Annotated in this window: 204 protein-coding genes, 3 tRNA genes and 2 pseudogenes (1 of these 209 cut by a window edge); 115 read left to right on the forward strand and 94 right to left on the reverse strand. The window is 56.0% G+C overall.

What is annotated here, in order from left to right:
* Nucleotides 1–474 precede the first annotated feature (474 nt).
* Together ABLN94_RS13440 and ABLN94_RS13445 are read right to left on the reverse strand one after the other, a co-directional pair.
* On the reverse strand, nt 475–1,362 hold the full coding sequence (locus ABLN94_RS13440) for a hypothetical protein (RefSeq protein ID WP_352993089.1): 888 nt from the start codon (nt 1,360–1,362) through the stop codon (nt 475–477).
* 450 nt (nt 1,363–1,812) lie between these two features.
* Nucleotides 1,813–2,844: a LacI family DNA-binding transcriptional regulator gene (locus ABLN94_RS13445; RefSeq protein ID WP_352993091.1), complete on the reverse strand. Its 1,032-nt coding sequence runs from the start codon at nt 2,842–2,844 to the stop codon at nt 1,813–1,815.
* Between the two features lie 113 nt (nt 2,845–2,957).
* Here ABLN94_RS13445 and ABLN94_RS13450 point away from each other — a divergent pair, with 113 nt between their 5' ends.
* From ABLN94_RS13450 to ABLN94_RS13475, 6 genes are all read left to right on the forward strand, one after another.
* Nucleotides 2,958–4,469, forward strand: coding sequence for a tripartite tricarboxylate transporter permease (locus ABLN94_RS13450; RefSeq protein ID WP_352993093.1), 1,512 nt, complete (start codon nt 2,958–2,960; stop codon nt 4,467–4,469).
* Nucleotides 4,466–4,921: a tripartite tricarboxylate transporter TctB family protein gene (locus ABLN94_RS13455; RefSeq protein ID WP_352993095.1), complete on the forward strand. Its 456-nt coding sequence runs from the start codon at nt 4,466–4,468 to the stop codon at nt 4,919–4,921. Before ABLN94_RS13450 ends, ABLN94_RS13455 begins: the two co-directional genes overlap by 4 nt.
* Before the next feature lie 42 nt (nt 4,922–4,963).
* The gene (locus ABLN94_RS13460; protein ID WP_352993097.1) at nt 4,964–5,923 is read left to right on the forward strand and encodes a Bug family tripartite tricarboxylate transporter substrate binding protein; all 960 of its coding nucleotides are present in this window, start codon (nt 4,964–4,966) and stop codon (nt 5,921–5,923) included.
* A 59-nt stretch (nt 5,924–5,982) separates the two neighbouring features.
* The gene (sauS, locus tag ABLN94_RS13465; protein WP_352993099.1) at nt 5,983–7,404 is read left to right on the forward strand and encodes an acylating sulfoacetaldehyde dehydrogenase; all 1,422 of its coding nucleotides are present in this window, start codon (nt 5,983–5,985) and stop codon (nt 7,402–7,404) included.
* Nucleotides 7,401–8,912, forward strand: a complete 1,512-nt coding sequence (locus ABLN94_RS13470; RefSeq protein WP_352993101.1) for a class I adenylate-forming enzyme family protein — start codon at nt 7,401–7,403, stop codon at nt 8,910–8,912. Before sauS ends, ABLN94_RS13470 begins: the two co-directional genes overlap by 4 nt.
* A gap of 188 nt (nt 8,913–9,100) precedes the next feature.
* A complete protein-coding gene (locus ABLN94_RS13475) occupies nt 9,101–9,919 on the forward strand; it encodes a DUF2189 domain-containing protein (RefSeq protein WP_352993102.1) in 819 nt (272 codons plus the stop codon).
* Nucleotides 9,920–10,134: 215 nt separating this feature from the next.
* Here the strand turns inward: ABLN94_RS13475 and ABLN94_RS13480 are convergent, their stop codons facing one another.
* The 5 genes from ABLN94_RS13480 to ABLN94_RS13500 form a co-directional block, all read right to left on the reverse strand.
* Nucleotides 10,135–11,280 (reverse strand): ABC transporter permease, encoded by a 1,146-nt coding sequence (locus tag ABLN94_RS13480; RefSeq protein ID WP_352993103.1) that lies wholly within the window; start codon nt 11,278–11,280, stop codon nt 10,135–10,137.
* Nucleotides 11,277–12,203, reverse strand: coding sequence for an ABC transporter ATP-binding protein (locus tag ABLN94_RS13485; protein WP_352993104.1), 927 nt, complete (start codon nt 12,201–12,203; stop codon nt 11,277–11,279). Before ABLN94_RS13485 ends, ABLN94_RS13480 begins: the two co-directional genes overlap by 4 nt.
* Entirely contained in the window at nt 12,200–13,153 is a 954-nt protein-coding gene (locus tag ABLN94_RS13490; protein ID WP_352993483.1) for an HlyD family secretion protein, read from the reverse strand. The genes ABLN94_RS13485 and ABLN94_RS13490 overlap by 4 nt, the downstream gene beginning before the upstream one ends.
* Nucleotides 13,154–13,275: 122 nt before the next feature.
* Nucleotides 13,276–14,166 carry a haloalkane dehalogenase gene (locus tag ABLN94_RS13495; RefSeq protein ID WP_352993106.1) on the reverse strand — a complete coding sequence of 297 codons (891 nt, stop codon included), beginning with the start codon at nt 14,164–14,166 and terminating at the stop codon, nt 13,276–13,278.
* 56 nt (nt 14,167–14,222) lie between these two features.
* Complete coding sequence (locus ABLN94_RS13500) at nt 14,223–14,600, reverse strand: hypothetical protein (protein WP_352993107.1); 378 nt, start codon at nt 14,598–14,600, stop codon at nt 14,223–14,225.
* Between the two features lie 126 nt (nt 14,601–14,726).
* Here ABLN94_RS13500 and ABLN94_RS13505 point away from each other — a divergent pair, with 126 nt between their 5' ends.
* The gene (locus ABLN94_RS13505; protein WP_352993108.1) at nt 14,727–15,338 is read left to right on the forward strand and encodes a TetR/AcrR family transcriptional regulator; all 612 of its coding nucleotides are present in this window, start codon (nt 14,727–14,729) and stop codon (nt 15,336–15,338) included.
* Between the two features lie 128 nt (nt 15,339–15,466).
* Here ABLN94_RS13505 and ABLN94_RS13510 read toward each other — a convergent pair whose 3' ends face one another.
* Nucleotides 15,467–16,540, reverse strand: coding sequence for an AbrB family transcriptional regulator (locus ABLN94_RS13510; protein ID WP_352993109.1), 1,074 nt, complete (start codon nt 16,538–16,540; stop codon nt 15,467–15,469).
* A gap of 78 nt (nt 16,541–16,618) precedes the next feature.
* Here ABLN94_RS13510 and ABLN94_RS13515 point away from each other — a divergent pair, with 78 nt between their 5' ends.
* Genes ABLN94_RS13515 through ABLN94_RS13530 form a run of 4 tightly spaced genes read left to right on the forward strand, consistent with a single transcriptional unit; the run spans nt 16,619 to nt 20,269 of the window.
* Nucleotides 16,619–17,299, forward strand: coding sequence for a GntR family transcriptional regulator (locus ABLN94_RS13515; RefSeq protein WP_352993110.1), 681 nt, complete (start codon nt 16,619–16,621; stop codon nt 17,297–17,299).
* Between the two features lie 11 nt (nt 17,300–17,310).
* The gene (tcuA, locus tag ABLN94_RS13520) at nt 17,311–18,705 is read left to right on the forward strand and encodes an FAD-dependent tricarballylate dehydrogenase TcuA (protein WP_352993112.1); all 1,395 of its coding nucleotides are present in this window, start codon (nt 17,311–17,313) and stop codon (nt 18,703–18,705) included.
* Nucleotides 18,695–19,762 (forward strand): tricarballylate utilization 4Fe-4S protein TcuB, encoded by a 1,068-nt coding sequence (gene tcuB, locus ABLN94_RS13525; protein WP_352993114.1) that lies wholly within the window; start codon nt 18,695–18,697, stop codon nt 19,760–19,762. Before tcuA ends, tcuB begins: the two co-directional genes overlap by 11 nt.
* Before the next feature lie 60 nt (nt 19,763–19,822).
* The gene (locus tag ABLN94_RS13530; protein WP_352993116.1) at nt 19,823–20,269 is read left to right on the forward strand and encodes a TSUP family transporter; all 447 of its coding nucleotides are present in this window, start codon (nt 19,823–19,825) and stop codon (nt 20,267–20,269) included.
* 309 nt (nt 20,270–20,578) lie between these two features.
* Here the strand turns inward: ABLN94_RS13530 and ABLN94_RS13535 are convergent, their stop codons facing one another.
* The 6 genes from ABLN94_RS13535 to dctP all read right to left on the reverse strand — a co-directional run bounded on the left by ABLN94_RS13535 (nt 20,579) and on the right by dctP (nt 26,831).
* On the reverse strand, nt 20,579–20,986 hold the full coding sequence (locus ABLN94_RS13535; RefSeq protein WP_352993118.1) for a universal stress protein: 408 nt from the start codon (nt 20,984–20,986) through the stop codon (nt 20,579–20,581).
* A gap of 124 nt (nt 20,987–21,110) precedes the next feature.
* A complete protein-coding gene (locus ABLN94_RS13540; protein WP_352993119.1) occupies nt 21,111–22,625 on the reverse strand; it encodes a malonate--CoA ligase in 1,515 nt (504 codons plus the stop codon).
* A gap of 5 nt (nt 22,626–22,630) precedes the next feature.
* Nucleotides 22,631–23,890 (reverse strand): malonyl-CoA decarboxylase, encoded by a 1,260-nt coding sequence (locus ABLN94_RS13545; protein WP_352993121.1) that lies wholly within the window; start codon nt 23,888–23,890, stop codon nt 22,631–22,633.
* Nucleotides 23,887–25,203, reverse strand: coding sequence for a TRAP transporter large permease (locus ABLN94_RS13550; protein WP_352993123.1), 1,317 nt, complete (start codon nt 25,201–25,203; stop codon nt 23,887–23,889). The genes ABLN94_RS13545 and ABLN94_RS13550 overlap by 4 nt, the downstream gene beginning before the upstream one ends.
* Before the next feature lie 5 nt (nt 25,204–25,208).
* A complete protein-coding gene (locus tag ABLN94_RS13555; RefSeq protein WP_352993125.1) occupies nt 25,209–25,751 on the reverse strand; it encodes a TRAP transporter small permease in 543 nt (180 codons plus the stop codon).
* A gap of 93 nt (nt 25,752–25,844) precedes the next feature.
* Nucleotides 25,845–26,831: a TRAP transporter substrate-binding protein DctP gene (gene dctP, locus ABLN94_RS13560; protein WP_352993127.1), complete on the reverse strand. Its 987-nt coding sequence runs from the start codon at nt 26,829–26,831 to the stop codon at nt 25,845–25,847.
* Nucleotides 26,832–26,969: 138 nt separating this feature from the next.
* Here dctP and ABLN94_RS13565 point away from each other — a divergent pair, with 138 nt between their 5' ends.
* Entirely contained in the window at nt 26,970–27,626 is a 657-nt protein-coding gene (locus ABLN94_RS13565) for a GntR family transcriptional regulator (RefSeq protein WP_352993129.1), read from the forward strand.
* A gap of 146 nt (nt 27,627–27,772) precedes the next feature.
* Here ABLN94_RS13565 and ABLN94_RS13570 read toward each other — a convergent pair whose 3' ends face one another.
* Genes ABLN94_RS13570 through ABLN94_RS13580 form a run of 3 tightly spaced genes read right to left on the reverse strand, consistent with a single transcriptional unit; the run spans nt 27,773 to nt 29,482 of the window.
* Nucleotides 27,773–28,384: a transmembrane anchor protein gene (locus ABLN94_RS13570; protein WP_352993131.1), complete on the reverse strand. Its 612-nt coding sequence runs from the start codon at nt 28,382–28,384 to the stop codon at nt 27,773–27,775.
* Nucleotides 28,385–28,396: 12 nt separating this feature from the next.
* On the reverse strand, nt 28,397–29,113 hold the full coding sequence (locus ABLN94_RS13575) for a HupE/UreJ family protein (RefSeq protein ID WP_352993133.1): 717 nt from the start codon (nt 29,111–29,113) through the stop codon (nt 28,397–28,399).
* A gap of 48 nt (nt 29,114–29,161) precedes the next feature.
* Entirely contained in the window at nt 29,162–29,482 is a 321-nt protein-coding gene (locus tag ABLN94_RS13580) for a hypothetical protein (protein WP_352993135.1), read from the reverse strand.
* Between the two features lie 91 nt (nt 29,483–29,573).
* On the opposite strand from ABLN94_RS13580, the gene ABLN94_RS13585 reads away from it, so the two are divergent.
* Nucleotides 29,574–29,831 carry a metal-sensing transcriptional repressor gene (locus ABLN94_RS13585; protein WP_352993485.1) on the forward strand — a complete coding sequence of 86 codons (258 nt, stop codon included), beginning with the start codon at nt 29,574–29,576 and terminating at the stop codon, nt 29,829–29,831.
* A gap of 1 nt (nt 29,832) precedes the next feature.
* Complete coding sequence (locus ABLN94_RS13590) at nt 29,833–31,152, forward strand: MFS transporter (protein WP_352993137.1); 1,320 nt, start codon at nt 29,833–29,835, stop codon at nt 31,150–31,152.
* Nucleotides 31,153–31,446: 294 nt separating this feature from the next.
* On the opposite strand, the gene ABLN94_RS13595 is transcribed toward ABLN94_RS13590, so the two are convergent.
* On the reverse strand, nt 31,447–33,372 hold the full coding sequence (locus tag ABLN94_RS13595; RefSeq protein ID WP_352993139.1) for a DUF3604 domain-containing protein: 1,926 nt from the start codon (nt 33,370–33,372) through the stop codon (nt 31,447–31,449).
* A 130-nt stretch (nt 33,373–33,502) separates the two neighbouring features.
* Nucleotides 33,503–34,939 (reverse strand): PLP-dependent aminotransferase family protein, encoded by a 1,437-nt coding sequence (locus ABLN94_RS13600; protein ID WP_352993141.1) that lies wholly within the window; start codon nt 34,937–34,939, stop codon nt 33,503–33,505.
* Nucleotides 34,940–34,999: 60 nt separating this feature from the next.
* Between ABLN94_RS13600 and ABLN94_RS13605 the strand changes: the two genes are divergently transcribed.
* The 4 genes from ABLN94_RS13605 to ABLN94_RS13620 all read left to right on the forward strand — a co-directional run bounded on the left by ABLN94_RS13605 (nt 35,000) and on the right by ABLN94_RS13620 (nt 38,971).
* The gene (locus tag ABLN94_RS13605; RefSeq protein ID WP_352993143.1) at nt 35,000–35,650 is read left to right on the forward strand and encodes a pyridoxamine 5'-phosphate oxidase family protein; all 651 of its coding nucleotides are present in this window, start codon (nt 35,000–35,002) and stop codon (nt 35,648–35,650) included.
* A gap of 9 nt (nt 35,651–35,659) precedes the next feature.
* Nucleotides 35,660–36,406: a pyridoxine 5'-phosphate synthase gene (locus ABLN94_RS13610; protein ID WP_352993145.1), complete on the forward strand. Its 747-nt coding sequence runs from the start codon at nt 35,660–35,662 to the stop codon at nt 36,404–36,406.
* A gap of 261 nt (nt 36,407–36,667) precedes the next feature.
* A complete protein-coding gene (locus ABLN94_RS13615) occupies nt 36,668–37,522 on the forward strand; it encodes an ATP-binding protein (protein ID WP_352993147.1) in 855 nt (284 codons plus the stop codon).
* A gap of 54 nt (nt 37,523–37,576) precedes the next feature.
* Nucleotides 37,577–38,971, forward strand: a complete 1,395-nt coding sequence (locus ABLN94_RS13620; protein WP_352993148.1) for a hypothetical protein — start codon at nt 37,577–37,579, stop codon at nt 38,969–38,971.
* Nucleotides 38,972–39,005: 34 nt separating this feature from the next.
* On the opposite strand, the gene ABLN94_RS13625 is transcribed toward ABLN94_RS13620, so the two are convergent.
* Together ABLN94_RS13625 and ABLN94_RS13630 are read right to left on the reverse strand one after the other, a co-directional pair.
* The gene (locus ABLN94_RS13625) at nt 39,006–41,240 is read right to left on the reverse strand and encodes a CHASE2 domain-containing protein (RefSeq protein ID WP_352993149.1); all 2,235 of its coding nucleotides are present in this window, start codon (nt 41,238–41,240) and stop codon (nt 39,006–39,008) included.
* A gap of 106 nt (nt 41,241–41,346) precedes the next feature.
* Complete coding sequence (locus ABLN94_RS13630; protein WP_352993150.1) at nt 41,347–42,342, reverse strand: FecR family protein; 996 nt, start codon at nt 42,340–42,342, stop codon at nt 41,347–41,349.
* A 1,038-nt stretch (nt 42,343–43,380) separates the two neighbouring features.
* Between ABLN94_RS13630 and xrtT the strand changes: the two genes are divergently transcribed.
* The 4 genes from xrtT to ABLN94_RS13650 all read left to right on the forward strand — a co-directional run bounded on the left by xrtT (nt 43,381) and on the right by ABLN94_RS13650 (nt 49,303).
* Nucleotides 43,381–44,835 carry an exosortase T gene (xrtT, locus tag ABLN94_RS13635; RefSeq protein ID WP_352993152.1) on the forward strand — a complete coding sequence of 485 codons (1,455 nt, stop codon included), beginning with the start codon at nt 43,381–43,383 and terminating at the stop codon, nt 44,833–44,835.
* Complete coding sequence (locus ABLN94_RS13640) at nt 44,832–46,916, forward strand: VIT and vWA domain-containing protein (protein WP_352993154.1); 2,085 nt, start codon at nt 44,832–44,834, stop codon at nt 46,914–46,916. Before xrtT ends, ABLN94_RS13640 begins: the two co-directional genes overlap by 4 nt.
* Before the next feature lie 153 nt (nt 46,917–47,069).
* Complete coding sequence (locus ABLN94_RS13645) at nt 47,070–47,753, forward strand: response regulator transcription factor (RefSeq protein ID WP_352993156.1); 684 nt, start codon at nt 47,070–47,072, stop codon at nt 47,751–47,753.
* Nucleotides 47,747–49,303 (forward strand): ATP-binding protein, encoded by a 1,557-nt coding sequence (locus ABLN94_RS13650; protein WP_352993158.1) that lies wholly within the window; start codon nt 47,747–47,749, stop codon nt 49,301–49,303. Before ABLN94_RS13645 ends, ABLN94_RS13650 begins: the two co-directional genes overlap by 7 nt.
* A gap of 51 nt (nt 49,304–49,354) precedes the next feature.
* Here the strand turns inward: ABLN94_RS13650 and sigZ are convergent, their stop codons facing one another.
* Nucleotides 49,355–49,912, reverse strand: coding sequence for an RNA polymerase sigma factor SigZ (gene sigZ / locus ABLN94_RS13655; RefSeq protein ID WP_352993160.1), 558 nt, complete (start codon nt 49,910–49,912; stop codon nt 49,355–49,357).
* 139 nt (nt 49,913–50,051) lie between these two features.
* On the opposite strand from sigZ, the gene ABLN94_RS13660 reads away from it, so the two are divergent.
* Both ABLN94_RS13660 and ABLN94_RS13665 read left to right on the forward strand, forming a co-directional pair.
* Nucleotides 50,052–50,762: a glutathione S-transferase family protein gene (locus tag ABLN94_RS13660; protein ID WP_352993162.1), complete on the forward strand. Its 711-nt coding sequence runs from the start codon at nt 50,052–50,054 to the stop codon at nt 50,760–50,762.
* Between the two features lie 86 nt (nt 50,763–50,848).
* Nucleotides 50,849–51,892 carry a PLP-dependent cysteine synthase family protein gene (locus ABLN94_RS13665; protein WP_352993164.1) on the forward strand — a complete coding sequence of 348 codons (1,044 nt, stop codon included), beginning with the start codon at nt 50,849–50,851 and terminating at the stop codon, nt 51,890–51,892.
* 85 nt (nt 51,893–51,977) lie between these two features.
* Here ABLN94_RS13665 and ABLN94_RS13670 read toward each other — a convergent pair whose 3' ends face one another.
* The 3 genes from ABLN94_RS13670 to ABLN94_RS13680 form a co-directional block, all read right to left on the reverse strand.
* Nucleotides 51,978–52,625: a glutathione S-transferase N-terminal domain-containing protein gene (locus ABLN94_RS13670; RefSeq protein ID WP_352993166.1), complete on the reverse strand. Its 648-nt coding sequence runs from the start codon at nt 52,623–52,625 to the stop codon at nt 51,978–51,980.
* A gap of 18 nt (nt 52,626–52,643) precedes the next feature.
* On the reverse strand, nt 52,644–53,105 hold the full coding sequence (locus ABLN94_RS13675; protein ID WP_352993168.1) for a cupin domain-containing protein: 462 nt from the start codon (nt 53,103–53,105) through the stop codon (nt 52,644–52,646).
* A 68-nt stretch (nt 53,106–53,173) separates the two neighbouring features.
* Complete coding sequence (locus ABLN94_RS13680; RefSeq protein ID WP_352993170.1) at nt 53,174–54,031, reverse strand: MBL fold metallo-hydrolase; 858 nt, start codon at nt 54,029–54,031, stop codon at nt 53,174–53,176.
* Between the two features lie 96 nt (nt 54,032–54,127).
* On the opposite strand from ABLN94_RS13680, the gene ABLN94_RS13685 reads away from it, so the two are divergent.
* Complete coding sequence (locus ABLN94_RS13685; RefSeq protein ID WP_352993172.1) at nt 54,128–55,021, forward strand: LysR family transcriptional regulator; 894 nt, start codon at nt 54,128–54,130, stop codon at nt 55,019–55,021.
* Nucleotides 55,022–55,096: 75 nt separating this feature from the next.
* Here ABLN94_RS13685 and ABLN94_RS13690 read toward each other — a convergent pair whose 3' ends face one another.
* The gene (locus ABLN94_RS13690; protein WP_352993174.1) at nt 55,097–56,011 is read right to left on the reverse strand and encodes a LysR family transcriptional regulator; all 915 of its coding nucleotides are present in this window, start codon (nt 56,009–56,011) and stop codon (nt 55,097–55,099) included.
* Nucleotides 56,012–56,129: 118 nt separating this feature from the next.
* Here ABLN94_RS13690 and ABLN94_RS13695 point away from each other — a divergent pair, with 118 nt between their 5' ends.
* The 9 genes from ABLN94_RS13695 (at nt 56,130) to ABLN94_RS13735 (ending at nt 64,379) form a co-directional block, all read left to right on the forward strand.
* Nucleotides 56,130–56,924: a transporter substrate-binding domain-containing protein gene (locus ABLN94_RS13695; RefSeq protein ID WP_352993176.1), complete on the forward strand. Its 795-nt coding sequence runs from the start codon at nt 56,130–56,132 to the stop codon at nt 56,922–56,924.
* Nucleotides 56,925–56,976: 52 nt separating this feature from the next.
* Nucleotides 56,977–57,693, forward strand: a complete 717-nt coding sequence (locus ABLN94_RS13700; protein ID WP_352993177.1) for an ABC transporter permease — start codon at nt 56,977–56,979, stop codon at nt 57,691–57,693.
* A gap of 1 nt (nt 57,694) precedes the next feature.
* Nucleotides 57,695–58,378, forward strand: a complete 684-nt coding sequence (locus tag ABLN94_RS13705; RefSeq protein WP_352993179.1) for an ABC transporter permease — start codon at nt 57,695–57,697, stop codon at nt 58,376–58,378.
* A 5-nt stretch (nt 58,379–58,383) separates the two neighbouring features.
* The gene (speB, locus tag ABLN94_RS13710) at nt 58,384–59,352 is read left to right on the forward strand and encodes an agmatinase (RefSeq protein ID WP_352993181.1); all 969 of its coding nucleotides are present in this window, start codon (nt 58,384–58,386) and stop codon (nt 59,350–59,352) included.
* Nucleotides 59,349–60,845: a M81 family metallopeptidase gene (locus ABLN94_RS13715; RefSeq protein WP_352993183.1), complete on the forward strand. Its 1,497-nt coding sequence runs from the start codon at nt 59,349–59,351 to the stop codon at nt 60,843–60,845. Before speB ends, ABLN94_RS13715 begins: the two co-directional genes overlap by 4 nt.
* Complete coding sequence (locus ABLN94_RS13720) at nt 60,838–61,977, forward strand: NAD(P)/FAD-dependent oxidoreductase (protein ID WP_352993185.1); 1,140 nt, start codon at nt 60,838–60,840, stop codon at nt 61,975–61,977. The genes ABLN94_RS13715 and ABLN94_RS13720 overlap by 8 nt, the downstream gene beginning before the upstream one ends.
* Nucleotides 61,978–61,980: 3 nt before the next feature.
* Nucleotides 61,981–62,925, forward strand: coding sequence for an ornithine cyclodeaminase family protein (locus ABLN94_RS13725; protein WP_352993187.1), 945 nt, complete (start codon nt 61,981–61,983; stop codon nt 62,923–62,925).
* Nucleotides 62,918–63,709 (forward strand): amino acid ABC transporter ATP-binding protein, encoded by a 792-nt coding sequence (locus tag ABLN94_RS13730; protein WP_352993189.1) that lies wholly within the window; start codon nt 62,918–62,920, stop codon nt 63,707–63,709. Before ABLN94_RS13725 ends, ABLN94_RS13730 begins: the two co-directional genes overlap by 8 nt.
* A gap of 580 nt (nt 63,710–64,289) precedes the next feature.
* Nucleotides 64,290–64,379 (forward strand) — tRNA-Ser (locus ABLN94_RS13735).
* Nucleotides 64,380–64,498: 119 nt separating this feature from the next.
* Here the strand turns inward: ABLN94_RS13735 and ABLN94_RS13740 are convergent.
* From ABLN94_RS13740 to ABLN94_RS13780, 9 genes are all read right to left on the reverse strand, one after another.
* Nucleotides 64,499–65,662, reverse strand: a complete 1,164-nt coding sequence (locus ABLN94_RS13740; RefSeq protein WP_352993191.1) for a phage portal protein — start codon at nt 65,660–65,662, stop codon at nt 64,499–64,501.
* Between the two features lie 11 nt (nt 65,663–65,673).
* A complete protein-coding gene (locus ABLN94_RS13745) occupies nt 65,674–66,186 on the reverse strand; it encodes an HK97 family phage prohead protease (RefSeq protein ID WP_352993193.1) in 513 nt (170 codons plus the stop codon).
* 52 nt (nt 66,187–66,238) lie between these two features.
* Nucleotides 66,239–67,492, reverse strand: a complete 1,254-nt coding sequence (locus ABLN94_RS13750; RefSeq protein ID WP_352993195.1) for a phage major capsid protein — start codon at nt 67,490–67,492, stop codon at nt 66,239–66,241.
* 187 nt (nt 67,493–67,679) lie between these two features.
* A complete protein-coding gene (locus ABLN94_RS13755) occupies nt 67,680–68,165 on the reverse strand; it encodes a hypothetical protein (RefSeq protein WP_352993196.1) in 486 nt (161 codons plus the stop codon).
* 468 nt (nt 68,166–68,633) lie between these two features.
* Nucleotides 68,634–68,873, reverse strand: a complete 240-nt coding sequence (locus tag ABLN94_RS13760) for a hypothetical protein (protein ID WP_352993198.1) — start codon at nt 68,871–68,873, stop codon at nt 68,634–68,636.
* Between the two features lie 114 nt (nt 68,874–68,987).
* A complete protein-coding gene (locus ABLN94_RS13765; RefSeq protein WP_352993199.1) occupies nt 68,988–69,272 on the reverse strand; it encodes a hypothetical protein in 285 nt (94 codons plus the stop codon).
* A 275-nt stretch (nt 69,273–69,547) separates the two neighbouring features.
* Entirely contained in the window at nt 69,548–70,240 is a 693-nt protein-coding gene (locus tag ABLN94_RS13770) for a hypothetical protein (protein WP_352993201.1), read from the reverse strand.
* 512 nt (nt 70,241–70,752) lie between these two features.
* Nucleotides 70,753–72,918, reverse strand: coding sequence for an AAA family ATPase (locus ABLN94_RS13775; protein WP_352993203.1), 2,166 nt, complete (start codon nt 72,916–72,918; stop codon nt 70,753–70,755).
* 254 nt (nt 72,919–73,172) lie between these two features.
* Nucleotides 73,173–74,348: a tyrosine-type recombinase/integrase gene (locus ABLN94_RS13780; protein WP_352993205.1), complete on the reverse strand. Its 1,176-nt coding sequence runs from the start codon at nt 74,346–74,348 to the stop codon at nt 73,173–73,175.
* 355 nt (nt 74,349–74,703) lie between these two features.
* Between ABLN94_RS13780 and ABLN94_RS13785 the strand changes: the two genes are divergently transcribed.
* Nucleotides 74,704–76,707: a phage integrase central domain-containing protein gene (locus tag ABLN94_RS13785; RefSeq protein ID WP_352993487.1), complete on the forward strand. Its 2,004-nt coding sequence runs from the start codon at nt 74,704–74,706 to the stop codon at nt 76,705–76,707.
* On the opposite strand, the gene ABLN94_RS13790 is transcribed toward ABLN94_RS13785, so the two are convergent.
* The 20 genes from ABLN94_RS13790 to ABLN94_RS13885 all read right to left on the reverse strand — a co-directional run bounded on the left by ABLN94_RS13790 (nt 76,690) and on the right by ABLN94_RS13885 (nt 97,154).
* On the reverse strand, nt 76,690–77,592 hold the full coding sequence (locus ABLN94_RS13790; protein WP_352993207.1) for an FAD:protein FMN transferase: 903 nt from the start codon (nt 77,590–77,592) through the stop codon (nt 76,690–76,692). The two genes, ABLN94_RS13785 and ABLN94_RS13790, sit on opposite strands and share 18 nt — an antisense overlap.
* Nucleotides 77,589–78,104 (reverse strand): nitrous oxide reductase accessory protein NosL, encoded by a 516-nt coding sequence (locus tag ABLN94_RS13795; RefSeq protein ID WP_352993209.1) that lies wholly within the window; start codon nt 78,102–78,104, stop codon nt 77,589–77,591. The genes ABLN94_RS13790 and ABLN94_RS13795 overlap by 4 nt, the downstream gene beginning before the upstream one ends.
* Entirely contained in the window at nt 78,101–78,922 is an 822-nt protein-coding gene (locus ABLN94_RS13800; protein ID WP_352993211.1) for an ABC transporter permease, read from the reverse strand. Before ABLN94_RS13800 ends, ABLN94_RS13795 begins: the two co-directional genes overlap by 4 nt.
* Complete coding sequence (locus ABLN94_RS13805; RefSeq protein WP_352993213.1) at nt 78,919–79,812, reverse strand: ABC transporter ATP-binding protein; 894 nt, start codon at nt 79,810–79,812, stop codon at nt 78,919–78,921. Before ABLN94_RS13805 ends, ABLN94_RS13800 begins: the two co-directional genes overlap by 4 nt.
* Nucleotides 79,802–81,058: a nitrous oxide reductase family maturation protein NosD gene (locus tag ABLN94_RS13810; protein ID WP_352993214.1), complete on the reverse strand. Its 1,257-nt coding sequence runs from the start codon at nt 81,056–81,058 to the stop codon at nt 79,802–79,804. The genes ABLN94_RS13805 and ABLN94_RS13810 overlap by 11 nt, the downstream gene beginning before the upstream one ends.
* Nucleotides 81,059–81,061: 3 nt before the next feature.
* A complete protein-coding gene (gene nosZ / locus ABLN94_RS13815) occupies nt 81,062–82,969 on the reverse strand; it encodes a TAT-dependent nitrous-oxide reductase (protein WP_352993215.1) in 1,908 nt (635 codons plus the stop codon).
* Between the two features lie 16 nt (nt 82,970–82,985).
* Entirely contained in the window at nt 82,986–85,109 is a 2,124-nt protein-coding gene (locus ABLN94_RS13820) for a 4Fe-4S binding protein (RefSeq protein WP_352993489.1), read from the reverse strand.
* A 44-nt stretch (nt 85,110–85,153) separates the two neighbouring features.
* Nucleotides 85,154–85,618 (reverse strand): DUF2946 family protein, encoded by a 465-nt coding sequence (locus ABLN94_RS13825; protein WP_352993216.1) that lies wholly within the window; start codon nt 85,616–85,618, stop codon nt 85,154–85,156.
* Between the two features lie 142 nt (nt 85,619–85,760).
* Nucleotides 85,761–86,024: a hypothetical protein gene (locus ABLN94_RS13830; protein ID WP_352993218.1), complete on the reverse strand. Its 264-nt coding sequence runs from the start codon at nt 86,022–86,024 to the stop codon at nt 85,761–85,763.
* Nucleotides 85,981–87,534, reverse strand: a complete 1,554-nt coding sequence (locus ABLN94_RS13835; protein WP_352993220.1) for a cytochrome D1 domain-containing protein — start codon at nt 87,532–87,534, stop codon at nt 85,981–85,983. The genes ABLN94_RS13830 and ABLN94_RS13835 overlap by 44 nt, the downstream gene beginning before the upstream one ends.
* Entirely contained in the window at nt 87,509–88,723 is a 1,215-nt protein-coding gene (nirJ, locus tag ABLN94_RS13840; RefSeq protein ID WP_352993222.1) for a heme d1 biosynthesis radical SAM protein NirJ, read from the reverse strand. Before nirJ ends, ABLN94_RS13835 begins: the two co-directional genes overlap by 26 nt.
* 3 nt (nt 88,724–88,726) lie before the next feature.
* Entirely contained in the window at nt 88,727–89,209 is a 483-nt protein-coding gene (locus ABLN94_RS13845) for an Lrp/AsnC family transcriptional regulator (protein ID WP_352993224.1), read from the reverse strand.
* Complete coding sequence (locus ABLN94_RS13850; protein WP_352993226.1) at nt 89,206–89,655, reverse strand: Lrp/AsnC family transcriptional regulator; 450 nt, start codon at nt 89,653–89,655, stop codon at nt 89,206–89,208. Before ABLN94_RS13850 ends, ABLN94_RS13845 begins: the two co-directional genes overlap by 4 nt.
* Nucleotides 89,652–90,641, reverse strand: coding sequence for an AsnC family transcriptional regulator (locus ABLN94_RS13855; RefSeq protein WP_352993228.1), 990 nt, complete (start codon nt 90,639–90,641; stop codon nt 89,652–89,654). The genes ABLN94_RS13850 and ABLN94_RS13855 overlap by 4 nt, the downstream gene beginning before the upstream one ends.
* 3 nt (nt 90,642–90,644) lie before the next feature.
* Nucleotides 90,645–91,790 (reverse strand): cytochrome D1 domain-containing protein, encoded by a 1,146-nt coding sequence (locus ABLN94_RS13860; protein ID WP_352993230.1) that lies wholly within the window; start codon nt 91,788–91,790, stop codon nt 90,645–90,647.
* A complete protein-coding gene (locus ABLN94_RS13865; protein ID WP_352993232.1) occupies nt 91,787–92,167 on the reverse strand; it encodes a c-type cytochrome in 381 nt (126 codons plus the stop codon). The genes ABLN94_RS13860 and ABLN94_RS13865 overlap by 4 nt, the downstream gene beginning before the upstream one ends.
* Nucleotides 92,160–92,921, reverse strand: coding sequence for a uroporphyrinogen-III C-methyltransferase (gene cobA, locus ABLN94_RS13870; RefSeq protein ID WP_170495322.1), 762 nt, complete (start codon nt 92,919–92,921; stop codon nt 92,160–92,162). Before cobA ends, ABLN94_RS13865 begins: the two co-directional genes overlap by 8 nt.
* 189 nt (nt 92,922–93,110) lie before the next feature.
* Nucleotides 93,111–93,512, reverse strand: a complete 402-nt coding sequence (locus tag ABLN94_RS13875; protein ID WP_352993234.1) for a cupredoxin domain-containing protein — start codon at nt 93,510–93,512, stop codon at nt 93,111–93,113.
* A 53-nt stretch (nt 93,513–93,565) separates the two neighbouring features.
* Nucleotides 93,566–95,353 carry a NapC/NirT family cytochrome c gene (locus ABLN94_RS13880; protein ID WP_352993236.1) on the reverse strand — a complete coding sequence of 596 codons (1,788 nt, stop codon included), beginning with the start codon at nt 95,351–95,353 and terminating at the stop codon, nt 93,566–93,568.
* A gap of 124 nt (nt 95,354–95,477) precedes the next feature.
* Nucleotides 95,478–97,154: a cytochrome D1 domain-containing protein gene (locus tag ABLN94_RS13885; RefSeq protein WP_170495317.1), complete on the reverse strand. Its 1,677-nt coding sequence runs from the start codon at nt 97,152–97,154 to the stop codon at nt 95,478–95,480.
* A 234-nt stretch (nt 97,155–97,388) separates the two neighbouring features.
* Here ABLN94_RS13885 and ABLN94_RS13890 point away from each other — a divergent pair, with 234 nt between their 5' ends.
* The 7 genes from ABLN94_RS13890 to ABLN94_RS13920 all read left to right on the forward strand — a co-directional run bounded on the left by ABLN94_RS13890 (nt 97,389) and on the right by ABLN94_RS13920 (nt 104,088).
* A complete protein-coding gene (locus ABLN94_RS13890; RefSeq protein ID WP_352993237.1) occupies nt 97,389–98,570 on the forward strand; it encodes an NnrS family protein in 1,182 nt (393 codons plus the stop codon).
* A gap of 99 nt (nt 98,571–98,669) precedes the next feature.
* Nucleotides 98,670–99,119, forward strand: coding sequence for a c-type cytochrome (locus tag ABLN94_RS13895; protein ID WP_170332381.1), 450 nt, complete (start codon nt 98,670–98,672; stop codon nt 99,117–99,119).
* Nucleotides 99,120–99,135: 16 nt separating this feature from the next.
* Nucleotides 99,136–100,536: a cbb3-type cytochrome c oxidase subunit I gene (locus ABLN94_RS13900; RefSeq protein WP_170381889.1), complete on the forward strand. Its 1,401-nt coding sequence runs from the start codon at nt 99,136–99,138 to the stop codon at nt 100,534–100,536.
* Nucleotides 100,537–100,538: 2 nt separating this feature from the next.
* Nucleotides 100,539–101,348, forward strand: coding sequence for a CbbQ/NirQ/NorQ/GpvN family protein (locus ABLN94_RS13905; protein WP_170495313.1), 810 nt, complete (start codon nt 100,539–100,541; stop codon nt 101,346–101,348).
* A gap of 9 nt (nt 101,349–101,357) precedes the next feature.
* On the forward strand, nt 101,358–103,280 hold the full coding sequence (locus ABLN94_RS13910) for a nitric oxide reductase activation protein NorD (RefSeq protein WP_352993239.1): 1,923 nt from the start codon (nt 101,358–101,360) through the stop codon (nt 103,278–103,280).
* Between the two features lie 5 nt (nt 103,281–103,285).
* Complete coding sequence (locus tag ABLN94_RS13915; protein WP_352993241.1) at nt 103,286–103,834, forward strand: cytochrome c oxidase subunit 3; 549 nt, start codon at nt 103,286–103,288, stop codon at nt 103,832–103,834.
* Nucleotides 103,835–103,839: 5 nt separating this feature from the next.
* Nucleotides 103,840–104,088: a cytochrome C oxidase subunit IV family protein gene (locus tag ABLN94_RS13920; protein WP_352993242.1), complete on the forward strand. Its 249-nt coding sequence runs from the start codon at nt 103,840–103,842 to the stop codon at nt 104,086–104,088.
* Nucleotides 104,089–104,145: 57 nt separating this feature from the next.
* Here ABLN94_RS13920 and hemA read toward each other — a convergent pair whose 3' ends face one another.
* Nucleotides 104,146–105,369, reverse strand: coding sequence for a 5-aminolevulinate synthase (gene hemA / locus ABLN94_RS13925; RefSeq protein WP_352993244.1), 1,224 nt, complete (start codon nt 105,367–105,369; stop codon nt 104,146–104,148).
* 179 nt (nt 105,370–105,548) lie between these two features.
* On the opposite strand from hemA, the gene ABLN94_RS13930 reads away from it, so the two are divergent.
* On the forward strand, nt 105,549–106,241 hold the full coding sequence (locus tag ABLN94_RS13930; RefSeq protein ID WP_170495303.1) for a Crp/Fnr family transcriptional regulator: 693 nt from the start codon (nt 105,549–105,551) through the stop codon (nt 106,239–106,241).
* A gap of 276 nt (nt 106,242–106,517) precedes the next feature.
* The gene (locus ABLN94_RS13935) at nt 106,518–106,964 is read left to right on the forward strand and encodes a hypothetical protein (RefSeq protein ID WP_352993246.1); all 447 of its coding nucleotides are present in this window, start codon (nt 106,518–106,520) and stop codon (nt 106,962–106,964) included.
* A 588-nt stretch (nt 106,965–107,552) separates the two neighbouring features.
* Here ABLN94_RS13935 and ABLN94_RS13940 read toward each other — a convergent pair.
* A tRNA-Thr gene (locus ABLN94_RS13940) sits at nt 107,553–107,627 on the reverse strand.
* Nucleotides 107,628–107,710: 83 nt separating this feature from the next.
* Between ABLN94_RS13940 and ABLN94_RS13945 the strand changes: the two genes are divergently transcribed.
* From ABLN94_RS13945 to ABLN94_RS14020, 16 genes are all read left to right on the forward strand, one after another.
* Nucleotides 107,711–107,866, forward strand: a complete 156-nt coding sequence (locus tag ABLN94_RS13945; RefSeq protein ID WP_170495299.1) for a hypothetical protein — start codon at nt 107,711–107,713, stop codon at nt 107,864–107,866.
* A gap of 6 nt (nt 107,867–107,872) precedes the next feature.
* Nucleotides 107,873–109,141 carry a UDP-N-acetylglucosamine 1-carboxyvinyltransferase gene (gene murA, locus ABLN94_RS13950; protein ID WP_352993248.1) on the forward strand — a complete coding sequence of 423 codons (1,269 nt, stop codon included), beginning with the start codon at nt 107,873–107,875 and terminating at the stop codon, nt 109,139–109,141.
* Nucleotides 109,138–109,614: a DUF2948 family protein gene (locus ABLN94_RS13955; RefSeq protein ID WP_352993250.1), complete on the forward strand. Its 477-nt coding sequence runs from the start codon at nt 109,138–109,140 to the stop codon at nt 109,612–109,614. Before murA ends, ABLN94_RS13955 begins: the two co-directional genes overlap by 4 nt.
* Nucleotides 109,615–110,133, forward strand: coding sequence for a GNAT family N-acetyltransferase (locus ABLN94_RS13960; protein WP_352993252.1), 519 nt, complete (start codon nt 109,615–109,617; stop codon nt 110,131–110,133). It begins immediately after the preceding gene.
* Nucleotides 110,134–110,193: 60 nt separating this feature from the next.
* Entirely contained in the window at nt 110,194–111,495 is a 1,302-nt protein-coding gene (hisD, locus tag ABLN94_RS13965) for a histidinol dehydrogenase (protein ID WP_352993253.1), read from the forward strand.
* A gap of 263 nt (nt 111,496–111,758) precedes the next feature.
* Complete coding sequence (locus ABLN94_RS13970) at nt 111,759–112,238, forward strand: UPF0262 family protein (RefSeq protein ID WP_352993255.1); 480 nt, start codon at nt 111,759–111,761, stop codon at nt 112,236–112,238.
* Between the two features lie 3 nt (nt 112,239–112,241).
* Nucleotides 112,242–112,694 carry a low molecular weight phosphatase family protein gene (locus tag ABLN94_RS13975; RefSeq protein ID WP_170495288.1) on the forward strand — a complete coding sequence of 151 codons (453 nt, stop codon included), beginning with the start codon at nt 112,242–112,244 and terminating at the stop codon, nt 112,692–112,694.
* A 2-nt stretch (nt 112,695–112,696) separates the two neighbouring features.
* On the forward strand, nt 112,697–113,095 hold the full coding sequence (locus ABLN94_RS13980; RefSeq protein WP_352993258.1) for a ketosteroid isomerase-related protein: 399 nt from the start codon (nt 112,697–112,699) through the stop codon (nt 113,093–113,095).
* Entirely contained in the window at nt 113,088–113,681 is a 594-nt protein-coding gene (locus ABLN94_RS13985; protein WP_352993260.1) for a GNAT family N-acetyltransferase, read from the forward strand. Before ABLN94_RS13980 ends, ABLN94_RS13985 begins: the two co-directional genes overlap by 8 nt.
* 81 nt (nt 113,682–113,762) lie before the next feature.
* A complete protein-coding gene (locus tag ABLN94_RS13990; RefSeq protein ID WP_352993262.1) occupies nt 113,763–114,077 on the forward strand; it encodes a YciI family protein in 315 nt (104 codons plus the stop codon).
* Nucleotides 114,078–114,188: 111 nt separating this feature from the next.
* Entirely contained in the window at nt 114,189–115,064 is an 876-nt protein-coding gene (locus tag ABLN94_RS13995) for a carbon-nitrogen hydrolase family protein (RefSeq protein ID WP_352993263.1), read from the forward strand.
* Between the two features lie 91 nt (nt 115,065–115,155).
* On the forward strand, nt 115,156–115,374 hold the full coding sequence (gene infA / locus ABLN94_RS14000; protein WP_005978431.1) for a translation initiation factor IF-1: 219 nt from the start codon (nt 115,156–115,158) through the stop codon (nt 115,372–115,374).
* Nucleotides 115,375–115,385: 11 nt separating this feature from the next.
* The gene (locus tag ABLN94_RS14005) at nt 115,386–115,964 is read left to right on the forward strand and encodes a Maf family protein (protein ID WP_352993271.1); all 579 of its coding nucleotides are present in this window, start codon (nt 115,386–115,388) and stop codon (nt 115,962–115,964) included.
* A complete protein-coding gene (locus ABLN94_RS14010) occupies nt 115,961–116,983 on the forward strand; it encodes a ribonuclease E/G (RefSeq protein ID WP_352993273.1) in 1,023 nt (340 codons plus the stop codon). The genes ABLN94_RS14005 and ABLN94_RS14010 overlap by 4 nt, the downstream gene beginning before the upstream one ends.
* Entirely contained in the window at nt 116,980–117,162 is a 183-nt protein-coding gene (locus ABLN94_RS14015) for a DNA gyrase inhibitor YacG (protein ID WP_352993275.1), read from the forward strand. The genes ABLN94_RS14010 and ABLN94_RS14015 overlap by 4 nt, the downstream gene beginning before the upstream one ends.
* Before the next feature lie 79 nt (nt 117,163–117,241).
* A tRNA-Phe gene (locus tag ABLN94_RS14020) sits at nt 117,242–117,316 on the forward strand.
* Nucleotides 117,317–117,357: 41 nt separating this feature from the next.
* Here the strand turns inward: ABLN94_RS14020 and ABLN94_RS14025 are convergent.
* The 6 genes and pseudogenes from ABLN94_RS14025 to ABLN94_RS14050 form a co-directional block, all read right to left on the reverse strand.
* Nucleotides 117,358–118,449 (reverse strand): tyrosine-type recombinase/integrase, encoded by a 1,092-nt coding sequence (locus ABLN94_RS14025; RefSeq protein WP_352993277.1) that lies wholly within the window; start codon nt 118,447–118,449, stop codon nt 117,358–117,360.
* On the reverse strand, nt 118,449–118,643 hold the full coding sequence (locus ABLN94_RS14030) for a hypothetical protein (RefSeq protein WP_237216012.1): 195 nt from the start codon (nt 118,641–118,643) through the stop codon (nt 118,449–118,451). The genes ABLN94_RS14025 and ABLN94_RS14030 overlap by 1 nt, the downstream gene beginning before the upstream one ends.
* Before the next feature lie 168 nt (nt 118,644–118,811).
* Nucleotides 118,812–119,432 carry a hypothetical protein gene (locus ABLN94_RS14035; protein ID WP_352993279.1) on the reverse strand — a complete coding sequence of 207 codons (621 nt, stop codon included), beginning with the start codon at nt 119,430–119,432 and terminating at the stop codon, nt 118,812–118,814.
* 152 nt (nt 119,433–119,584) lie between these two features.
* Nucleotides 119,585–119,778, reverse strand: a pseudogene (locus ABLN94_RS14040) (IS3 family transposase); the annotation flags it as partial.
* Nucleotides 119,779–120,082: 304 nt separating this feature from the next.
* Complete coding sequence (locus tag ABLN94_RS14045; RefSeq protein WP_352993491.1) at nt 120,083–120,217, reverse strand: AraC family transcriptional regulator; 135 nt, start codon at nt 120,215–120,217, stop codon at nt 120,083–120,085.
* Between the two features lie 9 nt (nt 120,218–120,226).
* Nucleotides 120,227–121,231 (reverse strand): helix-turn-helix transcriptional regulator, encoded by a 1,005-nt coding sequence (locus ABLN94_RS14050; protein ID WP_352993281.1) that lies wholly within the window; start codon nt 121,229–121,231, stop codon nt 120,227–120,229.
* A 233-nt stretch (nt 121,232–121,464) separates the two neighbouring features.
* Here ABLN94_RS14050 and ABLN94_RS14055 point away from each other — a divergent pair, with 233 nt between their 5' ends.
* The 4 genes from ABLN94_RS14055 (at nt 121,465) to ABLN94_RS14070 (ending at nt 125,113) form a co-directional block, all read left to right on the forward strand.
* Nucleotides 121,465–122,031, forward strand: coding sequence for a hypothetical protein (locus tag ABLN94_RS14055; protein WP_352993283.1), 567 nt, complete (start codon nt 121,465–121,467; stop codon nt 122,029–122,031).
* A 100-nt stretch (nt 122,032–122,131) separates the two neighbouring features.
* Nucleotides 122,132–122,851, forward strand: coding sequence for a hypothetical protein (locus tag ABLN94_RS14060; RefSeq protein ID WP_352993284.1), 720 nt, complete (start codon nt 122,132–122,134; stop codon nt 122,849–122,851).
* 235 nt (nt 122,852–123,086) lie between these two features.
* Entirely contained in the window at nt 123,087–123,809 is a 723-nt protein-coding gene (locus tag ABLN94_RS14065) for a hypothetical protein (protein WP_352993286.1), read from the forward strand.
* Nucleotides 123,806–125,113: a carbohydrate porin gene (locus tag ABLN94_RS14070; RefSeq protein ID WP_352993288.1), complete on the forward strand. Its 1,308-nt coding sequence runs from the start codon at nt 123,806–123,808 to the stop codon at nt 125,111–125,113. The genes ABLN94_RS14065 and ABLN94_RS14070 overlap by 4 nt, the downstream gene beginning before the upstream one ends.
* A gap of 352 nt (nt 125,114–125,465) precedes the next feature.
* Here the strand turns inward: ABLN94_RS14070 and ABLN94_RS14075 are convergent, their stop codons facing one another.
* The gene (locus ABLN94_RS14075; protein WP_352993290.1) at nt 125,466–125,756 is read right to left on the reverse strand and encodes a winged helix-turn-helix transcriptional regulator; all 291 of its coding nucleotides are present in this window, start codon (nt 125,754–125,756) and stop codon (nt 125,466–125,468) included.
* Here ABLN94_RS14075 and ABLN94_RS14080 point away from each other — a divergent pair.
* Entirely contained in the window at nt 125,749–126,789 is a 1,041-nt protein-coding gene (locus ABLN94_RS14080) for a nuclear transport factor 2 family protein (protein ID WP_352993292.1), read from the forward strand. The two genes, ABLN94_RS14075 and ABLN94_RS14080, sit on opposite strands and share 8 nt — an antisense overlap.
* Nucleotides 126,790–126,938: 149 nt before the next feature.
* Here the strand turns inward: ABLN94_RS14080 and ABLN94_RS14085 are convergent, their stop codons facing one another.
* Nucleotides 126,939–128,393, reverse strand: a complete 1,455-nt coding sequence (locus ABLN94_RS14085; protein WP_352993294.1) for a sodium:solute symporter family protein — start codon at nt 128,391–128,393, stop codon at nt 126,939–126,941.
* Entirely contained in the window at nt 128,368–129,336 is a 969-nt protein-coding gene (locus tag ABLN94_RS14090; protein WP_352993295.1) for an AraC family transcriptional regulator, read from the reverse strand. The genes ABLN94_RS14085 and ABLN94_RS14090 overlap by 26 nt, the downstream gene beginning before the upstream one ends.
* A gap of 428 nt (nt 129,337–129,764) precedes the next feature.
* Here ABLN94_RS14090 and ABLN94_RS14095 point away from each other — a divergent pair, with 428 nt between their 5' ends.
* The gene (locus ABLN94_RS14095; protein ID WP_352993297.1) at nt 129,765–130,943 is read left to right on the forward strand and encodes a DUF3179 domain-containing (seleno)protein; all 1,179 of its coding nucleotides are present in this window, start codon (nt 129,765–129,767) and stop codon (nt 130,941–130,943) included.
* A 429-nt stretch (nt 130,944–131,372) separates the two neighbouring features.
* On the opposite strand, the gene ABLN94_RS14100 is transcribed toward ABLN94_RS14095, so the two are convergent.
* Together ABLN94_RS14100 and ABLN94_RS14105 are read right to left on the reverse strand one after the other, a co-directional pair.
* Nucleotides 131,373–131,771: a hypothetical protein gene (locus ABLN94_RS14100; protein WP_352993299.1), complete on the reverse strand. Its 399-nt coding sequence runs from the start codon at nt 131,769–131,771 to the stop codon at nt 131,373–131,375.
* 58 nt (nt 131,772–131,829) lie between these two features.
* Nucleotides 131,830–132,261 (reverse strand): MarR family winged helix-turn-helix transcriptional regulator, encoded by a 432-nt coding sequence (locus ABLN94_RS14105; RefSeq protein WP_352993301.1) that lies wholly within the window; start codon nt 132,259–132,261, stop codon nt 131,830–131,832.
* Nucleotides 132,262–132,421: 160 nt separating this feature from the next.
* Here ABLN94_RS14105 and ABLN94_RS14110 point away from each other — a divergent pair, with 160 nt between their 5' ends.
* On the forward strand, nt 132,422–133,414 hold the full coding sequence (locus ABLN94_RS14110) for a bifunctional GNAT family N-acetyltransferase/class I SAM-dependent methyltransferase (RefSeq protein ID WP_352993303.1): 993 nt from the start codon (nt 132,422–132,424) through the stop codon (nt 133,412–133,414).
* 258 nt (nt 133,415–133,672) lie between these two features.
* Here the strand turns inward: ABLN94_RS14110 and ABLN94_RS14115 are convergent, their stop codons facing one another.
* Nucleotides 133,673–134,431 (reverse strand): nuclear transport factor 2 family protein, encoded by a 759-nt coding sequence (locus ABLN94_RS14115; protein ID WP_352993305.1) that lies wholly within the window; start codon nt 134,429–134,431, stop codon nt 133,673–133,675.
* A 474-nt stretch (nt 134,432–134,905) separates the two neighbouring features.
* On the opposite strand from ABLN94_RS14115, the gene ABLN94_RS14120 reads away from it, so the two are divergent.
* From ABLN94_RS14120 to ABLN94_RS14140, 5 genes are all read left to right on the forward strand, one after another.
* Nucleotides 134,906–136,504 carry a hypothetical protein gene (locus tag ABLN94_RS14120; RefSeq protein ID WP_352993307.1) on the forward strand — a complete coding sequence of 533 codons (1,599 nt, stop codon included), beginning with the start codon at nt 134,906–134,908 and terminating at the stop codon, nt 136,502–136,504.
* A 101-nt stretch (nt 136,505–136,605) separates the two neighbouring features.
* Nucleotides 136,606–137,616, forward strand: a complete 1,011-nt coding sequence (locus tag ABLN94_RS14125; protein WP_352993309.1) for a helix-turn-helix transcriptional regulator — start codon at nt 136,606–136,608, stop codon at nt 137,614–137,616.
* Between the two features lie 232 nt (nt 137,617–137,848).
* Nucleotides 137,849–138,415 (forward strand): hypothetical protein, encoded by a 567-nt coding sequence (locus ABLN94_RS14130; protein WP_352993311.1) that lies wholly within the window; start codon nt 137,849–137,851, stop codon nt 138,413–138,415.
* A 114-nt stretch (nt 138,416–138,529) separates the two neighbouring features.
* Nucleotides 138,530–139,216, forward strand: coding sequence for a hypothetical protein (locus tag ABLN94_RS14135; protein WP_352993313.1), 687 nt, complete (start codon nt 138,530–138,532; stop codon nt 139,214–139,216).
* 53 nt (nt 139,217–139,269) lie between these two features.
* Nucleotides 139,270–140,517: a carbohydrate porin gene (locus ABLN94_RS14140; RefSeq protein WP_352993315.1), complete on the forward strand. Its 1,248-nt coding sequence runs from the start codon at nt 139,270–139,272 to the stop codon at nt 140,515–140,517.
* Between the two features lie 474 nt (nt 140,518–140,991).
* Here ABLN94_RS14140 and ABLN94_RS14145 read toward each other — a convergent pair whose 3' ends face one another.
* Nucleotides 140,992–142,353 (reverse strand): PLP-dependent aminotransferase family protein, encoded by a 1,362-nt coding sequence (locus ABLN94_RS14145; RefSeq protein WP_352993317.1) that lies wholly within the window; start codon nt 142,351–142,353, stop codon nt 140,992–140,994.
* Nucleotides 142,354–142,528: 175 nt separating this feature from the next.
* Between ABLN94_RS14145 and ABLN94_RS14150 the strand changes: the two genes are divergently transcribed.
* The 3 genes from ABLN94_RS14150 to ABLN94_RS14160 are packed head-to-tail and all read left to right on the forward strand — an operon-like array spanning nt 142,529 to nt 144,899.
* Nucleotides 142,529–143,677 (forward strand): aminotransferase class V-fold PLP-dependent enzyme, encoded by a 1,149-nt coding sequence (locus ABLN94_RS14150; RefSeq protein WP_352993319.1) that lies wholly within the window; start codon nt 142,529–142,531, stop codon nt 143,675–143,677.
* A gap of 24 nt (nt 143,678–143,701) precedes the next feature.
* Complete coding sequence (locus tag ABLN94_RS14155; protein WP_352993321.1) at nt 143,702–144,175, forward strand: RidA family protein; 474 nt, start codon at nt 143,702–143,704, stop codon at nt 144,173–144,175.
* 34 nt (nt 144,176–144,209) lie between these two features.
* On the forward strand, nt 144,210–144,899 hold the full coding sequence (locus tag ABLN94_RS14160; protein WP_352993323.1) for an aspartate/glutamate racemase family protein: 690 nt from the start codon (nt 144,210–144,212) through the stop codon (nt 144,897–144,899).
* A 524-nt stretch (nt 144,900–145,423) separates the two neighbouring features.
* On the opposite strand, the gene ABLN94_RS14165 is transcribed toward ABLN94_RS14160, so the two are convergent.
* Nucleotides 145,424–146,236, reverse strand: coding sequence for a TetR family transcriptional regulator C-terminal domain-containing protein (locus ABLN94_RS14165; protein ID WP_352993325.1), 813 nt, complete (start codon nt 146,234–146,236; stop codon nt 145,424–145,426).
* On the opposite strand from ABLN94_RS14165, the gene ABLN94_RS14170 reads away from it, so the two are divergent.
* Genes ABLN94_RS14170 through ABLN94_RS14190 form a run of 5 tightly spaced genes read left to right on the forward strand, consistent with a single transcriptional unit; the run spans nt 146,235 to nt 152,522 of the window.
* Nucleotides 146,235–147,872, forward strand: coding sequence for a phytoene desaturase family protein (locus tag ABLN94_RS14170; RefSeq protein ID WP_352993327.1), 1,638 nt, complete (start codon nt 146,235–146,237; stop codon nt 147,870–147,872). The two genes, ABLN94_RS14165 and ABLN94_RS14170, sit on opposite strands and share 2 nt — an antisense overlap.
* A 10-nt stretch (nt 147,873–147,882) precedes the next feature.
* Nucleotides 147,883–149,454: a phytoene desaturase family protein gene (locus tag ABLN94_RS14175; RefSeq protein ID WP_352993329.1), complete on the forward strand. Its 1,572-nt coding sequence runs from the start codon at nt 147,883–147,885 to the stop codon at nt 149,452–149,454.
* Nucleotides 149,454–150,632 carry an aminomethyltransferase family protein gene (locus tag ABLN94_RS14180; RefSeq protein WP_352993331.1) on the forward strand — a complete coding sequence of 393 codons (1,179 nt, stop codon included), beginning with the start codon at nt 149,454–149,456 and terminating at the stop codon, nt 150,630–150,632. The genes ABLN94_RS14175 and ABLN94_RS14180 overlap by 1 nt, the downstream gene beginning before the upstream one ends.
* A 28-nt stretch (nt 150,633–150,660) precedes the next feature.
* Nucleotides 150,661–152,061, forward strand: a complete 1,401-nt coding sequence (locus ABLN94_RS14185; RefSeq protein ID WP_417750522.1) for an aminotransferase — start codon at nt 150,661–150,663, stop codon at nt 152,059–152,061.
* A complete protein-coding gene (locus ABLN94_RS14190) occupies nt 152,058–152,522 on the forward strand; it encodes a GNAT family N-acetyltransferase (protein WP_352993335.1) in 465 nt (154 codons plus the stop codon). Before ABLN94_RS14185 ends, ABLN94_RS14190 begins: the two co-directional genes overlap by 4 nt.
* A 47-nt stretch (nt 152,523–152,569) precedes the next feature.
* Here the strand turns inward: ABLN94_RS14190 and ABLN94_RS14195 are convergent, their stop codons facing one another.
* Entirely contained in the window at nt 152,570–154,609 is a 2,040-nt protein-coding gene (locus tag ABLN94_RS14195) for an NAD(P)-binding protein (RefSeq protein ID WP_352993336.1), read from the reverse strand.
* 168 nt (nt 154,610–154,777) lie between these two features.
* On the opposite strand from ABLN94_RS14195, the gene ABLN94_RS14200 reads away from it, so the two are divergent.
* Entirely contained in the window at nt 154,778–155,839 is a 1,062-nt protein-coding gene (locus ABLN94_RS14200) for an extracellular solute-binding protein (protein WP_352993338.1), read from the forward strand.
* A gap of 107 nt (nt 155,840–155,946) precedes the next feature.
* Here ABLN94_RS14200 and ABLN94_RS14205 read toward each other — a convergent pair whose 3' ends face one another.
* From ABLN94_RS14205 to ABLN94_RS14220, 4 genes are read right to left on the reverse strand one after another with little or no spacing between them, the layout of a single operon-like run.
* A complete protein-coding gene (locus ABLN94_RS14205) occupies nt 155,947–157,050 on the reverse strand; it encodes an ABC transporter ATP-binding protein (RefSeq protein ID WP_352993340.1) in 1,104 nt (367 codons plus the stop codon).
* A 1-nt stretch (nt 157,051) separates the two neighbouring features.
* Complete coding sequence (locus tag ABLN94_RS14210) at nt 157,052–157,885, reverse strand: ABC transporter permease (protein ID WP_170591680.1); 834 nt, start codon at nt 157,883–157,885, stop codon at nt 157,052–157,054.
* The gene (locus ABLN94_RS14215) at nt 157,882–158,739 is read right to left on the reverse strand and encodes an ABC transporter permease (protein WP_352993342.1); all 858 of its coding nucleotides are present in this window, start codon (nt 158,737–158,739) and stop codon (nt 157,882–157,884) included. The genes ABLN94_RS14210 and ABLN94_RS14215 overlap by 4 nt, the downstream gene beginning before the upstream one ends.
* Nucleotides 158,740–158,797: 58 nt before the next feature.
* The gene (locus tag ABLN94_RS14220; RefSeq protein WP_352993344.1) at nt 158,798–160,003 is read right to left on the reverse strand and encodes an aromatic ring-hydroxylating oxygenase subunit alpha; all 1,206 of its coding nucleotides are present in this window, start codon (nt 160,001–160,003) and stop codon (nt 158,798–158,800) included.
* A gap of 150 nt (nt 160,004–160,153) precedes the next feature.
* Here ABLN94_RS14220 and ABLN94_RS14225 point away from each other — a divergent pair, with 150 nt between their 5' ends.
* Complete coding sequence (locus ABLN94_RS14225; protein ID WP_352993346.1) at nt 160,154–161,656, forward strand: trimethylamine methyltransferase family protein; 1,503 nt, start codon at nt 160,154–160,156, stop codon at nt 161,654–161,656.
* 270 nt (nt 161,657–161,926) lie between these two features.
* Here the strand turns inward: ABLN94_RS14225 and ABLN94_RS14230 are convergent, their stop codons facing one another.
* Nucleotides 161,927–163,264: an adenylate/guanylate cyclase domain-containing protein gene (locus tag ABLN94_RS14230; RefSeq protein ID WP_352993347.1), complete on the reverse strand. Its 1,338-nt coding sequence runs from the start codon at nt 163,262–163,264 to the stop codon at nt 161,927–161,929.
* Nucleotides 163,265–163,801: 537 nt separating this feature from the next.
* On the opposite strand from ABLN94_RS14230, the gene ABLN94_RS14235 reads away from it, so the two are divergent.
* Entirely contained in the window at nt 163,802–164,809 is a 1,008-nt protein-coding gene (locus tag ABLN94_RS14235; protein ID WP_352993348.1) for an alpha/beta hydrolase, read from the forward strand.
* A gap of 282 nt (nt 164,810–165,091) precedes the next feature.
* On the opposite strand, the gene ABLN94_RS14240 is transcribed toward ABLN94_RS14235, so the two are convergent.
* The 5 genes from ABLN94_RS14240 to ABLN94_RS14260 form a co-directional block, all read right to left on the reverse strand.
* Nucleotides 165,092–167,119, reverse strand: coding sequence for an NADH:flavin oxidoreductase (locus ABLN94_RS14240; protein WP_352993349.1), 2,028 nt, complete (start codon nt 167,117–167,119; stop codon nt 165,092–165,094).
* Nucleotides 167,120–167,384: 265 nt separating this feature from the next.
* Nucleotides 167,385–168,332: a DMT family transporter gene (locus tag ABLN94_RS14245; RefSeq protein WP_352993351.1), complete on the reverse strand. Its 948-nt coding sequence runs from the start codon at nt 168,330–168,332 to the stop codon at nt 167,385–167,387.
* Nucleotides 168,333–168,697: 365 nt separating this feature from the next.
* The gene (locus tag ABLN94_RS14250; RefSeq protein WP_352993353.1) at nt 168,698–169,150 is read right to left on the reverse strand and encodes a cupin domain-containing protein; all 453 of its coding nucleotides are present in this window, start codon (nt 169,148–169,150) and stop codon (nt 168,698–168,700) included.
* Nucleotides 169,151–169,184: 34 nt separating this feature from the next.
* Entirely contained in the window at nt 169,185–169,523 is a 339-nt protein-coding gene (locus ABLN94_RS14255; protein WP_352993354.1) for a DUF1330 domain-containing protein, read from the reverse strand.
* Nucleotides 169,524–169,588: 65 nt separating this feature from the next.
* The gene (locus ABLN94_RS14260) at nt 169,589–170,455 is read right to left on the reverse strand and encodes an MBL fold metallo-hydrolase (RefSeq protein WP_352993356.1); all 867 of its coding nucleotides are present in this window, start codon (nt 170,453–170,455) and stop codon (nt 169,589–169,591) included.
* A 95-nt stretch (nt 170,456–170,550) separates the two neighbouring features.
* On the opposite strand from ABLN94_RS14260, the gene ABLN94_RS14265 reads away from it, so the two are divergent.
* Nucleotides 170,551–171,174: a TetR/AcrR family transcriptional regulator gene (locus ABLN94_RS14265; protein ID WP_352993358.1), complete on the forward strand. Its 624-nt coding sequence runs from the start codon at nt 170,551–170,553 to the stop codon at nt 171,172–171,174.
* 402 nt (nt 171,175–171,576) lie between these two features.
* Nucleotides 171,577–172,068 carry a cytochrome c gene (locus ABLN94_RS14270; protein WP_352993360.1) on the forward strand — a complete coding sequence of 164 codons (492 nt, stop codon included), beginning with the start codon at nt 171,577–171,579 and terminating at the stop codon, nt 172,066–172,068.
* A 307-nt stretch (nt 172,069–172,375) separates the two neighbouring features.
* Here the strand turns inward: ABLN94_RS14270 and ABLN94_RS14275 are convergent, their stop codons facing one another.
* The gene (locus ABLN94_RS14275; RefSeq protein ID WP_352993362.1) at nt 172,376–173,344 is read right to left on the reverse strand and encodes an EamA family transporter; all 969 of its coding nucleotides are present in this window, start codon (nt 173,342–173,344) and stop codon (nt 172,376–172,378) included.
* A 38-nt stretch (nt 173,345–173,382) separates the two neighbouring features.
* On the opposite strand from ABLN94_RS14275, the gene ABLN94_RS14280 reads away from it, so the two are divergent.
* Nucleotides 173,383–173,880: an Lrp/AsnC family transcriptional regulator gene (locus tag ABLN94_RS14280; RefSeq protein WP_352993364.1), complete on the forward strand. Its 498-nt coding sequence runs from the start codon at nt 173,383–173,385 to the stop codon at nt 173,878–173,880.
* Nucleotides 173,881–174,025: 145 nt separating this feature from the next.
* Here the strand turns inward: ABLN94_RS14280 and ABLN94_RS14285 are convergent, their stop codons facing one another.
* Nucleotides 174,026–174,958, reverse strand: a complete 933-nt coding sequence (locus tag ABLN94_RS14285; RefSeq protein WP_352993366.1) for a LysR family transcriptional regulator — start codon at nt 174,956–174,958, stop codon at nt 174,026–174,028.
* A 95-nt stretch (nt 174,959–175,053) separates the two neighbouring features.
* Between ABLN94_RS14285 and ABLN94_RS14290 the strand changes: the two genes are divergently transcribed.
* The gene (locus ABLN94_RS14290) at nt 175,054–176,706 is read left to right on the forward strand and encodes an ABC transporter substrate-binding protein (protein ID WP_352993368.1); all 1,653 of its coding nucleotides are present in this window, start codon (nt 175,054–175,056) and stop codon (nt 176,704–176,706) included.
* Nucleotides 176,707–176,859: 153 nt separating this feature from the next.
* A complete protein-coding gene (locus ABLN94_RS14295; protein WP_352993369.1) occupies nt 176,860–178,539 on the forward strand; it encodes a BCCT family transporter in 1,680 nt (559 codons plus the stop codon).
* Nucleotides 178,540–179,317: 778 nt separating this feature from the next.
* Here ABLN94_RS14295 and ABLN94_RS14300 read toward each other — a convergent pair.
* From ABLN94_RS14300 to ABLN94_RS14315, 4 genes and pseudogenes are all read right to left on the reverse strand, one after another.
* Nucleotides 179,318–179,506 (reverse strand): annotated as a pseudogene (locus ABLN94_RS14300) (transposase); the annotation flags it as partial.
* Between the two features lie 35 nt (nt 179,507–179,541).
* Nucleotides 179,542–180,186: an HGGxSTG domain-containing protein gene (locus ABLN94_RS14305; RefSeq protein ID WP_352993370.1), complete on the reverse strand. Its 645-nt coding sequence runs from the start codon at nt 180,184–180,186 to the stop codon at nt 179,542–179,544.
* The gene (locus tag ABLN94_RS14310) at nt 180,171–181,349 is read right to left on the reverse strand and encodes an AAA family ATPase (RefSeq protein WP_352993372.1); all 1,179 of its coding nucleotides are present in this window, start codon (nt 181,347–181,349) and stop codon (nt 180,171–180,173) included. Before ABLN94_RS14310 ends, ABLN94_RS14305 begins: the two co-directional genes overlap by 16 nt.
* Nucleotides 181,349–181,738 (reverse strand): hypothetical protein, encoded by a 390-nt coding sequence (locus ABLN94_RS14315; RefSeq protein ID WP_352993374.1) that lies wholly within the window; start codon nt 181,736–181,738, stop codon nt 181,349–181,351. The genes ABLN94_RS14310 and ABLN94_RS14315 overlap by 1 nt, the downstream gene beginning before the upstream one ends.
* Nucleotides 181,739–182,165: 427 nt before the next feature.
* Between ABLN94_RS14315 and ABLN94_RS14320 the strand changes: the two genes are divergently transcribed.
* The 15 genes from ABLN94_RS14320 to ABLN94_RS14390 all read left to right on the forward strand — a co-directional run bounded on the left by ABLN94_RS14320 (nt 182,166) and on the right by ABLN94_RS14390 (nt 209,009).
* Entirely contained in the window at nt 182,166–183,368 is a 1,203-nt protein-coding gene (locus ABLN94_RS14320; RefSeq protein ID WP_352993375.1) for a tyrosine-type recombinase/integrase, read from the forward strand.
* Complete coding sequence (locus ABLN94_RS14325; RefSeq protein ID WP_352993377.1) at nt 183,361–184,116, forward strand: hypothetical protein; 756 nt, start codon at nt 183,361–183,363, stop codon at nt 184,114–184,116. The genes ABLN94_RS14320 and ABLN94_RS14325 overlap by 8 nt, the downstream gene beginning before the upstream one ends.
* A 111-nt stretch (nt 184,117–184,227) precedes the next feature.
* Complete coding sequence (locus tag ABLN94_RS14330) at nt 184,228–184,473, forward strand: helix-turn-helix transcriptional regulator (RefSeq protein ID WP_352993378.1); 246 nt, start codon at nt 184,228–184,230, stop codon at nt 184,471–184,473.
* Nucleotides 184,474–184,497: 24 nt separating this feature from the next.
* Nucleotides 184,498–184,824: a hypothetical protein gene (locus tag ABLN94_RS14335; protein ID WP_352993380.1), complete on the forward strand. Its 327-nt coding sequence runs from the start codon at nt 184,498–184,500 to the stop codon at nt 184,822–184,824.
* A gap of 204 nt (nt 184,825–185,028) precedes the next feature.
* Nucleotides 185,029–187,839: a virulence-associated E family protein gene (locus ABLN94_RS14340; protein WP_352993382.1), complete on the forward strand. Its 2,811-nt coding sequence runs from the start codon at nt 185,029–185,031 to the stop codon at nt 187,837–187,839.
* 978 nt (nt 187,840–188,817) lie between these two features.
* Complete coding sequence (locus tag ABLN94_RS14345; protein ID WP_352993384.1) at nt 188,818–191,859, forward strand: hypothetical protein; 3,042 nt, start codon at nt 188,818–188,820, stop codon at nt 191,857–191,859.
* Entirely contained in the window at nt 191,852–197,269 is a 5,418-nt protein-coding gene (locus ABLN94_RS14350) for a DEAD/DEAH box helicase (RefSeq protein WP_352993386.1), read from the forward strand. The genes ABLN94_RS14345 and ABLN94_RS14350 overlap by 8 nt, the downstream gene beginning before the upstream one ends.
* A complete protein-coding gene (locus tag ABLN94_RS14355) occupies nt 197,266–199,233 on the forward strand; it encodes a hypothetical protein (protein WP_352993388.1) in 1,968 nt (655 codons plus the stop codon). Before ABLN94_RS14350 ends, ABLN94_RS14355 begins: the two co-directional genes overlap by 4 nt.
* Nucleotides 199,234–199,434: 201 nt before the next feature.
* Complete coding sequence (locus tag ABLN94_RS14360; RefSeq protein ID WP_352993389.1) at nt 199,435–200,784, forward strand: DNA cytosine methyltransferase; 1,350 nt, start codon at nt 199,435–199,437, stop codon at nt 200,782–200,784.
* Nucleotides 200,785–200,911: 127 nt separating this feature from the next.
* A complete protein-coding gene (locus ABLN94_RS14365) occupies nt 200,912–201,613 on the forward strand; it encodes a hypothetical protein (protein ID WP_352993391.1) in 702 nt (233 codons plus the stop codon).
* A gap of 2 nt (nt 201,614–201,615) precedes the next feature.
* The gene (locus ABLN94_RS14370) at nt 201,616–202,479 is read left to right on the forward strand and encodes a hypothetical protein (RefSeq protein WP_352993392.1); all 864 of its coding nucleotides are present in this window, start codon (nt 201,616–201,618) and stop codon (nt 202,477–202,479) included.
* 640 nt (nt 202,480–203,119) lie between these two features.
* Nucleotides 203,120–203,911: a helix-turn-helix domain-containing protein gene (locus tag ABLN94_RS14375; protein ID WP_352993394.1), complete on the forward strand. Its 792-nt coding sequence runs from the start codon at nt 203,120–203,122 to the stop codon at nt 203,909–203,911.
* Nucleotides 203,886–205,430: a hypothetical protein gene (locus tag ABLN94_RS14380; RefSeq protein WP_352993396.1), complete on the forward strand. Its 1,545-nt coding sequence runs from the start codon at nt 203,886–203,888 to the stop codon at nt 205,428–205,430. Before ABLN94_RS14375 ends, ABLN94_RS14380 begins: the two co-directional genes overlap by 26 nt.
* The gene (locus tag ABLN94_RS14385) at nt 205,430–206,113 is read left to right on the forward strand and encodes an ATP-binding protein (RefSeq protein ID WP_352993398.1); all 684 of its coding nucleotides are present in this window, start codon (nt 205,430–205,432) and stop codon (nt 206,111–206,113) included. The genes ABLN94_RS14380 and ABLN94_RS14385 overlap by 1 nt, the downstream gene beginning before the upstream one ends.
* Nucleotides 206,114–206,777: 664 nt before the next feature.
* On the forward strand, nt 206,778–209,009 hold the full coding sequence (locus ABLN94_RS14390; protein WP_352993400.1) for a CHAT domain-containing protein: 2,232 nt from the start codon (nt 206,778–206,780) through the stop codon (nt 209,007–209,009).
* A gap of 528 nt (nt 209,010–209,537) precedes the next feature.
* Here ABLN94_RS14390 and ABLN94_RS14395 read toward each other — a convergent pair.
* On the reverse strand, nt 209,538–210,377 hold the full coding sequence (locus ABLN94_RS14395; protein WP_352993402.1) for a hypothetical protein: 840 nt from the start codon (nt 210,375–210,377) through the stop codon (nt 209,538–209,540).
* A 527-nt stretch (nt 210,378–210,904) separates the two neighbouring features.
* Nucleotides 210,905–211,807, reverse strand: a complete 903-nt coding sequence (locus tag ABLN94_RS14400; protein WP_352993492.1) for a DUF6615 family protein — start codon at nt 211,805–211,807, stop codon at nt 210,905–210,907.
* A 1,093-nt stretch (nt 211,808–212,900) separates the two neighbouring features.
* Here ABLN94_RS14400 and ABLN94_RS14405 point away from each other — a divergent pair.
* The 6 genes from ABLN94_RS14405 to ABLN94_RS14430 all read left to right on the forward strand — a co-directional run bounded on the left by ABLN94_RS14405 (nt 212,901) and on the right by ABLN94_RS14430 (nt 221,790).
* Entirely contained in the window at nt 212,901–214,022 is a 1,122-nt protein-coding gene (locus ABLN94_RS14405; RefSeq protein WP_352993404.1) for an efflux RND transporter periplasmic adaptor subunit, read from the forward strand.
* Between the two features lie 35 nt (nt 214,023–214,057).
* A complete protein-coding gene (locus ABLN94_RS14410; protein WP_352993406.1) occupies nt 214,058–217,180 on the forward strand; it encodes an efflux RND transporter permease subunit in 3,123 nt (1,040 codons plus the stop codon).
* Between the two features lie 292 nt (nt 217,181–217,472).
* On the forward strand, nt 217,473–217,901 hold the full coding sequence (locus tag ABLN94_RS14415; protein WP_352993408.1) for a GFA family protein: 429 nt from the start codon (nt 217,473–217,475) through the stop codon (nt 217,899–217,901).
* A gap of 256 nt (nt 217,902–218,157) precedes the next feature.
* A complete protein-coding gene (locus ABLN94_RS14420) occupies nt 218,158–220,074 on the forward strand; it encodes a DUF3604 domain-containing protein (protein ID WP_352993410.1) in 1,917 nt (638 codons plus the stop codon).
* 301 nt (nt 220,075–220,375) lie between these two features.
* Nucleotides 220,376–221,047, forward strand: a complete 672-nt coding sequence (locus ABLN94_RS14425; RefSeq protein ID WP_352993411.1) for a hypothetical protein — start codon at nt 220,376–220,378, stop codon at nt 221,045–221,047.
* Nucleotides 221,044–221,790, forward strand: a complete 747-nt coding sequence (locus ABLN94_RS14430) for a hypothetical protein (RefSeq protein WP_352993413.1) — start codon at nt 221,044–221,046, stop codon at nt 221,788–221,790. Before ABLN94_RS14425 ends, ABLN94_RS14430 begins: the two co-directional genes overlap by 4 nt.
* Before the next feature lie 76 nt (nt 221,791–221,866).
* Here ABLN94_RS14430 and ABLN94_RS14435 read toward each other — a convergent pair whose 3' ends face one another.
* Nucleotides 221,867–222,862, reverse strand: coding sequence for a quinone oxidoreductase family protein (locus ABLN94_RS14435; RefSeq protein WP_352993415.1), 996 nt, complete (start codon nt 222,860–222,862; stop codon nt 221,867–221,869).
* A gap of 92 nt (nt 222,863–222,954) precedes the next feature.
* Here ABLN94_RS14435 and ABLN94_RS14440 point away from each other — a divergent pair, with 92 nt between their 5' ends.
* Nucleotides 222,955–223,791, forward strand: a complete 837-nt coding sequence (locus ABLN94_RS14440) for a LysR family transcriptional regulator (protein WP_352993416.1) — start codon at nt 222,955–222,957, stop codon at nt 223,789–223,791.
* Nucleotides 223,792–223,854: 63 nt separating this feature from the next.
* Here ABLN94_RS14440 and ABLN94_RS14445 read toward each other — a convergent pair whose 3' ends face one another.
* Together ABLN94_RS14445 and ABLN94_RS14450 are read right to left on the reverse strand one after the other, a co-directional pair.
* Nucleotides 223,855–224,574, reverse strand: coding sequence for a glutathione S-transferase family protein (locus ABLN94_RS14445; protein ID WP_352993418.1), 720 nt, complete (start codon nt 224,572–224,574; stop codon nt 223,855–223,857).
* On the reverse strand, nt 224,561–225,169 hold the full coding sequence (locus tag ABLN94_RS14450; RefSeq protein ID WP_352993420.1) for an NAD(P)H-dependent oxidoreductase: 609 nt from the start codon (nt 225,167–225,169) through the stop codon (nt 224,561–224,563). The genes ABLN94_RS14445 and ABLN94_RS14450 overlap by 14 nt, the downstream gene beginning before the upstream one ends.
* 125 nt (nt 225,170–225,294) lie before the next feature.
* Here ABLN94_RS14450 and ABLN94_RS14455 point away from each other — a divergent pair, with 125 nt between their 5' ends.
* The 5 genes from ABLN94_RS14455 (at nt 225,295) to ABLN94_RS14475 (ending at nt 230,587) form a co-directional block, all read left to right on the forward strand.
* Entirely contained in the window at nt 225,295–225,675 is a 381-nt protein-coding gene (locus ABLN94_RS14455) for a winged helix-turn-helix transcriptional regulator (RefSeq protein ID WP_352993422.1), read from the forward strand.
* Nucleotides 225,676–225,904: 229 nt separating this feature from the next.
* Entirely contained in the window at nt 225,905–226,855 is a 951-nt protein-coding gene (locus tag ABLN94_RS14460; RefSeq protein WP_170495628.1) for a glycine betaine ABC transporter substrate-binding protein, read from the forward strand.
* Nucleotides 226,856–226,932: 77 nt separating this feature from the next.
* On the forward strand, nt 226,933–227,970 hold the full coding sequence (locus ABLN94_RS14465; RefSeq protein WP_352993424.1) for a quaternary amine ABC transporter ATP-binding protein: 1,038 nt from the start codon (nt 226,933–226,935) through the stop codon (nt 227,968–227,970).
* Nucleotides 227,963–229,552 (forward strand): ABC transporter permease, encoded by a 1,590-nt coding sequence (locus ABLN94_RS14470; protein ID WP_352993426.1) that lies wholly within the window; start codon nt 227,963–227,965, stop codon nt 229,550–229,552. Before ABLN94_RS14465 ends, ABLN94_RS14470 begins: the two co-directional genes overlap by 8 nt.
* A gap of 54 nt (nt 229,553–229,606) precedes the next feature.
* Nucleotides 229,607–230,587, forward strand: coding sequence for an arginase family protein (locus ABLN94_RS14475; protein ID WP_352993428.1), 981 nt, complete (start codon nt 229,607–229,609; stop codon nt 230,585–230,587).
* Here ABLN94_RS14475 and ABLN94_RS14480 read toward each other — a convergent pair.
* Nucleotides 230,584–230,686, reverse strand: the 3' end of a protein-coding gene (locus ABLN94_RS14480; protein WP_352993430.1) for an agmatinase. 869 nt of this gene lie beyond the right edge of the window; only the last 103 of its 972 coding nucleotides appear in the window; its start codon lies off the right edge, out of view; it ends in the stop codon at nt 230,584–230,586. The genes ABLN94_RS14475 and ABLN94_RS14480 overlap by 4 nt on opposite strands.

The raw sequence follows: 230,686 nt of genomic DNA on the forward strand, positions 1-230,686 counted from the left end.
CTTTGCTCTGAGCTTCCCAACTGTGCAGCGCACGAGTGGGCGGGCGCAGGACATTATGGGTTTGTGGATCGCGAATGGTGGATCGAATTTGTCGGCGCGGTTGCCAGTCTGTCTTAGCAAGTCAACGGTAGCGATGTTCGCAGAATAAGTGTGGGTTCCGGTCGAAATGCGCGGCTTCTTGCAACGTCCGCTTTTGGAGAGTTGCAGCGCATCGTTCTTGCCTTCAATAGAAGTCCGCTTAGGGCCGTCGTTGCAGTTCAAATGCCAGCTTTCTACGTTCCCCCGCGGTCTAGGTGAGGCGCAGCATCGGACGTGCTGGGCTTGGGTCAGAATTAAATGACGTGATTTCCTTTTTCCTGAAGTTTTGGCTGCCAAAAGAGTCAAAAGTTCCTGACGTTCCACACACCGCACAAAAGGAGTGGCAATGTTGGTAGGAAATAAAAAGATCAGCAGCTTAAATTAAGAATTCCCTGCCTAATTCCTGGGCAGTCGGGCAACATTGAAAATCCCACAACACTGCTTCATTCCTTTCGGCGAATGATTATCTGGACGCTCCCGATGGCCGTTGCGTTTTGGCGAGTTGGTCTTTGTTGCCTTCAAATCATCCAAATGCGCACGTTTTGCTGCGGCAACTTCCTCATCAGTCATACCTGATCGGTTCAACTCAAGGAAATATTCGGCACTTCCGTTTGGCTGAACGTTCTGATCTTCTATGGCAACTAAGTCATCAGACCTCACGTTTAAAATAGAAAGTGCTCGGGTGAGCGGCAACAAGCGGTCGTCAATATCCGAAACATTTATAGATAAAACGTCGGCGCGTGATGAAACTGTTTCTTGAACTCGCTGCACGACCGCATCGAGATTCGCGCCATGTTGAAGGGCTTTGCTATATTCTGGAAGGTCTTCCAGGATTCTGTTTGAACGAAGGTTTTGCCAATAAGTGCTTCTTATCCATTCAGCAGCGTCCCTGGTGGTGAACAGGAGGGTGGTTTGAACTTGCTCACCTGCAAGTTGGCAAATTTGATCCAATATGGCCTGAGCGAGGACATGGGTTTGAGAATACGACCACATCCCTTTGCGCCCCGGAATCAGGCCGGAAAACTCTTCATTGCTAATTAACAATGGTTTGTCGGTGCACCCCTCAAAAGGCTTGAGAGCACTTCGAAGCTTTTTGCCAAAATTTTGAAGGGTGCGATCTTTGGGTGCTACGGCGTAGCGCCGCGCTGAGAAGCCGGCATCCTTTAGGTCTCGCGGCAAAAGCACATTCACCCGATCCTTCAAGACATTCTGGTTTCTGGAAAGCGTCCTCTGCAGCGTTGTTGTCCCGGTTTTGTGAAAACCCTGATGGATCACGACTTTCAAAACGCCACTTCCAACTCTTCTTCGGCTCAACTTGGAATGTCTCGGAAAAACCACTGACCGACCGAATGTAATTCGTGTCTGTAACAAACAGCGCGATGCTTGGACCAATACAGGCAGACAGCCATCTTCAACCTACAATTCCGCTACTTGGTTGTGCTGGAAAACGTGAAGAAATCTAGCACAACCTTTTTTCAGATCCGTAAGAAGCCGTGATTTTCCGCGAAATTCAATATAGAAACGGTGTCACACGCATGGCCGGTTTCGCCGTTGCAGCTGGTATCTTCCTGCAGGACGAGTGAGTTGTCACTGGTGTCCTGGCGTATCCCTGCATTTTCGCTCCTATTGATCTGCGTTATCTGCGCATCACTCAGCAATAAAGATCAGACATGTAATCGCTCGGTTCTCGAACGATGAAACACACTGTCAGGTGGGTATTGATGGGTCCTGGCCCTAATAATCCGACGCCGGAGCTGTTGTTCCTCTAACGATTTGCTCCAATTCGCAGCAGATTCTAAAGGGTTCCGGATCGTCTGAGACAATGTAGTCAGTGAACTTTTCGCCAGCGAGGTTTCCGATGGTTTCTGCGGGGATGCGAATGGTGGTGAGTCCCGGTTCAACATCCGCGGATCCTTTGAAATCCCCAATGCCGATAATTGACAGGTCATCGGGAACTTTCAAACCGAGGCTCTGGGCGGCAAACAACGCACCCTGAGCAATGACGTCATTTCCGCACAGCAGCGCCGTTGGACGAGATCGTTCAGTCAAAAGGGATATGGCCGCTTGCTTAGCTTGAGAGACGCTATATGGAGCTTCCGACTCATGCTCACTCGGAACCGAAATACCAATTTCTGTGAATGCATCACGCACAGCAGAAAGCCGATTTTGTGCGCGGTCATTGCCAGTGGTTTTGGGGAAGATCAGCCCAATGTCACGGTGATCCAAGGCCAGCAGGTGCTCTGCTGCAAGACGCCCGGCCATGCGATTGTCAGCTCCGACACACGGTAGAAGGGAATCCTCCGAGTAATTCCATATGGCAAGCGCAGGTATTTTCTGCTGTTCGATCAGACGGGCGGTAGCGTCAGAATGCTCTAGTCCAACCAGCGCCACTCCGTCCACACGATGCTCGAGAAACTTGCGAACCATCGCGTATTCCCGATCGAGATCGTAACCATGTGAAGCGAGCAACAGGCTGAACCCCGCTTTATCGATTGAATCTGAAAAGGCCTGAATGACCTCGGCAAAAATTGCGTGGTTGATCGTCGGGACCACGAGACCGATGGTGCCTGATCGCTTACCATGCATCGTCTGCGCAGCACGGTTTCGGATATAGCCCAACCTTTGCACCGCTCGATTAATCTTTTTCCGAGTCGCGGGGCTGACCAAATTCGGGTGATTGAAGGTGCGGGAAACTGTGGATGGCGACACTTTTGCGGCCTTTGCAACCGCCACGATATCTACCTTACCCTTTTGAAAATTAGCCATAATATTCTCCCACGTGGTCGAATTTATGAAAACATTTGCAATACTATTTTCATTGCCTACCCTGATTTGTCAACAAAAGTAAAAGTGTGAACCAGCGGGTTGGGAGGCCCTGAATGGACTTCATTTATTACTTCGGAGACGTATTCACGCCGTTGTCGTTTCTGCTGCTGTTGGGTGGCACGATTGGGGGGCTGATCCTGGGCGCGACACCGGGTTTGTCGCCCACCATGGCCGTCGCCCTTCTGATACCGTTCACCTTCCAACTTGAAGCGGCGCAGGGGCTGATCCTGCTGGGTGCCGCATACACTTCAACAGTGGCGGGCGGTGCGGTTAGCGCCATTTTGCTCAAGATCCCTGGCGCTCCAGCCAATATCGCGACGACGTTGGACGGGCACACCATGGCCAAGCAGGGTCAGGGCGCCAGGGCGCTGCAATTGTCGTTTTTGGCCTCGGCCGTGGGTGGCATCTTTGGCGTGCTCCTGCTGATCTTTCTGACGCCAGTTCTGGCCCAATGGGCGTTGGCATTCGGTCCTTCGCACTTGTTCTGGCTGGCCATTCTAGGGGTGACGGTGATCGGGACGCTCGATTCCGCCTCAGTGGTTAAAGGTCTGCTTTCGGGTTGTATCGGATTGTGGCTGGCGACCATTGGATTTGACGACATCATGGGGGCGCAACGCTTCATCTTTCATCCCGCATTGGGCGGAGGCATCAACATCATTGCCGCACTGATAGGCCTGTTCGCGATCCCTCAGGTTCTGACGATGTTCGCAAAAGGTCGCCATAACACAGGCGCTGAAGTCATCGAAGTGCAACGTCATTCGATCCTGGCTGCGTTCCGCGAACTGTTCTCACGAACCCGCGCACTTAGTATCGGTACGCTAACCGGTTCGATTATCGGCCTGATCCCAGGCGTTGGCGGACAGATCGCCGGGCTGGTTGCCTATGACCAGACCAAAAAGTTCTCAGCCGAGAAAGACAAGTTTGGCACGGGACACTCCGAAGGCGTAATCGCCGCGGAATCCGCCAATAACGCGATGGTCGGCCCGTCCTTGGTGCCATTGCTGACCTTGTCGATCCCGGGTAGCCCAACCGCCGCCGTTCTGCTGGGCGGGTTGCTGATCCACGGAATTTTCCCGGGATCAGACCTGTTTGACAACCATCCCGACGTGGCCTGGACCTTCATCAACTCGATGCTGATCGGACAAGTCCTGATGTGCATCTTTGGCCTCTATGTAGCCGGTCTGGCTGCCCGAGTCGCACAGGTTCCTCAGTCGGTTATGGCTGCCATCGTTCTGGCGCTGTCGGTCTTCGGGGCCTATTCGGTGCAAGGTTCGATGGGCGATGTCTATGTCATGGCATGCCTTGGTATCGGTATGTTCTTCCTTGAGCGTTTTGGGTTCTCGGCAGCACCACTTGTGTTGGGGTTGATCCTTGGACCCATCGCTGAAGCCAACTTCATTCAAGGCGGGATGATTGCGGACGCGACCGTAGGCAAAGCCTCGTATTTCCTGACCGGAGGATTGAACCTGCTGCTGATCGCGGTGGTGCTGGCCTCAATCGCATACTCGGTTTGGATGGAACTGCGCCACCGTCGCTACACCACCAAAGAGGAGGCGCAGGCATGAACCGCTCGCAGCACATATTCGGGTCCGGTCTGGTCTTTGCTGTCGGCCTTTGGGTGACCTGGGTCAGCTATACCCAGCAACCGGTCGAAGCGTTCCTGTTCCCGCGCCTGATCGCAACGGTTTTTGTGGTTCTGGCAGGCTGGACCTTTGGCAAGGCGGTTATGGGAATGTCCAAGGTCGGGAACGGTGTGACACGCACGATGTTCATAAACATGCTGCCGGGGCTGATCATAACGTTGATCTACGTTTTTTGGGCGGCCAAGTCACTGGGCTTCTACACCGCAACAACCATCGCCTTTTTCATCTTGCTGTCGAGCTATGATCCAGCCCCACATTCCGAAGCCAAAACCTGGGTCAAGCGCGGTGTCATCACGGCGCTCTTTGTGGCGGTGATGTACGGACTCTTTGCCATGCTTCTGAACGTATACACACCAAGGGAAATTCTGTTCTGACCGCACGAGATGCAGATTGAAAAAAATAAGGAGGAAAAGAAAATGAAACGAATAATTGCTGGCTGGGCATTAGCCCTTATGAGCCTGACAGGCGCGGCGATGGCCGATGAATATCCAGAACGACCAATCATGATGATGGTCAGCTATGGCGCAGGTGGTGCGACCGACTTTCAGGCACGGATTGTCACCATGACGTCAGGTAACGAGGATGCGCTGGGAATGCCCATCGCTATCATCAATAAGCCGGGGGCAGGCGGACGCGTGGGCTGGAATTGGTTTGCCACTCAGGCCGACCCGGATGGCTACACACTGGCAGCCTATAACGTGCCGCATTTCATCGCCCAATCGATCAAGGGCGGAGTGGAATATTCGACCGACAGCTTTGAACCCATCGCAAACTGGGGCGCTGACCCGGCGGTCTTCGTTGTCGGTGCCGACAGCGAGTTCAATTCGATGGAAGATGTGGTTGCTTATGCCAAGGAAAATCCCGGCAAGCTGACGGTATCTGGAGCGGGCCTGTTTGTGGGCCACCACATTGCAGCCCTGCAGATCGACAAGGCAGCGGGAACCAAGATGGCCTACATCCCGACCAAGGGCGGCGGAGCCGCGGCCATGAAAGCCGTTATCGCTGGTGAAGTCATGGGCGGTATCAACAACCTGTCGGATGCGTTCCGTGCACAAGAGGCGGGCAACGTCAAAATCCTTGGTGTCGCAGATCTGGAGCGTAACGCGTTCTTGCCGGACGTGCCGACGATGATGGAGCAGGGGCTGGACGTCGATAATTCATCGGTCAATTTCCGGGGCGTGATGGTGCCCAAAGGCACGCCGCCTGAGGTGATCGAGAAGCTGGCTGCAGCGGTTCCAGAGATGTTTGCCAACGACCGTGTTGCCAAAAAGATGGAGGCCGGAGGTTCCCCTATGCACATCATGACACGTGACGAAGTGATCGAGATGTGGGGACAGCGTCAGCAGACACTGAACGAGTTGCTGGCCGGTCTCTGATCCAGCCGATCCATGCGGGGCGGAGCAAGCCCGCCCCGAACAAACAATCGAGGACCAAGATGAACGCTCAGGACGGGATTTCCCCCGAAATCGCTGAAGTAGATCGTATCGTGGCAAGAGCGCGTACGGCCCAGACAGCATATGAAAATCGAGGCAGTCAGGCGCTTTATGACAAAGCGGCGCTGGCGGTGGGCTGGGCCATCATGGAGCCAACACGCAATCGGGCACTGGCTGAGACCGCCGTTGAAACAACCGGGCTGGGCAATGTGCCCGACAAGATCATAAAAAACCACCGCAAGACCCTGGGCCTTTTGCGAGATATCGCTGAAGCAAAAACCCATGGCATCATCAGTGACGACCCGACGACCGGTATTACCGAAATTGCCCGACCTATCGGCGTGATCGGCGCAGTTGTGCCGTCGACCAACCCTGCTGCAACGCCCGCAAACAACATCATCAATGCGCTCAAAAGCGGCAACTCCATCGTGGTGGCACCGTCACCCAAAGGTGTGGCATCCTGCGAGATGCTGATCGGTTACATCCACTCGGAATTCGACAAGCTGGGGCTGGATCGCGATCTGGTCCAGATGATCCCCGCGCCGGGTTCCAAGGCCAAGACACAACGGTTGATGGAAACTGTGGATCGGGTGATCTGCACCGGCAGTCAAAACAACGTTCAGCGTGCGCAGTCCTGCGGTACGTCAGCTGTGGCGGTTGGTGCTGGCAATGTCACAGTGATTGTGGACGAAACCGCCGATCTGCATGCCGCCGCCGCCAAGATCGCAGCCTCGAAATGTTTTGACAACGCGACGTCTTGCTCTTCTGAAAATGCGTTAGTTGTGGTGGAAGCGGTTTACAACGCGTTCGTCGCCGCAATGGCTGTCGAGGGCGGTGCACTGGTGCCATCGTCCGAGGCAAATGATATCGTCGCGCGGCTTTGGCCCGATGGTCATCTCAACCGTTCGGCCATAGCACAGGACGCCGACAAAATGCTCGGAGCCTTGGGGATGGCGGGTAAAGTACCCGAAGAGACCAAGTTTCTGGCGGTGGAAACCAAAGGCATAGGCCCGGATCATCCGTTATCCGGCGAAAAACTCAGCCGGGTTTTGGCGCTATATCGCGCAGCAGATTTTGAAGACGCCAAGGCAATTGCCACTCGCATTCTGGAACATCAGGGGGCCGGGCATTCGGTTGGCATCCATACTGATGACGATGCACGGGCGATCGGGTTGGGACGTGACCTGCCCACTTGCCGGGTCATCGTAAACCAGGCGCATACCTTTGCGACTGGAGGCAGCTTCACGAATGGCATGCCCTTTTCTCTTTCGATGGGCTGCGGCAGCTGGGGTGGAAATTCCATCGACACCAACCTGCATTGGCGGCATTTCGTTCAGACAACCAAGATCGTACGTGAAACACCTCCGCGAGAGCCCGGGTTGGAAGAGATTTTCGGCGACTATTGGTCGGAGTTCGGCCAATGATGGAGCCGCCCAAAGGAACCGTCCGCGATTGGTTGGACTACAGAGCAAGCCAGGGAGGAACCGGTTTTGTCTTCCCGGATGGGGCACCGGATTTAAGCTGGAGTGAATTGCGCGAAACAGCCCGCCATATTGCGGTCATGCTAACTGGATTGGGTGTCGCCAAAGGCGAAAGCATTGCGATCCTCTACCCCAATTGCCGTGAAGCGCTTGAGGTCCTCTTCGGCGTTCTCTACGGCGGTTTTCGGGCGACGATGATTAACCTTGTCGCCGGTGACAACGCCGTCGCCTATGCGCTGGACCACAGCGGCGCACGCTATGGCTTTGTGCATCCTGGGCAGACGGAGCTGTTCGAACGAACATCAGATTCCTCCGGGATTACGCAGTTGCAAGTTGCCGATGCCTTCGATGCAGGTGGTAACCTGCACAGCATCTCGTCCGACAGTCATGCTCTGTTGATGTATACATCCGGAACGACCGGGCGCCCCAAGGGTGTGGTTCACACACATTCCAGCCTGCTGGCAGGCGGTTGGACCACTGCCGTTGCTCATGAGTTGTCCGAAGTTGATCGCGGGTTTTGCGTATTGCCGATCTACCACATCAACGGGCTGTGTGTGACAGTTATGGGAACGCTTGTGTCAGGCGGATCTTTGGCCATGTGCGAACGGTTTTCGGCCAGCCGGTTCTGGGGCAATTTGGGAGGAGTCGAGGCTACGTGGTTTTCCGTCGTGCCTACCATCATTTCGCACTTGCTGCACTCGAACACAGAGCCGGACGCGCAAGTTCGCCAGCGTGTGCGTTTCGGTCGTTCTGCGTCTTCAGCGTTGGCACCAGACGTACAACGGGCCTTTGAAGACCGCTTCGAAATCCCGATCGTGGAAACCATGGGGCTGACCGAAACCGCCGCGCAAATTCTGTCCAATCCTCTGCCGCCCGGCGTTCGCAAGATTGGCTCTCCGGGCATCGCATACGGGAACGAAGCGGCAGTCTTCGACGCGAACCTTCAACCTGTGCCGCACGGGACGGAAGGTGAATTGGTCATTCGCGGACCAAATGTGATGCTGGAGTACCTCAAAGACCCCGATGCAACTGAAGGCACTTTCAGTTCTGATGGGTGGCTGCGAACCGGTGACCTCGCCCGGATGGATAAGGACGGGTACGTTTTTGTAACGGGTCGGCTGAAGGAGCTAATCATTAAGGGAGGTGAAAACATTGCCCCGCGCGAGATAGACGAGGCACTTTATTCTCATCCCGATGTTGTTGAAGCCGCAGCTTTCGCACGCCCCTGCGACAGCTACGGTGAAACTGTCGAGGCGGCTGTTAAAATTCGAGAAGGTTCTGAGTTGACGCCGCTTGGCTTGTCGAAGCTTTGCGAAGCGCAACTGGGCCGTTTCAAGTCCCCCGATGAAGTTCATATTTTGCCGGATCTTCCAAAGGGGCCATCCGGAAAAATTCAACGAAACAGAATACTTGAGATCGTCAACGAAAAGACGGGTAACTCAAAGACGTAGCCAACCGCGACTTTGTTTCTAACAAAACGCTACTACCGCTGTACCGATTGTTAGGGTCAGTCAGATTCATAACGCGGGCGCTGAATTTCCTTGCCTCTATTGGCAGAAATGCTGGTCTGGCTGCCGCCATACTCTCCACTTGCTCTTGTACATCCACTGATGCAAACTTGTAGGTGGAGGAGGGTGCCATGACATCCAAAACCGCAGGTTCTACGCCACCGGACAAACTGACGCCGCAGCAGCAGGCTGTGCCCAAGGTCAATAAAGTGACTGCGGGCGATATTAAGGCTTCGCTGCAGGCCGGGTTTTCCGATTTTCTGGCGCGCCCCTTCATGAGCGGCTTCTTCGGCCTGTTCTACGCCGTTTTCGGAATTCTTTTGGTTTGGGTTTTGGTCTGGCTCGGCAAGATCTGGATGATCATTCCCGCCATTGTGGGCTTTCCGCTGGTCGCTCCTTTTGCCGCCGCCGGGCTTTATGAGATGTCTCGCCGGTTGCAGAAGGGAGAACCCTTCGGCTGGTCGGAAATCCTCACTGTCATGGCCAATCAACGCAAGCGTGAAATGGGCTGGATGGCCTTTGTCACCCTGTTCATTTTCTGGGTGTGGGTTTACCAGGTTCGGCTTTGGTTGGCGATTATCCTGCAGAATGCTTCCTTCTCGAATTTCGATGGATTTTTGCACACGGTCTTCTTTACGCCGCAGGGCTGGACCTTCCTTGCTGTTGGCACCTGTGTCGGCGCATTTCTGTCGGCTGTCCTGTTCTCGGTGACCGTCATCGCCATGCCCATGCTGCTTGACCGGGAAACCAATTTCGTTTCTGCAATGCTCACCTCCCTTCGCGTCGTCTCGGAAAACCCGGTGGTCATGCTCACCTGGGCGGCGATCATTTCGGTGACTATGCTGTTGTCTCTGGTTCCGGCATTTCTGGGCCTGATCTTCACCCTGCCGATCCTTGGCCACGCCACTTGGCATCTTTATCAGCGGGCGGTGTCACCCGCGGATGAATAATACTTCCAGCTATTACCTTGTGTACATGCACGCTTTTTAGCCGCAGAGAAGTAAGGCTCAATTTTCAGATATCTGCCTCCATTTCGGCAATGCGAATGACAGTAGCGCGCCCGGTTTCCTTTGGGAGAAAAGCGGACATTCTCTGAGGCGCAAGTTGGAGGATGTTTCCATTGCTGAGCGCTCGTTTGCTTTCAAAGCAGATTTGTATGCTGGTCCTAACCCAGCCGCTTCTTGAATCTCAGCGTAGCTGCCAGCAGCCCGAAAACCGCAAAGCCAATCATCCAGAGGATTTCCCAGCGCAGTTCATAGAGTGACGCATCGCGCAAAACGACGCCGCGTATCATGTCCATGAAGTGGGTTGCCGGTAGGATCTGCGCGATGATCTGGACGGGTTGTGGCATGCCATCAAAGGGGAACATGAACCCTGACATCAAGATCGATGGCAGCAGGACGAAAATGGTCATTTGCATCGACTGCAGCTGGTTCTGAGCGAGGGTTGAGATAACTAATCCGAGCGACAGGCTGGCGATGATGAACAGCAGCGTCACCACCAGTAGTGTTCCCAAACCTCCGTTTATCGGGACATCAAACAGGACGTGCCCAAGGCCTAGAATGATCGCGACCTGAACAAGCCCAAGAAAGATGTAAGGAATGATCTTCCCAACCATCAATTCAATCGACCTGATCGGGGTGTTGATCAGCATCTCCATATTGCCCCGCTCGCGTTCCCGCACAATGGCGGCCGAAGTAAACAGGATCATCGTCATGGTCAGGATGACCCCAACGAGACCCGGAACAATATTGACCGCAGATCGCTGTTCGGGATTGAAGTAGAGCGTCACCTCGAATGTGGGCACCTGCCGGTTCGGCGGCAGTTTCAGAAGTTCGGTCAGAGGCATCGTCCGCAGGGACTTGATCGCGCTTGCGACCATCGTGTCCGAGCCATCGACGATCCAATGTGCGACAGGCCGACTGCTTGTCTGATCTGTCGCGTCGGGCAAACCCAGCCCGACGGAAGGGCTGCGCGCAAGTCGGTAGGCCACATCGGGCGGTATGATCAGAGCGGCGCGTACGCGGGATTCCGTGATCGCGCGTTCCGCCTGCTGCGGGGTCGCAAGCTCTTCGGTTATTGTCACGACCTGCGTGGCCTGAACCAGTTGCGCCAGTGTGCGGGACAGTTCCGTTTGAGACTCATCCACAAGCGCGACAGGTACATGGCGCAGGTTGGTGTTGATCGCATAGCCAAACAACAGCAACTGGATCAGAGGAATCATGATGACCATGGCGAAGGTCATCTTGTCCCGCCGCAGCTGGAGCAGTTCTTTTTTGAGGACGGCAGCGATGCGGCGTGGAGAGATCATTGTTCCGGCCCCCGTGTCGCGCTGACAAACACGTCTTCGAGGTTTGGCCGTTGAGGCGTTAGCGACAGGTCTTGGAACGCACCAAGCTGGGCGCGCAGCATTTCCTCGGGCTGAGGTTCAGATTTGTCCACCAGCACGCGCAGCCGTGAGCCGACTTGAGCGGTCGACAGGATCTTGGGTTTGCCATCCAGTTCATGTTTGACTTTCCGCAGGTCCGGGCCTTCAACCTCGACGACGTCGGCCTGCAGATCATCCATCAACTGACGCGGAGACCCGTCCGCCTTTTTCACACCGTGCTGAAGAATGGCCAGTCGGTGACACCGCTCCGCCTCGTCCATGAAATGGGTGGACACGATCATGGTCGCGCCCTGATCGACCAGATCAAACAATTGCTCCCAGAATGTCCGGCGGGTTTCCGGGTCCACAGCGGATGTCGGTTCGTCCAGGAACAGAAGTTTCGGGCGGTGCATGACGGTGGCTGCGAGGGCCAGCTTTTGCCTCTGACCTCCGCTCATGCTACCGCTGAGTTGATGGACATTTGTTGTCAGGTCATAGGTGTGCAGCAACTCGTCGATCCGACCCTTGGCCGTTTTTACGGGTATGCCGTAGATTTCAGCCGCGAATCTGAGGTTCTCCAAAACTGTCAGGTCGCGATAGTACGAAAAGATCTGGGTCATATACCCGATCTCATTCTTCAACGGCTCTGCCGCCTCGGGCATGGACTGCCCCAGCACCGAAATTGACCCGCTGCTGGGGGTCAGCAGCCCGGTCAACATACGCATTGTCGTGGTCTTGCCGCAGCCGTTAGGTCCGAGAAAGCCGTAAATCTGGCCCGTTCTGATCTCGAGGTCCAGATTGTTGACCGCAACATTATCCCCGAACTGCCGGGTTAGCCCCTGCGTCGAGACAACGACATCATTCATGGCATGGGGACCTGCACAGGAACGCCAGCGGGCAAGTCGGAGGATGCGGCTGGCAGATTGATCTCGGCCAGATAGACAAGACGGGTCCGATCATCCTTGTTCAACCCATAATAGGGAGTGAATGACGCGTCGTCGCTGATCCATCGGACGACCCCATCCAGAGGGTCTTCTAGCCCGTCGATGCGTACTTCGAGCTTGTCTCCAGGCTTTAGTTTGACGCGATGCGGTTCCGGAACATAGACGCGGGCATAGGGGGTCTGCCCGGTGACCATCACTGCTACAGGGCTTCCCGAAGTAACGCGTTCCCCAAGGTTCCAAGGCAGCGAATCCAACACACCGTCACGGGTGGCAACAACGGTTAGATTATCCAGAACGGTTTGCTCTGCTTCGACGGCAGCCTCTGCGGCTTTCACATTGGCCTCGGCGACGGCCAAATCTTCGGGTCTGGTGCCGTTTTCCAGTTCCTTAAGGGATTCCCTTGCGCTGGCCAATTCAGCCCGCGCGGAATCCCGCAAAGCCAGATCGTTTGCAACCTGCGCCTCGGTCACAACGGAGTTTTCAACCAGTCTGGCGTTTCGGTCATAAGTGGCCTCGGCATCGGCCAACCGCGCGACGGCGCCGGCAACCTTTGCCTCGGCAATCGCGATCTCTTCTTCTCGCGGCCCGACCTGCAGCTTAAGGAGCGTGGCTTGCGCTTTCTCAAGTTCCGCCTGGGCCAGATTCAGCTTTGCGGTCTGCAATGTGGCGTCGAGTTGAACCAGCGTGTCACCTGCCTTGACGACGGTTCCTTCAGCGACCGGCAAATCCACGACGATTTCGTTGGCCGTTGCTGTCAAAGCCACGCGATCGCGCGCCAGTACACCCAGAGCCACACTCGTATCAGAACCGGAACACCGATCTAGAACAGCGGGCAGAGCCGCCACGAGTATCAATGGTATTGGGATCGTCATATTCAGCAAGGCTTACCTCCCGTGACTGGCCTCCGAATGTGTTGGGTCATTTCTCGAAGCATACAATCAGAAAATCCAATTTGTATATACGGTCCTACCGATACTCGAGTGGCTACCCTTGGTCACTTGAAGACCCGCCCCAACCATTCCTCCAGTTGCTTCCCGATCAGATGCGGATCGTCTTCTTGAAGGAAATGAATGCCTGCTCCGATGTCCACAACCTCTAAGTTCTGAATGGTTTGGCGACACCAAGCGACCTCGCTAGGGCCAATGGTGCCACCGGGTGTGGCGTGGAACATCAACATTGGAGTCTGGGTCTCACCCAGCCAATTGCTGTAGGCGCTGACGATGTCATGAACGTCTGTCGGAGTGCCGTCGATTGGAATTTCGCAAGGCCAGACCCGCACCGGTTTGCGGCTGCGTGCAGAGGGGAACGGAGCGCGGTAATGCGCCATCTCTTGTGGTGTCAGGTCGCGCACAATGGCGCTTGGCAGGATTTTCTCGACGAACATGTTGAGGCCTGAAATCATTACCCACCCCAGGCCGGGTGTCCGCATCATGCGGAATCCGGCGCGGAAGTCGGGTGGGAAACCGGCCCAAGTCATCGGACGTATTACGCCTTCCATGAAGGCAATGCCGCGTACGTTTTCAGGATACCTGTGGGCATAGTGGAACCCCAGCGCCGAGCCCCAGTCATGGATGACAAGCGTAACGTTCTTCAACCCCAATGCCTTGATGAACCCGTCCACGAAGGGTACGTGGTCAACAAATCGGTAAGCAATGTCCGGCTTATCCGACTTGCCCATGCCGATCAGGTCCATCGCAATCGCACGCCCCTGACGAGCGGCATAAGGAATAATGTTGCGCCATAGATAGGACGAGGTGGGGTTGCCGTGCAGAAACAGAACCGGGTCGCCTTCGCCTTCGTCGACATAGTGGATTTGTTGCCCGTCAACCTCGACATAATTTGAATCGAATGGAAAATCGGGTGAAATTAACTGTGCGGTGTTCATTAAACTGCCCTTTCTGAAATGCGTGCGTCAGCAATCAAACCCAAAGCTGCGTTTCTTCAGGTGCGATGCGCGAAGAACGCGCGAACGGATGCGGTAAAGGTCAAGCCCATGCTGATGATTGCGATGACAAAGCCAATTACTGCAGTGGCCGGGATCGAGGCCGGAAAATCAATGGCAATCGCGGCACGGATTCCGGTGATGCTTCGCTTGAGGATCGAAGCGACGATGCAGGCGAAGGTCAGCATGTAAGCTAGCATCGTATAGAGCATCAGGTTGGCAGCTTGCGGGCCTGCCGGTTCTCCAACCTGCAGCCCATAAAACTGGAATGCGGCGAAAAAACCAAAGGCCAGCAGGATTTTGAGCGCGTTCAGAATGAAAATCACGCGTAAGGTTGCAGGCTTTGATGCCCCGGTTGTTGGGTCGATGGCGGTCATTTTTTTCTCCCCGTCAGGTTGAAGCGGCTCGGACACGCAGTATTTGCCGCTGCGCATTCGCAATGCTATCCATGCGGATAGGAATCAATTACTATCCGCATGGATAGAAAAGGCAAGGGGAAATCTGTGGCGCGAAAACGTAAGACGGATCACGACAGCGCTGTGGCGGGTGCGCTCGACCTGTTTTGGCGGCGGGGCTACCAGGGCGCCAGCACGCGGGAACTGGAGCAGGAGACGGGGCTGACACGCTTTACACTGCAAACCACTTATGGCGGGAAAGAGAAGTTTTTCCTCAAGACCTTAGATGCCTATCTGGATAACGCGGAAGCTCGTCACTTTCCTGACTCTGAAACCTTTTCTTTGGACGATCTGGCCGACTGGTTCAGAGAGATAGCCTCCGCCGAACGTATGCCAAAGATAGAGGATGCAGGTTGCCTTGCTTTCAACGCGATCAGTTCGTTCGATCGCTCCGATTCCGAAGTCAACGACCGAATTGAGAGATATCTCACCGCACTGGAAGGGCGGTTTGTTGCAATTTTGAGCCGTGCAAAAACCGAGAAGGCAATCCAGAGCGAAGTTGAGCCGGAGGAGGCCGCCAAACTACTGATTTGTCTCTTGTTGGGGCTCCACACGATTATGAAGGCGCGGACATCGGATCAGTTTCCTCAAAGTTACGCCGAGGCCGCGGTAGGGCTTGTTGAAGGGTGGAAAACACCGTTGGCTACACCAGAATCGTAGTGACGTTGGGATGTCAAAAACGATGGCCTGAATAGCAGCTTTAAACGTGTGGCCTCTGGAGCCAATGTGCTAGCAGTCACTTGAGATAGGGACGGTTCGCGCATCTGTTTGGGCTGGTGGCGTTTTGATCAGCCAGATCTATTCCGCGAGTTTTTCCAACGCAGAATAAGGTTGGCGGCGATAGGCGCCCCGATGATGACAAGCACGATACGCGTCAGATGGTGGGTGATTACAAAGCCCAGATCCGCACCAGAGACAATGGCGAGAACCGTCATCTCAGCCTGACCGCCGGGGGCGAAGGCCAGGAAGGCCTCGACCGGCTGGCCAAGGCCCAGCGTGGTTACAACAGCGGTGAAGAGCGCGGCCAACAGGGCTAGAACGACCACATAGGCAAAGCCCGCCGCGACAACCTTGCGCAGTTCAACCCAGGTGACCCCGACAAACTTAACGCCAATCCCACAGCCAATGAAGAATTGCGCGACGAGGATGGCTTCGCGAGGGGGGCGGGTATGAATGAAATCCCCCAGTGACAGCGCAGCCGTCAGGATCATTGGCCCAAGGATGGAGGCCCCGAACAGGCCGATCCGCTCACCACCTTTCCAGCCGATAATGGCAGCCAGAACCATTAGTGCCAACTCATGCACCGGCAGATCGCGTGCGGGCTCGCCAATCGGGTTGTTCAGTTGGGCGTCGTAGAACACGGACAGGAATAAGGGTGCCAGAGTTACGATGATCAGAACGCGCGTTCCGTGGATCAGGGAAAGGGTGCGCGGATTTGCACCGGCTTCGGTGCCGAAGATGATCATGTCCTGTAGCCCGCCGGGCATCGCAGCATAAAACGCGGTCGTTTGATCAAAGCCCCAGAACTTTCGAAAAAATGGCACGCCGACCAACGCGATCAAAAGGATGAACAGCGGGACCAGTGCTATCGACGCTGCCATCTTTGGTAATTCACCAAACAAGTCCGGCGTGATCGACGCCCCTACCGCCACGCCCAGGATTGTGCGGGCCGCGACCGAGACCTGACCGAACCCCTCCAGAGGCGCATGGGCCAAAGCCGCAATCAGGCAGGCGGTCATTGGTCCGAATAGAAACGGCAGTGGCAAGTCCAGTGCCCAGAAAACTCCGGCGCCCAGCACAGACAGACCGAGTGTATTGGCCCTCTTCGTCAGAAGGGAAGTTGAGATTTTCTGGGTGGGCACAATGCAGGTCCCGACGTTGTTGACTCGATATGTATCCAAATGTATACAACTGGACTCAAGATCGCAAGAGAGCCCGTTATGACTATTCAAGACGACCCGTTACAGCCTGGCCCGCAAGGCAATTCCGCGTATCAACGCCTGTTGGACGAGATTCGCGAAGGCTCCCTTCTGCCGGGTGAACGCCTGCGCGAGATCGAGCTGTCCGAACGGCTGGGTGTCAGCCGCACTCCGGTGCGCGAGGCGATCCGGCAGTTGGAGGCTGACGGGCTTGTCACCCATGTTCCACGGCAGGGTGCAACGGTGCGCAGTTTGGATTACGCCGAGGTTATGGAGCTTTATGAGATGCGCGCCGTATTGGAGGGCACGGCAGCTCGTCTAGCAGCGCGGGCGGCGTCGGATGTCGAACTGGATGAGTTGGACGTGCTGAATGACCGCTTGGCCGAGGCGGGTACCGGCCCGGATGCAGCGCGGATTAACCGAATATTCCACGCCACGCTTTTGGATGCGGCAAAGAACCGGTTTCTCGCGAAATCCATGTTGTCCTTGCAAAAAGCGCTGTTGATCCTTGGACCATCGCAATTGCTGGACAGCGAGCGGTCTGAGGCGGCAGTGGCGGAACATCGGCGCGTCATGGCTGCGCTGAAGGCACGTGATGGTGCTGCGGCCGAGACAGAGATGCGCGCACATATTCAGGCGGCACAACGCATGCGTATCCGCGCCTTGCAAGAGCGCGATCGAACAACCGACGACAATCAGTAGGTAGACAGGATATGGCCACCCAAAAGGAAGCTTACGATATCGCTGTGATTGGGGGCGGCAATGCTGCACTCTGCGCGGCGATGACCGCCGCCGAGGCCGGCGCTCGCGTTCTGATCCTCGAAACGGCACCGAAACCCTATCGCGGCGGTAACTCGCGCCACACGCGCAACTTTCGCTGTATGCACAAATATCCTCTGGGTCCGCTGGTCGAGGAATACGGTGAAGACGAATATCTCTCCGATCTTCTGAAGGTCACTGGGGGTAAGACCGATGAGCACTTGGCCCGCCTGGCGATCCGTACCTCAGAGGAATGCCTGCCGTGGATGGAGGAGCGCGGAGTCCGGTTCCAGCCGTCTTTATCCGGGACTTTGTCTCTGGCGCGAACCAATGCCTTTTTCATGGGGGGAGGCAAGTCGCTGGTGAATGCATACTACAGAACAGCAGCGGGCCTAGGCGTTGACGTGCTATATGAAGCCGCAGTGACGCATTTGGAACTGAATGGCGATCGGATCGAATGGGTCGATTACACCTACGAGGGCCAGTCTCATCGCATCACGCCAAACGCGGTCATCGTTGCCTCGGGCGGGTTTCAGGCTGATACGGATTGGCTTACTCGCGCGTGGGGCGAACCTGCAAAGAACTTCCTGATCCGGGGGACTCCGTATAACCGAGGTGTAGTGTTGGCGGACCTTCTGGACCAAGGCGTTGAGAGTGTCGGCGATCCAACCCAATGTCACGCCGTTGCGATCGATGGACGCGCACCGAAATTCGACGGCGGTATCGTCACCCGTCTGGATTGCGTGCCGTTTTCTATCGTCGTGAACAAAGACGCAGAGCGGTTCTATGACGAAGGCGAAGATGTCTGGCCCAAGCGCTATGCAATCTGGGGGCGTCTGGTGGCGGCCCAGCCGGATCAGGTGGGCTATGTCATCATCGACGCCAAGTCGCTGAACCTGTTCATGCCGTCCGTGTTCCCTCCGTTAAAGGCGGACACGCTGGAAGGATTGGCCGCGATGATGGGCCTGCCCGCCGACAAGCTGACTGCGACGGTAACCGAATTCAATGCGGCCTGCGGCGACACCAGTGGATTTCACCCGACCGAGCTGGACGGAGTGGCGACCTCTGGCCTGACCCCGCCCAAAACCAACTGGGCCCGCCCAATCACCGAGCCGCCTTTCTACGGCTACTCGCTGCGAACTGGCGTCACCTTCACCTATCTCGGATTCAAGGTCGACGACACGGCCCAGTGTTCGACCCCCACAGGCAAGATCAAAAACCTTTGGGCGGCTGGCGAAACCATGGCCGGGTCGATCCTTGGGCAAGGCTACCTAGCCGGATTCGGCATGACAATCGGAACCGTTTTTGGACGCATCGCAGGACGTGAGGCTGCCGCTTATGCAAACTGAACTGATCCAAGAAGCCCGCCGTCAGGCAGAGATTTGTAACGCCTGTCGGTATTGTGAAGGTTATTGCTCGGTCTTCCCGTCACTGCATGCCGAGCGCGCATTTTCGGACGGTGACATCACGCAACTGGCCAACCTCTGTCACAACTGCCGGGGGTGCTACTACGCCTGTCAGTACACGGCTCCGCACGAGTTCGATCTGAACCTGCCCAAAGTGCTGGCCGAGGTGCGTCGGGACAGTTGGGAAAGCTTCGCCTGGCCGCAACCCCTCGCGCGCCGGTTCCATACGCATGGCGGGGCCATAGCCTTGGCACTTGTGATTGGCTTTGCCCTGTTGTTCTGGGCAATTCGCGCCATTGGATCGAGCGGAGGGGAGGGGTTCTACACTGTCCTGTCGCACAATGCGATGGTCGCGATCTTCGCGCCCGCGTTTCTTCTGCCGCTGTTCAGCATAGCCATCAGCTTCCGGCGCTATTGGGCTGAGGTTGGCGGTAAACCGATCCAAATGGCTGACGTGGCGGCTGCCTTCAAACGCGCGGGCAAGATGCAGGACTTAGCTGCCGGGCATGGAGAGGGCTGTAACTTCGAGGACGAAGACCGATTTAGTCAGGGTCGCCGACACATTCATCACGCTATCATGTATGGGTTTCTTCTTTGCTTTGCGTCGACCTCAGTGGCGACGGTGATGCATTATGGCTTCGGTATGCATGCGCCTTACGGGTTCTGGTCTTTGCCCAAACTTTTCGGGGTTTCCGGGGGTATACTGCTGACAGTGGGTTGCGGCGCCATGGCGTTTCTTAAGCAAAAGTCGGATCGGGATCTCGGTGACCCATCGGCGTGGGGTGGTGATATCGGCTTCATCTTGCTGCTTGGGTTTGTTGGGTTGAGCGGGCTTGTTCTCTACGCGCTCGGCTCAACCGCTCTGATGCCCGCGCTGCTTGCCATTCATCTGGGGGCGGTGCTGACGTTCTTTTTGCTGATGCCTTATACCAAGATGGCCCATGGTTTCTATCGGCTCGCGGCTCTTATCAGGGATTCGCAAAGGAAACGGGGCGCCTAGTTTTCTGAGAACGCGTCAGCGCAAGTTACAATCGACGCTAGAAATAGCGTCGATTGTTTGATGCGTTCTGACCGCAGCGAGGGGATCCTCGTTCTTTCCGCCCGGCGATACTTGAGGAGAACGTCATTTCAGCCGGGGCTGAAAACCATACTTGACCTTGGGTTCTCGTTCGGTTTCCTGAGCGGGACAGCCGCTGGTTCCGGAATGCTATTAATCGCTTTCTTCAACAGTATCGGCCTAAATGGGCCGTTATTGTTGGGCACCGATGCTGTGATTGGTCTGGTCAACGTGTTGACGCGGTCGGGGACGTTCTACGGGTTCGGGCTATTGGACAAGAACCTGATGTTGCTGGGCTTGTTCATGGGGGTGATTACGGTCCCCGGAACATGGCTGGCGAGTCGTCTGGTCCATCGGATGGGAACACGTATTCACAACCATCTGATTGAGGCGCTTATTGCGATTTCTGGGGCGCTGTTCATTTTGCGAGCAGTCACTTTCACCGGGTAACAACCCCAAGAGTCCGAACAAACGGCTATTCTGAGGGCTCGGCGTTGTCGTAAATAACGTGACTCTGCATGACGTGACAGCCAACCAATTGAACTCGGAAATTCGGTTGGTTTTAGAAGAACGATCAATTTTGATTTTCGCGGGGCGTGGCCCGAGATATTCCCCACAAGACGGACATTGGCCGTGTGTCGGCATGCAGTAGCGCAGCATGCCTGGCTGTCTTCCGGGTTAAATCGAGCGGTGTCTATGACGATTGGTCGATCCTGCATGCGAATGCGAAGTCAAAGAACAAGGGCAGTACGAATGACGTCATCTGGTCACGTGCACGGCACAGTGTGCATGCCGAACAACGCGTGCCGCGGTTGATCCAAGCAGATAATCCTGCAAGCCGGGTTGGTGACTTGCGACCACGATGCAATCGACATCATGTGACGCTGCATAGTCGAGAATACCCCGGCCAGCGTGTCCTTCGACGATCTCGATGCAAGCGTTTGCGAAGCCATCCAACAAAGGCCTCAGCCGTTCTGAAGCGACAGCTTTGACGCGTTCCAGATGACCTTCAGGCAGCAAGTCGTTCGTATACTGAGGCAGATGTTCAATGACATGCAAAAACGTGATGCGGCCATCGTTGGAATTGAGCGCATGTGCAACTTGAACGGAGCTCGCCGTGTCGCGGTCTCCATCCAATGAAATCGGGACGAGAATGTTCTGATACATTGCCTGTAAACTCCTGATCAGGAAAAGGTCAACGGCTTGGAGACACTGTTTTCGCACCTTCAGGCCGTTGAAGTTTGCCCTGCAGCATCGTCGAGAAAAGCGCTGCAGGGCGGGGAGCGTACACCTACGCAGCCACGAACAGATCCTTGTACTGGTCGCGAAGGATGTTCTTTTGGACTTTGCCCATGGTGTTCCGGGGCAGTTCATCCAACAGGATCAACTGACGGGGATGCTTGAAACGCGCGAGGCTTTTGCAAACTGCAGCTTTCATCTCTTCAAGGTCCGGGGTCTCGCCCGGCTCGGCAACGATCACGCCAAGAACCGTCTCGCCGAAGTCGGGGTGGGGTACGCCCACTACCGCGCTTTCCAGCACACCGGGCTGGTCATCCAGCACAAGCTCGATTTCCTTGGGATAAATGTTGTAGCCGCCCGAGATGATCAGGTCTTTATTGCGGCCAACAATATGGACATAACCATCCTCGTCTATGCGGCCCAGATCGCCGGTGATGAAGAACCCGTTCTCGCGCAGTTCGGCGGCGGTTTTTTCCGGCATCTGCCAATAGCCCTTGAATACGTTGGGTCCGCGCACCTCGATCTCTCCGATCTCACCCTGCGGAAGGGCATTGCCATCAGGGTCGCAGATTTCCAGTTCGACGCCAGGCAACGGGAAGCCGACGGTGCCCGCACGGCGCTCTCCTTCATAGGGGTTCGAGGTGTTCATGTTGGTCTCGGTCATACCATAGCGTTCAAGGATGCGGTGGCCTGTGCGCTCCTCGAATTGCACGTGAGTTTCCGCCAACAGCGGGGCCGAGCCTGAGACGAACAAGCGCATATGCGCGGCGAGTTCCTTGGTGAAACGATCATCGTCCAGCAGGCGGGTATAGAAGGTCGGTACGCCCATCATGGTAGTGGCCTGCGGCATCCGCCCGATGATCTCACCCAGATCGAATTTGGGCATGAATACGATGCTGCTGCCCGCAGCCAGTGTGACATTGGTTGCCACGAATAGTCCGTGAGTGTGAAAGATCGGCAGCGCGTGCAGCAGCACGTCGTCGGATGTAAAGCGCCATTCCTCGATCAGCGTTTGTGCATTCGACAACAAGTTGTTCTGGGTCAGCATCGCGCCTTTCGAGCGGCCCGTCGTCCCCGAGGTGTAGAGGAACGCCGCCAGATCGTCACCGTCGCGATCAACGGTTTCAAAACTGGCAGGCATGGCTGCGGCCTGATCCATCAGGCTGCCGCTGCCATCGGCGTTCAGGGTTTCCACTTGCGCCCCCAGTTGCGCGCCAACGGGGGTAAGTTTCTCCTCACTTCTGGCGTCACAGACAATCAGCGAGGCCCCGCTGTTTTCAATGAAATAGGTCAGCTCATCCACCGTATAGGCAGTGTTGAGCGGCAGGAACACAAGACCCGCCTGCGCGCAGGCAGCATAGAGCGCCAACGCTTCGGGTGATTTTTCAATCTGCGCCGCGACCCGGTCACCGGGCTTCAGACCCAGTTGGATTGCCACATGGGCGATCTGCGCGGCTGTGCTCAGAAAGTCCTGATGCGTGACGGTTGACCCGTCGAGCAGATGCAAAAAAGGTGTGTCTTTACCAGCATGAATGCCGAACAAACCGTCATAGAGAGGATTGGCCATAAGGTTTACCTTTCTTGTGTCGTAGGAAGAGAGATTGACGCCGCAAGCGACTTGACCTCGGACGAAGCGATGATCGAGCGGGTGTTGGCAAAGTCTTCGTGGTTCTGGGCCACGCGGGTCAGGTCATAGAGATAGTTGACCATGGTGCCGCCGGACTGAGAGCGACCCTTGTCCGAAGTATCGGCATCGGCATGAACCGCATGGACCATCGCGCCATTGCCCAGATGAAACCGTGCCACCGGATCGAACGGCAGATCACCCCTGCCTTTTGCGTTCAGTAGGTAATGCGCCGCCAGCGCCTTCATCTGATCGGGTTCTTCGATGCCCCACTCGATACCTTCCCGGGACAGCCACTTGGTCAGTCCCGGAATCGGTGACAGGGTGACAAATGTCTTCAGTCCTGACAGCTCCGCTGCCAGATCCGATGCCACCTGCTTGATGAGCGAATTGCCGAACGAGATGCTGGCCAGACCCGCCTGACAATTCGAGATCGAGTAGAACACCGCGGTATCAGCCTGTTCTGCTGGCATCGGGTCGCGGTCCTCGGCAAGCAGGGCCTGAACCGATCCGGGAGTTCCACTGTTCAGAGCGACCTCGACAAAGATCAGCGGTTCATCGGGCATCGATGGGTGGAAGAATGCGAAACAGCGCCTATCGGTGGGTTCCAGCCTGCGGCGCAGATCATCCCAACTGTCGATGGCGTGTACGGCCTCGTAAGCGATGATCTTCTCCAGAATATGTGCCGGGCTTTCCCAATTGATTGGGCGCAGCACCAGGAAGCCACGGTTGAACCAACTGGCGAACAAGTGGCGGAAGTCCAGATCCAGCGCCTGCAACTCGGGCTCTTTACCGCTCAATCGCAGCAAATCGGCGCGCATCTGAACCAGAGCGCCAGTGGCGCCCGGCACTCGGTTCAGGCGGCGGATCAATTCCTGCCGCGCCGGCTCTGCCGCTGCGGCAAAACTGCGATAAGTCGCTTTTGATGGGTTTCGCTCGTACTCGTCCAGAGACGAGCGCACCGCCTCGGGGTCGATATTCATGGCCGAAGCGAGATAGCGGAAGAATTCGAGCTTTTCGTTATCGCTCAGCGTATCGAACCGGGTAAGAATCGCTTCGGCCAACGCCAATCCGGAGGTTTCCCCAGCCGACCCTACAAGCGTATCGGCCAGTTCGGTCAGCGGGCGACCGTCGAGGGCAGCCCCAGCCGTGTCCCGACGGTGACGCCGTTCGAACACAGTTGAGAGAAGATCGGCGAACAGGGTCATACCGATGCCCCCATCACCAGATCGGGCAGCCAAGTCGCCAAGCCCGGGAAGAGGCACAGCAGGACAATCGCGATCACCATGCAGGCTACGAAAGGCAGCGAGCCGGTCAGGATGGTTTTCAGAGAGATGTCGGGCGCGATGCCGTTGATCACATAGAGGTTCAGGCCAACCGGGGGTGAGATCAGGCCGATCTCCATGTTGATGGTCAAAACGACCGCGAACCAGATCGGATCAAAGCCAGCGGTGGTGATGATCGGCAGCAGGATCGGCGCGGCCATCAGGATCACGGCCACTGGGGGCAGGAAAAACCCGGCGATCAGAAGGAATACGTTGACTGCGCCCATCAACACCCAGCGGTTCACGTCCAGCGTACCTATCCATTCGGCAATCGCCTGAGTGATGAACAGCGAGCTTAGCATGTACGAGAACACACCGGCAGCGGCGATGATGAACAGGATCATCACGCTTTCCTTGGTGCTGTCACGCAGCACGACCCAGATGTCCTTGGGGTTCCACAGTTTGTAGATGATCATCGCGATCATAAGGCACAGCAGGGCACCAACGGCGGCCGTTTCCGACGGTGTGGCGATGCCGCCATACATGGCATAGAGCACACCCAGAATGATGCCGAGGAAGGGCAGCACACGCGGCAGGATCTCGAACCGTTCACTCCAAGTGTAGCTGCCGGATCCCAAACGGGTGGCGTCGCCGGATTTCCAAGTGGAATAGAGCGACCAGGCCATGAACAGGCCGACCAGCATCAGACCGGGGATTACGCCGGCCAGAAACAGGCGACCAATCGAGGTCTCGGTGGCGATGCCGTAGACGATCATGGTGACTGAGGGAGGGATCAGGATGCCCAGAGTGCCTCCAGCAGCAATCGAGCCTGCAGCAACGCCATCCGGGTAACCACGCTTGCGCATCTCGGGGATGCCCATTTTTCCGATTGCTGCGCAGGTTGCGGGCGATGAGCCTGACATGGCGGCAAACAGGGCGCAGGCGCCAAGATTCGACACGACCAGCCCGCCGGGGACACGGGTCAGCCAGCGTTCAAGGGCTTCGTACAGGTCCGCCCCTGCCCTCGTTGAGGCTATCGAAGCCCCCATGATGATGAACATCGGGATCGACAGAAGGGCAAAGTTGTCCAGTTTGCCGAACAGGATTTCCGGCATCAGCTCCAGCGACCGAGGGCCGTCGAAGACGATCAGGAACCCGGCCGAGACGATCAGCAGACCGATGGCAACGGATACGCCAGAGAACAGAACAAGGATGGTGGCGATGGCGACAATAGCGCCGAGCAGAAGGGGATCCATCGGCTTTACTCCAGTCCGAAGGGTTTATCGATGCCAAGCAGGACGGCGACGAGGTCCGCGATCAACTGCAACAGCAGCAGTCCAAAGCCGACCGGGATGGACAGGTAGGGAATCCACAGGCGAACACCCCAAACAGTGTCGGATTTCCAGCCGCGCTCCCATGCGAAGTGCCAATACTCGTAGCCGTAGAACAGCATGACTGAGACAATGGCGATGGACAGGACCGAGGTCAGGATCGCCATGAAAAACCGCGCTCGCGGGGCAAGTGAGATCGGGATCAGGTCTACATTCACATGCCCGCGCAGGCGCTGCACATAAGGCAACCCAACCAGAGTTGCGGCGATAACCAGATAGATGACCGCTTCGGTCTGCCAGATGGTCGAGCCGTTCAGGACAAAGCGCACAACGATCATCTGGCAAGTGATGGCGACGGCGGCAACGATCATGCCTGCGGAACACCATCCGGCCAGAGTTGAAAGCGCAGCGACAAAGCGAAGAAAGGGATTGTTCCCGGTGTGGGAAGCAACGGCAGAGCTAGGGCCAGCCATTTGCGCCTCCTGTGATTGAGATGCAATTGAGTCTGAAGATCAGAACTGAGATCAGGTGCCGGGCGGCAGCAGGGCCGCCCGGGCATGGGAGGGTCACTCGACCGCCAGCGCCTTGTCCAGCAGGTCCTGCCCGTCAGAAACTTCTTCTACGAAGGCTTTGTAGGATGTTTCCATCGCCAGCGCGCGCCAGGCTTCGAAATCCTCTGGTGTCATCTCGGCAATCTCGACGCCTGCTTCGGCGAAGACTTTGGCCGAGTTGGCGTCTTGTTTCTTGGCTTCTTCCAGATAGTAGGCCTGTGCCTTCTCAGACGCGGCCAGCAATGCGGCCTGCTGATCTTCATTCAGCCCGTCGAAAGTGGATTTGTTCATCAGCAGCGGCTGATACATGAACCACAGCGCCACATCGCCCGCCGGGGTATAGCAGCTGACTTGTTCGTAGATGCGATAGCTGACAAAGGACGAGGACGAAGTATTGGCCGCCTGCAGAACACCTGTCTGCATGGCGTTGTAGATTTCCGAAGATGCCATCGACGCGATCGAGGCATCTGCTCCGGCCAGCATCTGTTCGAACGACTTGCCCGCCGCTCGGGTCTGTAGACCGGCTACGTCTTCGGGCTTGGTGATGCACCTGTCTTTGCCCGCAAAACCACCGGCCAGATAACCGTGGACCAGAACCATCACGTCATCTTCAGCCATCTTGGCCTCAAGCGCTTCCATGAAAGGCGAGTCTGCCAAGCGAGCTGCGTGATCGTGGTTCTTAACCAGACCCGGCATTAAGGTCAGGTTATAGGCTGGCTGCTGACCTCCGGCATAACTGAGCGGCAGAACAGTCATATCCAATTGCCCCCGGCTAAGCGGCTTGTACTGCTCGCGCGGTTTGAACAACGATTTCGAGCCGAAAATTTTGATTTCCAGATCGACATCCGCCGCGGCAACCTCATCCGCAACGATCTGTGCAACCTGATGTCGGATGTCCTTGTTCGACCACTGATGAGACAGGCGTAGCTCTTCTGCGGAACCCAGTGTGCCCGCAGATGCAAGCGCCAATGCAGCGACGGCTGTTTTGAACATGGCTTTCATTTTCTCCTCCCTTTTTCAAACCCGGGCTTGCCGGGGATGAATAGAAGCATAGGGCGGTTATGTTTTTTAAGTCAACATTTTTGTATACAAGATTTGATTTCTTGAGTTCTCACTTGATCGTGAGTAAAACAGAAACCTATGGACCAAAGACTTGCCGACACCATTGCTCAGGATCTGGAAGAGCTGATCTTTGACGGGACATTTTCGGATGGTGACCGTCTGGACGAAGTCAAGCTGGCCGAGCAATTTGGCGTTTCCAGAACACCACTTCGAGAAGCATTTCAGAGGCTTGCCCTGTCGGGGTTGGTCGACCTCATTCCGCGCCGGGGGGCTTTTGTCCGACAGCCCGGGCCTGTGGAACTGATGGAAATGTTCGAGGTCATGGCCGAACTCGAAGCCGTTTGCGGCCGGCTTGCCGCGCTTCGTATTTCAGATGGAGCCCTGAAGGACCTCACTGACGCTAACTCCAGATGTCAGATGGCAGTCGATGCCGGTGACCCGGACACTTACTACCTCGAAAACGAACGGTTTCATCGAATCATATACAACCAGTCTGGCAATTCCTTTCTGGAACAAGAGGCGTCCAAGCTGCACAGACGGCTCAAACCCTTCCGGCGGCAACAGCTTCGGTTTCGGGGTCGCATGGCGCAGTCGATGTCCGAGCATGAAGACATTGTGCGTGCTCTCGACAGTGGCAACCCTGACGAAACGGCAATTGCGCTACGCACTCATGTCGCGGTGCAGGGAGAAAAGTTCCACAACTTGATGGCGTCTTTGAAGAGTGCATCCGAGTAGCGCATTAATTTGCTGCCCTGACTGTGTGCTTGGGCAAAGGGTCTACCAAATCCGCTCACGCTCTTTAGGTCTTCCAACATTGTGATGTGAATCGGACGGCTCAAATGGGCCGCCGCACAGGATATCTATGCGGCGGCTTGCTTTGTTTACTCGACGATTTCGCTGTAGTCGCCGCGAACCTGTACCATGACTGACACGTCATCAGAGTCACGGTTGCGCCAGAACCAGCCATGCTCACCGGCAAAGGCCGCTTCAATGGTACCTTCGGCACCGGTCGATCCACGCCCCTTTTCATAGGTGATTGAGTTCCCGCCGCCATGACCATGCAGGTCGAAGTTGACCCGACCGCCCGTCACGACCATACGATACTCGGCCGCTGCACCTTCTTCCATGACCAGCTTCCACTCAGCCGACTCTCCAGGTGTGAGAGTAAAGCTGGTTTCATCCTGCCAGACCTCGGCTTCTTGCGCATACACCGACCCGACAAACAGGCCAAGAACGTCGTTCAGCAAGCTCGACTGATCCTGGTTTTCAAGTTGCCGGTCGGATTCGGCTTTGTCAGCAAGTTGAGTTTTGATTTCGCCCATCTCTTGCAGTCCGAGCACTCTGCCCACGCCTGTCAAGTCGATCCCGTATTCGGCCGGCAGAACCACCGTGACAAGGATCACAGCGGCGGACGCGCCTGCAATGACGGTCGAGCGGATAAGTTGTGCCGAGCTTGGCAGTTCCTCAAGACTTGGTCTTTCTGTGTTGAACATGATTGAACTCCTTTACGCGGCGACAAAATAGCCGGTGATCTGATAACCCATCAGGATGAACCCGAGGGTCATCATGACAACGTTTACGCTGTAAGCTTGCTGGAAGAAGTACGGGCTTTTGCGCCAGAACCCCATGACGATGAGGATGATCGCAAGGGCCGTAAGCTGGCCAAGTTCCACACCCACATTGAACGCCAGCAGATTGGCAAGAAGCCCTTCTGGAGCGATATCGTAGTCGAGGATTTTGGCCGCCAGACCCATGCCGTGGAACAGGCCAAAAATCAGCGTCGCAGCTTTGGTATTTGGCTGGAACCCCAACCAGCGCTGGAATGCCCCGAGATTGTCGAGCGCCTTGTAGACAACCGAAAGGCCGATAATGGCATCGACTATATAGGCGTTTACGCCCCAGCCGAACCACACTCCCAACAGCATTGTCGTCGAGTGACCGACCGCAAAGAGGCTGACATAGATGCCGACATCCTTGGCTCGGTAGAGAAAGAACACGACGCCAAGCAGGAACAGGATGTGATCGTAACCTGTGACCATGTGTTTGGCCCCAAGATATAGGAAGGGGATGATGTTCACGCCCCAGATTTCCTGGATATAGCCCGCATCGCCTTCAGTGACGTTATGAGCCAGCACCTGAGACGTACTCAGGGCCAGACTGGTAGTTATTAGGGCAAGAAGGAGCGTCGCGCGCCTGTCCAGACCCCGAATGATAAGATTCATGGATAATCTCCGTTGTTGTGTGATGTCGAGAGCCCGATTGGGGCGACGTCACACGCGCGGAGGTCGTTCTATGCCATTGTTTCTGTAAGGGCCGCCGGGCACCCTGTCGAACGCCCGGTCATCCGGGAGCGAGGCCAATGAAAGCGCATTGCCCGAATCGGGGATAACCATTTGGCTGTGGTCATGATCTGCACCGTCATGGCTGTGCCCGTGCATCGCCCACAACAGATCTTCTTCAAACCCGTGGGTATGCCCGTGTTCTGCAATTATCTGCAAATGCTCCTGCACGGTTTCGATCACGGTTGGCGCGTGGCCCGAAATTGGCTGCAGTGACCACACAACCATTGAAAGGCAGAGAAAGGCTGCCATCGCATTCCGCGTATATCTCTGAACTGCCCTCAAGCTTTCGGTTGCCTCTGTGGTCTTGTTATATCCCCCCGGGGGGGTTATCCTGATGTATATGACAAAACCACAAAAACACGCAACCCACCCCGCACTTATAGCTCGGCTTAAACGCGCTGAGGGGCATCTGCGGTCCGTCATTGCAATGATCGAAGACGGCAAACCTTGCGTCGAGGTCGCCCAGCAGATGCATGCCGTCGAAAAAGCCGTAACCAACGCAAAACGTATATTGATTCACGATCATATGGATCATTGCCTGACCGGCGACAATTCCCATGATCTGGATGAGTTGCGCGCCATTTCCCGGTATCTCTGAAATGTTTGACATCCTTAAAGACCGTACCTTTCGCCACCTTTTCGCGGCGCAAGTCGTAGCGCTTTTGGGAACAGGGCTGGCCACTGTGGCCCTTGGCCTGCTTGCCTTCGATCTGGCCGGAGACCAGGCGGCGATGGTGCTGGGAACAGTCTTTACGATAAAGATGATCGCCTATGTGGGCGTGGCACCGATTGCAGCAGCTGTTGTGACCCAGTTCCCCCGCCGTGCAGTATTGGTCACGCTCGATTTGATCCGTGCGGGAGCGGCTCTGTGTCTGCCCTTCGTGACGGAGATCTGGCAAGTCTATGTGCTGATTTTCCTGCTGCAGTCAGCTTCCGCCGCGTTCACGCCGGCCTTTCAGGCCACGATCCCAAGTGTGCTGCCGGACGAGGCTCGCTATACCCGAGCCCTCTCGTTGTCGCGGTTGGCTTATGACTTTGAGAACATCATCAGTCCGACCCTTGCGGCTCTGCTGCTTGCTCTGATGAGTTACAACACGCTCTTTTTTGGAACGGTTTTTGGCTTTGTTGCCTCTGCCCTGCTAGTGGTTTCGATACTGTTGCCCAGCCCCGAGCCGACCGAGCGCCGAGGTATCTATGACCGCACCACACGAGGCATCCGAATTTATCTCGCTACGCCCCGATTGCGCGGATTGCTTGCGCTGAACCTCACTGCGGCTGCAGCGGGTGCGATGGTACTGGTAAACTCAGTAGTGCTGGTGCGCGGTACGTTGGGTCTGCCAGAAAACGCGCTGGCCTGGACTATGTTTGCCTTCGGGGCCGGTTCAATGATGTCCGCGCTTGTTCTGCCCCGGTTGCTCGACCGCATAGCGGATCGTCCAGTGATGGTTGCAGGCGCTACCGTGGCGACCGCGACGCTGGTGACATTGGCGTTTCTGGTGACGAGTTTCGGCTTGTCATGGCCCATCCTGCTCGGTGCGTGGCTCCTAGTTGGCATCGGTTATTCTGCGGTGTTGACACCCTCTGGCCGCCTCTTGCGACGCTCCTCTCACGAGGCCGACCGCCCCGCATTGTTCGCGGCGCAATTCGCACTCAGTCACGGATGTTGGCTTATCGCCTATCCATTGTCGGGCTGGTTAATGACGCGGTTTGGCACTTCTGAAGCGCTTCTTGTTCTTGCTTTGACTGGGATCACAGGCATTGTTTGCGCCCTGCGCCTTTGGCCCCATGACGACCCTGAAACGCTGACGCATACTCACGAAAATCTTCCATTGGATCACCCACACCTGCAGGGTCAACGGACACATACGCACACTTTTGTCGTTGACGATGAACACCCGCGTTGGTCGCCCACGCTTTGAATTGAGGAAGCCGCACGAAAGCCTAAGCCGCCAAGATGGCGCAAGAAGTCACCGGCGTTATTTGCAGTATTCTACATTTTGAAACCGTAGCGGAGATGGGGCGGAACAGAAGATCTCACGATTTGGGCTTGGCCTGAATGATAGTCTTGAGGGAACTACAAGCCAGCTTTCATCCAAAGATTGAACTTTTGGGCAGGTCAGATGCTAAGTCTGCTTATTCGAACTAACTTTCAATGTTTTTGAGGAGTCACAGGGGCAGGGCAGCCCACCCCTGTCGCGGATATCAATGAAAGATCAATTGCTTTCCGGAGTGTACCAGATTGGTGACGAATAGGCGCGTTCCTGATGGATCAGTTGCGTATTTTCCGGCAAGTCAATGCCATAACGCAGCTTGTCATATAATACCCAGCGCGGGGTGGGTATCTCTAGAACCCGAGCATAGTAGAAGGCGCGCTCGTCCGGGTTGAATTCAGGATCGGTCCACACAGTGATCAACTCAGATGTGCCGATCGTGTTGCTCCAGCTTGCGCTGTCCGGATCCACGGTATTTCCGACCTCGGGCAGGTTGCCATCCGCATCTAAGGCGCGATCATCTGACCAGGCGACGTTGAAGACCTTTTCCTGCAGTTCTCCATCCGCATCCAGCCAGCCTTTGACGACCTGAACACGATCCAAGTTCGCACCGATCGGGTCGCGCAGGGCGCCGATCAGGAACTTCGGCGCATCGTCTCCCTCGCGCGGGCGCAGGTCGCTGCCCATGGGGACGCCCTTGGTATAGCCGACATCGGCAAGAAAGCGGGTCTCAAGGTCCGTGTCATCAAAATCCCACCCGCCAAAGAAACGCAGCCCGATCCGAGGGCCTGTTGTGGCGTAGGTTTCCCGCCGCTTGAACGCGTCGAAAATGGCTGAGCGCGTGTTCTCGGTGGCCCAGACAGCCGTGTAGCCAGAGGCGACGAGCAGATCCCCGGGAATCTCGCCCAGATCGTTGGCGATAAAGGGGTGCTGAATTCGCGTGGCCGACGGCTCAACGCTGACGGATTTACCAAAGAAGTTGTCTTCTTCGGCGGTAGCCAGTGAGGTATGGCTATCGGTCGCGCCGCCCATGCCAAACTTATAGGGGTTCACGCCGAACTTCTCTTCCAGCATCAAGCCGCGCTTCAAGGCCTCGCGCGCATATTCGCCCGCCAGCATGTCATCGGTTTTTAGTTCGGTAATATCGAGATTGCCGACATCCCAGTTCTCGTAATCCGCAAACGGATCATCCGGGCTGAGGTAGGGGTGGGCCTCTCCATCACCCTTGATTTGAGTGACTTCGTAGTGGGGCTCCCATCTTGCGCGGTTCTGAATGTATTCCTCATCCACTTTGCCGCCGTGATAGGTGTCTTCGATTGGGAACATCCAGCCGTTTGACAAGTTGCCGTTATGGGCGAAGGCAACTGCTCGACCGCCTGTCTTGGCTTCATACTCTTCCAGCCATGCGTAAAGAGCCTTGGGATCAGTGTCACCGTAGGGCGGCTGCGTAACTGGTGGGACTACCTGAAGCGCGCGGATCGGCCCATCGCGCAGCATGACATTTCTATGCAGGTTGAATCCTTTGGGGACCGAGGTCCATTCAAAGCCGATGAAGGCGGTAAAGTTGCCCGGATCGTTATGCTGTTCAGCCGCCAGCACAATATGTTCCCACGTGAAGGCAAACGCATCGGCGCCGGGGCTATAGGACTCCAGCAAAATCTCCGGCAGGGTCATCTGCGAGAAATTTGTAATGATGTCGAAGGCCGTTTTTCCGGCCTCTTCGCCACCCGCTTTGTATCCTTCATACCATTCCAACCCCTTCGGGTCCGAGATCACTCCGGGTTTGCCCGCTTGCAGATCGGGTGCGAACCCCATCAGGTCGGTGTGATCGGTCAACACCATCCAATCCAGAGGTCTGGCCAGCCTAACGGGTTGGCCCGTGGACGAAATGACCTGTTCCCCTTTGGCAAAGCGCCACGCCTCGTCAGGAAGCAATGTGTTACCGAACGCCCCGGCATCCAGTGACAATCCGGTATGCAGATGAGTATCGCCCCACAACGGGCGTTCCGGAAAGGATCGGTTGGCGTAGGGCGAGAACGGACGCTCGGGAAAGGTACCCTCGGCGGCTTGTTGACTGGGGACCGCGTCGGCAAAGGCGCTGAACGGCAACAAAGCCAAAGTTAACAAACAGGCAGACAGTCGAAGCATGTGAATCTCCCCTTTCACAGATACCGCGATTCCAAGTTTTGGAATAAACATAAAGAAATATTCTATTGTGATGATATCACTTTGTATCGTTCACGTGTGAAAAACTTGGCCAGTCTTCTGGTAATGGCCGTCAGCGGTCCGAGCGAAGGATTGCAATCAACTGCTCGGCTGCCTCCGAAAGAGTGTCTTCGTCGAAGGCCGCATAGCCCAGCAAAAGGCCTTGCATCTTTTCGGGCAAAGCGCACTGGGCAGACAGGGCGCTGATCCGAAGCCCAATACCCTCGGCGCGTTTGCTTAATTCAATGTCCGAAAGCCGATCAGTCAAAGGCGCCCTCGGTAGAACGCATAGATGCATACCGGACGAGTCGGCGTGAAGATTCAGCAAATCGGAAACGGGGGCTAGGGCGTCAAGCAAATGGCTTTGCCGCCGCGCATAGATGCGCCGCATTCGACGCAGGTGCATGGCAAATTCACCGATATCCATGAATGTGGCTAGGGCTGGTTGCGGGATCAGCGAGGCGCGCGGCCCGACACGGTCGAGATATGACCGTGTGTTGGGCAATAACCTCTTGGGAACAACCAGATAGCCGATCCGCAGCGCTGGGCTGACGAGTTTGGAGAAGCTGCCCAGATAGATCGTGTTGGTCAGGCCGTCCAGCCCAGACAGGGAAGGCAACGGCTGCCCACGATAGCGGAATTCGCTGTCATAGTCGTCTTCGATTACCATCGTTCCGGTTTGACGTGCCCAGTCCAGCAACGACACTCTGCGGGGCATCGGTAGGCTGACCCCGGTTGGATAGTGCCTCGAGGGTGTGACGATTGCGGCATCAATACCCGCAGGTAGCCGCGCCGCATCCAGCCCATCCTGGTCGATGCGGATCGGATTTCCGGTATTCCCCGTGTCGGCGAGGATCGAATGCAGTTTGGGCCAGCAGGGATCTTCGATCGCGATCTGCTTGCCCGAACCAAGCAGGCCATGAAATACCACTTCGAACGCTTCACGTGCGCCCGATGTGATGACAACCTGACCAGGGTCGCAGGCCAAGTGCCGCCACGCCGCCAGATGGTCCGCGATTGCTTCACGCAGCGGATACCAACCCAAGGGATCAGGGCGCGCCAATAGCCCGGGCGCCGGGGCGCGCCAAGCGCGTTCCAGATGGCGGGCCCATTGCCTGTTAGGCAGCAAGGATTGATCCGGCAGGCCGGTTTGAAAGGGGCGCCATGGTTCGGTTGCAGGCCCAGCTGGGCGGGGCAATGGCTGTGGCTGTGACAGATGAGTGATCTCGTTGGCCACATAAGTGCCGCTGCCTTGTCGGGTGACCAGATACCCTTCGCTGATCATCTGATCGTAAACAGCTTGTACCGTGGTTCTCGAAATCGACAACTCGGACGCAAGGGCGCGACTGGCGGGCAACCGTGCACCAACCAAATTGGGAGACGCTGAAATAAGGTTGCGCAAAGCCTCAAGAAGTTGCGCCTGCAGTGATGTTTTCAGCGAAGCATCCAGCGAGATCGCAAACAGATCACGATTTAAATTGGACTTAGAAAAAGTTTCATAATTGGACATTTCAAAATAACCAATATCCGGGCATCAAGGCCTCAACAAGAACAAACCCGAGCTATCAAGATGACCGAGACACTGACAGTCACCGACAGAAGCCGCCTGCGCCGTTCACATGAACGGGGGCATTTCGATCGCGCAACGATCAACAGCATTTTGGACGTACAACCTATGTGCAGCGTGGGATACGTCATAGATGGCAAGCCTTTTGTGACGCCGACGCTGCAATGGCGTGAGGGCAACCATGTCTATTGGCATGGTTCCTCGGCCAGTCGCGCCTTGCGCAATTCGCGAGATGCGCAGGTCTGCCTGTCGGTCGCGATTTTGGACGGCTTTGTTCTGGCCCGGTCCGGGATGCACCACTCGGTCAATTCCCGCTCGGTCACACTGTTCGGCACGGCGGTCACGGTAGAAGACCCGGCGGAGAAACTCGAAAAGCTGGGCCGATTTGTGAACGGGCTGTTTCCGGGGCGTTACGAAAGCCTGCGACCCGATCACGCGCAGGACCTCAAGGCGACCATGGTGCTGGGTATGGAGATTTCAGAGGGCAGTGCCAAGATCCGCACAGGCGGCCCCAATGATGAGGAGGAGGATTACGACCTTCCCATCTGGGCGGGAGTGATTCCTGTCCACACCTCGGTTGGCAAACCGATACCAGACCCCAGAAACATCGACGGCGTACCACTGCCCGAGCATGTGCAAACGTTTCAGCTATAGGGCGGGACCATGACGGAACTTTCGGTAAACCTGAACGTTGCGGCCTTGTTGCGCAATCGGCGAGAACACCCGTGGCCGGATCTTATTGATCTGGCCCGGATTGCTCTGAACAACGGCGCGGCGGGAGTGACTGTGCATCCCCGGCCGGATGAGCGCCATACCCGGCCCGACGACGTGCGCGCGTTGAGGGCTCTGCTTGATGCAGAGTTTCCCAACCGGGAATTGAACGTTGAAGGCTACCCAGACGCGCGGTATCTATCGCTTGTCCACGAGGTGCGAGCGGATCAAGTTACACTGGTGCCGGATGATCCTGCACAAGCAACCAGCGATCACGGCTGGGATTTCGAAGCCCAAAGCGCGATGCTTGCTGATGTGGTCGGCACGCTTAAGGCGGGCGGCCACCGAGTGTCCTTGTTTGCCGATCCCGACGCGGACCAGATGACCCATGCGGCGCAAACCGGAACTGACCGGGTAGAACTATATACAGGACCGTTCGGCGGGGCCTACGACGATTCAAGTACCGAAAAGCGAGAGTTGGATCGTCTCGTTGCCGCCGCGACCGCAGCTGAAGCGCATGGTTTGAAGGTCTACGCCGGCCATGATCTTACGGTTGGTGGCACGGGTAAGCTGGTCTCCCGTATCCCTTCGATAGCCGAAGTATCCATCGGCCATGCGCTGTTTTGTGACGCGCTGACCTTTGGGATGGCGGAAACTGTCCGTCGATATTTGGGTTCTTGTGCCATCGGTCGCGGCTGACATTCAAACACAGCACTCTTCGCGTTTCTTCAGACGGTAGGCGAAGCCCAGTTAATGTGGCGGTTCGGTTGTCTTTGGTACCACTGGTTCGGCGGCGTGACCTTTTCACTGCTATTTGAGCATGCCTTAACGGCAATTCGCCTGCATATACTGGTGAGGAAAGATACGCTGTAGTACTCCCTTTCCGGTATGGGAATGCTACGGACAAACCCAAGCGAGAACGGGCGAATATCGAGCAACAGCGTCAGGTTTCGGTGCCGTTTGCTGATCGGCGATACCGATAACCCGCTGCGGGTGCAGGTGAAACTGGAGGCAGGCCTGAAGAAATACGGGTTGTTGTCCCAGCAGAACTTGGGCCTGATGATGAATCTGTTGGGGCTGACTCCGCCTCAAGGTGCCTTGGAGGGGCTGGACGGTGTTCTGACTGGCCTTCGTACGCGCGAGTTGCTGATAGCTTTGTTAAAGCAGAAATGCATACGTGACCTCGTTATATTGTTGATCGAGGATGGCCATTGGATAGACAGCGCTTCGGCAGAGCTTTTGGCCGCGATGATCAAGGAGACAGGTCTTTCGAATCTCTTGATTATCCAGACACGGCGTCCGGAATACACACCGGGCTGGCTTGGCAAGGCCGGGGTTTCAACCTTGGCGCTGGAGCCATTAGAGATTCAGGAGTTTTCGACTTTAGCGCAAAACCGTCTAGACGTGGATGCTCTGCCTGATGGGTTGGCGGAACAGTTAGCCGACCGTGCGGGCGGAAACCCGCTATTTGGCGAAGAAATCCTAAGTTTTCTGCTGGATCAGGAAATACTGCATGTCGAGAATGGTAGCGCTCAAATCGAGGCGGATATCAGCGAAAGTGGGTTGCCGGTAACGATGCGCAGCCTACTGACGGCCAGAATAGAGCGATTGGAGCCCGATGATCGCGCCTTGCTTCAGGCTGCAGCGGTCATTGGCCGCCGTTTTGATCCAGGTTTATTGTCCCAAATTGTTGAGAGCGCTGATCTTACCGGTGCGGCTTTGCAACGGTTACAAACGCATGACGTTCTGTATCGCGAGCCGAACTCGTCGGACTACATCTTCAAACACGCGATGCTACGGGATTCGGTTTATTAGAGCCTTGTCACGTCGCGTCGGTCCGAGCTGCATCTGGCGATTGCAGACGCTTTGGTGCTGCGCAACGCCAACCGGCTACAAGAAGCCACTGAGGTCTTGGCCTATCACTACGGTCAGTCGGATCGCGCGGATCAGGCGTTTCGCTACAGTACCATGGCAGGGGAGAAATGCCTGGACATTTATTCTCTGGACGAAGCGAACCGGTATTTCGTGACTGCGCTAGAGCTGTATAAAGCCGACCCAAGCTGCGCCACAGAGGCGGAATTCGCCGGGTTCATGGCCAGCTTCGCGCTGTGTTCCAACATCTCATTGCGGGTCAGGACAATTATTGACCTTGCCGACACCGTGCGTCCGGTCCTGCACAAAGCCGGCGACAGTCAAGACCACGCCCTGTTCTTGCATCACTACGTGTCGTGTCTGGTGTGCAACGGAAAGTACTACGACGCACATTGGGTTCAGCAAGAGCTGACAGACATGGCCGACCGCCTGAAAGACCCGACTTCAAAAGCCTATGCCTTGGTGAATGAGCTTTCGGTTTCAATCTATCATGCGCCAATCGACAATTATCGCTTCGAGGCTAAAAAACACGAGGCCGAAGCCGAGTTGGACAAGATAGACGATGCCTATATCCACAATTTCTATCTTGCCACGGTCGGATGGAATGAACTGACCCGAGGCCGGGTCGCCCGCGCTCAAGCAACGTCGGAACGGATGATTGCGCTGGGGGAAACCAAGAACGATCCGCGCGCCTTGGGCTATGGCACCGCGATGAAGGCGCTGATCGCAATGGTGACGGATGACTATGAACTGGCGCTGCAAATGGCAGAGAAAGCCCGGGCAGCCTCGCGAGTCGAATTCGAGCTGGCGATTGCCGAGGCGGCAAGAGTGGGTGCCATTGTGCCGCTTGAGAAACCCGGCGCGCTAGAGGTGGTTCAGGGCCACATTGCGTCTTGTACAGAAAAAGGCTGGGCGCTGTTCACGTTTGGGCCAGCGACGATGTTGGGAGTGGCCTATGCGCTGAACGGTCAGATTGCAGCCGGGCTGCGGCAGATTGAGGGGGCTATTCAAAAGCGTACAAACGAAGGCACACAGGTGTCGGCTGATTGGGCGCGCCTGTTTCTGTGTGAGATGTATCTAGCCATCCTGACCGGTGAAGGGTGCGGTTCCCTGCGGGTTCTGCTACGAAATTTCCGATCAATACTTTGGGTGATGCTATTTGGCCGGAAAAAGTTGATCTCCATGGTCGAGCAGGTGCGCAGTAACCCGCAATTTGACCCCAAAGGGCATTACATTGCGCGCTGCGATATGATCATCGGACTGCTTTACAAAGCCAAGAAGAAAAAGGCGCAAGCTATTGATCACCTGAGCAGAGCCCGTGTCATCGTGGAAACTGCGGGGCGATCACCCATGCTGACGCGTATCGACACAGCTCTGGCCGAGTTGGCCTAGCGGTGCGCCCACTGTCTGCATGTGGGCCACTCAATTAGGCAGACGGTTTTCTTTCCTGCTCTTGATGGCTGAACACCAGTTGGTTTGACTGGGTGTCGGACCGGAAATCCGCTGCGCGACTGGACAGTGCATAGTAAAACCTCTGCAAGCCGGGTTCGATATGTTGCGCCTGGGCCACGCAGTCGACGCAGATATCTTCGATCTGTTCGTGCGGTTGGCGGTTGCGAATGGCAGTAATCAACGTTTTGTGCGTTGCCTCCAGCTTTTGGAATGCAGGTGTGGCCAACATCTCTTGGTTGCCAACCAGCACATAGACTGGTTCCAGATCAGTTCTGCCCTTGAGTTCGACAAAGCCAGCTTCGAGCATGGCCATGTCATTCTTGGTATTCTCGTAGACCGAACAAGATACGAGAATATCATAATCGACATGGCGGCAGCTTTGTTCGATCCGCGCAGCGACATTCACCACGTCACCGATAACGGTGTAGTTGAACCGGCTTTTCGAGCCGATATTGCCAACGCAGGCACGCCCGGTTGCACAACCTGTCGCCAGCGCAATTGGTGGCCTGCCTTTCATGACGTCCGAAGCGTTGAAGTCCACCAGCGCCTTCCGCATCAACAATGCAGCCAATGCAGCGCGGCACGGGTGGTCTGCAACAGGCACCGGAGCGTTCCAAAAGGCCATGACCGCGTCGCCGATGAATTTGTCGATGGTGCCTCTTTCTTGCAATATCTGGTCACCGATCTTCGAAAATAGCTGGTTCAGCAAGGCAACCAGGTCGGTGGCCGACACAGACTCGGACAAGGGGGTAAAGCCCCTGATGTCCGAGAACATGACGGTGATTTCCTGTGTCTCACCGCCCAGTTGCAGTTGATGCCCTGACCTCTCCATTTCATCCAAAATCTCAGGCGCGACATAGTGTGAAAAAACCTGTCGGATTACGCGTTTTTCGCGCTCGGTTGAAATGAACAGATAACCCGCCAACAGGCCGAAATTGGCCATGCCACCCAAGAGTGGGAATGTGACGTCGAACAGAACCAGTTGGTTCTGGAAGGCCAACCAACTGACGCCAAGAACAATCGCTGCCGAAACACCGCCCGCCACGAATGACGCGACTGCACCAAATCGGGACATGACGACCGTGACCACTAACCCCAAGCTTACGAAAGACAACAGTTCAAGCGCGGCGGTTACGTCCGACCGGCTCAGCATTTCGCCTGTCAGAATCTGTTCCAAAAGCTGTGCGTGGATCGACACGCCTGGAACGGATTCGCCCAAAGCCGTCTGGTGCATGTCGAACAAGCCCGCAGCGGACGTGCCGACCAGAATGATCCGGCCCTCGATTTCTGCACGCAGATTGGGGTTGTCCGGTGGCTGCATTATTCCATCCGCGGACAAATATAGGTTTGGGTTGTCACGCCTATATCTGACCCAGACCTCTCCGTTTTCCGTGGTTGGCAGCCGGAAATCACCGACCTCAACCGCGAGCATGATGCCCGCCTCGTCCTGTGAGCCCTCGGCTATGATAATAGGCTCGCCCAAAGCGACCCTGAGCGCTTCGATTCCCAGGCCCGGCAGGGTCCCGTCTGGGCCGCCCCAAAGGACAGGCACGCGGCGAATAATTCCCATCCCACCCAATGGCGAGACATTGACACCGCCGATGCCAGCAGCGGATCGGTCCAGCGGAGGAGCAGGCGGTGTCCAGTTGGGGACGGTGACCAGCCCGGCCGTTGGCGCTTCGCCGATCTCAATTATGCCGGCCAACGGTGTGACCGGTCTGTCTTCGTGCGAAGGCCGCGCCGCGGCACCCAGAACGACCGGCCAATTTGCAATCTCCAGCCCAAATGAGACGTCGTTGTCCAACTTTTCCGCGTTACGCTCGGCCGTCAGGATACCTGCGAGCGCCGGATCACTTAGCAACCGAGAGGGCGAGAATCTGTCGGGTTCGATGAACAGCATGTCGAAAGCGATTGCGGCGGCCCCGTATTCGCCCAGGTTTTTTACCAACTGCGCCACTAGGGTGCGGGGCCAAGGCCATTGGCCCCAATTAGCCAGCGACTGTTCGTCAATATCAACAACACGCACCGGCAGGTCCGGGTTGTATTCCCGCGGCGACAGGCGTTGCAGAATGTCGAAATAGATCAGCCGCGTCATCCTTACCGGGTAAGGATCAAGAACTCTGATAAAGCACCCGAATAAAATCAGCCCCAGCCCCACAAGCTGAAAAGCCCGTCGTCGCCCTATTCGCTCTTTGGGCTTCCCGGTCACTTTTGCCTCCGATCGCCGCGGTCACCCTTGCCGGACATGGCACGTGCTACTCGGATGTTGCCACGACATCGCCCGAACTCAATTTTTGTCACGGGGCATTTTTTCTTTAGCCTCCGCTATTGCCACCGTTGCCGTCGGTACCGCCACTGCCGGGCCCACCCCCAAATCCACCTGAGCCATCGCCGATCGTACCGCCACTACCTGGGCCGCCGCTGCCCGAGCCGCCCCCAATCGAACCGCCGCGACCGTCTCCACTGCCGCTGCTGGCACCGATATTACCGCCATTGCCGTTGCCGCTGCCGGTGCTTCCGCCAATATTACCGCCATTGCCTGTACCGGTTGCGGGAGACTCACTCCTCGCTTCCGAGGCAGCGCTTCGTTCAGGCCGATCGGGGTCGGAGACTCGGGCTTCCGATCTTTGTGGCGGAGGCACAGTTTCCTCGCCACATCCTGAAAACTCCACGCGCAAAGGTGTCAGCAGTTGTTCTTGGGATTGAACAAAGGGAAATCCGTTCTGCAACGCTTTTTCATAACTCTCCTGATCGACCGGGCGTCCGATGTTATTGTTTTTTGTGGTCGCATACAGGCTGCATTGGCGTCCGGTTTCCCGGCAACCGCCGCCTGTACCGCACATTTCTACACGTCCTTCCAAAACCAGCATGGCGCTTTGCGTGCCTGGTACGACCCAAATATCAAAGGTCGTACCTCTCACGGCCATGGTCGCCGTTGGTGTCTTTATGGAATAGGCCCGCTTTTTGCTTTTTCCGGAAATGAACCGGAAACTGCCGCCCAGGGCCTGTACCGCAAAGCTTTTGGCTTTTCGATTACCTCGAAGCATGGTCACGTCCAGCGTCATGCGCGCGTTCGGGCCAATTGCAATCTTAGTTTCGTCGGCGAAAATCAATTGAACTAAACCGGTGCGGTCAGTGGAAATGGAGTCGCCGGATTCCACCTGCATTCCGCTCTTCAATGGTTGGGATTTTCCCGCGCGCGTAACTTCAGCGCCCTGTTTTACACCAATGACTTTCCCTATGTTGGCCAATACCTGTGAAGGCAGAAGCAAAACACAACAAACAACGAAAAACGATTTTAACCAGGCCAAACCAAACTTCCTTCCCCCAAAGGATAAGTACAGAGCGCCGCGCGCCCACCGCTCGGTTTGTGCCTCAATGAAATATTCAACTTAAAGCTAATAAATCCATGCAAATATGCCTTAAAGTTTGTGTGCCTGGCAAGTTTTCTGTGAAAAGACTGCAAGAAATGGGTTGAATAGCGGTATCTTAACTCAGAGAACGTTGTGCAGAAGCGCCGCTTACAGTCGGGCAAATTCCAACCGACAGTAGTTCCGATTAGGTCGCTATGATGTCGAGGAGGAGATACACACCACAAAATGAATGGGTGCAGAACATCCCCTTATATCCGGGTCACAGGCTCGGATGTTCCAGCCAGCGGAGACGTGGCCCAGTGATCGAAGACGCTCCTTTGCAAACGGAGCGAGAGCGGGATTTCTGTGTATTTTTCAAATTTTTGACGTCAGGCCTTCGCCTTTCCTCACCACTTCGGCACCCGAGTCGGATTACGCATTCTGGACTCATGACCCATTGGTGCCCTGTCGACCGCGTGCTTTACCGTTCAAAATGGCCGGAAACGTGTCTGATCTTTTCTAGTTGCCAACCGTACAGACGGCTCTTGAGTGAGTTTATCTTCTTCAATCGCAACGGTTTGCGAAGGCAAAACGCGCCTTAGGAATGCAGCCTGCGGGATGTTGAATGGTTCTCGGGTATTGCGACTATGACGCGGATTTGGTCGGAGATGTATTGAATGACGAAGGGCTAAGGCTCTGCGTTCCTTGCTGGATGCAACGTAGAACCATTGTCCTCTACAACAAGCGCCGATACAAAATGCGCAGCCGGTTTCTACTGGTTAAGAGTCCTGAGCCTGAGTGAATACCTGGGCACTTCTCTTCGCCGCGAAAATTCACCTACGATATGGGACGCTTTACTAGCCTAAAGACCGATGCCATTCCCTTGTGATTGAGCCGTAAAAACGATGGGGTCGAGGTCCTAACCTAGAATTTTCTCATCAAAATCTGCACACCTTGAGCAGGAGAATTGCGCATTCGCCGGTCACATCTGGCTGCATGAAGCATTTAACAGCAGATACTCTGGCATGGTGCGCTCTTGCGATTGCCTCCGCAATTCTGGCCGCACAGCCTTTGGCTTGGCTTGTTCGAAGCTGGCTTAGCCCGGCTTATGGGTCTTATGGGTATATCTATGTCCTGCTGATTATAGGGTTGGCCGGGATGAGCTTGCTGAGCGGCCGTCCGAAAGACACGCGCTCTCAGATGTCTGCAATTGCCCTGCTGCTTTTGGCGGCTTTAATCCGGTTTTTGGGGCAGGTTCTGGCCGTAAATATCCTTAGTGCCTTTGCTCTTGCATTGGATGTTTTTGCTCTCGTAGGACTTTTGCGGCTCAATCAGCGTCCTTTTGCGCTTTCGCCAATCTGGATGGCCACGCTGTTCCTGTTTTCCTTGCCGGCCGAAGTGGTTTTGCAGCGCACGCTTGGATTCCCGCTGCAGATGGTTTCGGCGGAATTGTCCTGTCACATGCTCAGCGCCCTGTTCTCGAACGTGGTCTGCGACGGGGTGCGCATCACGTTAGAGCAGAAGGACATTCTGGTCGACTTGCCCTGTTCCGGAGCCTCGGGGCTTTTGCTGTCGCTGGCCTTTGTGGTCACCCAAAATGCGGTCATGCGTCCGCACTGGTATGTGGGCGGGTTTAGCCTGTTAGCCGTGATCGGATGCGCCACCCTGGGCAATAGCCTGCGCATTTCGCTTCTGGCGATTGGGCTTGCACGTGATCTGGATGTTATGGCCGAGCCGTGGCACAGCCTCATCGGGTTGGTGACGCTTGGCCTTACAATTGCGCCATTTGCGCTGTTCTATCGGCCCCGCAGTGCGGGGCCACGTGAAAGCTGCCTTTTCACCCAGCCGGCCATCCTGCCGAAACCCATCAAGCCACTGGCGGGGATTGCTTGCCTGATCGGCAGTATTGCCATCGTGTCTCTAAAGGCAAACCCAGTGGATGTTTCCGGTCGTGTAGTAGCACCGAACCTACCCGCACAGATCCAAGGTCATCTGGCGCAGCCCGTGCCCCTGACAGAGATGGAAGCTCAATATTTCGAAGCTTATGGCGGACAGGCGCAGAAGGCTCAGTTTGGCCCGCTGGGATTGAACGTTGTCAGCACGCGCGCTCCGCTGCGGCATTTGCATGCGCCTGAAATCTGTCTGCGGGGCCTAGGCTACAAGGTTCGGTTTCTGGGCACACGCTATGACAGCGTTCCCAGCGCCTACTACCGGGCCATCGGCCGAGGCGGGGACCAATGGCTGGTTGTGGTCAGCTACGTTCCTCAAACCGGACAAGTCACACCCAGCGTCGGCGAAGCGATCTGGCGCTGGTTGAACGGGGCCAGCGGCACCTGGAGCAGCGTGCAAAGGATCACCCCATGGACCTTGGACACTAGATTGCGCGTCCAACTCGACGCTGCTGCGACTTCAGCTCTGGACATTCACACCATCAAAGGAACGGACATATGATACGCCAATTTGCTTTTCTCTTTCTGCTATTGCCTGGGGCTGTGTACGCTCAGCCTGACGATGAGATCGCAGGTCGTTTGATCGGCAGCGGAGCAGTCGGGCAACTGGACCTGCCACTGCTGAAATCAGACCTTTCCGTTGATATTCAGGGTGATATGGCAACCGTCCAGGTGCGGCAGGTGTTCGTAAACCCGTCGGACGATCCGATGTCTGCGGAATATCTATTCCCGCTCAACCAAAAGGCCGCTGTCTACGCGATGCAGATGCAGGTTGGGGACGAAGTAGTTGAAGCCCAGATTCAACAAAAGAACGAGGCTGAACAAACCTTTGAGGCCGCAAAACAAGAGGGCAAAGCCGCAGCCCTTCTGATCCAGCACCGTCCCAATATGTTCACGCAGAACGTCGCCAATTTAATGCCGGGGCAACCGATTACCGTGACGCTCAGCTATGTGCAGGCCGTCCCAAAGGTCGACGGTGCCTATGAGTTGGTACTGCCGCTGGTCGTTGGGCCGCGCTATCAGGGCACGGCGGAATTTGATAGACTGTCCGGGGAAATCGCACACGCGGATTTTACCGAAGAAAGTCAGACACCCGCAACAGTAAGCCAAGTAAACGGCTGGCAGGTTTCTGAATTGCCAGACTACCCGCCTGTACCGCACCTGACGAACCCCGATGCCATTGATCCCGCACGAGTCTCGCTGGATTTGAGCCTGCAGGCCGGTGTGCCCATCTCAAACCTGACAAGCGCGACCCATCACCTGAATATCCAACAGGCTGAGGGTCTGATCAGCGCAACCTTTCAGGACGGGCGGGTCATCGACAACCGCGATCTGGTTCTGCGCTATGGGCTTGGAGGTGATCAGACAACGGCCGGAGTTCTGGCCCATCATGATGAGCGCGGGGGCTTTGTGTCGCTGCTGATCGAACCGCCAAAGATCCCGCAAAAGGATCAGTTTATCGCTCGAGAATTGGTCTTTGTGCTGGACACTTCGGGGTCGATGGGCGGTGCGCCTCTGGATGCCAGTAAACGGTTCATGGAAGCCGCCTTGCAGGGCCTGCGCCCCGAGGATTACTTCCGTGTGATCCGCTTTTCCTCGGGCGCGTCCGAATTCGCATCCCAAGCCGTCCCAGCCACGCTCAGCAACATCCGGTCTGGTGTGCAATATGTGCGCGGCCTTCAGGCCGGGGGCGGAACTGAAATCGACAATGCAATCCGCCATGCCTTTGCGACGCGGCAACCCGCGGATACGTTGCGCATCGTCGTCTTCCTCAGTGATGGCTACATCGGTCAAGAATCGCGTGTGTTGCGCACGATCCGACGGCAAATCGGTGATGCGCGTATCTATGCCTTTGGGGTAGGTACTGCGGTAAACCGCTATCTTCTGGACGCAATGGCCGAAGAAGGCCGCGGCTATGCTCGATATGTTGATCCCACCCAGCGTGCCTCGGACGTCGCCGACACGCTGGCACGGGATCTGAAGTCACCGGTGTTGACAGATATATCTATCGACTGGGGCGGGTTGAAAGTCACCGAAATGGTGCCACAGCGCATTCCCGACCTGTTTGACGGCGGCTCAATCCGGATTTTAGCCCGGTACGAAGGGGGCGGACCCAGCGATATCACGATCAACGGTCTGGTCCAGGGGGGCAAAGCGCAGATGCCGCTGTCACCGATCTTGCCTACAACACCAACGTCCAAAGACGGGCAGAATCAGGGTGCCGCGATCCCCTTAACTTGGGCGCGCACCAAAATCGCGGACCTCGAGCGCGCCATGGCAGTGCAGACCGGTGATCCGCAAAAGCTTGAGGCGCAGATCACCGATCTTGGACTGCAGTTCAATCTTCAGACACGCTTCACATCTTTTGTCGCGGTGTCGAAACAGGTTGTGAATGTCGACGACGTGCCAGCCGAAACCGCGCCGGTGGCCCTGCCACAGGTGGCAGGCGTGGGCGCCGGGGCCTATCCTAAAACCGCGTTCAGCGGATCATCGACGCCCGAGCCGCAAACGATCTTTGGGCTGATAGTCATGATGGCTTTGGGCGCGCTGCGCCTGACCCGCACCCGGAGGGCATCGGCATGAGAAGCATACCTTACAAACTACGCACTGATGCCTGGTGGCTTGGGGATGATTTCATATGGCGCAGGCCGCAGATACAGCCCCCACTTGACCCGGCCAAGGGCAGTATGATCTCTGATCGTGACTTCGGTGAAACTTCGGTGGTGGACGCGCATAGTGAACAACATCCTAATCGTAGATGATGATGCCCGTATTCGTGATGTCGTGCGCTTTGCTCTCGAGGATTCTGGCTTTCGTACAACCGAGGCGTCCACCGGTCAGGATGCGCTGGAGCTATTTGAGAACACACCGGCGGATCTTGTAATTCTGGATATCGGAATGCCGGAAATGGATGGTTTGGAAGCCTGCAAGGAGCTGCGAAAAAGCTCAACCGTGCCGATCCTGTTTCTGACCGCGCGGGATGATGAGATCGACCGTATTCTGGGATTTCAGCTTGGCGGCGATGACTATGTCACCAAGCCCTTTAGCCCGCGCGAGCTGGTGCTAAGGATTAAAGCTATCCTAGCCCGCTCGGCAGACACAAAATCGCCGGACGAGGTCACAGTCTTTCAGGACCTGAGACTGGATCATAGCGCACATCGTTGCACCCTTGCTGAGGCCGAGATCCAGTTGACCGGGATCGAATTCTCGGTGCTGTCGATTCTGGCCAAAGCACCAAGCAGGGTTTACGCGCGCGCCCAGCTGATCGAGCAGGTTTATGGACACAACACCTATCTGTCCGGTCGCACTGTCGACAGCCACATCCGTAATATCCGTCAAAAGGCGCGCGCGCTGGGCTATCCCGACTTGATTCAAACCGTGCACGGGGTTGGGGTAAAGCTGGGCATTTGTCAGTGCTGACCATTAAGCAAAAATGGCGGCCATCTCTTGCGCTGGTGATTGCACTGGTCTGTATCGCCTTGGTGACGCTTCCGATCATCGGCGTTCTGGGCGCCCGACTGTCCAGCAACCAGTTCGCGCGCGAAACCGAGCGCAGCCTTTTGTCCCAAGCGGTTATCTTTGCCGAGCTTTACGCCGCAAGTTTTGCAGAACTCCAGCCCGCGCCGGGTGTTGGCCACCAGTTGTCCGCGGACCAGATCGAACGTCTTGCGCAGGATTTTCATCCCATCCCACCCCGCCTGGATCTGTTTCGCGGACGCGTTTCGCCCCCGCGCCCCGAGCCGATTGCAAATGGTGAACCGCTGGATGTGCCCTATGCGGCGATCTCCACTCAGCTTTCACAGTTGGCAAGCTCGGCCCAGAAAACAACGCTGTCGGGATATGTTTTTCTGGATCACTCCGGGCAAGTCATTGCCAGTAGCGGATCTGTAAGAGGGTCTTTTCTGCATGTGCCGGAAGTGGCGCAGGCCCTGCAGGGAGAAACCGTCTCAGTGCTGCGGTACCGGAACGATCCATCCAAACGACACCTGCTGAACTCGATCAGCCGAGACACCTCTTACCGTGTGTTTGTCGCTCATCCGGTGGTGTTGGAAGATCGGGTTCTCGGCGCTGTGTACCTGTCTCGTACGCCTATGGACCTCCGGAAATTTCTGTTTCAAGAACGGTTCACCCTGACCTCTGTTGCGATATTCATGCTGGTGTCCGCCGCTGGGGTCGGTTGGCTGATGTGGCGGCTGATATCGAAGCCCATTCGCGATCTCAGCAGTCAGAGTCGGGATGTCGCTACCGGATTGAAACCGACCCCCGATCCCGTGCCGCACTATGGAGTGCAGGAGTTGGCGGAATTGGGCAACAACGTCGTGTCCATGGCTTCAACCTTGTCGGAACGGTCTGCGGCGATCGAGACTTATACTAGCCACGTAACACATGAGTTGAAATCGCCCGTCACCGCAATTCTTGGTGCGGCCGAACTGCTGTCCGATGGACCCTCTGCCGTGTCCGGTGAGCGCAATCAGAAACTGGTTCACAATATCCGGGAAGAGGGCCTGCGCATGAACGCACTGTTGGCTCGCCTGCGCGAATTGGCCCGGGCCAGTATCCAAGCTGATCCGACCCCAACGCCACTGGCAGATATTGTCGAAACCGTCTTAGCCTCGTTTCCCGAACAAGTAATCGAGTTGCACGCGACATCAGACACGCACCTGCCTTTGTCCAAAGATCAGGGACAAATTGTTCTGCACCACCTGTTACAAAACGCATTCCAGAACGGCGCGACGCGTGTTGACATAACCTATGAGATGGCCTCGAACAGCCTCGTTGTTGCAGACAATGGCACCGGGATTTCTGAACGAAACCGTACTCGCATCGCGGAGCCTTTCTTCACAACGAGAAGAGATGAGGGTGGTACCGGTCTCGGCTTGTCAATTGTAGTCGCAATTTTGCAGCAATCCGATGCAGTGATCGAAGCAATGAACCCAACGCTCGGCGCCAGTTTTCGGATCAGATTCTAATGCTTCATTGAAAAGCACTGAGGACGGGCAGCTTAGAACTTGCGTCAGCATTCAACATGGATCGCAGTTGCTACATTTGCGTTCAAAGCCAACAATGTTTCCCTTCTGGTCCCGAGAGAAGTCGCAGCAATCCTCAAAAAGCTTGCGCAATTGTCGACGGCTGGCCTGCACTTGGGACTTGAGTGTCGAGTAGCTGATACCCAGCTCAACCGCGTAGTCTTTTTGCGACACGCCCTGTAAGTCTATTTGATGCAGCAACCTACCCATTTCAGATGGCAAAGCATCAATGAACGGTGCCACACAGCCCTCTAATATATGCTGGTCATCTTCATCCATTTCACCGTGCCAAAGGTCGTCCGGATGAACATTCGCGCCCCGCGCTTTGCTCCGATAGAAGTCGGTGATCGTGTTGTTCGCGATCTGAAACAACCACGCTTTCAGGCTCTCGACCTTGTCGAGGTTTCCGATGCTCTTGTGTGTTTTCAGCAAGATTTCCTGAAGTAAGTCTTCAGCGTCCTCCTGGTTCGATACTTTCGAACGCAGAAAGGCCAGCAAGCTGGCGCGGTATTCTGACCAGATAACCTTCAGATCCGGGGTCGTTTGTACCATCAACGCCTCACTTTGTGTCCGCACAAGTTCAGATAAAAACGTTCAGTATCAATATTTTAAGCGATTTCTTCCGGGCAGGTTCGTCTTTTTGAGTTGCCATCCGTCTTACAAGTTGGATCACCCAAGAAGGACTACACCTATGATCAAGATCGTCAGTTTCAAAATCTGCCCGTTCGTTCAACGCGTCGCGGCAATGCTCGAGGCCAAGCAGGTTCCCTATGATATTGAATACATCGACTTGAAGAACAAGCCCGCGTGGTTTCTGGACATCTCGCCCACCGGTCAAGTTCCGGTAATGATAACCGAAAACGGTCAGCCGCTGTTCGAGTCTGACGCAATCGTTGAATACCTCGACGAGATCACGGCTCCGCTGCAACATGGTTTGACGCCCGAGCAACGCGCGACAGAACGGGCGTGGAGTTATCAAGCCACCAAACACTACCTGATACAGTGCAGCACGATGCAGAGCGCCGATAAAGACGTGCTGGACGAACGCATGGCCAAACTCACCAAGTCCTTTGAAAAGGCCGAACGCCAATTTGGACAGGGACCGTATTTCTCGGGCGGGTCCTTGGGGAATGTGGATATCGCCTGGCTGCCCCTGCTGCATCGCGCGGCAATTGTCGAGGATCGCAGTGGCTATGACATGCTTGCAGATTACCCGAAGGTGAAGGCCTGGCAGAAAATGCTTTTGGACAGCGGTATCCCCACGAAATCGGTTCCCGAGGACTTTCTCCAGAAATTCTCGGATTTCTATCTGGCCGAACGGACGTGGCTGGGACGTGGTGCCAATCTGAACGAAGAACCTTGCCAACCTAAACAAACCAAGTCGGGCGGTTGCTGCGGCTGACACTACTCATCAACCCCGTCCATTTGCCATAGGCAAGTGGGCGGGCGTACGGTTGAACAGGGCCAAGTAAGGGAGGTGAGGGCGAAATGGATCATTGGGTCGCGGGCGCTATAGCCAAGATCAATGCAGATGCGCACAGGTCAGCGGATACGCATCTGTTCAAGTTGCCAGTTCCGCACCTGGATGGAGTAGACATCTACCTTAAAGATGAAAGTACACATCCCACGGGCAGTCTGAAACATCGGCTGGCTCGTTCCCTGTTCCTTTACGCACTTTGCAACGGCAAAATCAAAGAGGGTACAACCATCATTGAGGCCTCATCAGGCAGTACCGCTGTTTCCGAGGCCTATTTCGCACGCATGATCGGTGTTCCTTTCATCGCTGTGATCCCCAAAAGTACTGCGCATTCCAAAATCAGGTTGATCGAGTTTTATGGTGGGCAGGCGCATTTCGTAAACTCAGCGCCGGAGATGCACGGGGCCTCAGTGGAGCTCGCTAAATCCATTGGTGGGTATTTCATGGATCAGTTCACCTATGCCGAACGCGCCACTGATTGGCGTGGTAACAACAACATCGCAGAAAGTATCTTTCGCCAGATGGAGTATGAGCCGCACCCGGTTCCGTCGATGTTGGTGATGAGCGCGGGTACCGGCGGAACTTCGGCAACGCTTGGCAGATTCATCCGGTACAAAGGATATGAAACATCCCTGACGGTCGTCGATCCAGAGAACTCAGTGTTCTACGACAGTTACCTGACAGGAGATCGGACGCTGCAATCCGACACGTCCAGCCGGATCGAGGGCATAGGCCGCCCCAAGGTCGAAAACTCATTCCAGCCGGACGTCATCGACCGGATGATCAAAGTGCCAGATGCTGCAAGCGTGGCGACAATGCTTTGGCTGGAAAAACGGATCGGGCGACGGGCGGGTGCGTCCACAGGAACCAACCTTTGGGGCGCGCTGCAGATTGCTAACGAGATGATGCGCGACAATCAGAAAGGCTCGATCGTGACCCTGCTCTGCGACAGTGGTGATCGATATCTGGATACCTATTACGATCCGGAATGGATCAAAGCACATATCGGGGATATCCGGCCATTCGTGGAAGAACTGGACCGTAAGCTAAGCTGAAATCGAGCTTTTCAACAAAGCACCAACTACCTTCACAATATTGGGTTCTTTCCAGACTAAGGAAGCGGGTCATTCTCTCAGGTTTTCAAACCGCTCTGCAAGCTGCAACAGGCGTGAATGGAGAGATTCTGGCGCGGTCTACCAAACTGTGGAAGGATCGGAAAATGTTCTCGGGAAATCTCAGTTCAGCGACCATCGTTAGACTCCGCAGCTCTGCCAATACGGCCAGCGTGTCGAAGTTCAGAGTGCTCCCTGTCAAAAACGGGGCAACTTGGGGCAATACAGCTTCAATTTCACCGGCAAACCGTGGAGTTTGCGCAAGCGCATCGGCAAACGTCATGCCGATCCGCTTTGGCATTACGTTTTTGAAGAAATCTTGGGCCTCAGAAGATGCTAGCTCGGGAACATTCAAGTACGGCATACGTGGGTAGCAAAGAGCGTTGAGCGCCGAGGAAATCGACTTGCGCCATTCCTCAAGTTCCGGGCCGGTGCCATAAGATGACAGCAAAGGCGTGCCATAAGAGTCGAAATGGCGAATGATATCCGTGCTGTCCTGGATCAGCGCCTCGCCATTTACCAAAATGGGTACGGTCAATCTGTCGATCCGGTCTTCGAGTTCAGATGGGATATGTCCCGGTGCCACATAAGCAAGTTGGGGCGATAGCCCCTTTAGACCAGCCAAAATACGAGCACGCACACAGAACGGGCAGGTTTCAAAGACGTAGAGTTTCATTAAACCACCTCAACGCCTTTACAGGTAAACGACGCCAAAGCGTTCTTCGATCAGCTTGAGATCCCGTTCACCGGTTTCGTTCTGACGGGAGGTTTCGGCCATGAAATCTTCGGCCCAGTCACCCGGGAAGATGTAACTGATCAGCTTGGCTGTCTTGTCGCCAACGTTTTTCATGTAGTGGGAGACGCCGCGTGGGCATTGGATACTGGCGCCCGGACCCGCTCGGAAAACCTCATCACCGATTTTGACTTCAAGCTCTCCCTCAAGGACGTGAAAGGTCTGGTCTTCCCATTTATGGTAGTGATCCGGAATGCAGCTGCCAGGCGCAATTTCGCCAGCACCGAAGACATATTCAGACTGCGTATCCTCCTTTCCGGCCGCGACCGAAGTGTATTCGTTTTCGGCCATGAAATACTTTCGGCCTTCATGCCAGCCGCTGATCACGGTTTTCTTGTTGGTGATTTCGGTTTTCTCGGACATGTATTGCTCCGCTTTAGATTCCTCAGCAGGGGAAATGACGGACAGCGGATCTGCCCGCCCCGTTCAGGTCAGTGGCCGTGCCAGATCGAGTAGGCCATGCGCTCCACATGCGCAGACAGGTTTTGGTCATACATGAACCAGTGGCTGAACTCGGGCAGCTTCACCGTTTCCTTCAACTCGTCGACGGTCTTTCCGGCTGCCAGACCTTCGGACACGGCTTTGAAAAGCGCTTCGTTGAAAGCCAGATCTTCTGCCAGTTGTTCCGGTGAAGACATCGCCATGTGCCCTGATATGACCGTGTCGAAATCCAGTTCGGTCGTCACACGGCGCAGAGTGTTCAGCGAACCCACATAATCATGCGTGTTCAGGCGGCCGGGAAGGTTCACGAAGCCCTGAAGGTGCCAGTCGACCGCCATGAGGACCTTGTCTTCCGGCATGTAGATGGCGCTGTTGCACTGGCCATCATTCGAGCCGAAGTAGTGCATTTCGACGATCTTGCCGCCAAGCTCGACTCGGTAGTGATCCCCATCATAGGTAACGTCTGGCTGCACAACCCGGTCTTCCAGATCACGGCTTAAAAGCTCAGTGCATCCTTCATGCGTGATGAACTCTGCACCTTCTTCTTTGAAGATCTGTCCACCGCGCGAATGATCAAAATGGGGATGAGAGTAGAGCACCTTGACGACAGGCTTGTCTGTCAGCTTTTGGATTTCGGCGCGCATTGAAGCTGCGCGGAATTCCTGGTTGGGATCGACAACGATGACGCCTTCTTCAGAGATCACGACCAGACTGGAATAATGTGCCATATGGAACTGGAAGACACCGTCTTTCAGCTCGGTCATGACTGGCTTTAGTTCGTCGTCGGCGGCGATGGCAGCGGTCCCAAGGGTGGCTGCGGCTGCAAGGGCGGTGAAGATGCATTTCATGGCACGGGCCTACTATTGTCTAAGAGGCAATATATCCTTGACGATAGCGGGCATAATGATCGAAAAATGCAAAATAGAGTTTACTAAAAGTATCGAATGGATAAGCTCAGAAAGATGGCCGTTTTCACCCGCGTGGTCGAATTGGGCAGCTTCGCCGCCGCTGCTGCGGACCAAAACGTTACCCCTGCGATCGTAGGTCGGCACGTGGCTGATCTGGAAGCGATGCTGGGTTTACGGCTCATCAACCGCACCACACGGTCTATGGAGGTGACCGATGCCGGTCAGCACTACTATCACGGGTGCAAAACCATGCTGGACCAGATGGCGGAATTGGAACAAGACGTCGCAGATCGAAAGGGTGCCAGTCCCTCGGGGATTGTCCGCGTAGCGGCACCCGAAGGCATCGGTTCGCCATTGCTGCTGGATGCGGTCGAGAGCTTCCAGAAGCTCTATCCGGAGGTGCTGTTCGATCTCGTGTTCGAAAACGATCAGACTGATTTTATCAGTGCAAAGGTTGATCTTTCGATCCGGTTGGCAATCTCACTTGAAGACAGTTCTTTGATTGTCGCCAAACTGATGGACACGCAGCTGAGTTTGTTTGCTGCACCTTCCTATCTTGAAAGACTTGGCGTACCGACTACCGTTCAGGACCTCGACAACCATTCTTGTCTGGCGTTCGGCGGCTCACGCTTCGGCGACAGCTGGCCATTGATGACCAAGGCCGGCCTGCGCAAATTGCGACAACCCTGGCGCTTGGTGGCAAACCAAACCCACATCTACCGAGAGGCGCTGGTTCGGGGGATGGGAATAGGACTATTGCCGGAAGTTATGGCCGCGGATCTGGTTGAGGCCGAACTATTGGTTCCAATTTGCCTTGATAGCCGATTTCCAGATGTCGGCGTATTCGGCGTATACCACGAAAAAACTTTCCAACCCCGACGCGTTCGTTTGTTCCTTGAGCATTTGAGAGAGCACATCCGACAGGCTTAGAGAGGTTTTTTGTTCCTCGCGTGCTCTTTCATACCCGTCCTATGAAGCGCGGAACGGTCCGAAGTTGCCGTTCCACTACCCAGCCCATTCCCGTTGCATCTCTTCCAGCAGAAGCTGTTCCGCTTCGGACAAAGAAACCGCCTGATTCACGATCAGGTAAACAGTCGCGCTTGGCTCGTTCTCATAGGGTGGAAGCCGAAACAGATTACCTCTTGCGGCGTAGGGGTCGGCCAAGTGAATTGGAAGGAAACCGATGCCCAGCCCGCATTCGATCATCCGTCTGACCTCGTTCACTTGGCTGGATTGCCCCCTGACATATTGGCCAATCGACGCACTGGCGCGGAATGCAGTGACATCTCCCATGTGGCTGCCCCCGAGTACATCTGCCGTAAACCCGATAAACGGTTCTCCTCGCAAATCCATGGGGGTAAGGTCGGTCCGGCCCGCCAGATGAGAGTTCGGGCCACAATAGAGCCCGAAGCGCTCGCTCAGCAATTCCGACGCACTCAGGCTTTGTGGGATGACACCATCGCAAAGGCCAAAGGTCACTGAACCGCGTTCAACCATCCGGATTACGTCCGCTGTTGTGGCCACCAGAATTTCCAGTTCTACGTTTGGATATTTCTCAAAGAAACGCGTGAGACGTGCATTGAGGTCTCTGCTTTCTACATGATCAATGGAAGCAATTCTGATTTTGCCGGTTAAAGCCCGGGGGGCTTTTTCAAACGTCAAAGGTAGCCTTGAAATCGTTGAATAAACTTCAGTCGCGCGGTCGTACAGTGCTTGACCCGCCGGGGTAACCGTAAAGCTGTTTCCTTTGCGCATCAGCAGGCGCTTTCCCGTACTTTTTTCAAGGCGCTTGACGGCCAGACTGACTGCGGGTTGTGAGCGCAATAGCTCTTCAGCAGCCTTGGTCATGCTCTCATTCTGCACGACCACCATGAAGGTATAGAGGAGGTTCCAGTCTAGATTACGGGCAAAATCACTCATGCCGGATACCTATAGCATAAATATCGTAAATGATATGTTGAAAAACTATAAATTTGAATAAGGCTCGATGTTCGGGAATCTTCTCAAACCAAGTTCAGCAAACCACCGGGAGGAACTTATGTTTGCGAAATTTGCGATGATTGCCACTGCTGTATCTGCGTTGGCCACTACGGCGGTTTCCGAAGAAAACGTCGTTCGTATGGGCACCGAGGGTTACTATCCGCCGTTCAACTTTTTCGACAGCGCCGGTCAGATCAAAGGCTTCGACATCGACATCGGCAACGCCCTGTGCGAGCGGATGGACGTCAAATGTGAATGGGTAACAACCGACTGGGACGGCATCATTCCCGCGCTGAATTCGGACAAGTTCGACACCATCATTGCGTCGATGACCATCACGGATGAACGCAGTAAAGTCGTGAGCTTCTCTCAGCCCTACTACTTCAACTCAATCCGTTTTGTTGCGGCCGAAGGACACGGTCTGGCCAATGCGCTGCCGGCGGATCTCGACGGTCTGGTCATTGGCACCCAGTCCGCAACCGGAGAAGTTGATATTTTGGAGCAGTATTTCCCGGACAGCGAACTCAAGCTTTACCCCAAGCTCGACGATGCTCTGCTGGATCTGGAAACTGGTCGGGTCGATCTTGTTCTGGCCAGTCAATTCGTGCTGGGCGACTGGCTGAAAACGGATGAGGGCGACTGCTGCGAATTCGTTGGTGAAACCTTTTTGCCCGATACGGCCCAAGGAACCGGAATCGCTGTGCGTCAGGACGATGGCGATCTTCGCGACGCGCTGAATGCTGCGCTAGCCGAAATCGTGGCCGATGGGACTTATGACAAGATCCGCGATGAGTATTTTTCCTTCGACATCATGACCCAGCCCAAGAAAGCGTCCGAGCTTTTGACCAACTGAGCAAATTGGGGTCTGCATAGGATTGCGGACCCCGCAACCGGGGGCGTCACCCATGACGGAACTGTTTTCGCTGCTGGCCTTCGGAGACGCAGGCTGGGGGGATGAATTATTGCGCGGCTTCTGGGTCACAATGGCCCTGGCATTGCTTACGGCTCCTTGCGCGTTGGCGATGTCCTTTGTCGTAGCCTGGGGCAAACACGCAAAGCGCAAGTGGGCTCGCGCATTGGCAAATGGTTACACTACTGTATTCCGTAGCCTGCCCGAAATTCTCACCCTGATCATCATCTATTACCAGCTGCAAAGCCTGCTGAACTTGGCCGTCGGTGTCTTTGTTCCGGATGCAAACATCTCGCTAAACGCATTTGCAGCCGGCGTCGTTGCCTTAACGCTGGTTTTCTCGGCACTGGGTTCCGAAGTCGTACGCACCGCGTATCAGGCAGTTGGAAGTGGTCAGGCTGAGGCTGCCGCCGCAATGGGGTTGCACCGGGCACAAGCCTTTTTTCTGGTGATCTTGCCGCAGATGTGGCGGCACGCAATTCCGGCATTCGGGAACCTGTGGTTGATCCTGCTGAAGGATACATCGCTGATCTCGATCATCGCTGTGAACGACATGATGCGCTACGCCAATATGGCGATCGCCACTACGCGCGAGCCATTCTTCTTCTATTCCATTCTGGCGCTGATCTATGTGGCGCTGGCTTTCATCTCGGGGCAGATTCAGATCGTTCTGGAACGCCGCGCCAATCGCAATCTGGTTGGGGGGCGCTGAGATGTGGTCGCATATAACTGACAATCTCGATCTGTGGGTCGAAGGGCTGCAGAACACGGTCAGCCTGACGGTGTTGGGTTTCATCTTCGGCTTCTTTGTTGCCATTCCGCTGGCCGCCGCCCGGTTGAGCAAAAGCCGATGGCTGTCAGGTTTGGCCTATACCTATATCTATCTGGTGCGCGGCACTCCGCTGCTGGTGCAGATATTCATCATCTATTACGGGTTGGGCCAGTTCCACAAAGAGCTCAAAATGTTGGGTGTCTGGTGGTTCTTCCGCGACGCGTATTATTGCGGTCTGCTGGCTTTCACGCTGAATTCGGCCGCTTACCAGGCCGAAATCCTACGGGGCGGTATTCTGGCCATTCCCAAGGGCACCATTGAAGCAGGACAGGCGCTTGGGTTGCACCGGTTTCAGATTTTCCGCCTGCTGATCCTGCCGATTACTGTCGCCCGGATGCTACCTGCCTTTGGCAACGAACTGGTGCTGTTGCTCAAGGCGTCGGCGCTGGTCAGCGTGATCACCGTGCGCGACCTGATGGGGCAGGCCCGCTATCTGTTTGGTGAAACCTTCGACCTGAGCGTTTTTTACATCGCAGCCGTGAATTATCTGATCGTCGTCCTGTTGATCGAAGCAATCTGGAGACGTCTCGAAAACCGCAACGTCTGGCTAACATATAAAGGATAAGACCCATGAAGCTTCAGGCAGACGATATCGCCTTTGGGCGTGAGGGTGTGTTTCGAACCAAGCCCGGTCCGGATGGTACCCACGTCGAAATGCCTTATTCCGGCATCCACACCTTCATGCGCCGTCGGCCCTGTGTTGATATGGAAGGGGTTGATATCGGTGTCTATGGCATTCCGTTCGACCTGACCACCTCGGGCCGTCCAGGCGCGCGGCTCGGTCCCAGCGCCCTGCGCGAGGCAACGGCGCACCTTGCATGGGGCGAGGTCTGGCCGTGGGGGTTCGATCCGTTCGACATTCTGTCGGTCGTAGATTGTGGTGACGTGCCATTCCGGCGTGGTCAGGTAGAGCAGATGCGCGACAGCGCCATTGCAATGGCGCGCCACATTACCTCGGCCGGGGCCAGCACGCTGATGCTGGGGGGCGATCACTGCACCACTTACACAGCGCTCAAGGCACATGCCGAGAAACACGGGCCGTTGGCGCTGATCCAATTCGATGCGCATCGCGACACCCAGAAAAGCGACTGGTTTGATCACGGAACTTTTGTCCACCATGCGATGAAAGAAGGGCTGATCGACCCTGAACACTCGGTTCAGATCGGCATCCGCACATTTTATGAGGATGACGACCCTATCACCGTTCTCTACCGTGACTGGATGCATGACCACGGCTGGCGCGGCGCGCTGCAGAAGGTGCGCGAGATCATCGGCAACCGCCCGACCTATCTGACGATAGATATCGACAGCCTTGACCCGGCTTATGCGCCCGGCACCGGTACTCCGGTGGTGGACGGGCTGACCCCGAATGACATCATCCAATTTCTGCGCGGCAGCGTGGACATGAATTTTGTCGGCATGGATCTGGTCGAAGTATCACCGCCCTATGACCACGCAGATGTCACTGCGCTGCTTGGGGCGTCACTGGCGCTGGAGTATATTTGTGCCCGCGCAGCCCAGCGAAAGGCCGCGTTATGACCCATCGCGTCGCCATCATCGAGTTCATCAACGAAAGCAACACGTTCACCGTGATGCGGACGGGCATGGCTGACTTTCGCGCTTCGCACTACTTCAAAGGCGACGAAATCCCGGCCAATTTCCGAGGCACCGGGTCCGAAGTCGGCGGCGCAATTGAGGTGGCCGAGGCCTGCGGCTGGCAGCCCGTCTACATCACCGCCGCCCATGCCGAACCAAACGGCACCGTAACCGAGGCCGCGCGGGCTGAGATCACAGGCGAATGTGTCCGCCGCCTGCATGAAAACGGACCCTTCGACGGAGTTTTTGTCGCGCTGCACGGTGCAATGGTGACCGAGACCGATCAAGACGGTGACTGCCAGTTCCTGCGCGAAATCCGGGCCGTTGTGGGGGATGAGATTCCCCTGGCCATCACGCTTGATCTGCACGCCAATATCTCGGACGAGACGGCAGAGCTGGCGCAAATCGCCGTGTCCTTCCGCACCTATCCGCATGTGGACATGCGCGAAGTCGGGGTCGAAGCATGTGAGCTGCTGCACCGGGCGCTGGAGGGTGAGATCGAGCCAAAGCTGCTGATCCGCCGCCCGCCGATGCTGTTGGGCTGCGACGACGGGCGCACGACCGAAAATGGCCCGATGTGCCACTTGCTAAAAGATGCGGCAAACGAAATGCAGACTCCGGGCATTCTGAACGTCGCGATCAATGCGGGCTTTACCGATGCCGATGTCTGGGCGGCCGGGCCGTCGGTCCTGGTGACATATGACATGGTCAGCATTGTCAGCGAGGCTGCTGCCGCCTGCGCCGGGCGGATTTGTGATCGTATTTGGTCGTTTCGCGATCATTGGGATCTGCCAATTCCGCTCGAGGAGTGTATCGCGCAACTCAAAGCGGCGACCCCCGCCAAAGGTTCGATCGTGGTTGCGGATTTTTCAGACAATCCCGGCTCGGGTGCCTACAGCGATTGTACCGCGCTGATCGCCGCAATGCTTGAGGGGGGGATCGAGAATGCGGCGGCTGGCGCGCTTTACGACCCGCAGGCCGTGTCACAGCTCGTCACCCACGGCGTCGGTGCCGAAGTTACGCTCTCAATCGGAGGCAAGACCGATGCATCCGTGGGTGGCGGGCCTTTGCAGGTCACCGGCACGGTCAGGGCTATCAGCGACGGCAGCTTCACCTTCGAAGGTCCTATGTTCACCGGTCTGCCTGGATCGACGGGGCAAAGCGTGTGCCTGCGAGTGCAGGGCATCGACATCATGATTGTCTCTGACCGAATGCAAATGCTGGATAAGAACGTGTTTCGGGTCGTGGGAATCGAACCGGCGGACAAGGCCGTTTTGGCGGTGAAGTCGATGCAGCATTTCAAGGGGACTTTCGCCCCGATTGCATCGCGCATCATCATCACCGATGCAGGCGGACTGTGTACGCCGAACGTCAAACGGCGGAGCTATACCCACTTGCGCCGCCCTGTCTTTCCACTGGATGAGATCAATGGCTGAGATCCATGACATCGCCATCGTCGGCGGCGGTATCACCGGAGCGTCTGTCGCCTATTTCCTGGACGGGCAGCGTTCGGTCGCATTGCTGGAACAGGAACCCTCGCTTGGCTACCATTCAACCGGGCGCTCGGCTGCGGAATTCACCCGCCGGTTTCATTCGGATGTTGCGGGGCGTCTGACGCAAGCCAGCGCCGGTTTTGTGATGGCGCCGCCCGCAGGGTTCGCCGAGGTAAACCTGCTGCGCCCGCGCGGTAACTTGTTGATCGCCGATACCGAAAAAGCGGACCACCTTCGCAGTGTGTACGAGCACGAGCGCGACAACACCCCTGACGGCGCCGTGCCTGTTGAACTGCTGAGCGTCGATCAGGCGCTGGAAAAGGTGCCGTTTCTTGACTCCAATTGGGTCAGGGCCGCTTTTTACGACCCCGATTGCTGGGACATCGAGGTTGAGAACCTGTTGCAGGGCTACGTTCGCGGGGCAAAGACAAAAGGTGCTGTGTTTCACCACTCCTGTTCGGTGACGGCTGTGCGACGGGATGGGGATCATTGGGTTTTGGAAACCTCGGCCGGGGAGATACGGGCTCGCACAGTTGTCAATGCCGCTGGCGGCTGGGCTGATCTGGTGGCTGGGATGTTCGGGGCCGCCCCGCTGGGCATAGTGCCCCACCGCCGCACCGCGATCAGCGTCAAGGTGCCGGATTACGATGTATCCCACATGCCCGAGGTGAACGAGATCGACGAGGTGTTCTACTTCAAACCGGATGCAGGTCAGTTGATGGTCAGCCCGGCGGATGAAACCCCGGTCGATCCACATGACGCCTGGCCGGAGGAACTGGATATTGCCTATGCCGCCCACTATCTGAGCGAATGCACGACGCTGGACGTTACTCACATCGCCCATAGCTGGGCAGGCCTGCGCTCCTTTGCCAAAGATCGGATACCGGTGATCGGTTTCTCGGGGCAGGCCGAAGGTCTGTTCTGGCTGGCCGGTGTCGGCGGGTATGGCATCCAGACCTCACCCGCAGTGGGCCAAATCGCCGCCGCCATACTGATGGGCGCGGCACTTCCGACCCATTTTGCAGCGGCAGGCCTTGACGCCGCGCTGTTCTCTCCTTCTCGTTTGGAAAGCTAACCCATGAAAATTCTCGATGCAGACGCAACCACGCGCTCCCTGCCTTTCGATGCGTTGATCAACCAGATGGAGGCGCTGTTCGCCAGCGGCTTGGTCGCGCCGGACCGCTATCACCATACGATGCCGATGCTGGGCGAGCAGGACGCGACCCTGTTGCTTATGCCTGCCTGGACCGAAACCTTGGGCTGCGTCAAAGTCGTGACAGCTACACCGGGCAACTCGGCGCGCAAATTGCCGGCGATTGCCGGGTCGGTGCTGGTGTTCGACCGGGCGACCGGAGCACACTTGGTCCTGTTGGATGGCGCGGCCCTGACGGCGCGGCGCACGGCGGCAGCCTCGGCATTGGGTGCGCGGTATCTGGCGCGCGAAGACGCTCGTCACCTGCTGATCATCGGGGCGGGAAAGGTGGCGGCGCAATTGGCTGATGCGTTCCGCGCCGTGCGTCCGATTGAAACTCTGCGCGTCTGGGATGTCTTCCCGGCAGCAGCCGAACGGCTGGCTGAGGCTCTACGGGAAGAAGGTTGGGACGCGCAAGCGGTCAGCGACTTGCAGGCCGCGGTACCGCAGGCCGACATCATCAGTGCTGCGACGCTGGCGACCGATCCGCTGTTGCTCGGCGACTGGCTGGTGCCCGGGCAGCACGTGGACCTGATTGGCGCCTTCACCCCCTCCATGCGTGAGGCCGACGACCGTGCACTGCAACGAGCCCGCCTGTTTGTCGACACAAAATTTGCCACCATGGAAGCGGGTGAGCTGAAAGCGCCGCTGGAAACCGGTGCAATCGCACAAAGTGACATTCTGGGCGATCTCTACGCTTTGACGCAGGGCACGCCAGCTCGCACGGGCGCAGATGAAATCACCCTGTTCAAATCGGTCGGCAACGCTGTGATGGATCTGGCCGCTGCCATCACCGCCACTCTGGAACCTGAGGAGGGAACACATGTCTGAACTTGCAATTGACCGCGAAATCGACCGCACGAAGATGCAGGTGAGCGACGAGGTCGCCATCGAAATCACCAACATGAACAAGTGGTACGGGGCCTTCCACGTACTGCGCGACATCAATCTGACCGTCAACCAGGGCGAGCGGATCGTAATCGCGGGGCCGTCGGGGTCGGGCAAGTCCACCCTGATCCGCTGCTTGAACGCGCTGGAGGAACACCAGCAGGGCACGATCATCGTGGATGGGACCGAGTTGTCGAATGACCTCAAGAACATCGACAAGATCCGCTCTGAGGTTGGCATGGTGTTCCAGCACTTCAACCTGTTCCCGCATCTGACCATTCTGGAGAACTGCACGCTGGCCCCGATCTGGGTGCGTAAGACGCCCAAAAAAGAGGCCGAAGAGCGTGCGATGCACTTCTTGGAAAAGGTGAAAATTCCCGAACAGGCCGACAAGTACCCCGGCCAGCTTTCTGGTGGTCAGCAGCAGCGTGTGGCGATTGCACGCTCGCTCTGCATGATGCCGCGGATCATGTTGTTCGATGAACCGACATCGGCGCTGGACCCCGAGATGATCAAAGAGGTGCTCGACACCATGATCGAACTGGCCGAGGAAGGCATGACCATGCTGTGTGTGACCCACGAGATGGGCTTTGCCCGTCAGGTCGCCAACCGCGTGATTTTCATGGATGCGGGCCAGATCGTGGAACAGAACGAACCGGAAGAGTTCTTCAACAACCCGCAGAGCGAACGGACCAAGCTGTTCCTCAGCCAGATTCTGGGGCACTAGGCCTAGCAAGCGACATTTGTTCGTGTCAGTTGCAAGCTAAGCAGCGAAGTGAGCTAACTTCACTTTCTTTACAGAATTGGTCAAAGTTCGGCTCTTTGCCGGCATAAATACTGTGAAGGAGCATAGCCACTTGAACGCCCGGTTTAAACGGCCATGAGCGCTTCCCGCCTTGGTCGCGTTGGAGGAGCCGATGCCGCGTCTAGTTCATGACTTGCTCAACTTGGGTATCTGCACACCTTGGACCTTCGTTCGGTACTTTTGGCTTGCGGTTCCTTAACGGTTCGGGAGAAATGGATTTGCACTGTTACAAAAGAAATTCGTCGACTGCAGAAAACGATCTTTCAATCAGTGCGGCGGTACCAACCAGGGAATCGACAAGTTGCGGTGTTGCCAACCTGCTAGTTGGGCGGGGTTGTCTTCCAAAAGCTTTCGGAAAATATTGTCCTAATCGTACCCACAACCCACGTAAAACAGGCTCTTTTACCGTGATTTCAACGGGTTCAGCAATTTTGTCAGGGCGTAGCACAAAATAGAAATTTCGCCTTGTATTCCCGTCGCTTGCAAGGATATACCCGTCGGCGGAGACGTGGCCGAGTGGTCGAAGGCGCTCCCCTGCTAAGGGAGTAGGCGGGAAACCGTCTCGAGGGTTCGAATCCCTTCGTCTCCGCCACTTACACAAGTTAAGTGATTGTTTTTAAGTGGAAAAGTCGACGCCGTTAAACGTCGACCTACCAAAAAATCACCAAAAACGAACCCGCTTAAATCGCAAGCCAATAGTCGACGCGAACCTCACTCTACCAATGGTTCAGTCGAGTCGCCCACGTCTGTTTTGCCTTCTGTTGGGCCGAAACCTTCGATTTTGCGAACTTCTTCTGGCGTCAGCACCCGTGAGTCCAGGGCGATTTTGTGACCGGCCCAACGCTGCGCAGGATCAGCCCGAAGAAGGCCCGACATATCCAAATCCAGCCTGTATCCTTTTGCGCGTTCGTCAGCGGTAAACAAAGCGCGCGCCAATTCCTGTTCGATCCGCGATACATGCGCGGACAGCGCCAAAGTCGCAAACTGTCGGGTCAAAGACTCAATGTTGTTGTAGCTGGATTGCTCAAGCACGTTGACCAGAACGCCGGGCACACCAAATGCGCGACAGATTTCCAGCACGCTAAACTTGCGCGACTCCAGAAGTTCGGCGTCTACAGGCGAAACCAGTGGCAAGGGGGTGTAGGTCAGCCCTTCTTCAAGAACCGCGGGCATACCCCGATTTGCGCCACCAAATCGCGTCACCCAGTTTTCTTTCAAGCGGCGTGCAGCGTCTTTCGACAACAGCTTGTCATGAGACAGAACTCCGGAAGGCTGCGCCATGTTGCGCCAGTTCGTGTTGGCGAATTCCTCGGTTGAAGTCGCCATGTCGATCGAAGCGGCGGCGCGTTGCAACTGGCTTTCGCCATAGAACCGCGATCGACCCCGATTCTTCACATGGATGTATTCACCCGCTAACAGGCGATGAGACGCGGCCATACCGCCAGCCAGCGTTTCTTCGGTGTAGTCGAGAACGATCCTACCTGTCGGTGTTTGCGCCAGACTGGCAAGCGCCCAAGGAACCGGAACCAAGCCAACTATCTGACCTTGGCTATCCGTCATGATCCGAGCGGCCCCATTTCCCCGCAAGAGGATTTCAGCCACGAGGAATTCGACGAACGCGTGCCAGCTTTGGCTTTCGTTCACACCCTCGACGATCAGACGGTTAAGCGGGTGATCCGTGACGGGTTCGTCACCCACTTTCACGCCAGCGGGCAGGCTGGCGATAGACCCGGCAATCAGATCGACACAAGCCTGCACAATCGCCAGCTTTTCGGCGTGCGGCCTGTTCGTAGTCGCTGGCGTCCAACCGTCGTTCGCCGGGTTGCTTGCTTCGGCGCGGGTTTCGCGTTTGGTGAGCAGGTCTAAAAGTCCCATGCCGTAAATCCTCAAATGGTGTCGAGATAGCGCGCAATACGTGCCCGTCGTGGGGCTTGGCTGCGCAGATCGGCAGTCGTGCCGGGGTAAGCGGGAAACGCGGTCACGACCGAAATTTCAATCAACTCCACCCGCCGCAATTCGCGAAGCCCGTCGGGCGTAATGTGTTCACCCCCGGCAGCGACCGAAAATCCGATCGACACGCCACCCAGCGACCCGGCGGTAGCTAAGCCGCGAATGTCTTCGGCTTGAGGGGTGTCGGGTAGGTCGATTTCGTAGTGAAGCCCGTCGGGGCGCTCAGATAGCCTTAGCGTGCCGCTCTTGGTGCGGGCCAGCAGTTTGCCAGCGTCATGGTTGACAAGGGCGAGAACGTCGCGCCCGGAGGCGAGAGACGCAGAGAATGCACCGGGGGCAACGCGTTCGCGACGCCCGGCAACGGTGGTTTCAGTGTTGAAGGGTACGGCGATCCCGATAAGCGTTCGCCCGGATGATAAAATGCCGTTTCCGGCGTGGCGTCTTTCCATAGCGGTATTCCTCAAAAAGCACGGGGCGCCCGAGGCGCCCCGCCATTGTCGTTTAGGCTTTGATCGCCAGCGTCGCGAAGGACTCGGGGTGTCGTACCGCAATGTCAGCGGCCATGATCGCCCGCACACCTACGGCGCCTTTCGAGAAGTATGCGTCGCCGTATGGGTTCACCATCAGGTCAAGGGCACCCCACATGCCGACCAGCACATCGGAGAAGCGACCGGCGGTGATTGCTTTGTCACCCGCTGCCATGCCCGGCAGATGGGTCGAAGTCGCGACCGGAAGGTTTTCCATTGTCGCGCTGCGGCCAATGCCCGACAGGAGGCCAAGCAGCCTGCCGTCAGCGTCTTGAAGCTTGCGCAATTCCTTGGCGACCGTCGGCGACATGGCAAAGCCGCTGGCTTCGGAATTCGCTTCCGCCAGCGCTCCAATGAGGTCGATAACGTCAACTTGCGAAATGGCGCCCGATGCAGCGGTTTCATAGTTGTTGACGCCTGTTTGGTTGTGAATGCCTGTCGGCTCATTGCCGGAACCGCTGCCGACGAATACCGCCTTGTCGAGTGCTTCGGACAAAACGGCAGTCAGATCACCACGGATGATCCCTTCGACGGCGGGCACGGATTGCAGCAGCATGGTTCGGCTGAACGCAGTACGCGCGCCCAGATGTTTGGGCTTCATGCTGATCTTGTCGAAGCCCGGGTCGGACTCGCCAATTGTATCGCCGTCAGCGAACCAGCCCGCAGCCGAAGACGAAGCGAGTTTCGGAATATCCAGATCACCGCGCAGGCCGGAAACGAAACGCACGCCCAACCGATTGGCGGCTGTACCAGCGCGCAGTCGGTCGACAATTTCGTTGGCATGGTCGGTTCCGATCAGGTCAGCGCCGGATGTTCCGTCAACTGTGCGCGTCTCAGGGGCCAGCGCTTCGAGCGGCACGGCAACGCCTTCGAAAGAGCGGGGCTCGCGACGGGCAAGTTCCTGCCCGACTTCACGTTCAAAGCCGTCGTCGGCGCACAAACCGGCTGCGCCTGCGATTGCGCGTGCGACCGAGTATTTCGATCTGATTTCGGCGGCGAAGTTGTCGCCGGTATCAGCCGGATTGCCCGCCATACGGCGTTCGGCGTCGTCAAGTGTGGTCTGGCGCTGAATACGCTTTTCGACCGCTTCAAGGTCTGTGCGCAGTTCGTTGAACCGTGTTTCCTGAGTCTCGCTCAGGTCGCCCGCTTCACCAGCAGGGGCATCATTGATGCTGCGCATTTCCGCAGCAATTTTCGATCGTTTTTCGATCAGGTCGCGTAGTGCCATATGGCTTGCCTCATTCATTATCGCCCGGTTGATCGACCCCCGATCGACCCGCCGGGCGCGGTGTCGTGGGGTATGGTGCTGCGGTGAAATGATCGGTTGCGGTGGCCTTGGCCGGGCGGGGCGCCGATCAGAACTTTGGATAACCGGATGCGCAGCCACCCGGTTGAGGTAATCCCCGCCGGGCTTCCTAGTTTTTCAGATATTGAAACGCGCAAATGTCGTAGAGACGATCGCCGTCGATACAACGAATGCTGCCAGTCGGTAGGCCGTATCCGGGCGCCTTGCGCCACGAAAGCAAAGTCTCAGTTTCATCAGACTCCCCGACGAAGACTTCGCCGAAATGACCTGCATCATCTACGAACAGATCGGAGTCTTTGACCTTTTCCAAGCTGGTCAGGCCATCCAGCCAACCAGCGATATCGGCTTGCTTGATGTTTTCATAAACTGCCGAAACTTCGTCCGGTCTGGGGTTCCGTCCTTGCAGCGCCATCGTAAGCAGCACGCCTTCAATGCGAGCCTCAGCGGGCATGGTGTAGGCGGGAGTTCCACGACCTTTGGCAAAGCCGTGCTGGGTCGCGACATGGTATGCTGCCGAGTCAACGGATCGCCCGGTATAGCCTTGACTGCGCAGGCGGTAACGAAGATCGGTTGCGACAAAGCGGGTTCTGAACATGGTATTGCGGCCTTTCTGTATTAACCGGGGAATTCCCAACGAATTCTCGGGTTAAAAATACCCTTGGCCGAACCGGGTATCGCCCACTTTCCCCCAATGCGCGGGGCGCGACCTTTCATTTCTACCGCGCAGAATTTTCACTATCCCGGGCGGTGCCGCGCCCTTTAACGCTTCTAAACGTGATGCTGTGCGGTTTTGCTGCGTCAGGTTGCGTTTCGCGCTGCAAATGAAAAACGCCCAGCCGAAGCCGGGCGCGTTTCATGTCGATACGGGCAGGTTCTGTTGTCTTCGAGCAAAAGACCGATCCGAGCATGGAGAATGCAGAACCTGCCCGGGGGGTGTTTCGTCGTACCAATCACGGAGAAACCGGCAGTGCTTCACGACCCGCAATCAGAGTGCATTATCGTTCGTCGACTCGGCTTCCGATTTCCCGCAATGCGCGCGCGCAATGTCACGCGGCGCGCATACTCAGTCGTCGAGCCACTCATAGCCCGCCAGTGGTTCCCCGCTTTCACTCAACATGTAACCCGGTACGGGTAGGGTGGTGATCCCAGCGAATGTAGCGAAGCGGATCGTCGCTTCCTCTACCTGTCGGATAACATGTTCGGGCAGAGACCCGGCGCGTCGACAGTCGCTTGATGCTGAGAGTGCCACCATTGCTGATGCCTGCAATCGGTTAGTGTTGTTGGCCGTTTTTGTTTCGTGCATCTTATGAAAAGTCCTGTATTTTAAGTTAGTTAGGTGCCCCCAAAGCAGAGCTAACCACAGAAAAAACGGTGTACGCAATTATGTAAATTTATCACCACAAGACGTCACAGAATGTCACTTTTCGGGCTTACCGATCGCAGCCCATTTTGCCTTTAACTTTGCCCATCGGGCTTCACGTTCCGTTCTTTCTTCGGCTCGTCGCTTAGCTGCGATTTCCTGCCGACTCTTCTCATCCTCAATCATTGCCTTCCAGCGCTGGTCTTCTGCATCGCGCTGGCGAATCCTAGCCGCCAACTCTTGTTTTTCTTTTATCTTTCGTTGGGAGGTGTCCTTGAGATACTCGTTTAGTTCTGATCGGACTTGGATGCGGAAAGACTGAATAGCAGCTTTTTCAAGCATTCCCTGTGTTCGGGCGATCTCGGTTGTGCCATCGTTTCCACGAAATATCCACTTACCGTCAGACTGCCGATGGCATCGTCCAACAACTCTGCCGTGAGCGCTCACGGTCCCGTTTCGGTGAAAGGTCACTGCCATATTTCCACGCGCTCATAGTTGAATTTAATGGAAGAGTATTCTTCCAAATCCAATCAAGTTCTTAAAATTGCTATCGACTAATGTCGGCGAAACTGCGGCGATCGGAAGCACGGAACCGCAGAAAACGGTACTAGGTTCCATTAGATCAACTTAAGCTGTGCGTCCCCGCGTCTGTGTTCCAGAACCTTTTCGACGTACACTGTCTTCGCAAGATTTCCGCCGCGAATTTCTTGTTCTTCCCGTATCAAGCACCTAAGCGTGTCGTTCGCGCTCATTGTGACGTCTCCAGCGAGAACAGGATTAAGAAAATCGGTGTCTTCCATCTCTGCCGTGAAGCGCCGTTCGCCACCGTCGGAAAAGCGCCATTTATAGCCATCCTCAAATTGTGGCGTTACCAAGCGCAACCAAAGCGTGGCGTGGCTGACGTTCGTTTCGGTTTCATCCTCGCCGGGTTCTGGAATTTTTAGAGCAGACACATCGCTTTTTGAAATTGAAAGCGGTTCCTGCCCACCACCGGTCCCTATCCTAACGTTCTTAAGCCCCTGAATGCTTAGGGTCTTGTCACCGAACTTTTCTATTCTCTCTCTTGTTGGCTGGTCTTTCAGAAGCCGAAACGCCTTATCTTCCATTTGAATGGTCGTGTTGTTTACTGTGATCGAAACACCCGAAGGCGTCTCTTCAACGGACTCTGGTCTTTTCCCGCCAAAAAATTTGAGCGCCTGCACAACTCCAAATGTTGCACCGCCAACTCCGCCACCGACTTTGAAAACCAGATCAACTATGTCCTTTGCCGCCGTCATTCGGTCGTCGTGGGCGGCAACTACATCCAGCATGTCTGCAACCCAACTTATGTCGAGGTTCAAAAGTGCTTCGAAACAGGCTTCTTGTGTGGCACGTACTTTCAGCCTTGCGTCAGCCCGTTCACCGTTTAGTGCCTTGTTTGCGGATTGGACAACGTCCCCAAGCGCCAGAAGTGCTGGCGCCAAATCACGAACGTCGATTTCACCATCATCGAATGGTTCGCCTTCGAAGGCGATGCTGAATGCTGCGCTGCTCAAATCAATTCACCTTTTTTGTTTCAAGCTACGGAACCGGATTCCACACGTCAATTCAGGTCGAACGTCGCACACTATGTTGCTCGACTTAACGTGATTATTTCGACTCACTCGTTAGGCGACTGGGACGCGCCCCGCGCCCAAGGCGGGGCGTCGAGTCCCTATAGGGGTATGGGGAGGATAACCCCCCCCTAATTCGACAGGGACTCGACGCGAATTCGACGCTTTAAACAGAGGGATTCGACGGGGATTCGACAGGCCATTTTGAGGACTCGACGGGGATTCGACGATCACTTTGGGGTGCCCCGCACGATCTTGAAGCGGGGCGCACTTGGCTTGCCAAAGGTTTCGACCGCGATTTCGCCGGTCGACAACAGGCGTTCTTGCGCCTCGCGGAATGCAGCCTTTGTAATGCCGCCTGCGTTCGGGTGTCGCGAAAAAACCGTGGGCGCATAAGTCTGCCCAGAATTCGGGTTCAAAGGGCGACCCTGATCGTTGTGCAGGTCGAGCAATTCAAGATACACGCGCCGGGCCTCTGACGTCCGTGCCAACACGTCTAGTTCGCTTTCGGTTGGCAGCGCCCACGCTTCCACAACACCTACGTCGTCGCCTTCGTGTGTCTCGTTCCCGTTCGCTAGGCCATAAGAAGCCATACGGAACCACTCGCCCCGCCGATTGACGGGTGCCATGTTTTGCTTGCCGTCGTCGACAGACACATGTCGCCAAGCCTGATCCGGGTCGACGCCGATTTTGTCAGCTTCGCTTTCCGAAAGGCGGTTAAGGGTGCGCATCGCCCGCGCTGCCCCCTTCAAGGCCCCGGCGCCGCGCGCGTCGTCGTCCGTTGTTTTCTGGCCTGACATGCCCCCGGCAGGCTTTCGGCTATGGTGTACCAATTCCACCGCGCAGTTCAGGCGTTCGGCGATCCTAGCCCATGTCTTTACGACACGATCGACCGCGCCATTGTCATTTTCGTTTACGTCATGCGACGACACAAAAGGGTCAACGACGATCACGTCGACGCCTTCCAGTTCGCGGCACAGATCGTCGACAAGCGCTTCGTTCACAATGACCCGACCGGCCCGATCCTGTTCGGCAAGAACAAGGGGGTAATCCCGCCCGGATTGCAGCATCAGTCGATCGCCGATTTCGTCAGCCGCAATGCCGTGGTGCAGGGCAAGCGCCGTCATACGGCGGTCAAGTTCTTCCTGCGGGTCTTCGCCGTTCCAGACAAAGACACGCAGCGGACCAGCTTCGAGATTTGGCGCTGTAGAAGTGACAAGCCGGTTTCCGGTTGCCATGCTCAGCGCTTCGGCCATCGTGAATGATGATTTGCCGACACCACCCGGCGAAATGGTCGCCGAAACGTATTTGCGAACGTAGTGCTTCCCGAACAAGAACTGGCGACGCGGAATATTCGAACCATCGCCTAGCACGAAGGATGAAGGCCGAGAGAACGCCTTTCGTTGCGGCATTCCGGCTGACGCGCCTTGGAACCCGGCAGCTTGCAAAGGCACGGCGCCGAAATGCACGATGCCGCCGGATTCAGCTTCGGGTAATTCGCGGGGCTTTGCCATGCCGTCTCGGATTGCGCGACCTGCGGTGTTAGCAATCTCGCTATCGTCCAAACCGATCGCGCGCCCGGCTTCCAGCAAAGATGCTTCGACACGCTCAAGAGACAGAAGCCCGCCGCCGACAAGCTGGCCTAAGCTGAACGCGTTTTCGTTCAATGCGTGATTGCGAGTGCCGGGCATGGCGCGGCGCAAATCATCGACCGCGCTTTGTAGCGCACCTTCTGCGTAAGCGGATTGACGATCGACACCCCCGGCAGTCCGTCCCAGCAAGTCGACCACGTTCGACGCAGGCGCAGGCTTCGGCGTCGATTGTTTGGCTGGCTCTTTCTTTCGACCTCGGGCAGCGTCGAGGGCGGCAACAAGCTGGGAAGGAATTGCGCGCGCTTGGCGAAGAAGTTCGATTGTCGCTTCGTGGTTTGCGAATTCGTAACCAGCGGAACCCGGCGCAATCACGTAGCCGCCTTCTGATCGCGTGTCGATTCCGTCGCCCAGCCCCTTACCCCGGGCGCCCGCTGTGTTCCCATATCCCTTTTCGGGGTCGTGCTTGAAGTACGCGTGAAGCCCGCCCGATCTGGTGTTTACTTGGATCGCATCGCCCAGCACGCAATCCAAACCTAACGCCGATAGAGTTTCACGACCTCCGGGGGTGTCACCCTTTGGCATGTCCAAATCAAGCACCCAAAGCCCGGATCGTTCGCCGGTCGGAAGCCCGATCAGGGCGTCGGGGTTGCGTTCCCACATGCGCGCAACAAGCGTTGCGTCGTTGGTTGCGTCTTTCAGGCCATTTCGGGTCAACGGCTTCTTTGCGTCGTCGCCGACAGGGTGACACGGGAAGATCGGAAAACCCGCGTTTGCGTAGGCTAATGCCACGTCGATTTGCTGCACTTTTCGCGCCTCTTGTCTTGTAAGGCGCCGTTGCAAGCGGTATCTTGTCAGGACAAAGTGAGACAGATACCCGGAGCCTTCGGGTTATGTCAGGGGTCGAATGGTTGCCGCCGTTCGGCCCCGTCTTTTTTCAGGCTTCCAGAGAATTCCAGATCGCCAGATTCCCAGAATCCATTCTGGGCTTAGACACATCATGTAGTGTTCAAATTGGGGAGTCGAGTCCAAATTATACTATGGATTCCACCTACCAAAAATTACAACCCAAGTAAGTAATTTGCCCATTCGGCAAGGATTTCTTTGCGCGTTTCAATCAGATCGTCGCGCAAATATGCCGCTTGAACTCGGTTCGGGTCGACGTGTGCCAAGCACAGTTCTAACGCCCTTGGATTCCATTTTCCCGCACGTTCCCCCCAATCGCGGAATGTCGATCGCCAACCATGTGGCGTGCCTTCGATCTTCAGTCGTTTCATGACGGCGGCTAGCGTCATGTCAGACAGTGGCGAACCAACACGGCCAGACGGAAACACGAAGTCATTCACTTTGGGAAAGCTGTCGTTTTCCTCGTAGGCAGGTAGTGTTCGAAGGATAGAAGCGGCTTCCGGTGGAAACGGTACGATATGGTCGCGTCGTGCCTTCATGCGATCAGCCGGAACCGACCAAAGAGCGGACTCGCCGTCGAACTCGGTCCACTTTGCCCCGCGAACCTCACCAGAGCGCGCGGCGGTTAGAATCGCGAACGACAAAGCGCGCGCGCCCATGCCTTCTGCTTTCATGATCCGGGCAAATGCGTCTGGCGCGTCTTCGACCGTAACTGCACGGTGATGCTTCGGTGCCGTTTGGTTGTTGCCCAACGAGCGCGATAGGGCGTCGTCTACAGGGTTCGGCGTGCTTCTGTAACCTTTGCCTATGGCGAATGAGAAAACAGCGTTGATGCGCTGCCGAACGCGTCTGGCGGTTTCTGGCGTCTTTCGCCAGATCGGATCAAGCACCGCAAAGATTTCCGACCGTACGATTGCACCGACAGGTCGACTGCCGATCGTGGGGAAGGCGTGACGTTCGAGTGTCGTGATCCACTGTTTGGAGTGTTTGCCGCCCTTCGGCTCAACGTCACGGCGCCATAGTTCGCGCGCGACTTCTTCGAAGGACGTCAGTTCACCGCGTTCCCTGCGCTTACCTTCCAGCGGGTCTTCGCCGCCCCTAGCGACACTCCAATATTCGCGGGCCTTAGCGCGGGCGTCTGCCAGCGGAACAACCTCAATCCGACCTAGGCCGTATTCGACGCGCCGCCCCTGTACCATGCCGCGCCATGACCACCAGCGCGCAGCGCCAGTCGGAGCGACGACCAGATATAGCCCGAAACCGTCCGCGTGTTTGCCGGGTGGTAGCTTCTTAATTTGGGATGCATGAAGCGGCGTCGCTTTTTTTGGCACGGTTCGAATTCCTCAAACAAATCACCAAAACGACCTACCAAAAAACACGACACCAGACGACACGAAACGTCACGTATTTCCTCGCAAAATTCTCAAAGTCTCAATAAAACAACACTTTACGTAACACCGAGAAACGTAACATCACATGAACAGGCTGCCTTCGTCTCCGCCATCAAAACTCAAAATCCCTTTATTTTATGGGCCTTTAGGCTTCATCTCACCTTGAAATTCTTGGTTTATTTGCGCAAAATGTGGGGCAAAATGTGGGGCAAAATGTGGGGCAAAATGTGGGGCAAAATGTGGGGCAAAATGTGGGGCAAAATGTGATCTGAGAATTTTGCCCAGGATTATTTGAATACCCAAATCAAAAGGACGACATGGCGAACGGCGACTCACCAAGCGAGCAATAGAACGCGCAGGACCCGGAAGACACACAGACGGAGGTGGCCTTTACCTTGTTGTAGATAAATCTGGGGCAAAGCGATGGATGATCCGACTTGTCATACAGAATAAGCGGCGGGACCTTGGCCTTGGATCAATCTCACTTGTCGATGTTGAGGAGGCTCGTGCAAAAGCTCTTGAATATCGAAAGAAAGCAAGGGCGGGTCTTGATCCGTTCGCAGAAGTTGAAAAGGCAGAACGTGCCGCAACGCCTTTCAAGGAAATCGCTCAAGAGGTTTATGAGCAGGTTGTTCTAAATTCGACTTCCAACGGGAAGCATCAGGATCAGTGGATCAACACGTTGAAGACATATGCCTTCCCCGTCATTGGCGATAAGGCGCTGGATGATACCACGACACAAGATATCCAGAATATCCTTCTGCCGATTTGGCTTTCGAAGTCTGAGACTGCGCGCCGAGTTCAGCAGCGCATGGGTCGCGTTTTCAAGTATGCCATCTCTCATCGAATCGCGACTGACAACCCGGTTGAGCGAGGTAAAGAAAACCTTGCTTCGAAGAAGATGCAGAAACAGGTTCGGCACCACAGGGCTCTTGATTGCGATAGCGTTCCTTCATTTATGCGGACCCTCGAAAACTCCAAAGGGACTGGGGCTTTGGCATTTCGGTTTTTGATCCTTACGGCTGCGCGTGCCGGTATGGTGCGCAAAGCGCGATGGAGCGAAATAGACTTCGAGGGGGGCTGCTGGACAGTTCCGGAGGAGCATATGAAGACTCGGAAAGAGTTTCAGGTTCCTCTTGTTTTAGGATCTCTGCAAGTGTTGCATGAAGCGCGGGAATTTCAGGATGGTGAGGAATCTTTGATTTTCCAACCTCAGATGAAGCCAGGACATATGATCTCGGACGGGACTTTTCGCGCAATTCTTGAGCGTCATGGAAAAGATTGCGTCCCCCATGGCTTCCGGACTTCATTCCGCCAATTTGCGGAGAGCGAAGGCATTCAGCTGAAGTATAAAGACAAAGTTAAAGAGGCGGCTCTTTCTCATACCACCGAGAACGAAGTTGCGGCGGCTTATAATCGAACAAACTACTATTATGAGCGCGTTCTCGACGCGAAGCAGATGATGTTTCAAACTGACCGCCGGAAGCGCCTCAAAGCGAAGCCGATCTGGCAGCCTGTATTTGATGCAGACGGCAACCCCGTGATGGTGAAGCGGGTTCGGACCATCGACGGCGAGAAGAAGAAGGTCATGGTTCAGGCTCGCAGGTGCGTTGGTTTCTCTGGCGGTCCTATCCTTGGGATGCTCATTGCTTTTGAGATCACTCACGGGAAAGGCAATGGCTGGCACCCCCATTTTCACATCATCTTCTTTGTCCGGACCTCTTCGGAGAAAGAGGCCAGGAAGGCTTTGGCTATGAAGTCTCTCTGGCTTCGGTGCCTCAAGGCCAATGGATTGAGTGGTTCCGGGCACGGCTTCAAGTTGTCGAGCGCCAAAGAGGCCGGGAACTACATCAGCAAGTTTGGTGCTGCTGATGGGATCAAAACTTCTGACCTGGTGAAGCGTATTTCCGAGGCGAAGAAATCAAGGGATTGGACCCTGGCTTCCGAATTGACAGCACAGCACCGCAAGAAATCCACTCGAAAGGCTGGCGCTGGTCGGAACCCGTGGGAGTTCCTGGAAGACTATACTCACGAAGACGACAAGCAAGCCGGGGCTTTGTTTATCGAATTCGCTGAAGTCTTTCACGGGAAACAGCAGCTTCAATGGTCCCAGGGGCTCAAGGACGTTGTTGGCATTGATGAGATCACCGACGAAGAAGCGGCGGATTCCGATGCTGAGTTTCTGGGTGAGCTTGACCGTATCGGGATCACCATTTCTCCAAATGATTGGTATGGGATACGGTACGGTTGCAGCCTTAGACACACACGACGGTTGATCTCTTCAGATACACATTTCTAGCCGTGCCCCAGGGAAGGATCTGGTCACTGATTCAGCTCGTGTTTTTGGCAGAGCGCACAACGCTGTTGAAAGACCGTCAGCGATGGCGGCGCTGGAGGCAGAGACGGAAACCACTTGTACATGTCGCGCAGTACCTTTTGGATTTAGGATATGCCCTTGGGTACCCGTCAGCATAAGGCTGCTGGCGTCTGAAGTTGCGACCGCGCGGTCCCGCAATTCGATGGACTTGCGAATCTCACGGTTGGGTCCGGCTAAGCCGACCTGCCAGGCTTCCCCGTCGCCGCGTTGTCCCAGCGCGGTGATTTCACCCATGTTCACAAGCACATTCTGAAGACCCTGCGCCGTTAGAAGCGCGCTGATGTGGTCGGTGATAGCTCCTTGTGCGATGCCGTTCAAAGTCAGCGCAGAACCACCAGGCTGGGGCAGGTGGATCGCGTCGGTCTGCACAGAGACACGGCTCCAGCCGATGGTCTCTTGGGCGGCGCGGATTTGTGCCTGGGTGGCGCCAGTTGCAAGGGCTGACCACAGTGGCTGAATGGTGGGGTCGAACGCGCCCTCCGAAGCTTCATTTAGCGCCGAGCATAGGCTGAACACGTTCAGCAACTCGGGCGCGGGGTTGGAAAGGTGACCGTCGCGATTCAGGCGGCTGAGTTCGGACTGGGGGCGATACAGGCTAAAGATGTTCTCCAGCCGGTTTAGTTCGGCCTCTACCGCAGAGATGATCGGTGCGGCTTGCGCGTCGGTCAGCCCTTCTAGCCGCAAGCTGGCTGGGGCCCCCAAAGCGATCCCGCGCCAATTGGCGACCGGGGCAGGCGACGCGCCCGCGGGAAGGGCCGCGCATGCTGCGGATATGGCCAGGAACCGACGGCGGGAGAGGGCGGTCATGAGGGGGTCTCCAGTTTCAGATCCAGATCGACGGGGCCAAGAACCTCGGCCTCGGGGATGTCCGGTAGCGACAGGGGCGCACCGCCGAACTGAGCGATAAAGGCCTCGGCATCGGTGGCGTTGGCGAAGGGTACAACTTCAGGCGCGCCCATACCCCCGGCCACATCGGCACCAACCACGAAGGTTGCACCGTCGGCTGCGATCCAATTGGAAATGCCCGGTTGCCGCCAGTTGGGAGCCACCCCCATGTCGCTGACATAGACGGCGGTGATTACGGCATCGCGTTCGGGGCTTTTCAGATAGGCCACCATGTCACGCACCTGTGCAAAAAACAGTGGCGTGGGATAGCCCTCCAGATGGATCTGCCCTTTGGGGCCGCCATGTTCGGCGATGTTCATCTGACAGAAATAACTGAGCGCATCGGCGGTCAGATCAACTGGGTCAGGGGCAGCGGCCTGCTCCTCTTTGCAGGCAGCCAAGGTGATCAGGGCGATCAGGCAAAGACGTTTCATGGCTCAACCCTCCGGAATGCAGCGCGGGCGAGGGCAAATCCCAGCACTGGCCAGATCAGAAGCGAGGCAGGAGCCGCCCATACGGGCAGGGCTTGCGCCGCTCCGGTCATGCCGGATGCCATGGCCACGCCTTCGGTCGCCGCGATGTTCCACAGACGGAATGCGTCGGCCGGGTTGGCTACCATCACCCATGGAAAGACGGATTGGGTGAAAGTGCCGCCCTTGTCCATGACGACAGCCCCCAACAGGCCCAGATCATAGAGGACGACAAAAACCAGCCAGAGCCCGGCCGACAGACCTGCCGCCGCCGTAGCGCCCCTTGCCAAGGCAGACAGCAGGTAACCCAGCGCCAGAAACACGGCGCCCAGCAGGATGGATGTAAGGATGAGGCGGGCCAGAGCCATCAGGCTTTCCGGCCCAGCGCCGCCAAAGAATGCGGCCACCGCGCCTGCAGTGCCGAAGCCTACGGTCATGGCAAAGGCCAGGGCGGCCAGGTGGGCCATGAATTTGCCCAACAGGATTTCTCCGCGCCCTGCCGGGTAGGACAGCAATAGTGAAAGACTGCCTCGGTCCACGTCACCGGCGATGGCGTCGAAGGAGATCATCAGTGCCAGCAGGGGCGCGAGGTAGACCGACAGCGTGGTCATCGAGGCGACCGAGACGGTCAACATGTCGACGCCCAGTGTGCCGGTGGGGGCGCTGCCAGCGAAGGTCAGGGCCAGCGCGAACAGTACCATGATCAATGTCGCGACCAGTAACCAGCGATTGCGGCGCAGGATCAGCATTTCAGTGCGGGTGATGGCGAGGAAGCGGGTCATCGCATCTCCTCCTGTGCGTAATGGCGATAAAGGTCTTCCAGCTTGGGCGGGGTCATTTCCACATCCGCCACGGCATCGCCCATTCCGGCGATACGGCGCAGAGCCTCCATCTTGTCATCGGGGCTGCAGAGCAATTCAACCGACGCGCCATTGATGCGGTTTCCGCCCAGTTCCGCTGCAAGCGCTTCGGGGTTGGCGCTGGCGCGCACCCGCAGGCGGATCGGCAATCCGGCCAAGGCAGAGAGGTTGTTCAGTGTGTCGTCGGCGACCATCCGACCTTTGCGCATGATGGCGATGCGGTCGGTGCGTGCCTCGACTTCGGTCAGCGCGTGGGAGGCGATAAGGACCGCCGTTCCTTGTGCTGCCAGTTCGTCGATGATGGCGTAGAGATCCTGCCGTGAGATTGGGTCTAGGCCGGATGTCGGCTCGTCCAACAACGCAACTTTCGGCTGACCCAGCAGAACCTGCGCCAGACCCAGACGTTGCCGCATCCCCTTGGAATAGGCTCCGATCCGGCGGTCCATTGCATCACTGAGCCCGACACGCTCCAGCAGGCCCGGCACATCGGCCTTCGCCCCGGACAATTTCGCAAACAGGGTCAGTTGCTCGCGCCCGGTCAGGGCCGGGTGGAACGAGACAGCCTCGGGCAGATAGGCCGTCTCGCGCCGCGCTTGCGCGCTGCCGGGGGCGGCGTCTCCGATCCGAATGGCTCCGCAATGGATCGGAGTCAGCCCGAGGATGGATTTGATCAGGGTCGACTTGCCCGCGCCGTTATGGCCCAGCAGCGCGACGCGCTGACCGGGGGCAAGAGACAGGGTGATATCGTCAAGAACGCGGGTTTTCCCTCGGTCCTTGCAGACATGGTCGATAGACAGGGCCTTATCCGTCATGAGGCACCTTTTTCATTGCTGGGGGTTCAGGGGCTTGCATCAATGGATTGCTGTCCATCACACCGCCCGGCAGCAGGGCCGGGAAAGCGGATTGCGACCAGCGCACCAGCTGCACGGCGGGGGAGCCGAGCAGAAGTTTGGCTGCGGGTTGGGTCCACAGCACATGGTCCATCGAGTCATTGGGGCGATAGGGGGCATCGGCGATGCCATTGCCATCCACATCATATGCGGCAAAATCGGACCAGTAATTGCCGCGCCCACCCTCGGACCACTCGACCCATTTGGTCGAGACGTATTTCACTTGGGTCCGGTTCCCGATGAAAGAGTTGCCAACGATGCGGTTGCGTTCGCTGCCAGCGGTAAAGTGGATGCCGATGCCGCATCCCTGGAACCAGTTGTCGGTGAATTCGTTCTTGTTGGAGTTATAGAGGAAGGTGCATTTTTCCTTGGCACCTTTCACCACATTTCCGGTGATAACGCTCTTGTTGGCGTAGTTCAGCATAACGCCATGTTCGCGGTCACCAATCGAGACATTGTTGGCCACGGTCACATTGGTCGTGAACATCACCGCATAGCCCAGATCGTTGCCGATCGAGACGTTGTCGCTGACCACCGAGTCATCGGCATACATGTAGTGCACCGCGAAACGCAGATCGCGGAACAGGTTGTTGGTGAAAGTGTTTTTCTTGGACGAGTTCACAAAAATCCCGTCGCGCCCGTACCGGATGTCATTGCCATCAACCACTGCACCCGGCGCGTTCCAGACATAGACGCCATTGCCACGGTCATTCATCCGCTGGTCTTGGCGGCCTTCGATCCGGTTGCCACGTACGATACTGTCCTTGGCTCCGTGAATGTCGACGCCATAGAGGTTTCCCAGCAGCACGTTGTCTTCAACCACAGGCGCCTTAGCCGTTTTGGTCAGTTGGATGCCACTGTCGATACCCTCATGGCTTGAGCCCGAGCCGATCACCGTCAGACCGCGCACGGTCACACCCGGTCCGGTCACGGTGATGACGCTGCCGTTTTCCTGTCCGTCAATGGTGGCTTGTCCCAGCCCATCGATGGTGACGGGCCGGTCCAGAACCAGGTTTTCGGTGTAGACACCGGGGCTCAGGCGGAGGGTGTCTCCATCCGCCGCCTGCGCCAGTATTTCATTGATGGCCCCTGCCCGGTTGGGCACATCCCAATCCGCCGCCCATAGGGGCGAGCCGAGCAGGAGCGGTATGAGCAGGGGCCAGCGCATGGGTTATGCTCCCTGCGGTTCGACCAGCATCCGGCCGCGCATTTCCATGTGCAGCGCGTGGCAGAACCACTGACAATAGAACCAGTGCACGCCCGGACGGTCAGCGGTGAAGGTGATCGACGCGGTTGCCATTGGCCCGATCTCGAAGGCGATACCGTAGTTACCCAGGCAGAAGCCGTGGGTCACGTCGTCCACGTCATCCAGGTTGGTGACGTAGATTGTTACCTCGTCGCCCTGTTTGACGGTGAACTTCTCAAGGCTGAAGGTTGGTGCCTGCGAGGTCATGTAGACTCGCACCTTGTTGCCATCCCGGATCGGTTCTTCGGCGCCTTCTTCCAGATCGATGCCATCGGCTTCGGCCTGTTTGCGGGCGTCTTCCCATGTGACGTCGTTGCGGTCCCAGACGTTGACCGGATTAACGATGTCGCTGCGCACGATGATCGAGTCATGCGGTTCGGCAAAGGTCGGACCGTCGTGAACCACCTTCATCTCATCCGACGAGATGTCGATCAGCTGCTCGTTCTCAGGCTTCAGCGGACCCGTGTTCAGGAACCGGTCTTTCGAGAACTTGTTCATCGAAATCAGCCACTTGCCGTCGGCATCCTTGGTTTCACCCATGGAGGTCGAGTTGTGACCCGGCTGATAGTGCACGTCTACCTTCGAGATGATCGGGTCGACATCAGCGCCACCGTATGCCTGGATCGCCTTATCGATGTTCCACTTCACGATCTGACTGTCGAGGAACAGCGTGGTGAACGCGTTGCCCTGACCGTCATAAGCAGTGTGAAGCGGGCCGAGACCCAGCTGCGGCTCACCGACGATGCAGGACCGCGGATCGGCATCGCTTTCGAACAGGGCGTCCAGCTTGGTCACATCCATGATCGATACAGTCGGAGACAGTTTGCCGTTGATGCAGACGTGCTTGCCGTCAGGCGCAGTGTTGATGCCATGCGGCGAGTTCGGGATCGGGATGTAGCGGGTGTATTTCTTGTTCTGACCCTTACGTCCGTCCAGAACCTTGACGCCTTTCAGCTCCTGATAGTCTCCGGCCTCGATGCCTTTTTCGATCTCAGCGAGGTTGAAGACAACGACGTGGTCCAGCTCGTTCTCGGTCATCTCGGCCAGGTTCATACCCATTTCCGAGTTGTACGAGGTCGAGTAAGCGTACTTGCCCTGGTAGTCGCAGTCGGTGTTGTCGAGGTTACCCGACACGATCACCTGCCACGCGATTTCCATCGTGTCGCCGTCGATAGCAGTGAAGATGTTGACGTATTGCGACGGATCATCCAGCACGCTGCCGTCGTTGACCAGCGGGGTCTCGTCCTCACCATTGGCAAAGACATAGCCGGTGCGCGGGAATTTCTGCGGGCGCAGACCGTGGATCGCCTTGGCATTCGGGATCTCGATCATCTTGTCGCATTTCATCACGTCGCAACGTACACGAGCGACGCGGGTGTTGGCCTTGTCGTTCATGAACAGGTAGCGGCCATCGTAGGTGCCGTCGGTGAACGACATATGCGGGTGGTGCAGGTCGCCATTGTCATAGGTCTGCAACCCGCGCTTGGCCAGAAACTCCTTGGTTTCGGGCAGCAGGCCTTCAGTCATGATTTTCAGCGACTCGTTGGTCTGACCCCAACCGGTAGCCGAGCAGCGGTTGAAGACCGGCACCCGCATCAGCTCGCGCATGGACGGGAAGCCCAGGATCCGCAGCTCACCAGTCTGACCCGAGGACCAGAAGCCGTAATATTCGTCCAGCTCACCGGGCTGCAGATTGGCATTGGCCGCAGCACTGGCTTCCTTGGCGGTCATCAGGGTCGAGCCCAGACCGGTCCCGGCCAGCACAGCGCCGGTTGCGGTTGCACCCAGCATCCCGCGGCGTGTGATGTTCAGTTTGTTTTCATTGTCCGACATGATCGTTCCTCCTTTTTTAGGAAACGGATTGCGGTTTGGCGTTCGGATGGTTCGCCGGTGGTTGTCCGAGTGGGGTCTTCATCTGGACCGACCCTGTCTTGGCCCGCCGTTTCAGCTGGCGGATAACGACGGGACATTTGTCCTCGGACTGGTAGAGCACCTGACAATGCAGGCAGGTGACGCACTCGTTCGGGTTGATCTCACCGGTAGGGTGGATTGCCTGAACGGGGCATTCGTTGGCGCAGGTCTGACAGGGGGTGCCGCAATCCTTGTAGCGGCGCAGCCAGTCGAACATGCGAACACGGGCGGGGATCGCCAGCGCTCCGCCCAGCGGGCAGAGGTAGCGGCAGTAGAACCGTTCAATGAACAGTCCAATCCCCAGCAGGAGCAGCGCAAAGACCACGAAGGGCCAGTCGCGCATGAATTTCAGGATGATCGCGGTCTTGAACGGCTCGATCTCGGCGTATTTTTCAGCCAGCGGGATCGACACGAAGCTGAGGCCAAAAAGACCCAGGAAAATCATGTACTTTGCGGGCCACAGGCGTTCGTTCAGACCCCAAGGCAGAGTCCATTGTGGCACCTTCAGCGCACGCGCGATCTTGTTGGTCAGTTCCTGCAGTGCACCAAACGGGCAGAGCCAGCCGCAATAAGCGCCTCGACCCCAGAACAGAAGGGCAGCGGCGACGGCGAACCATTGGATGAAGACCAGCGGGTCCAGCAGGAAGGCGTCCCACGAGAATCCGGTGCGTAGGCTACCGGCCAAGGCCATCAGGTTCACCACGCTCAGCTGCGCGTTAGCGTACCAGCCGATGAAGAACAGGGTCATGGTCAGGTAACCGATGCGGAACCAATAGAAGACCCGTGCGTTCATCGTGGCATGGAACTGGAAGAAAAAGGTGGCCGTGAGTACCAGTAGCATGACGCCAAGGACGCCAATTTCAAATGTGCGGTCCCTCCAGATGCGCTTCCAAAGGGCGGCTTTTGCTGCGGCTTCGCCGGTGGCGTCGTCAACGACAGTCGGGGCGGCAACGGGCAGCAGATACTGCTCGGGCAGCTTGTAGCCCAGATCGAAGGTCAGGAAGGTTTTCTCGACAGCACCCACGGCCCGTTGCACCAGCAATTGCAGGCGGAAAGGCTCGGCAGGATTAAATTCGGCTTCTGCGGGGATTTTGAAGATATCCAGTTCGGTGAAGCTCGGCGCGTCAGGAGCAGCAACTTTGCCCAGGCGCTCTTGTTGCTTGTCAAAGAACCGCACCGAATTGTCGCCCTGGATCAGCTGAATGCGGTCGAAAATTCCTCCACGCACATAGCCCGAGCCCTTGAAGCTGTAGGCCCCGCGTCCCAGCACTAAAATGGCATGTTCGCCTTCGTCCAGCCAGTTGGTCAAGTTCTGGTATTCAGCCTCTCCCAGCAGTGACTTGCCGATCGACGGTACCGAGACCAGCGCCATATGCATGTCGATGAAGGTATCATCCGGTTCTCCCGGTTCGGGGCGTTTGATGGCGCGTTGATCCCCCGTGGCCTCGAAGGCCGCGTTGACCTGCCCAACATCCAGCGTTAGCCGCCGGATCGAGCCGTCTCCGGACAAAGTGGTCCAGTCGTAAACAGCATTCCGCGCCATATCGACTTCGCGCTTCGGCCCGTCAGCCTGCAAGGGCGATAGCCCACCCAGCCCCAGCGCGCGTGCCACTTTGATGCCGCCCCGCACAAGGCTGTCGTCGATCACCATGATGGTTACGGTCGCACCCGAAATAATATCGAGGTCGTGACCCTCACCGCCGGTTTCGGCCTCAACCTTGAGGTCCAGTCCGGCATAGCCTTCGGTCAGTTCGACCATGCGTGAATTGGGGATGCCAATCAGAACGATAGGCTCCGAGTGCTTGACCAGTTTGACCCCGGTCAGAACCGCATCGTCATCAATGGCGGCAACCACGTGGATCGGTTTGCCGGAATAGCCGGTGGTGCCCACGAAATCAGAGGTCAGGAAGGCCCAGGCGACGGTATCTCCGCCCTTCAGAACTGGGGCAACGGGCACGTCGTCGCGTACCGGGCCAAAGGCATCGGCACCGGGGACCAGATCGGCGGGCTCAATCTCGGGCAGGAAGCTGGCGAGGCTGTCGGCATGGGCGCTGATTGCCATCAGGCAGGACAGAACAAAGGCCAGCAGAAAATGGGTTGCGCGACTTACGACCACGGCGCACCTCCGATTACTTGGGTGGACGCCATGGACGCGCGCAGGGCGCGTTCAGATTCTTCTTGGGCTACGCGCGGGGGACCCCGGGTTTCGGGCCACAAACGTTTCAAGCTTGAGATATGTACCAGGTCTTGCGTTTCGCAGCGTGCGGTTTGAACAGAACTGTCCCGGTTCATCACGGGCAGTTCCGGTACCGGAGCTGCTGAAGTGACAGCGCATAAGGCGCAGTCAGCGCATTTCGGGCAGGGCGCGGTTGGGTCTTTGGTCTCCCCCTCAAGGTCCACCTGAACCCAGACCGCCCCTGCCTCCGAGCAGATCTCCACCCACATGCTTTGCCCGGGACTCGCCAGCGCCGGGCCAAGCAGCTGCAACAGCAGAAGGAAGACGCCCGCCATAGCACAAGCGGCGCGGGACGCGCGAACAGCTGACATGTGCAGAGGGTTGAGGGCGGGCATGGAGCATCCAACTCGGCATTCTTTCCTGAGTCCTATGCCGTCCTCTCGATTCGAAACTTGACTTAAGTCATTTGTTCGCAAACTGACCAAAAATTAATCTTGGGATGTTTTCGCATAAAAAGCAGACAGTTAGGTGGCTGCCTTAGCCGTCTGCCTCGTCCATCAGTCCACGTACCCACCGCCCGGCCAGCCAGGATGCAGGTACGCCCAGAGGGATAGACCACAAGATCGCAGTAACCGGTTCGATCACGCCAAAACCAGCGCTGTTGGCAATAAGACCGGCCAGAAACAGGTTGATGGCCACGGTTAATGCCGTGGCCGGATAGAGCAGAATGGCCAGCTTCCAAACCGGCCATTTACCTTCAGTGGCTGGTGCCTTCTGAGAATGTGATTTTGTTCCAGACATTGTATTTCCCCGAAGGTTTGCGCATCGGCAGGCGGCGGACCTCTTCCAGCGTCTGCGCGTCATAGACGATTACTGCGCCGTCATCTTCCCAGATTGAAACCAGCGCATGGCTGCCATCCTTTGTGAACTCCACATGAGCAACCGTTTTACCGGGGGCAGGGCGCAGAGTCTTCACGATCTCAAGGCTTTGCTTGTCGATCACGTGCATCGCGTCCTTGTTGGGGCCGAAAAACACATCGGCCCAGACGTAGGGCGAATTCTCATGGCTGCGCATGAAGAACCCCGGCCCTTCGGTCTTGATCCGCTTGACGGTCTCCCAAGTCTGCATGTCGATCACCGATACGGTGCCATCAGTCAGGTGTGGTGTAGCCATCACGGTTGTATCGCCATGCTTCCACGTGATGCCCGAGCCTAGATGCGGCATGCCCGGCAAGTCCAGATCGGCCACTTTCTGACCGATGACCAGATCAATCACCTGACCGCCCTTGCCGTCTCGGGACGCGCCCATGACATACTCGTAACTCTGGTCAAAGAAGAAATCGTCCAGATAATCGGGCGTCGTGATCTTGCGCACAGGGAAGGGATCGGGGTTTTTGAACTGGCCTTCGATGCGGAAATCGTGTCCCAGCCCGAATTGCGGCGGGTTGGCTCCGTAGAAGACCTCCCAGATTTCGGGCACGTCTTTCAGAGCCAGCACGAAACTCTCGCGCGGGGGCGCCTGATAGACGGCCGAGACACGGCTGGGAACGCCCTTTTTACTTTTAACCTCGACGACCTTCGCGACCGAAAGGTCTTCAGTGGACAGTAGGGTCAGCGAATTCGGCAGGTAGTTCGCAACGGCCACCCATTTGCCATCTCCCGACATGGCGATGTTGCGGCTGTTTAGGCCCGCACGCACACGACCCACCTGTTTCAGAGCCCAAATATCATATTTCTGGACCCACCCATCGCGGGACATGATGAAGACATAACGACCGTCGGGGCTGAATTTCGGTCCGCCGTGGACGGCGAATGGTGTTTCGAACCGGTCCAGAACCTCGAATGTATCGCCATCCAGAACGCTGACATGGTGATCGCCGGTTTCAACGGCCAGCGTGATGTTCATCGGGTCGCTGTCCCAAACGGGAGCGTCAACCGGGATATAGTCTTCGTCCAGTGTGCGGCTGGCCATGATGTCAGCCTCGCCCCATTCCGGGTCGGACTCCAGCGGAGATTTTAACCAACCGGCCAGTTCCTCGATCTGTAGCGCATCGAGTTCGTGCGCAAAGGCAGGCATCTGGGTGGCCGTGCGCCCCTCGGCAATGACAGCGGCCACACGGGGACCGCGCATTCGCTTAAGTGTCTCGGGGATCAGCGCGGGGCCGACCCCACCCAAGCGGTTCTCTCCGTGGCAGGATGCACAGTGTTCGGCGTAGTCTGACGGTGCGTCTGCCCATGCGCTACCCGCCAGAAGAAGCGAGCAGAAGGTGCCGATTTTCAGAGAGTTAAAAGAATTGATGTGCCGGATCATGACGTTTCCCCCGGAACGGCGTGACCTGCAGGCGCTCGCCTGCATCGTCGACACCGATTTCTTGATTGGACAGATAGCAGGCCGGATCTTCAGCCCAGGGATCGCCGGTCAATTGCAAGGCCCGGATGCGGGTGTTGCCACCGCAGACATCCTTCAACTGGCAGGCTCCGCAGCGCCCTTTCAACGGGCGGGGGCGGGTGCGCAGCATGGCGAGCATCGGATCATCGCTGGTCCAAAGCTCGGAAAAAGAGTGGGTCTTCACATTGCCGACCGTGTAATCAGACCAGTAGGTATCCGGATGGACCCGTCCCAGATTGTCAATATTGGCCACGCCCAGACCGCTGGAGTTGCCGCCCCATGCGGCGAGATGCTCGCGTACGTGTGCGGCTTTCGCATCGTCGAAATGCGCGCGGACCCAGTTCAGGAAATATCCGGCATCGGCATCGTTGTTGCCGGTCACGATGTCCAGCGGACGCCCACCCGAGGCGGCCTCCCATGCACGGTCTAGCAGCAGGTCCAGCCCCTTGCGCGTGCGCAGGTGTTCTGCGTCTTCGCCGCGGTTTTTATCGCCACGTCCGGCATAAACGAGGTGGGACAGATAGAACTTGTCGACGCCCTCATCATCGCACAGCTGTAACAGATCGGGCAGGTGGTGCTGGGTACCTTCGGTCAGGCAGAACCGCAAACCCACCTTGATGCCACGCTTCTTGCATTCGCGCACACCGCGCAGGGCATCGGCAAAGGCGCCCTCGACACCGCGGAACCAGTCGTTGGTGGCGCCAATCCCATCCAGCGAGATACCAACGTAGTTGAACCCCACATCGGCGATCATGTCGGCGGTTTCGTCGTAAATCCGCGTGCCGTTGGTCGACAGCGCCAGCATCGGCACCAGGTCACGGGCGCGTTTGGCAATGTCGAAGAAATCGAACCGGTCCAGCGGTTCCCCACCCGAGAGGATCAAGGCCGGGACGCGAAACTGGCCAAGATCCTCAAGGGTTACCATGGCTTGCTCGTGACTGAGCTCACCCGGGAACGCAACATCCGCCGAGACGGTGTAGCAGTGGCGGCATTTCAGATTGCAGCGCCGTGTCAGGTTCCAGATCACCACTGGTTTGACCGGCCCGGGGCGGCGTTTGCGCACGGGGGTCGGGGTGACGAGTTGGTGCATGTATTCGGTCAGGCGGAACATGTCTCAGCCTTTCGTTTTCAGGCGTAGCCCGGTTTTTTTCAGGATGCGCGTGGAATAGAGAATATCTTTGGCCCTGCAGGCGTCGCCAAGGATGGCAGTGATCTCGGCGCGTTTTTCCTCGACTTCATTCCGGTTGGCGCCGTGGACCATGGCGAACAAGTTATAAGGCCAGTCGGGCAGGGCGCGGGGGCGTTCGTAGCAATGGGTCACAAACGGCAGAGCGCCGATCTGGGTGCCCAGTTCGGTCACGCGGTCGTCTTCCACATCCCAAACGGTCATCCCGTTCGAGGTCATGCCCAGTTTGTAGTGATTAGGCGCAGCAGCGATACGGCGAACTACGCCGCGTGACTTCATGTCGGCCAGGCGCAACAACAAAGCTTCCTCGCCGATGCCGAGGTCTGACGCGACTTGTGCATAGGGCTCAGGCACCAGAGGCAGGCCGCCTTGCAGCGCCTCGATAATCTCTCTGTCTTTCGCGTCGATCATGCCGCCACCCGGAAGCCGATGAAAAATTCCTGCAGTTTGGGGAAACGGAGAACCTCGATCCCCGTTTCCCGTTCGATTGCATCGGCGGTGACCTCGATCCCCTCGGGCGTTTCGGTGGCCAGTACAAACCACATGTTCAGCCGGTGCGTACGTTCATAATTATGGGCAACCTCGGCGTGCGCATTGACTTTGGTCAGGACGGTTTCAAAATTCCCGGGCGGAACGGCCATTGCACACAGGCAGAACGCGCCGCCCATGGCAGCGGCGTCGAAGAACGGGCCAAAACGGGTGATCACACGCTCGTCTTTCATCCGTGTCAGGCGGTTCAGCAACTCACTTTCCGAAATGCCCAGCTCAGCGGCAATCGCGGCATAGGGCTGCGTGGTCAGGGGCAGATCGTCCTGCATCCGGTTCAGGATCGCGCGGTCAGTTGCATCCAGCGTCATGCGGCGGCCTCCTTCGGTTGGATCAGCGCGCCGGTCTGTTTGAAGCAACGGGTCGAGAACAAGACCTTGTGACGTGCACCGGCCAGTTCCGGCAGAGCGGCGGCCTCTGACAGAACCTCCAGCGCTTCGTTACGCGACCGGGCGTGGATCATGGAATAGAGGCGATATGGCCAGATATCTTCGACCGGGTTGCGTTCGTAACACAGGGTTACGCCGGGATGCGCGGCAAGGGCCGGGCCAGCAGTGGCGACCTGCTCGGCGGGCATATCCCAGACCACCATCGCATTGGCTGACCATCCAAGCGCACGGTGTCGAACGATCACGCCCAGGCGCGAGATGATGCCCGCTTCGTGCAACGCCTTAATCCGTGCCATCACGCCCGACGTTGATCGACCCAGTGAATGTGCCAGCTCGGCAAAAGGTTCGGTGACCAGCGGCAGGCCAGAGCTCAGCGCCTGTAGCAACGGCCGGTCGCCGTCCTGCATGGCCGAACTGTCCACTTTGCGGGGTCCGGGCACGTTGCGGGTTTTGCCCGACATGCGGAACCCGAGATCAACGTTGAAAGGGCGTACCAGCCGCAGATCCAGCACGCGCAGCCCAGAGCGGTGGCTGATCCGTGCCAGCGTATCATTTACGTGCGCGCGGTCCGGGCCCGTGGCTACGAACCAGAGGTTCCAACTGTCCTCACGCTGGTAATTGTGGTTCACGCCGGGTTCCGCGTCGATCAGGGCGGCAATTTCTTCTAAACGCTCCTCCGGCGCGGCAACGGCAGCCAGAGTGCTGGCCGAGACCGCCCCGGGCGCAATCGTTGCGCCAACGCGGGTGATACGACCGGTTGCGCGCATGCGGGTAAGGCGGTCGATCACTTCCGCCTCTTCCAGCCCCAGCATGTAGGCCAAAACCTGAAATGGGCGTTCGGTCACTGGAAAATCGCGCTGAAATTCATCCAGCAGGCGGCGGTCGATCGGGTCCGTGATGTGTTCCATCTTTTACAGCCCCGTTCTGTGCGCACGTGCGGTAAAGAAGATGCCCGATGGGCTGTCTGCTTCGATCTCACGCAGTTTTTCAAAGGTGTGAGTGTCGTAGACCATCACCTTGTTGGCATCGCGCACGCTAAGCCAAACCTCATGCCCGCGAGGTGTGAACTCCATGTGCAGCACGGCAGGGCCGGGTTTGAATTCGTGGATGATCTCCTTGCTGACGCTGTCGATCACTTGGATGGTATCGTTCAGCGGGTGGGCGAAATTCACCCATACCTGCCGACCGTCAGGCCGGGCCATGGCAAAGACCGGCTGGCCGTGGGTTTTGGTGCGCCCGGTCTCTGTCAGTGTGTCAGAGTCGATCCATAGGACTTCATGATGGCCAACAGCGGGCAGCACGAACTCGCGACCAGTCAGAGCCCAGCCTTCCAGGTGGGGCATCTTGTAGACGGGCATCTCTTCCTGCCCGCGCCCGTAATTCGGCAACAGGCGGATGGGTTCAGGTGTTTCGGCCCAGAGGTCCAACGCGGTCAACCCGTCCTCACCAAAAAGGCCGGTGATATAGGTGCGACCATTGGCGGTGATTAGCGCGTCGTAGGGGTTTTTGCCCATGTCGGAAATTTTGGTGATCTCTGGGTCGCCTTTGTTGAAATCGGCAATCCAGGTCTCGCCCGTGTCCCACATGGTAAAGACGAACCGACGACCCGGCGCGTCGACAAGGCCGATGGTTTTGCTTTCAGTAGGAATGTCTGCGACCATCTCCAGCGTGACCGCATCAAAAACACGCACGCCGCCGGGTTCGTAGTTCGACACGGCCACCAACTTCCCATCGTCCGAAATCGCGCCGCCGATTGCGTTACCGGCCTGTACAACGCGGTTCACAATCTGGCGGGTGACGATATCGACCTTGGTCAACCCTCCGTCACGTCCGAAGACGTAGGCAAAGCGTTCATCGGGGGAATAGACCAGCGAGGCATGGGACAGGTCGCCCAACCCTTCGATTCGCGCCAACGCGGCACGGTCGGATTGGTCGACCAGCAGGACCGATCCTTTTGCGCGTTCGATCACAAGACCAAGATCTCCGGTCGCGGTGGGTTCGGCCTGAGCGGTGGTCATCAACAGGGTGGCTGCAAGGCCGAGGATAAGCTGTTTCATTGTGCCTCCTGTTCCAGCAGGTAACGGGCGATCCATTCGGCCTCTTCTTCGCTGATCAGGGGCCGCCATGGGGGCATCGCGGTGTCGGGGATGCCGTCTAGGATTACGCCGGTCAGTACGTCCGGGTCATAGTGTTGCAGGGTTTCGGATCGCAGATCGGGGCCAAGGCCGCCTTTCAGCGACAGCCCGTGGCAGGAACCGCAATCCTGGTGAACAAGCCGTTTCAGGGCGTTGGGATCGATGGAGTCGGCGGCAAAGGCCGAGGTGGCCACGAGCACTGCAGTGGTCAGAACGCTGCGCGAAACCCAACTGGAGCGCGCTTCACGCCCGCGCGGAAAGGGGCGTTGCCCTTTGCGCTTTGATCCAAGCCTAGCCATGGGCCTGTTCCAACAGGTCCGCCAAGGGCCGTTCAGCATAGAGCGATACAACCTTGCCGATGATGAAAAGCGTCGGCGCTTTCAGATTGGCGTCGCGCACATCCGTAGCCAGCTGGTCCAACCGGGAAACAAGACGGCGTTCATCGGGGGTTGTGGCTTTACCTACGGCCAGAACGGGGGTTGATCCGGGTAGGTTCTCGGTCATCAGCCCCATGGCGATCTGACCGATATTGGCGACGCCCATATAGACCACCAGTGTCGTCTCGGGATCGGCCAGCCGTTTCCAGTCCAGATCCAGCACTTTGTCCGCCTGCCGGTGCCCGGTGACATATTGGACTGAGGTTGCCAGCCCGCGATGAGTCAGCGGAACTCCGGTGGAACAGGAGGCGCCCTGTGCAGCCGTTATGCCGGGTGCATATTCGACTGCGATGTCGTGTGCCATCAGATAGGCAGCCTCTTCCGAGCCGCGTCCGAAGATCATCGGATCGCCGCCCTTCAGACGCGCGACAGTGTGACCGGCACGAGCCTCTTCCAGCAGGATTTCGTTGATACGATCCTGCGGCACCGTATGGCATTTGGGCGCCTTGCCGACCGGGATCAGGCGTGCGTTGTCGGCGTGCAGATCGAGGATGTCTGCCGAGACCAGACGGTCATAGACGACCACGTCGGCCTCTTGCAGCATGCGCAGGGCGCGCAGGGTCATCAACTCGGGGTCTCCTGGGCCGGCACCAATCAGAAAAACCTTACCGCTCATGTGCAAACTCGCTTGTTCTGAATGTCTTCGGAACCCGGATGTACTTCGCGCATTTGGGACGTCGCTGGGTGAGCCGGGCTTGTCATGAACGCAGGTTGGCGCAATCGTAAACCAACCTCCTTGACATAAGTTAAGGAGCGCGGGATTTGCGCCCGCGCTCCTCAGTTCTTGCCTGTATTTTGCCTCGGCTCAGGGTTCTACGGTGACCATGCCGATCATGTTCTGTGTTTCCCAATGTGGTCCGCACAGGTATTCTTGGGGACCTGGGGTCAGGAATGTCAGATCGACCGACTCCTCAGGGAACAGTCGGTCGCTTTCCGGTTCGCTGCCGTCTTTCAAAAGGACCGAATGGCTGGTGCGTTTGTCCACGTTTACCCAGCGGACCGTGGTACCTGCCTTCACGGTCAGCTCGAACGGGCAGAAGTTGTATTTGTACATCAGCACCACTTCGGCGTCCTCAACGGCTGAAGAGGGCTGACCAAACAGCTCGACATAACGTTCTTCGGCTTCGGCACAAATTTCAGTGGCCTCATCTGCAACTGCGGGCGCAGCCAGAAGCAGCAGCGCGGGAAGAAGGCGGTGGGATTTCATCGTCCATGTCTCCTTTCCAAAGGGGAAGGGGCCGGATTAACCGGCCCCCTTGGTTATTGTTTGACCACGTTGATATTGGCACTGTCGTCGTCCAGCGCCAAGCTGGTGTTCAGCGTCACGTGGTGGAACCGCGCGGCGGCAAAGTCATCATGGATGGCAAAGCCGACTGTGTAGGTCTGACCGGGCTCCAGCGGGATGTCGCCGGGTGCGCCAGAGTTCAGCGGCCGGGTGAAGACCACGGTCCACATACCGCCAGCCAGCTCGGCCGAAGCGGCAATCTCACCGTCATTCACGACACGCTGTTCCAGCAGATAACCATTCGTGGCGCTGCCATCCGCATAGACACGCATCAGGTCAAGATAGGTGCCGTCGGCCAGGTATTGCTCGATCTGCTCGGCGGCATGCAGTTTATCCCAACCACCCATCGGCTTACCGCGGCGGCCTTTGGTGTCGATCTCGGTGCGGCTTTCGCTGATGTATTTGGTCACGGTGTCTTGGGCAGTCAGACGACCCGATACATCACCATTGGCTGCAATTGCCTCTGCACCCGGATCAAACGGCATGTACGTGTTGTCGGCATGGCACGAGGCCCAGCAGCCAACCTGATCGCCCATTTCAATGCCGGTGCCGGTAATCATCATGGCGACCTTGATCTGGTTGTCCGGGTCCATCTTGCCGCCGTCGACGAACGGCGCGGGATTGTGTCCCGCATCCGGCCATTGCATGCGAACGTACAGGTTTTCATCATCATGCGCCGCCTGAACCGTTGCGTCGATCACACCACGTTTGCCAGGGATCGGCGTTGGTTCCAGATCACCACCGGCTACGATCTTGTTGCCGATCGTGTCCAGTTCCTTGGCGTGACAGGTCGTGCATTGATCTCCGCCTTTGGTCAGAGGACGAGCGCCACCGTGGAATTTGCCGTTCTGAACCCACTCAAACGAAGCCTGACCGGGGTAGAATAGTTTTAAATCCGCGCTGGCCACGGCGTTCCAGTCGATGTTGGAGGCAACATCGCTGCCACCGCCGCCCGCTGGAGCAGCAGAGGCTTCGCCTGACGCATTGGCGCGTTCTTCAGCCACAGCGGCATCAACAGCGGCTGCGATCTGGGCTTGTACAGCCTCTTGCTGGGCTTTCTTAGCTGCTTTTTCAGCCTCAGCTTCGGCAGCTTCTTTGGCTTCGATCTTCTCAAGGCTGGCCATGTATTCCGGTGGGATTTCGCGGATAAAGGCCGGGTTCGGGGCTTCGAGCTGTTCCAGATATTCTTCTTCGGCCCGGTCGCGGGCATCCGAGTGCGCGATCCCCTTGTGACAATCGATACAGGTTTGGCCCACTGTCATCGCGTTCAGGTGTTGCTGACGCGCGCGGGGTTTCTGGAATTCGGGCATCATCGATTCGAAATCGTGACAGTTGCGGCACTCGCGCGAGTCGGTGGCCTTCATGCGCTCCCATTCGTTCATGGCCAAGTGCACGCGCTTGGCTTCGAACTTCTCGCGCGTGTTGATGGTGCCGACAACCTTACCGTACAGCTCTCTGGACGCCTTGATCTTGCGGATCATCTTATGGGTCCAATCCTTGGGCACGTGGCAGTCGGAACAGACCGCACCCACGCCGGAGCGGTTCACGTCGTGGATGGTGCCGGTGTATTCCTCATAGACGAAATCACGCATTTCGTGGCACGAGATGCAGAAATCCTTGGTGTTGGTGGCTTCCATGGCGGTGTTGAACCCGCCCCAGAAGATGATGCCGCCAGCAAAGGCTGCGGCAATACCGGCCACAGGCATTCCCCACAGGAAATACCGGCGCCAGATCGGTGGTTTTTTATCCGGTTCGGAGGTCATATCCGGGCTCCGTTTTGGCTGTCTTGTCTGGCCTTGGGTGGCAGGCCGGTGAGTTTGGCTGATGGGTCAAACGAGGAAAGGGCGGGCGAGGGGCCCGCCCTTTCCGGTGTTGGTTTCAAACCCGTTAGGTGACGTGGTTCGACCGGTTGTAGACGTTGAACTTGCCGGTCGGGGCAAACAGGCCCTTCACGCGACCGATTTCTTCCAGCGTCTTGGCGTCGTAGATCACGATCTCACCGTTGGCCTCTTTCGAAGTCGAGCGGTTCCATTTGGATACCCAGACTTCGGAGCCGTCCTGGTTGAACTCGAAGTGGACGGCGACGTTGCCCTCCTCTTCGGTGATCTGGATCGTTTTCACGATCTCACCGGTTGCCTTGTCGATGACCTGCACCGACTGCTGAATTTCAGGCTCGGGGTGCTTGGTCTGGTCGGCCCAGATGTAGTCCGACGTCGGGTGTGTCCGGATGAACAGACCGGGTCCGTCGGTTTCAACCTCATAGCAGGTTTTCCATGCCTGATCCGGGTGACCTTCAGGGTCGTTACCCCAAACGGTGACTGTGCCTTCACCCAGGTGGGTGGTGCCGGCAACAGGACCGCAATTCGGGTCATCCCAGTTGGCGCCCGGTCCGGGGTGCGGCAGCGGCGCGGTGTCGATCAGAGCTTCCAGCTTGTGGGTTTCAGTATCGACCACGACCATCTTGTTCGACGCGTTTGCGGCGATCTGGAAGAAACGGCCGGTTGGATCAAAGAACCCGTCATGCAGGAATTTGGCGCTGTCGATCTTGTCGATCCGCAGGTTGTCCAGATCGGTATAGTCGACCTGCCACAGCTGACCGAGTTCCTTGACGGCAACGATCCATGTGGGTTCGTTCGGGGTGGTGTAGATTGCGGCCACGCGGGCCTCTTCGACATAGTCCCCGTCCACGTTGTAGCCCCGTGTCGAGACAACCTTTTTCGGCTCCATCGTTGCGGCATCTACGATGGCGAAATGCGGCGGCCAATAGGCCCCACCAATCACGTATTTACCGTCACCCGATACGGCCACGTCGCGGGCGTCATAACCAATGGTAACCTCGGCAACGAGCATGTTCTCGGGGTTCTGCCACAGGTCGATCTTGGTCATCTTGCCGTCGCGGCCCATGGTGTACCAGAAGCGGCCCGGGTTTTCCGGCTCTTCCAGTTTGTGGTGCTCGGACGCTTTCAGAACGTGCACGGCGTAACCGGTCGGGATGTGCGCCAGCACTTCTTTGGTGTCGCCGTCGATCACGGCCACCTTACCCACGTCGCGTTCGATGACCACGAAGAAGTTTTCCCAGTTGCGGCCGTGGAGCGGCTCGGTCGGGTAATCTTCGGGTTCTACATAGACCTTGCGGGTCGCCATCATTTGCTCAAGCGACATTTCCGGCGGCTTAGGCGGCTCCATCTGGATGTAGGTCGCCATGTCGCGGATTTCTTCTTCGGACATCACGTCCGAGAAGTTGTTCATCCCGCCTTCGGTACCCCAGGCGATGATCTTTTCAAGCCGTTCCTGACCCAGTTTCAGGGTGCCGGACTCGGTTACGGTGCCATCGGCGTTTTTAGTTTCCACCAACGGTTCAAGGCTTTTGCCGGTCGCCCCTTTGCGCAACACGCCGTGACAGCCGGCGCAGCGTTCAAAGTAAAGTTGTTTGGACGATTCAAAGGCTTCCTTGCTGAGGGTTGGCTCTTCGGCGAGGGCTGGTGCAGCGACGCTGCCCAGCAACATCGCCAAACCGACCCCGAAGGCGCGGCCAGTTTTGTTATAGCTGATTCCAAGTGACATGATCACTCTCCATTTGCGTGGTGAGGCAGGTCCAAGGGTGAGACATTGCGCATGGGTACTCCTTGACGAAAGTCAACACCGAGAGTGCAAATCAGCGATTGGGCAGGAAAAAAGTGCCAAATTACTACTGAAAAATAAGAGTTTTAGAGGCATGTTTTTGGTGGTTTTGATTTTGGTTAAGTCATGCATGCGGGCAGGCTGCTAGGGCTGAGAAAACGGTCAAGGAGAGCAGTCATGTCCACTGTCGTCACCCGTGTTCTCGGTGAGGGGTTTCGTGTTTTCTTCCTGTCTGCCGGTCTCTATGGGTTGTTCGTTGGGGTGGTCTGGGGGCTGTGGCTGACCGCGCCTTATCTGGCGCCGGATTATGGAATGACGCCGCCGATGTGGCATGCGCATGAGATGATATTCGGCTATGCTACGGCCGCGCTGGGCGGGTTCTTTCTGACAGCTGTGCCGAATTGGACGGGCGCGCCAGAAGCGCGTGCTCGCTTTATAACTTTTGCCGCTGGGTTGTGGCTTGCCGGGCGGATGGCGATGTGGTTCTCAGGTATACTGCCGCCTGTGTTTGTTGCAGTGGTTGATCTGGCGTTTGTCCCGGTTCTTGCAGCCAAAATCCTGACACAGCTGCTGCGCCGACCGAAACCACAGAACATGATTTTCCTGCTGTTGCTAAGCATGATCTGGGTTGCGGATCTGATGACTCATCTGGAATGGATGGGACTCACGGCAGATACACTGCAGACCGGGCTACGCGCGGGTTTGCTTTCATTGTGTTCAATGATCGCCATTCTGGGTGGGCGGATCACTCCAGCCTTTACCCGCAACGCAATGAAACGCGCAGGCGTGCCCGAGGCGGGATGGCCGGTCTCAGTCCCTGCCTTCGACAAGGCCGGCATGGTGCTTGCTTTGATCCTGCCGCTGAGCGTTCTGGTTTTGGGTGTGGGGCTGGTGGCCGGAGCATTGGCGTTGGCTTTGGGAGTCGCGCAGATTCTGCGCATGGCGCGCTGGCGTTCGCGTTGGGCTGCGCGACAACCGATTCTGCTGGCTTTGCACCTGGGGCTCGGAATGCTGGCGATCGGGCTGATCCTTTGGGGGCTGGCAGTGTTGGGTCTTGGCAATGAGGTCGCCGCCCTACACGTTCTGGGTATCGGTTGCGTTGGCGGCACGACTCTGGCGGTCATGAGTCGCGCCGCGCTGGGGCACAGCGGTCGTGCGTTGATCGCGCCTGGGCCAATGGTCGTGGCTTATGGGCTTATGGCTGTGGCAGCTCTGTCGCGCTGGGTCGGGGCCGAGCTGAACGCGGGTTACATGGTGGCGATGTTGCTGTCGGATGGTTTGTGGGTCTGCGCCTTTGCTCTGTACCTGATTGCCATGTGGCCTGCTTTGACGGGTCCCCGCGCGGCCCGGGCAGGATGATTTTTAATTACTTCTGCCAGTCTTGACTTTCGTTAAGGAGACACCATAGCCCAACGGCCATTCTGACCAGACTAGCTAAACTGCGCAAAGGAGAGCGCAATGCGAGAAGTCATGACCAAGAGCATGGCCCGCAACATATTCTATGGCGGGTCACTGTTCTTTATCCTCATCTTTCTGGCCTTGTCGGCCCATTCCCACTGGTACATCGTGAATTCCGAGAATTCGGCAAAACTCGATGAAAGTGTGGTTCGGGGCAAACACGTCTGGGAAAAACACGCCTGTATCAACTGTCATACGATCATGGGTGAAGGGGCCTACTTTGCTCCCGAAGTCGCGAACGTGATGACCCGCTGGGGCGTCCTCGACGATCCGGAATCGGCCTTTGAATCCCTTAAAGGCTGGATGGAGGCGCAGCCGACCGGCATTCCCGGTCGTCGGCAGATGCCGCAATTCAACCTTAGCGACGAAGAACTCCGCGATCTGACCAATTTCCTGATCTGGACGGACAATATCGACGCTCAGGGCTGGCCGCCTAACGAGGCCGGTTGAGAAAGGGAACGGAGAAATGAAATACGAATCCCAAAAAATCGCCTACGCCTACTTTGCGGTGGCAATGGCCCTGTTTGCGATACAGGTGATCGGCGGCCTGCTGGCCGGTCTGATCTATGTTTTCCCAAACTTCCTGAGTGAGCTTCTGCCGTTCAACATCGTGCGGATGCTGCACACCAACTCTCTCATCGTCTGGCTGATCCTGGGCTTCTTCGGTGCGGCTTACTTCCTGATCCCGGAAGAATCCGAGCGTGAGATCCATTCACCCAAGTTGGCCTATCTACAGTTGATCATTCTTGTGGTCGGCACTTTGGGCGTGGTTGTGACCTATGTCTTCAACCTGTTTGAGGGCAACTGGCTGCTGGGCAAAGAAGGGCGCGAGTTCCTTGAGCAGCCCAAATGGGTCAAGGCAGGCATCGTCGTGGCCGCGCTGATCTTCCTTTACAACGTGTCGATGACCGTTCTGAAGGGCAAGAAGACCGCCATCACCAACATCCTTCTGTTGGGTCTGTGGGGTCTGGCGCTGCTGTTCCTGTTTGCTTTCTATAACCCGGGCAACCTGGCCCTGGATAAGCAATACTGGTGGTATGTCGTCCACCTGTGGGTTGAAGGCGTGTGGGAACTGATCATGGCCTCGATCCTGGCCTACCTGATGCTGAAGTTAACTGGTGTTGACCGCGAGATCGTCGAAAAATGGCTCTATGTCATCGTCGCCGCTGCGCTGTTCTCAGGCATCCTTGGTACGGGTCACCACTACTACTGGATCGGTACGCCTGCGTACTGGCAGTGGATTGGTTCGATCTTCTCGAGCCTCGAAGTTATCCCGTTCTTCGCGATGATGGCCTTTGCCTTTGTCATGGTCTGGAAGGGCCGTCGTGACCACCCCAACAAGGCCGCGCTGCTGTGGTCGCTGGGTTGTGCCACGCTCGCCTTCTTCGGTGCCGGTGTCTGGGGCTTCCTGCACACACTGCACGGAGTGAACTACTATACCCACGGTACTCAGATCACCGCGGCCCACGGTCACCTGGCCTTCTACGGTGCCTATGTCTGCCTCAACCTGGCGATCTTCAGCTATGCAATGCCGATCCTGAAGAACCGTGATCCGTACAATCAGGTGCTGAACATGGGTTCGTTCTGGCTGATGACCAGCGGCATGGTCTTCATGACCTTCGTGCTGACCTTCGGCGGTACCGTGCAGACACACATGCAACGTGTGGTCGGTGACTACTTCATGGACGTACAGGACCAAATCGCGATCTTCTACTGGATGCGTCTTGGTTCGGGCATCGTCGTTGTCCTCGGCGCGCTGCTGTTCATCTACTCGATCTGGGTTCCCCGGAAAGAGATGGTTGAACCCGGCCCGATCGAACGCGACCGGCTGGAAAACGATCCTGACCACGTCGCAGCGGAGTCATGAAGATGGACGGCTCAAGAAACATGGGAACGGGGGCGGCGAACGCCCCCTTCTACCTGCCCCAAGGCGATGAGTGCGATGTGTTCACCGCCGCTTATAACAACGACTTACCGGTTCTGTTGAAAGGACCGACAGGCTGCGGCAAGACCCGCTTTGTGGCCCATATGGCTGCCCGTCTTGGCCGCCCACTTTACACCGTGGCCTGCCACGACGATCTGGCGGCTGCCGACCTGATCGGACGCTACCTTCTAAAGGGCGGAGAAACTGTCTGGGTTGATGGCCCCCTGACCCGGGCGGTGCGCGAAGGCGCGATCTGCTATCTCGACGAGGTGGTCGAGGCCCGCAAGGACGTCACCGTTGTGCTGCATCCGCTGACCGACGACCGGCGTATCCTGCCGATCGACCGGACGGGCGAAGAGCTTGAGGCTGCGCCCGGCTTCATGCTGGTGGCCTCGTATAACCCCGGATACCAGAATATCCTGAAAACCCTGAAACCCTCGACCCGCCAACGGTTTATTTCGCTCGAGTTCGACTTTCCGTCGCCCGAGATGGAAGCCGAAGTTGTCGCCCAGGAAAGCGGTCTGGCGCTTGAGCGTTGCAAACCGCTGATCCGGCTGGCGAACAAGCTGCGCGGGCTCAAGGGTCAGGATCTTGAGGAAGGCGTTTCCACCCGTCTGGTCGTTTATGCCGCGACGCTGATCGCACAAGGCATGTCGACCGACCGCGCCATCCTTGCCGCAATGATCGAACCTCTGACTGATGACGAGGATATCAAACGCGGGCTCCTCGATCTTGTCACGGCTGTCTTTGGGTGAGGCCGGCCGATGGTCAGGATCGATTTTGAGCCATGGGAACCCGAAGAAACGATCGGGAAACTGTGGCACACCCTTGCCAGCCGCCTCGATGCACCTGAGGTGCATGTTGGAGCCGCGGTCGACCTCTCTGAGGTCGCGGGGCGGCTGGCTGTCCTCTTCCGAGGGCTTGGGGGTAGCCCGGGCGTAGAATTACGCCCGGTCTCACCCGAGGTTTCACGTCACCGTTTAGGCTGGCGCCGCAGGCTGGCGACTGAGGTCGAGCTGATGCCGCGTGCCTCGTTCGACGGAGAGATTTTGCGGCTGCCGGATCGGCTGGCTGTTTTCCCTGCGCGCGAAGCAAATGGCGCGCTCTATGTCTGGCTGGCCGCCGCTGCCGCTCATGCCGGAACCCGTATTGATGAAGAGGATCCCCTGCGGGCCGATTTGTTTGCGCTGAAGGCTGCGCAGGACATGGTTGAGGCCACGTTAGAAGACGCACCGGGCCTTCGCCCGCTCTATTCTGAACTCTGCAAAGGTATCCTTTATCAGCGAGACGTCCCGAACCTGCCGCCGGCTGAAGCGGCTGTCGAAGAACTGGTCCGCCAGCTGCTGGGCGATCCAGGCTCATTGTCAGAGAAAGCAGAGCAACTTAAGACGCTGGACGGCGATGTAACCGCCCCTCGTGGATACCAGAGTTTCCGCCCGGTCCCCCTCTGGCCAGAGCTGCGTGCCGTTGGTTTCTCGGAACATAACGAAGTAGAAAACCCGGATACCGAAGGACCTCCCGAGGAGTCGGGCGAAAAAACGCACCGGGCGCGCCGCCGCAAATCGGATCAGGCCAACCGCAGCGACAGTTTCATCCTGCATAAGTTCGAGGCCATTCTCAGCTGGGCTGAGTTCCTGAACATCAATCGACGTATCGACGACGATGATCCTGACAATGCAAAGAAAGCCGCCGATGACCAGGAAGAAATTGGGCTGGGTCAGATTTCCAAGGCTCCGCCGACGAAGCTGAAACTGCACCTCGATCTTGCGCCCGAAGATGTAAATCGCGAGCGCCTGTCTGGCCGTATCCTCTATCCTGAATGGGATGTGCGCACTGGGCAGTACTTGCCCGATCACGTCAACGTGCTGACCTCGGATGCCGAGATCCGCGAAGACTCCGCCGAGTTCGGCAAAGATGCCGCCACAGCCCGCCGTATCCGCGCAGTGAAACGTCAGTTCGAAGCCCTGCGCCCCGGCAGGGTGATGACGCGTGGCCACTTGGACGGCGACCAGCTGGATATTGAGGCTACCGTGCGTGCCGAGACAGACCGGCTTGCCAGCGGTGAGGGTAATGAGCGCATCTGGATGCAATCCCGCCCCGTTGCACGCGATTTGGCCGTGTCGATTCTACTGGATGTAAGTCGTTCGACTGAAAGCGCTGTGACTGGCCGCGCTGTGATCGACATCGAACGCGAGGCGCTGGCCGCGCTCGCCTGGGGTCTGAATGCCTGTGGCGACGATTTTGCGATCCATGCTTTCAGCTCGCTCAAACGTCAGCGGGTTTATGTGCAGCGGTGCAAACGGTTCGATGAGCCGATGGGCACCATGGTTGAACAACGCATCGCCTCACTGCGCCCCGGCCATTACACGCGATTGGGAGCGGCAATCCGTCATTGCTCGGCCGATCTGGCCAAGCAATCGCGTAAACGCCGACTGCTGCTGGTGATCACCGATGGCAAACCGAACGATCTGGACCATTATGAAGGCCGGCACGGCATCGAAGACACCCGCCAAGCTGTCTGTGAGGCGCGTCGGGCCGGGCAGTCGGTCTTTGGTGTCACCATCGACAAAACCGGCAAAAGCTGGTTCCCGCGCATGTTTGGGCAGGGCGGTTTCGCCGTCATCCCCGACCCCCATCGCCTGACGATGGCCTTGCCGCAGATCTACCGCCAACTGGTCGGCGCATGAGTGACATGAGCGACTCGTCTCTGATTGACGAATTGCCGGGCGAGTTGTTGATGTGGGTGCTGATCATCTCGGAGCTGCTGGTGTTTGGCGCCGGCTTGATCGCCTTTATGGGGGTGCGCCTGACTGATCCGGCAGGCTTTGCCGAGGCGCAATCGCATCTGCACCGCACGGGTGCTGCGTTCAATACGGCTGTTTTGGTTACCTCAGGCTTTTTGGCCGCGCAGGCGCTGCATTGGCGTCAGGCGGCGCGACGGGGCGCGGCCCGTCTGGCATTGATCGGGGCGGCTCTGCTTGGTGTGATTTTTCTGATCATCAAGGGCGTGGAATATGCTGATAAGGCGGCGCAGGGGATCAGTTATGAAACGCACCCCTTCTTTTTGTTCTACTATCTGTTGACCGGTTTTCACGCTGCGCATGTGCTGGCCGGCGTGGGTATCCTGCTGCTGGTCACCTGGCGCGATGACCCTCGCAATATCGAGGCCGGTGCACAGTTCTGGCACATGGTTGATTTGGTTTGGATCATGTTGTTCCCGGTGATTTACCTGTTGGGATGAGTGCGATGGTCAACAATCCTTTGACACGAGCCTGGTTCGCGCTTTTGGGGTTGAGCCTTGGGTCGGCTTTACTGACCATGATGCCTGTATCACCTGCGGTCATGGGTGGTGGCATACTGCTGCTGGCGCTTATCAAGGCGCGCGTTATCCTTGCCCGATATCTGGACCTTGCCCACAGCCCGAGTTGGCTGAGTGGGTTCACCATGGTGCTGACTGGTTTCGCGTTGGTGATTTTCGGCCTCTACCTGATCTGACACGAAAAAAGCCGCCCGGGTCGGGCGGCAGTTTGCAAAGCTAAGGGGCGCTTCGATTTATTGGGCGGCCATCGGTCTTCGTGCGATCTGGCACCGCTGCCAAAGGGCTGACAGAGCACCGACCAGATGGTCGATATCTTCGTCGGTATGTACCGGAGATGGGGTGATCCGAAGACGCTCGGTTCCTTTTGGTACAGTGGGGTAGTTGATCGGCTGGATATAGATGCCAAACTCTTCCAGCAGCGTGTCCGAAATGAATTTACATTTTACGGGATCGCCCACCATCACAGGGATGATGTGGCTGGGGTTGGGTAGGTGCGGAATACCCTCGGCGTCCAGCCGGGCGCGTACTTGCTCTACGCGAGCCTTTTGCAGATCGCGTTCGGCATTCGACTGTTTCAGGTGTCGGATCGAGGCCGCAGCACCTGCGGCAATGGACGGCGGCAGGGCAGTGGTGAAAATGAACCCGCTGGCAAAGCTGCGAACGAAATCACACAGGGCAGCTGAGGCGGCGATGTACCCGCCGACCACACCGAATGCCTTGCCCAAAGTGCCCTCGATCACGGTTAGGCGATCCATCAGGCCTTCGCGTTCGGCAATACCACCTCCGTGCGGGCCATAGAGGCCAACGGCGTGAACCTCATCCAGATAGGTCATTGCACCATATTTGTCGGCGAGGTCGCAAATCTCCTTGATTGGTGCGATATCCCCGTCCATCGAATAGACCGACTCAAAGGCGACCATCTTCGGGGCGTCCGGGTCAGCGGCAGCCAGTTTTGCCTCAAGGTCTTCCAGATCGTTGTGTTTCCAGATCACTTTTTGCGCGCGGGAATGGCGGATACCTTCAATCATCGACGCGTGATTCAAAGCGTCTGAGAAAACGATCAGGCCGGGAATTTTCGCGGCGAGGGTGCCAAGGGCAGCCCAGTTCGAAACATATCCAGAGGTGAAAAGAAGCGCGGCCTCTTTTCCGTGCAGATCGGCCAGTTCGGCCTCAAGCAGCACGTGATCGTGAGTGGTGCCTGATATGTTCCTTGTGCCCCCGGCGCCCGCGCCGCAACGGTCCAGCGCGTTATGCATAGCCCCGATCACATTCGGGTGCTGGCCCATTCCCAGATAGTCGTTCGAGCACCAGATCCGAACATCGCGCTGCACCTGCCCGTCGGTCTGGCGGGCGTTCGGAAAGGAACCGCAGCGGCGTTGCAGGTCGATAAAAACACGATAGTTCCCTTCGTCCCGCAGGTCGTCCAGGCTCTGGGTGAAAAATCGCTCGTAGTCCATCTTTCTTGCTCCCCGGATTACTGGCTTTAGGGTGAATTTAGGCGCGGGGCGGACCCAGTAACATGACAATAGTCAAGTTGGTGCATGAAAAGACTGGTGCGTAGATCGCAGCTTTGGCATAGCCTGAACACGAAGGATGTACCGGTCAGACTATCGACCAGGGAAAAAGGGGAACCTTCTTGGCGCACGAAGCACAAAAAGCCATCGCGCGGCAGTCGCTCTTACTCAAGAGCTTGCCGGACCAGCATATCGACACGTTGCTAAGCCACGCAATATGGCGCAGCTATGACCGGGGCGAGACGATTTTCCTGCAGGAAGAAGAGGCCAAGGCTGTGCACGTGGTGCTGGCGGGTTGGGTCAAACTGTTCCGCATGTCACCCACCGGAGCCGAAGCGGTGGTGAGTGTCTTTACACGTGGCGAAAGCTTTGGTGAGGCGGTCGCGTTGCGGAACGTGCCATATCCTGTTTCGGCTGAGGCGGTCTCGGCTTGCGAGGTGATGCACATTCCCAGTCCGGTCCTGCTGTCGCTAATGAAGGAAGACCCTGAGATTGGCGTGTCGATATTGGCGGCGACCTTTACCCATCTTCATTCTCTGGTCGCACAGTTGGAGCAACTCAAGGCCCAGACCGGGGCGCAGCGGGTAGCCGAGTTTCTGCTGGGTCTTTGTGATGCGGAAATCGATGGGTGCGACGTGGAGCTGCCTTATGACAAGATGCTGATCGCAGGCCGCCTGGGAATGAAGCCGGAAAGCCTGAGCCGGGCATTTTCGCGTCTCAAGACGGTTGGCGTGAAGATCAATCGCAACCACGCAGTGATTGCCGATATAGAGCGTCTGCGGGACTATGCCGAAAGTGATCCGTCAGAGAAGTGATCACCACTGACCCGCCGCCGTAATTCGAAAGCGCGGTATTGCATAGCAATGGCCAGATTGAACTTCCGTAGACTTGCGTGAGCGTTGCCGCTTGATGGCGGCGCGCACCAACGCATCAACCGTAGTCTGGAACATACGGTTTTTACTGCTCAGAAAAAGTCAGGGAGTACGATTCTTACTTTCTGTATGCCGCAACGTCCGAGTCATTGCGCAGAAATACAAACACAGGTAGCAAAAAACTGCATCAACTAGTCTATAACTAGAATCGGATTATCAATGTTAAAAAGTCGTTTAGTTACCTCAATTTGTATATTCATGGCTCTTTCATTTGTCGCGGCCTGTGATGATGGCGCAAGCGAAGCGAAATCAGTCACGAAAGTAAAATACTCGGGCAACTTCAACACGATAAGTGGCAAGCTTTCCGACGGAAGCGAGTTTGAGGGTGTCGCTTGGTGGGTTTCCGGCGCTTACAAAGGCAAGTTTTGCCTGCAAACCGCTGAAGCCGTATGTTCTGGAAAATTCTCTGCTAGAGCATCGCGAGTCATTGCCGGCCAGTTCGAATGCTCAGACATGGCGACCGGGTCGTATCGGACAGAACGAATAGAAAAAGGCGCACATCTGCATCCAATAAAAGCAACGGGTATCCTGTCCGACGGTCGGACAAGCGTTGCGGAGTTTGCACCTCTCCAAGAAGGTTCGGGCGAAACGATTTGCTACCAATAACGTCATGTTTGCTGGCGCGATAGGTCATCCCGAGATTGGAAGCTGACAAAGCTAAAAGCGCTTCGGAGCAAGTTTTTCCAAACCCTCAAACAGCGGATATCAGTGCGTTTGCCGCTCCAACAAACCCCGCCACCGCCACTGCGCTCGCCAGTAGAATACAAAAAACTTCAAGCACGCTAAGCTTCATTTTAACCCCCATTAAAACGTCCGCAGGGCTTACGGCAATTATTATGGGTCGCAAAGGGGGTTAAAGTTTACGCTGCGGAAACTTGCTGAGAGAGCGGCGCAAAATTGCCCAAATATAGAGTTTCGATGATGCGTTAAGCATTCACAGGGATATTCAAAACTTGCCTTGTAACACTACTGCCTCACCAGAATCGTTGAGTCTGTGACGACATGGATAACCGAATAGAGGGCGCGCAATCAGAAGGCGCTTTGTCTGTTTCTTTTGTTTGCGGCACCTTACACCTGCAATGTGCCGTTCGTGGCAGAATTTCGGTCAGCAACATCAGTGCATAGGGAAAACGGGACGCAGAAAGACAGGCATTTCCTGACAAATTGATCTTACATCGATTTTCTGGGATTAAATGGTGCTGCTGGAGAGAATTGAACTCTCGACCTCTCCCTTACCAAGGGAGTGCTCTACCTCTGAGCTACAGCAGCGCTGTGGGCGGGTGATTAGACTCAAACGAAACGCGGCGCAAGGGTGTCTGGACGGTTTTTTTCGCCTCCTGTAGAGAAAGATCATGGCAGACAGAAATACACCCAAAAAACATAGCAAATCCGGAGATGCACGCGAAGAGCGGCTGAAGGCAGCGTTGAAAGCAAATATGGCACGGCGCAAAGCGCAGGCTAAGGCGCGGGCGGCATCTGAGGATAAAGCCGATAAGGATGAGGGATAAGAGCAGATGGATTCGATTCTGGTGACGGGTAATGGCCCGCTGAACGGTCAGATACCGATTGCGGGAGCCAAGAACGCGTGTTTGACGCTGATGCCCGCGACCTTGTTGAGCGAAGAACCGCTGACGCTGACCAACGCGCCGCGGCTCAGCGACATCAAGACTATGACAGCCTTGCTTCAATCGTTGGGGGCCGAGGTGTCCTCGCTGCAGGATGGGCAGGTTATCGCGATGTCCAGTCATGACCTGACAAGTCAGACGGCGGATTATGAGATCGTTCGCAAGATGCGCGCCTCGAATCTGGTGCTGGGTCCGTTGCTGGCCCGGTTTGGAGAGGCGGTCGTCTCGCTACCCGGCGGCTGCGCAATTGGCGCGCGACCGATGGACCTGCATGTTGAGGGGCTTGAAGCGCTGGGCGCTGAGATTGAGTTGGAGGACGGCTATCTGCACGCCAAGGCGCCGGGCGGGCTGAAAGGCGCGGTGCATGAGATGCGCTTTGCCTCCGTCGGCGCGACCGAGAACATCGTTATGGCGGCCACGCTGGCCAAGGGGACCACGGTGCTGAAAAACGCCGCGCGAGAGCCAGAGATCGTCGACCTGGTTGAATGCCTGCGCAAGATGGGTGCGCAAATCTCGGGCGAGGGGACCTCGACCATAGAAATTCAGGGCGTTGACCGCCTGCATGGTGCGACGCATCAGGTCGTGACCGACCGGATTGAGTTGGGCACCTATATGCTGGCCCCGGCGATTTGCGGCGGCGAAGTGGAGCTGCTGGGCGGCCGAATGTCTCTGGTCGAGTCCTTCGCTGAGAAACTGGACGCTGCGGGCGTGGATGTGGTGCAAACGAAAGACGGTCTGAAGGTGGCGCGTAAAAACGGCCGCGTTCGGTCCGTAGATGTGGTAACCGAACCCTTCCCCGGTTTCCCGACCGACCTACAGGCGCAGATGATGGCGCTGATGTGCACCGCCGAGGGCACCTCGGTTCTGGAAGAGCGAATCTTCGAGAATCGTTTCATGCACGCCCCCGAACTGGTTCGCATGGGCGCGAATATTGAGGTGCACGGCGGTACGGCCACCGTGACTGGGGTCGAGAGCCTGAAGGGCGCGCCGGTGATGGCGACGGATCTGCGGGCGTCGGTCTCGCTGATTCTGGCAGGTATGGCGGCCGAGGGTGAAACGACAGTCAGCCGGGTCTATCATCTGGACCGCGGCTATGAACATGTGGTGCGCAAGCTGGAAGGCGTGGGTGCTAAAATCGAACGGATCAAGGGCCAATGACAGACGCAAGTTTCCACGACGGGCGTGAGGCCCCGCTGAATCTCGGTGCCGAGGACACAGATGACTTGCAGGTTATCTCGACCCTGACGCAGGACGCCGTGTTTCCAATCACCGAGATGACATGGCAGCCGTCTCAACGGCGGTTCGGGCTACTGCTGAATCGTTTTCGTTGGGAAGATAAGGACGCGGCCACCCGTCGCGACCGGCCATTTGAACGCGTTCAATCCGTGCTGGTTTTCGATTCCGTTCTGTCCGTGGCCAGCCAAGGCATCGACCGCAGCGATAAGGACATGGTGATGTCGCTTCTGTCTGTTGATTTCGAGGCCGGTGAGGATGGTGCAGGGCAGATTCTGCTCACGTTGGCGGGGGACGGGGCCATCCGGCTGAAGGTCGAGGCGCTGGACGCAACGCTCAAAGATGTCACGCGACCTTATCAGGCCACATCGGGTCAGGCCCCGCATCACCCTGAATAGATGCAAAACAAGCGCGGTATTTCTCAGGCATTTCCGCAGGCGATAGAGGGGATTTACCTGCGCCGCGCAACCGTTTTTGACGTGTTCGACCTGAGCAAGGTTCTGGTCCGGTCGATCACTCAACTCTGCCAGGCGGATCATCAGAACGATCCGGAAGCAATTGCACAATGGACCGCGAACAAGGACCCGGCAACGATCCGAGGCTGGATCGCTGGCGGGGCTCAGATTTGGCTTGCTGAACATGCGGGCCAAGTTGCGGCCGTGGGTGGCTTGCGTGATGCCGAAATCACGTTGCTTTACCTTGATCCTGACCATACCGGTCATGGCATCGGAGCGGCCATGTTGTACCGGCTGGAGCAGGAACTAGTCTCGGCCGGACATGCGGAAGCTCGGCTTGAGGCCACTCGAACGGCGCAGGAATTTTACCGGCGGCATGGCTGGCAAGCTACAGGCCAGTGCGGTGCGCGCGGCGATGTCACGTGTTTTGCTATGCGCAAATCGTTGCACCCGCGGGTCTAAGGGTTGAGGCCAGCCTGCACCGGCGATATGTCCCGGTTAAACGCCCCGGAGTGCCAGATCATGCCTGTTTTTCTTGATACCACATCGCCCGATTTCGAGTCCGCCTTTCAGGCGCTGTTGTCGGCTAAGCGCGAAGACAGCCCGGATGTGGATGCCACAGTGGCACAGATCATCGACGATGTTCGCAGCCGGGGCGATACCGCCGTTATCGAATTGACCGCCAAATTCGATAGGCTCGATCTGACGCCCGAAACACTGGCCTTTTCCGCTGAGGAAATCGAGGCGGCGGTTGCGAAGGTCTCGGAAGCTGACCGTGCAGCGCTGGAACTGGCGGCTGAGCGTATCCGGGCCTACCACGAAAAACAGATGCCAGAGGACCTGCAGTGGACCGATCAAGCGGGGGCGACCCTAGGCTGGCGCTGGACGGCAGTCTCGGCGGCAGGGCTGTATGTGCCGGGGGGGCTGGCCTCGTATCCGTCCTCGGTTCTGATGAACGCAATTCCGGCAAAGGTGGCCGGGGTTGAGCGGCTGTCCATCGTGGTCCCCACTCCAGACGGGCAGGTGAACCCGCTGGTTCTGCTGGCGGCGCAGCTGTCGGGCGTGGATACGATCTATCGCATTGGCGGCGCGCAGGCGATTGCGGCGTTGGCCTATGGCACCGACAGTATCGCGCCGGTCGACAAGATCACCGGCCCGGGCAACGCCTTTGTCGCTGCCGCTAAACGCCGCGTGTTCGGCAAGGTCGGCATCGACATGATTGCCGGCCCGTCCGAGATTCTGGTGATCGCCGACAAGGATAACGATCCCAACTGGATCGCGTTGGACCTGCTTAGCCAGGCCGAGCATGATGAAAGCGCACAGTCGATTCTGATCACCGACGACGCCGATTTTGGGCAGGCCGTGGCGCAGGCGGTAGAGGTGCGTTTGGAAACCTTGCAGCGCCGTGTCATTGCTGGGGCCAGCTGGCGCGATTTTGGCGCTGTCATCACCGTGCGTGATCTGAATGAGGCTGCCGTCCTGTCGAACCGGATTGCGCCTGAACATCTGGAGTTGTGCGTCGCCGACCCGGTCACGCTCAGCGAGAAAACCGTCCACGCAGGTGCGATTTTCCTCGGTCAGTACACTCCGGAAGCCATCGGAGATTATGTAGGTGGCCCAAATCACGTGTTGCCCACCGCACGTTCAGCCCGGTTCTCGTCCGGTCTCAGTGTCATGGACTTTCTCAAGCGCACCACATTGAGTCAGATGACGCCCGAAGCGCTGCGCGCGATCGGTCCCGCAGCCGAGCAACTCGCGCGGTCCGAAAGTCTGGAGGCGCATGGCTTGTCTGTCACGGCGCGCCTCAAACGTCTGAACGATTGAACTTTCCATGCCCTGCCGGTCACGCCATCAACCGAACTTAAAACTGTCTGACTGAACAGGGGCGAACTTGAGGGCAGACCTGAGGCGCCGCCGCACCGGCAACCGTGAGGGAGTTTAAATTGGAGCGCGAATAGGGCGCTTGCGGGCATTTGTTGCGAAAGCGCCAGATCGACCCGAATGGGCATCCGATTTAGCACTTTCCCGCGTTGTCCAATTTTTTCAGTTGCTATAAGTCTGTCGTGACCTGAACGGACCTGAAACTTATGACCCGTATTTCGCATATCGAACTGGATGACCGAAACCTGCCTCCGCCGACCCCTGAGATCGAGCAGGAGCGCAAAGTTGCCATCTATGATCTGCTGGAAGACAACAGCTTTACCTTGCCGCAGCGGGAAGACCGCGTTGTGCCGGATGGGCCGTATCATGTTCAACTATCGATCCGCGACAAACGCCTGGTCTTTGACATCGCCACCGAGGCGGAAGAAAAGGCCGCCGAGTTCCATTTGTCGCTTGGCCCGTTCAAGCAAGTGGTCAAAGACTATTTCCAGATCTGCGAAAGCTATTTCAATGCAGTAAAGACCCTGCCACCCAGCCAGATCGAAACGATCGACATGGCCCGGCGTGGTATCCACAACGAAGGTAGCCGCGTGTTGCAGGAGCGCCTGGAGGGAAAGGCGAACATTGATACCGATACCTCCCGTCGCCTGTTCACGCTGATCTGCGTGCTGCACTTCGGGGGGTGACGGGTGACGCCTCTGCCGCAGTCGGTCCTGTTTTGTTGCGACCACAACTCGGTTCGGTCGCCGATGGCCGAAGGCATTATGAAGAAATTCTATGGCACCGGAACGTATGTGCAATCCGCCGGTGTGCATAACGACCTAGAAATTGACGGGTTTTGTATCTCTGTCTGCCAAGAGATCGGTGTGGAACTATCGCGTCACCGGGCGCGCTCGTTTGATGAGATGGAGGAGTGGGGTGATGACCTCAGTTCCTTTGACTTGGTCATTGCCCTATCGCCCGCCAGCCAGCGCCGCGCGCTGGAACTGACGCGGGTTTTTCATCTGGATGTCGATTATTGGCCAATAATGGACCCTACTGGACTAGGTGAGAGCCGTGAACAAAAGCTACATCACTACCGACAAACCCGCGATCAGATCATCAAGCATCTGATAGATCGCTGGGGCGAACCAAGGGAGTGACCATGAACCAGACCGTCAAAACCTATTTCGATGCGTTCAACGCGGGAGATGTCGAGGCCATGCTTGCCTGCTTGTCCGAAGACGTGGCCCACCACGTGAACGAGGGCCAGATTCGTGTCGGCAAGGAAAAATTCTCCGCGTTCTGTGATCACATGAATCGCTGCTACAAAGAGAACCTGACCGATATCGTGGTGTTCGAAGCCGAAGGCGGCACCCGCGCAGCGGCTGAGTTCATCGTGAACGGCACTTATCTGGAAACGGATGAGGGCCTGCCAGAAGCGCACGGCCAGACCTATCGCCTACCTGCCGGGTCGTTCTTTGACCTGAAGGACGGTAAGATCACCCGCGTTACCACCTTCTACAACCTCGCCGACTGGACCAAACAGGTTTCGAATGGCTGAGGTCACCGCCGTCCGCCCCCTGACCGGAGCGGCGCTAGAGGCTGCTCTGGACGATGTCGCCCGCCTGCGGATCGAGGTGTTTCGCGCGTGGCCGTACCTGTATGACGGTGATCTGGATTATGAACGCAAGTATCTGCAATCCTATCGCGACAGCGACAAGGCCATCGTCGTCGGCGCCTACGACGGTGATCGTCTGGTCGGCGCATCGACCGGCGCACCTCTGACCGACCACGCCGACGATTTCGCCTCAGCGTTCGAGGGCACCGGGCTGGGCCTGTCCGAAATCTTCTACTGCGCTGAATCCGTACTGCTGTCGGGCTATCGGGGGCAGGGCGTCGGCCATAAGTTCTTCGACCTGCGCGAGGGACATGCCCGTGCACTGGGTTTCAGCAAATGTGCGTTCTGCAGTGTGCAGCGCCCCGCAGATCACCCGATGCGTCCCGACAGCTACCGGCCACTGGATGCCTTCTGGCGCGCGCGGGGATTTGAGCCGCTGCCCGGTGCGGTGGCGCAGTTTTCGTGGAAGGATATTGGCGAAGAAGGTGAGACACTGAAGCCGTTGCAGTTTTGGATCAGGGATTTGTGAACACCTGCTTTGCTGACGTTAGTTGCCATTCACTGTTCGAGGTGCGATTGATCAACATCCTGAATACGCAAAGATATCTGAGTGGATAAGATTACCTTGATACCTTCCGAGCAAAACCTATTCGTTGTTGACCTTCACTACATCGCGACATTTGAAGAAATTGAACCTGAGCTTGACGCTCATGTAGAATTTCTCGAAGAAAATTATGCTTCTGGTCACTTCATTGCATCTGGCCCAAAGGTGCCTCGCACCGGTGGTGTGATCATCGCCACAGCCAAAACTCGCGAAGTTCTCGAACAAATTTTGGCCGCTGACCCGTTCCACGCGAAACAATTGGCGCGATACACCATCACAGAATTTCGGCCATCAATGACGGTTTCTCAACTCTCGTGCTAACGTAGGTATGGGGCTCAAAGCGGACCTTCCCTCATACAGGAACAAATGGTCTGTACTCTGTGTGGTGCCCTCTTCTAGTGTTTCGTCAACCCGATTTCGAGGAACCCAGAAATGAAAATCGCAACCGCTGCGTATGATCTCGACTGGCTTGATAGCTGGACGCAGTACGAGGACAAGCTGGATCGCTGGGTGTCTGAAGCCACCGGGCAGGGGGCGGAGTTGCTGGTCTTCCCAGAATACGGCGCGATGGAGTTGTCGACGCTGGACGGAGCGGAAGTGGCGGGCGACTTGGAGCGTTCGATCCGGGCGGTGTCGGATCGGATGGAGGTGGCGCAGGCTCTGCATCAGCGCCTCGCACAGGCATATAATGCATATATTCTGGGTGCATCGGCCCCAGTAGTGGACGGACCAGGGCGCCCGGTGAACCGCGCTGCGTTCTATTCGCCCGATGGTCAAAAGGACCATCAGGACAAGCAGATCATGACACGGTTCGAACGCGAAGACTGGGACATCGCGCCTGGCGGCCCTCTGAAACTCTTTGATACTGCGCTGGGCAAGATCGGCGTGCTCATCTGCTATGACAGCGAGTTTCCCCTGCTGGGTCGCGCCCTACAGGATGCTGATCTGATCCTCGTCCCGTCTTGCACTGAGGCGCTGGCGGGTTACTGGCGTGTTCGTATCGGGGCGATGTCGCGCGCCTTAGAAAACCAATGTGTTACGGTTATGGCGTCTCTGGTCGGGAACAATGACTGGTCCGAGGCGGTGGACATGAACACTGGCACCGGCGGCATTTTTGGCCCGCCCGACAAGGGTTTTCCCCCGACCGGAGTGCTGTCTGAGGGCACGCTGAATCAGCCTGGATGGACATATGCGGATATCGACCTTTCGACCATTGCAGAGGTCCGCGCCGACGGTCACGTGCTGAACCGAACCCATTGGGAGGAGCAATCCTCTCGAGTCAATTCAGTCACAATATCTCCCCTTTAGGTGATTCTGGCCTTGAAATAAGCCCAAAATGGGCTCATTTAAGCGCACATCCCCGTAGATTCTGCGGGTGCAACGTAATGATGGAGACAACATGGCCAAGGAAGATACGCTCGAATTTCCCGGTGTCGTGAAGGAACTCCTGCCTAATGCGACGTTTCGGGTCGAGCTGGAAAACGGCCATGAGATCATCGCACATACGGCAGGCAAGATGCGTAAGAACCGCATCCGCGTTCTGGCCGGCGACAAGGTTCAGGTCGAGATGACCCCCTATGATCTGACCAAAGGTCGGATCAACTACCGCTTCAAGTAACGCCTGCCGCAATGGCGTTTATCTTAGGATCGGGCAGCCCAAGGCGGCTGGACCTGCTGGCTCAGCTTGGCGTGCAGCCCGATGCAATCCGCGCCCCCGACATTGACGAAACGCCCTTGAAGGGCGAGTTGCCCGTGCCCTATTGCAGCCGCATCACGCGGGCAAAAGTGCAGGCCGTTCAAACGGATAGCGACGATATTACCCTATGTGCGGACACCACTGTCGCGTTGGGTCGTCGCATTCTGGGAAAACCTGTAAATGCTGGGCAGGCGGCGGAATTTCTGCATGCGCTGTCTGGTCGGCGGCACCGCGTGATCACCTCGGTTGCTGTGCGGCGTGGGGATCGGGTGCTGCAACGCGACGTGGTTTCTCAGGTCAGGGTCAAGCGTCTGTCAGACGCAGAGATCAACGCTTATCTGGCGACCGGAGACTGGCAGGGCAAAGCTGGCGCCTATGCTATTCAAGGCCCGGCTGGGGCCTTCATTCCGTGGATATCGGGCTCGTTTACCGGCATTGTGGGCTTGCCCCTGTCTGAAACCGCCGCTCTTTTGCAGGGCATCGGTTATCCCTTATATCGTGAGGCATCATGAAGGGTCGCACTATCGTTCTGGACCATATCGATAACTTCGAAGCCGCTGCCTTGATGGTGGACGGTAAACTGGACGATTTCCTGATTGCATCGGGCGCGCCCGCACCGGGCACGATTTATCGTGCCCGGGCCGATCGCCCGGTCAAAGGGCAGGGCGGGATGTTCTTGACGACACCTGACGGCCCGGCATTTCTGCGCCAGGTCAAAGGTTTGGCGCCCGGAACCCTGATACTGGTACAGGTGACGGGTTACGCTGAGCCGGGCAAAGCGCTGCCGGTAACGGATCGCGTCCTGTTCAAAAGCCGCTACGCCATCGTGACGCCCGACGCGCCGGGCTTGAATATCTCGCGTAGTATCCGTGACGAAGACGAACGCGACCGCCTGCTGGAAATTGCACATGAGTGTATGGACGGCAGCGACTATGGCTTGATCCTGCGCTCCTGCTGTCTGGGTGAGGACGCGGGCGAAATCGCCGAAGATATCAGTTCCATGCTGGCCCATGCCGATCAGGTCCTGAACGATTCAGGAACCGAACCAGAGCTTCTGCTGGAGGGTGACGGCCCCCATGTTCTGGCCTGGCGCGACTGGACCGACCCGGCCGAGGTTGTGACGCAGGACGGAGGATTTGAGACCCAAGGTGTGCTCGATGCGCTGGACGTGGCGCGCGGAATTACCGAGCCCCTGCCGGGTGGCGGGCATCTTTTTATCCAGCCCACGCGCGCACTGGTCGCCGTGGACGTAAACACTGGGTCCGATACGTCGTTGGCTGCGGGAACCAAAGCAAACTTCGCCTGTGCCAAGGCGCTGGCCCGTGCTCTGCGTGTCCGCGGTCTTGGCGGGCAGATCACCCTTGATCTGGCCCCCATGCCCAAGAAAGACCGCCGCGGATTTGAGTCGGCCTTGCGCGCCGCGTTCAAGGCCGATGGCATCGAGACCACTCTGGCCGGCTGGACACCTCTTGGTCACTACGAGTTGCAGCGCAAACGCAGCCGTATTCCCTTGGAAGAGGTGTTGAAATGAGCTGTCCGATCTGTGGCGAAAACACGGTGACAAAGTTCCGCCCCTTCTGCTCAAAACGCTGTGCTGACATTGATCTGGCCAAATGGCTGAATGGATCTTACGCAGTCCCATCGCAGCGAGAAGAGGACTTGGATACAGAAGTAGCTGAGGGCGAAATCAGTCAATCGCGCCCACATTGAAAAAATGTCAAAAAGCCTCTGGACACTGCCTGCAGCAAGTCATAGAAGGCGTCCACCCAACGATAAACATCGTTCCCATGCCCGGGTAGCTCAGGGGTAGAGCAGTGGATTGAAAATCCTCGTGTCGGTGGTTCGATTCCGCCCCCGGGCACCATTCAAACACTTGATTTTTTTCAATATTCATTTTTGAGCCTTTCATGGTTTGACAGTTTTCTTGAAGGGTTTGACAACTCTCGATCTGCGTTCGTTCTCCTTTTCTAGAGCTTCCATCGTGATCCGGTTGCGGTCCGCGAGGTTGGCGGACCGGGAATAGTGACGGGCCATAGATGGGGTCTTTTGCCCCAGCAGGTCCGCAATCTGGCGTTCCTCAAGCCCTGCCTCGCGCAGTGTCGTGGCCACGGTATGCCGCAGCCCCTTGAGTGTCAGGCCGGGTTGCACAACGCCCTCAGCTTCCAGCTTTTTCTTGAAGCGGTGCCAGACCGTCGAAAAGCCGTTGTAGGTCCAAGGCTTTCTGTTTGATGAGGCAAGGATGGTCACGGCGTCGTGCTTGGGCGCGGCATCCAGAGCCGCTTGCAACGTCGGACCGATAGGAACGGCAACTTCTTGGCCCGTCTTGCCCCTGACGCCCCAGATCGTATCGCCGTCGATCTGGCGACGGGTCAGCTTGAGCGCATCGGACGGATCAAGGCCGGTATTCATAATCAGCGCCACCGCCACTCGAACGTGCGGGGCGGCTCGATCCAGCACAACTGCGCGTTCCTCCACCGTCCAAGGTCGGTTGGCGTAGGGCCGATTTTTCGGGCGCGGTTTGGGAATGACACCTGCCGCATAATCCCGGTCGATCAGACCGCGCGGAATGGCGTAGCGAAAAACTTGACTCAGGAAGGTGCGGACCATGTTTGCTCGCCGCCAGCCAATCTTGTCCGCCGCCTTGTCATGGATGCCCGAAACGAGGGGCGTCGTGATAGCGGAAACAGGCGTGTCCCGGATCGGGTACAGGAAGTCAGCGCACTTGCGATAGTCACGCTTGGTGGCGTCCGATAGATTGCCATAGTGTTCAGTCTGGAAATAGGCATTGACCAGCCCGCCAAGGGTTCCCGGCTTAGGTGCTTGCGCCTTCCTCGCCTCGGCAATGGCAGCAATGCGGGCGCATTCCGCAAAAAACTCAGCCGATCCTAATGGAGTCTTTTCCAGATCGATCTTGTGACCCGTGGCGCGATGATAGCAGCGCGGTTTCCCGTGCCGATCATCGAATATCTTGAAACCTCTAACCCTGACACGTGTCATTACAACTTGCCAAGAATGACGTCCTGCGTTGCCATCTCGGCCCCTTCCTTCATTGCATCAATCCAATTGTCCAGATCGCGCTTGTCCCAAAGGACTGTGCCGGGGCGCATTTCAATTGGTTGGACGGGGCACGTTGTTTTGAAGAGCTTTGGAGGCAGTCCAGTATAAACCGCCGCCTCAGACTGTTTCAGCATGCGTTTCTCATTAACGTTGATAGTGAGACTAGCGTTAGCCACTGCTAGGGCCTCCCAAGACGCTCGTTGTTCCATAGCGTTGACCAAGAGGTCCGTTCGGGGTCAATTTACCCCGAGGATCAATTGACGCTATTTTGGCCGGTTGGTTTTCTTCGACTACTTGTCGCATCATTCAGTGCCAAACTCTGATGCAATAGCCTCTATCTCACCAAACGAAATCTGGCGCTTGACGTGCATGCCTTCCTCTTCAAATAATCTTGAAAGCCCTAACTGAGACCACGAGGTTGGGTTTCCTTCGAGTTCGTTTTTTTTCATTTCGGGAAGATGAGCCGGTGTGAAAAATAATTCTAATCCGGCGTTTTTGAAAATCACATAAGCTGGTCTTTCGTGGACGCTATATTCTAAGTTAAATATTGATATGTCTGAATCCACATTGACCCGATGCGACGACACGAAATCAAATAGGTAAACAAGGAAGTCTTCAGCGGTGTTTTCTTGCTTGAAATCGAGACGCCGAACTACACTTGCAGTTTCGATCTGTTCGAATTCGTCATTCCGGAATTGACGGTAAATCTTAAAAGTATCGACTATTAGGTTTGGTGGGGCGCCTGTCATTAGAGCAAGCGTAAGCCTCGCCGCATCACGCGTTGTCATATCCGGTGCGTTCACGCCACGAGCTCCTGTCGTCAGAAAGCCTGCTTCACGGAGCTTCCTTGCAACAAAGTTAACCGTCGCTTGATCGATACCAAGCGCACTTGATGTGATTTTTATGAGATGACCAGACTTCATAGTCTAAATGTGCAACACGCATTTAGGCTGTGTCAATAAACCTTTTGCCCGTCGTCAGAGTTTTTTGGAGAACACAGGCTGTATCGTAACGGAGGCTCTGGTTCGGTTTCTGTTGAAGTTTAGGCGGCAGCGGCTTGGCGCTGCCACCACCGTTATCGGATTGTCTGCGTCTTGATCTCCTCTCTCATCTTCAGGATTTTCGCACCGCGGCCATGATAGACGTCCGCTGGTGTCAGATTCCCGAGGCTCTCGTGGTAGCGATGGTTGTTGAGTCAGCGACGAAGGCACCGATCTGTCATTCGGGGCCGCCGGGTATGTAATAGTTTTCCAATAGCACTGGGTTTTCATGGTCTGGTATACGACTGCTTTGGGCTCGGAGCGGTCATTCGATCCGATCTGACGAACGGCAGCCATGCGGACAAAGCGAGCTTTCGCTGCACGTGCTCCAATGACAGCTAACTGCACATTCCATCGTCCACCACAATCAAAGAGCACGCAAAGCCAAACCTTCAGAGCATTGGCAATCAAGCAATAATCACGAAGTTGCATTTTAAATCGCTTCAATGAGCAACTGCTTTTCCTCGTAATGTCGCAAGACTACCATTGCTCATTCGTCAAGGAATCCAGACGGAGTTGCTTGGTAAATAAAATCAATTCGAACACCGGGAGCCCTCCGTCGAAGATCCTCGCCAATATTGGCTTGGCGTCAGACCCGTATATTTCCGGAATGCGCGTGTGAAATGTTGTGCGTGCCCATAAGCCGCAACTGCCGCACTACATGCAATCGGCTCTACTCATCGTTTACCTTTGACCAACTCTCTCGGAGGTGCTCCCTCCCACCTTCGAATAGCCCGCGTGAGAGCCGACTGGTGAGAATATCCCAAAGACATAGCCAAATCCCTGAGTGTTCCCTCGTCCAGTTCAAACCATTCCGCCGCCGCCTCGCGCCTGACCTCGGTAAGAATGGTGGAAAAACTTGTACCTTCCTGTTGGAGCAGGCGCTGGAAGGTTCTGGGGCTGAGCCCCATGACCTGAGCAATTTTAGGTAACGTTGGTCTTCCTGTCTCAAGCATTGCCCGCAATACGACTTGGACGGATCCGTTCAAACCACCAGAGCCCCGCAATGAATCGAGTTCAGGCATTGGAGGTGGGGATTGAACCGCTCCATCCCGTGTCCTGATTGGAGCGTCCAGGGCTTCGTTGGCAACTCGCAGGGTCAAAACGTTTTGACCTTCGCGAAGAAGGCTTCGAAAACGGTCTTTGAGAATTTCCAAACCTTTCGATGGATGTGGGGTAATTTCTATTTCGCGAATACTGGTATCTGCCGTTGAATACCTAATGAAAAATAGCTCAAGCAATGCTGCGGTAAACTGGTGGAGATAGTGCAGGGTCTCAGCGTCGAAAGTTGCGCCCCAGAACTGGCGAATTACCCCGTAAGACTTTTTCCGCTCAAGCATCAGGTGTTCGTGAGACGAGAAATATGGCAGCGCCTTGCCGACGATATTGATGGCTTCACCCGGTGAGCTTGCCGAAAAAGCGACTGGGGCCATCATTGCCAGGGACACATCTCCGGTTTCCTGTATGATCCGCGTTGGTAAATCGGGCCCTTTGAGTTGGCATAACTCACGCAAGAAACTCGCAAGGCTGTGCAGTGGAACTGCCTGTAAAGGATCATCCGAAATCAGGAATGAATACGCTCCGGGGTCTCCGAATTGATCAAAAGAAAACTCGTTTTGAGACAGCCATTGAAAAATCGGCGCAGCAGCAGCCGCTCTGATTGTTGGAATTATTCTGGGCACGGAAGATCTCCAAACGCGACGCTTCGAGAGTAGCGCAAAGCAATCTCAAACCAAAATCATGTCATGGCGCGAAATGGTAAGTTTGTACCGGAGGAGACGTTAATATCGAAATTAAGTAGTTGAACGGCATCGATTCTGTGCGATCATCGGGATTAGAAGAAATCGGCAGATTGAACCGGTTTCTCGATTAAATCCCACGCGTGAGCATTGAGTTTCAAACGGAGGGACTGCGAATGAAACGTTTTTTTGTTCGTCTTTTTGCGCTTGTTGCGACGGTAGTTCTGGTGGATTTTGCGCCCGCAGCTGCTGAGGAAGAAAGCATTCAGCTTTTGTTTGTCCAGACTGCTTCCGATATCGAAGTCGACGAGGCCAATAAGACCCTCAGATTGGTCAATATTGACCCGCAGACTGTCTATTTTTCTGATCGCCCATACCGAAAGGCCGGGCACATTTCGATGGACAAGTATCTGGAAGCGTGGACTGAAGTCGACGGTAACTTCACCGAGACGCCTCCCAATGCAGCATTGTCGGTGTTTGAGGCCGGACAGGACGAGAATTCGCTTGTGGTTTTGGAGTTGTTCGAACCGGTCGTCGATGGCTCGGACCTGATCTATCGCTACGCCGTAATCGATGGCAAGTTGCCTGATAGCAGTGGACCGGCAGCACTCTTCATTGACACAATCGGACCCGGCGGAGGTGTCGGGAGGGGCTATCATGGTGTCGGCGTCGGTCGCAGAGGGCCGGGCGTGGCAGGCTGGGCTGGCGTCGCCGCCAGATCCGAAGCGTCTGAAGACAACTAAGCGCATTGGGATGTTAATTAGGAGAAATCAAAGCATTAGGCTATCATTTCCCTGATAAATCCTTACTGCGAAATTTGATTTTTAAATATGGGAGGGAAAAATGGCCTACTTTATAGCGTTTGATCCACGTCCTAAGCTTGCAATCAGAACGATCATCGGGATCGCCTTTGCCTCAATTTCGGTCGGGCTCGCAGCTGCGGAAGAGAAAGTGGAACCTGTGGATCTCAGTGACATTCGCGGCATGCGCTATTGTGAATTTCTTCTGATATATGACGACCGAATTGACGTTTATAACACCAGCGACTCTGCCGGTTGCCCGGAGGATCTTTGGAAGGCGATAGATGTCGCAAAACTGGCCGAAGCGCACGGTGTCAACAAAGCCCAGCTTAACGGACCGCATTTCTGGGCAATGGATGAACAGACGCTTGGTATGGGCGAAACAAAGACATTTGCAGGTATCGAAGCGCGATATGCGGCGAGCTTGCCTCTCTCGGCAATCGGGGTCGGCACAGGGTCCGATCCCTACAAACCCTATACGGCAGCAAAACAACAAACAATGATATTCAAGGCCGGCAACCCGGTCTATGAACTGGTTGATCCAGACGGCAACACTTATGCTTTGAATGCTTATGGTGCAGAGGTGAAGGACGGTGATCCAGCGAACCTGTCTCAGCAACTATCCCCGGCGGAGGGTTGGAGTTTTAAGGTGAGTACGCCTACCGAGGACCTGACCATCGAAGGCAGTACCGATGTGCCCGTGCAGATGGTCGGCGACGACTTTCACCAGTATTATACGCGCTTCGGAACAGTGACCCAATGACGCCAAATCATGTAACTTGACCGCCTCGTCGAACCTTTTGTGAAAGGGGATCAGGGTGTCTGCGTCGGAGGGAAGCGACTGGTTGGGTTGGCTCCGCTAAGTTTTCGAGGCGCCCAGAAATTATGAGAACTATGACGGTAAAACTGCTTGGAATCATGAGATTAGAGGGGGTTATCTTCGTTAACAGTTCGGATCCTTTTTCGCTCATCCGAACGTTCAAAATGGGAGGTCAAAAATGAGTAACCTCAACACATATGGCAGGCTGTTTTTTCGAACTGCGAACCAAGCGATTTATGGGGTCGCATTTGCATCATTTTCAGTTGGACTTGCAGCTGCGGAAGAAAAACTGGAACCAATCGAGCTCAATGAAATTCGGGGCATGCGCTATTGTGAGTTTCTTCTGATATTTGACGACCGGGTTGATATCTACAACACCAGCGCCTCGGCCGGTTGCCCAGAGGAGATTTGGAAAGCGATAGATGTCGAAGAACTGGCAGAGGCGCACGGTGCTAGTAAAGCCCAGCTCAACGGGCCTCATTTCTGGGCAATGGATGACCAGACGGTTGGCTTGGGAGACACAAAAAACTTTAGCGGAATAGACGCGCGCTATGCGGCGACACTGCCGCTGTCAGCGGTGGGTTCCGGCCAGGGGGCCGATCCCTACAAACCCTACACAGCGGCAAAGCTGCAAACGATGGTCTTTAAGGCCGGTAGCCCGGTCTATGAACTGGTCGATTCCGAAGGCAATACATACATTCTGAACGCATATGGCGCAGAGGTGAAAGACGGTGACCCTGCCAACCTTGCGGAGCAACTAAAGCCCGCCGAGGGCTGGAGTTTTAAGGTGAGCACGCCTGCCGAAGATCTGACTATCGAAGGAAGTACCGATACGCCCGTTCAAATGGTTGGCGACGACATGCACCAGTACTACACACTCACGGGAACTGAGGCCGAATGACACTGGAAGCACTTAGATGCGTTTCGCCAGTGGTTCGCCCGGTAGCCAGCGGGGCAGTTCTGTTTTTTCTGGCCAGTTTTTGCGCGAGCGCTCAATCCAGTTCGACAGACCAGAGCCAGACGCTGTCCGGATATGGTGAACCGGCGAGCCTTGAAACAGGTGACAGCGTTACTGAGGATCTCTGGATAGACAACCACCGGGTCGATGGCCTTTTCACCTTTCCACGACTCCAGAAGTTCTTTGCGCCTTGGTTCGATTGGAAGAAGCGGATCAATAACAAATACGGGTTGGAGCTTGGGTTCAGCTATCAATCTCTGCGTCAGGAGGTGAACAGGACGCTGGGCGAAGACAAGGCCGCTGCCGCCCGGTTGCAACTCCAGGGGGCTTGGACGTTGGTGGGGCGCGGCACCAAAAACGTTGGCAAGCTGACATTTCGTTTAGAAGAACGCACTACACTCGGCACGACGATTCCGCCGACGAGCCTAGCGTCTCAATACGGTGGTATCGCACCTTCCGGCGGTTTCAGTGATTTCGGCTTTGCTTTCACGGAACTTGCCTGGCGTCAGGCTTTGGCAGAGGGGCGCCTTCGGTTCGTAATTGGCAAGATCAGCGCCTTGTCCTGGTACAATGGCCATGCTTTGTCCTCCAGCTTGCGCGGCTTCCAGAATCTTGCCTTGCAAAGCAGTTTGACCAAGCCATCTCCTGGTCGAGGAATTGGCGGCGGTGTGGCTTACGAGTTTACACCTCACTTTGGCGTGGTGGCCGGCATACATGACGCAAACGCAACAACAGCCGGAAATCCCTTCGACACGATAGGTGAAAAAGAGTTCTATCAATCGATTGAATTTCGGTACTGGCCGACCACGCCGGACAGGCGTCGCTGGGATGTGGTTCGCTTGCAATTCTGGCACCAGGACGCGTTGGCGGCCAAGGGGGTTCCCGCTGGAAAGGGAGTCACATTCCTGGCCAGCAGGCTTTATCACGACAAGTGGTTCCCGTTCTTCATAGCCGGTCACTCGGACGGCAATGCGTCGCTGATGAAGACAGACGTGACCGCTGGGCTCGGCATCGCCATTGACACAGAGCATCGGGTCGCCAGCGACGTCATCGGATTGGGTGTCAGCTGGGGCGACCCGTCTAATCCAGCATTGCGCAATCAAATCACCACCGAGGCCTTCTACCGGTTCACTCTGGTCCAGAACTTTGTGATCACTCCATCGATCCAGTGGGTCAAAGATCCCGCCGCCACCACCGCTTTCGATGATGTTCTGACCGCGGGAATCCGTGTACGTGTGACATTCTAAATCGTCCGCTATGTACTGCTTTGCGGGCATTCGTAGGAGGCGCAGCGTCCAGTAAAATGGGGCTCGCATCCGCCGTTCTCGGCGGTGCGCATTAACGGGTCGAAAGAGCCCCGAGCTGCCGTTGATCACACTTTAGACTTTCGCTCTTGCAGCAGGTCGCAAACCGCACATTCCGGACGTTTAAAGTCCGGTGTCGGGCGGCCGATAAGCGGACAAAGTTGCCGTAGGCTCAATGGTTGCTGATGACCGGTCTCAGCCCGAACCGGACATTCAAAAATAGACTTTGCAGTTTCAGAGATGCGCAATGATGCAGCCGCCTTTGCAGGCTCTCGCTCTCAAATCTGCGTTTGGGTTAGCTCGCTTGCTCACGGTCGAACTTCATACGAAATTGTCTCACTTCATCCATCTGTTCATGCGACCAGAAGACAAGTGGCTTCAGCATTTCGAGTAAGCTTCGACCCAATGGGGTCAATTCGTAGGACACGGCCACCGGTGGACCAGGATCAACGGAGCGGGTCAGGTAACCGTCCCGCTGCAATCCACGCAGATTCTCGGTCAGCACACTTTGCGTGACGTCCCCGATGCAGCGCTTCAGGTCGCCAAAGCGTTTTGGCTCATCCTCCAACGCGAGGATAATGATCATCCGCCATTTGCCGGTCACATTGGATAGCACAGAGCGGATTGAGCAGTTGGAGGCTTCTGCTTTGTTAGCAACACCTATTGGTAGCATATCAATCTCTGGTATTGTTTCGAAACTCGGTGGCACCATAGCCATGCATCGGCTTTTGCACAACACCCTGATCTATATGGCAGTAGCGTTGAGCATACCAAGTCAGTTTAAAGTACGTAATTGCAATGTGGTATGGTTTTGCTACCACGTATCGAGAGGATACGAATCAAAGGATAATGCCATGTCTCCTAAAGAACTTGTAATCGCACTCTTTACCGCCGCCTTCGCCGATCACGACCCAGAAGCTGCGCGGCAACTCGTTACGCCGGATTACATCCAACACAACCCACAGGTCCCGACCGGAGCTGACGGTTTGGTTGGCTTGATTCCAATAGTCGAGCAATCCGGAATGACCGCAACCACCCACAGGGTCATCACCGAAGGTGATATGGTGGTGCTGCACAGCACTTTTGATAACGCAGACGCCTTTGGCGCACCGACCCTTGCCGCGTTTGACATATTCCGGGTTGAGGACGGCAAAGTTGCCGAGCATTGGGACAATTTACAGCCCGTTCCCGAAACGTCAGTGTCCGGTCGGGGAATGACAGATGGCGCGACGGAAATCACGGATCTCGACAAAACCGAAGTGAACAAGGCGTTAGTTCTTGGATTTGTGCGTGACGTCTTGGGTGGTGCCGCACCAGAGAAAGCCCCCGAGTATTCTGAGGTCTATATGCAGCATAACCCTATGCTTGCCGATGGAATTGATGGTCTGATGGAGGGCACCAAGGCCTGGGCTGAGCAAGGCAACGTCATAACTAAATTTGAGCCACAGATCGTGGTGGCCGAAGGTAACTTTGTCTTTGTCGCCTCAGATGCGACAGTCAGCGAAAAACCTTGGGCTTTCTTCGACCTTTGGCGCGTCGAGGGCGGAAAGATCGTCGAGCATTGGGATGTCGTTTCTCCCACTCCGGCGGAAATGGTGCATGGGAACGGCAAGTTCTAACAACTGTTGAGGAATGGCGGGTCGCAACAGCTGGCCCGCCAACCAAAAAACGAACCTTCGAATAAACCGTAGCTCAAACATGCTCAACCGGCGGCGGTTGGACCCACGGTTCTATTTCACGCGGCGCACCGGGCGCGAAAGTAAAATGATCAATAAGTTCTGGTAGAGTGTCCAGCAGTCAACAGACTGACGCTAAAAAAGCTTGCAGCCCCTACAAGGAACCCGACAGACGCGAAACCTAGAGGAACACCAGCCCCAAGATTTGTGAAGCGCAGGGTGCAAATTGCAAAAAAACCGAGGACCATTGCCGCAATTACACCTTGACTCGTTGCTCGTTGCCAAAACACCCCGATTAAGGGCCATAGAAGCAGCGTGCTCACCGCTGCGCTGATGGTAAACCAGGGAACTATCGCGCTGCGACCAATGCCAGTGAAAGCAATCATACTCGCCAGCCCCAGCAACAACAAGGCCATCCAGCGTGCCAGTGCAAACCCCCGAGTCGTTGAAAGCTCTTGCCCGAAGAGGAGACACCAGAAGTCGCGGGTGACTATGGAACTGGCAGTCAACAACATGCTGTCTATCGTGCTCATGGTCAAAGCGAAGAGCACCAGAGCAAGAAACACCCCCCCCAGTGGCCAGTAGCGCTGATACATAGCAGCGATCAAATGGTCGGGATCCTGGAGATTACCGTAAAACGTGGCTGTCGCTGCCATTGCCATAGCTAAAGTCGTCACCACGCCCACCAGCAGCAGAGCGAGACTGAGAACGGCAGTTCGCTGAACCCGCTGTGGTGTCTCGGTCATGAAGAGACGCTGAAACACATGAGGTAGAAGAAAGAGCGCAAAGCTCCATGAGAGGACATTGTCTAAGAAGGCCGGTGTGTTGGTCTCGTTGAAGGTCAGCTTTTCCGGCATGACCCGGTTGATCTCCGCTAGGGTGGCCGCGGACCCGCCAGCCCAATAAACGAAAGCAAATGCAGAGACGACGAGAAAGGCGAGCACAATGAAACCCTGTAAGAGGTCGGTCATCACCACCGCCCTAACTCCACCGAAAAAAACATAGGCGGCGACCGATAAGACGCATAGCCCGGCACCCACGTGGAAAGAAATCTCGCCACCTGTCACTACCGCGACAACTTTGCCAACCCCCGCGATCTGAACGGCGAGAAAGGGCAGCAGCGCAAGTAGCCCGAGCCCCGCAGATAAGGCATGGATAAGGTTCGAATTGTAATGTTGGGCAAGGTACTCCGCCTGGGTGATGTTGCCACTTTTCCGGCCGTCGAGACATATCTTCGGGCCGAGCCACCACATTAGTAAGCAGCTAATAGTTACAACCACGAACATCTGACCATAGAGCAAACCGCCGCGATAGAAGAGCGCCGGCGTGCCAGTCACGGCTAAGCCGTTAACAATAGTGGCGGTGAGGGTGCCGGTGAGCACTAATACACCGAGGCTTCGGCTCGCCAGAAAGTAGTCTTCAATCGAACCCGAGCTATGTCGATGCGCCCAACTGGCGACGACTTTGAGGAAGCCGAAGTAGAGAATGAGAAGACCAATGCCTAGAGTCGTCGCCGTCATCTCACGGTCCAGATCGCCGAGGTCCATGGCTGCGGGCGTGGGTCTCCGACGGCAGCTCGCCGAATTGTTCGCGGTACGCTTTAGCAAACCGTCCCTGATTACTGAAGCCACAAGCGAGTGCGATCTCGGTAGCTGTGGCACAAGGCTCTTGTCGCAACCGTTCGTGCGCCAACTCAAGCCGTCGGGCCATCAAGAATTGCATCGGTGTGTAGCCGCGACTGGACTTGAAAGCGTGATAAAGTGCGCTCCTGCTACAGCCGCAGACTGAGACGAGATCAGACAAGGTCACCGGGTCCGCGACCTGTGCTACCATATACTCTTCGGCTCGTCTGACCGCCCAAGGCGCGACGTCCTCGACCGGAGCGTGCCGCAATCCGGCACTATGGTTTCCTGGCAGACCGAGAACGATGCTGATTAGCGCATCCTCAATCATATTGCGTAGTAGTATATTGTTCGAGCTTGGTGCCTCATTCTCCAGATCGGCCAAAAGAGTTTGGAAAAGGCTCCGAAGCAGTTTTCCGGGGCCCTGTCGCAAATCAATGCGGGGTACAAATGAAAATGGACCCCGATGCGAGATCCCAGCAACTTCCTGCAATCGCTCTCTGAGAACGGAGTCAGACATGCTCAATGCAAACGTGCCGGCGCGAGAGGGGCGCCAATTGCGCACATAATCGGCTGTGGATAACGCTAAGCCGAATTCCTTCGACATCCGGACGCGCTCATCGTCGACTTCTACGCAAATGGGTTGTTTGCCTGCATCACCCAACCCAATGACCACCCTTCCCTCCATAGCCCCTGGCTCAACGATGGTATCAGTGCTGAATCGGTTGTAGCCAAAGAAGAGCCGCCCGAGACGAAGTCCGTTCATATCCAGGCGAAAGCTCTGCGGCTTGGAGACGCGCGTAACACGCACCGGAACAATGGCCTTGCAAAGAAACTCTGTGGCTTCGTCCACGCGCTCGGTCGCCACGATTGGATGCTTCCGAAGCGGAAGCAAATTATCACAGCTGACGATACCTGCACACATCTTTGGAAAATCCGTCCTTTGTCTGGAGGATGTGGCTTTCGGTTACACACAAGCTTCTGCCAATTTACCGGCAAATGCAAGAAAACGCACGGAGAAGCTCGTGAGTGAACGCAGCGCGAAACCCCGGTCAAAGCGCCTAGGCCGGCCGCCCGGCCCACCAAATTCTGTCCGGCCACACCGTGTCGTGACTTTCGTCACAAGGACAGAACACCATCGCCTGCGCGAACTGGCGGACGCCAGCGGGAAGTCGATATCCGCAGTTGTGCATGAACTTTTAAGGCGTTCCCTACGACCCTGAACACAAGTGACGGCGCAAAGGCATTAACACATTTTCGGGACCCTGGTGGCAGTAACTAATAGGAGGAGACACGATGCGAACTGATGCCGTAAAGCAGCCTTGGTCGAAAACCAAAACCGGCTTTCTAATTCTTTCTCTGGTTACCGCAGTACTAGCCATCTTTTCTGCGGTTCTGATGACCGAGCCGGGGCAGAGCCTCAACCTTCCCAAAGCTTGGATATTTGCATACCACGCCAACAAATGGCTGGGGATTGCTGTGCTCCTCGCCCTGCTTGGGTCAATGTGGGTCATGAACCATCGACATGGTTTCGTTCGAACCCGGTGGATGGTGCTGGCATCGGGCGGCGTGTTCGTCTGCATCGTTGCCGCGAATTTCTTGCTGGTCGCGTTGTTCCCAACCTATCAGTACGATGCAAACTACGTTTCGGTTGCCGAGGCTGACGAAGGTCTTGATGATGACGAGATCGTCTACGTAATCGATCTGAACGACGAGGTCCGTGCTTATCCACAAGACCATATGTGGATTCCACATATTGCCGGGGCCGAATTCGGTGGCGAGAAAGTTGTCATGACCTTCTGCGCGCTGAGCAACTTGCCGGTCGTGATCGGCCAGGACATCGGGACGGGCGAAGAAACCGATATCGGGGTTTTGATACAGGTTCATAACAACCTGGTTATGGTTGAACGGAAGTCCGGTGAGCTGATCCAGCAGATTACGGCTGAGACCCAATTTTCTGGCCAACAGCTGAAGACCTACCCAAACGACATGATGACATGGGGGAGCTTCAAGCAACTCTATCCCGACGCGGAGGTATTCTCCTACCATTTCAATCGACCACTGGACGCCTTTCTGACGGCCGTTTTCCAAGTCCCGATAGAGAAACAGTTCAGCGAGGATCACGGTGCGATCTTTCCGACGCTGGATCTCAAGGATACCCGCCTGCCCAACAAGGAACAGGTGTGGGGTCTGAAACTGGGCGACGAACAGGCAGCCTTTTCCAGGAGTTTCGTTGAGAAGAACCCCGTATATGAGTTTGAGTTCGCGGGCCAACCTATGGTGCTGGTACACGACCAGGAGCACGACATTGTCGCGTTGTTTGACCGAACTCTGAACGGCAAGGTTGTTAGTGTTTCGGAGATTGATCGGCGCGGAAACACACCAGAGGGAACGCTTGAGCAGATCCCTTTGCACAACGGTGTATTCTGGATGATCTGGGCTCACTGGTTCCCCGAAACTGAGGTCTATAGCTAGGGGTGCCGGGGCTTAGCGTAGGACTGATATTGGTGGGCGAGCGGCAAACGCCGTTCGCCCAGCGTTCTAAAGCCGGTCTGTTCGGCTATGCTCAAAGACCCGCCAGACCCTCCCGATTTCAACGACGTATTCCGACAACTTGGTGAGCGGCAGCATCGGGCCGTCTAGGAAACTTTGCATAGTCTGCTTTGCGCAAAATCAGCGACATTCGTAGGAAACGCGGCATCGGTCACTTTGACCTCATTGTCGACGCTCGATACTTTTCACATCCGTGACTGGTGGCAGCCCGAACCGGACGTTCGCAACCAAGCTTTGCAGGTTCCGAGATGCGCAACAAATCGGTCCTTAACAGACTGGCACGAGTTTAAAGCTAGGGCCGTTTGCGGACATTCTATCTGCCCGCAAACTCAACTAGTACTCTTCGGCTATTTAGGCACCGTCTTTCGAAAGTTTGGACTTCATGAAGTCCTCTTTCATCATGTGAGCTTTCATGGCCGGTAGGCCAACGGCTTTCAAGCCGATGATTGCTGCGTAGATCAAAGTCGCTGAGGCAAGGGCATCCAAGAACCACCCGATAGGTGTCGCAGCAACACCAAGTTGCCCTGGCAGCGTTGCAAGTGCCGGTATCGTCCAAAACCCGGTCAAGCCATGTAGAACCAGCGCGATCCAAAACCCGGCACAGTACGGGCAATGCCATTGTTCATAGAGTGAACTTAGCGGCCGGGGCAGCGCCGCAATGAAGCGGTTGAACCACGTTCCCCATTCAGGGAGTTTCTCCCAGATCAAGATGTGGATGGCCGTTGCCATTAGGACTAGTTCGAACGTCATATTTCAGTTTCCTTATTATGTTAGTCAGACTGACTTACTTTAAGCGGCAAAATACTTGTCAGACCGGTTTCCGATGCTGCCCTACTGCGATTTCAATCGCTCTGACGTCATCTTCGGACAGTTCCTCAAGCAGCGCCTTCGCTGCTGCTTCATAGATCTGCTCGCCAGAAGACAGTAGGTTTTGACCTTGTTCAGTTAGCATTATGTGTTGAGCGCGGGCGTCGTACTGACAAGGGAAACGCACGACTAACCCACGACCCTCAAGCTTCAAGACCATCGCACTGGCTGATGCTTTTCGAACACCCATATCATCGACAACATCTTGAAGATGTTGCCCATGATCATCTTTGTCCGTTTTATTGGCTTCCTGATCCTTTATCGCGCGAAGATACTCGTATTCGCTGTGGGTCATCCCCAGATGCCCCCCTGCTTTCGCCCACTGTCTGTGGCCTTGTCTGTGCGCCAGTTCGATCAGCCTTGCCAACTTCATGCTACCATCCTATTTAGTCAGTCACTCTAACTAACCTGTATGCGCGCGAAGTCAACAGTGCTTCCGCAACTTTGAAAGTAATCAAATCGAGGTAGACCCTTTGGAACAGACAAGGAAATTTGAGACCACGCGCTTGCGAGTTCAAAGCTGGTCAGAGACAGTGAGCAATTATGAACAACGACACCAATTGATTGATGAACTTAAGGACGTTCTAACACCTGCTGTTTTACAACATCTGCCTGAACCGTTGCAGATTCATGATACCGGTTCCTCGATAAAGGACTGGATAAACGAGCGCGCTGCCGAGAGCGAGGTATTGACGGTTCGAGATCGAGCTGATGATAGCCTTTTGGGTCTTCTGATCTTAGCTGAATTTTTAGAACCCGAAACGCTTAAGACAGTTCATCTGGGGTATCTTTTTTGCGAACGCGCCTGGGGGAAAGGCTATGCGACCGAACTGATTTCGGGTCTCATCACATGGTACAGGGCCGACGGCCAATCGGTGCAGCTTTACGGCGGTGTTGAAACGGGCAACCCAGCTTCTGCCAGAGTATTGAGAAAAAATGGATTTGAGCTGGAAGAAGGGTTGTCAAATTCAACAACAGAGATGTTTGGCCTGTATATACCGTACAACTTCGACAAGCTTTATCGGTCAACGCGCAATGCACTTGGAGAACCCACTCAAGTCTTTGTCGACTTTTTCAAACAATACTCTGGCAAACCACTGCGCGTGTTGGACATTGGCTGCGGTCAAGGCCGTGACGCGTTGTTCATCGCACGGTTGGGTCACAGCGTTGTAGGTGTTGACATCTCTCCCAATGGCATTCGTGATTTGCTTGAAGCAGCACGTCACGAGAATTTAAGTGTTGAGGGCATCGTCGAAGACATAAGGACCTTTGTTCCCGAAGATAAGTTCGACGTATTGCTCATAGATCGCACCTTGCACATGTTGTTGGAAAAAGATCGGCTGGAGGTGCTAGACCGATTGATCGGTAGCGTGTCCGATGAAGGTTGGGTCCTGATCTCGGACGAGCCGTCGAATATGCAGGGATTCAAAGACGTTTTTGCTTCGAGCAACGTTGTTTGGGAAATAGTGATTGATATACCTGAAACCCTGTTTATTCGACGGCCTACTCGAAAAGAAATATCCTGATGACTTCTTTTTCAATGAGGTTGACGTCCGTTGCCATGCCGCAAAAAGGCTAAGAAGAGTCAAAGTTGTCTTTCTCAGCAATCAGTTCGGTTGGCTGGTGGCAGCCCGCAGCGGACATTCACAACTGGACATTGTAGTTCCCGAGATCGGACCAACGCACCATTTCGGCTAGAGTTCACTAATGGCTGCTTTCGGGCATTTGGCCAAAAACGGCTATTTTCGCCGCTGAAAGAGACACGTCAGTCTTGTCAGAGCCCGCTAGAACTTACCGTTGTCGTTCTTCCATTCATGGCGAGGAGGGATCGGCGTGCAAGTGGTCCAGTGTTCGACGATCTGACCATCGGCAAGACGAAACAGGCTGAATAGGCCTGCATGTTGTCCATACCGGTGGCCTTCAATCATGCAAAGGGCGAAGTTCCCCTCGGCAAGGACGCGGTGGAGTTTCTGATGGTCGATTCTGGGCGCGCCGTCTTGCTCTTCATCAAGTGCGGCGCGCAGGGAAGAGATGCCGTCAGCGATCTCTGGATCGTGCTGAATAAGGTCGGTTGCGAGATATGTCGCCATCAACTCGAATTTCCGTTCGATCAGAACGCGTTGGACAAATTCCCGGACCAATTCCCGATTGCTCTCGGTCTTGTCGAGATCTGTGATTTCGGTGTCCCCATCCAACATTGTTCGGCCTGATGGATTCGGAAATTGGATCTCTTGAATATTGTCCCAGTGTTCAACCGCCTTCCCGTCTTCAAAGCGAAATACTTCAAACGCAACTTCCACGCCGTTGAAGTCGTACTCATTGTGCGCAAATGCGAAATCACCATCCTGGAAAACCCGGAAAAAGGTGACACGCGGGTTTGTCTTGGCCAAACGCGCAAAAAGTTCTGCCAATCCAGGGCTTCCTTCGCCAGTACGTGGGTTATGCTGAATATACTTGCTTTCGTTAACGACAGAGGCCGCCTCAGAATCGCCGGTTTCGATACCCTTGAGAAGCTTCATAAGTAACTGTTTTTTGGATGTCATAATGCGCGTTTCTCATGGTTCTGTCGTCACTAGAAGTAGACCATGCCAACCAACGCGGGAACAAGACGGGTTCTTCTGACAGGGCCGCAAGTGTTGCGGTTCTCCGCAGCAAGCATGATTGGCTGGTCGCAACCCTAAACGGACATTCAAAACAAGACTTTGCGGTTCCAGCTTCGCGGACACAACCACCCTTTGCACACGACGCTTTTGCCGAGGCAGAATCCCTTTGCGGGCGCCACATGAAGAATCCTGTGGAGTAAAAGATTTCCCGTTTCCTGTCATTCAAAGCCCGTCTGAAGCATAAACTTCAAACGGTCCTTTCGTTGCAATCAGATTAGACTGGGAAGACTGTCTGACATCATTGCTCAAAAGAATTTGGCGCGCAAAGTTAAGTGCTCCGGCAAATCTTGGAGCAGTATTCATGATTGACCGGAAGTATTTCCCGCCGCTGTTTCAAGTAATAGGAAGCTGAAAATGGATAACTATTTTATGGCCCGCTTGTCCAAGGTTGCATCTTGCGCACTTGTTGTTTTGATCGCTACAAATTCGCCACTGGCTGCGCAAGATTTGACACCGATGGAGGCAGCAGCAGGCGGCTACCCGATCCCAGGCGACGTCTGGCTGTACGAGAAGGAACTGGCTTGTCAGAAGGCGCTAAAGACGCCCGGATACTACAAGTCCCTCAACGGAGCCGAAATTGCCGACGCGCATCGCAGTGGGCATTTCCCCTGTTGGAGTTTCACCGGCTCCTGGAAGGACGCCAACCAGGTATTTGCCCACAAGAGCGATGACAAGCATATCGGCGCATATTACTTCAACAACCGCCGGCCGGGAGAGCTGTTCCTTGCAGGCGGAGGAACTCCGACAGATCAGAATATCCCACAAGCACCTTTCGTAGCAAAAGTTGATCCGAGCTCAGGGCAGACGATCTGGAAGACATATCTGGGCAATCCGCCGATCCAGAACTTCTGGAATGCAAACAGCAATCTAAACATCCTTGAGAATGGCAACATCGTGTTCATGTGGTCCACTCGCGTTGCACTGATAGATCCCGGCAGCGGCCGTATCCTGAAGATCAGTGATCAATTGCCAAGCGGCGACGCTCGCCCAGAGGACGTGAACTTTAAACACCTGACGGCCGCGCCTGACGGCACGCTCATCCTAAAAAATCAAAATCGACCGACCGGGTGTACCTATCAAGGGACGTTGGCAATTACTCTTTGTTTGCAAGAAGATAAGATACAAGCTGCTTCGCATCTTGTGGCAATGAACCCTGACACGCTTGAAATTCTCGACGATATTGATCTCCCGAGGTCAGCCAGTTCACCGCATATCGTCACCACATGGGAGGGTCGGATCGCCACCTATTTCGCCGATGACGCATCGCTTATGCGAGTATGGTGGGATCCTGAGTTGAAAGAGCTGAAGCTCGACGAAAACTTCGAAACCGTCACCCAATTAGAGGGGCAAACAACCGGAACGGCCCCGACGTTGATGGGTGACTGGCTCGTCGTGCAGAACAACGGAAACGGTAGCTATGAGATCGCATCGTCTCTTATCGCTGTTCATCAAGGTGACCCCACGCGGGTCCGACGCATCTTTCCACATGGCGACCTCGATGTAGAGAGCGGTGAATGGAGCTATGCGCCCCCGAAGGCCGGGTCTGATCCTGAAAATAACATGGTATTCTCATCCGACATGGGAATGGGATCCGTCGCCGCTGTTCACATTGATCCAGCAACTGGTGAGATGGAAGTCGTCTACCTGCTGGAAGACATGAACAACACATTTCAACCGACTTTCGGACCCAAGGATCAGAGGGTCCTGATCACATCGGATATGGTTCTGAATGACCCTTCTCAGAAATTGCAGGATGCATATTTTGAGCAAAACTATTCCGAAGTATTGCGGTGGCGGGAGGCCGCCACTGGCCGGCTTTTGGCAGAGTCTGATCCGATGGAGCCGTTACTTCCCAATGCACTATTTACGCCAGGTTACGGAGGCCGAATCTACTTTCCCACTGTCGATGGTCGGTTCTACATACTACAAGTTAAACCAGCCCAAGCCGAGTGATATGAGCACTGACTCACCAGTTGCGGTCGAAAATAAGGCTTTCAACCCAATATAATCATTGTACTAATGGTGTTTTGTCCCTGTGTTCAAACTGTGAGGAAATGCCAAGAACTATTCCACTTATCCGGGCCGCAAATGTCCTTCCTTTGGTCGGTTGGCTGGAGAAAAACCGGTTTCCAACCAGCGAACTTCTTAAGTCTGCTGATCTGGATTACTGGTTCGCGCTGTCGCCTTTCGACCCTGTACCAACGCAAAATGTCGTTCAGCTCATTGGAGACATGGCAAAAACTCATGGCAGCGACGTCGGCTCCAGAATAGTGTCCGAAGCCAGCCTGATCGAACTTGGCTTCATTGGCGCCGTTGCATTAGGTGCGCGCACACCAGCGGAGGCGCTTGAACGCGTTCAGATCGCACTGCCAATGCACTCCAGCCACGAAACTGTTAAGACCGAGATGGATACGTCTTCTCTTTGGGTTGAGGAGTGCCTGACGTTCAAGGTTGAACCTGCTGCTTTGCACGCAATACATGTGCTTTTTTCATCTTTGATCCAACAACTTTGTCGTCTTACCGGTATGCAGCAACCATTGCTGAGAAAAATAGAAATGTGCAGCCACCCCGAACGCGGAACCGATTACCTGGAAAACACATTTGGATGCCCGGTTGTGCCGTCCAATTCGCAGATCGTCCGGATCGAGATCGACCGTAATGTAGCCTTCAGATCGTTTCGAAATATCGCTCGGGATCGCTCAGTTCAGCTTCTTAAAAGAAACATCCCGCCATTGTCTGAAGACCCAAGCCTCGCCGCTTCGGTAAGGTCGGTAATATCGTCAATGCTGTTCGGCGGGGAACCAAGTATCAATCGTGTCGCCGGATCGGCAGGCATGAGCGTTCGCAGTTTACAGCGCCGCTTGAGCGAAGAAGGCACGAGTTTTAGTACAGAACTTGATAAAGTGCGCACCCGGTTGGCTTTGGAACATTTGGGGGTGCAAGACATCTCGCTCTCGGACCTGTCGGAACGCTTGGGGTATTCAGACCAATCAGCCCTTTCAAGAGCTATTCGCCGACTGGCCGGCAAAGCTCCGACCAAGTTGACGAAACCGGCTTCTGATTAAAGGCACTAAGTGATCTTTTGGCGCGCAAAGTCAAAACCCGAATTCCAGGTCGAACTATAGTATTCAAAAAACAGAATAATCCTCCGAGATTGGGCACTTGGGTGCAACTCGGACAACTTTAGTCGCGGACTACTAGCTGAGGGTCCGCAGTGACTACTTGCTAATGGTTTATGAGAGTTACCGTTGACTCAACATTGAGGACAAGTGGCGCGTAAAAGTGAGGGAAGTACAGATGATGAGCATCTTTGGTCGTCCATTCAAATATCTTGCTTTGATGTTTTTTGCCCTATCCACAGCCGCAACTGCCGAAGAGGAAAGCATTCAGCTTTTGTTTGTTCAAACTGCCTCTGGCGTTGAAATCGACGAATACGAAAAGACAGTTCGGTTGCTCAATGCCGATCCGCAGACCGTCTATTTTTCTGACCGTCCCTACCGCAAGGCGGGGCACATTTCGATGGATAAATACCTAGAAGCCTGGACAGAGGTCGACGGCAACTTCGGCGAAACCCCTCCCAATGCGGCGCTGTCTGTTTTCGAGCCCGGAAAAGACCAGAATTCGCTTGTCGTCTTGGAACTGTTCGAGCCCACCATCGAGGGCGAGGATCTAATTTACCGATACCTCGTGCTCGATGGCGAGCTGCCCAAAGGCAACGGGCCTGCCGCGCTTTTTATTGATACCATTGGGCCCGGCGGCGGCGTCGGTAGAGGCTTTCACGGCGTTGGTGTTGGGCGCAGGGGCCCCGGTGCAGCCGGATGGGCTGGTGTTGCCACCAGAACGGGGTCCTCCGATACCGAGTAAGCAGAGAGTGATGATAACTGATTGGGGAATAAGGCTAAATAGGCGCCGCTCAAAGATGTTTTGCGGCTCGAATTGCTATCAATCAAAAATTCAAGAGGGGGAAAAATGTACACAATGACAACAGTCGCAAGTCTCGGTTTGGGAATCGTTTTGACCACCATGAGCATCGCGCATGCCCAAGACCATAAAATGGAGAAGGTCACGCTCAACGACATTCGCGGTATGCGCTTCTGTGAAATCCTCCTGGTTTTTGACGACCGCGTTGATATTTATAACACATCAGCTTCAAATGATTGCCCGGAAGACAAGTGGAGTGCCATGGATGTCACTTCAATTGCTGCGAACCATGAAGCCAAAGCCGCTCAACTCAATGGGCCGAAGTTTTGGGCGGCGGATGGTCAAACAGTTGAATTCGCGGAAACCAAAACCTTTGGGGGAATTGATGCGCGATATGCGGCGAGTTTACCGGTGACTGCGCTCAGCGGTAGCGAAGGATCGAGCCCATATGCAAACTTTACCAGTTCTAAGCAACAGACTCTGGTCTTCAAGGCCGGCCAGCCAATCTATGAACTGGTAGATTCCGACGGTAATACATACGCGCTTAACGCCTACGGGCCGAATGTGCAGGGCGGTGATCCAGCGAACCTCGCCGAACAGCTGAAGCCTGCTGACGGATGGAGTTTTCGGGTTTCAACGCCGACTGAAGACGTCGTGATCGCAGCCAGTACCGACGGGCCCGTAAATATGGTCGGCGATGACATGCACCAGTATTACACGCGCTTCGGCTCCAGCGCCCAATGATGCTTGAGACAGTTTTCTGCGCCGAAGCGGCTCGCAGGTTAGGGTGCGGCGCGATGCTGCTCATCTTGAGCAATGTTTGTGCCAACGCTCAATCAAATTCGAAAGATCAGGGCCAAACGCTTTCCGGGTATAGTGAGCCGGCGAGTCTCGAAACAGGTGACAGCGTTACTGAGGATCTCTGGATTGACAACCACCGGGTTGATGGCCTTCTCACCTTCCCCAGAGTCCAGAAGTTCTTTTCACCTTGGTTCGACTGGAAAAAAAGGGTCAATGACAAATACGGTCTGGAGCTTGGTTTCAGCTATCAGTCCCTGCGTCAGGAGGTGAACAGGACGCTGGGCGAAGACAATGCCGCTGCCGCCCGGTTGCAACTCCAGGGGGCATGGACCTTGGTGGGACGCAACACCAAAAACGTTGGAAAGCTGACCTTTCGTTTAGAAGAGCGCACCACACTTGGGACATCTATCCCACCAACCAGCCTTGCGTCTCAATACGGTGGTATCGCACCTTCCGGTGGATTCAGTGATTTCGGATTTGCCGTCACGGAGCTGGCTTGGCGTCAGGCCTTGCTAGACGGGCGGTTTCGGTTCGTATTGGGCAAGATAAGCGCCTTGTCCTGGTACAATGGCCACGCTTTGTCTTCGAGCTTGCGCGGTTTTCAGAACCTCGCCTTGCAAAGCAGTTTAACCAAGCCATCTCCCGGTCGCGGGATCGGTGGTGGCGTAGCATACGAGTTTACACCTCACTTTGGCGTGGTTGCGGGCATACATGACGCAAATGCAACAACAGCCGGGAATCCCTTCGACACAATAGGTGAAAAAGAGTTTTATCAGTCGATTGAATTCCGGTACTGGCCGACCACTCCGGAAAGACGTCGCTGGGATGTGGTTCGCTTGCAGTTCTGGCATCAGGACGCGCTGGCGGCCAAGGGCGTTCCAGCAGGCAAAGGTGTCACGTTTCTCGCCAGTAGGCTCTATAATGATAAGTGGTTTCCGTTCTTTATCGCTGGTCACTCGGACGGCAATGCATCTCTGATGAAGACCGACGTGACCGCTGGGCTCGGCATCGCCATTGACACAGAGCATCGGGTCGCCAGCGACGTCATCGGCTTGGGTGTCAGCTGGGGCGATCCGTCTAATCCAGCATTGCGCGATCAAATCACAACCGAGGCCTTTTATCGCCTCACGCTGGTCCAGAACTTTGTGATTACTCCATCGATTCAGTGGGTCAAAAATCCCGCCGCCACTACTGCCTTTGATGATGTTCTAACCGCGGGTATCCGTGTTCGTGTGACGTTCTAGATTGCCCGTTTCGACCCATACTTTGGAAAGGATTGCCATGTGGCAGAGGTTTGCCAGTTAGGCATGGTGGCAAAGCTTATTATTACATTTCGAGCCGGCGCTATACCGGCCCAAACCTGTGCTCAGGACACCAATTCGGCCGCCGCCAGTAAAGACAATCCTGAAGCGGACACAACTGTGGTCGGTTCTGGTGCCGGGTCATCGAATATCTCAAATGGCGGGAGACGTTGCAGTGTGAAAGCTTGGCGTTTGTCGTCTCCTGTCGGCCATCCACTAAACTCTGCAAAGTCTGCTTTCTGCGCATTGCCGTAACAGGGGCATCCCGCAGCAATGGTACGTTTGGGCTCAATATTGCCGTTCTCTGCGGTTTGCATGGTTGGCGGGCCGCAGCCCGAAGCGGACCTTCAATCCAAGACTTTGCAATTCCGGCTTAGCGGACATTCCCCCCTTTCGAGTCCTAGACGCAATGTCAGCTCAACCCCAAGCCCGTTTGTTCTGTGAAGCCTGTACCACTGTTCGAATAGTTATCAGTGCGCTTTCCGTGGTCGCTCGATCCCGAGGCGCGCCGATACACAGCCTAAGCCCATTTTGCAGTCCGGAGCGTTCGCCTTTTGCTGCAAACAAAGAAGCGGGGGACACTAGCACATTTGCCTCAGCGAGAGCTTCTACCACCCAGTCTTGCCGAGCGTTGGACGGCAGAGGTAGCAGCACATGCATGCTTTGTGGTTCTGTTACGACCTCCATGCCATCAAGAACACGACGTAAGATCGCTTGGCGTTTGAAAACCTCTTTGCGCTTGGCACGCACGACCGCCTTGTATTGACCGGATGCAATGATCTCAGAGGCAACTGAGACCATAAGTGGTGCGTTCATCCAGACGGAGGCGCGTTGGGCACGGTCCACGGCATATTTATAGCTGTCTGGCGAAACGAGGAAGCACACTCGCAGGCCAGGAGCCCAACTCTTGGAGAGTGTTCGGATGTAGAGCGTACGATCTGGGGCAAGTTCAGCGAATGACGTTGGCGGCTGTTCGAGCAGGAAGCCATAGGCGTCGTCTTCGACAACCATGACATCATTCGTCTTGGCGATTTTCACGATTTCTGACCGGCGTTCCATCGGCAGCGTGGTCGAAGTCGGGTTTTGTACGTTGGGGATACTGAAAAGTGCTGAGACATCGTGCTTTTGGCACAGCCGAGCAAAGCTCTCTGGGATGATCCCTTCGCTGTCGGCGTCCACTTCCACCACGTCCAAGCGGAGCATCTCACAAGCCAAACGCACCATCGGATAGGTCAGACGCTCAACGGCCACGACTTGCCCCGGACGGCAGGTTGCCATCAATGCCAGCATCAAGGCGTGTTGCCCGCCGCTGCATATGGTGATCGCCTGGTGGCTGTCGATGGGCTTCTCACGGTCTTCGTTGAGCCACCGCCATGCAGTCAACCGGTCATACTCGGCCCCCGGATTGTTCCGGTAATCGAGTACATCACAGCCAGGATCGGCCAGCACCTTTGCAATCGCATCTTTAAAGATGCCGTCCTGCTCGGGCAGAACCAGGTGGTTCTTGCTGAAGTCCACCACCGCTTCACCCGGAGTCTCGTAGGAAAACTCCATCGCGCGGGCATCGGCATTCATGCGGACGAAGGTTCCACGCCCGACTTCGCCAATTGTAAGGCCCATTGCCTCCATCTCCGAGAACACCTTCGTTGCGGTTCCCAACGACAGCCCATGACGATGGGCAAGTTCCCTATGTGTCGGCAGGCGGTCACCGGGCTTGAGTGTTCCACTGCGGATATCTCGTACCAGGTCGGCGGCTACGTCTTTGTACTTTGCTCGCATTGGGCGATCCGCTCTTTGAACAATACAGAGATTGTATTGTATAGCTAAGGTTTAGCAAGGACGCTTCAGGTATGAAGGGAAAATCATTGTCTTATATACAATGAAATTATTGACCCTTTGATGTGATACAATCAGATGTTTGTTCTATGTCATTGATCCATAGAGGCGACGTGAGATGACGAGTATCCCGTCACAAAGGCACCTGTTCGATATCCCGTCAGACTTGGCGTATTTCAACTGCTCGTATAATGCGCCACTGCTGAAGAGGGCGGGCGAGGCTCTGGTTGAGGGCGCCCTTTCCAAATGTCGCCCCTGGGAACGCAAGCCCAACAACTTCTTTGAGGATGCCGAGGCTTTTCGTGCTGCCGCATCCAGAGCATTTGGTGTCAGTGCCGACAACTTCGCCGTTACCCCCTCGGCCAGCTATGGATCGTCAACGGTGGCTCGTATCTTGGAAGAACACCTGTCAGATCAGGATGAGATCATCGTGTTGGACGAGGCATTCCCGTCCAATTACCTACCGTGGCAGCGCCTGGGTCAAGAAACAGGGGCCGAGTTTGTCGTCGTGCCAACGCCAGAGGACTTCGGATGGACCCAAGCCGTCCTGGACCGCATCACGCCCAGGACCAAGCTGGTTGCCATTCCCAACTGCCATTGGACCAATGGCGCTCTGCTTGACCTCGACAAGATCGCTGAAGCGGCCCGTTCAGTGGGGTCTTACTTCATCCTTGAGGTCACGCAGTCGTTAGGGGCCAAACCAATCGACATCGCTTCACTGAAGCCGGACTTCCTAATCTCCGCCGGATACAAATGGTTGCTTTGCCCCTATGGCCTCAGCCTCTTCTACGCCGATCCCGAGTGGCACGATGCGCGGCCTTTGGAAGAGACATGGCTCAGCCGGGCCGATGCCGAAGTGTTTGAGAACCTCGTTCAGTACAACGACCAATACCAAGTCGGGGCCCGCCGGTTCGAGATGGGTCAAAAGAACATCCCCTCGATCCTGCCCGGTGGCGTTGTGGCATTGGAGCAGATTGCTGATTGGGGCGTGGCCAACATCGCTGAGACCCTTGAAGCCATCAATGACAGCATCGCGGCGATCCTGGAGCCGTTCGGCTTTGTGCCAGTACCTAAAGAGGTCCGGAGCCCTAACATCCTCGGAGCGGGGCTCGAAGGCGGCATTCCAGAGACGCTCCTCCCCAGCTTGGCCGAGCGCAATGTCTATCTCAGCCGTCGCGGCAGCTCCTTGCGGTTCGCCCCATACATGCATGTCAACGAAGATGACCTCGACCGACTATCCGAAACCCTGAAATCCGTATTCCATTAGAGGCGAGCATCTGCTCGATATCCCATGTCCATTAACCAACGTTTGAAAGACCTTGGCATTCAACTGCCCGACGCTGTAGCCGCTGTGGCCAACTATGTTCCAATTCACATGAGCCCGGACGGCACTCTCCATGTGTCTGGACAAATTGCATTCGTAGATGGGGCGTTGGCGGATCGGGGAACACTCGGCAATTCCATATCTGTAGAGGACGCTTATCAATCTGCCCGCACCTGTGCGATCAATGTCCTCGCCCAGGTATCAGCCGCGTTGGGCGGAGACATGGACCGGATCGTCTCTTGCCGAAAGCTTACGGTCTTTGTCGCTGCAACTCCCGACTTCGAAGAGCACCCAAAGGTTGCCAACGGGGCCTCGGACCTGATCGTTGAGGTGCTTGGAGAAATTGGCCGGCACTCCCGTTCCGCCGTTGGGGTGTCCAGCCTACCTTTCAACGCTCCAGTCGAAGTTGAGGCTGTGTTTGAGGTCAACCCAGCTTCCTGAGATTAGAAATCCAAGCGACAGGGGAAGAACGACGATGAAAACGATTGGCATTTTGGGCGGCATGTCGGCGGCATCGATGCAACTCTACTATCGTGAGCTTTGTGATCTCACCCGCGAAAGACTGGGCGGACTGCATTCCCCTCAATTGTTGATCAGGTCGTTGGATTTTGCGGAGATCGAAGCGCTCCAGGCCAAGGGGGCTTGGCGTGAGGCCGGTGACATCCTAAACCGTGAGGCCCACGCACTGGAGCGAGGTGGTGCGGACCTCTTGATCCTTGCCACAAACACCATGCACAAGCTGGCCGATCAGATGATGGAAGGCGTCGGCATTCCCTTGATCCACATTGCGGATGCCACAGCAAAAACAATACAGTCTGCCGGACTTAAACGCCCTGGGCTGATGGCCACAGCGTTTACAATGGAGCAGGCGTTTTACACGGATCGTCTGAGAGCGGCTGGGTTGGAACCGCTTGTCCCGAACGATGATGACCGCGCTGAGGCGCACCGGATTATCTATGACGAGCTTTGCAAAGATATTACGACAGAGACCAGCCGTAGCACCTGTGTCGAGATCGCATCGCGCTTGGCAGAAGCCGGAGCCGACTCTATTATCCTGGGATGCACGGAGGTTGGGATGCTGCTCAACTCAACCAACGTCACGGTTCCAGTTTTCGACACTACTTTGATCCATTGCCAAGCGGCACTGGATGAAGCTCTAGCATAAAGGCAATAGCTCCAGAGTGTTGAAGTAGTATTGCGTCTTATAACCTCCGCAGCGCACTAAATCCAAGGCCAACAGACCCGCAACGAATGTCGGGGTTGCCGGATGTCGTCTTTGGGCAGCTCGCTTGACTTTGCAAAGTCCGCTCTCTGCGCCTTGCTGTAATTGGGGCATCGCGCAGCATCGGTAACTAAGGGCTCGTTGCTGAAGTCTTCTGCACCCCGTATCAGCGACCGGTGGCAGCCCAAAGCGGACATCGTACTCCTCCAAAGACGGGCGGAAAGCTGTCGTTCGCCGCGGTAGCAGAATAATTTGTCGCAGGTCCGACAAGAGGACATTCAGGATAGAAATTGCAGCTGGCTCGAACCGGCGATAACGCTGTGGCCTTTCATAAGCAAATGCTAATGGTCAAGTTTGAATACACACTCCGAAGAGAGGCTGACCGAATGATCAGGTTAAGGTAGAAGTCGCTTATTCTTCGGCTGCCTTTAGAGTGATCTAAGTCGTTTGCAAGGCTGCTGTTTGCTCTACTTCCCAACCTTTGCTTGGAATGCCTCCGCATGGCTGGGGAATAGCGTTTGAAGGAAATTTAGTGTCTGTGTCAGCGCCCCTTCACGTGAGTAGATGTGTGGGAACAGATGCAGTTTCTGCCAATAACCGTCAGTCAGCGTATCGATCCAGCCGCCAGCTAAACTGGCCTTGTCAGGGTCGTCCGGCACCAGCTGATGGCAGATCTCGCTGAGCATCTTGGACCGTTTGTCTTCAAATTCGCGGTTAATTTCGGCATATTGTGGAACAAAATTCTGTTCCCCGAAGAAGGCAAACCAGATGGCGAGCGCATTGGAATTGCAGATCTTGGGGCTAAAATCCGCCTCGATGATTGTGCGCAACCGGGTCGCGGGGTCTTCTGGTGCCTTGCCCAAGGCCGCCACCCAGTGGGCCTCGTAGGTTTGGTACTGATCCCGCAGGGCTTCAGTTAAGATTCCGGTTTTTGACTTGAAATAGAAGACTGCCACACCCTGGGACAGTCCGGCTTCATTGGCGACGGTCGCCAGCGTAGTCTTGGCAAGCCCGTTAGTCACAATCGACTTAAGAGTCGCATCGAGAATCTGACGCCGTCGCATGTCGGCGTTTTCCTTGCGTTCTTTGCGCGGCTTCCTGCCGCTGCCCTTAGATGCCACCATGAGAAATCCAAACCAAACTTCAACTTTTTCCCTTGTTCCACAATTCGCTGTTCCTGTCAGCCCACTTATTTTTATTTGAGCGCTCAAAAAAACTTTACGAAAAATATCTTCTCCTCTACGCTCCACCTGACAAAGGTCGAGCCAGGAGAGATTCATGGGGCAGCACGACAGATATGACGCGATCGTCGCAGGGGCAGGGCACAATGGCCTGACTACAGCCTGCTACTTGGCTAAGGCAGGGCTGAGGGTTCTGGTTGTGGAAAAGAACGATTGGATCGGTGGCGCAGCTGTGAGCCGGTCGCTGCATGAAGGTTGGACCTACTCCAACTGCTCCTATGTCTGTTCGTTGCTTCGTCGCGAAATCGTTCGCGACCTAGAACTGCCAAAATATGGGTTGCAGGTAATCCCCTATGAAGGTGGTGCAAGCTTTAGCAGCGACGGCGGTTATTTCGCCTATATGTCGGACCATGACGCTCTGCGTCGGGAAATAAGTCGCCACAGTGCGCATGATGCAGATGCCTATGACCGGTTCAGCCAGACAGTGATCCGGCAATGCCGCTTCATTCGGCCTTTCCTGTTGCGAAACGCACCGGACCCCACATCGTTAAAGCCGCGCGACATCGGCGAGCTGCTGTTTCTTATCAAACAGGCGCACGGTCTGGGCAAGAAGGAGTTGGGCGAGACCCTGCGCTTCTGGTCGATGTCGATCGGCGACTTCTTGGATGAACATTTCGAGAATGACCTGATCAAAGCGCACATAGCCGGGGCAGGGATCATCGGTACTGGCTTGGGCGTTTATTCACCGGGTACAGCGTACGTTCTGTTGCACCACTACATGGGCGACGTAGACGGCGCGATTGGAGCCTGGGGCTTTGCCCGTGGCGGAATGGGTGCGATCTCCAACGCGCTTGGGGCCTGTTTTGAGGAAGCAGGCGGAACTATCGTAACCGGCTCTGGCGTCGACCGCTTTTTGGTTTCCAACGGCCGGGTTAACGGCGTGGCGTTGGAAAACGGCGATGAATATCGCGCGCCTATAGTAGCGTCCAACATGGATGTGAAGCGAACTTTCCTGGAGCATACCGAGCAGCAGCACTTACCCTCCGATTTTCTGAAGGCGGTCAAAAGGTTCAAGATTCGCGGCTCCTCGGGCAAGTTGAACATCGCGCTGGATGCCTTGCCCGAGTTTCCTGCTGCGCCCAAAAATGCGCTTTTCTTGCGTGGAGATCTGCACTGCGCCGAAAGCCTGAACGAGCTGGAACGCGCCTATGACGACTGGAAAGAGGGACGCTGGTCGCAAAACCCTTATTTTGACATGCTGATCCCCAGCCAGATTGACCCGACCATGGCGCCGCCAGGCAAGCACATGATGACCGTCTTCGTACAATATGCGCCCTATGATCTGGAAGTGGGCGGCGTGCGCGCTGGAAACAACTGGAATGGCCAGACCCGCGGCGCCTTTGCCGACTGCGTCTTCGACAAACTGGAACAGGCCTGTCCTGACATCCGCAGCAAGACTGTACATGCTGAAATCCGCACCCCTTGGGATGTCGAGCAAGAAGTCGGCCTTACCGAAGGCAACATTTTTCAGGGCGAGCTCACCTTTGATCAACTGCTCTTTAACCGCCCGGTTCCCGGCTACGCACAATATGATACGCCGATTGGCGGCATGTATATCGTCGGATCCTCAGCCCACCCAGGCGGCGGTGTGATGGCGGCTCCGGGCGCCAATGCTGCCAAAGAAATCCTGCGCAACATTGGCAAAAGCAACGCAATGACCGGCTACGCAGCCTGAGGAGTATATGATGACGACACCTACCTATGATGCGATTGTCATTGGCGCGGGTCATAACGGGCTGGCTGCGGCTACGACGCTGGCCCGTAAGGGTAAATCGGTCTGCGTGATCGAAAAGAACGAGACCGCAGGCGGTATGGCGCGCAACACCACGCTTGCAGGAGGGATTCAGGTGCCGGAGATCGCGCATCTGCTTTACAACCTTCACCCTAAAGTGACTAAAGAGTTGGGCCTTGGGTCAGCACGTGCTCCCTTGGAATTGCGCAAGCTGGCTTCAGTGTCGTTATCAGAAGATGGCAATCATGCGATCATCCGTGACGGTAAGGCAGAATTGGTAGACGGCCGACCTCATCCCGAAGCTGCGCCTTTTGCCGAATTGATGCGCCGTTTGACTCTGTTTGCGGGTTTGCTGGGCCAGCTTTCTACGAAATCCCCTCCGTCGTTTGAAGGCGGCTTGACCAGCCTGAATGCGCTCACCGAACTTGGCGGGTTGGCAAAGCTGGGGCTGGATCTAAAGCGGATAGGAAAAAAAGACATGCGCGAGTTTCTCCGCGTGCTCCTGTCCAACGCCTATGACTTGATATTGGACGATCTTGAGGACAGCCCGCTGGCCGGAGCGTTGGCAGCGGATGCGGTACGCGGCGCTTATGCGGGTCCGCGCTCGCCAGGAACTGTATTTACTTTGATGTATCGCATGGGGCAGGGCGGCGGAGCGCAGCTACCTTTGGGCGGCATGGGCGCTGTTTCTGCCGCGTTCGAGAGCGCGGCTCGCAAAGCCGGGGTGGAAATCCGCACTGGCACCGGCGTAGCCCGGGTGTTGGTTGAAAATGATCGTGCGTCGGGCGTGGTACTTGGGGACGGCACCCAAATCTATGCGCGGGCGGTTTTGAGCAATACAGGCCCGATGCCCGCGATGATGTTGGCAGGCGCAAAACACTACGACGTCGAAGCAGTCCGGCGAATGCGCAACCAGCGCTGCAAAGGCTCGGCTGCAAAGGTCAATCTGGTGCTGAACGGCACGCCAGAGTTCACCGGCCTCAATACCGACCTTGCGGCAAGCCGACTGTTGATTGCCCCCAGTGCAACTTATGTGGAACGCGCCTTCAACCCGGCGAAATACGGAGAGATGCCGGAAAACCCAGTTATTGAGGCGATCATTCCCAGCCTGACAGACCCAACGCTGGTCAAAGACGGGCGGCATGTGATCTCCGCTGTGGTCAGTTCTGTTCCCTACGGGCTGGAGGGCGGCTGGAATGATGCCGCGCGTGAAAGGCTTGCGGCGATCACAATTGCTACGCTGGAAAAGTACGCACCCGGAATTGGGGCATTGGTCATTGAGAAGCAGGTGCTTAGTCCCGCCTGTATCGAGGCGCGGACAGGCGCACCAGGGGGGCATTGGCATCATGCTGAGATGGGCATCGACCAGATCCTAACGGTGCGGCCCGCCAACGGCATGGCGCATTACCAATTTGGACCCGAAGGCTACTACCTGTGTGGTGCAGGCGCGCATCCGGGCGGAGACGTGACCGGTTTGGCCGGTCGCAACAGCGCGATGCAGCTTTTGAAGGACGGGGTGCTCTGATGACCAAACATGTTCCAATTGGGCTGATTGAAACTCCGTTCCAGCAGCGGTTGGAGGCGCTCAGCACTGCCAAGAGCTGGACCAATTGGGCGGGTTATGTCTCACCCGCTACGCTGGACACAGTGGAGTTCGAATATTTCGCCATTCGCAACCAGACGACCCTGTTCGACATTTCGCCGATGCACAAATACCGCATTACCGGGCCAGATGCGTTGGAGGTCGTGAACCGGCTGGTGACCCGCGACACCGCCAAACTGCGCGACGGGCGGGTCGGCTATGTTCTATGGTGCGACGAAGAGGGCATGGTGATCGACGATGGCACCCTGTTCCGCTACTCCGAAACAGATTTCCGCCTTTGCTGCCAGGAGCCGATGTATACATGGCTTCTCGACACCGCCTGGGGATTTGACGCCGAAATCGCTGATGAGAGCCAGGACATCGCGGCCCTGTCTTTGCAGGGGCCGACCTCGTTCTCGCTGTTGCAGGATGCAGGGCTGGGCGATGTCGCAGAGATGAAGCCCTTCGACTGGCGCGAGATCGAGCCCGATCTCTGGGTATCGCGCACTGGGTTCACTGGTGATCTCGGTTATGAGCTGTGGGTTCCGAACGGCAACGCGTTGGACTTGTGGGACCGGTTGTGGGCGTCAGGTAGTCACTGGGGATTGAAGGCGATCGGCTTCGAGGCGCTCAATATCTGCCGGATCGAAGCGGGGTTCGTCGCGGCTGGTTTCGACTTCCAACCCGTTCACACCGCCATGCGCCTGCGGCGCGGCCGCAGCCCGCTGGAGCTGGGCTTCGCTAAAATGGTGGATTTCACCAAGGGCCATTTCAACGGGCGCCGCGCATTACTGAAGCAACGGCAAACCGGCCTGCGGTATCACCTGCGCAAGATCGATATTGGCGGTTTCAAACCCGCTGATGGCGCTCTGATCTATCACAAGAAGAAGAATGAGGTGGGGCATGTGACCTCTGGCGTATGGTCCCCCACGACCAAGCGCAACATTGCGCTGGCCGAGTTCAAAGCGCCTTTCGGCGAGGGCATCACGGATGATCTCTGGGCAGAAGTTTACGTCAACGAAGAGGGTCAATGGGACAAGCGCCTTGTGCCGGTCACCATCGAAGACAAACCCTTTTTCATCAATAGCCGCGCGCGGGCAACCCCGCCACGCTCGTTCTAAATCGGATCAGGTACTTCCAATGACCAAAATGAAACCGAATACCTTTTCAAACGAACCGAGCCCGGACACCTTGCACGAGTGGGATCGCACTCATCAATTGCACCCTTGGATGGCAATGGACGACTGGCGGGGTTACGACAATATGTTGATGGAGACCGCCGACGGAATTTACTTGTGGGACGCCTCCGGCAAGCGCTACATCGACGGGCCCGGCGGTATGTGGTGCACCCAGATCGGCTATGGGCGTCAGGAGATGGCCGATGCTATCGCCGCGCAGGTCATGAAACTGCCCTATACTTCTCCCTTTACCAACACCACTGAACCATCGGCGACGCTCGCCAAGAAGATTGCCGATATGGCACCCGGCGATTTGAACAACGTCTTCTTTACTACCGGTGGCTCGACGGCCGTGGATACGGCGTTGCGTACGATGCAGTACATGAACAACCGTCGTGGCAAACCGCAGAAGAAGAAGATCATCGCCCGAGAAAAGGGCTATCACGGCTCGACCTATCTGGCCCATTCGGTAACCGGCAAAGAGCGCGACCAAAGCCACTTCGATTTTGAGACGCGCCTGGTGCATTTCCTGCCCGACGTGAACCCCTATCGCCGTCCTGCGGGCATGAGCGTCGAGGATTGGTGCGATAACAAAGTCGCCGACCTAGCTGCCGCCATTGCAGAGATTGGCGCGGAAAGCATTGGCGCTTTCATTGCCGAGCCGATCCTTTCCTCCGGAGGCGTCATTGTGCCTGCTCCCGGCTACCACAAACGGACTTGGGAGCTCTGCCGCGCCAACGATATCTTGTACATCTCTGATGAGGTGGTGACCGGTTTCGGTCGGCTGGGTCATTGGTTTGCTTCCGAGGAAGTATTCGGTATTCAGCCCGACATGATCACCTGCGCAAAGGGTCTGACCTCTGGTTATTTACCTTTGGGCGCATGCATCATTTCAGACCGGGTTATGGAACAGATGAGTCACTTGGGTACACCGTCTTCCTACACAAATGGGTACACCTATTCAGGTCATCCGGTCTCTTGCATCGCAGCGCTGAAGAATATCGAGATCATCGAGCGAGAAGATATCCTGGAGCATGTCCGCACCGTCACCCCGCATTTTCAAGCACGCCTGTGCGAACTTATGAAGTTTGAAATCGTCGGCGATGCCCGCGGTGAAGGACTTTTGGGATGTATCGAATGCCGGGCGGAGGATCTGGAAGCCGAGCGCAAGCTTGGCGCGATGATCGATGCCGCCTGCGAAGAGATGGGCCTGATCGTGCGGCCGCTGATCAACATGGCTGTGTTCTCGCCACCGCTGATCATCACTTTGGAGCAGATCGACGAAATGTTCGACATTCTTGAACGCGCCATTCAGCAGGTGGAATCTGCGTTAGCTAAGGGAGAGTGTCACACTGCGCTCAATCAGAAATGACCTCAATTAAGCGTGACGCCCTCACAATTCGACCACTAACCGCCGCAGATGAAGTCGAATGGCGACGCCTTTGGACTAGCTATCTGGAGTTTTACGAAACAACTTTGCCAGAGGCGGTCTATGAGACGGCCTGGGCGCGGCTTCTGAAAGAGAGTGTTCGTGAGTTCCAAGGGGTGGTAGCTGAATTGGATGGCCGTTTGGTCGGGTTGGCGCACTACCTGTTTCACCGAACGCTTTGGTCAACCAAGGACACCTGCTATCTTATGGACCTTTTTGCTGACCCGTTGGTACGGGGGCAAGGGGTGGGCGGCGCCTTGATCGAGGCGGTACGTCAGCGTGCGCTATTGGCTGGCATCCCTAGCCTTTACTGGATGACACAGGAGTTCAACTACACAGGAAGAATCCTCTATGACAAAGTAGCTGAGAAAACCCCCTTTATTGTCTATGAGATCAACAGCTGATCCGCTGATGGCGAGGTAACTCGCCCGATAGAGACCGGTTTGCCGGTTCACACCGTGTGTTCGCGGCGCCCGTATTTTCGGGCAAGATCAACTTCCTCTCCAAGGTCCATCGCGGCGCGGTAGCCGCTTTGCACGGCAGCGGCAATGATATGGGGGGCTTCGGCGTCGCCAATGCGGATTACTGATTTGATGCCGGAATCGTGCAATCCATCTCCCATACCCTTTAGACCATCATAGAGATCCAGCACCGGCAGGCGGCGGGTAAGCGGGATAATTGCATCGCAGGCATGAGTACTGCGGTTCTCTGAGAACATACAGGACAGGACTGCCTCTCCCTTGTGGGCTGCCACCAACATCCGGTTGGGTACGACTGCAACGCCCGCCTCAATCAAGGCGGCATTGGATTGGTAGACCTCGGTCGTCCATTGGCCCCAATCGCAAGGGCGACCGGCGGGTGTCACCAGCGTGACCCGGTGCCCATCCTTGCGCAGCTTCAGGGCCAGAACTGAGCCGAGGTAGTAGTGATCGTCATCGTAGATCATCACATGATCCGCGTTGAGGGGTTCCCCAGTTAGCACAGTTTCCGCCGACACGACCATGCCGGGCGCTTCCTCCTCCAAGCCGCTATCCGAATGCCGCCCGATGGTATCCGTCGCCCAGACCGCCCCCGTGGCGGCGATCACATGGGAGGCGCCAAGATCCAGCACATCGGATGCTGTCAGAGGGCTTTCTGGGTAGATTTCCACGTTGGGCAGTTTTTCGATCTGCCCAACACGCCAGTCGCGTACGCGGGCCCACTCAATCATCCCTGGCAAACGAGATTCACGGGTGACGCGGCCTCCTAGTACGCGGCTTGCTTCGGCCAGCATTACCGAATGGCCGCGCTCGCCCAGAACTCGGGCAGCTTCCAGCCCGGCGGGTCCTGCTCCGACAACCAGCACTTTTTCAGGTTTCTCGCTGCGCCCGGCTTTCTCGGGATGCCAGCCTTGGCGCCATTCCTCGCCCATGGTCGGGTTCTGGGTGCAGCGCAGTGGCACACCAAGCGAGTCATGTGCGTAGCAGATGTTGCAACCGATGCACTCGCGTATGTCTTCGCTGCGGCCTTCTTCAATTTTCTTTGGCAGGAACGGGTCCGCGATTGACGGGCGTGCAGCACCGATTAGATCCTGCCCGCCCTGACGGATCACCTGCGCCATGGTGTCAGGTGAGGTGTAACGCCCCACCGCCACAACGGGTTTGGTGGTCAGTGATTTTGCCCGCGCGATACTATCCGTAAAAGACGCTTCTTTGACGAAACGGCTCGCCCCCATCTCAACCCCGTAGTCGGGCACCACCAGGTCCCACAAGTCTGGCAGGTCCGCCAGCATGGCGAAGGCATCATAGCTTTCAGCATCGTCCAGCCCAACGCTGAAACGGGTGGCCACGGCGCATTTGTGACCAACGGCCTCTTTGGTTTCCTCGATGAGTTCGCGCACCAGCCGAACCCGGTTTCTCAGGCTGCCGCCGTATTCATCAGTGCGTGGGTTGTTCACCGGGTCGAGGAATTCCGACAGCAGGTAGCCGTGGGTGGCATAGACATAAACGATGTCAAATCCAGCTTCGACTGCACGCATGGCGGCGTCGCGATGCCATTTGCGGATGTTGCGGATGTCCTCGCGATCAATTTTGCGCGCCTGTCCCGGATGCAGCACGGTGGAATCTGTTTGAGGACGATTGCGCATTCCCAGTGGGGCAAGCCGGGTGCCGAAATTCGTCACCATACCGCCGCCTATCCACAGCTCCACCCCGGCCAGCGCGCCATGTTCATGTACGGCGTCGGTCATCAACTGGTTGGCCCGAATATCATCCTCGTCCCACAGCGCGGCATAGGGGTAGTAGTCGTTATCCGAAGTTGGGTGAATCGAGCAGAATTCAGTGTTCACAACCCCCCAGCCGCCTTCCGCCTTCATCCCCCGCATTGCCGCGACGGTGCGCGGGCGACGCCACCCCATGCCCGCGCAATGTGGCACTTGGTAAAAACGGTTCTTCGTCTCCACGGGGCCGATTTTCAGTGGCTGGAAGAGGATGTCATGGCGAGAATCGCGCATCAGTAGTTACCCTTCGATAGGCAGGTTTTGCGTCATAATTTGATTGAGCGCTCAAATAATTCTTGTGTCAAGTCAGATTCCCTTTTAACCTTTTTCTTACTACGCCCCTACCTGCGCCGGAGGAGGCAAAAGGCAGGAAATCAGGGCCGCAGCAACAGGGAGACTTTCATGAAAATTCTGAAAACAGCCACTGCGCTTGGCATGGCCTTGTCACTTCAGGCAGGTACTGGATTGGCCAACGATGCGGAACTGACCGTTTTTGACTGGGCCGGTTACGAAGACCCTGAGTTCTTCTCTGCTTACATCGAAAAACATGGGGACGGGCCGACCTTCGCTTTCTTCGGTGACGAGGAGGAAGCGTTCCAGAAATTGCGTTCCGGTTTCCACGCAGACGTCGCCCATCCCTGTTCACAGTCGGTTCCAAAGTGGATTGAGGCCGGGTTGCTTGCCCCACTGGATACTGCGCGCATTGAGCGCTGGGACGAGTTAGAGCCGAGTTTCCGCGACATTGAAGCCTACACCAAGGACGGCCAGAGCTATTTCATTCCAGCGGATTGGGGTAACACTGCCGTCACCTATCACACCGAACATCTGAACGATGCGGATGTGACAACCCTACAGGCCTTTGCAGATCCCAAGCATCAAGGGCGGATCTCGATAGGCGACAATGTAGATGACGCCTATGCATTGGGTTTCCTCGCCACTGGAGTCACAGACTGGACCAATGCCACGGACGAACAGTTTCAGGCAGCATCTGATTTCCTGCGCGCGGTGCACCAGAATGTTCGCACCTACTGGTCCGATGGCGCATCGCTGGCACAGCTGATGCAAAGCGGTGAGGTCTATCTGGCCTGGGCCTGGAATGAGACTTATTCGACGATGACCTATGAAGGTCACCCAATCGCAATCAAGCGCGACACAGAAGAGGGTGCGTCCAGCTGGGTCTGTGGTTATGCGAAGCTAGCCAATGCGCCCGGCTCTGAAGACAAGTTCTATGACTTCATCAACGCTTGGTTGGAACCTAAAACCGCTAATTATCTTGTGTCCAGCTGGGGCTATGGCCACGGCAACGCAAAGGCCATGGCGGAAATGAACGCGGACGACCTCGCCGCAATGGGGCTGGAAAGCAGTGAAAGTCTGCGGGCCAAGACGTTGTGGCAAGCGCCGGTGCCTTCGGGCCTGCGCGAGAAGATGATCGCTGAATTCGAACTGATTAAAGCTGGTTTCTGAAGCCGCCTTGTATTCACGAAAGAAGAAACGCCCCACAAAATTGGTGGGGCGTTTCTTGTTTTCCACAACTTGATGCTATTCCGGGCGACCAACTAAGGCAGACAGGGTCACTGGAACAATACGATGGAGTCAGCGCCCCAGCCCACCGGAACCTCGCTGCCGGGAGGAACAATGGAACGGCCTGCGGTGTTACGCATAGAGATTGTCACGTCCGCGGTATGGCCGGGCAGGCGCACGCTGTAATAGGTCATGTCGCCATAATAGGCGGTTCCAGTTACCTGCCCCCTGGCCACCTGCTCGGTCGGTTCGCTGCCATCAAAGAGGATAGTCAGCATCTCCGGTCGGATGCCAATCGAATCCAGGTTCTGAGTGTCCATTCCTTCGGGGATCTGCGCCGTTGGTAACTCGATACTGCCAAGCGCCGGAATATCGAGCGCCAGATGGCCGTTCATACGCCCCGAGGCTTTGGCGTCGAGGAAATTCATTACTCCGATAAACGAAGCAACACGCTTGTCCACCGGGCGGCGGTACAACTCTTCCGGGCTGGCGAGCTGTGCAATCCTGCCTTCGAACATAACGGCGATCCGGTCGGACATGGTCAGTGCCTCTTCCTGGTCATGGGTCACCAGAATAAAAGTAATACCAAGCTTTTGCTGGAGTTGGCGCAGTTCCACCTGCATTTGGTCGCGCAGCTTTTTGTCGAGCGCGGACAAAGGCTCGTCCAACAACACAACCTTCGGCTTCATCACCAGTGCCCGGGCCAGAGCAACCCGTTGACGCTGACCGCCGGATAACTCGTGGGCAGCGCGATCGCCCAACCCGCCAAGATCCACCATTTTCAGCGCCTGCTCTACTTCGTGGGCGATTTCAGCCTTGGGCATCTTGCGGGTCTTCAAGCCATAACCGACGTTTTCTGCCACGCTGAGATGTGGGAAGATTGCATAGGATTGGAACACCATATTGGTGGGGCGGCGGTTGGCGGGAACGCCCTCCATATCTTGGCCTGCGATAACGATAGAGCCGTCCGTTGGCGTCTCAAACCCGGCGATCATGCGTAGCAGGGTGGTCTTGCCGCAGCCCGAAGGGCCCAGCAGAGAAAAGAACTCGCCCTCGTAGATGGCCGCATCAATGCCTTTTAGGGCTTGAAAGCTACCAAAATTTTTGGTGACGCCGGTGAGGTCGATGATGGGTTTTGGGGATGGGGTGGCCATATCAGGCAAATCCTCCGGTAGCTGAAGCTTCGATACCTTGTTTCCGGGCTGAACGGCGGCGGAACCACTCGGCAAGGATCAGGAGTAGGACGGACAGAGTCAGCAAGATAGTCCCGAGCGCCATCACAGACGGCAGCTTGGCAGGAAAACGCAGCTGGCTCCAGATATAGACGGGCAGGGTGACTTCTGTGCCGGTCAGGAAAAAGGCGATGATGAATTCATCCAGCGAAATGGTAAAAGTGATCAGCAGGCTGGACACGATGCCAGGCATGACCAATGGCAGAACCACGCGACGGAAGGTGCCCCAGCGGCTTTCACCCAAGTCGTACGAGGCTTCCTCCAAGCTTTGATCCAGCCCTTGAAATGCAGAGTTCAGAATGGCGATGGCGAAGGGCGTGCAGATCAGTACATGGCCCAGTACCACGGTTGCCAGCGACAACGGCATGCCCAGCTGAATCAGAAGAACCAACAGGGCCACTGCAACGATGATCTCTGGCAGCACAAGCGGCAGCATTATGAAGCTCATGATGCCGCGTTTGGCTGGGAACCGGTAGCGAGCTGCCGCCCGCGCTGCGCAGGCGCCGAGGATGGTGCTCAGCACTGCTGACGTGACGCCGACAACCAGCGAATTTCGTACTGCACCGTGCAGGGCATCAGTCTTCCACAGCACGTCGAACCACTGGGTGGTAAAGCCGGTCAGTGGAAATGAAATGATTGTGGCGTCGTTAAAAGCGAACATCGGCAACAGGATGACCGGTGCGTAGAGAAAAACCATGTAGGCAACGGCGTAGAAAACCAGCCATTTCGGGGAAAGCCCTTTACGTACCGAGTTCATTTCACTTTGCCTCCAAAACGTTTGCCAGCAAAGAAGATCACCGCGCTGATGCTAGCCACGATCAGCATCGAAGAGATCGCCAGAGCCGCTCCCAGCGGCGCGTTATTTGCCTTGCCGAATTGAATTTGGATCATGTTCGCGATCATCAACCCGTCGGTACCGCCAACCAATTTCGGAGTGATGAAATCTCCGATGGTTGGGATCAGTACGATTAGGGTAGAGGCTACCACCCCGGGCATTGCCAATGGCAGTGTGATCCGAAAGAACCGACGCACCGGTCCGTCGCCCAAATCCTCGGCAGCTTCCAACAACGAGCGATCGATCTTCTCCAGCGCTATGAATATTGGCAGAATCGCGAAGGGCGCCCAGGCATGGGCCAGGGTCAGCACCACCGCATTGGCGTTGTACAACAGGAAAGTCAGCGGCTGATCTATGATGCCCATCCCGGTGAGCGCGGTATTTAAAACGCCGTTGTATCCGAGGATCACTTTCCACAGAAACACCCGCAGCAGATAGCTGGTCCAGAAGGGTACGGTGATCAGAAACAACCACAACGCCTTGCGGTGCTTGACGTGGAAGGACAGGTAGTACGCGATCGGAAACGCAAGGGTCACGGTTACCACTGTGACAATCAGCGAAATCTTTAGTGAGCGGAGCAGCAAGGTGCGGTAGATTGGTTTGCTCCAAGCTTCGCGGTAATTGTCCAGTGTTAAGGTCGTATCGAGCTCGAGGTAATTCTGGGTCCAGAAGCTGAAAGTCACGACCATCACCAGCGGAGCGGCCAGCAACAGTAGTGAATAGAGTAAAGTCGGGCTGATCAATACGAGGCCCTGACGCCTCTCTCCGGTTAACATTTCTGGCTCCTCCCGGCTGGTATTAAGAGCGCCGCCCTCTAAGAAGCGGCGCTCGCTTTTATGTTTTGTCCAGCTGTGCAAGCAGCTCTGAATTCCGGGTCTTCAATTGCCCAGGATCGGGTTCGTCATGGTCCAGCACCGGGAACAGCTTACGTAACTCGTCGTGATAGCTCCGCACGCCATGTTCCAAGTCCGATAGAATTACGCCATCATAGCCGCTGGAGAATGCCGCTTCCCAACACCATTCGATCAGCTGCTCATCCTCTTTTGAAGTGATCCGGTCGATCCGACCACTGAGATAGCGCGCAGCGCGCAGTTGCCGATCCTCTGCCGGTCGTTTGTAACAGGCGGCTCGCTGGATGGTGCGCCCGTTCTCCACCGGAAACTCGTGGTAAAAGATTACTGAGTCTGGGTAGATGCCAAACACCAGATTTGGGAAAAGCCCCAGATAGAGCCAAGCCGCCTGGTGTTCGTCATCTAACGCCTCCGCTCTCGGCAGCAACTTCTTGTAATTGCGCACGCTCCACATACGCCCGGAACCGGGGCGGAATCCACCAAAGGACCTGGCAGCGCCATTGCTGAACGGTTGATCTTCGTAGTTGGTCCCAAAGAGATCGTGCAAACCAGGGTGCGCTAGCGGCACATGATAGCCTTCGTTGTCGACATCACGGACGCATTTCCAGTTTGCAGCGATTTCCGTGACGCTGATCCCATTCCCGTCCGGTAGAAGCTCTGCCAGGCTGTAAGGAGCCAACTCTTCTGCAAACTGAGCCATCACCTCTGAAACCTTGGGTTGCGGTCCCGACTTGAAGCGGACAAAGACAAAGCCGTGCCAAATGTCCATCTCGACCGGCTTCAATCCCCACTCCACCGGATCCAGATCCGGTAGCGTTTCGGGGCGTGCTGCGCCGCGCAGCGTTCCGTCTAGATTGAAGGCCCAGCCATGAAACGGGCAGATGATGGCGTTCTTGCAATGACCCTTGTTTTCAGCCACGACGCGGCTTCCGCGGTGGCGGCAAAGATTATGGAAGGCGCGAACTTCACCGTCCGCGCCCCGGACCACCAAGGCCCTTTCTCCAGTGAAATCTGCGGCCATGAAATCGCCGGGTTCGGGCACATCGTTCACATGGCAAACAAGCTGCCAGTGTCGTCGGAACAGAAGCTCCTTTTCTTCTTCCAGAAGCTCTGGGTTGGTGTAGCTCCAGGCGGGCAGCCCGGTGCGTCCGGCTCTGGGATCAGAGTAAATCAGCACTTCGTCCTTCATAAGGATCTCCTTTCCTCTGAAGGGAATCACTATCATTTTTTATTTGAGCGCTCAAATAAAAAAATTAGTGACAGATGTTTTTGATGGCTGGACAAAACGATTGCAACGCGTCAAGTTTGAGTGATTGCTCAAACTTTTAGGACGTGAGAAATGCGCCGAAACAGAAGCCGCAGAAGATCTCCATTGCCCACTGATGTCGTCGCCAACAAAGGTCCGCATTCCCTGACTACTCCAGCCTACACGCCGCTTACACAAGCCCAGGTTGATGAAATCGTGAACACAGCTATCGAGCTGCTTGCCACCTCAGGCGTAGTGTTTGAGGCAGGAGGTGAAGCTGACGGTCTGTTGCGGGGTGCCGGTTGTAATTTTTCAGATGATGGGATCGTGACTATCCCGGAATCCGTGTCCCGCAGGGCGCTGGAAACCGCTGCCCGCATGACCACTTTATGGGACCGCAACGGAGAAAATCCCATTTCGATTGATTGCGATCACACTTGGTTCATGCCTGGCATGACCTGTATTGCAGTCTATGATGAGAATACCGGCGAGCCTCGACCTTCGACACGCGAGGACCTTGCCCTCATCACAAGAGTTGCGGACAAGCTTCCGCATGTTGATGCGGTCTGCATCGCTGTGAAGAACGTCGAGGAGTCGAACCAGTTCGGCGAAATCGACGAATTTGCATGCATGATGGAAAACACCATCAAACCGTTGGAATACCTTTGCGAACACCCTTCATCTCTGGAAGCGGTAATCGATATGGCCGCGGCCTTACGCGGATCGCATGATGCACTTAAAGCCAAGCCGTATTTTTTGCATCTGATCACACCGCTGCCAGTCAATCTCGCGCGGATCCACTCGGACCAGATTATTACCGCTGCCCGGGCAGGTATTCCGGTTGGCGTCGGCACTCTGCCGATTGGCGGTGCCTCTTCACCAATCACTTTGGCCGGATGCATTACCCATGCTCTGATGACCGATTTCGCAGCCATCGTGCTTGGTCAGTTGGCTGCTAAAGGTAGTTTCTGCGTTGGGTGTTCGGATGTGAACTTCATGGAACCTGCTACAGGTGCCATTGGTAGTTTCTCTCAGACCTCGGTTGCCGACATGGCGATGTGCCAAGTGCGCCGCGCGCTGGGGTTCCCCTCGCTGACCGGCATCGGCGGCTGTTCGGTTGCCCGCCGTTTCAATCAGGATGCGGTCTGGGAAATTTCGTCAAACATGACACAGATGTTCTACAACCGTCCCGCCACAATTGACTACATGGGTTCGCTCGATCAGGGGCTGACCTATTCGCTGCACGCGCTTTTGTTGTGCGACGATCTGGCAGGGCTGCTGCGAAAGATGTGGCAGGGGTTGGAAATATCTTCCGACCAGATGGCTGTTGATCTCATTCGAGAAGTTGGCCCCACTGGAAACTTCCTCGCTCATCAGCACACGGTCGACAATTGCCGGACCCAGGTTTGGAATACCCGGTATTTTGGCCCGAACATTCCGCTGAGCAATTCTGGGTTAGCAGATCAAGACTTGTTTGCGCGACTTGACGACGACCTCCGAGAGAAATTGGCGGAACTGCAGCAGCCTGAATTGCCTTTGGAAACCCAGGCAGCAGTGACCGCAATTTCGGAAAAATATCGTAACCTTTTAGTCTAGCCGGGTCGCAGTGCTGATCGCGTTGCAGCACGGGCGAATTTCCCGGAACACCAGAGGCAGCTGACGCTGGAAAGTGCTGCAAGTGCACAAAGGGCTGCTATTCGGAACGAAAATGGCATGGCAGGAATGTCTGCAACGGGCCGTCCTCACCTTTGGCAAACGTTTCCGACAGCTGGATGCTGCGTATTTTCCGAGGTTAGTAGTGAGCCTAAAGCCGACAATCGAATCCCGTGGTAATGGCAAGTAGGCAAGGCCAGTGTTCCGAGTCGTTTAGTTTGTAGGGCTGACCGCGTGCAGTCGCCAGGTACTTGGAACGCCCTTTAACTCGTGCTCACCTTGGTCTTGAAACTCGAACGGCGCACCAAGCATCAGTTGCCGCGTGAGATCGGAGGCCAAAACCTGTCCTTCCTGGGCTTGGCCCATCACCCGCGCGGCTATGACCACGCCAAGGCCGCTGATATCCTCGCCGCGAATTTCAATCTCACCAGTGTGAGCGCCGAAGCGTGCGTTAAGGTCGATTGCAGACAATGCTTCTCGTAAAGAACCAGCGCAGGCCAGCGCACTTGTAGGAGAACTGAACGTCGCCAGAACGCCGTCGCCGGTGAATTTCACCAGATGACCACCGTGTCGAGAGATCTGGTTTGCGCAGATGTCATCGTGGCGGTTCATCAGGTCGCGCCAACTCTCATCACCGATGCGCGCTTGTTGCGAGGTGGACGCGACGAGATCTGAGAACAGAACGGTAGCAAGGGTGCGCTTGGGTTGGATCGTCGCCGGTGCTTCGCCGGTGACAAACTCGACGATTGCGGCCGCATAGCTGTCCACGTCGCCTTCCCATGGCACATGTTCGTGGCCGGGTATGGTTTTGTATTTAGTAGATGGCATCAAACGCAGAAAATCCTGGGCGCAATCAGCCCCGTTGGGTTCTTCGAATTCGCGATGTATGACCAAAGTAGGTTGTGAAATAGAAGGAAGCAATTCCCGGATATCTATCCGGGCAGCCAATTCGAACAGGTTGGCGACTGTAATAGGGGTCGCGCTCATCCTTTGGAAATGCGCCCATGCTTCCTGAGCTTCAGTATCGTCCTCACTTGGGCCGAAAGCCGAGAATGGGTGAGGTTTATAGAGCTTTCCCCAATTCTCGCGGAACTGTTTCAACGCAATTTTAAGGCTTTCAGGGGTCAGGTAACCGCGAGTTAGACGGCCTTGAGCGTACCCACCGCACAAAGCCAGACGTTCGACTCGCTCGGGGCGCATCGCGGCATAGACACAGGCAAGTGAGGCCCCCTCGGAGAAAGCAATGACCGTGGCTGAGGTCATTTCAGTAACATCCATCACAGCCTCTATATCCATGACGCGCTCTTCAAGGGTAGGTGTTCCCTGAATGCGGTCTGACATGCCGTTGCCGCGCTTGTCGAAGGTAACCAATCTTGCCACCGAGCTGAGAGCTGTCATCCACTGGAGATAGCCCGGATTTTCCATGGACGCTTCCAGATGCGAAATCATTCCGGGGACCAACACAAGATTGCGCGGCCCATCGCCCCAAACTTGATAGGCGATGGATAACCCGTCGCTTTCGGTGAAAAGGGTCTCCACATTGGCAGTCATGCGCCCCTCCCAGTCGTTCTCTGGCCAATCCTCCGCCCATGTTTTCAATGTGGTTCGCGAGGGAGCCAGCGCATGATCATATTGAAGTTCGAAGGGCCTATCGGTCAACGATCTCTTTGGTTGAGTGTAACGTGCGTCATGCCTGGATTGTAATAATCAGGTTGAGAAAACCGGAGGTCTGCATTGTCCGCAATCTGCGAGTTCGTCTGAACATTGACTTCGAGCTCGCGGCGAATGGCAGGCCCGACGAGCTGCGGTGCAGCGAGGGCAGGCCGGATGAACGGCAGGATTGGGCCGTCCACACCTGAGCGAGACGGCGCGGTCAAAAAGATACCGCGATTGCTTCGATGCCAGCGTCGAGCCCATCACGGAAGGGTAAAAGACACATATTGACAGCATGCGGCAGACGAAAAATTCCCTATCGTACGAAGGGTTGAGTCTTCTTCAACCGAGCAGCTACGCTCTAAGGTGCCTTCAAAGAAATTGAACGATTCCTTTACATTAACCCTGTTCTCAAAGCTTCCGCGAGGTCCCAAATTGCACAGGTTTAGCAAAATCAACTTAGGTGCTCTGGCCGTTGTCTTCCTTTCACATGCATTGATTGCTGCCCCTCTTGAAGCGCAGGAGGCCGCCCCGGTGACCTATGCGCTGGAAGCAGACGTGGTTTATGGACAGGGAGTCGTGACGACAGAGGGTATGGAGGTTTCGCGCGATTTGTGGATGGACATCTATCATCCGACTGAAGCCACAACCACGCCGCGACCTGCTGTCATCCTCACCTTCGGCGGCGCATTCCATCGCGGCAGTCCACGGCTCACGTTTCAGTCCGGTGGTGCTCAGGACACCTCGATGGGTAATTATTGCCGTCGGTTTGCCGCGCGGGGGTATACGTGCTTTGCAATCGATTATCGGCTGACACCCGAAGGGCCTGTGCCATCAGGGGAGGGTTATCAAGCAGATTGGATCGCACCTGACAGTCTGTTGCCACTATTGCCCCAAGCCAACCATATTCGGGGGACCATGGACCTGCCGCCGCTTGATTTCAGCATCCCCGAACAAGAGAAGACAATGGTTGATGGTGTGATCTCAGCAGCCGAAGATTTGCGCAAAGCGGTGTTTCATATCCGGGAATCCGCTGACACCTACAAGATCGACCCGAACCGTATTGTGCTTGGCGGGTTTTCCGCAGGCGCGGTGACGTCTTGGAATGTTGCACATGGCATGGGGGTTCCCGTCTCAGGTGTCTTTCTCCTGTCCGGAACTGACGCCGGGTTTGACGTGAACAAGGCGGTTACAGCTTCGTCAGACAGACCGCCGATCCTCATGTTCATGGGTCAGTATGATCTGCCGGGCGCGTTGTCTTCAGTTCCCCTCCTTGTCGCTCACTACGAAGAAGTCGGTGTGGAGCATGAGTTTGCCTGGGTGCCGGGCTTTGGCCATTTCTATCCTGCTGGTGCAGCCAGTTTAGGCGGCGATGCAGTGAGCATGTCCGTGGAAGGACGGATCGCCAAGTTCCTCGAACGTGTTATCGGTAACGGGCAATGACGCAGAGCTTAGTAGACGCAAGTGGCGGTTGACCTCTGTTTAAGCATTGGTCGCCTTGAGAAATACCAGCTTGTTGCGCGGACTGTGAGTTTGGTAACCACCAAATTTCGCTGCCGCAGCGAATGTCTCTTTCGACGAGCCACACAGTAGTGCCGGCATTCGTCGTCCAACGGCAGTTCAGGGCCGCTTGATACCTGTGAAAGTGGATGCTTTCCTGTCATAAGCTGCGTCAGAACTGATAGTCAGTTCCCATCTTTAATCGGCAGAGCGGCTTGGTTTCTTTCAGACCGGAGCACAAACACGCAAGGCATCGAGAATTGCAGCGTGCATATTTCGGCTTGTAACTGCGTCGCCAATGCGGGCCAAATAGAACTGACCGCTCCGATTGGTATCACTGAATGGAAGCGTCCCGCCAATGAGCGCCTGGTGCTCTACCTGCCCAAGGTTGCGCGAGATTGGTTTGAGGTCGTGATAGAGTTCGGCCATCGGGGACAAGCCATGTTCTACCACCACGCAATCAACAAGGCGTTCAGTGACATCCCCCGTTAACACATGCCGCAGGCTGGCGCAAAGCCGATCACCTTCGCGGGTGAGAGAGGCGAGCTCCTGCAGGCAGGTGAAGAAAACTCCATTGGCGGCCAGATCACGCAAAGCAACGGCGGAGGTCGTCGGGCCAAGGTCATGCAGAAGGGTTCGGTCTGGGGTAACGAGATTGACGCTACACCCGGTGCCAGCCAGCGTGTCGGCTGCGACGGCTGCAGGGTGGTCTCCGACCTCGTCAAACAACAGCACTTCGCCCGAGACACGCGCCTCACCGGACAACACCTCCCAGCTGGAAATCGTCAGATCGCTACCGGGGATGGACAAGGGCTCTGGCCAGCCTCCAGTCGCAATAATCACGATATCTGGGGCTTCGGACAGCACGTCATCGGCTTCGGCATAAGTGTTTAAGCGGATATCGACCCCGAGCACGGTCACCTCGGAAATCAACCAGTCAGCGACGCCCCATATCTGTCTGCGTGTCATCCCCTTGGCGGCCAGAATCAACTGCCCGCCCAGCCGATCCGACGCCTCGAACAGCACAACCTCATGGCCGCGCAGGGCGCAGACTCGGGCGGCCTCCAGCCCGCCGGGTCCGCCACCGACAACAATCACTTTCTTGCGTGTGTCGCTGGGGGTGATGACGTGAGGCAAGGTCTGCTCACGCCCCGTGGCTGCATTGTGCCCGCACACGGCAGGTTTGCCCTGATTTACGCGGTCCACACAGTAGCCCAAGCCGACACAGGGGCGGATGCGTTCTTCATCCCCGCGTGCAAGTTTTTCCACCAAATAGGGGTCGGCCATCTGTGCGCGGGTCATGCCCACGAGATCGACATGGCCGCCAGAAACCGCGTGGCGGGCCGTGGCAATATCCGCAATCCCCCCGGCGTGCAGTATCGGCAGATCGACGGCATCACGGATGCGCCCGGCCACGGTGATATGTGGGGTCGCAGGCAGGCCCATGGGACGCACCCATTCGGCCAGGCCAAGATCATCATAAGGCGCGCCGGCAAGGATGTTGAGCAGGTCGATATGGCCGGAGGCTTCCAGCATCCGGGCGGCGGCAACGCAATCTTCAGCGCTCAGTCCACCTTCGGTCAGTTCATCGCCGGTGATGCGCACCGACAGAATGAACTCAGGACCGACTTCGGCGCGCACCGCGTCAAGCGCCAACTGGGTCAGACGCATGCGGTTTTCCAACGGCCCACCATAGTCATCGTCGCGCTGGTTAGTCAGCGGGGACAGGAATTGCCCCAGAAGGTGTGAATGGGACAGAAGCTCGATCCCGTCGAACCCGCCCTGCTGACAGCGTCGCGCAGCAGCTGCGAAATCGCCGATCACACGGTCGATATCCTCTTGCTCGATCACTTTGGGAAAGGCGCGGTGAGCGCGTTCGCGGATACCGGATGGGGCCAGAACCGGCAGCCAATGCCCATCATCCCAGGCTGTGCGGCGTCCCATATGGGTGATTTGGCACATGATGGCGGCACCATGTTCGTGAACACCATCCGTCAGTTTCCGGAACCATGGGACAATACTGTCATCACCAGCATAAAGCTGGCCAAACACCGATGGGCTGTCAGGGGAGATATTGGTCGACCCGCCGACCATTGTCAGGGCGACCCCGCCCTTTGCCTTTTCCTCGTGATACAACCTGTAACGGTCCCGGGGATGGCCATTTTCGACAAAATTCGGTGCATGGGATGTGCTTACAATACGGTTGCGCAATGTCAGGTGTTTCAATTGAAACGGATCAAGTAGGTTCGCCACTCTCGTGTCCCTTCGGCCAAATCGGCTGTTCAAAAAACGCCCAGATCGGGCCCGCTCGTCAGATTCAATGCCTGATGAGGTTCATTGTCGAAAGTACTTTACTTGGGAAGCTACGCGCGAGAATTCGCAGCTTCCGACATAGCTGTATGAAAAGGCGACCCGGCCGCGAGACTCATATATGGAGAATTCGTTGATCAGAGACAGAGACCTGACAGATGCCTCTCAATCCACCAGGGTCAGCTAAGGGCCACGAGCGTGTGTTATCTTAGATTGGAGGCGCTGCGCGCTCTGTAACCAACTTTCTGGCTACGACCCTTTCGCGATGTATCATGTACAGCCCTGCACTGATGATGATGGCAATACCAAGCAGGCTAAGCATGTTCGGAAAGTCACTGAAGACAAGGTAGCCAAACAAGGTTGCTACCGGCAGCTCAAAGTACTGCAAAGGAGCCAACGTGGCGGACGGGGCAAACGAAAGTGCATAGGTCATCATCATGTGGCTCACCGTCGCAAAAAAACCAGCCCCCAGAAGCCACAACCACGCGATGTCTGTTGGCCAAACGGGATCGAAAAGCTCGGAGCCGGAACCGCGCGCAACTATTAAAATTGGAATGCAAAACAGACTGGCAATCAGGCCAGTGTGGAATTGCAGAGTCACGGGGTGCATCCGACGCGACAATCCCCGCGTCACAAGAATGTAGAAAGCGAAGGCAACAGCCGTGCCAAGCGGAATTATTGCAACCGCACCGAAGGCCGCGAAACTGGGTTGGATGACGAACAATACGCCAACAAATCCCACAAGAGCCGCCGTGACACGACGAGGGCCGACATCTTCACCAAGACAAAACTTGCCGACCAACAGGACAATGAACGGGGCCACAAACACGATTGCCAACGCATCGGCAAGTGGCATCACACGGATTGCCGTAATGAAACAAAAAGTCGCGAACAGCAGAAGTAATGAGCGGAGTACGAGTACCATCAATTGACCTCGCCCCACACGCAACGACAGTCCCATTATCCAGATAAACGGTGCCATCAAGGCGCACTGCACTATAAAGCGAGCAGCCGTTATCTGCCCAACTGGAACGCTGGCTGATGCGAGTTTCGCAGCCACATCCAGCAAAGGAGCAGTCAGGCAAAATCCAAGCATCAGCGAAACGCCTGCAAGGATGCGATCCGCAGATTGAGGTGTAGAATCAGCCGAGGTCATCCCACTATGTAGAAATGTCGCCAAATGCGTGTCTGTTCTCAATGCGACGCCAGACAAAAGACCCGAAATTTGCGAGTTCGGGTTGGATGGAATGTGTTACCCCGCAGTTGTTCGTTTGCCAAATCCTTTGCCAACCAACGCTTCAATGTCTCCTTTCGTTGACGCATTGCAGAAACTTACGAACTGGGCGGGGTCCCGAATGGGCCGTTCACACCTGAGCGACGTGGGGCAGTCGACAAGATGCCATGATCGCTCCGGCGTCAGCATCGAGCTCATTTTGACCGATGCCGCACTATGCACCAATGTCCGAACTAAGGTTTGAATAAGTATGGAGGGGCACATGCTCCTCCAATTGAACTCTGGAACTATTCCTCCGGGTGAAAATGAACGTCCATTGGACCCTCCCATTGAATCAACAGAATTGTCGGTTCGTCGGTGGGAAACGAGTCATTATGATGCTCTCCGCCTGGTTGATACCAGTAGTCTCCGGGCGTTTGCAGCGGCACCTGAGCTTCGCTTTCGCCTTTAACGTAGTGCTTAGATGCACCGGTAACGACAAGGCCGTGGTATCCGTGGGTGTGCGAGTGCATTGCTCCGGGGAAGTTTGGCGGGAATTTCATGAAGACCGCCGAGGGGCCTTCCTGGGGATCGCCCCAAAGAACAGCAAGCTCAAACGGAGCGCCTTCGGGCTGGAAAAACTCTGCCTCTTCCAACGCAATTCTGTATGAGCTTTTTACTGTTTCAGCGTCGGCAGACAGAGCGGTTGCACTGACAAGAAAACCAGCGGCAACTGCAACCTTAGCGATTGAATTGAACATGTTTCTTTCTCCCATCAAGATGCTTCTGCGACTGTCACGAGGCAACTTCACCCCGCCACCCGTGCGAGAACCCGATAGTGAAATTGGCCGGAAGTATCGCAGTCCGAAGGTCAATGATGGATTGGTATTCGTCGCTCTTCCAGAAAGCTTCGAGGTTTTCGCGAGATGGAAACCGTATCAGGGTAAGACCCGCGCCCTCTGGCCAGTCTCCTTCAAACTTGGATATGGAGGAGGCTCGCGCACCTATGACGAGGAGTTCGCCTTCAAACTTCTCCAGAACATCATTGGCAGCTTTTGCATATTCGCCAAAATTCTTCATATCTCCTTGTTCTGTGAAGCTGAACAGCAGATAGGCTTCTTTTCCTAAGGACATGTTGGGTTTCCTTTTTAGGTTTTGCAGATGGATTTCCGTTGCGGTCCTGAGCAGAGCAATTCCGTTCAACCGCCGTGGAAGACAGACAGGGCCATCCGGCGAACGTAGCCAGGGAAGGCTGTGTCGTAGTTTTTCCAGTCTGAGTATTCGGGCATTTCGATTTCGTCGGGGATGGTAAAGAGCAACTCAACAGGGGCTGACGGGTTGCCGCTTGCGAAAGCTTCCTGAAAGCGGGCCTCTACCTTCGCTTGCAGCTCATTCAGAAACTCCGCATTTTCTTTGAGAGCTTCGACGCTGTTACCGTTTGAATGCCCGTTGACTGCATAGACCGGGTCCCAATCTACCAGTGTGTTCAAAACAATGCCTGAACCGACGAAGTTGGTGTCCTCCTTGAACTCATGCGGGGAAAGTTCCTGCGGCATGTACATATCCACGGAGAACACAACATTGCTTTCGGTGACTCGTGCAACCGTAGTGGCAACACCATCCGCAACCGCGAGGTGATGCAACTCAACAGTATGACCGCCAAGATCCACAGTGTGGATGTCGTCAAACGACGTTGTGACTGTTGGCATAGGCATCATCGGCGACAGTTTCAGAATGTCGAGGCCGTTCTCCTGCATGATGATTTCAGCCCCTTCGAACACTTCAGTTCCACCAATGTGGTCAAAATGCTCGTGGCTCAGGGCGATATGCGTAACAGGCTTGTCGGTGATCTTTGCTATCTCCGACTTCAACTCCTCAGCCCGCGGCGTGAAGGATGGGTCAGTCACGAGAGTACCATTCTCTCCAATGACAACCATGCTGGAGTAACCCATGGAGAAGTAGTGATAAACACCGTCCGCGATCTCAGTCATCGGACTGGTCTGCGCATTTGTGGTTGTCCCCAGTGCGATCAGCGCAGCAGCGGTAAACAAGGTTGACAGTCTCATATCGGTTCCTCAAAGCTAACGTTGTTCGCCTTAGCTAACAACGTTAGCAAAGAAGTCAATAGGAGTGCTCGAAATTCAGGAGAAGACACCAAGTCATGGTGGGACGGCCAAAAGATATTGCCCAGGAATATGAGGGGTTCACTACCCGCGACGCTATTCTTTCCGCAGCTGAAAAGCTGGCCGGGGAAAGGGGCGCATCCGGTTTGAAAATAAGAGAAATCGCTCGGCTTGTCGGGATCGAGCCTGCATCCATATACAAGCACTTCAAAGGTCTGGGCGCCATATTAACGACGCTTATTGGTGAATCTCTCGCTGAAGAACACCAGTTGTTAAAGCTGCCCGAGGAATTGGACGGAGAAGCCGCAATTCGGGAACTCAACAGGCGAACGACTCGCTTTTTGGCCGCCAGAAAGGGAATCGTAAGCCTTTCATTGGACGACTTCGCGAAAGCGCATGATCCGACCCGCGATGCCTTTGATGAAAACGAAGCCATTATCGTCCAAGGTCTGGACATCGAAGCAGAACTGATCAGCCGCCATCTCGGACTGGGTGAACTCGGGCGAAAGAAGCTGGGTCAGATTGCAATCGCGCGCCGCTCGATGATCTTGGTTTTTTTGAGCGTCACATGGCTGAACGGAAAAGAAGTGGACGAAGAACGAGAAACCGAGATCGCCGACATGGTTTCCGTATTCCTGCTGGGGTTGCAGTCACAATACTGACGGGAACGCCGGCTATCACGCGACTAAAAAACCGCTGTCAGGAACGCCGCGCTGGCATGCTGTCGACTTCGAGTGATCGTAGCGAATTCGCCCTTGGTTGCGTGGGGTGCTCGCTCAGCAACCGCCAAACTTCGCTACTGCAGCGAATGTCTCCTCTGACGGGCTGCACTGCAGTGACGGCACCCATGTTTCAACGGCAGGTTTGGGCCGTCCTCAACGCTGGCGCGTAAAGCGTGGCTTGGATCGATACTGCACCACCGCATGACCGTTTCGAGCCCCTCTCGCACGGAGAATGTCCCCTTTTCTAAACCCACCTGAAACAACATTCCGACGCTTACCTGCGCCCGCGAGATTTCAGTGATATACTGTCATTGCGGAGTCTTCACCGTGGGAGCGAATCCAATGCATTTCCTTTTTAAGATTTCTTCCATTTTCTTGGTGTTGATTGGCCAGAATGCGAATGCGCAATCGACTGAGTATAAACTCGGCCAGATTGTCGTGGAACGAAAGCCAATGATGTTTGAAATGCAGACTGCCTATTTGACACTTTTGTCCATCCGGAATGGCGAGAGCAGCGACTACGTTGCCGCAGCCATGGCCGCAAGTCTTATTGAAGAAACGGTACCAAACTTTGTTGCACTTATGGAACCCGGCACTGCTCGCGGAGAAGCCCCGGGCAGCCGAGCAAAACCTGAGGTATGGTCGCAAGGTGAGGCCTTCTCCGAAGCCGCAGAATGGCTTCAAGCAAAGGCAGCTGCGCTTGCAGATGCTTCAGCGAGCGAAGATCCGGTTGTTTACTCCAAGGCCTTCGAGGAGATGAGCGAGGCATGCACCGCATGTCACGGTCTGCGCCCGTCCAGCGGCGGCCTGTTTAGGTTTGCGAAGGACGAATAGTTGGCCGCCATTTTTTATGTGGTCTTTTTTCGACGCGCACTCGGCAGTGCCGAATGCTCGCAAAGTCCGCAGACCACGCGTTCGACGGGCCTTCGTTTTTGCGTTTGCAGCGAACGGCAGGTTCGACGGGTCGCGATGCAGCGACATTGACCAAGGTCGAACGGCAGGAAAGGGCCGTTCGCGCGCATCAAAATCCCGTGGCCGAAGGTCCGAAAAGTCCCGCATCGCAGTCGTTCATGCCGAGTGCAGCGAATGACCGCTTCGAGCCCAACCTGCTCGTTCGTCAGGTTGCAGCGAATGGCCGGTTTTAGTCGCCGTTGACAGGTGTAGACGGCGTCGGCGCGGATTTGTGAACGGCTACGCCGATCATGACGAGGGTCACGCCCAGGACATCCAAAGCGCTCGGAACCTGACGCAGGACAGTCGCGCCGATGATCGTGGCGGTCGCTGGCAGAAGAGCCAGAAGGAACGCGAAGCTGGCGCGTGGCAAGCGGGCCATCGCGAGCTGATCGCAAACATAGGGGATGACCGAGGAACAGATGCCGACGCCGATCCCGGCCAGTACTAGCAAGGGCGCACCAAAAGCGTCGAGGGCTTGCAGGAAGCCAATGGGCATCACGAAAATGAAGGCCGCTGTCATGGCAGCGCCAAGGCGCTCCACACCGCCCGACGCGCCACCTTCGGAAATCTTGTGGCCGAGGACGATGTAGAGAACGAAAAGCGATCCGTTCAGCACCGCCCAGAACAAGCCAAGAAGATCAGATGTGAGATCAGGTCCATCCGCCGCCAGTAGCGACGGCACGTCGATCAGGAGGGCCACGCCGATGATTGCGAAGGCACAAGCCAGATAGTTGCGCCCAGTGCGGAGGCCCCAAAGGGCAATCACGATGGTACCGACGAATTCGATAGCTGCGACGAGCGCAATCGGTAGCCGGTCGAGGGCCAAGTAGAAAGAGCTGTTCATCACCGCGAGGCAACCTCCAAGCACGAGAAGGAGAAGGCGCGCACGGGGCGTCGATTTCTTAAACGTGCGCCAGGGTTTCGTGATGGGCGCGAAGACCAGGGCCGCCGAAGCAATGCGGAACCAGGCAACGCCAAGCACACCAACGACCGGAAAGAGTAGAACCGCGAAGGCCGGGCCGAGATAATGGAAAACGGCGGAGACGCCGAACCATGCATGAGGGGGAACGGCCTCGGACATGCGCGACATGGCTCTGGTGGCACTGGCTACGTCGGGATTTACGGGAATCTGATCTGACATGCTAATATAATGCAAGGTAATAGCGGCTTGTTGTATGGAGATCAGATATGCCTATGGCGAAATTAAACGCACGAAAGAAGGGAGAAGCAATTTCAAACCTTCGATCCGAACAAAGTGATCTCGACAGCGTTGATGCTGCGATTCTCCGGGAACTCTGCGCAGATGCCCGCATCCCACGCGCGGAACTGTCCCGTCGTGTCGGTCTATCCGCCCCAAGTGTTGCAGACCGTGTGAGGCGTCTTGAGGACGTGGGCATCATCACCGGATATGGCGCTCGTATTGACCCGGCCCGACTCGGCTATAGCCTAACAATCCTTATCCGCGCGCGTCCGTTACCAGGTGAAATGAAGAACATGATCGAAGCGATTCAGGATACGCCGCAGATTGTCGCTTGTGATCGTGTGTCCGGCGAGGATTGCTTCGTCGCACGGGCACATGTCCACGACGTAGCCGAGATGGAGACCGTGATCGACCGGATCGTACCCTTCGGCGCGACCAACTCTTCCATCGTACAGTCGTCACCGGTCAAAGAACGGCTGGTCGAACTTTAGGGTCTTGCAAGCGAAAGCGGACATTGACCCAATGGTCGCTTTGCCCGCAAAACGGGCTTTCACTGAATTTTACGGAACGTCCGCATCGAGCCCCTAGCGGACATTCGCGACCAGACATTGCAATTCCGAACAGCGCGACTACGCGTCATTTCGAAGAAGTTGCGAGTACCTGGTCCGCGATCCAGTCGAACACTAGTCTGGGGCCCCGACCCAGGTTGGTATGGCTCAGTGACATTACATAACCAGCGTCGCTAGAGACCAAATCGTCCGTAACTGTCACCAGGGAACCCTTGCTGAGCAGATCATCGATCAATCCAATCCAACCCAAAGCCACACCATCACCAGACAAAGCGGCTTGGGTCACCATGTCATAGTTATTAAAACTGATGTAATTTCTCTTTCTTTCGCCCGTTATGCCCAAACTATCAAACCACCCTTGCCAGGTTTGCCAAGCAGCGGTTGCGGGTTTTGACAGACTCAGAAGCTGAACATTCAGTAAGTCAGCGGGTGATCGGATTGGTCTAATCCTTTCTAATAGCTGCGGGCTGCAAACGGCCGCTACGACCTCTTCCAAAAGTAGTATTTCATCGGACTTGATTTGGTCTTTTGGTGCAACGTGGATTTGAATATCACAATCGGTGTCATCTAGACCGGGTGGCACAGTCGAGGCCAAAATCTGAATTTCGATTTCATCCCCGATTTCCTCTCGAAGATAACCCAGACGCGGTAACAACCAGAAAGTTGAAAACGCAAAATCGGCAGAAATCCGAACCCTGGGTTTAGTTTTACGTTCAAGCAAAGAACTTACTGCATAGCTCATCTGCGTCATTGCGGGTCTGACCACATTCAAAAGCCGTAGCCCCTCGTATGTCAGTGAAACCCCACGGTGTTCTCTTTTGAAGAGGACGACGCCTAGATCAATTTCCAGACCCTTTATCCGTTGCGAGATCGAGGACTGGGTTAGCCCGAGAGCGTCTCCGGCACCCGTAAAATTACCATGTTTTGCCACCATCTCGAACGCATATAGCGCGACTAGGTTGCGACTTAGATTGGTATTAACTCTGTTAATGTCACTCATAATCACTCAGCTACTGCAAAAGAGAAAAAATATATACCAAAAACTGTGCTAGAGGGCGCGAATGCAGCCCTGTGAGTGAAACACGGGAGCCAGTGATGACCAAACAAAGCCGCATCCAGACAATTCATCCAGCAATCGCAATGCATGTCGATGAAGTGGCCGACGGAACGCTCAGCCGTCGTGAATTCCTGACACGCGCTACCGCGCTCGGTTTGTCTGCATCAGCTGCATATTCGATGGTTGGTCTGCCTCAGCCAGCAAAAGCCGCGTCGAACATCCAACCCGGTGGGACAATTCGTATTCAGCAAGTTGTGCGCGCGCAACTTGATCCGCCGCTTTACAATTGGCCTCAGCTTGGAAATGCAGTCCGTGGGTTTTTGGAATATCTTGTTCAGTACAACGCGGACGGTACGTTCGAACCTCGTTTGCTTGAAAGCTGGGAAGTGAACGACGACGCCACGGAGTATGTTCTGCGTGTGCGGCCCGGAGTGAACTGGAATGACGGGCGTGGAACGCTGACGGCCAAGGATGTTGCGTACAACTTTGGTCGATGGTGCGACGGCAGTTGGGAAGGTAACTCCATGGCCGCGCGCATGGGATCCTTACAGAACGAAGCCGGAGATGGCCCCGCCGAAGGGGCATTGGAAGTCGTCGACGATCTGACACTGAAGCTTAAACTGACGCGACCTGACATCACCATTATCCCCGCTGTAACAGAATACCCGGCAGCAATCGTGCCCGATGGTTGGTCCGGCGATCCGGCGAATGACCCGGTCGGTACCGGTCCCTACAAACTGGTCGAATATCTGGTTGGTGAAAAGGTCGTTTTGGAGAAGAACACAGATCACGACTGGTGGGGCGAAGGCGCCTATTTGGATCGGATCGAGTTTATTGACTACGGCACGGACGGCGCAGCGCATTTGGCTGCGGCAGAAGCTGAAGAAATCGACATGACCTATGAAACGGTTGGTGAATTTGTCGATATCTACGAAAGCATCGGTTGGAACCAGAGCGAGTCTGTTTCGGCCAACACAATGGTATTGCGAACAAACCGCGATGCCGAAGTGGACGGAGTAAAGCCCTATGAAGACGCACGCGTTCGCCGCGCTTTGGCGATGGCCTGCGACAATGCTATTTTGTTGGAATTGGGCTACGCCAATCGCGGAACACTGGGCGAAAACCACCACGTTTGCCCCATTCACCCGGAATATGCGGACATCGGCGCGCCACAAAAGGATGTCGAGGGCGCACGAGCGCTGCTGGAAGAAGTCGGTATGCTCGATTACGAGCACGAATTATTTTCAATTGACGATGACTGGCGCCGAAACACAACGGACGCACTCGCGGCCCAACTTCGCGATGCGGGGCTGAATGTCAGGCGCACCGTATTGCCGGGTAATACGTTTTGGAACGATTGGAACAAATATCCGTTCAGTTCGACAGACTGGGGACATCGCCCGTTAGGTGTGCAGGTGCTGACGCTGGCCTACAAATCGGGTGTTGCTTGGAATGAAACCGGACTGGCCAGCGCCGAATTCGACGCGATGCTGGAGGAAGCCTCAGCAATCGCAGATGCAGAAACTCGCCGTGGTCACATGGAAAAGATCGAGCAATTTATGCGAGATGACGGGACGATAATTCAACCCTATTGGAGGTCTCTGTATCGCCATTCCCGTCCTGGCGTTATAGGCGCGGAAAGCCACCCGATCAACGAAATTCACGTGCACAAATTGGCACTGGAAGGCTGAAAATTCCAGCAATCTTAACTCCCCAGAACCAATGAGATTGGCGAAGCAACTAATCTGCATCGTTGGTCTCATTGGTTTCCTGGGAATATGGGTGGTCGAGTCAGAACAAGCAGATTTATCCGCTCGAAAATCAAAAACAGGGAGAAGTTGACTATGGCGATAAAGCCACCTCTTTCGGAACTTCCGATTAAGACCGCTGACAACGGTTTTTATCGGGGGTTCAGCGTAAACGTGACGGTTATCAGTAAAATCATCATCAGTCTGTTGGTTGTCTGGTGCATCGTGTGGCCAACCCAGGCCGGCAGGATTCTCGGCGACTGGAATGCAGCCATCCTGGCTCAGTTTGCCGCGTGGTATATCTGGGTTGTCACCGGATTTGTTATTGTCTGCATCGGTTTGGCCATCTGGCCAGCAGCCGGACGCCTGAACCTGGGTGTTGAAGGCGAAAAGCCTGAATTCTCAAACTTCTCCTGGTTCTCGATGATGTTCGGTGCTGGTATCGGTGTCGGGATGTTGACATGGGCCGTTGCGGAACCCGTCGCGCATTTCAAGAACAACCCATCGGTTATTCAGGGCGTGACAACAGCCCTTGACGCGGACAATGTGCGCACGGCTTACGTCTGGTCCTATCTGCATTGGGGTCTGGGTGCTTGGGCGTGCTATGCGATTGCCGGTCTTGCGTTGGCGTTCTTCAGCTATCGCCGCGGGCTTCCACTGACAATCCGCTCGTCTCTGACGCCGCTCTTCGGCAAGGCCCTGTCGGGTAACCTTGGCCACCTCATCGATATTGTCGCCGTCGTTGCAACCATCCTCGGTGTGGCGCAGACGCTTGGCTTTGGTGTTGAACAATTCGTGGCAGGCCTGACGCGTATCGGTATTGGCGGTCTGGCACATGCGGATGGCTCGGCCACCACGTTGGGCATCATCGTAGCTTTGCTGGTCATCATGGGCGCGTCGACACTGTCCGCGCTGTCCGGTGTTGGCAAGGGCATCAAATGGCTGTCGAACATCAACATGGCGTTGTCGATTTTCTTGCTGGGATTCTTCATCCTGTTTGGGGCTACGTTCTTTGGTGCTAAGGCCTTCTTTGTTGGCATTTGGGACTATCTGATCGCTCTACCGTGGCTCAGTTTCAACGTTTATGCGTCGGACGGAGTCGAGGGGTCCGAATCCTTCTTGTTGGCGCAATGGCAAGGCTGGTGGCCAGTTTTCTACTGGGCCTGGTGGATCGCGTTTGCGCCCTTCGTGGGACTGTTCTTGGCGCGTATCTCGCGTGGTCGCTCCATCCGTGAATTTGTTCTGGGCGCAATGATCGTACCTTCTCTGATGTGCTTTGTCTGGTTCGCTTGGGCTGGAGGCACCGCCATTGACCTTGAGCTTAACGGGAACGCAAATGGTGTGATCCTTGATGCGGCCAACGGTGACAAGATCTTTGCCATGACCACCTACATGCTGGCGCCCATTGCAGAATTCCTGGCCTGGGCCATGGCGGTTGTGATCGTGATTTTGCTGATGACCTTCCTTGTCACCTCGGCTGACTCGGCTGTGCTGATCGTGAATACGATCAACGCAGCTGGTGACGAAGGACCCAAGGCACGTCCGCATATTATGTTCTGGGGTGCTGCGCTGGCATTGGTGGTTGGTGGCCTGCTGATCTCAGGCGGAACCGGGGCCATTCAGACCGCCATGGTAATCGGCGCCTTGCCGTTCTCTATTGTCATGGCGCTGATGTGCATCGCGTTGATCAAAGCGATCTGGAACGACGGACGCCGCGAAGCCGCCGGTGTCGCATCAACTATTGATCCAGAAGCATCAACGATGCCAGCCGAGTAAAATTCGCGTATCCAATTGTGACCCCAGGACACAACTGGGGTCACAAATAGGAAGACTGCTTATACAGAAATTTACCGAAAATGCGGGTTAAAGCGCCGCATACTGACTGCTGAAACTAGTTGAGAATGTGCCGCAGGCTAAACTTGCAAAGTCAGCTTTCTGCGCATTGCTGTCATTGGAGCATTACGCAACATCGGTCAAAGTGGGGCTCTGAGTGGTCGCTCGCTGCAACTTTTCTGATTGTCCGCTTTACAGGCCAGTTCTAACAAGTGGCTTTATGGGCCTTCTGTCCGACTTTCCGAGATGTCCCGGCGCGCATCGCGTACGATCACCCAAGGCGACCCCGCCCGAACCAATTCCCTCGAATACCTGGTCCGAAAGCATTGCTTTGTCCGCATTGAGCTCTTCGCCAGACCATGACCAAATCGCACGTACATTTTCCCGTTGCTTTGCGGCCCCTACGTTGGGAGGGAAAAGAAGCATAATCCAGAGAAGCTCAGCCATTAGTTGATGGCACCCGTTGGTGCCTTCGGATAGCTGTGCTTTCAGCTTCGAAAGGAAGTCTCTTTCCCACACGTAGGGGTTGTTTACAATGCGTTGGTCCAGCTCGTCTAGAAAGGCGCGGGTCCTCAATTCTTCTTTATCGGAAAGAACTTACAACCCGCTAGCAAGGGATATTTCGCTCCACTTACGGGCCGCGTCATAGATTGGTTCGACATAATGGTTGGGTTTGTACTTCGATAAATTCGACGTTTCCTCTGTAGATTAGGTTCAGGACTCATAGCCAGTAAATGACGAGTGGGGCAATGGTGATGGCAGACAGGAAGACCTTTGGGCACCTGTCGTATCGAGTTGCCACGCGCCGCCAATCCTTCAGCTTGCCGAACATGATATCGATGCAGTTGCGTTGTTTGTATCGGCGCTTGTCGTATTTGACCGCCTTATTCAACTGTATCCGGCCAGGGATGCCAATAGTCTAAAGAGGTACCGCAACGCCTCTGTTCAGTCGCCCTCTGGTTCAAGATTGGCTTTAACTCTTCGCTTCCCCTTCGGGCCTGTACTGAGACCACCATGCAACCTGCAACGCCGCTTTCCAGGTACTACCCGGGCCTGACATTGGCCCCCTGCTCGGGTTTTTGCGCCGCATGTTGGGCGTTCTGACTTAGGCAGTGGTTCCCCGGCATCATTCAAGCCCAACTCCGCCATCCGTTTGCAGTTTGCACCGCGGCACTTTGAGCAATCCCTCCGATAGTTTGGGTGCTTGCGCGCCTCTGCTGGGCACGGCCGCCAACGTGACCGAATTTCACGCCAATCAATGTGATCGCCTTGAAAGAGCGAACGTATCTTGACTTCCAGCTTTGTCGGTCTCCCCATCAATAAACACCAACATTTATCAACATAGTCTGCAAACCCCATGATGCGCGAAATTGTTCGTCCTTGGTCTTCGCAAGGTCCCTGCAGTGCATCTCGCCGTCGCGTTTGCAATTTTGTTTTAGACCACTCCGCGAGCGGACAGGTGGCGCAGCGCCACCACCACCCCCCCCCTTTAGGGGTGGTGGTGGTAGCGCAACTGTTTTTGGGGGTGTTAGCGTCACCCTGCGCCACCCCTGATTTTTGGGTGGTGGCGCACATCATACCGTTGCCCATTCGCCTACCTCCACAGTTGGGACAGGCTTGCGTTGAGCACCTGTTTTCTGCCCTTTGACCAACGCCCCGGATTTCAGCCAAGTCTCGATTATCTTCTTGATGCGCTTGCGGTCGACTTGGGCGTCGAAGCCCAGCACCGCAGCAACGGTCACACCAGCCCACTCGCCGCCAGCCTGATCCGAGTAGCGCCGCCCCTGACCATCCAGAGCATGTTGCACTGCCAACAGGTCAGCGATTGATACCCCATCGAAAGTGTCCGGCCACTCCCAGACCTCAGCCACGCCCACGCTATCCCCATTGGATAGCTGCACAGATGCCATGCGCCGCCAAACACGATCCCCAACAGGGGCGAGGTTTGCTTTGTCACGGGTCACGGCAAAGTAGGTGGACGGATCGTTTTGAACACCCGCCTCGGCCTTCATGTCGTTGCTCATCTTGTTGAGTACTCGACCGGATCTTGCTGCCGCCAAGAGCGCCGTTGCACCGCGCCCGCTTTCAGTAGTTGCTTCCTCGCCATTTGTCTTGCGAGTGTGGTGCACAAGTTCGATTGCACAATTGCAACGATCTGCCAGCCGCGCCCATTCCTTTGCCACAAGGTCGATTGCGCCGTTGTCGTTCTCGCCCACCTGATGCGACGACACGAACGGGTCGATAATCAGAACATCAATTTCGCGCGCTTCGATCTCTTGGGCTAAGGCCTCCATTTCCGGCTTGAGGATCTGGACGCCTTCACGAGTTTGAATGGCGGTGCTGAGTTCGCGTTCCCGGCCCGTGTCCACAAATAGACGCCCTGAGATTTCCTCGGAGGCGACGTTGTGATGTTGCATGGCCGCGATGATGCGCCGGTTCATCTCGTCTCTGGGGTCTTCCAGGTTGTATATCCAGACCTTTAGGCCTGATGCGGTCCAATCGCCCAGTAGGTCGCGGCCAGAGGCCATTGCCAGCCCTTCGCAGATCGTCAAAGACGATTTCCCGACGCCGCCGGGTGCGACCGTCACCGATACCTGTTTGCGGATCAGGTGTTGCCCGTAGAGCCAAGGACGGGGCGGAATTGTGGAAGGGTCGCGCCAGACGAACTCTGTAGGCAAACGATCCGACCGTTCTTTAGGAAACTCGGCGCGGTGTGCATCCAGTTGCAACGCCATGTCAGCAAAATCACGCATCACGCCGCTTGCCTCTTTTGCACATGTTCAAGGAATGCTGCCTGCCGCGCGGGTTTCATGCGCTTAAAGCTGGCAAGGCAATAAGCGTCCAGTTCTTCCGGGTCGGCATAATCTGCCCAGAACGCTGCCTCATCCATGAAGCTAAAGAACGGGGCAGGGGGGCGTCCCGCACCAGTGCTTAGCGCCGCCTCAGCCGCATTTACTGCGTCATCACGGTCCAGAGCCTTGAGAGCCATGAATGCCAGGGCCACGCGCTGCCGCGCATCCAGACGTGCTCGCAGGATTACCGGAAGGCCGAACCAAGCGTCAGTGCCATCCAGCCAAGCGGCGTATCCGATGGAGCGGCAAACACGTTTGATATTGTCGGGGAATTGCGTCGAAATATTCACAGTAGCACCCCCCAATGCATTGCCAAAATGGGGAAGGCCGCGATATGTTCACTGAAAGAACAGACGCCTTCCATAACGTCTTTAACCCCGGTTGCGATTGCCGTCGCGCCGGGGTTTTCGTTTGTCAGTTCGGCCTCAGCTGGTTTGACACTTTCGCGGTAAGTCTTTGATGTTTCGTCGGGGGTTTGACGCACCCCGGTTTTGTAAGCATTTGGTTTGCTTGAATTAGCGCCGGATTGAAAATCCTCGTGTCGGTGGTTCGATTCCGCCCCCGGGCACCACTTCAAAATCCAGAAACGTCCGGTAACGTCCAAGTAATTGTAACCACTGGATTCCGAGTCCAGTGAAGTCCGGCCAAAACCGGTGACAGCCGGGAAACTTGGGGGTATATTAAAGGGTACGTGCAATTCGATTCCGGATCTTGCCAGTGCCCCTTTCCGACGTCGCCATCCGTAACCTCAAGTCCCGGGACAAGCCCTACAAGGCAAGCGACTCGCATGGCCTCTACCTCCTGGTAAACCCAACGGGATCAAGGCTTTGGCGTTTCAAGTACCGGTTCAACGGGAAGGAAAAACTCCTCGCGCTCGGAAGCTACCCGCTCGTCGGCCTCAAGCTCGCGCGGGAAAAACGCGACGAGGCGCGGCTTTTGCTCGTCGAGGGGTACGATCCCGCTGCCGAACGCAAGCGCAGGAAACGCCAAGTATTCCTCGAGAAAGGCATCTCTTTCTCGGAACTGGCCGCGGAGTACCTGGACAAGCTGGAACGCGAGGGGCGGGCAGCGCAGACGCTCAAGAAGCTGGAGTGGATCGTGTCACTGGCCGACGCGCGCCTCGGGGACATGGAAGTGAAGGAGATTGAGGCGCAGGATATCCTTACCTGTCTCCGCGTCGTCGAGGCGGAAGGCAAGTTCGAAACCGCCGGGCGGCTCAGGTCGACCATCGGCGCGATCCTGCGCTACGCGATCGCCACGGGACGCGCGACGACCGACCCGACGCAGGCCCTCAAGGGCGCCCTGGCCAGCCCGAGGAAGAAGCACCGTTCCGCCTTGACCGACAAGCAAGAAATCGGCGTGTTGATGCTTGCCATCGACGGGTATTCCGGCGAGCCCAAGACCGCGATCGCCTTGCAACTCCTGGCGCTCCTCGCCCAACGGCCGGGCGAGTTGCGCCTTGCTTGCTGGGAAGAATTCAACCTCGGGGAAGCCACGTGGCGGATCCCGGCGGAGCGAATGAAGATGCGCCGTCCGCACCGCGTGCCGCTGCCGCGACAAGCGCTGGAACGGTTGCAAGAGTTGGAGCGGTTTCGTCAAAAAAGCGGCCTGCTCTTCCCGTCGACGCGGAACTGGCAGAAACCGGTCTCCGAGAACACTTTCAACCAGGCCATTCGGCGCATGGGTTTCGACAAGGACACGGTCACGGCACATGGCTTCCGCGCGACCTTCTCCACGCTGGCCAACGAGTCGGGCAAGTGGAACCCCGACGCGATCGAACGCGCCCTTGCGCACGTGGACGGTAACGACGTGCGCCGGGCCTACGCGCGCGGCGAACACTGGAACGAGCGGGTGGAGATGGCCCAGTGGTGGGCCGACGAACTCGATGCTTACCGGGACTTGGTGCGCCCGAATGACTGACAGCAACCCGTCGCGGGTACTCGGTCTCCGTGGCTGGATGCCCATTGAGGCAGGGAAAAGAATGGTCGAAGCTACAGAGCAGACGCTCGCGCCAGGCGTGACAGTTGAGCACGTGCGAGACGGTCTGTGCAATGCCGCCATATTTGCCATCGCTCGAATGACTGCACCGATAGACAAGAAAGCCCGCGGAAAACTGAAAAGCGCCCGTAAGACAATTGCAAAGTACGACATGATCATGAGCGATCTTCGCGCTCAAGGGATCCGCGTTCCCGAACTTCCTGAAAAGTCGGTCGAGCAGGCAAGCCAGCAGATAGGCTTTCTGTTGGAAAACCCCGGTAGGCAACGCCGCGCCGACTACATCCGCAGCCAGTTATACCCGTACTTTCTTGCCCTCTATGAACTGAGTTTTGCGACGGCACCGACAGCCTACTACTACGACGCAGGGGAAAGGGACGGGCCGACCCTCGCGTTCGTGCGGCAAGCCGCTGTCGAGTTGGACGATGCGTTTTCCACAATGTTTGCAAATGTTCCAGGAGCTACCGCGTTGCTGGGCGGCCCCGACGGTGGGACACTGGCGGTCTCGTTGCCACACGGAGACTCGTTACGGCGAGCACTGGAGCCATTCATCAAGGCGCGCGGTGACATTAAAAACAGTCATGGAGCGGAACTGGATAATGAAAGCCCCGAGGCGAACGCCTATCGCTGCGCTTACAACCTGCTCCGGTTCCGAGTTTTTCAATACGTATGAACTAGGGAACCCACCGGAAAAAAATGTCCGGCAAAATCCTTATCACCGCACGCGATGGACGTTCTAGGATCGCCCTGCATCACCCCGGTGCAGCAACAAGCGAGGCTTTCCATGAACTACACTCCCAACAATCCCAAGCCATGGCTCGATTGCCCGCCGAGCGGGCGCCTGTTGCGGCCGCAAGAAGTTTTCGAGCGCACTGGCCTCGGCCGCTCAACGGTCTACGCCATGATCGCGGAGGGTGATTTCCCGCCGTTCTTGAAGGTTTCCACGCGCGCCGCGGCAATGCCAGAAGCCTGGTTGGAGTGTTTCGTGAATGACCGGGCGCAAGCTGCTTTGGCAAGCCCCGCTCAGTAGTCCAAGTGTTTTGAAAGTGAGATAATGATCAAAGACCTGCCTATTGAACGCGGTTGCCTTGGTGACATGCAACTGGTGGAAAACGGCATCAACGCTTTGAAGGTTGTCCGACCCGAGCACCTGGTTGCACCCGGGTTGGACCGCGGTGCCTCGTACACTTCGTCGGAGTTCGCGTCGGCCAAGCGTCAAGAAGCGTTCAAACCGGGAAAACTTTTTCCTCCCACCCTTGGTATCTTGGAATGCGCGCAGATCAACGGCGTATTGACATTTGAACCCAGGCCGGACCTGCCTGCGGGCGTTCAGCCACTCGGCGCGCGAGGGGGCCAATTGGTAACATGCCTGCACACCTAGTCTTCAGGATCGTACGTGGGCGTGGAGGTTCACCGCCAACACGTGAACATCGTGAGCCCCGGTTTTCAATGGCCGTGGCAAGTCGCACAACGATCTCCTAGGCGATCTTTCGCCCGCCTAGGTTCCAAAAAAATACGATCAACCCAACGGGCCCAAGTGCCGATGCTGCACGGGTCTTGGCCGGTACTGCCAGGAGTAAACTCCGTGTCGAATGACTCCATGAAAATCAGCTTCAGCCTAGGATCAGGGAACAACCTGGGCAAACCAGAGAACGTCACCGAGACATGGGGCGATTACAAGAAACGTTTCAAGCACCCCCTGGTCACACAGGAAAAGTTCCACGAATTCAAGAAAGCTTCTGATGCTGAGCGGCTCCGTCTCAAGGGGGCCAATGGTTGGCAGATGCGCGCGCCCGTCGAGAAGGGCCAGAACCGCAAGCGAAACTCGGTTCTCCCCGGCTACCTCATCACGCTGGACTGGGATCACTTGCCCCCGGAGTTTTCCCAAGGGCTGATCACCGGCGACCGCCTGCCGGGCGTCGAGCAGATGGGTCACAGCAGCCGTAGCCACACTCCTGAAAAGCCGAGATTGCGGACGAGCATCCTGTGCAATCGAAAGGTGGCCCGCGAGGAATACGAGGCTGTCAGCCGAATACTGGCCCAGCAGATCGACCCGGGGCTGAAGCACGTCGACAAGGTCAGCTTCCGACCCGCCCAGATGATGTTTATGCCCACCGTTTCACGGGATATGAAGCAGCACTACGTCTATTTCGAGCATCCTGGCGAACCGCTCGATGTGGACGGTCTGGTCGAAAAATGGGAGATGCTGAACGGCCCCTCTTGCGACCCCTCGAACCTGCCCCGAACCCGCGACGAAGCCGTGCCGCGGGACGCCTCGGAGAAGGCAGAGGACCCGTTGCTGAAGAAAGGTCCGGTCGGACATTTCTGCCGGGCCTATACCATCACTGACCTGGTCGTGGGCAAGGGTGGTGAATTGCCGTTGCTAGACGGTATCTACGAGATCGACGACTGGGCGCAAGGGGCTGCCAGCCGGATGACCTACATCCCCGGTCACGGCCAGAACGGGGCCGTGGTCTACGAGGATAAGTTCGTCTTCAGCCACCATGGCTCCGACCCGGCAGGCGACATGCTCTGCAATGCGTGGGACCTCGTTCGGATGCACCTGTTCGACGGCAAGGACGACGATCAGGAAAAGCCGATGGCCCAGCGCGACAGCTGGAAGAAGATGGTGGCCTACGCCAAGGATCTCGGCCCGTATAGGCGCCAGGTGGGTCTCGACCGCTACGACATGTCGGCCATGCTCGACGATGCAGACGACATGGACTGGGTAGAAGGCGAGGCCGCAATCGATTTGCTGGGTTTCGACCACGTGACGGTCGAAGAGCGCCAGAAAGTCGCAGAAGCCGACGACGAAGAGATCGACGAACTGCTGGGTGTTCCCGTCCGTTCCGTCATTGACCACGGCCCGGATCGCTACCAGCGGCTCCGTGCAGTGAAGCCCCCGAAGGACTGGATCGCGGGCGAACTGGAACTGGACACCAACGGCAACATCAAGGCCACGATCACCAACATCGCCATCATCATCGGCAACGACAGCCGCCTGTGGCGGAAGATCGCGTTCAACGAGTTCTCCAACCAAGTGGTGCTGTTGTCCGACATCGCCACCCGGAACAGCCGAATCCCGTCCCTGAAGTGCCAAGACAAGGAACGGGGCACAAACTGGTCGGACATCAACGACATCGTCATCCGGGCCATTATCGAGGGTCCAGCAGGCCCGGGGCTGCCCGGCTACGGGACGCAGGTCTCCGACCGGAACCTCGTCGGTGCCGTCAAGCTGGCCGCCCGGCGCAATAGCTTCCACCCCATCCGCGAAATGCTGGATAACCACCGCAAGAACGGCTGGGACGGCAATGATCGCATCAGCACCTTCTTCAGCCGCCATCTGGGGGCCGAGCAGAACGACTACACGGCCATGGTGATGCGAATGATGATGATCGCGTCCGTGGCCCGGATCGAGAAGCCCGGGTGCAAGTTCGACTACGCCTGCATCCTCCAGGGCGGGCAGGGCATCGGTAAATCGACCACGATCAAGCTCTTGTACGGCGAAGATTACTTCGGCGAACTCGATTGCGACCTGGCCGACCGCAAGGCCGTGGCCGAGCAGATCAGCGGCAAGTGGGGCACGGAGATTCCAGAGCTATCGGCCTTCACCAAGTCCGATCACAACCACAGCAAGGCATTCCTTCGTCGCCAGCATGACGACGTGCGGATGAGCTACGACCGCACCGTCTCTGTTCTGCCGCGCCAGTGCGTGGTCTGGGGCACGACCAACGACGATCAGGTCCTGCGCGACGCCACGGGCAACCGCTCCTACTGGATGATCAGCTGCGGCGAGCAAATGATCGACTTTGCCGCGATCCTGCGCGAACGGGACCAGCTGTGGGCTCAGGCCGTGTTTGAGCACGACCAGATGCGCGAGCAGTATCCGCATGGCGACCTGCCCCTGACCCTGACCGGAGAGGCCTTGGAGATCGCCATGGGCGTTCAGGAAGAGGCTCGGCAGAAGGAAATGTGGGAAGAGTGGGTAGACGACATCGTCGAATGGGCCGAGAAGCCTATAGTCAAACGACACCTGCTGATCTCGATGGGGGCCGAGGTCAACGACATCGGTAGCGACGGAGATCACGACATGGTCGTCCGCGTTGGCTTCACGCAGCAACAGGCCGCCGTAGGGGCGCTAGGGCTTCGGGAAGGGGCCTTCACCAACCCAACACAACAGGTTGCATGGAACAAGGCCAAGGCCGAGCTTCTTAAGCGCGGCTTCACGACGTCGAACTGCCGGTCTGCCGGGATCAAGTCACGCTGGATTTTGTTACCAAACACGGACCCCGACCACATCTGGAAAGGGTATCGCCCCGTCGATGATTTGAAGCACACCGGGGATTCCCAGAGCGCGCTGAATGGATTCACCCACGACTTTGAGGACCTGATATGAACAATCCCCCGGGAGCCGAGTGGGTGAACTGCACGGTCATCGGGAGAGCCTACCAGCAGGAGATCGACACCACCCGTGAGGGGCACTACAGGTATCGAAAACTCACCCCGGGGTCCCCGTGGGTGGAGGGATTACCCCCAGAGCAACCCAAATCCTACAACCATAAGGCGAGGCCCCCACACGGGGGCTTTTTTATTGCGCTGTGGGGGATCGCTGTGGGGGACGTTTTGGTGGAACAGGGTGGAACGGTGGTGGAACACCCCCCCCCTGAATCGGGTTAACTCACTGAATCAAAACATGTTTTTCAGGGTGGAACACCCGGAACGGGGTTTGGCCCTCCCTTATAGCGCCCCGGCGGTCACACGGCCTCTACACCCCCTATATCGTATCGTGTGATGGCCGTAGGCCCCTAGAATCCGCTTCCCTCAGAATCCTACTCCAAAAACCCCTTTACCCTGTTCCACCCGTTCCACTAGGCGTTAAATCATTGGAATATAATAACATCTGCTGGAACACCCCCCTGTTCCACCCCGTTCCACCCTGTTCCAGTGATTTTGGGGTCCTGAGAGCGTCTTTCGGCAACCTACGGGGGAAATCCCCCAGAAATAGGTCTGTGTTACTGACATTCCCCAAAAACTCTGGGGAACCGGGGCTCAGCGCACCCCCCGGCAGCGCGGCGGAGGCCAGAGGGACCCGAGCGGTTCCACCTATGATTGCCCCGAAATACCACCAGGTGAAGACTGCCATGAGCCTATACCCTCGAGGTCCAACGGTCACAATCGTGGCCGGGCTGCTAGCGGGGTGTTAGGTGCCTAGTTGATCGAAATCAAGTTCCAGGAACAATGACGAGGCTAGGGTCGGGAAAGTCTCTCGGAATGGGTTTACATTCAGGAATTTTTATTTCTACGGTTGCAAAATGAAACTTCAGATCTCGCCGCCCGGGCTAAGAAACGGGGGGCAGAATTACAAAGAACACGAATGGAAGACCAAGAATACAAGTCTGTAAACAACGCGTTAAATGATTTTTTCTTCCAGGGCCGTTTCGAAATGCTCCCGGTGTACCTGGATCTCGAAGGGGAAGCCGAGGAGCAAATCGCCGAGGTTCTTGGTGTTGAACAGGACGAACTTTGTGACTTCATTGGTTTGACCGCGGCGCGGTCGCTCAGGTTCGACAAGGGAGATCCCTATATCGACCAGGCACGTTGGTTGATGGAATGGAGCCTCCACGGTCGCCGCGATCCGCCCCCGTTCACGGCGTTGCTTTGTGCGTTATCGATTGCCGCGGAGAGAATGGGCGCCGATGAAAATTTTTCTCCGAACAACTACTCGGATAGGTTGTTCGAACTTCTCGGCGTAAAGGATCCGACCTCCCAGCAAAAGCTTCGTCAATATGCCAAGTCAACGCGACAGTTTTGGCGAGCCCTGAACATGTGGCTTGCCGAGAACGATTTCCAGCTGGGCAGACCGACCGCGCGTGCGGTGATCGGCCACTGGAAATACGCGAGTTTCGGGTTGTCGCAAGCTCTTGTGAGGGATGCGGACAGGAAGAGGTTCACCGGGCTTTTCGAGAAGTACGACCTGGTGCCGGGGGAACCCGTGCCGGATGCCGAAATGGCGCTGCTTGTTCATGACTGGATGACATCGAACGGCGCCACGGGGCCAACTGTTTGGCTCAGAAAACTATGGCAATCAAGCGATCTAAGGCCCCGGGTTGTTTCCGCGGCGCTCGATGCTTTCGAAACGTGGGAAAGCACGGCAGGTGCCACGTGCGCGGGGCCTCGAAAGGCTCGCTTGCTGTGGCAAGTCGGCTTCACCGGATTCCCTAGGAAACGGGCACGGCTGTCCTTGGCGGTTTCAAGGGGTGGTCACGCCGAGGCCCTCGAGGAACCCGGGTCCTCCAACACGGGGCAAGAGCACCTTTTTCTCGAGGATGGCATGGAGCCGGGTCTTCAGTTCCTTGGCCCAGTGGGCTCGATCAACATCGATATGCTCTTGTTGAAGCCCCGTTCATTCATCGGGGTCGATAGCGGCACCACCTACGGCTACATCGCCAAGCCAATCGTGGCCCTGGCGCGGGCGCCGGACGGGCCAGTATTCCGGGAGGTGTCCCGGGTCAGCCTTTTCGAGGAGCACGCGATCTTGTGCCACGAGGCATGGCTGGAAAGGGTAGAGGGACACCTGTCCAAGTGTGCGCGGCCAGGCCACACGGTGCTGAGATCCTCCGACATGGCCGGTATTCCAGAAGGTTGGTGCATAATTCGCGGCGTCGAGATCGTCAGGGCAGTTGATAACGCGCATGACAATTTCCACGCGTTGAGCCCAATCGCGAGCGCCGCGGCAATTTCTTGCGTGGAAGGCCTGAAACTTGGTCACGGCACTTGGCACGTTGCCGCGCCACCCATGATCCAGGCCACCTCCGAAAAGCCCGGCTCGGCACTGGAAATCATTCGCGAGCAATTTGGCAAGAAGGACGAGGTGATCGCGAGGGAAGACGCCGCTGGTGACTTCATGGAAGCAAGTCTCACCGGGTCTTGCGTGGAAGCTGGCACGAATCTCCGGGCAGTCGTCAAGAACAAGTCAACGGAGCTCGCGGAAACATCTTTTTCTTTACGCTCCGCGGATGTTCCACGCCCGCTTGGGACAAAGCTGCTTTCACACGAAATCCTTGGAACCGGGTTCGCGCTTGAACCCGTGGCCACACACGGTCCCGAACAGGCGTGCCTCGAGGGGTGCGTCCTGCGCGGCGCGGTGATCGACGGTCCACACGGGTCCACCCCGGGTGATGCAAGGATCACCGTCGAAGTACCCGAGGGCGCCCTGGAAGAGACGGACAACCCGGAATGGTGTCACTCCAGTGACGCGGCCGTCCAGGCCAGCGAGAGTTGCGTTATCCGGGGGTACCACCACTGGGTCTACGAACCCTTCGAAAAAGATGATGATGTCTACGATGCCAAGATGGCAGAATGCAAGAATTGCCAGGTAAAGGCCCTTTCGCGAACCCGGCAAGTTGCCAAGGGAAATGCCAAGAAAATGGCGCAGAACCAGGTATTCACCCCGGCTCGCCGCGCCGCGAAACAGGGCAGTGAACATGGACCAAGCGCCGAATTGGTTCACGCGGGCATTTCACCTGATACCGTTCTTGATGGGCTTTGCTACCTTGGGCACGGGTCATGGCCCGCGTTCCAAAGACTCGCGGCAAGCGTGTCTTCCGAGCCCTGGTTTGCAAGTTCCTTGGCGGGTGAACTTTTTTCACTCGGACATCTCGATATGAACGGTCGCCTACTGTCGGCCGGGGGCGAATGGTCGGTGTCACCGCCCGCGATTGTAGTTGGAACGGATGGCAGCGGTTACCTTTCTGGTTTCCAGTCAAGCAATCTCCTTGAAGCGGTGGAAAATGCACTGTCCGTCGAGGGCGTGGTCTACGCGCCGTGCAGGGCGTCGAACCAAGTAACGGTTCACCGGTGGACAGGCTTGGAAGGCCTGGATCTCGAGGCTCTACTCGAAAACTTGGAAGACGCGCATGGCAGAGCGGTCGCGGTATCGCGCGGACTGGCGTTGACGATTTCCCGAAACGCACCTTCTTTCTCAGACGTGTTTAACCAGGGGGCACCAATCCACGTTGAACAGGTTGAAGGCCTTGCCAAGTTTGACACCCAACGGGCGCGCTGGAGTAGGGTCGAGCGCATGGACGGGGTGGGAGCGTACAAGCTCGGTCTTCACGGGACCAGGTACGTTTTCCAAGACGCCGATGGCGCGACAAGGCAAGTGGGCCACCAAGTGGCCAAGACGCTTGCAGCCCGGGCCGAGGGAAACTGGTTGCACGGGTATGACATGTCAACCGGGAGGTTCACTGCCGCACTCGGGACCGAGCCACCCTGGCTCTTTGCGCGTGCGCTTGTCGCCTCGAGCGGGTCTCTGCCGGCCATGGAGGGCGGGCGGGTCGTTTACGAACGCGTAGATCCACGGGTTGCAACAAACATATTGAGCAGAATGTACGGGAAGGACGAGAACATTGGGTAAAGCGACACCGGGAGAGGTTCTCGAGTACATCCAGGATGCCTACCACAAGTACTACGACAGTGCGTTTTGGCTGCGTGATGAATACCTCATGCGTGAACGGCGCGACTTGCTCGACGAACCGGGCCTGACCGCCCAGGAGATTCTCCTCGAGGCCGTTCTGGCTTATCCCTCCGAGGTGCCGGTTGCCGAGGCTTGCTCCGCGGCAGGTCTTCCACCAGCGGTCGCCGAGCATCTTGGCCACGTGGTCTTCGGGGGTAACTTCGACTTGCGCAAGCACCAGGCGCAATCCCTCGAGACCTCGCTGGCACCGAACACGGCCGAGAAACGCAACGTCGTCGTCACCTCGGGCACCGGTTCGGGCAAAACGGAAAGTTTCCTTGTCCCCGTCATCGCACGGCTTCTCCGGGAGCGATTGGGTAACGTTGGCAGTGGCGACCTACACAAGTGGTGGAACGAGAGTTGGGGTACCACGGATGCCTGGCATGGAAGCCGTTCGAGGATCGAGAACGGTCCTCAACCTGCGCTTCGAGCGCTCTTGCTTTACCCGACAAACGCGTTGGTGGAAGACCAGGTATCCCGCTTGCGTCGCGCCGCGACACGCGCGCGCGATATTCACGGCGCGCCTATGTTTTTCTTTGGTCGATACACCGGGGCGACGCCGGGGGGGACATTTGACCCCAGCGGGCACCTAGACGCGAAGGGCCGGCGGATCGTGAAGGACGCGGCCCGCGACATCAAGCAAATCGAGGCCGAGGCGGCCCGGCTTGCAGATCGCGACGAAGAGATCCGTGGCCAGTTTCAAGACCCTTCTTGCGGGGAGATGCTGACCCGTTGGGACATGATCGATGCGCCGCCAGATATCATGATCACCAACGTCTCGATGCTGAACGTGATGCTGATGCGCGAGCACGAGGCGCGCCTTTTCCAGCAAACCCGCGACTGGCTTGCAGCGTCGAAGGACAACCACTTTTCACTGGTGGTAGACGAGTTGCACGGTTACCGGGGCACGGCGGGAACCGAGGTCGCGCTGGTTATCCGCAACCTGCTCATGCGACTGGGACTGGAGCCGGGATCCCCGCAATTGCGTTGCCTCGGGACAAGCGCGTCCTTGGATGGCGAGGAAGGCAAGGAATACCTAGAGCAATTCTTTGGTGTTGATCGAAACACGTTCGAGGTTTTTCCCGGCGAACCGCGTGTGCCGGAGGCAGCGTTACCGGTCGACGGAGAAAAAATCGCCCCGTTCGCACAGGAAGCGATCGCCGGAAACGAGGAAGCACTCGACGAGATCATCGGTGCAATCTCTCCCCGCGAAACCCTCGGGGCCGCTTGCCGCGAGGCAGGCAAAAGGGAAGATGACGGCGCGATCGTGCCGGCGCGGTTGGGCGCCATTAAGCGTAGCCTGCTCGGCGAGGGTGGAAGCGAAACCGTATTCCAAGCCATCCTTCACGCGGCAGCGCGCGAGGACTCCCCTTCGTTCAAAAAACCTTACCCGTCGTTTCGCTCCCACATGTTCCTGCGCCAAATCCAAGGAATGTGGGCCTGTTCAAACCCGGAATGTGACCAGGTCGACGACGCCTACCGTGACCCGGAACGCCAGGTCGGTAAGATGTTCAAGCATCCGGCGATCAAGTGCGGGTGCGGCGGGCAGGTTCTTGAACTCCTTTATTGCTACGACTGTGGGGAGGCCTACCTTGGGGGCTACGTGACCCCTCGAGCGGAGGGTACCGAGGATGGGCAGGTTTTCTTGGAATCTGGCCCCACGGACCTTTCGAGCAACGTGCCCGGGCTTGTCAACGAGCGACCACATTCCAAGTTCCGGTGGTACTGGCCCGGGAAACAAGTGCCGGGTGGGGTTGCCCTGACTTGGCAACACACCGAACCGACCACGAAGAAGCAAAAGACCTTCGGATTCGCCTCGGCCAAGTACGACCCGCTTTACGGGCTACTGGAGAAGGCCCAGCATGGCGACACGCCCACGGGCACCATGTTTACCTGTTCCGGCGACGTGAATGCCCCCGCGCTGCCAGAGAAGTGCCCGGCCTGCGAGTCGAAAAAGAGCCAGCAACGGATCCTGAAGGCCTTTTTTTCGGGGAGCAGGGTAAACAGCCCGATCCGGGGCCTCCGGACGGGTCTGAACGTGACCACCCAGGTGATTGCCGATCGCGCTTCCACCAAGCTTGGAACCCCCGAGCGCACCGCCCAGATGATTGCCTTCACCGACAGCCGCGACGACGCCGCCGATGTCGCCGCGGGCCTGGAGCTAAACCACTTCCGTTCGCTCTTGCGACAATTGGTGTTTCGCGCCTTGAAACCCGGTGCCAGCTTCTCGATCGAGGCTGCGAGGGAAGTCGCTGCGAAAGTCCAGAAGGGAGAGACCCTCGACGAGCGCGAAACCGAGATAGCGGCGGCCATCAAGGCGCAAGGCACCGAGCTGCAAACCGCGTTGCTGATGCAATCGATGTCCATGTCTAACCCGGAACAAGACGCACTGGTCGAAACGTTCGAGCGGGGCGTGGTTAATGCCCGGGGAATTTCCTGGAGCACGCTTGTTTCTGGCGTACTGAACGATCTCTTGGCGCTTGGCGAAAACCCGGCGGGCACCGATGCATCCAAGCAGAAAATCGGTAACGAGCCGTGGTGGCGCTACTTTGATCAAACCCGGCCCAGCCCGGTGACCCGGCTTGACCCCAGCGTTGAGAACGAGGGAAGACAGCAGATCCGGGAAACATTGTCCTCGCTCATCGCGGCAGCGCTGTTTGATGCCGGCGGGCGCGACTTGGAATCCCTGGGCCTCGCTTTTGCCTGTCCAATTGGTGACCATTCAACAAGGTTGGGAATGCCTGATGGCAACGCGCGCGACTTGCTGGCAAACGTGGTGCGGTTGCTTGGTCAAGCAAGGCTTTACCAGGGAGGGGGCAGCAGCCAGTCTTCGACCAACATGCCGACAGGGGTTAGACGCTACGTTGAAAAAGTTGCCCCCACCCTAAGTCGCGACGCGTCGGATCTCGGTGAGATCATCGGGGCCTTGTTGCGCGACGAGGGGGTCATAAACGAGAACTGGGTCATACAGGTCGGACGCTACTCGAGCCTAAAGCTAGAGCTGGTGCCCATCCGTGACGGGCTGCATCGTTGCAAAAAATGTTCGAGGGTCTCTGCCAACGTGGCACTCAAGGTATGCACCTCTGTGAACTGCACGACCTCGGGGTTCGAGCCGATCTCGGAACCGGAAGACGACTACTACCGTTGGTTATCGGAAGAACCTGCCCACAGGCTCAACGTCGAAGAGCTCACCGGGCAGACGAAACCACTCTCCGAGCAACGACGCAGGCAGCGGTTATTTAAGAAGGCTTTCCTAGAGGACGAGTTGGAGCCGGTACACGGAATCGACACGTTGAGCGTCACCACGACGATGGAAGTTGGCGTTGACATTGGGTCGTTGGAACTCGTGATGATGGCAAACATGCCACCGCAGAGGTTCAACTACCAGCAGCGGGTCGGTCGTGCCGGGCGCATGGGGCAGAGTTTTTCCTATGCGCTTACGATTTGCCGCGGCGGTTCGCACGACGATTTTTACTACGGTAACCCGGAGCGGATCACGGGGGATGTCCCGCCTCAACCTTACCTTGACCTTTCCCGGCCAGAGATCGTGAAGCGCGTGGCGGCGGCGGAATGCCTTCGGCGTGCCTTTTCATCACTGGATGAACCCCCAGTTGGCTCGGCAAGCACGCACGGCGCGTTTGGCAAGGCCGCTGAGTGGGAAACCGTCTACAAGGCCAACATCTCAACTTGGCTCGCGGTAGATCCCGGCGTCGACACGGTCGTGGACTCGCTGTGTTACCTTGCGCCACTCGCGGAGGGACAGCCCGTCCAGATTGCAAGTTACTGCCGTAACGAATTGGCGGATCACGTTTCGAACGTTGTTTCGGATGGCCGCTACATCCAGGTCGAGCTCAGTGAGCGCCTCGCTACCGCCGGGGTTCTGCCGATGTTTGGGTTCCCGACGCAAAGTAGGAACCTCTTCAAGTTCAAGCGCGACGCGCGCCTAGACGACATGGTGTTAAGCGACCGGGCACTCGACCACGCCGTTTGGGCGTTCTCGCCCGGTTCTGAAATCCCGAAGGACAAGCGGATCTACACGGCATGCGGGTTCGAGCTGCTTCGGGAGTTTCGTGGTCGGGTTGAAAGCGATCCCGACCCGCTTGGGCCGAGCCTCGAGTTCTCCAAGTGTAGCGATCCCGATTGCAGCCATATCATGCAGGGTATCGAGGAGACTTGCGAGGTGTGCAGCCAGTTCGCGATGAAGTTCGATCTCTACCAGCCGAAGGGTTTCATCACGACCCCGGGCCAGCCCCGAGACTACGATGGCCAGCGCCAAAGAGGGCCGTCGCTTTCTCCCCCGGTCCTGGCTTTCAAGCCAAATTACGAAGAGGGGTTTTCCCTTGGTCCGGCGCGTGTCGCACTCGCGTCCGACGAGCCGATCGCGCTGGTCAACGATAACGGCGGGGAATTTTTCAAGTTCCGCAGAAAGTTCAACGCAATGATCGTGAACGACGAACACCTTTACCGGGATCGCCAGCCGCATCCCGAGCTAGACGGCGATCCAGAGGCGGAGGGCGCAATTGGAGCGGTGTTCAAGACCGACGTTATGACGATGCTGCTCGAGAACCTGCCCGGGGTGGGGTACAACGGCGTGCTGGATGTCGAGGGACAAAAGGCCGCCGATGCCGCCGTGACCTCTTTCGGCGAGTTCTTAAAGGTTGCCGCGGCGCGAGAATTGGACGTGGACCCGGCAGAGCTAAGGGTCGGGACGCAGAAATGGCGAATGGATAGCTGTGTAACCCGGCAACTCTACGTGGCAGATGCACTTGAAAACGGAGCGGGCTACAGCCGGCATATCTGTGACGCCGATCGCCTTCGCGGGTTAATCAGGACCCATTACGAGGACGTAAAGAAAAACTGGCACGACCCAACCCACGCGGACTGTGACCGAAGTTGCCCAGATTGCTTGCGCAACTATAATAACCGGTTCCTTCATGCTTCGCTTGATTGGCGACTGGCCCTTGATGTTGCCGAGCTGGTCTTGGGCGACCCCCTCGACACGTCGCGTTGGCTTGGGAATGCCCAGGAAATTGGACAGAGGTTCGCAGACCTGTGCAATCACCACGAGGGAAGTGTCCAGGTGGAGCATGCCGACGGCCTGGTCGCGGTCACTGGCGGTGGCCGGCTATCGCTTGTCTTGTCGCATCCCCTTTGGCATCTGCGTGAAGGCCTGGCCCAGGACGCCCAGAAGAATGCGAAACTATTGCTCGAGGCCAACCATGGCGCGGGTCTCAGGGTCGAATTCGTGGATATCCGGGATTTTGCGCACCACCCGCAAACCTACATCGTCAAGATGTTGGAGGCCCAATGATCACGATCATCGGCGCAGAGGGATCGAGCGAGTACCAGGCCGCGGTACTTGTACGAAATGCACTGGAAGCAACATGGCCGGGTGTAACGGGAACGCCTAGGGAGGTCGACGATATCCGTATAGCGGTCAGCACCAAGCTCTCGGGTTACCAGGTGCAAGACATCGACATCGTCTTGGTTGGCCGCTTTGCCAAGCCACGCATGTTCAAGCCATTGCGCGTTATCCGGGGAACCTCGGGGAACAAGCTAAACACACGCCCGATCATGGTTGAAAGTTTCGTGGTCGCGATAGAGGTCAAGGACCATGATGACCGCGGGGTTCGCGCCGTTGATGACCAGGTAGAGGTCAAGTACTCGAGAGGAGGTCCGCTTCAGTGGAAGAGTGTAACGGACCAGAACGTCAAGCAAATGCATGCCCTAAAGACCTACTTGTCAGACATGCACGTCGACGTTTTCGCGCGTCGCTGCATGGTCTTTCCAAGCCTTGGTTCGATCTCCGCGCCTAGCGCGGTGGCCGGAAGCTTCAACGGTCACCAGTTAATGAGCGCGATCGCTTCTTCGTCGCCACTCTTGGAGCGCCGGGGGCAGGGGCTGCTTTCAGCCGGTGACAAGGAAACGATCGAGAAAGTACTGGCTGCACCAATCTTTAAGCACGCGATCCCAACCCGACTCGACCGCGAGCGAATGGATCGCTTAGCCGCGAAAAACCCGGCCATCGATGGTATACTCGAGACCCTGGGCGACGGGACAGTTTTCCTAAGAGGCTTCGCCGGCACAGGTAAAACGGTTTTGCTCCTGCAGTCAGCATGGAAGCTTTTTCGTTCGGAGGGCAAGCGAACGCTAGTGTTGACCTACAACCATGCCCTTGCTGCCGATATGCGCCGCCTCATGTCGCTTGCCAATATCCCGTCTTCAGTGGAAGCGGGAGGCATTCGCGTGGGAACGGTGATGTCCTTCTTGTACACGTGGTTTTCCAAGCTCGGGCTTCTTGGTGAAGGTCCACTAGACTTCACAACCTATCCCGAGCTTTGCGCCGAGGCGCTTGAGCTCATCGAGGGTGGTGCGGTCACCCGGGAAGACATCGAAAAAATCATCTACGGCGATCCAGATTTCTTTGATTTCGACCACGTGTTCGTCGACGAGGGGCAAGATTGGCCAAGTGGAGAAACAGCCCTGCTAAAAGCGCTTTACGACCCGAAGCGGCTCTGCGTCGCGGACGGTGTTGACCAACTCGTTAGAGGTACCCGCGCAAACTGGCGCGCGGGATTGTCTCGAGACAAGCGAAGCACTTTGCCCCTGGAAAAATGCCTGCGCCTCAAGCGCAACCTTTCGTTGTTCGTTTCCGAGATCGCGCGGGAGACGGGAAGCGCTTGGGACGTCGAACCTAACCCAGCCGCCGGGGGCGGAAGGGTGGTCATCTTGGACAAGCCTTACGCGGAAGCGACGACGTTGCACGACAGGCTCGTCGAGGACCTCAAGGCAGATGGGAACGATTGCGTCGACATGTTGATCTGCGTTCCTCCGGATGGCGTAGTCGATGGCCAGGGTCGGCGCACGAGCCTAGTTGGCCGGGAAATGGCGGCTAGAGGGAAAGAACACTGGGATGGCGTCGATCCGATGGCGCGCTCAGATTTTCCGCGCAGCCCAGGCCAGGTACGGCTCGTGCAATACGCCTCGTGCCGAGGTCTAGAGGGATGGACTGTCGTGCTAGACGGGTTTGACCGTTTTCTCGCTGAGGTTTTCGAGAACAAGATGTCTTGCGGTCTCGATTCTTCGGAAGAAGAGGGATTCGTTGACCTTGAGAAGGCAGCCATCGGAGAGGCTTGGCGGTGGGGGTTAATCGCATTGACACGTCCGATCGACACCCTCGTTATCCAGCTCTCAGATCCCGGGGGGCGGTTCGGCTCCCAAGTCCTTGAGGCGGCGGGGAAGTTCCCTGATTTTGTCGAAATCCTAGGTAGCTAGAACACCGTTCAAACTTGGAGGCAGGCAAACGAGCATTCGATTTGGTCCCAACATGTTGTAATTGCCTGGACAGTTCACTCCAGATATGCTAGCTGTTTTCGTAAACCAGAAAAATTGGCCGGGCGATAGATGTTTCAGGAAACCCTAGCTAGAGACGTAAACGAAAATCCTACTTCCGCGGACGCTTCTCGGGGAGAGGTAGTGCTGCGCCAGTACAACATGATCGACCTGTTCGCCGGTTGCGGTGGCTTGTCTCTCGGCTTTGAAAACGCCGGTTTTACACCGGTATTTGTCAACGAGCTGAACCAGGACGCACAGGCGACTTACTTGATGAACCGTCACCATTCGCTTGGTGGATTGAAGTTCTCTGAGAACGACGCGCTTCATTGCAACGACGCGCACGAGTTAAAGGGAAAGCGATTGGAGCAACTGGTCAGCGACCTTTCCCAGGTTCCTGGAGTTGATCTGGCTTTTGACACGGCATCCAAGACAAGCGGTGGCGGGAGCAACCTCGATGTGTTGACCGGCGGCCCACCTTGCCAAGGCTATTCTGGAATCGGGATCCGGCGGTCCTACTCGGTGGACAAGAAAGACTTGCCGTCGAACCAGCTTTATCAGCGAATGGCGAGTGTCATTCGGCGGATGCGGCCACGTGTCTTCCTTTTTGAGAACGTCCGCGGCCTCCTGACTTCCAAGTGGACCAGGGACGGGGGCGAGCGAATTTTCCCAGACGTTAAGGACGAATTTCGAGCAATCCCCGGCTACGAGGTGCGTTGGTCTCTCGTTTACGCCAAGGACTATGGCGTTCCGCAAAACCGACCGCGGGTGTTGCTCGTTGGCATTCGCCGCGATGTACTGGAAGCTTGTGACTTTCTTGACCCCAATGCAGACCCGGAAGACGCCGTTGCTTGTGGCTTCCTACCAACCGGGAGCCCGGGCGAGTTTCCCGATTTAAAAGACCTACTAGGCGATCTAGTTGATGAAAATGTCTCCGATGTTCTGCGCAATGGGAGCTTCGAGCGCGGAATCTTTGAAACAAAGTCTTACCCGAGACCTGCGCGCACTTTGCTCCAAAAAAATCTTCGCGCAGCGCCCCACTGGTACGAGGGAAAGCGTGTTCGCCTGACCGAGCAAGAGTATTCCAAGCATAAGCCGGGCGTGGTCCGGAAATTCGACTACATGATTAAAAACGCGGGTGAAATTCCTGAAGAATGGCGCACCAAGAAGTTTTCTCAACGCCTGTTGAAGCCGAGTTGGGGCAACCAGGAACCAAATATCACGGCCACCTCGTTACCCGACGATTACGTTCACTACTCGCAACCGCGCATCTTGACGGTGCGAGAATGGGCACGTCTTCAGCTCTTTCCCGACTGGTACCGTTTCGCGGGGAAGCGAACGACAGGCGGGCTTCGTCGAGCAGGCAATCCCCGCGAAGGCATTTTCGACCGAGAGGTGCCAAAGTACACGCAGATCGGTAACGCGGTTCCGGTCGGACTCGCTGAGCGTGTTGGACGGCATTTCAAGAAGGTGCTCGACGCGGCATTCCACTAGCTCTCGTGTTGGGATGCCTAGGTGCACGGCTTGGACGTACATCTATTCTGGAGGAAAAATCGACGCATTACAGGGTATTGCACGAGCACTAACAATGTGGTGTTTCCAAAGCTAGGGGCAATTCCGAATGGGCGAGTTGACTAGGTCTGAAAAGGCAAGGATATCGCGTTTGCGTACCACGTTGCTCAACTGGTTCGCGAATAACGGGCGAGATTTTCCTTGGAGATCGTCTGATGCAAGCGACTATGAAAAAATCTGCGTCGAGGTCCTCTTGCAACGCACGCGCGCGGAAACAGTGGCGAATTTCTACGGCGCCTTTTTCGACAAGTATCCCGGTTGGGAAGACCTGGCCGAAGCGCCCATCCAAGAACTCGAAGACGCCATGAAGCCGATCGGTCTATGGAGGAGGCGCGCAGTCTCTGTAAATGCTTTGGCCAACTACGCCGCGGAGCGCGATGGCCAGTTTCCGTCAAAGCGTTGCCACTTGGCCAAAGTGCCGGCCGTGGGGCAATACGTCGCCAATGCCATACTGCTTTTTCAACACGGTGTCCCGAGCCCCCTCGTGGACGTGAACATGGCGAGGGTGCTAGAGCGGTTCTTACGTCCCCGCAAGCTCGCAGACATCCGCCATGACCCTTGGCTGCAGGAAGCGGCGCACTGGTTGGTCAACTGCTCTGATCCAGTTAGCGTGAATTGGGCGATGCTGGATTTCGCCGCTACTGTTTGTCGAGCTAAGAGCCCACATTGTCTTTCCTGCGCTGTCCTATCGCGTTGTAATTTCGCGATTAATCTGCGAGGTGGGAAGGTGGGGGCTCCATTGCGAGGGTGAATATGGACAAAGGAAGCATCGTCGAGCGTTATCGCCGTGATATCATTTTACAGTTGTTTACAGTCAAGTCGTTTGCGGATGCGTGGCCAACTTGGAAGCTCGAGATCGATAGGCTTACCGCCGATATGACGGACGCACGCGGCATATTCGAGCTTGGTAACCACCTCGCTAATATCTTCCGAACAACCGGCCAAGGAGGAAGGGCTCAGTCGTCCTTATCGGGTGGTGGGATTGCCTGGGAGTGTCTGGTTTGCTGGTATATGAACACTGTAATGGCTGGAAGCCGCGGGGTCGTGATGCGTCCTGTTAAGGAGCTAGTCCCACCAGCAGTACTTGACGCAACTTGCATCGTTTACGGCAACGCCCAAACAAACACCGAGTCTGACCTCGTAGCAGTGGTGTTTCCGTCTGGAGTTTTCGGAGGAGTTTATTCGCCGGCGTTCGTCGGGGACGTTGTCGCCAAGAATGCGAGGGATACAACCGTAGGCATTATCCAATGTAAAACTAACTGGAACGACAATGCACAGATCCCGATGCTGTGGGACATGGTGTACAGGGCAACGGGTTTCGCCGAACATTCGGTGCGCGTTGGACGAAACGGATACTCGCCCCGGCACTTTAAGGAGTTCTCCTATTCGTTCGTAACGGTCCCCAGCCAAGGAGACACGTCGAAGTTCAAGCCTCACAGTATGGCAGTAAAACGAGTGCGTGGGCTTTCAGGGGGAAATTACTGGGGGCATCCAAGCAAATCTGACGTAGCCCTTAGCATATCAGAGATTTTCAATCGAAATTTCGGTGTGGCCTTCGACGACAATATCCTTTCGCATATTGAAAAGGTAATCGAGGCAGGGTTGATCAAGCCGTAAATTAAATGGGCGATCTTGGCTGGCGCAGGCTTCGTATTCTCATTCAAGTTGGAAAAATCTATTCAAGTGCATCCGTTCAAGAGGAGCATATGAGTAAAGAATTTACGTCTACGCTCTGAAGGAACCAATAAGTAACCCAGCCGTGGCTTTCTACATTGGTAAGGGGAAAGGCGCGGGGCGGCTCAAAGACAACTTGCGTGCAGTATTTTCGGGCTGTTGATGCGAGAAAGTAAGCCGGCATGAGGAAGCAGTTCGCGAATAATCTCCGTGAAATTTGGCCGCTTGGAGAAGATGATTTAGGGAACTTTTTAACGGCGAACTTTGCATGAAATGGTTTCGGGGATCGGAGCATGCTCGCTTCCGTCCAAACAAGTAAGCCGGTACTGTTAGAAATCGCAGCCTGCCTTCGTCATTAGATTGTGTTGACCGGACTAGATTATGGAAATTGGCGGAAAACAGATCTTCGCTGCAGGCGTAAAACTTTAGAACTCGACCAACAGCAGGCATTGGTATCAGATGTAGTACACCCGTCGGTGTTTTATTGGTATCCCGCTACTGACAGAATGCAGGTATAGAGTTCACTTAGGGCTTGTTAGCTATATCTAGTGGATGCTACCCTTTTCGAAAAAAGGGCACAGCAGTGAAAAGGCTTTCAGGAAAAATTATTGAAACTAAGGCGATTTCCGGCAAAGAACCCAGAGTTTCGCTTGGTCGCAGGCTGCGTGAGCTTCGTGAGTTTGCCGGGATAACACAAGCTGAACTGGCCATAAAAACGGGACTCAGCAGGTCGACGATATCGCGCTTGGAAAATCGAGACGATATCGGTGTTGCGATGCTCCAAAAATTTGTGTCGGGCCTCGGAGCCAAACTTAGGATCGGAGCAAGTTTTGACAAATCGTCTCCTGTAATTTTTCGAATTCGCGAAGCTCTCGACGTCGAGGATTCGCATGATGATCAACTCCTTTTTCCTATCTTTGAAGAAGAGCCGTTCAAACCCAGCCGCGATGTCGTTCTGAGTATTAAACCTCAATACTCAGCCCCGATTTTGGAGGGCTCGAAAACAGTTGAGCTTCGACGGCGTTTCCCTGTCAAGGTTCCAAGAGGCACACTCGCCTACATCTATTCAACCAGCCCAACCCGTGCGTTGACAGGAACAGCCAGTATTCTCGGCGTAGAAAAGATTGGCTTAGGCGAAATGTGGGAAAGATATTCCCCAGTAGCATGCATTGAGCGTGAAGATTTTGATGCTTATTTTTCAGGTCTAGATGAAGGTGTCGTTATCCGGCTTGGGAACGTCCGCCAATTGCCGCGCGCAATCGGTTTGGAAGAGTTGCGGGACCGATTTGAGTTTGCACCTCCACAATCGTTTGTATACGCGAATCCATTATTGCGAAAAGCTTTAGAGAATGAGCCAACCTCGCTACCTCATTGATACAAACGTATTCATTGGCCTCGAAGATGACCGTGAGATAGATCCGAATTTCTCGCAATTCCTCCAGCTCGCGTCAAAACATGGCGTCAAAATCTTTGTGCATGAAGCTGCGAAGGATGACATTGCCCGGGACAAGGATGCAAGCCGGCGACGGATTTCGCTCAGCAAATTTGAGAAGTTTGCACCCCTGTCAAAGGTGCGCGGACTGACCGAAACTGATCTTGCCGCAAAGTTTGGCGATCTACGTAAGCCGAACGATGTCGTTGACGCGACGCTTCTTCATGCCCTCAGCCTAGATATTGCTGACTTCCTAGTAACAGAAGATCGAAAGCTGCACGAACGCGCGCGCAAGCACGCTCCTGAGCTATCCGACCGTCTGCTTTTTGTGGCCGATGCGGCCTCACTGTTAAAGTCGCTTTATGAGCCGATCGATGTGCCAATCCGGTATATTGAGGAAGTGGAGGCACATACGATCCCTCCTGATGACCCGATCTTCGAAAGCCTGCGCGCTGACTATCCGCCGTTTGATGCATGGTGGAAGAAATGCGTAGAGCAATTTCGGAAGTGCTGGATCGTAACCCGACGTAGTGGCGACGGGATCGCCGGTATCCTGATCCGAAAAGAAGAAACCCGCGCGGACACCGATGCGACCCTTCCTGGCGATAAGATTCTCAAGATTTGCACTTTCAAAGTTGGCCCGGAGAACAGGGGAATTAAACTTGGCGAGTTGCTGCTCAAACAAGTGCTCTGGTTCGCTCAGAGCAACGGCTACGATGTCGCTTACCTAACGACTTTTCCCAAGCAGGGCGCGCTCATTGAACTGCTCGAATACTACGGATTTCAGCAAACGGTAGAGCGCGGCGACGGGGAGTTAGTTTATGAGAAAGCCTTCTCTTCAGACAAGTTGATCGTTCCCGAAGGCGAAGTGGTTTTCGATGTCCAACGGACGAACTATCCGAGATTTTCCACTGAACCATTTGTGCGAGCATTCGGGATACCTATTCAAGAAGCTTATCATGATGAGCTTTTTCCTGATCTGAAAGACGTCAGGCAGGCGGACATGTTTGAGCATGTTGGCCTGTCCGGTGGTCCGAGTCGCCCCGGCAACACTATCCGTAAAGTCTATCTTAGTCGCTCTGCAGCCAATTTGGAGCCGCCAGGGGCATTGCTATTCTTTTATAAGGGAAAGTCCAATAGCCCACCCTCTCAAGCCATCACGGCGGTCGGCGTCTTCGAACATATGGAGTTGGCACACTCCACAAAGGAGTTGATGCAGCTCGCACAGAGGCGATCTGTCTATAGCGAGGCGCAACTCGAAACGTGGGGGGCGAGAGCAGATAGGCCGGTCAAGGTCATCAATTTCCTGCTTGTGGGATATTTCGACGTACCGGTCAATCTGTCTGAGCTTCAGGAAATTGGGGTGATGCAAAAACACCCGAGCCAAGCGATTTTTCAGATTAACCGCGGCCCACTGGAAGCTCTCTTGCAACGGCTGGATCTTGGTTTTGAGATGTTGTGATGACTATCGCATTCGTTGGCGTTTCTGGTGTCGGAAAATCGACTTTTTTGCAGACGGCGATGGTTGCGACGCCATTTATGCACCTAGAGGCCAGCAAACTGATTAAAGAGGAACTGGCACTAGTCGAGCAGCGGGTTCAAACTTCAGAGGAGTTGCGAACCGGTGCAGTCTTGGAAAACCAACGACTCCTTGTCCGGGCATTTCACCGTTGCACCGCCGGGTATGAAGGATTGGTTGTGCTAGATGGGCATACGGTTGTGGATGCCGGACTCGGCCTCCAGATGATACCTGCATCAGTCTTCGCTGAGATGAACATGCAGTCGATCCTATTCCTACAAGATGATCCAGAGGAAATCTGTGCTCGGCGGCACGGTGATACCGCTCGCGTTCGCCCTAAAAGATCGCCACAAGAGATTGAGCACTACCAACAGGAGGCAATGCTCGCAGCCGCTCGTATTGCGCTTGAGCTTGAGATCCCATTGCAAGTTGTAACGCATGGGTCCGCCAAGGTAGCGTTCAAGGTTTTGAGGGCTTGCGATCAAAACATGATTTGCACTTTCCGCGAAGGTGAAGCCAGCAATGCAAAGAGTGAAGGCACTTTGTTCCAAACAGCTTGGGGAATAAGGACAAGTTTTTGCCGGCCGGCTCAGTCTGCTGCTTTTGCAACAATTTTTTCGCTGTGAAAGCCGGAAGGTTGTTACTTGAAAGCGCATATTTAAATCAGTTGCCGAAACGTCAAGGTATTACAAACAGGAAAGGGAGGTTGCCAGCTATCAGGGTTATCTTTCCAAGTCTGCAAACATCTGCTGACATTTGGTTCGGCGGTAATCGTGTACAGTTTGCCTGGGACGGTGAGGGCCATACAAAACGAATTGAAGATAGTCTCGTCAACGGATAGGCAAAGAGTTTTCTATTCGAGCATACTATTGAACCTACAGACAAAAATACTTCTTCCGGTTTGTTAGCCAAGGTATTCAATGAAGGGATGGCTGCTCGGCATTCGAAGCTAGAATACTGGTGGGGCGCGATTTTTGTCAAAAAACAGACCACCGCGCTTCGGCTCTATGCTCGTCACGGGGGTAGACCTAGTTTCTCGCCATTTCATGAACGGCAGTTGTATCGCGAATGCCAAATGCATTCCGTCTAAAATGAATTCTACCAAGTTTTTCAATAATGGGACTATCTCTACACGCGCAAGGGCGAAACGTACTGTGTGGAGCGCATATTCGGGCGAAAATTTGCTTTCAACCTTGGAGGTCCGGGTTGTTCGGGATACGTCACTTGGATTAGCGAAAATGATAATGCCAGCCGGCCATATTTAAGTGAAAGGAAACAGAAAGATTCTCTATGAGCAAAGATGCAAGTAATACAGGGCAGGAACTCTATAGCCTCTCTGGGCAAATCGCTTACATAATTCCGGTTGAAGACGGTGATCCAAATCAGGCCACCATTCTTCAGGGCTTCGCACCAAGTTTGATGCATAACTCTGGATTAGTTCGGCTCGTCAACAAATTGCCGAGTGATATCTTCGAGCTGACGCCGGAGGGGCACCAGATGAGGCTCGCGCGCAGAATGTCGGGTCAAGCCCCTCTGTTGTGGTTTGGCCAGTCGCCTCGAGCGTTAAAGAGCATGGTGACGCCTCCGTTCCTCCCATTTCTTGTCCTTCTACTGGGGAGGGATCACAAGATATCGATCTATAGAGACTGGCTAAATGCCCATACTTTCCCGCTAACGGTGGTAGCGGAAAATGGAGGAACAATATCCTACGAAGAATTCTGTATCGAAACTCTGAGAGAAGCTTTTCTTGGTGTTTGCGAAGCGCTTGAGGGAAAGGTCAGACCTGACGCATTGATTCAAGCTCGAGAACACTTAAACAGTTGGCGCGAACCTGATGAACGTGATCTTGGCTATAAGGTCGGCGGTCATAACGCCGTTACGCCAAATCTCCATGCACTTTACACCGCGGGATATAGGGATACCGTGAGCGGCAGATTTGAAACGCTGAATCAAGGCATTGCTCCCTACGTTGAGATGATTGTCCAGACTACGCGCTCGGTTTTGGAGGAGCGAGATCGAATTGGGGAACGCGCAGCAAACCAGTTTTTTCGAAGGCCACCAAGCATCAACCTGTTTGCACCTGCGATATACCCGCATGTTCATACGACAGGGATAGGGGACTCACCGCTTTCATCGGAAGAGAAAAAGCGTTTTCTAGCAGTGCGCCGTGCTCTTCAACGTCAGGATGGATATGGTTTTGACGCCAAAACCGAGACGCAAGCGAGGGCGCTTTTCGGGGCGGAACCAAGGCTAGAGCCAAAACCTCATCCACTCCTGATGGAGCGTGCCGCTGAGCTTACTTTCGCCACAGATTGTGTAAGTACATTGGCAGCCTCCGAAGTGTCGGCGACAATTCGTTTGCCCAATTCAGTTAATCGAACTTCTGGTCAGGTGCGGCAGTTTGCGCAGCACTATCATGCTAAGCGAACAACTTTACGTAAGCGGAGAGATAGTTTTCGTAAAGCGCAGAATGCTATTACTGAGTCTATCCCGCAGGAGTTCTTTGAATTTGTCGAGGAAGCAGCGGAAGGTATTCGACTCATTACAGACGCACATCTTGAATGGATGAATGTCCGGGGTTTGCCTCTTTGCGTGCAAAAGGATATCACGAGAATCCCGGTTACACCGGGTAACTTGTTCGTCGATCAGGTGTCACCCAAGAAATACTGGCATCTGACAACTTCAGACTTTGAAGAAGTGCTAATCCTAAGTGCGCTGCGAGACGATGACCCAATAAGCCCGTTTTTTCAGATTGCACTTGATGAATTTGAACCTCATTTCAAAGACCGTGTTCGAGTTCGAACCGAACGAGTACGGAACGAAGGCGATTTAGTTAGCGCGCTGAACTCTTATAAAGGACCCCTTTTAATTTTCGATGGCCATGGCGGTCACGAGCCAAATGGGCCGGGCAAACTCCAGCTGCTTGAAGAAGAGATAGATATTTGGCAGCTCCAGAACAAAAGGCCGCGAGTGCCGCCAATCGTTGTGCTTAGCGCGTGTGACACGCATGCTGCGGACAGAAATCACGCCTCGACTGCAAACGGATTTCTTTCAATTGGAGCGCGGACTGTACTGGGTTCGGTGTTTCCGATTGATGCAAGAGACGCATCATCCTTTGTGGCCAGATTACTTTATAGAGTAGCCGAATTCGTTCCGGCTGCGCACGGCATGTTCAACCGATCCCAAACATGGATGGAAGTCATGGGGGGAATGATCCGTATGCAGCTTCTGACAGATTTTTGCCGCAGCATAGAGCAAAAGGGCCTAATCGATCACGAGACCTACAAGGCTGTTCATGTCCTAGGAAACATGGCGATCAACAGCGATGAAGATTGGCCCTTTGAGGCTGTCATTTCAGAACTGGTCAAACACGGAATTGACGAAAGGCGTGCCTGGTTCGAGCTTCGTTCGGCTATGTCGAACTCTACTGCGATCAGCTACATTCAGATGGGGCGACCAGAAACGATCATCGTGCATCCAGATGACGGCTTTAAGAAAGAAATGGCAGCAGTGATCGATTAATACCTTCTTAGCACCTTTAGTTTCTTGCTTGTGCAAATGACTGCTTTTGATTCCGCGTTACAGGGTTTTATGCTACGGCGAACGTACGGAACGGGCTCGAGGTTTGAACGGCCCGGATGCAATAGATTCGATGGCTTCAGCTACAGCTGTGGCCTACTCAAGTTCAACGCCAAGATATCGAGCCGTATTGTTTGTCTTTGTATGCTCAATAAAGAGTTGTACTGCGTGCAGATTGCCCGTCCACTTGTAAATCTGGGTGACTTTGGTTCGGAGCATTGAGCTTGCCGTAAACGCTCGCCTCCCCCCCCCAATAGAAGGCACCCAATCACGAACGTTTCGCGCATATTGGCGGGTGGTGATATACAGGAGCTCACGAAACCGACCGGGTTACAAGGTTTTCGATAGATATTCTAGCGGAGCAACAAGTGGCAAAGAAGCCCATTTTGGCCGTAGGTTGCGGCAATATGGCCTTGGGCGTGGCGCGAGAGAACGGGATATTTTAATCATCGTGCCCGACCGCTGCTGCCATCAATCAATCAGGCAAGCGGATATGAGGTCGAACCACGAGACGTCCTCGTCGGTCACGACGTTTGGGTCCATGACCGCCAAAGCTTCTTCAACCACTCTATTGTGGTAGTTTTTTAGCCAGTTGTATTTTCGCCGGACTACTGGTCCGGGCGCCTCCAAAAAACCCTGTTCGATGAGAGCTTTGTGACGAGATAAGAACTCGACCCAATCTTCATAATCATTGTCCAGTTCATCTAGGCTAGCTCTGAGATAGTCGATGTAGTGTAATCCTGCTTCATCCTGCCGAAGCAGTTTGTCGAGATGCTCTCTCTCGTGATCGTACGTATGATCTTCCCGCCATAGAGAGCTATCGGCACGATGGCGCTCAATAAGGCTTTCATGGATCGCGATGCGTGGGAAGATGACCTCTCTCTCTTCCATACGATAAGCCTGCACCAGACCTGGGCCGAAAACAGGCTCGTCAAAACTATAACCAACGTTCATTTGACCAATTGTCATCGCGCCACGCACAAGGATACCGTTTGCAATGCAGGCTATCTGGACATGGACGAGGTCGATGAGCTCCTGAATAAAAGAGCCATCCCGATACTGTGTATGGACTGTCCGCGTTCTTACGATCGCATCAGACACGATTTCTGCATGAACCTCGCTATACAACCGCACCTCATCCATCCGGCTCGGAGCTTCTGCGTTCCCCGCTGCACCGCGACGAAACGCTGAAAGCATATCGCGGATCTCAGGAACTGTTCTGGTGTTAAGAAGGCTCTGAAAACCAAGAATATCCAGAAAAGTTACAAGACATTCCTCGTAGCCATCGGGATCGAAATCTATTTCGGTCATGCGTTAGGTCTCACAATCGATAGTCGGTATTCTTGCGACCTCTATCATGGCTAGCGATGGTCTTTTCAAGCCGTGTCTGCACGGGCTCTAAGTTAACCTCGCATACCGCGCCAACTCCTGAAATGACATTACGCACACACTCCATCGAACTATCCCAAAATGTATGTCTGCGTTGTCGCGGCGACGATTGGCGAAAAGTAAAAACTTTGGTCAAAACCTTCTTGCATGCTTGGGCAGATGCATCGAATTAGACGCCAATGTCCACAGCATCGCTTCAGGAATCCTTGAGATCATTTCCTACCCCGTTGCGTCATGTCGTCTTAGATTTTGAGAAGAAAGCTAACTGGGAAAGGTATCCTTTTCTGCAGCCTAAGTGAGTTTTGCCGAAGGGGGCTCCGTTTGTGCGAGCTCCCAGATCTCCCGGGATATTTGGGGGGGTGATTTCGGTCAACCACTGTTTAATCTTGGTTCGTCGCAATGCAGTATACTCAATAGGTGGGGAAGGTAGGTAAGCGACCATAGTTTGCTTAGCTCGGACTTTCTGGGCCCGGGCTCACAGTTGGCGTTCTAGTGTCGTCGGTTCGTCCAGAAACAAAGACGATTTGCGGGCGCTGTATCGTCCCGTTAAAACGAATGGCCGGCCCGTCCGGAATGCGCTGTTCGAACCCTGAGGTGAGAAGCTGCTCTGGTTCTGACAGTCTACGCAAAACAACTTCTTCGCCAGAGGGACGTGCAGTTTTCTCACCGATAAAGTTCCATCGCTCGCGAAGCGAGGCAGCCACAGCATCCGGCGGCGGTACGCTGGAGCCGCTCCAACTACCGTGGGGGCAGAGTATCGCATCCAATTCAAACATGTGCTGTCGTAGATGGCTCAACCGTTTGTGGTGCCTGATTGACTTCGGCTTTGCTTTCGCCGCGAGTAGCTTAGATCTCAACTCATCAGCAATATCAGTGGCAAACGCAAGATTCACTCCGTTTACGGTGGGCGTCGATCCCGCGAAGTAGGGGTTTTCTACAACTGACTGATGATTATAGAACATGTAAAGCGGAACCCAGGGAGACGGTGCTTCTACTAGACTCTCAAATTGGTATTTTGCGGACTTGGGGGGCTTGTGCAGCAATTCATGGTATGAACGGTTGGCGATTTTCACGTTTTTCTTGCTGACGACAGCGGCGTTCAAGCGTTTCGCCTGAAGCCTCAAAAATAGGTTTTGACCACTCTCTACATGCCAAAAGCGTAAATCTAAATCACCGCCCGTCTCGGCTTCGTTGGGGTATTGAATGATAAGTTCCGGACCCGCAAATGCTGCGAGTGCACCGGTAAAAATATCAGTCATTGTTTCTTCTCGAAATCGTCCCCTTTTGAGTTTGGTCTCACGATCAAGCAATCGACCAATGAGGGTTGGAAGTGTCTTCGCAAGGTCGCACATTGTCGTCGGCACAGTTCTCTCCCCGATGGATACTGTTTTAGACCATACTGTTGCTTGCGTAATTGCCAACCTGCTGAAACATGTGCATCCAAAGGCGTCTCTTGGCAGGCTGTATCGCAGAATTCGTTAAAGCGACCTACGTCCACATCGGCCCGATTTGCGCGTTTTGACTTGCCTGCGAGGAGAGTGCAAACTTGCGCTCTCGTAGGTCGTCGTTAGAGGTAAAGTGGCCTGGAAATTCGATTCCCAGAAATGGAATCATGTTTATTTATCAATCACTTGAAACAAAAAATTTTTCTATTTGTGGCTATAATTAGGGGTACATAAAATAGCGTATTTTCTAAATCATTTTTATTTTTAATGAGTTAAGAGTATAACGGGCTTCCGCTCCCGGCACCATTATTCCAAATTTATATGATTTAAGTTAAAGGGTAGCGTGTCATTGCCTCAGCGCAGATGTACGATTCTATGGACAGTTAATATTGTGTGCCCGCAGTACGGATCAGTTTAATCCGCTCATATGGGGGCAAAAGGCACGAACACGATTCATCATGTGTCCCCCTATCCCCAGCGCAATAGAGTCTCTGCCTGACTGAGAACCGTGTTGATCGCCACAGGTGCAAGACCTGGAGGGTATGCCCAACATGCTTACCATGCGGACAGAGCGCAATAACTCTGGCCCCTGTCGAATACGTTGCTCGGTGTCAGCTTCTGACCAGTCTAGGAAATACAAAACCGCCGCGTTGGGTCTTAACCGGATGCATTGAGATCCGATAAACCAACTACCCTCGCGCGAGAAGAGGCGCCTGATCGGGCACCAAGGTAGATAGGCTGGAGGGTTGATGTCGCAGTTTCAGACCTGAAGCAGATTGCAAACATGGGTGGGAACAAGACGTGAACCCGAAAAGGTGAGTTCTGTATTGCAATTCATGATAGACACCTGCAGAAGCTAGGAGTCTCAACTTAAACCTTTGCGCCTTCCATCTGTTGCCACGTTGAGGAAACGGTCCTGAGAAATCCTGCGCGTTCAGCGCCACACGCTGGAACCATTATGCAATTTGCACAAAACCCGAATGTACCGGAGACGAGAAAGATGTTCAGACTGAGCCACTTACTGATATTTTCATTGGCAGTGTTGTTGTCCGGTGTGACATCAGTTGCCCGTGCTCAGTCCAACCCGGTACCAGTGACCGTGGTCACGCTGGACGCGGAAGACGTGACTTTGTTTTCAGAACTTCCCGGCCGCGTCGCCGCGCTTGGGGTGGCCGAGGTTAGACCGCAAGTGTCTGGAATTGTCATTGAGCGACTATTCCAGGAGGGCGGCACCGTCAAGGAAGGCGACGCGATGTATCGCATCGATGACGCCGTGTACGAGGCTCAGGTTCAGCAGTCCACCGCAAGCGTGGCCCAAGCCGAAGCCCGCCTGACCGCAGCCGAAAAAGAAGAAAAGCGCGTGGCAGAATTGCTGGTGCGGAACGTGGCCAGTCAGCAGGCGGTGGATAGCGCTGTCGCAGAAAGGGACGCCGCACAGGCTGCCCTTCTGGTGGCAAAGGCTCAACTACAGGCCGCAAAAATCGATCTGGAGCACACGGTCATTCGCGCGCCATTGTCGGGTCGCGTCGGACGTGCTCTGGCGACGCAAGGGGCGCTTGTGACTGCTCAACAGGCCGAACCGCTGGCCGTAATCCGTCAAATCGACAAAGTCTATGTGGACGTGGCGGTATCTACTCAGGATGTCCTGCGCTTCAATCGCGCGATCGCAACACAGCCTGCTGCGCTCCAGTCCTTGGATCCGACAGTGACTGTAACGCTGGCTGACGGGTCGACCTTTGACCAGACTGGTACGGTGTTGGCGGCTGAGCCGCAGGTGGACCCGCAGACCGGAGTTTCGGTGCTGCGGATCGAGTTTCCGAATCCCAAGCAAATCGTTCTACCCGGAATGTATGTGACCGCCCATCTTCCGTTTGAGGTTCTACAGGGTGCTGTACTTGCCCCCCAACAAGGTGTCGGGCGCAATCGTCGTGGTCAACCTACAGCGATGGTCGTGGATACGAATGACACCGTTGCTGAGCGGCTTTTGACCGTACGGGGTACGCAGGGAAACAAGTGGATCGTGACCGACGGGCTTAAAGCAGGCGACAGGCTCATTGTCTCCGGACTGCAAAAGATTGCGGTCGGTGTGCAAGTTGCCCCCACAGAAGAGCCCGACGCGTAAGCCCGGTGTCCACCAATCAAGTGTGAAAGCTTTCCATGGCACGTTTTTTTATCGACCGACCTGTTTTTGCATGGGTCATTTCCATTCTGCTGATGGGGATCGGCACGCTGGCCGTACTGAACCTGCCAGTTGCGCAATACCCTCAGATTGCACCGCCGACTGTCGAAGTCAGCGCAAATTATTCCGGGGCTTCGGCTGAGACCGTGAACAATACGGTTACGCAGGTGATCGAAGAACAAATGACCGGGTTGGATGGGTTGCGCTACATCAATTCATCCTCGACATCGACTGGGCAGGCCTCGGTCACGCTGACATTCGAGACAGGCACTGACCCGGACATTGCGCAGGTTCAGGTGCAGAACAAACTCAGCCAAGCGACGCCGCTTCTGCCCGAAATCGTGCAGCGGCAAGGTGTGACGGTTGAGAAATCCTCGGGCGGGTTCCTTCTTGTTGCGGCGCTGGTGTCGACCGATGACCGTCTCGATGCTGTCGATTTGTCGGACTACATGGTGTCCAACATGGTCGACGAATTCAGCCGTCTTGAAGGCGTTGGCAACGTGCAGGTCTTTGGTGCCCAGTACGCCATGCGGATCTGGCTGAACCCGGAGCAACTGGCGGCTTTTGAAATGACCCCGGCAGATATCGTGCAGGCCGTTTCCGAGGAAAACGCGCAGGTCTCGGCAGGGTCTTTTGGGGCTTTACCTACGGTCGAGGGGCAGGCCCTGAATGCGACGATCACGGCGCAGTCGCTGTTGTCTACACCGGAAGATTTTGAACAGATCGTCGTTCGGGCGGAAACCGATGGCGGCCTTGTGCTGCTTCGCGACGTGGCGCGGGTCGAGATTGGTGCCGAAAGCTATACCACATCCGCCTGGTTCAATGGAAAGCCGACTGCCGGCATGGCGATCCGGCTCGCGTCGGGCGCCAATGCGCTGGATACGGCAGAGCGCGTTAAGCACAAGCTCGATGAGGTGTCTGCCTTTTTCCCGGACGGTGTGGAGTACGTCGTTCCTTACGACACCACCCCGTTTGTCGAAATCTCGATCGAAGAAGTGGTCCACACCCTGATCGAGGCAATTGTCCTCGTCTTTCTGGTTATGTTCCTCTTTTTGCAGAGTCTCCGCGCGACGATCATTCCAACCTTGGCTGTGCCGGTTGTTCTGCTCGGTACTTTCGGGATCATCTCGGCCTTTGGGTTTTCGATCAACACACTGACGATGCTGGCGATGGTTCTGGCAATTGGCCTTCTGGTCGATGACGCCATCGTCGTTGTCGAAAATGTTGAACGCATCATGGAGGAAGAGGGGTTATCACCCTACGAGGCGACTCAGAAATCCATGGGGCAGATCACGGGCGCTCTGGTCGGGATTGCCCTGGTCTTGTCCGCGGTATTCATTCCGATGGCCTTTTTCGGAGGGTCCACGGGGGTCATCTACCAACAATTCTCTATCACCATTGTATCGGCGATGATGCTCTCGGTCGTCGTCGCGCTGACCCTGACACCGGCACTATGCGCCACGCTTTTGCGCAAACCCGATCACGAGAAACGCAATCGCGGTATGTTCGGATGGTTCAACCGCGGGTTCGACAAACTGACCGATGGCTATGCGTCACTGGTTGGGTTTTCAATCCGAAGACCGCTTCGCATCGGGCTGATCTATCTGCTGATCGGTGGAACGATGGTGTTCCTCTTCGCACGAACGCCGACCGGCTTTTTGCCCGAGGAAGATCAGGGCATCCTGTTCACTCTGGTTCAGGGTCCGACCGGCTCGACTGCCGAGGCAACCGAATCCGTCTTGGAACAGATCGAACAATACTACCTTGAAAACGAAGCCGAAAACGTCAACTCAGTGTTCACGGTGCGCGGGTTCAGCTTTGCGGGGCAGGGGCAGAATATGGGTATTGCCTTTGTCAGCCTGAAAGACTGGGACGAGCGGACGACACCGGAGCGAAGCGCGCAGGCCATAGCGGGGCGCGCCTTTGGGGCCTTTTCTCAAATCCAGGACGCCTTTGTTTTTCCAATCGTCCCCCCGGCCGTTATCGAACTGGGCAATGTCAGCGGTTTTGACTTCTATCTGCAGGCGCGCGACGGGCAGAGCCACGAAGAGCTTGTGCAGGCGCGCAATCAGCTGATGGGGATGGTCAGCCAAAGCGACGTCATCGCGTCAATCCGACCAAACGGGTTGGAGGATGCAGCGCAATTCAACATCGATCTGGATTGGCGGGCTGCCGGTGCCATGGGTCTTTCCGCGCGAGAGGTTGGAGAGCTGCTTTCCGTGGCGTGGGCTGGTCGATACGTGAACGACTTCCTTGATCGCGGACGCATCAAACGGGTCTATGTGCAGGGTGACGCGCCCTATCGAATGGTCCCCGAGGACATTGAGGCATGGCGGGTACGCAACTCATCCGGTGGTCTTGTTCCACTGTCGAATTTCTCATCTTCGAACTGGAAATTCGGCCCTCAGGGCCTCTACCGGTACAACGGCGTTTCGGCCATACAGATGCAGGGCAGTCCTGCCGAAGGGTTTACGACCGGTGAAGCCATGGCCGAGATCGAAGCGCTTTCGCAGCAATTGCCTCCGGGCTACCAGATCGCATGGACCGGATTGTCGCTGGAAGAGCGTGAATCCGGCGATCAGGCAGGGCTTTTGTACGCTCTCTCACTGGCCGCCGTATTCCTGTGTCTTGCCGCTTTGTATGAAAGCTGGACGATTCCGTTTGCAGTCATGCTGGCCATGCCGATCGGGATAACCGGATCACTGACCGGGGCGTGGCTCGGTGGGTTCGAAAACGGCGTCTATTTTCAGGTCGCGCTCCTGACGGTGATCGGCTTGACGGGCAAGAACGCCATTCTGATCGTGGAATTCGCCCGGGACAAAATCGAGGCTGGAGAACCGTTGCTCCAAGGTGTCAAAGATGCCGCGCATCAACGGTTCAGACCAATTCTCATGACGTCGATGGCCTTTTCGCTGGGTGTTCTCCCGCTGGTCCTGTCGTCTGGCGCCGGGGCCGGTGGCCGTACCGCTATGGGCTCGGGCGTTATGGGCGGTGTTATTTCGGCTACCGTGCTTGGTGTTGTTTTCGTGCCGGTTTTCTTTGTCGTGATATACAGGCTCGTTCGGCGGGTTGTTTCTACTGAAACGACGGAAAAAGCGTGACGGCTACGTCGCCTTGAAGTCAGAGCAATTGTGCACTGCCGGAAGCGAGAAACTGCTCGCTCCGGCCTTTTGGTTGGGCAACAGTTCGCGGAACTGACCTAACTCCGTATGCGAAGCTCGTAAACTTGCATGCGTGGCGGCTGTTTGATTGCAGCACTGGCTCGCGGTTCCGAGGGCAGCGGTGAACTGAACAGCCCTTGTCGCAATCCATTTCTGAAAGGTCCTTTTCGACCGCATATACACCCGATTTCAGTGAGAGTTTCTTGTGAGACTATGGACGAAGGTTATTGAAGTGACGACACAGGGTTATTGCCTTTGCAAATCCACACGATGGGAATTCGTCGGCGCGCCTACGTGGGAATGCTACTGCCATTGCGACGATTGCCGCCGAAATTGTTCAGCACCGGTGGTCGCCTGGCTGGGAGTGCCCCTGACGAATTTCAGATGGACCGGAGACGATCCAAAGACTCTTGAAAGTTCCAAGGGTGTATTCCGCCACTTTTGCTGGACATGCGGATCACCGATGGGTTTTGAAGCGAATCACTATCCGGGAGGAATGCATCTATATGCGCCTTCAATGGAAAATCCTGAGGAATTCGAGCCTACTTTTCATGTGAACTACCAGAGCAAGCTGCCTTGGCTAAAGTTAAATGATGATTTGCCGAAGTTTGAAGGCACGCTGCTACACACACCCAACGACCCAGACGGCTACCTCACTTAAAACTTGAAGCGGACTTATGAATGACTGCTTTGAGAAACCACAACTCAGCATTTCCTCCCGCTGATGAATGGCAGTGTAGGGCCATTTGCGTCTGAGTGGCGCCAACTGATATAGGGGGAAAGCCTTCGTTGTAGCTCAGAACCGCTCGTTCCTAGTGAATAGGTCGCGTCGGAATATCGCAGGTGTTTTCTGAACGATATCAATTGATGCGCTTAAGAACTGTGTGATTGTTTTGTCAGGCTTTCAGGAGATTATTATGGGTCGTCACCTCAATTCATCATTTCTTTCCCTCCCCATTATCTTGGTGGCGCACGCGCCTATTCTGGCACAGGAACTGAATATCGCCCCGACAGACCAGGCAATAACATACTCTCCATATTTGGACACAGACTACCCAAATCAGGTTTTCTTTGGCGACACGCATCTGCACACTGCATATTCTTCAGACGCCGGTCTGATTGGCGGCACGACGACCCCAGATGACGCCTTCCGTTTCGCAAAAGGCGAAGAAGTGACGTCTTCCAACGGTATCCCGGCCCGCCTCCAAAGACCGCTAGATTTTCTTGTTGTGTCTGATCACGCTGAGAACCTCGGACTTCCGATCGCACTCGAGGAAGAGGATCCGTCCCTTACGGAAAACGAATGGGGGAGGGAAATTGTAGACATCTTTGCTCCCAGGACGATCGATGCGCAGCTGGCAGCTTATGAGCATTGGTTTTCCGCAGTGAATGAACCCGACGGAGCAGATCCTTTGGCGGGGACTGCGTTTGGCCAAACAATGTGGGAGCGTGTAACTCAGGCAGCTGAGGCACATAACCAACCCGGCGCGTTCTCGGCATTCATCGGCTACGAATGGACATCCGGCCCTGACGGGAACAATCTGCACCGCGTACTGGTTTACCGAGATGGCAAAGATCGAGCGGATCAATTCGTGCCATTCTCTGCCTATGACAGTGATGATCCAGAAGATTTGTGGGACTGGATGGCGAAATACGAAGACACAACCGGTGGTCGGATACTTGCCATCCCTCATAACGGGAATCTGTCAAATGGGTTGATGTTCGATGATGTCACACTGTCTGGTGAACCGCTCACCGCAGAATATGCCGAAACCCGGATGCGGTGGGAGCCCATCTACGAGGTAACGCAAATTAAGGGCGACGGTGAGGCGCATCCGATGTTGTCGCCAGATGACGAGTTTGCCGACTATTACACTTGGGATGCGGGTAGCTTTGGAGCCGAACCCAAAATGCCTGAAATGCTACCGCGAGAGTATGCCCGTTCGGCCTTGCAGCGCGGACTCAAGTTCGAGGCGGAGCTTGGGGTCAACCCGTTCAAATTCGGAATGATCGGCTCCACCGACTCTCATACAGCCTTGGCTACGTCTCAAGAAGATAACTTCTTCGGCAAAATTGCCTTGGTGGAGCCCACAGCTGACCCAGTCCGCTATGAAGAGGTTGTAACGGGTCGCTTCACACCCGATGACCCGTCAGATGACCAGTTCCATTCCGACGCGCTCGCCTCTGGGTTGGCAGCGGTCTGGGCACGCGAGAACACGCGTGAGGCAATCTGGGACGCGATGATGCGTAAAGAGGTTTTTGCCACAACTGGAACCCGTATGCGCGTGCGCGTGTTCGGAGGCTGGGACTTCGAGGAGTCTGATTTGGTTCGCTCTGATTTCGCAGCGCAAGGATATGATCGAGGTGTTCCCATGGGCGGAGACCTCACGGACGCTCCTGCGAGCGCTGCACCCAAAATGCTGATCCGCGCAGTTCGGGATCCTGACGGAGCAAACTTGGATCGTATTCAGATCGTAAAGGGTTGGACAACAGCAGACGGAGAACTGCAAGAGCGCATCTATAATGTGGCGTGGTCCGGAGACCGTGATCTGTCTGCGGATGGTACACTTCCGGCCGTTGGGAACACTGCAAATACCGAAACAGGGACTTATACCAACGAAATTGGCGCGCCTTTTCTTGAAGGCTATTGGTCCGACCCGGATTTTGATCCGGCACAACGCGCGTTTTACTATGTTAGAGTCCTCGAAATTCCGACGCCCTCCTGGTTGGTCTATGACCGCCTCGCACTTGGCGTTGAAATCCCCGAAGGTAAAACCTTGGTTCAGCAAGAGCGCGCTTACACGTCACCTATCTGGTACACGCCGGGAGGTTAAATGGGTGTTGAATGCAGGGTTGCATCTTGAATGTATCGCTAAAAGCTCGCTTTTTCTGACCGCTGCAAGAGTTGCGCCGGCTTGAAAAAAGGTGACAGCTCAAGGCTTTGCCAGTTTCGATTTGTGGTATATTATACTTGACGCAGATTTGCCCGGGAAAACTGAGAGAAAGCCCGCTTACCTGCTCTCTCTCCTTATAGGTTTAAAAGACTGCAGAGAATTTTTCTCACTCTGGCAAAAAATCATGCTAAACTGCTCGTAATTAAATACCTGTAAACAATGTTTTCTCTAGTGACCTGTTTTGAAAGAACCTGAAAAACTGCGCCGAAATTGCAGAGAAGGAAATGCCCAGTTACAGCAGACGCGCCGCGCCCTGCCTTTTGTTTTGGCGGTCTTCAGCAATTCAATGAATGCTTCGACCACCCCTGCAGAAGGAACTCTGCACAGGGGGCATGGTATCGTCTCATGCGACCCGACCTTGATCGGCCAGTTGCGGTTCAATGTCAGCTCTCCCGCCGACCTGAGTGTGCTGGCAAGTACTGCTGGGGTCGTAATTTTTCTTTTTTCCCCTGCAGTGCGGAATTTGCTGGTTAGGGAAAATTCAAACGCATTGTCTTTGGGGTTTTGCGGAGGGTTGATTACTCTGCTTGCTATTGAGGATCTGTTTCTTATCCACGAGAATGCGCTGGTGAATGAGAGTTTTTTTTTCTTAACCTACATTCTGATCGTGGCAATCGGATGTGGACTGTTCTGGAAGCAGTTCAATCGACACCCGACTGGGATTGCAATCGCAGCGATGCCCATATTCGCAGTTTCGCTTGTGGTCCACAGGCTGAAATCTTCGGCTCATACCAGCATCGAGGATTTCCGGAAACCAATTGAGGACAGTTCAAAATTCACTGGTGCCGTATGCAGCTTAGTTTTACTGTGTAAAACCAGCGCTGCTGCCAAACTGGAAAGAGTGCCGCTGTGAGGGACGAAGCCAACGATCTGCAACAGGTCTTGGAGAGGCCAGGTGAAACGGAACTTCCGTTGTCCTCAAAATATTTGTGGCAGTTAATCTATTACGGAATTCCTGCAATGGCGGTAATTTCGATAGTGATGACGGAGGTAAAAGCCCGCAGCGAGAACACCATTTTAATCGAGATCGGGGACCGCTTCATTCTGAATAATGAATTGAGCATTCCGACTGTCCTAAGCTTCCTGCTAATGGTGATGGCGGCCCAACTGGCGGTGTTGACCTACTTTGTTTGCCAAAAGAACAAGAGATCGGCGCTGAACCTGAATTGGCTTTTGGCAGCTGCAGCATTGGTGGCAATGGCCTTTGATGAAGTTGCTCAACTGCATGAAAGGGTGCCTGCGCCGGTGTTTCGAGAGTATTTTCTTGATCATGGCTGGATCTTTGCCGGGCTGATGTTGCTGGGAGCACTCGCTATTTTTTGTATTCCTTTCATGCTTTCATTGCCGCGCTACCTGGCAAAACAACTCTTTACGGCTTTCGCTATCTTCTTCTTCGGTGCCATCGTACTTGAAGGGATCGGCGGCTTTTACGCAACGCGGGCTGGAAAGGATGCATTCTATTACTTCATGACAACTCTCGAAGAATCCGCCGAACTGGTTGGGATTACATACCTGAACGTTGTTCTGATCGAGTATGTCTCAAAGCTTCGGCTCGTTCTGAGATTTGAAGAGGCTCCGGGCAGAAAACCCTGGTAGGCTCAGACTTTGTAGTAGTCATCAAAATGGCGGCGAATTCGATGTCGCCGCCAAAAGGAGTGGTCGCCACTATCGCTCAATCGATGGTCAGTACCAGTTTGCCCGTCGTTTCGCCCGATTCCAGACGGCGGTGTGCTTCGGCGGCTTTCGCGATAGGCAATGTGGTGATCTGTGGGCGGACAACGCCTTGTTCCAGAAGGTCAAAAACCTTCGTCAAATCAGCATTAAATTCATCAGGACGATTGATGAAATAGGTGTAGATGTCACTGACCCGAACTGCGACGGACTTCTGAAAATGCTTGGTGAGGTCTTCGCCAAACGTGCCGGCAGGAGGACCGGCAAGGAAGCCGAACAATACAACCGTACCCAGTGGAGCCAGTGCTTCAAGGTCGGATTTCAGTGTTTCGCCCGAAATTGGGTTCAAAGACAGATCGACACCGCGCCCGTGGGTAATGTCCATCACACGGGCGGCGACTTCTTCCGTACGGTAGTCGATCACGTGGTCCGCCCCTTGAGCCCACGCGTAGTCGACCTTGTCGGTGCTGGCCGAGGCAATCACCGTCAGGCCCAGATGCTTGGCGATGTGCTGGATCATCGTTCCGACGCCACCTGCGGCGGCGTGGACCAATACTGACTTTCCAGCTGTCGCGCCGCCCAGATTGACCAACATGTGATAGGCAGTCATCGCATTCACGGGAAGTGCTGCAGCAAGATCAAAGCCAATATCGCCGGCAATCTGCGTCACGTATGGCGCACCGATGACGGAGTGGCTGCCATAGCCGCCCGCGCCAATCGGCCCCATCCAGGCAACCCGGTCCCCGATTGTGAAACCTTCTACGCCTGCGCCGATGGCTTCGACAACGCCGGCGCCTTCAACCCCTGGCACTTGCGGCAATTCTGGCATCATGCCTTCAGGCATCTCACCACGGCGGATGATTGTGTCGATAAAGTTCACGGCACCAGCATGGTTGCGGATCAGGATTTCTCCGGCATCAGGCTGCGGGTTTCTGCGTTCTGCTTGGCGCAAAACCTCTGGCGCGCCAGTTTGGGTGATTTCTACAGCGTAGGGCATTGTGAATCTCCTTTGTGTTGCAAAAAAGATAACGAGCGCTGGCGCTGGAGATAATAGTTGATACTGGGAGTAATTATCCTGAAAATGGAATAATGATCTACAACGACCTCGCCCTTTTTACCGCCGTTGCAAAGCACCTCAGCTTTTCCGATGCGGCAGAGCACCTGAACATCCCTCTTAGCCGTGTCAGTCGCAGGGTGGCCGAATTGGAAGATCACCTGGGGACTAAACTGTTTGAACGCACAACCCGTCAAGTGCGCCTGACCGAAAAGGGGCGGCGGCTATTGGATTGTTGTCAGGAGCCTGTCGAAGCGCTGCAGAGCATTGCTGGATTTACCGGAGACACCAGGCATCACACGATCCGCATCACTGCCCCGCCATTGGCCGCCCGCACGACCATTGGCCCGCGTCTGTTGGAGTTTGCCGCTCGGAACCCGGAAGTTCGAATTGATTTAACCACGACTAACACCATGCTGGATTTCTTTCGTGACAATATCGACCTGGCTTTTCGCCTTGGACCGCTGAGCGACTCAAGTCTTGTGGCAAAGCGGCTTTGGGCGGTGCCCTACTGCTTCTGCGCGGGAGCTGGGTTTGTCGCCGAACACGGGTTGCGAGGAACTCTATCTCGGCAGCGATTGCTGGCTTTGCCTGCATTGTCCTCAGGTCAGCCTTGGGCGCTGCAGACAGGGGAGGTGGTTCAGCCTCCGCATGTTGTGCACAGGTTGATTGATCTTGATGTCGTTGCCGAAGCCGCCCGCCGTAATCTGGGCATCGCCATGCTGCCAACGGACATGACGGGACGTGATTTGCTGCAGTTGCAGGTCACGGACACGATCCCTTTGGTCCGCGATATGTTCGCCGTCTATCCTGACCGCCGCCTGCTGCCTGCGCGTGTCAGGAACCTGATTGATTTCATGGCGGGCAAGTGACGCGCCAGTAGTATCTAAGGGCGTCATTTTCCTGGATAAGGGCCATTGAACTTCGACCAGCGCTCACCCTTTTTTCACATCCCCGGAAAATCGCGCAGCGTTCTCTTTGGAAAAAGCGCTGGCATCTGCATTTGCGTCCCAGAATTGAGGGTTAGGCTTAGGTATGGTCAGCGCTTTTTGCACGGCGGGACGCGCGTCGATGCGTTTGAACCAGGCATGAAGGTGCGGCAGGTCATCGATGTCGACCCTTGCCCAGACATAAGCGCGTGCCCACGGATAGAGCATCATGTCTGCAATGGTGTATTCACCGACCGCGATCCAGTCCCGCCCGTTCAATCGAGCGTTCATCACTTCAAGCAAGCGGCGACTTTCGTCGATATAGCGTCGGATCGAAAATGGCTCGACATGGCCGTTGGGGGCGGCGATGTGCTGGAAATACATTGCCTGACCCATCATTGGGCCGATATGGCCGACCTGAAACAGCATCCATTGCATCACTTCTGACCGTTTGGTGGGGTCAGAAGGCAGAAATTTCCCGTATTTTTCGGCCAGATGCCACAGGATTGCGCCGCTTTCGAAGATCGCGCGATCCTCGGATCGATCCACGATAGTCGGGATTTTCCCATTGGGATTAAGCGCCAGAAACTCTGGCGCTTTCTGTTCCTGCTTGGAAAAATTGACGTGCGTCAGATCGTAAGGAACGCCAGCCTCTTCCAACAAGATGACTGGCTTGTAGCCGTTCATCGTGCCTGCGGTGTAAAGATGGATATCAGGCTGGGACATGTTCGACCTCGGCAAAAGCGGTTTTCAGATGTGCTTCGTAGCGGGCGAAGTCACTTTCGATGTTCGGGTTCTTCATGACATCGAAGGCAGCAAAGGTGGGCAGAGCCTGCATGGCCATGAACCTCGCCGTCAGGTGCAGCGGGCGTAGCAGGTCATCAACACTACTTCCGGCAAAGAACGGCTCGGCAGGGTTGTCAAAGGCTTCCTTGGGGGCGTTGAAAGTGACGGACAGCATGTATTTCTTGTCGGTCAGCTTTCCGCCCATGCCATAGTTTGCCGTTGGAGCGTCAGAGGTCCGGCCATCACCATTGGCAAACCGCCCGTCCATGCCCATGGTATAGACTTCGTCCATATATTTCTTGAATACCCAAGGAACACCCATCCAGTTCACTGGGAACTGCATGATGATCGCGTCTGCCCATAAATGCGCTGCGATTTCTGCGTTCGTGTCATAACCATCGGCAACGGTGGTGACACGCACGGTGTGGCCCATTCGAGTCAGGCTGTCGCGTGCCAGTTTCGTCAGGCTGGCATTCAGGGTTCCGGGGGCTGACTCATATGGCTGCGTACCGTTTACGATCAGGAAGTTGCTCATGTCCGTGTCCTTGTTGTGGAGCGCACCACTTGACTTGTGGTGGGTCTGAGGAGAAGTTGTGATCTAAGGTGTAAAAAGCAACCAGTATACTTTTGGTAACCTGCGACTTCAGGAAAGACCCAGTGATGCGTGCACAAATCAAAGCAGACGAGAACGGGCGCAAACGTGCTGTGGATACGTGTCTTGAACCTTGTCCGATCGAACGCGGGATGCGGATTTTGGGCGGAAAGTGGACAGGGTCGATTCTGTGGCACCTGAAAGACGGGCCGACGCGTTTCAATGATCTCTCTCGGCTGATCGGAGGGGCCAGCAAGAAGATGATTACAGAGCGGTTACGCCAGCTTGAGGCGCAGGGTCTTGTAACGCGCAATGTCCTACAGACCTCTCCGGTTTCGGTTGAATATGCGATCACTGACCTGGGGAAGACGGCTTTGGGATTTCTGGACGAGTTGCGAAAGTGGGCAGATTCTCTGCCGGCATCAATTTCAGGCAAAGATTTGCAATAATTTGCAAAAAACAAAAACTAATCTACGATAATATCGCATGCATGGGTTTGTCGCTCCAGCCTCTTGATGGGTGGTGCGCTGGCATGTTTCAATTTTCTGGCCAACTCGGTGTATCGTGCCGTTGGCCAAAACGCTCGGGAAGTTTCGCTTTCCGACAATTGCCTGAAAGGTGCGTCACGGTCAGACCGGGAAAAATAAGCACCACAGACGACCAACATGGAGATATAAAATGAAAAAAATTGCAACGCTATTGGGAGGCGCGTCAATGGCGATCGCCGGACCGGCGATGGCGGCCGATATTGTGATCGGTGTTCCGAACTGGCCTTCAGTGAACGCGACGGCGCACATCTTGAAGGTGGCGATCGAACAGAACCTGGGACTTGAGGTCGAACTGCAGAATGGCACCAACCCGATCGTGTTCGAGGCGATGGATTCTGGCGCGATGCATGTCCACCCCGAGGTCTGGATGCCGAACCAGCAGAACCTGCATGACACCTATGTCACTGACAAAGGCACCGTTGCATTCAATCCAAACGGCGTTGAGGCGTTCCAGGGTATGTGCGTCGACAAGGCGACGGCGGATGCCAATGATATCCGGTCGATCGACGATCTGACCAACCCCGATATTGCGGCGCTGTTCGATAGCAATGGTGACGGTCAGGGTGAGGTTTGGATCGGGGCGCCAGGCTGGGCATCGACCAACGTCGAGAAAATCCGCGCTAAGTCCTATGGATATGATCAGGTCATGGAGCTGACCGAGATTGACGAGACGGTGGCGTATGCGAACCTCGACAACGCGATCAAGGCGGGCGAGCCCTGGGTCGGATTCTGCTACACGCCACATTACGTGTTCGCGCTGCATGACATGCAGATTCTGGAAGAGCCGGCCTATGACGCGTCCAAGTGGAATGTCCTGCAGCCCACCGACGATCCGGAATGGCTAGAGAAATCCGAGGCCGGTGTGGCCTGGGATCTGGCCTATCTTCACCTGCACTATGCAAAGTCCCTCGAGGATGAGTTCCCCGAAGTTGCCCAACTACTGGCCAACATGAAGCTGGACACTGAAACAGTGTCGGCCATGACCTATGCGCTGGTGATCGAAGGCAAAGAGCCGCTGGCTTACGCCGAAGAATGGGTGACCGCAAACGAAGATGCTGTTCTGGGCTGGATGTCACAGTGATTGACGCCGACCGGAGCTGAAACTCGGGCAGGCCGTCGGAATCGTCCGGCGGCCTGTTCTGCATCAAAGGGACAAGTATGACCGAAACAGTCGTAAAACTGACGGATGTCTGGAAAATCTTTGGCGCTCGGGCCGAAGAAGCCATGGCTGCCGTGCGGAACGAGGGGATTGGAAAACCCGAAGTTCTGGAGAGATTCAATTGCGTCGTGGGTGTGCAGGGTGCCACCTTCGAAGTGCCTCGGGGCGAGATTTTTTGCATTATGGGCCTGTCTGGCTCGGGCAAGTCTACGCTGGTGCGGCACGTTAACCGTCTGATCGAGCCGACTTCCGGCAAGATCGAGATTTTGGGCCATGATGTGTCCAAGATTTCAGAGGCCGAACTGCGCCGGATTCGTGCGCAGCAGATCGGGATGGTGTTCCAGCACATGGCGCTGATGCCGCATCGGTCGGTGCGGGACAACGTGGCCTATCCGCTGGAAATTCGCAAAGTATCGAAGTCCAAGCGCTGGGCGGTTTCCGACCACGCGCTGGGTCTGGTGGATCTGACCGGCTATGAAGACCGCCTGCCCAAAGAGCTGTCAGGTGGTATGCAACAGCGGGTGGGGATTGCCCGCGCGCTGGCCTCTGACCCGGAAATCCTGCTGATGGACGAACCGTTCTCGGCCCTTGATCCGCTGATCCGTCTGCAATTGCAGGATCAGTTCAAGGCGCTGGTGGCGCAATTGCAGAAGACCACTCTGTTCATTACCCACGATCTGGACGAGGCCATTCGCATCGGCCACCGTATCGCCATCATGAAGGACGGTGTGATCGTGCAGATCGGCACGCCGGAAGACATCGTCATGAACCCGGCTGACGACTATGTGCGAGAATTCGTTCAGGGCATCTCCAAGCTGAAACTGGTCAAGGCGCATTCGATCATGGAGCCGATGGGCAGCTTTTCCGGATCGCTGGACGGCGCGCCGCGCGCAGATGAGGGCGCGGATCTGGATCAGTTGATCGACCTTGCAGTGAACACCGATATGCCGGTCGTCATCACGGACTCTGGCAATGACGTGGGCGTTGTAACCAAGCCGCGCCTGCTGCGCGGAATTCAGGGGGGCAAAAATGACTGATGCAGCAATGGAAATGAAAGTCACAGCCGCCTCGGATATCGAAGTGGATCGCGAGGCGCTGGATCGGTCCATCCACGAATTTGCCGGTCCGAATGGCGACTATTATGTCAACGCCTTCCACAAAATTCACGATGCCACCAGCCCGGTGCCCAATACTTTCAATATCTGGGCGGCGGTGTTGGGGCCATTCTGGTCGGCGTCGCGGGCCATCTGGGGCATGTTCTGGACCTTTCTGATCCTCGAGATCATCGCCTGGGTTCAGATTGGACGCGGTGCCTGGGGCAATCCAGGGGCTGATCTGGCCGAACGGGCCGAACGTCAACAGACCCGTGCGAACGAATTGCTGGAACGGGCAGCGGCGGCCACGGAACAAGCCGATATCGACCGGTTCAACCGTCTGGCAGAAAACATCCAGAAAGCGGCGGATAATAGCTTTGCCCAGGCACAGGCCGCGCAGGCCGAGGCGACGGGGATCATGATCACCGGCCTGTTGATGCTGCTGGTGTTCAAACTGGCACAAGGGTTCTACGCTGATCGGGTTTATGAAAAGCAGTACTCGAAATGGCGGATTGATCCGGCCACCACAGAAAGCGGTCGGTCCACGCGCAACACGGTGCTGGGCGCAGTGTTGGTGGCCGCGATTGCGCCGCTGATCATCTATAAGTTCACTGTAAACGCGTCGCTGGCGATGCTGGATGCCTTCCCGGAAGAACAGGTTTCAGCATTGATACTGGGCGAAGGCGAAGGGACCTTGTTCTCGAATCTGGCCAGTTGGATGGAGGCACAGATTGACGCCGCAGCAGCCGCAGGAGGTGACGTCTTTGACGGAATCGTCGCCGGCGTGCGTTCTGTTCTGGATGCGTTGACAGTTGCATTGATCGGGTCTCCGTGGCCGGTTGTCATGCTGGTGATCTGTGTGACCGCCTGGCGCGCAGCAGGGCCACGCGTGGCGATCTTCACGGCCTCTTCGCTGGCCTATATCGCCCTTCTGGGCTATTGGGATGTGGCGATGGAGACAGTGGCGCTTGTCGGTGCGGCGGTGCTGCTGTGTGTTGTGTTCGGCATTCCGCTGGGCATCTGGTTTGGCAAGTCCAAACGCGCCTATCGCGCGGCAGAGCCCGTGCTCGACCTGATGCAGACGCTTCCGGCCTTTGTGTACCTGATCCCGATCATTGCCTTTTTCGGCACAGGCAACCCGCCGGGCATTTTGGCCACGATCATCTTCGGCATGCCGCCAGTCATTCGACTGACTGCTTTGGGGATGCGCGGTGTACCGGACAGTATCAAGGAGGCAGCAGTGGCCTTTGGAGCATCGAAATGGCAATTGCTGAAGGATGTTGAAATCCCGCTGGCCTTGCCTTCGATCATGACCGGGGTAAACCAAACCATCCTGATGTGCCTGTCGATGGTGGTGATCATCTCGCTGATCGGTGGCGGCGGTCTGGGCAAGGAAATCCTTGAGGCGCTGCAATACGCTGCCAAGGGTCCGGGTCTGCTGGGCGGTTTTGCCATCCTGTTCCTTGCAATGGTGATGGACCGGATCGTGCAGGGCGCCTTCCGGCGAGAAGACGAGAAAATCTAAACAAACCCGCCCCCGGTTTCAGCCGGGGGCGTTTTTCTTTTACTGGGGAAGACAATGACCGACCGTTATGAACAATCCATGATGGAAAACCTCTACTGGTGGGGGGTGCCCACCTTGTTCCGCTGCCCGAATGTCGGGCCCGAAGGGCAGGATATCGCGTTGGTGGGCGTTCCCCATTCCACTGGAAATGGCACGACCGAGCGGGATCAGCATCTGGGTCCGCGCGCGCTGCGCCATGTCTCGGCCGTGCAACGTCGGGTACATTCATTGTTCGAGATCGACCCTTGGAACAGTGCACGGATTGCCGATGTGGGCGACGTGCCGTTTCCCAAGGCCAATGACAACGAGGACTGCATCGAGCGCATCACGGAGTTTTACAAGGATATCGACGCGGCAGGCGCGCGGCCTGTCTCGGTCGGTGGCGATCACTCCATAACGGGTGGGATCGTGCAGGCGTTGGGCAAAGGCAAGTTGGCAGGTGGTGAACCGATCAGCTTCCTGCATCTGGACGCGCACACGGATGTGTTTACCAAGGTTGATCATTTTCTGGGTGCCAAGAAATCTGCGGCGCACTGGGGGGCGTATCTGGCAGATCAAGGGCAGGTCGACCCGACGCGGTCTATGCAGATCGGGCTACGGGGGCATCCGCGCAGCCTGGACTGGCTACAGCCGTCATACGACTATGGCTACAACATCGTCACCATGCGGGAATTCCGACAGCGCGGGCTGGAGGATGTGGTGGCGCAGACCAAAGAGGTTCTAGGTGATCGCCCGGTCTATATCACCTTCGATCTGGACTGCCTCGACCCAACTGTTGCGCCTGCGGTGTCCAATCTGGAACCCGGTGAGAAAGGGTTCGACATTGACGAGGCCGTCGGCATCATACGCGCGGCGCGCGGGTTGAACATTGTGGGCGGAGACGTGGTTTGCATGATGCCCACTAAGGACAGCCCCAACAACATCACTGCCCTGACCGCGGCAGCGGTGATGTTCGAGATGATCTCGATGATCGCGGAAAACGTCAGCGCGGCCTAGAGCCGCCGCACATCGACAGCCTGCGCCAGAACGCAGAGCAGTTCGAACATCAGCGAGATGCCAAGCCAGGCCGTGCCGCCCTCGGGATCGAAGGGCGGC

Source organism: Ruegeria sp. SCP11, from assembly GCF_040329455.1.
GTDB lineage: Bacteria > Pseudomonadota > Alphaproteobacteria > Rhodobacterales > Rhodobacteraceae > Ruegeria > Ruegeria atlantica_E.

Excerpts from the sequence above, each read along its gene's own strand:
- ABLN94_RS13445 (WP_352993091.1), bottom strand. The coding sequence starts at position 2,844 with ATGGCTAATTTTCAAAAGGGTAAGGTAGATATCGTGGCGGTTGCAAAG.
- ABLN94_RS13450 (WP_352993093.1), top strand. The coding sequence starts at position 2,958 with ATGGACTTCATTTATTACTTCGGAGACGTATTCACGCCGTTGTCGTTT.
- ABLN94_RS13455 (WP_352993095.1), top strand. The coding sequence starts at position 4,466 with ATGAACCGCTCGCAGCACATATTCGGGTCCGGTCTGGTCTTTGCTGTC.
- ABLN94_RS13460 (WP_352993097.1), top strand. The coding sequence starts at position 4,964 with ATGAAACGAATAATTGCTGGCTGGGCATTAGCCCTTATGAGCCTGACA.
- sauS (WP_352993099.1), top strand. The coding sequence starts at position 5,983 with ATGAACGCTCAGGACGGGATTTCCCCCGAAATCGCTGAAGTAGATCGT.
- ABLN94_RS13470 (WP_352993101.1), top strand. The coding sequence starts at position 7,401 with ATGATGGAGCCGCCCAAAGGAACCGTCCGCGATTGGTTGGACTACAGA.
- ABLN94_RS13475 (WP_352993102.1), top strand. The coding sequence starts at position 9,101 with ATGACATCCAAAACCGCAGGTTCTACGCCACCGGACAAACTGACGCCG.
- ABLN94_RS13480 (WP_352993103.1), bottom strand. The coding sequence starts at position 11,280 with ATGATCTCTCCACGCCGCATCGCTGCCGTCCTCAAAAAAGAACTGCTC.
- ABLN94_RS13485 (WP_352993104.1), bottom strand. The coding sequence starts at position 12,203 with ATGAATGATGTCGTTGTCTCGACGCAGGGGCTAACCCGGCAGTTCGGG.
- ABLN94_RS13490 (WP_352993483.1), bottom strand. The coding sequence starts at position 13,153 with ATGACGATCCCAATACCATTGATACTCGTGGCGGCTCTGCCCGCTGTT.
- ABLN94_RS13495 (WP_352993106.1), bottom strand. The coding sequence starts at position 14,166 with ATGAACACCGCACAGTTAATTTCACCCGATTTTCCATTCGATTCAAAT.
- ABLN94_RS13500 (WP_352993107.1), bottom strand. The coding sequence starts at position 14,600 with ATGACCGCCATCGACCCAACAACCGGGGCATCAAAGCCTGCAACCTTA.
- ABLN94_RS13515 (WP_352993110.1), top strand. The coding sequence starts at position 16,619 with ATGACTATTCAAGACGACCCGTTACAGCCTGGCCCGCAAGGCAATTCC.
- tcuA (WP_352993112.1), top strand. The coding sequence starts at position 17,311 with ATGGCCACCCAAAAGGAAGCTTACGATATCGCTGTGATTGGGGGCGGC.
- tcuB (WP_352993114.1), top strand. The coding sequence starts at position 18,695 with ATGCAAACTGAACTGATCCAAGAAGCCCGCCGTCAGGCAGAGATTTGT.
- ABLN94_RS13530 (WP_352993116.1), top strand. The coding sequence starts at position 19,823 with ATGCGTTCTGACCGCAGCGAGGGGATCCTCGTTCTTTCCGCCCGGCGA.
- ABLN94_RS13535 (WP_352993118.1), bottom strand. The coding sequence starts at position 20,986 with ATGTATCAGAACATTCTCGTCCCGATTTCATTGGATGGAGACCGCGAC.
- ABLN94_RS13540 (WP_352993119.1), bottom strand. The coding sequence starts at position 22,625 with ATGGCCAATCCTCTCTATGACGGTTTGTTCGGCATTCATGCTGGTAAA.
- ABLN94_RS13545 (WP_352993121.1), bottom strand. The coding sequence starts at position 23,890 with ATGACCCTGTTCGCCGATCTTCTCTCAACTGTGTTCGAACGGCGTCAC.
- ABLN94_RS13550 (WP_352993123.1), bottom strand. The coding sequence starts at position 25,203 with ATGGATCCCCTTCTGCTCGGCGCTATTGTCGCCATCGCCACCATCCTT.
- ABLN94_RS13555 (WP_352993125.1), bottom strand. The coding sequence starts at position 25,751 with ATGGCTGGCCCTAGCTCTGCCGTTGCTTCCCACACCGGGAACAATCCC.
- dctP (WP_352993127.1), bottom strand. The coding sequence starts at position 26,831 with ATGAAAGCCATGTTCAAAACAGCCGTCGCTGCATTGGCGCTTGCATCT.
- ABLN94_RS13565 (WP_352993129.1), top strand. The coding sequence starts at position 26,970 with ATGGACCAAAGACTTGCCGACACCATTGCTCAGGATCTGGAAGAGCTG.
- ABLN94_RS13570 (WP_352993131.1), bottom strand. The coding sequence starts at position 28,384 with ATGTTCAACACAGAAAGACCAAGTCTTGAGGAACTGCCAAGCTCGGCA.
- ABLN94_RS13575 (WP_352993133.1), bottom strand. The coding sequence starts at position 29,113 with ATGAATCTTATCATTCGGGGTCTGGACAGGCGCGCGACGCTCCTTCTT.
- ABLN94_RS13580 (WP_352993135.1), bottom strand. The coding sequence starts at position 29,482 with ATGGCAGCCTTTCTCTGCCTTTCAATGGTTGTGTGGTCACTGCAGCCA.
- ABLN94_RS13585 (WP_352993485.1), top strand. The coding sequence starts at position 29,574 with ATGACAAAACCACAAAAACACGCAACCCACCCCGCACTTATAGCTCGG.
- ABLN94_RS13590 (WP_352993137.1), top strand. The coding sequence starts at position 29,833 with ATGTTTGACATCCTTAAAGACCGTACCTTTCGCCACCTTTTCGCGGCG.
- ABLN94_RS13595 (WP_352993139.1), bottom strand. The coding sequence starts at position 33,372 with ATGCTTCGACTGTCTGCCTGTTTGTTAACTTTGGCTTTGTTGCCGTTC.
- ABLN94_RS13600 (WP_352993141.1), bottom strand. The coding sequence starts at position 34,939 with ATGTCCAATTATGAAACTTTTTCTAAGTCCAATTTAAATCGTGATCTG.
- ABLN94_RS13605 (WP_352993143.1), top strand. The coding sequence starts at position 35,000 with ATGACCGAGACACTGACAGTCACCGACAGAAGCCGCCTGCGCCGTTCA.
- ABLN94_RS13610 (WP_352993145.1), top strand. The coding sequence starts at position 35,660 with ATGACGGAACTTTCGGTAAACCTGAACGTTGCGGCCTTGTTGCGCAAT.
- xrtT (WP_352993152.1), top strand. The coding sequence starts at position 43,381 with ATGAAGCATTTAACAGCAGATACTCTGGCATGGTGCGCTCTTGCGATT.
- ABLN94_RS13640 (WP_352993154.1), top strand. The coding sequence starts at position 44,832 with ATGATACGCCAATTTGCTTTTCTCTTTCTGCTATTGCCTGGGGCTGTG.
- sigZ (WP_352993160.1), bottom strand. The coding sequence starts at position 49,912 with ATGGTACAAACGACCCCGGATCTGAAGGTTATCTGGTCAGAATACCGC.
- ABLN94_RS13660 (WP_352993162.1), top strand. The coding sequence starts at position 50,052 with ATGATCAAGATCGTCAGTTTCAAAATCTGCCCGTTCGTTCAACGCGTC.
- ABLN94_RS13665 (WP_352993164.1), top strand. The coding sequence starts at position 50,849 with ATGGATCATTGGGTCGCGGGCGCTATAGCCAAGATCAATGCAGATGCG.
- ABLN94_RS13670 (WP_352993166.1), bottom strand. The coding sequence starts at position 52,625 with ATGAAACTCTACGTCTTTGAAACCTGCCCGTTCTGTGTGCGTGCTCGT.
- ABLN94_RS13675 (WP_352993168.1), bottom strand. The coding sequence starts at position 53,105 with ATGTCCGAGAAAACCGAAATCACCAACAAGAAAACCGTGATCAGCGGC.
- ABLN94_RS13680 (WP_352993170.1), bottom strand. The coding sequence starts at position 54,031 with ATGAAATGCATCTTCACCGCCCTTGCAGCCGCAGCCACCCTTGGGACC.
- ABLN94_RS13685 (WP_352993172.1), top strand. The coding sequence starts at position 54,128 with ATGGATAAGCTCAGAAAGATGGCCGTTTTCACCCGCGTGGTCGAATTG.
- ABLN94_RS13690 (WP_352993174.1), bottom strand. The coding sequence starts at position 56,011 with ATGAGTGATTTTGCCCGTAATCTAGACTGGAACCTCCTCTATACCTTC.
- ABLN94_RS13695 (WP_352993176.1), top strand. The coding sequence starts at position 56,130 with ATGTTTGCGAAATTTGCGATGATTGCCACTGCTGTATCTGCGTTGGCC.
- ABLN94_RS13700 (WP_352993177.1), top strand. The coding sequence starts at position 56,977 with ATGACGGAACTGTTTTCGCTGCTGGCCTTCGGAGACGCAGGCTGGGGG.
- ABLN94_RS13705 (WP_352993179.1), top strand. The coding sequence starts at position 57,695 with ATGTGGTCGCATATAACTGACAATCTCGATCTGTGGGTCGAAGGGCTG.
- speB (WP_352993181.1), top strand. The coding sequence starts at position 58,384 with ATGAAGCTTCAGGCAGACGATATCGCCTTTGGGCGTGAGGGTGTGTTT.
- ABLN94_RS13715 (WP_352993183.1), top strand. The coding sequence starts at position 59,349 with ATGACCCATCGCGTCGCCATCATCGAGTTCATCAACGAAAGCAACACG.
- ABLN94_RS13720 (WP_352993185.1), top strand. The coding sequence starts at position 60,838 with ATGGCTGAGATCCATGACATCGCCATCGTCGGCGGCGGTATCACCGGA.
- ABLN94_RS13725 (WP_352993187.1), top strand. The coding sequence starts at position 61,981 with ATGAAAATTCTCGATGCAGACGCAACCACGCGCTCCCTGCCTTTCGAT.
- ABLN94_RS13730 (WP_352993189.1), top strand. The coding sequence starts at position 62,918 with ATGTCTGAACTTGCAATTGACCGCGAAATCGACCGCACGAAGATGCAG.
- ABLN94_RS13740 (WP_352993191.1), bottom strand. The coding sequence starts at position 65,662 with ATGGGACTTTTAGACCTGCTCACCAAACGCGAAACCCGCGCCGAAGCA.
- ABLN94_RS13745 (WP_352993193.1), bottom strand. The coding sequence starts at position 66,186 with ATGGAAAGACGCCACGCCGGAAACGGCATTTTATCATCCGGGCGAACG.
- ABLN94_RS13750 (WP_352993195.1), bottom strand. The coding sequence starts at position 67,492 with ATGGCACTACGCGACCTGATCGAAAAACGATCGAAAATTGCTGCGGAA.
- ABLN94_RS13755 (WP_352993196.1), bottom strand. The coding sequence starts at position 68,165 with ATGTTCAGAACCCGCTTTGTCGCAACCGATCTTCGTTACCGCCTGCGC.
- ABLN94_RS13760 (WP_352993198.1), bottom strand. The coding sequence starts at position 68,873 with ATGCACGAAACAAAAACGGCCAACAACACTAACCGATTGCAGGCATCA.
- ABLN94_RS13765 (WP_352993199.1), bottom strand. The coding sequence starts at position 69,272 with ATGCTTGAAAAAGCTGCTATTCAGTCTTTCCGCATCCAAGTCCGATCA.
- ABLN94_RS13770 (WP_352993201.1), bottom strand. The coding sequence starts at position 70,240 with ATGCTGGATGTAGTTGCCGCCCACGACGACCGAATGACGGCGGCAAAG.
- ABLN94_RS13790 (WP_352993207.1), bottom strand. The coding sequence starts at position 77,592 with ATGACCGCCCTCTCCCGCCGTCGGTTCCTGGCCATATCCGCAGCATGC.
- ABLN94_RS13795 (WP_352993209.1), bottom strand. The coding sequence starts at position 78,104 with ATGAAACGTCTTTGCCTGATCGCCCTGATCACCTTGGCTGCCTGCAAA.
- ABLN94_RS13800 (WP_352993211.1), bottom strand. The coding sequence starts at position 78,922 with ATGACCCGCTTCCTCGCCATCACCCGCACTGAAATGCTGATCCTGCGC.
- ABLN94_RS13805 (WP_352993213.1), bottom strand. The coding sequence starts at position 79,812 with ATGACGGATAAGGCCCTGTCTATCGACCATGTCTGCAAGGACCGAGGG.
- ABLN94_RS13810 (WP_352993214.1), bottom strand. The coding sequence starts at position 81,058 with ATGCGCTGGCCCCTGCTCATACCGCTCCTGCTCGGCTCGCCCCTATGG.
- nosZ (WP_352993215.1), bottom strand. The coding sequence starts at position 82,969 with ATGTCGGACAATGAAAACAAACTGAACATCACACGCCGCGGGATGCTG.
- ABLN94_RS13820 (WP_352993489.1), bottom strand. The coding sequence starts at position 85,109 with ATGGCAATCAGCGCCCATGCCGACAGCCTCGCCAGCTTCCTGCCCGAG.
- ABLN94_RS13825 (WP_352993216.1), bottom strand. The coding sequence starts at position 85,618 with ATGCCCGCCCTCAACCCTCTGCACATGTCAGCTGTTCGCGCGTCCCGC.
- ABLN94_RS13830 (WP_352993218.1), bottom strand. The coding sequence starts at position 86,024 with ATGTCTGGAACAAAATCACATTCTCAGAAGGCACCAGCCACTGAAGGT.
- ABLN94_RS13835 (WP_352993220.1), bottom strand. The coding sequence starts at position 87,534 with ATGATCCGGCACATCAATTCTTTTAACTCTCTGAAAATCGGCACCTTC.
- nirJ (WP_352993222.1), bottom strand. The coding sequence starts at position 88,723 with ATGTTCCGCCTGACCGAATACATGCACCAACTCGTCACCCCGACCCCC.
- ABLN94_RS13845 (WP_352993224.1), bottom strand. The coding sequence starts at position 89,209 with ATGATCGACGCGAAAGACAGAGAGATTATCGAGGCGCTGCAAGGCGGC.
- ABLN94_RS13850 (WP_352993226.1), bottom strand. The coding sequence starts at position 89,655 with ATGACGCTGGATGCAACTGACCGCGCGATCCTGAACCGGATGCAGGAC.
- ABLN94_RS13855 (WP_352993228.1), bottom strand. The coding sequence starts at position 90,641 with ATGGAACACATCACGGACCCGATCGACCGCCGCCTGCTGGATGAATTT.
- ABLN94_RS13860 (WP_352993230.1), bottom strand. The coding sequence starts at position 91,790 with ATGAAACAGCTTATCCTCGGCCTTGCAGCCACCCTGTTGATGACCACC.
- ABLN94_RS13865 (WP_352993232.1), bottom strand. The coding sequence starts at position 92,167 with ATGGCTAGGCTTGGATCAAAGCGCAAAGGGCAACGCCCCTTTCCGCGC.
- cobA (WP_170495322.1), bottom strand. The coding sequence starts at position 92,921 with ATGAGCGGTAAGGTTTTTCTGATTGGTGCCGGCCCAGGAGACCCCGAG.
- ABLN94_RS13875 (WP_352993234.1), bottom strand. The coding sequence starts at position 93,512 with ATGAAATCCCACCGCCTTCTTCCCGCGCTGCTGCTTCTGGCTGCGCCC.
- ABLN94_RS13880 (WP_352993236.1), bottom strand. The coding sequence starts at position 95,353 with ATGACCTCCGAACCGGATAAAAAACCACCGATCTGGCGCCGGTATTTC.
- ABLN94_RS13885 (WP_170495317.1), bottom strand. The coding sequence starts at position 97,154 with ATGTCACTTGGAATCAGCTATAACAAAACTGGCCGCGCCTTCGGGGTC.
- ABLN94_RS13890 (WP_352993237.1), top strand. The coding sequence starts at position 97,389 with ATGTCCACTGTCGTCACCCGTGTTCTCGGTGAGGGGTTTCGTGTTTTC.
- ABLN94_RS13895 (WP_170332381.1), top strand. The coding sequence starts at position 98,670 with ATGCGAGAAGTCATGACCAAGAGCATGGCCCGCAACATATTCTATGGC.
- ABLN94_RS13900 (WP_170381889.1), top strand. The coding sequence starts at position 99,136 with ATGAAATACGAATCCCAAAAAATCGCCTACGCCTACTTTGCGGTGGCA.
- ABLN94_RS13905 (WP_170495313.1), top strand. The coding sequence starts at position 100,539 with ATGGACGGCTCAAGAAACATGGGAACGGGGGCGGCGAACGCCCCCTTC.
- ABLN94_RS13910 (WP_352993239.1), top strand. The coding sequence starts at position 101,358 with ATGGTCAGGATCGATTTTGAGCCATGGGAACCCGAAGAAACGATCGGG.
- ABLN94_RS13915 (WP_352993241.1), top strand. The coding sequence starts at position 103,286 with ATGAGCGACTCGTCTCTGATTGACGAATTGCCGGGCGAGTTGTTGATG.
- ABLN94_RS13920 (WP_352993242.1), top strand. The coding sequence starts at position 103,840 with ATGGTCAACAATCCTTTGACACGAGCCTGGTTCGCGCTTTTGGGGTTG.
- hemA (WP_352993244.1), bottom strand. The coding sequence starts at position 105,369 with ATGGACTACGAGCGATTTTTCACCCAGAGCCTGGACGACCTGCGGGAC.
- ABLN94_RS13935 (WP_352993246.1), top strand. The coding sequence starts at position 106,518 with ATGTTAAAAAGTCGTTTAGTTACCTCAATTTGTATATTCATGGCTCTT.
- ABLN94_RS13945 (WP_170495299.1), top strand. The coding sequence starts at position 107,711 with ATGGCAGACAGAAATACACCCAAAAAACATAGCAAATCCGGAGATGCA.
- murA (WP_352993248.1), top strand. The coding sequence starts at position 107,873 with ATGGATTCGATTCTGGTGACGGGTAATGGCCCGCTGAACGGTCAGATA.
- ABLN94_RS13955 (WP_352993250.1), top strand. The coding sequence starts at position 109,138 with ATGACAGACGCAAGTTTCCACGACGGGCGTGAGGCCCCGCTGAATCTC.
- ABLN94_RS13960 (WP_352993252.1), top strand. The coding sequence starts at position 109,615 with ATGCAAAACAAGCGCGGTATTTCTCAGGCATTTCCGCAGGCGATAGAG.
- hisD (WP_352993253.1), top strand. The coding sequence starts at position 110,194 with ATGCCTGTTTTTCTTGATACCACATCGCCCGATTTCGAGTCCGCCTTT.
- ABLN94_RS13970 (WP_352993255.1), top strand. The coding sequence starts at position 111,759 with ATGACCCGTATTTCGCATATCGAACTGGATGACCGAAACCTGCCTCCG.
- ABLN94_RS13980 (WP_352993258.1), top strand. The coding sequence starts at position 112,697 with ATGAACCAGACCGTCAAAACCTATTTCGATGCGTTCAACGCGGGAGAT.
- ABLN94_RS13985 (WP_352993260.1), top strand. The coding sequence starts at position 113,088 with ATGGCTGAGGTCACCGCCGTCCGCCCCCTGACCGGAGCGGCGCTAGAG.
- ABLN94_RS13995 (WP_352993263.1), top strand. The coding sequence starts at position 114,189 with ATGAAAATCGCAACCGCTGCGTATGATCTCGACTGGCTTGATAGCTGG.
- infA (WP_005978431.1), top strand. The coding sequence starts at position 115,156 with ATGGCCAAGGAAGATACGCTCGAATTTCCCGGTGTCGTGAAGGAACTC.
- ABLN94_RS14005 (WP_352993271.1), top strand. The coding sequence starts at position 115,386 with ATGGCGTTTATCTTAGGATCGGGCAGCCCAAGGCGGCTGGACCTGCTG.
- ABLN94_RS14010 (WP_352993273.1), top strand. The coding sequence starts at position 115,961 with ATGAAGGGTCGCACTATCGTTCTGGACCATATCGATAACTTCGAAGCC.
- ABLN94_RS14015 (WP_352993275.1), top strand. The coding sequence starts at position 116,980 with ATGAGCTGTCCGATCTGTGGCGAAAACACGGTGACAAAGTTCCGCCCC.
- ABLN94_RS14025 (WP_352993277.1), bottom strand. The coding sequence starts at position 118,449 with ATGACACGTGTCAGGGTTAGAGGTTTCAAGATATTCGATGATCGGCAC.
- ABLN94_RS14030 (WP_237216012.1), bottom strand. The coding sequence starts at position 118,643 with ATGCTGAAACAGTCTGAGGCGGCGGTTTATACTGGACTGCCTCCAAAG.
- ABLN94_RS14035 (WP_352993279.1), bottom strand. The coding sequence starts at position 119,432 with ATGAAGTCTGGTCATCTCATAAAAATCACATCAAGTGCGCTTGGTATC.
- ABLN94_RS14055 (WP_352993283.1), top strand. The coding sequence starts at position 121,465 with ATGAAACGTTTTTTTGTTCGTCTTTTTGCGCTTGTTGCGACGGTAGTT.
- ABLN94_RS14060 (WP_352993284.1), top strand. The coding sequence starts at position 122,132 with ATGGCCTACTTTATAGCGTTTGATCCACGTCCTAAGCTTGCAATCAGA.
- ABLN94_RS14065 (WP_352993286.1), top strand. The coding sequence starts at position 123,087 with ATGAGTAACCTCAACACATATGGCAGGCTGTTTTTTCGAACTGCGAAC.
- ABLN94_RS14070 (WP_352993288.1), top strand. The coding sequence starts at position 123,806 with ATGACACTGGAAGCACTTAGATGCGTTTCGCCAGTGGTTCGCCCGGTA.
- ABLN94_RS14080 (WP_352993292.1), top strand. The coding sequence starts at position 125,749 with ATGATCATCCGCCATTTGCCGGTCACATTGGATAGCACAGAGCGGATT.
- ABLN94_RS14075 (WP_352993290.1), bottom strand. The coding sequence starts at position 125,756 with ATGATCATTATCCTCGCGTTGGAGGATGAGCCAAAACGCTTTGGCGAC.
- ABLN94_RS14085 (WP_352993294.1), bottom strand. The coding sequence starts at position 128,393 with ATGGACCTCGGCGATCTGGACCGTGAGATGACGGCGACGACTCTAGGC.
- ABLN94_RS14095 (WP_352993297.1), top strand. The coding sequence starts at position 129,765 with ATGCGAACTGATGCCGTAAAGCAGCCTTGGTCGAAAACCAAAACCGGC.
- ABLN94_RS14100 (WP_352993299.1), bottom strand. The coding sequence starts at position 131,771 with ATGACGTTCGAACTAGTCCTAATGGCAACGGCCATCCACATCTTGATC.
- ABLN94_RS14105 (WP_352993301.1), bottom strand. The coding sequence starts at position 132,261 with ATGAAGTTGGCAAGGCTGATCGAACTGGCGCACAGACAAGGCCACAGA.
- ABLN94_RS14115 (WP_352993305.1), bottom strand. The coding sequence starts at position 134,431 with ATGACATCCAAAAAACAGTTACTTATGAAGCTTCTCAAGGGTATCGAA.
- ABLN94_RS14120 (WP_352993307.1), top strand. The coding sequence starts at position 134,906 with ATGGATAACTATTTTATGGCCCGCTTGTCCAAGGTTGCATCTTGCGCA.
- ABLN94_RS14125 (WP_352993309.1), top strand. The coding sequence starts at position 136,606 with ATGCCAAGAACTATTCCACTTATCCGGGCCGCAAATGTCCTTCCTTTG.
- ABLN94_RS14130 (WP_352993311.1), top strand. The coding sequence starts at position 137,849 with ATGATGAGCATCTTTGGTCGTCCATTCAAATATCTTGCTTTGATGTTT.
- ABLN94_RS14135 (WP_352993313.1), top strand. The coding sequence starts at position 138,530 with ATGACAACAGTCGCAAGTCTCGGTTTGGGAATCGTTTTGACCACCATG.
- ABLN94_RS14140 (WP_352993315.1), top strand. The coding sequence starts at position 139,270 with ATGCTGCTCATCTTGAGCAATGTTTGTGCCAACGCTCAATCAAATTCG.
- ABLN94_RS14145 (WP_352993317.1), bottom strand. The coding sequence starts at position 142,353 with ATGCGAGCAAAGTACAAAGACGTAGCCGCCGACCTGGTACGAGATATC.
- ABLN94_RS14150 (WP_352993319.1), top strand. The coding sequence starts at position 142,529 with ATGACGAGTATCCCGTCACAAAGGCACCTGTTCGATATCCCGTCAGAC.
- ABLN94_RS14155 (WP_352993321.1), top strand. The coding sequence starts at position 143,702 with ATGTCCATTAACCAACGTTTGAAAGACCTTGGCATTCAACTGCCCGAC.
- ABLN94_RS14160 (WP_352993323.1), top strand. The coding sequence starts at position 144,210 with ATGAAAACGATTGGCATTTTGGGCGGCATGTCGGCGGCATCGATGCAA.
- ABLN94_RS14170 (WP_352993327.1), top strand. The coding sequence starts at position 146,235 with ATGGGGCAGCACGACAGATATGACGCGATCGTCGCAGGGGCAGGGCAC.
- ABLN94_RS14165 (WP_352993325.1), bottom strand. The coding sequence starts at position 146,236 with ATGAATCTCTCCTGGCTCGACCTTTGTCAGGTGGAGCGTAGAGGAGAA.
- ABLN94_RS14175 (WP_352993329.1), top strand. The coding sequence starts at position 147,883 with ATGACGACACCTACCTATGATGCGATTGTCATTGGCGCGGGTCATAAC.
- ABLN94_RS14180 (WP_352993331.1), top strand. The coding sequence starts at position 149,454 with ATGACCAAACATGTTCCAATTGGGCTGATTGAAACTCCGTTCCAGCAG.
- ABLN94_RS14185 (WP_417750522.1), top strand. The coding sequence starts at position 150,661 with ATGAAACCGAATACCTTTTCAAACGAACCGAGCCCGGACACCTTGCAC.
- ABLN94_RS14190 (WP_352993335.1), top strand. The coding sequence starts at position 152,058 with ATGACCTCAATTAAGCGTGACGCCCTCACAATTCGACCACTAACCGCC.
- ABLN94_RS14195 (WP_352993336.1), bottom strand. The coding sequence starts at position 154,609 with ATGCGCGATTCTCGCCATGACATCCTCTTCCAGCCACTGAAAATCGGC.
- ABLN94_RS14200 (WP_352993338.1), top strand. The coding sequence starts at position 154,778 with ATGAAAATTCTGAAAACAGCCACTGCGCTTGGCATGGCCTTGTCACTT.
- ABLN94_RS14205 (WP_352993340.1), bottom strand. The coding sequence starts at position 157,050 with ATGGCCACCCCATCCCCAAAACCCATCATCGACCTCACCGGCGTCACC.
- ABLN94_RS14210 (WP_170591680.1), bottom strand. The coding sequence starts at position 157,885 with ATGAACTCGGTACGTAAAGGGCTTTCCCCGAAATGGCTGGTTTTCTAC.
- ABLN94_RS14215 (WP_352993342.1), bottom strand. The coding sequence starts at position 158,739 with ATGTTAACCGGAGAGAGGCGTCAGGGCCTCGTATTGATCAGCCCGACT.
- ABLN94_RS14220 (WP_352993344.1), bottom strand. The coding sequence starts at position 160,003 with ATGAAGGACGAAGTGCTGATTTACTCTGATCCCAGAGCCGGACGCACC.
- ABLN94_RS14225 (WP_352993346.1), top strand. The coding sequence starts at position 160,154 with ATGCGCCGAAACAGAAGCCGCAGAAGATCTCCATTGCCCACTGATGTC.
- ABLN94_RS14230 (WP_352993347.1), bottom strand. The coding sequence starts at position 163,264 with ATGACTGCCAATGTGGAGACCCTTTTCACCGAAAGCGACGGGTTATCC.
- ABLN94_RS14245 (WP_352993351.1), bottom strand. The coding sequence starts at position 168,332 with ATGACCTCGGCTGATTCTACACCTCAATCTGCGGATCGCATCCTTGCA.
- ABLN94_RS14250 (WP_352993353.1), bottom strand. The coding sequence starts at position 169,150 with ATGTTCAATTCAATCGCTAAGGTTGCAGTTGCCGCTGGTTTTCTTGTC.
- ABLN94_RS14255 (WP_352993354.1), bottom strand. The coding sequence starts at position 169,523 with ATGTCCTTAGGAAAAGAAGCCTATCTGCTGTTCAGCTTCACAGAACAA.
- ABLN94_RS14260 (WP_352993356.1), bottom strand. The coding sequence starts at position 170,455 with ATGAGACTGTCAACCTTGTTTACCGCTGCTGCGCTGATCGCACTGGGG.
- ABLN94_RS14265 (WP_352993358.1), top strand. The coding sequence starts at position 170,551 with ATGGTGGGACGGCCAAAAGATATTGCCCAGGAATATGAGGGGTTCACT.
- ABLN94_RS14270 (WP_352993360.1), top strand. The coding sequence starts at position 171,577 with ATGCATTTCCTTTTTAAGATTTCTTCCATTTTCTTGGTGTTGATTGGC.
- ABLN94_RS14280 (WP_352993364.1), top strand. The coding sequence starts at position 173,383 with ATGGCGAAATTAAACGCACGAAAGAAGGGAGAAGCAATTTCAAACCTT.
- ABLN94_RS14285 (WP_352993366.1), bottom strand. The coding sequence starts at position 174,958 with ATGAGTGACATTAACAGAGTTAATACCAATCTAAGTCGCAACCTAGTC.
- ABLN94_RS14290 (WP_352993368.1), top strand. The coding sequence starts at position 175,054 with ATGACCAAACAAAGCCGCATCCAGACAATTCATCCAGCAATCGCAATG.
- ABLN94_RS14295 (WP_352993369.1), top strand. The coding sequence starts at position 176,860 with ATGGCGATAAAGCCACCTCTTTCGGAACTTCCGATTAAGACCGCTGAC.
- ABLN94_RS14305 (WP_352993370.1), bottom strand. The coding sequence starts at position 180,186 with ATGGGCAACGGTATGATGTGCGCCACCACCCAAAAATCAGGGGTGGCG.
- ABLN94_RS14310 (WP_352993372.1), bottom strand. The coding sequence starts at position 181,349 with ATGCGTGATTTTGCTGACATGGCGTTGCAACTGGATGCACACCGCGCC.
- ABLN94_RS14325 (WP_352993377.1), top strand. The coding sequence starts at position 183,361 with ATGACTGACAGCAACCCGTCGCGGGTACTCGGTCTCCGTGGCTGGATG.
- ABLN94_RS14330 (WP_352993378.1), top strand. The coding sequence starts at position 184,228 with ATGAACTACACTCCCAACAATCCCAAGCCATGGCTCGATTGCCCGCCG.
- ABLN94_RS14335 (WP_352993380.1), top strand. The coding sequence starts at position 184,498 with ATGATCAAAGACCTGCCTATTGAACGCGGTTGCCTTGGTGACATGCAA.
- ABLN94_RS14345 (WP_352993384.1), top strand. The coding sequence starts at position 188,818 with ATGGAAGACCAAGAATACAAGTCTGTAAACAACGCGTTAAATGATTTT.
- ABLN94_RS14355 (WP_352993388.1), top strand. The coding sequence starts at position 197,266 with ATGATCACGATCATCGGCGCAGAGGGATCGAGCGAGTACCAGGCCGCG.
- ABLN94_RS14365 (WP_352993391.1), top strand. The coding sequence starts at position 200,912 with ATGGGCGAGTTGACTAGGTCTGAAAAGGCAAGGATATCGCGTTTGCGT.
- ABLN94_RS14370 (WP_352993392.1), top strand. The coding sequence starts at position 201,616 with ATGGACAAAGGAAGCATCGTCGAGCGTTATCGCCGTGATATCATTTTA.
- ABLN94_RS14380 (WP_352993396.1), top strand. The coding sequence starts at position 203,886 with ATGAGCCAACCTCGCTACCTCATTGATACAAACGTATTCATTGGCCTC.
- ABLN94_RS14385 (WP_352993398.1), top strand. The coding sequence starts at position 205,430 with ATGACTATCGCATTCGTTGGCGTTTCTGGTGTCGGAAAATCGACTTTT.
- ABLN94_RS14390 (WP_352993400.1), top strand. The coding sequence starts at position 206,778 with ATGAGCAAAGATGCAAGTAATACAGGGCAGGAACTCTATAGCCTCTCT.
- ABLN94_RS14395 (WP_352993402.1), bottom strand. The coding sequence starts at position 210,377 with ATGACCGAAATAGATTTCGATCCCGATGGCTACGAGGAATGTCTTGTA.
- ABLN94_RS14400 (WP_352993492.1), bottom strand. The coding sequence starts at position 211,807 with ATGTGCGACCTTGCGAAGACACTTCCAACCCTCATTGGTCGATTGCTT.
- ABLN94_RS14405 (WP_352993404.1), top strand. The coding sequence starts at position 212,901 with ATGTTCAGACTGAGCCACTTACTGATATTTTCATTGGCAGTGTTGTTG.
- ABLN94_RS14410 (WP_352993406.1), top strand. The coding sequence starts at position 214,058 with ATGGCACGTTTTTTTATCGACCGACCTGTTTTTGCATGGGTCATTTCC.
- ABLN94_RS14420 (WP_352993410.1), top strand. The coding sequence starts at position 218,158 with ATGGGTCGTCACCTCAATTCATCATTTCTTTCCCTCCCCATTATCTTG.
- ABLN94_RS14435 (WP_352993415.1), bottom strand. The coding sequence starts at position 222,862 with ATGCCCTACGCTGTAGAAATCACCCAAACTGGCGCGCCAGAGGTTTTG.
- ABLN94_RS14440 (WP_352993416.1), top strand. The coding sequence starts at position 222,955 with ATGATCTACAACGACCTCGCCCTTTTTACCGCCGTTGCAAAGCACCTC.
- ABLN94_RS14445 (WP_352993418.1), bottom strand. The coding sequence starts at position 224,574 with ATGTCCCAGCCTGATATCCATCTTTACACCGCAGGCACGATGAACGGC.
- ABLN94_RS14450 (WP_352993420.1), bottom strand. The coding sequence starts at position 225,169 with ATGAGCAACTTCCTGATCGTAAACGGTACGCAGCCATATGAGTCAGCC.
- ABLN94_RS14455 (WP_352993422.1), top strand. The coding sequence starts at position 225,295 with ATGCGTGCACAAATCAAAGCAGACGAGAACGGGCGCAAACGTGCTGTG.
- ABLN94_RS14460 (WP_170495628.1), top strand. The coding sequence starts at position 225,905 with ATGAAAAAAATTGCAACGCTATTGGGAGGCGCGTCAATGGCGATCGCC.
- ABLN94_RS14465 (WP_352993424.1), top strand. The coding sequence starts at position 226,933 with ATGACCGAAACAGTCGTAAAACTGACGGATGTCTGGAAAATCTTTGGC.
- ABLN94_RS14470 (WP_352993426.1), top strand. The coding sequence starts at position 227,963 with ATGACTGATGCAGCAATGGAAATGAAAGTCACAGCCGCCTCGGATATC.
- ABLN94_RS14475 (WP_352993428.1), top strand. The coding sequence starts at position 229,607 with ATGACCGACCGTTATGAACAATCCATGATGGAAAACCTCTACTGGTGG.